Origin of the sequence: Algoriphagus jejuensis (genome assembly GCF_039523455.1) — a bacterium.
GTDB classification, from domain to species: domain Bacteria; phylum Bacteroidota; class Bacteroidia; order Cytophagales; family Cyclobacteriaceae; genus Algoriphagus; species Algoriphagus jejuensis.
Genome location: NZ_BAAAFI010000004.1, coordinates 1 through 230,686 on the forward strand (window position 1 = coordinate 1; position 230,686 = coordinate 230,686).

Annotated in this window: 172 protein-coding genes, 1 tRNA gene and 4 pseudogenes (1 of these 177 cut by a window edge); 84 read left to right on the forward strand and 93 right to left on the reverse strand. The window is 47.0% G+C overall.

What is annotated here, in order from left to right; genetic code table 11:
- Positions 1–153 precede the first annotated feature (153 nt).
- Together ABD031_RS05525 and ABD031_RS05530 are read left to right on the forward strand one after the other, a co-directional pair.
- A complete protein-coding gene (locus tag ABD031_RS05525) occupies positions 154–276 on the forward strand; it encodes a hypothetical protein (RefSeq protein WP_343849274.1) in 123 nt (40 codons plus the stop codon).
- Between the two features lie 654 nt (positions 277–930).
- Positions 931–1,755, forward strand: a complete 825-nt coding sequence (locus ABD031_RS05530) for a response regulator (protein ID WP_343849277.1) — start codon at positions 931–933, stop codon at positions 1,753–1,755.
- A 72-nt stretch (positions 1,756–1,827) separates the two neighbouring features.
- Here the strand turns inward: ABD031_RS05530 and ABD031_RS05535 are convergent, their stop codons facing one another.
- Both ABD031_RS05535 and ABD031_RS05540 read right to left on the reverse strand, forming a co-directional pair.
- Positions 1,828–3,642, reverse strand: coding sequence for a tetratricopeptide repeat-containing sensor histidine kinase (locus tag ABD031_RS05535; protein WP_343849279.1), 1,815 nt, complete (start codon positions 3,640–3,642; stop codon positions 1,828–1,830).
- Positions 3,643–3,828: 186 nt separating this feature from the next.
- On the reverse strand, positions 3,829–3,990 hold the full coding sequence (locus tag ABD031_RS05540; protein ID WP_343849281.1) for a hypothetical protein: 162 nt from the start codon (positions 3,988–3,990) through the stop codon (positions 3,829–3,831).
- A 325-nt stretch (positions 3,991–4,315) separates the two neighbouring features.
- Between ABD031_RS05540 and ABD031_RS05545 the strand changes: the two genes are divergently transcribed.
- Positions 4,316–8,554 (forward strand): NACHT and WD40 repeat domain-containing protein, encoded by a 4,239-nt coding sequence (locus tag ABD031_RS05545; protein WP_343849283.1) that lies wholly within the window; start codon positions 4,316–4,318, stop codon positions 8,552–8,554.
- Positions 8,555–8,663: 109 nt separating this feature from the next.
- On the opposite strand, the gene ABD031_RS05550 is transcribed toward ABD031_RS05545, so the two are convergent.
- The 5 genes from ABD031_RS05550 to ABD031_RS05570 form a co-directional block, all read right to left on the reverse strand.
- Entirely contained in the window at positions 8,664–10,034 is a 1,371-nt protein-coding gene (locus ABD031_RS05550) for a PKD domain-containing protein (protein ID WP_343849285.1), read from the reverse strand.
- A 112-nt stretch (positions 10,035–10,146) separates the two neighbouring features.
- Positions 10,147–10,617 carry an outer membrane beta-barrel protein gene (locus ABD031_RS05555; protein ID WP_343849287.1) on the reverse strand — a complete coding sequence of 157 codons (471 nt, stop codon included), beginning with the start codon at positions 10,615–10,617 and terminating at the stop codon, positions 10,147–10,149.
- A gap of 72 nt (positions 10,618–10,689) precedes the next feature.
- Positions 10,690–11,973 carry an InlB B-repeat-containing protein gene (locus ABD031_RS05560; protein ID WP_343849289.1) on the reverse strand — a complete coding sequence of 428 codons (1,284 nt, stop codon included), beginning with the start codon at positions 11,971–11,973 and terminating at the stop codon, positions 10,690–10,692.
- 74 nt (positions 11,974–12,047) lie between these two features.
- A complete protein-coding gene (locus tag ABD031_RS05565) occupies positions 12,048–12,503 on the reverse strand; it encodes a hypothetical protein (protein ID WP_343849291.1) in 456 nt (151 codons plus the stop codon).
- A gap of 119 nt (positions 12,504–12,622) precedes the next feature.
- Positions 12,623–13,633 carry a hypothetical protein gene (locus ABD031_RS05570; RefSeq protein WP_343849293.1) on the reverse strand — a complete coding sequence of 337 codons (1,011 nt, stop codon included), beginning with the start codon at positions 13,631–13,633 and terminating at the stop codon, positions 12,623–12,625.
- 730 nt (positions 13,634–14,363) lie between these two features.
- On the opposite strand from ABD031_RS05570, the gene ABD031_RS05575 reads away from it, so the two are divergent.
- The 4 genes from ABD031_RS05575 to ABD031_RS05590 all read left to right on the forward strand — a co-directional run bounded on the left by ABD031_RS05575 (position 14,364) and on the right by ABD031_RS05590 (position 16,922).
- Positions 14,364–15,047, forward strand: a complete 684-nt coding sequence (locus ABD031_RS05575) for a helix-turn-helix transcriptional regulator (RefSeq protein ID WP_343849295.1) — start codon at positions 14,364–14,366, stop codon at positions 15,045–15,047.
- Positions 15,048–15,273: 226 nt separating this feature from the next.
- Entirely contained in the window at positions 15,274–15,702 is a 429-nt protein-coding gene (locus tag ABD031_RS05580) for a hypothetical protein (protein WP_343849297.1), read from the forward strand.
- 53 nt (positions 15,703–15,755) lie between these two features.
- Positions 15,756–15,929 carry a hypothetical protein gene (locus ABD031_RS05585; RefSeq protein WP_343849299.1) on the forward strand — a complete coding sequence of 58 codons (174 nt, stop codon included), beginning with the start codon at positions 15,756–15,758 and terminating at the stop codon, positions 15,927–15,929.
- A 147-nt stretch (positions 15,930–16,076) separates the two neighbouring features.
- The gene (locus tag ABD031_RS05590) at positions 16,077–16,922 is read left to right on the forward strand and encodes a hypothetical protein (RefSeq protein WP_343849301.1); all 846 of its coding nucleotides are present in this window, start codon (positions 16,077–16,079) and stop codon (positions 16,920–16,922) included.
- 20 nt (positions 16,923–16,942) lie between these two features.
- Here the strand turns inward: ABD031_RS05590 and ABD031_RS05595 are convergent, their stop codons facing one another.
- From ABD031_RS05595 to ABD031_RS05605, 3 genes are read right to left on the reverse strand one after another with little or no spacing between them, the layout of a single operon-like run.
- Positions 16,943–18,316: a hypothetical protein gene (locus tag ABD031_RS05595; protein ID WP_343849303.1), complete on the reverse strand. Its 1,374-nt coding sequence runs from the start codon at positions 18,314–18,316 to the stop codon at positions 16,943–16,945.
- Entirely contained in the window at positions 18,313–19,398 is a 1,086-nt protein-coding gene (locus ABD031_RS05600) for a S1 family peptidase (RefSeq protein ID WP_343849305.1), read from the reverse strand. Before ABD031_RS05600 ends, ABD031_RS05595 begins: the two co-directional genes overlap by 4 nt.
- Positions 19,395–20,975 (reverse strand): hypothetical protein, encoded by a 1,581-nt coding sequence (locus ABD031_RS05605; RefSeq protein ID WP_343849307.1) that lies wholly within the window; start codon positions 20,973–20,975, stop codon positions 19,395–19,397. Before ABD031_RS05605 ends, ABD031_RS05600 begins: the two co-directional genes overlap by 4 nt.
- Positions 20,976–21,406: 431 nt before the next feature.
- On the opposite strand from ABD031_RS05605, the gene ABD031_RS05610 reads away from it, so the two are divergent.
- The 10 genes from ABD031_RS05610 to ABD031_RS05655 all read left to right on the forward strand — a co-directional run bounded on the left by ABD031_RS05610 (position 21,407) and on the right by ABD031_RS05655 (position 29,463).
- The gene (locus ABD031_RS05610; protein ID WP_343849310.1) at positions 21,407–21,562 is read left to right on the forward strand and encodes a hypothetical protein; all 156 of its coding nucleotides are present in this window, start codon (positions 21,407–21,409) and stop codon (positions 21,560–21,562) included.
- A gap of 522 nt (positions 21,563–22,084) precedes the next feature.
- The gene (locus tag ABD031_RS05615; protein WP_343849312.1) at positions 22,085–23,929 is read left to right on the forward strand and encodes a tetratricopeptide repeat-containing sensor histidine kinase; all 1,845 of its coding nucleotides are present in this window, start codon (positions 22,085–22,087) and stop codon (positions 23,927–23,929) included.
- A gap of 86 nt (positions 23,930–24,015) precedes the next feature.
- Positions 24,016–24,570, forward strand: a complete 555-nt coding sequence (locus ABD031_RS05620; protein ID WP_343849314.1) for a hypothetical protein — start codon at positions 24,016–24,018, stop codon at positions 24,568–24,570.
- Between the two features lie 78 nt (positions 24,571–24,648).
- Positions 24,649–25,449 (forward strand): LytR/AlgR family response regulator transcription factor, encoded by an 801-nt coding sequence (locus ABD031_RS05625; protein ID WP_343849316.1) that lies wholly within the window; start codon positions 24,649–24,651, stop codon positions 25,447–25,449.
- 164 nt (positions 25,450–25,613) lie between these two features.
- On the forward strand, positions 25,614–26,081 hold the full coding sequence (locus ABD031_RS05630; protein ID WP_343849317.1) for a hypothetical protein: 468 nt from the start codon (positions 25,614–25,616) through the stop codon (positions 26,079–26,081).
- A gap of 173 nt (positions 26,082–26,254) precedes the next feature.
- Positions 26,255–26,539: a TRL-like family protein gene (locus ABD031_RS05635; RefSeq protein WP_343849319.1), complete on the forward strand. Its 285-nt coding sequence runs from the start codon at positions 26,255–26,257 to the stop codon at positions 26,537–26,539.
- 355 nt (positions 26,540–26,894) lie between these two features.
- Positions 26,895–27,275 carry a hypothetical protein gene (locus tag ABD031_RS05640; protein WP_343849321.1) on the forward strand — a complete coding sequence of 127 codons (381 nt, stop codon included), beginning with the start codon at positions 26,895–26,897 and terminating at the stop codon, positions 27,273–27,275.
- A gap of 47 nt (positions 27,276–27,322) precedes the next feature.
- Positions 27,323–28,003 (forward strand): hypothetical protein, encoded by a 681-nt coding sequence (locus tag ABD031_RS05645; RefSeq protein WP_343849323.1) that lies wholly within the window; start codon positions 27,323–27,325, stop codon positions 28,001–28,003.
- Positions 28,004–28,144: 141 nt separating this feature from the next.
- The gene (locus ABD031_RS05650) at positions 28,145–28,456 is read left to right on the forward strand and encodes a hypothetical protein (protein WP_343849325.1); all 312 of its coding nucleotides are present in this window, start codon (positions 28,145–28,147) and stop codon (positions 28,454–28,456) included.
- Between the two features lie 218 nt (positions 28,457–28,674).
- The gene (locus ABD031_RS05655) at positions 28,675–29,463 is read left to right on the forward strand and encodes a hypothetical protein (RefSeq protein WP_343849327.1); all 789 of its coding nucleotides are present in this window, start codon (positions 28,675–28,677) and stop codon (positions 29,461–29,463) included.
- A 501-nt stretch (positions 29,464–29,964) separates the two neighbouring features.
- On the opposite strand, the gene ABD031_RS05660 is transcribed toward ABD031_RS05655, so the two are convergent.
- The gene (locus ABD031_RS05660) at positions 29,965–30,633 is read right to left on the reverse strand and encodes a helix-turn-helix domain-containing protein (RefSeq protein WP_343849329.1); all 669 of its coding nucleotides are present in this window, start codon (positions 30,631–30,633) and stop codon (positions 29,965–29,967) included.
- A 147-nt stretch (positions 30,634–30,780) separates the two neighbouring features.
- Here ABD031_RS05660 and ABD031_RS05665 point away from each other — a divergent pair, with 147 nt between their 5' ends.
- Positions 30,781–31,092: a helix-turn-helix transcriptional regulator gene (locus ABD031_RS05665; protein ID WP_343849331.1), complete on the forward strand. Its 312-nt coding sequence runs from the start codon at positions 30,781–30,783 to the stop codon at positions 31,090–31,092.
- A gap of 52 nt (positions 31,093–31,144) precedes the next feature.
- On the opposite strand, the gene ABD031_RS05670 is transcribed toward ABD031_RS05665, so the two are convergent.
- The 8 genes from ABD031_RS05670 to ABD031_RS05705 all read right to left on the reverse strand — a co-directional run bounded on the left by ABD031_RS05670 (position 31,145) and on the right by ABD031_RS05705 (position 43,491).
- On the reverse strand, positions 31,145–33,031 hold the full coding sequence (locus ABD031_RS05670) for a sulfatase family protein (protein ID WP_343849333.1): 1,887 nt from the start codon (positions 33,029–33,031) through the stop codon (positions 31,145–31,147).
- A 3-nt stretch (positions 33,032–33,034) separates the two neighbouring features.
- Complete coding sequence (locus ABD031_RS05675; RefSeq protein WP_343849335.1) at positions 33,035–34,642, reverse strand: sulfatase family protein; 1,608 nt, start codon at positions 34,640–34,642, stop codon at positions 33,035–33,037.
- Positions 34,643–34,954: 312 nt separating this feature from the next.
- On the reverse strand, positions 34,955–35,326 hold the full coding sequence (locus ABD031_RS05680) for a carboxypeptidase-like regulatory domain-containing protein (protein WP_343849337.1): 372 nt from the start codon (positions 35,324–35,326) through the stop codon (positions 34,955–34,957).
- A gap of 168 nt (positions 35,327–35,494) precedes the next feature.
- Positions 35,495–36,436 (reverse strand): dihydrodipicolinate synthase family protein, encoded by a 942-nt coding sequence (locus tag ABD031_RS05685; RefSeq protein ID WP_343849338.1) that lies wholly within the window; start codon positions 36,434–36,436, stop codon positions 35,495–35,497.
- Positions 36,437–36,483: 47 nt separating this feature from the next.
- Complete coding sequence (locus tag ABD031_RS05690; protein ID WP_343849340.1) at positions 36,484–37,650, reverse strand: sialidase family protein; 1,167 nt, start codon at positions 37,648–37,650, stop codon at positions 36,484–36,486.
- 17 nt (positions 37,651–37,667) lie between these two features.
- Positions 37,668–38,813, reverse strand: a complete 1,146-nt coding sequence (locus tag ABD031_RS05695) for a sialidase family protein (protein ID WP_343849342.1) — start codon at positions 38,811–38,813, stop codon at positions 37,668–37,670.
- Positions 38,814–38,824: 11 nt separating this feature from the next.
- Entirely contained in the window at positions 38,825–40,465 is a 1,641-nt protein-coding gene (locus tag ABD031_RS05700) for a RagB/SusD family nutrient uptake outer membrane protein (RefSeq protein WP_343849344.1), read from the reverse strand.
- Positions 40,466–40,485: 20 nt separating this feature from the next.
- On the reverse strand, positions 40,486–43,491 hold the full coding sequence (locus tag ABD031_RS05705; protein ID WP_343849347.1) for a SusC/RagA family TonB-linked outer membrane protein: 3,006 nt from the start codon (positions 43,489–43,491) through the stop codon (positions 40,486–40,488).
- Between the two features lie 396 nt (positions 43,492–43,887).
- On the opposite strand from ABD031_RS05705, the gene ABD031_RS05710 reads away from it, so the two are divergent.
- Positions 43,888–44,757, forward strand: coding sequence for an AraC family transcriptional regulator (locus ABD031_RS05710; protein WP_343849349.1), 870 nt, complete (start codon positions 43,888–43,890; stop codon positions 44,755–44,757).
- A 100-nt stretch (positions 44,758–44,857) separates the two neighbouring features.
- On the opposite strand, the gene ABD031_RS05715 is transcribed toward ABD031_RS05710, so the two are convergent.
- The gene (locus ABD031_RS05715; RefSeq protein WP_343849351.1) at positions 44,858–45,193 is read right to left on the reverse strand and encodes a hypothetical protein; all 336 of its coding nucleotides are present in this window, start codon (positions 45,191–45,193) and stop codon (positions 44,858–44,860) included.
- Positions 45,194–45,689: 496 nt separating this feature from the next.
- Positions 45,690–47,864: a TonB-dependent receptor gene (locus ABD031_RS05720; RefSeq protein ID WP_343849353.1), complete on the reverse strand. Its 2,175-nt coding sequence runs from the start codon at positions 47,862–47,864 to the stop codon at positions 45,690–45,692.
- A gap of 739 nt (positions 47,865–48,603) precedes the next feature.
- Here ABD031_RS05720 and nirB point away from each other — a divergent pair.
- The 9 genes from nirB (at position 48,604) to ABD031_RS05765 (ending at position 63,175) form a co-directional block, all read left to right on the forward strand.
- Positions 48,604–51,114 carry a nitrite reductase large subunit NirB gene (gene nirB, locus ABD031_RS05725; RefSeq protein ID WP_343849355.1) on the forward strand — a complete coding sequence of 837 codons (2,511 nt, stop codon included), beginning with the start codon at positions 48,604–48,606 and terminating at the stop codon, positions 51,112–51,114.
- A 16-nt stretch (positions 51,115–51,130) separates the two neighbouring features.
- Positions 51,131–51,508 (forward strand): nitrite reductase small subunit NirD, encoded by a 378-nt coding sequence (nirD, locus tag ABD031_RS05730; protein ID WP_343849357.1) that lies wholly within the window; start codon positions 51,131–51,133, stop codon positions 51,506–51,508.
- Between the two features lie 10 nt (positions 51,509–51,518).
- The gene (locus tag ABD031_RS05735) at positions 51,519–52,109 is read left to right on the forward strand and encodes a DUF4202 domain-containing protein (RefSeq protein ID WP_343849359.1); all 591 of its coding nucleotides are present in this window, start codon (positions 51,519–51,521) and stop codon (positions 52,107–52,109) included.
- Entirely contained in the window at positions 52,102–53,910 is a 1,809-nt protein-coding gene (locus tag ABD031_RS05740) for a sensor histidine kinase (RefSeq protein ID WP_343849361.1), read from the forward strand. The genes ABD031_RS05735 and ABD031_RS05740 overlap by 8 nt, the downstream gene beginning before the upstream one ends.
- 59 nt (positions 53,911–53,969) lie before the next feature.
- Complete coding sequence (locus tag ABD031_RS05745; protein WP_343849363.1) at positions 53,970–54,632, forward strand: response regulator; 663 nt, start codon at positions 53,970–53,972, stop codon at positions 54,630–54,632.
- A 145-nt stretch (positions 54,633–54,777) separates the two neighbouring features.
- Positions 54,778–56,202, forward strand: a complete 1,425-nt coding sequence (locus ABD031_RS05750) for an MFS transporter (RefSeq protein WP_343849365.1) — start codon at positions 54,778–54,780, stop codon at positions 56,200–56,202.
- Between the two features lie 98 nt (positions 56,203–56,300).
- Complete coding sequence (locus tag ABD031_RS05755; RefSeq protein ID WP_343849367.1) at positions 56,301–59,825, forward strand: molybdopterin-dependent oxidoreductase; 3,525 nt, start codon at positions 56,301–56,303, stop codon at positions 59,823–59,825.
- Positions 59,826–59,922: 97 nt separating this feature from the next.
- Positions 59,923–61,365: a rubredoxin gene (locus ABD031_RS05760; RefSeq protein ID WP_343849369.1), complete on the forward strand. Its 1,443-nt coding sequence runs from the start codon at positions 59,923–59,925 to the stop codon at positions 61,363–61,365.
- 532 nt (positions 61,366–61,897) lie between these two features.
- Positions 61,898–63,175 carry an alginate export family protein gene (locus ABD031_RS05765; RefSeq protein WP_343849371.1) on the forward strand — a complete coding sequence of 426 codons (1,278 nt, stop codon included), beginning with the start codon at positions 61,898–61,900 and terminating at the stop codon, positions 63,173–63,175.
- Positions 63,176–63,352: 177 nt separating this feature from the next.
- Here ABD031_RS05765 and moaCB (ABD031_RS05770) read toward each other — a convergent pair whose 3' ends face one another.
- From moaCB (ABD031_RS05770) to ABD031_RS05785, 4 genes are read right to left on the reverse strand one after another with little or no spacing between them, the layout of a single operon-like run.
- Positions 63,353–64,264, reverse strand: a complete 912-nt coding sequence (gene moaCB, locus ABD031_RS05770) for a bifunctional molybdenum cofactor biosynthesis protein MoaC/MoaB (protein ID WP_343849373.1) — start codon at positions 64,262–64,264, stop codon at positions 63,353–63,355.
- A 36-nt stretch (positions 64,265–64,300) separates the two neighbouring features.
- Entirely contained in the window at positions 64,301–65,107 is an 807-nt protein-coding gene (gene cobA / locus ABD031_RS05775; protein WP_343849375.1) for a uroporphyrinogen-III C-methyltransferase, read from the reverse strand.
- A 12-nt stretch (positions 65,108–65,119) separates the two neighbouring features.
- The gene (gene mobA / locus ABD031_RS05780; protein ID WP_343849377.1) at positions 65,120–65,686 is read right to left on the reverse strand and encodes a molybdenum cofactor guanylyltransferase; all 567 of its coding nucleotides are present in this window, start codon (positions 65,684–65,686) and stop codon (positions 65,120–65,122) included.
- Positions 65,687–65,709: 23 nt separating this feature from the next.
- The gene (locus tag ABD031_RS05785) at positions 65,710–66,885 is read right to left on the reverse strand and encodes a molybdopterin molybdotransferase MoeA (RefSeq protein ID WP_343849378.1); all 1,176 of its coding nucleotides are present in this window, start codon (positions 66,883–66,885) and stop codon (positions 65,710–65,712) included.
- A gap of 268 nt (positions 66,886–67,153) precedes the next feature.
- Between ABD031_RS05785 and ABD031_RS05790 the strand changes: the two genes are divergently transcribed.
- Positions 67,154–67,227: transfer RNA gene (locus ABD031_RS05790), tRNA-Pro, on the forward strand.
- A gap of 91 nt (positions 67,228–67,318) precedes the next feature.
- On the opposite strand, the gene ABD031_RS05795 is transcribed toward ABD031_RS05790, so the two are convergent.
- Together ABD031_RS05795 and ABD031_RS05800 are read right to left on the reverse strand one after the other, a co-directional pair.
- The gene (locus ABD031_RS05795) at positions 67,319–68,428 is read right to left on the reverse strand and encodes a hypothetical protein (RefSeq protein ID WP_343849380.1); all 1,110 of its coding nucleotides are present in this window, start codon (positions 68,426–68,428) and stop codon (positions 67,319–67,321) included.
- 11 nt (positions 68,429–68,439) lie between these two features.
- Positions 68,440–69,819: an FAD-dependent oxidoreductase gene (locus ABD031_RS05800; RefSeq protein ID WP_343849381.1), complete on the reverse strand. Its 1,380-nt coding sequence runs from the start codon at positions 69,817–69,819 to the stop codon at positions 68,440–68,442.
- A 514-nt stretch (positions 69,820–70,333) separates the two neighbouring features.
- Here ABD031_RS05800 and ABD031_RS05805 point away from each other — a divergent pair.
- Both ABD031_RS05805 and ABD031_RS05810 read left to right on the forward strand, forming a co-directional pair.
- Complete coding sequence (locus ABD031_RS05805) at positions 70,334–73,396, forward strand: SusC/RagA family TonB-linked outer membrane protein (RefSeq protein ID WP_343849383.1); 3,063 nt, start codon at positions 70,334–70,336, stop codon at positions 73,394–73,396.
- Between the two features lie 18 nt (positions 73,397–73,414).
- Positions 73,415–74,878, forward strand: coding sequence for a RagB/SusD family nutrient uptake outer membrane protein (locus ABD031_RS05810; protein WP_343849385.1), 1,464 nt, complete (start codon positions 73,415–73,417; stop codon positions 74,876–74,878).
- Positions 74,879–75,464: 586 nt separating this feature from the next.
- Here the strand turns inward: ABD031_RS05810 and ABD031_RS05815 are convergent.
- Entirely contained in the window at positions 75,465–75,950 is a 486-nt protein-coding gene (locus ABD031_RS05815) for a DinB family protein (RefSeq protein ID WP_343849387.1), read from the reverse strand.
- Between the two features lie 258 nt (positions 75,951–76,208).
- Here ABD031_RS05815 and ABD031_RS05820 point away from each other — a divergent pair, with 258 nt between their 5' ends.
- The 11 genes from ABD031_RS05820 (at position 76,209) to ABD031_RS05865 (ending at position 89,562) form a co-directional block, all read left to right on the forward strand.
- Positions 76,209–77,168: a helix-turn-helix transcriptional regulator gene (locus ABD031_RS05820; RefSeq protein ID WP_343849388.1), complete on the forward strand. Its 960-nt coding sequence runs from the start codon at positions 76,209–76,211 to the stop codon at positions 77,166–77,168.
- Positions 77,169–77,363: 195 nt separating this feature from the next.
- Entirely contained in the window at positions 77,364–77,759 is a 396-nt protein-coding gene (locus ABD031_RS22360) for a putative polyvalent protein kinase domain-containing protein (protein WP_425542709.1), read from the forward strand.
- On the forward strand, positions 77,653–78,006 hold the full coding sequence (locus ABD031_RS05825) for a putative polyvalent protein kinase domain-containing protein (protein ID WP_343849390.1): 354 nt from the start codon (positions 77,653–77,655) through the stop codon (positions 78,004–78,006). The genes ABD031_RS22360 and ABD031_RS05825 overlap by 107 nt, the downstream gene beginning before the upstream one ends.
- Before the next feature lie 301 nt (positions 78,007–78,307).
- On the forward strand, positions 78,308–78,865 hold the full coding sequence (locus tag ABD031_RS05830; RefSeq protein ID WP_343849392.1) for a restriction endonuclease subunit S: 558 nt from the start codon (positions 78,308–78,310) through the stop codon (positions 78,863–78,865).
- 5 nt (positions 78,866–78,870) lie between these two features.
- Complete coding sequence (locus ABD031_RS05835) at positions 78,871–80,451, forward strand: type I restriction-modification system subunit M (RefSeq protein WP_343849393.1); 1,581 nt, start codon at positions 78,871–78,873, stop codon at positions 80,449–80,451.
- Positions 80,451–81,659 carry a restriction endonuclease subunit S gene (locus tag ABD031_RS05840; RefSeq protein ID WP_343849395.1) on the forward strand — a complete coding sequence of 403 codons (1,209 nt, stop codon included), beginning with the start codon at positions 80,451–80,453 and terminating at the stop codon, positions 81,657–81,659. The genes ABD031_RS05835 and ABD031_RS05840 overlap by 1 nt, the downstream gene beginning before the upstream one ends.
- Before the next feature lies 1 nt (position 81,660).
- A complete protein-coding gene (locus tag ABD031_RS05845) occupies positions 81,661–82,074 on the forward strand; it encodes a DUF3010 family protein (protein ID WP_343849397.1) in 414 nt (137 codons plus the stop codon).
- A gap of 3 nt (positions 82,075–82,077) precedes the next feature.
- A complete protein-coding gene (locus ABD031_RS05850; RefSeq protein ID WP_343849399.1) occupies positions 82,078–83,184 on the forward strand; it encodes a serine/threonine protein kinase in 1,107 nt (368 codons plus the stop codon).
- A gap of 22 nt (positions 83,185–83,206) precedes the next feature.
- Positions 83,207–84,922, forward strand: coding sequence for an ATP-binding protein (locus ABD031_RS05855; protein WP_343849401.1), 1,716 nt, complete (start codon positions 83,207–83,209; stop codon positions 84,920–84,922).
- 717 nt (positions 84,923–85,639) lie between these two features.
- Positions 85,640–88,867 carry a type I restriction endonuclease subunit R gene (locus tag ABD031_RS05860; RefSeq protein WP_343849403.1) on the forward strand — a complete coding sequence of 1,076 codons (3,228 nt, stop codon included), beginning with the start codon at positions 85,640–85,642 and terminating at the stop codon, positions 88,865–88,867.
- On the forward strand, positions 88,867–89,562 hold the full coding sequence (locus ABD031_RS05865; RefSeq protein WP_343849405.1) for a M48 family metallopeptidase: 696 nt from the start codon (positions 88,867–88,869) through the stop codon (positions 89,560–89,562). Before ABD031_RS05860 ends, ABD031_RS05865 begins: the two co-directional genes overlap by 1 nt.
- Positions 89,563–89,594: 32 nt before the next feature.
- Here the strand turns inward: ABD031_RS05865 and ABD031_RS05870 are convergent, their stop codons facing one another.
- Together ABD031_RS05870 and ABD031_RS05875 are read right to left on the reverse strand one after the other, a co-directional pair.
- Positions 89,595–89,990 carry a TolC family protein gene (locus tag ABD031_RS05870; protein WP_343849407.1) on the reverse strand — a complete coding sequence of 132 codons (396 nt, stop codon included), beginning with the start codon at positions 89,988–89,990 and terminating at the stop codon, positions 89,595–89,597.
- Complete coding sequence (locus ABD031_RS05875) at positions 89,987–90,205, reverse strand: hypothetical protein (RefSeq protein ID WP_343849409.1); 219 nt, start codon at positions 90,203–90,205, stop codon at positions 89,987–89,989. The genes ABD031_RS05870 and ABD031_RS05875 overlap by 4 nt, the downstream gene beginning before the upstream one ends.
- A 311-nt stretch (positions 90,206–90,516) precedes the next feature.
- Between ABD031_RS05875 and ABD031_RS05880 the strand changes: the two are divergent.
- Positions 90,517–90,762 (forward strand): annotated as a pseudogene (locus ABD031_RS05880) (DUF3784 domain-containing protein); the annotation flags it as partial.
- Between the two features lie 364 nt (positions 90,763–91,126).
- Here ABD031_RS05880 and ABD031_RS05885 read toward each other — a convergent pair.
- From ABD031_RS05885 to ABD031_RS05895, 3 genes are all read right to left on the reverse strand, one after another.
- Positions 91,127–92,764 carry a M1 family metallopeptidase gene (locus ABD031_RS05885; RefSeq protein WP_343849411.1) on the reverse strand — a complete coding sequence of 546 codons (1,638 nt, stop codon included), beginning with the start codon at positions 92,762–92,764 and terminating at the stop codon, positions 91,127–91,129.
- A gap of 31 nt (positions 92,765–92,795) precedes the next feature.
- Complete coding sequence (locus tag ABD031_RS05890) at positions 92,796–94,244, reverse strand: aminopeptidase P N-terminal domain-containing protein (protein WP_343849413.1); 1,449 nt, start codon at positions 94,242–94,244, stop codon at positions 92,796–92,798.
- Between the two features lie 632 nt (positions 94,245–94,876).
- A complete protein-coding gene (locus ABD031_RS05895) occupies positions 94,877–97,123 on the reverse strand; it encodes a Tex family protein (RefSeq protein WP_343849414.1) in 2,247 nt (748 codons plus the stop codon).
- Positions 97,124–97,753: 630 nt separating this feature from the next.
- Here ABD031_RS05895 and ABD031_RS05900 point away from each other — a divergent pair.
- The 3 genes from ABD031_RS05900 (at position 97,754) to ABD031_RS05910 (ending at position 103,052) form a co-directional block, all read left to right on the forward strand.
- A complete protein-coding gene (locus ABD031_RS05900; RefSeq protein ID WP_343849416.1) occupies positions 97,754–98,326 on the forward strand; it encodes a TlpA family protein disulfide reductase in 573 nt (190 codons plus the stop codon).
- A gap of 100 nt (positions 98,327–98,426) precedes the next feature.
- Positions 98,427–100,760, forward strand: coding sequence for a glycoside hydrolase family 95 protein (locus ABD031_RS05905; protein ID WP_343849418.1), 2,334 nt, complete (start codon positions 98,427–98,429; stop codon positions 100,758–100,760).
- A 498-nt stretch (positions 100,761–101,258) separates the two neighbouring features.
- Positions 101,259–103,052 (forward strand): hypothetical protein, encoded by a 1,794-nt coding sequence (locus ABD031_RS05910; protein WP_343849420.1) that lies wholly within the window; start codon positions 101,259–101,261, stop codon positions 103,050–103,052.
- Positions 103,053–103,156: 104 nt separating this feature from the next.
- Here ABD031_RS05910 and ABD031_RS05915 read toward each other — a convergent pair whose 3' ends face one another.
- The 10 genes from ABD031_RS05915 to moaA form a co-directional block, all read right to left on the reverse strand.
- Positions 103,157–103,888: an ATPase gene (locus ABD031_RS05915; protein WP_343849422.1), complete on the reverse strand. Its 732-nt coding sequence runs from the start codon at positions 103,886–103,888 to the stop codon at positions 103,157–103,159.
- A gap of 1 nt (position 103,889) precedes the next feature.
- A complete protein-coding gene (locus tag ABD031_RS05920; protein ID WP_343849424.1) occupies positions 103,890–104,183 on the reverse strand; it encodes a hypothetical protein in 294 nt (97 codons plus the stop codon).
- A gap of 58 nt (positions 104,184–104,241) precedes the next feature.
- Positions 104,242–105,147 carry a bifunctional molybdenum cofactor biosynthesis protein MoaC/MoaB gene (gene moaCB / locus ABD031_RS05925; protein WP_343849426.1) on the reverse strand — a complete coding sequence of 302 codons (906 nt, stop codon included), beginning with the start codon at positions 105,145–105,147 and terminating at the stop codon, positions 104,242–104,244.
- Positions 105,148–105,154: 7 nt separating this feature from the next.
- Positions 105,155–105,946: a nucleotidyl transferase AbiEii/AbiGii toxin family protein gene (locus ABD031_RS05930; RefSeq protein ID WP_343849428.1), complete on the reverse strand. Its 792-nt coding sequence runs from the start codon at positions 105,944–105,946 to the stop codon at positions 105,155–105,157.
- Positions 105,943–106,731 (reverse strand): type IV toxin-antitoxin system AbiEi family antitoxin domain-containing protein, encoded by a 789-nt coding sequence (locus ABD031_RS05935; RefSeq protein WP_343849430.1) that lies wholly within the window; start codon positions 106,729–106,731, stop codon positions 105,943–105,945. Before ABD031_RS05935 ends, ABD031_RS05930 begins: the two co-directional genes overlap by 4 nt.
- A gap of 236 nt (positions 106,732–106,967) precedes the next feature.
- Positions 106,968–107,414, reverse strand: a complete 447-nt coding sequence (locus ABD031_RS05940) for a molybdenum cofactor biosynthesis protein MoaE (RefSeq protein WP_343849432.1) — start codon at positions 107,412–107,414, stop codon at positions 106,968–106,970.
- Positions 107,415–107,420: 6 nt separating this feature from the next.
- On the reverse strand, positions 107,421–108,491 hold the full coding sequence (locus tag ABD031_RS05945) for a ThiF family adenylyltransferase (protein ID WP_343849434.1): 1,071 nt from the start codon (positions 108,489–108,491) through the stop codon (positions 107,421–107,423).
- 3 nt (positions 108,492–108,494) lie between these two features.
- Positions 108,495–108,734 carry a MoaD/ThiS family protein gene (locus tag ABD031_RS05950; RefSeq protein WP_343849436.1) on the reverse strand — a complete coding sequence of 80 codons (240 nt, stop codon included), beginning with the start codon at positions 108,732–108,734 and terminating at the stop codon, positions 108,495–108,497.
- A 216-nt stretch (positions 108,735–108,950) separates the two neighbouring features.
- Positions 108,951–110,135 carry a molybdopterin molybdotransferase MoeA gene (locus tag ABD031_RS05955; RefSeq protein WP_343849438.1) on the reverse strand — a complete coding sequence of 395 codons (1,185 nt, stop codon included), beginning with the start codon at positions 110,133–110,135 and terminating at the stop codon, positions 108,951–108,953.
- Positions 110,136–111,116 (reverse strand): GTP 3',8-cyclase MoaA, encoded by a 981-nt coding sequence (gene moaA, locus ABD031_RS05960; protein ID WP_343849660.1) that lies wholly within the window; start codon positions 111,114–111,116, stop codon positions 110,136–110,138.
- A 284-nt stretch (positions 111,117–111,400) separates the two neighbouring features.
- Between moaA and ABD031_RS05965 the strand changes: the two genes are divergently transcribed.
- Positions 111,401–111,979 (forward strand): YdeI/OmpD-associated family protein, encoded by a 579-nt coding sequence (locus tag ABD031_RS05965; protein WP_343849661.1) that lies wholly within the window; start codon positions 111,401–111,403, stop codon positions 111,977–111,979.
- A gap of 47 nt (positions 111,980–112,026) precedes the next feature.
- Here the strand turns inward: ABD031_RS05965 and ABD031_RS05970 are convergent, their stop codons facing one another.
- From ABD031_RS05970 to nrfH, 4 genes are read right to left on the reverse strand one after another with little or no spacing between them, the layout of a single operon-like run.
- Positions 112,027–115,131: a cytochrome c biogenesis protein gene (locus tag ABD031_RS05970; RefSeq protein ID WP_343849440.1), complete on the reverse strand. Its 3,105-nt coding sequence runs from the start codon at positions 115,129–115,131 to the stop codon at positions 112,027–112,029.
- A gap of 31 nt (positions 115,132–115,162) precedes the next feature.
- Positions 115,163–116,482 (reverse strand): alginate export family protein, encoded by a 1,320-nt coding sequence (locus tag ABD031_RS05975; protein ID WP_343849442.1) that lies wholly within the window; start codon positions 116,480–116,482, stop codon positions 115,163–115,165.
- 12 nt (positions 116,483–116,494) lie between these two features.
- Positions 116,495–117,988 carry an ammonia-forming cytochrome c nitrite reductase gene (nrfA, locus tag ABD031_RS05980; protein ID WP_343849443.1) on the reverse strand — a complete coding sequence of 498 codons (1,494 nt, stop codon included), beginning with the start codon at positions 117,986–117,988 and terminating at the stop codon, positions 116,495–116,497.
- Between the two features lie 2 nt (positions 117,989–117,990).
- Positions 117,991–118,632 carry a cytochrome c nitrite reductase small subunit gene (gene nrfH / locus ABD031_RS05985; RefSeq protein ID WP_343849444.1) on the reverse strand — a complete coding sequence of 214 codons (642 nt, stop codon included), beginning with the start codon at positions 118,630–118,632 and terminating at the stop codon, positions 117,991–117,993.
- A 130-nt stretch (positions 118,633–118,762) separates the two neighbouring features.
- Between nrfH and ABD031_RS05990 the strand changes: the two genes are divergently transcribed.
- The 5 genes from ABD031_RS05990 (at position 118,763) to ABD031_RS06010 (ending at position 123,107) form a co-directional block, all read left to right on the forward strand.
- On the forward strand, positions 118,763–119,569 hold the full coding sequence (locus ABD031_RS05990; protein WP_343849446.1) for a metallophosphoesterase family protein: 807 nt from the start codon (positions 118,763–118,765) through the stop codon (positions 119,567–119,569).
- A gap of 130 nt (positions 119,570–119,699) precedes the next feature.
- Entirely contained in the window at positions 119,700–120,632 is a 933-nt protein-coding gene (locus ABD031_RS05995) for an aldo/keto reductase (RefSeq protein ID WP_343849448.1), read from the forward strand.
- A gap of 156 nt (positions 120,633–120,788) precedes the next feature.
- Positions 120,789–121,814, forward strand: coding sequence for a zinc-binding alcohol dehydrogenase family protein (locus ABD031_RS06000; RefSeq protein WP_343849450.1), 1,026 nt, complete (start codon positions 120,789–120,791; stop codon positions 121,812–121,814).
- A 3-nt stretch (positions 121,815–121,817) separates the two neighbouring features.
- A complete protein-coding gene (locus ABD031_RS06005; protein ID WP_343849451.1) occupies positions 121,818–122,633 on the forward strand; it encodes a TIM barrel protein in 816 nt (271 codons plus the stop codon).
- Positions 122,634–122,765: 132 nt separating this feature from the next.
- Positions 122,766–123,107, forward strand: coding sequence for an L-rhamnose mutarotase (locus ABD031_RS06010; RefSeq protein ID WP_343849453.1), 342 nt, complete (start codon positions 122,766–122,768; stop codon positions 123,105–123,107).
- Positions 123,108–123,195: 88 nt separating this feature from the next.
- Here ABD031_RS06010 and ABD031_RS06015 read toward each other — a convergent pair whose 3' ends face one another.
- The 13 genes from ABD031_RS06015 to ABD031_RS06075 all read right to left on the reverse strand — a co-directional run bounded on the left by ABD031_RS06015 (position 123,196) and on the right by ABD031_RS06075 (position 140,791).
- Entirely contained in the window at positions 123,196–123,858 is a 663-nt protein-coding gene (locus tag ABD031_RS06015; RefSeq protein WP_343849455.1) for a hypothetical protein, read from the reverse strand.
- Between the two features lie 138 nt (positions 123,859–123,996).
- Entirely contained in the window at positions 123,997–124,620 is a 624-nt protein-coding gene (locus ABD031_RS06020; protein ID WP_343849457.1) for a response regulator, read from the reverse strand.
- Positions 124,621–124,695: 75 nt separating this feature from the next.
- Positions 124,696–126,786, reverse strand: a complete 2,091-nt coding sequence (locus tag ABD031_RS06025) for a histidine kinase dimerization/phosphoacceptor domain -containing protein (protein ID WP_343849459.1) — start codon at positions 126,784–126,786, stop codon at positions 124,696–124,698.
- Positions 126,787–127,090: 304 nt separating this feature from the next.
- Positions 127,091–127,864 (reverse strand): hypothetical protein, encoded by a 774-nt coding sequence (locus tag ABD031_RS06030; RefSeq protein ID WP_343849461.1) that lies wholly within the window; start codon positions 127,862–127,864, stop codon positions 127,091–127,093.
- Positions 127,865–127,939: 75 nt separating this feature from the next.
- The gene (locus tag ABD031_RS06035) at positions 127,940–128,974 is read right to left on the reverse strand and encodes a bile acid:sodium symporter family protein (RefSeq protein ID WP_343849663.1); all 1,035 of its coding nucleotides are present in this window, start codon (positions 128,972–128,974) and stop codon (positions 127,940–127,942) included.
- Positions 128,975–129,103: 129 nt separating this feature from the next.
- Positions 129,104–130,588 carry a mandelate racemase/muconate lactonizing enzyme family protein gene (locus ABD031_RS06040; protein WP_343849463.1) on the reverse strand — a complete coding sequence of 495 codons (1,485 nt, stop codon included), beginning with the start codon at positions 130,586–130,588 and terminating at the stop codon, positions 129,104–129,106.
- A 55-nt stretch (positions 130,589–130,643) separates the two neighbouring features.
- Positions 130,644–131,597 carry an RraA family protein gene (locus ABD031_RS06045; RefSeq protein ID WP_425542714.1) on the reverse strand — a complete coding sequence of 318 codons (954 nt, stop codon included), beginning with the start codon at positions 131,595–131,597 and terminating at the stop codon, positions 130,644–130,646.
- Between the two features lie 80 nt (positions 131,598–131,677).
- Positions 131,678–132,952: a mandelate racemase/muconate lactonizing enzyme family protein gene (locus tag ABD031_RS06050; RefSeq protein ID WP_343849467.1), complete on the reverse strand. Its 1,275-nt coding sequence runs from the start codon at positions 132,950–132,952 to the stop codon at positions 131,678–131,680.
- An 18-nt stretch (positions 132,953–132,970) separates the two neighbouring features.
- Positions 132,971–133,903, reverse strand: a complete 933-nt coding sequence (locus tag ABD031_RS06055; RefSeq protein ID WP_343849468.1) for an RraA family protein — start codon at positions 133,901–133,903, stop codon at positions 132,971–132,973.
- A gap of 57 nt (positions 133,904–133,960) precedes the next feature.
- Entirely contained in the window at positions 133,961–135,475 is a 1,515-nt protein-coding gene (locus ABD031_RS06060; RefSeq protein WP_343849470.1) for a SusD/RagB family nutrient-binding outer membrane lipoprotein, read from the reverse strand.
- An 11-nt stretch (positions 135,476–135,486) separates the two neighbouring features.
- Entirely contained in the window at positions 135,487–139,017 is a 3,531-nt protein-coding gene (locus tag ABD031_RS06065) for a SusC/RagA family TonB-linked outer membrane protein (RefSeq protein ID WP_343849471.1), read from the reverse strand.
- A gap of 40 nt (positions 139,018–139,057) precedes the next feature.
- Positions 139,058–140,074, reverse strand: coding sequence for a FecR family protein (locus tag ABD031_RS06070; protein ID WP_343849472.1), 1,017 nt, complete (start codon positions 140,072–140,074; stop codon positions 139,058–139,060).
- Between the two features lie 123 nt (positions 140,075–140,197).
- On the reverse strand, positions 140,198–140,791 hold the full coding sequence (locus ABD031_RS06075; protein ID WP_343849475.1) for an RNA polymerase sigma factor: 594 nt from the start codon (positions 140,789–140,791) through the stop codon (positions 140,198–140,200).
- Between the two features lie 238 nt (positions 140,792–141,029).
- Between ABD031_RS06075 and typA the strand changes: the two genes are divergently transcribed.
- From typA to ABD031_RS06095, 4 genes are all read left to right on the forward strand, one after another.
- The gene (typA, locus tag ABD031_RS06080) at positions 141,030–142,835 is read left to right on the forward strand and encodes a translational GTPase TypA (protein ID WP_343849476.1); all 1,806 of its coding nucleotides are present in this window, start codon (positions 141,030–141,032) and stop codon (positions 142,833–142,835) included.
- A gap of 157 nt (positions 142,836–142,992) precedes the next feature.
- On the forward strand, positions 142,993–143,886 hold the full coding sequence (locus ABD031_RS06085; RefSeq protein WP_343849477.1) for a hypothetical protein: 894 nt from the start codon (positions 142,993–142,995) through the stop codon (positions 143,884–143,886).
- A 145-nt stretch (positions 143,887–144,031) separates the two neighbouring features.
- Entirely contained in the window at positions 144,032–144,424 is a 393-nt protein-coding gene (locus tag ABD031_RS06090; RefSeq protein WP_343849479.1) for a Dabb family protein, read from the forward strand.
- A gap of 49 nt (positions 144,425–144,473) precedes the next feature.
- Positions 144,474–145,793: a S41 family peptidase gene (locus ABD031_RS06095; protein ID WP_343849480.1), complete on the forward strand. Its 1,320-nt coding sequence runs from the start codon at positions 144,474–144,476 to the stop codon at positions 145,791–145,793.
- Here the strand turns inward: ABD031_RS06095 and ABD031_RS06100 are convergent.
- The 6 genes from ABD031_RS06100 to ABD031_RS06125 form a co-directional block, all read right to left on the reverse strand.
- Positions 145,790–147,364, reverse strand: coding sequence for a MutS-related protein (locus ABD031_RS06100; RefSeq protein WP_343849481.1), 1,575 nt, complete (start codon positions 147,362–147,364; stop codon positions 145,790–145,792). The genes ABD031_RS06095 and ABD031_RS06100 overlap by 4 nt on opposite strands.
- 225 nt (positions 147,365–147,589) lie before the next feature.
- The gene (gene hisIE, locus ABD031_RS06105; RefSeq protein WP_343849664.1) at positions 147,590–148,231 is read right to left on the reverse strand and encodes a bifunctional phosphoribosyl-AMP cyclohydrolase/phosphoribosyl-ATP diphosphatase HisIE; all 642 of its coding nucleotides are present in this window, start codon (positions 148,229–148,231) and stop codon (positions 147,590–147,592) included.
- A 284-nt stretch (positions 148,232–148,515) separates the two neighbouring features.
- On the reverse strand, positions 148,516–149,271 hold the full coding sequence (hisF, locus tag ABD031_RS06110; RefSeq protein WP_343849483.1) for an imidazole glycerol phosphate synthase subunit HisF: 756 nt from the start codon (positions 149,269–149,271) through the stop codon (positions 148,516–148,518).
- Between the two features lie 201 nt (positions 149,272–149,472).
- Positions 149,473–150,189 carry a 1-(5-phosphoribosyl)-5-[(5-phosphoribosylamino)methylideneamino]imidazole-4-carboxamide isomerase gene (hisA, locus tag ABD031_RS06115; RefSeq protein ID WP_343849484.1) on the reverse strand — a complete coding sequence of 239 codons (717 nt, stop codon included), beginning with the start codon at positions 150,187–150,189 and terminating at the stop codon, positions 149,473–149,475.
- A gap of 123 nt (positions 150,190–150,312) precedes the next feature.
- Positions 150,313–150,909, reverse strand: coding sequence for an imidazole glycerol phosphate synthase subunit HisH (hisH, locus tag ABD031_RS06120; protein WP_343849486.1), 597 nt, complete (start codon positions 150,907–150,909; stop codon positions 150,313–150,315).
- A gap of 66 nt (positions 150,910–150,975) precedes the next feature.
- Positions 150,976–151,755 (reverse strand): phenylalanine 4-monooxygenase, encoded by a 780-nt coding sequence (locus ABD031_RS06125; RefSeq protein WP_343849487.1) that lies wholly within the window; start codon positions 151,753–151,755, stop codon positions 150,976–150,978.
- 503 nt (positions 151,756–152,258) lie between these two features.
- On the opposite strand from ABD031_RS06125, the gene ABD031_RS06130 reads away from it, so the two are divergent.
- Positions 152,259–153,566, forward strand: coding sequence for an alpha/beta hydrolase family protein (locus ABD031_RS06130; RefSeq protein ID WP_343849489.1), 1,308 nt, complete (start codon positions 152,259–152,261; stop codon positions 153,564–153,566).
- Between the two features lie 152 nt (positions 153,567–153,718).
- Here the strand turns inward: ABD031_RS06130 and aroF are convergent, their stop codons facing one another.
- The 9 genes and pseudogenes from aroF to ABD031_RS06175 all read right to left on the reverse strand — a co-directional run bounded on the left by aroF (position 153,719) and on the right by ABD031_RS06175 (position 161,939).
- Positions 153,719–154,738 (reverse strand): 3-deoxy-7-phosphoheptulonate synthase, encoded by a 1,020-nt coding sequence (aroF, locus tag ABD031_RS06135; RefSeq protein WP_343849490.1) that lies wholly within the window; start codon positions 154,736–154,738, stop codon positions 153,719–153,721.
- Positions 154,739–154,868: 130 nt separating this feature from the next.
- Positions 154,869–155,642, reverse strand: a complete 774-nt coding sequence (trpA, locus tag ABD031_RS06140; RefSeq protein WP_343849491.1) for a tryptophan synthase subunit alpha — start codon at positions 155,640–155,642, stop codon at positions 154,869–154,871.
- A gap of 117 nt (positions 155,643–155,759) precedes the next feature.
- Positions 155,760–156,938 (reverse strand): tryptophan synthase subunit beta, encoded by a 1,179-nt coding sequence (gene trpB / locus ABD031_RS06145; protein ID WP_343849493.1) that lies wholly within the window; start codon positions 156,936–156,938, stop codon positions 155,760–155,762.
- 18 nt (positions 156,939–156,956) lie between these two features.
- A complete protein-coding gene (locus ABD031_RS06150) occupies positions 156,957–157,601 on the reverse strand; it encodes a phosphoribosylanthranilate isomerase (protein WP_343849494.1) in 645 nt (214 codons plus the stop codon).
- Entirely contained in the window at positions 157,601–158,422 is an 822-nt protein-coding gene (gene trpC / locus ABD031_RS06155) for an indole-3-glycerol phosphate synthase TrpC (protein ID WP_343849496.1), read from the reverse strand. Before trpC ends, ABD031_RS06150 begins: the two co-directional genes overlap by 1 nt.
- Positions 158,423–158,431: 9 nt before the next feature.
- A complete protein-coding gene (gene trpD, locus ABD031_RS06160) occupies positions 158,432–159,442 on the reverse strand; it encodes an anthranilate phosphoribosyltransferase (protein WP_343849498.1) in 1,011 nt (336 codons plus the stop codon).
- A gap of 39 nt (positions 159,443–159,481) precedes the next feature.
- Positions 159,482–160,048, reverse strand: coding sequence for an anthranilate synthase component II (locus tag ABD031_RS06165; protein ID WP_343849500.1), 567 nt, complete (start codon positions 160,046–160,048; stop codon positions 159,482–159,484).
- Between the two features lie 51 nt (positions 160,049–160,099).
- A pseudogene (locus ABD031_RS06170) lies at positions 160,100–160,489 on the reverse strand (four helix bundle protein).
- A gap of 37 nt (positions 160,490–160,526) precedes the next feature.
- Positions 160,527–161,939 carry an anthranilate synthase component I family protein gene (locus ABD031_RS06175; RefSeq protein WP_343849502.1) on the reverse strand — a complete coding sequence of 471 codons (1,413 nt, stop codon included), beginning with the start codon at positions 161,937–161,939 and terminating at the stop codon, positions 160,527–160,529.
- Positions 161,940–162,261: 322 nt separating this feature from the next.
- Between ABD031_RS06175 and ABD031_RS06180 the strand changes: the two genes are divergently transcribed.
- The 4 genes from ABD031_RS06180 to ABD031_RS06195 all read left to right on the forward strand — a co-directional run bounded on the left by ABD031_RS06180 (position 162,262) and on the right by ABD031_RS06195 (position 164,363).
- Positions 162,262–162,816, forward strand: a complete 555-nt coding sequence (locus ABD031_RS06180) for a hypothetical protein (RefSeq protein WP_343849503.1) — start codon at positions 162,262–162,264, stop codon at positions 162,814–162,816.
- A 23-nt stretch (positions 162,817–162,839) separates the two neighbouring features.
- The gene (locus ABD031_RS06185; protein WP_343849505.1) at positions 162,840–163,067 is read left to right on the forward strand and encodes a hypothetical protein; all 228 of its coding nucleotides are present in this window, start codon (positions 162,840–162,842) and stop codon (positions 163,065–163,067) included.
- A gap of 325 nt (positions 163,068–163,392) precedes the next feature.
- The gene (locus ABD031_RS06190) at positions 163,393–163,947 is read left to right on the forward strand and encodes a hypothetical protein (RefSeq protein WP_343849506.1); all 555 of its coding nucleotides are present in this window, start codon (positions 163,393–163,395) and stop codon (positions 163,945–163,947) included.
- On the forward strand, positions 163,944–164,363 hold the full coding sequence (locus ABD031_RS06195; RefSeq protein ID WP_343849507.1) for a hypothetical protein: 420 nt from the start codon (positions 163,944–163,946) through the stop codon (positions 164,361–164,363). Before ABD031_RS06190 ends, ABD031_RS06195 begins: the two co-directional genes overlap by 4 nt.
- A gap of 119 nt (positions 164,364–164,482) precedes the next feature.
- Here ABD031_RS06195 and ABD031_RS06200 read toward each other — a convergent pair whose 3' ends face one another.
- From ABD031_RS06200 to ABD031_RS06210, 3 genes are all read right to left on the reverse strand, one after another.
- Positions 164,483–168,238, reverse strand: a complete 3,756-nt coding sequence (locus ABD031_RS06200; protein WP_343849509.1) for a DEAD/DEAH box helicase — start codon at positions 168,236–168,238, stop codon at positions 164,483–164,485.
- A gap of 228 nt (positions 168,239–168,466) precedes the next feature.
- Positions 168,467–168,868, reverse strand: coding sequence for a hypothetical protein (locus ABD031_RS06205; protein WP_343849510.1), 402 nt, complete (start codon positions 168,866–168,868; stop codon positions 168,467–168,469).
- Between the two features lie 4 nt (positions 168,869–168,872).
- The gene (locus ABD031_RS06210; protein WP_343849512.1) at positions 168,873–169,727 is read right to left on the reverse strand and encodes a hypothetical protein; all 855 of its coding nucleotides are present in this window, start codon (positions 169,725–169,727) and stop codon (positions 168,873–168,875) included.
- A 726-nt stretch (positions 169,728–170,453) separates the two neighbouring features.
- Here ABD031_RS06210 and ABD031_RS06215 point away from each other — a divergent pair.
- The 4 genes from ABD031_RS06215 to ABD031_RS06230 all read left to right on the forward strand — a co-directional run bounded on the left by ABD031_RS06215 (position 170,454) and on the right by ABD031_RS06230 (position 175,478).
- Positions 170,454–170,837 (forward strand): hypothetical protein, encoded by a 384-nt coding sequence (locus tag ABD031_RS06215; RefSeq protein WP_343849513.1) that lies wholly within the window; start codon positions 170,454–170,456, stop codon positions 170,835–170,837.
- Between the two features lie 469 nt (positions 170,838–171,306).
- Positions 171,307–173,448, forward strand: coding sequence for a catalase (locus ABD031_RS06220; RefSeq protein ID WP_343849514.1), 2,142 nt, complete (start codon positions 171,307–171,309; stop codon positions 173,446–173,448).
- Between the two features lie 205 nt (positions 173,449–173,653).
- On the forward strand, positions 173,654–174,976 hold the full coding sequence (locus ABD031_RS06225) for a peptidoglycan DD-metalloendopeptidase family protein (RefSeq protein WP_343849515.1): 1,323 nt from the start codon (positions 173,654–173,656) through the stop codon (positions 174,974–174,976).
- 205 nt (positions 174,977–175,181) lie between these two features.
- Positions 175,182–175,478: a hypothetical protein gene (locus ABD031_RS06230; RefSeq protein ID WP_343849517.1), complete on the forward strand. Its 297-nt coding sequence runs from the start codon at positions 175,182–175,184 to the stop codon at positions 175,476–175,478.
- A 211-nt stretch (positions 175,479–175,689) separates the two neighbouring features.
- Here ABD031_RS06230 and ABD031_RS06235 read toward each other — a convergent pair whose 3' ends face one another.
- A complete protein-coding gene (locus ABD031_RS06235; RefSeq protein WP_343849518.1) occupies positions 175,690–175,872 on the reverse strand; it encodes a hypothetical protein in 183 nt (60 codons plus the stop codon).
- Between the two features lie 696 nt (positions 175,873–176,568).
- On the opposite strand from ABD031_RS06235, the gene ABD031_RS06240 reads away from it, so the two are divergent.
- Positions 176,569–177,903, forward strand: a complete 1,335-nt coding sequence (locus ABD031_RS06240) for an ammonium transporter (RefSeq protein WP_425542715.1) — start codon at positions 176,569–176,571, stop codon at positions 177,901–177,903.
- Between the two features lie 551 nt (positions 177,904–178,454).
- On the opposite strand, the gene ABD031_RS06245 is transcribed toward ABD031_RS06240, so the two are convergent.
- From ABD031_RS06245 to ABD031_RS06255, 3 genes are all read right to left on the reverse strand, one after another.
- On the reverse strand, positions 178,455–181,736 hold the full coding sequence (locus tag ABD031_RS06245; RefSeq protein ID WP_425542712.1) for an amidohydrolase family protein: 3,282 nt from the start codon (positions 181,734–181,736) through the stop codon (positions 178,455–178,457).
- Between the two features lie 526 nt (positions 181,737–182,262).
- Complete coding sequence (locus ABD031_RS06250; protein ID WP_343849523.1) at positions 182,263–185,103, reverse strand: PD-(D/E)XK nuclease family protein; 2,841 nt, start codon at positions 185,101–185,103, stop codon at positions 182,263–182,265.
- Positions 185,100–188,345: a UvrD-helicase domain-containing protein gene (locus ABD031_RS06255; protein ID WP_343849524.1), complete on the reverse strand. Its 3,246-nt coding sequence runs from the start codon at positions 188,343–188,345 to the stop codon at positions 185,100–185,102. Before ABD031_RS06255 ends, ABD031_RS06250 begins: the two co-directional genes overlap by 4 nt.
- 485 nt (positions 188,346–188,830) lie before the next feature.
- Between ABD031_RS06255 and ABD031_RS06260 the strand changes: the two genes are divergently transcribed.
- The 5 genes from ABD031_RS06260 (at position 188,831) to ABD031_RS06280 (ending at position 200,918) form a co-directional block, all read left to right on the forward strand.
- A complete protein-coding gene (locus ABD031_RS06260) occupies positions 188,831–190,990 on the forward strand; it encodes an alpha-glucuronidase family glycosyl hydrolase (protein WP_343849525.1) in 2,160 nt (719 codons plus the stop codon).
- A 752-nt stretch (positions 190,991–191,742) separates the two neighbouring features.
- Positions 191,743–192,234 (forward strand): VOC family protein, encoded by a 492-nt coding sequence (locus ABD031_RS06265; protein ID WP_343849526.1) that lies wholly within the window; start codon positions 191,743–191,745, stop codon positions 192,232–192,234.
- Between the two features lie 402 nt (positions 192,235–192,636).
- Entirely contained in the window at positions 192,637–197,649 is a 5,013-nt protein-coding gene (locus ABD031_RS06270) for a translocation/assembly module TamB domain-containing protein (RefSeq protein WP_343849527.1), read from the forward strand.
- Positions 197,630–199,921, forward strand: coding sequence for a translocation and assembly module lipoprotein TamL (gene tamL / locus ABD031_RS06275; protein ID WP_343849529.1), 2,292 nt, complete (start codon positions 197,630–197,632; stop codon positions 199,919–199,921). The genes ABD031_RS06270 and tamL overlap by 20 nt, the downstream gene beginning before the upstream one ends.
- 223 nt (positions 199,922–200,144) lie before the next feature.
- Positions 200,145–200,918 carry a hypothetical protein gene (locus ABD031_RS06280; RefSeq protein WP_343849530.1) on the forward strand — a complete coding sequence of 258 codons (774 nt, stop codon included), beginning with the start codon at positions 200,145–200,147 and terminating at the stop codon, positions 200,916–200,918.
- Between the two features lie 74 nt (positions 200,919–200,992).
- Here the strand turns inward: ABD031_RS06280 and ABD031_RS06285 are convergent, their stop codons facing one another.
- On the reverse strand, positions 200,993–202,426 hold the full coding sequence (locus ABD031_RS06285; protein WP_343849532.1) for an alpha-L-fucosidase: 1,434 nt from the start codon (positions 202,424–202,426) through the stop codon (positions 200,993–200,995).
- A 208-nt stretch (positions 202,427–202,634) separates the two neighbouring features.
- On the opposite strand from ABD031_RS06285, the pseudogene ABD031_RS06290 reads away from it, so the two are divergent.
- Positions 202,635–203,095 (forward strand): annotated as a pseudogene (locus tag ABD031_RS06290) (SRPBCC domain-containing protein).
- A 24-nt stretch (positions 203,096–203,119) separates the two neighbouring features.
- On the opposite strand, the gene ABD031_RS06295 reads toward ABD031_RS06290, so the two are convergent.
- Positions 203,120–203,959 carry an alpha/beta hydrolase gene (locus ABD031_RS06295; RefSeq protein ID WP_343849534.1) on the reverse strand — a complete coding sequence of 280 codons (840 nt, stop codon included), beginning with the start codon at positions 203,957–203,959 and terminating at the stop codon, positions 203,120–203,122.
- A 78-nt stretch (positions 203,960–204,037) separates the two neighbouring features.
- Here ABD031_RS06295 and ABD031_RS06300 point away from each other — a divergent pair, with 78 nt between their 5' ends.
- From ABD031_RS06300 to ABD031_RS06315, 4 genes are read left to right on the forward strand one after another with little or no spacing between them, the layout of a single operon-like run.
- Positions 204,038–205,246 carry a serine hydrolase domain-containing protein gene (locus ABD031_RS06300; RefSeq protein ID WP_343849536.1) on the forward strand — a complete coding sequence of 403 codons (1,209 nt, stop codon included), beginning with the start codon at positions 204,038–204,040 and terminating at the stop codon, positions 205,244–205,246.
- Positions 205,247–205,301: 55 nt separating this feature from the next.
- Positions 205,302–206,444: an efflux RND transporter periplasmic adaptor subunit gene (locus tag ABD031_RS06305; RefSeq protein WP_343849537.1), complete on the forward strand. Its 1,143-nt coding sequence runs from the start codon at positions 205,302–205,304 to the stop codon at positions 206,442–206,444.
- Complete coding sequence (locus ABD031_RS06310; protein WP_343849538.1) at positions 206,441–207,697, forward strand: ABC transporter permease; 1,257 nt, start codon at positions 206,441–206,443, stop codon at positions 207,695–207,697. Before ABD031_RS06305 ends, ABD031_RS06310 begins: the two co-directional genes overlap by 4 nt.
- 8 nt (positions 207,698–207,705) lie before the next feature.
- Complete coding sequence (locus ABD031_RS06315; protein WP_343849541.1) at positions 207,706–208,380, forward strand: ABC transporter ATP-binding protein; 675 nt, start codon at positions 207,706–207,708, stop codon at positions 208,378–208,380.
- Positions 208,381–208,479: 99 nt separating this feature from the next.
- Here the strand turns inward: ABD031_RS06315 and ABD031_RS06320 are convergent, their stop codons facing one another.
- The 5 genes from ABD031_RS06320 to ABD031_RS06340 all read right to left on the reverse strand — a co-directional run bounded on the left by ABD031_RS06320 (position 208,480) and on the right by ABD031_RS06340 (position 213,531).
- Positions 208,480–209,352, reverse strand: a complete 873-nt coding sequence (locus ABD031_RS06320) for an alpha/beta hydrolase (protein WP_343849544.1) — start codon at positions 209,350–209,352, stop codon at positions 208,480–208,482.
- 77 nt (positions 209,353–209,429) lie between these two features.
- On the reverse strand, positions 209,430–210,242 hold the full coding sequence (locus ABD031_RS06325; protein WP_343849545.1) for a DUF2490 domain-containing protein: 813 nt from the start codon (positions 210,240–210,242) through the stop codon (positions 209,430–209,432).
- A 535-nt stretch (positions 210,243–210,777) separates the two neighbouring features.
- Entirely contained in the window at positions 210,778–211,077 is a 300-nt protein-coding gene (locus ABD031_RS06330; protein ID WP_343849547.1) for a GIY-YIG nuclease family protein, read from the reverse strand.
- A gap of 502 nt (positions 211,078–211,579) precedes the next feature.
- A complete protein-coding gene (locus ABD031_RS06335) occupies positions 211,580–212,653 on the reverse strand; it encodes an agmatine deiminase family protein (protein WP_343849549.1) in 1,074 nt (357 codons plus the stop codon).
- A 2-nt stretch (positions 212,654–212,655) separates the two neighbouring features.
- Complete coding sequence (locus ABD031_RS06340; RefSeq protein WP_343849551.1) at positions 212,656–213,531, reverse strand: carbon-nitrogen hydrolase; 876 nt, start codon at positions 213,529–213,531, stop codon at positions 212,656–212,658.
- Between the two features lie 272 nt (positions 213,532–213,803).
- Between ABD031_RS06340 and ABD031_RS06345 the strand changes: the two genes are divergently transcribed.
- Positions 213,804–213,899 (forward strand): DUF2442 domain-containing protein, encoded by a 96-nt coding sequence (locus ABD031_RS06345; protein WP_425542713.1) that lies wholly within the window; start codon positions 213,804–213,806, stop codon positions 213,897–213,899.
- A gap of 100 nt (positions 213,900–213,999) precedes the next feature.
- Here ABD031_RS06345 and ABD031_RS06350 read toward each other — a convergent pair whose 3' ends face one another.
- Positions 214,000–214,833, reverse strand: a complete 834-nt coding sequence (locus ABD031_RS06350; RefSeq protein WP_343849553.1) for a DUF2306 domain-containing protein — start codon at positions 214,831–214,833, stop codon at positions 214,000–214,002.
- Positions 214,834–214,912: 79 nt separating this feature from the next.
- Positions 214,913–215,494 (reverse strand): Crp/Fnr family transcriptional regulator, encoded by a 582-nt coding sequence (locus ABD031_RS06355; protein WP_343849554.1) that lies wholly within the window; start codon positions 215,492–215,494, stop codon positions 214,913–214,915.
- A gap of 405 nt (positions 215,495–215,899) precedes the next feature.
- Between ABD031_RS06355 and ABD031_RS06360 the strand changes: the two genes are divergently transcribed.
- Together ABD031_RS06360 and ABD031_RS06365 are read left to right on the forward strand one after the other, a co-directional pair.
- Positions 215,900–216,814 (forward strand): glutaminase, encoded by a 915-nt coding sequence (locus ABD031_RS06360; RefSeq protein ID WP_343849555.1) that lies wholly within the window; start codon positions 215,900–215,902, stop codon positions 216,812–216,814.
- A gap of 256 nt (positions 216,815–217,070) precedes the next feature.
- On the forward strand, positions 217,071–218,903 hold the full coding sequence (locus tag ABD031_RS06365) for an alpha/beta hydrolase-fold protein (RefSeq protein WP_343849557.1): 1,833 nt from the start codon (positions 217,071–217,073) through the stop codon (positions 218,901–218,903).
- Positions 218,904–219,365: 462 nt separating this feature from the next.
- Here ABD031_RS06365 and ABD031_RS06370 read toward each other — a convergent pair whose 3' ends face one another.
- A complete protein-coding gene (locus ABD031_RS06370; protein WP_343849558.1) occupies positions 219,366–219,566 on the reverse strand; it encodes a hypothetical protein in 201 nt (66 codons plus the stop codon).
- A gap of 365 nt (positions 219,567–219,931) precedes the next feature.
- Between ABD031_RS06370 and ABD031_RS06375 the strand changes: the two are divergent.
- Together ABD031_RS06375 and ABD031_RS06380 are read left to right on the forward strand one after the other, a co-directional pair.
- A pseudogene (locus ABD031_RS06375) lies at positions 219,932–222,303 on the forward strand (arylsulfatase).
- A 656-nt stretch (positions 222,304–222,959) separates the two neighbouring features.
- A complete protein-coding gene (locus ABD031_RS06380; protein WP_343849559.1) occupies positions 222,960–225,365 on the forward strand; it encodes an ABC transporter permease in 2,406 nt (801 codons plus the stop codon).
- 143 nt (positions 225,366–225,508) lie between these two features.
- Here ABD031_RS06380 and ABD031_RS06385 read toward each other — a convergent pair whose 3' ends face one another.
- Positions 225,509–226,198: a twin-arginine translocation signal domain-containing protein gene (locus tag ABD031_RS06385; protein WP_343849561.1), complete on the reverse strand. Its 690-nt coding sequence runs from the start codon at positions 226,196–226,198 to the stop codon at positions 225,509–225,511.
- A gap of 444 nt (positions 226,199–226,642) precedes the next feature.
- Between ABD031_RS06385 and ABD031_RS06390 the strand changes: the two genes are divergently transcribed.
- The 3 genes from ABD031_RS06390 to ABD031_RS06400 all read left to right on the forward strand — a co-directional run.
- On the forward strand, positions 226,643–227,281 hold the full coding sequence (locus ABD031_RS06390) for an ABC transporter ATP-binding protein (RefSeq protein WP_343849562.1): 639 nt from the start codon (positions 226,643–226,645) through the stop codon (positions 227,279–227,281).
- Positions 227,274–228,332: a hypothetical protein gene (locus ABD031_RS06395; RefSeq protein ID WP_343849563.1), complete on the forward strand. Its 1,059-nt coding sequence runs from the start codon at positions 227,274–227,276 to the stop codon at positions 228,330–228,332. The genes ABD031_RS06390 and ABD031_RS06395 overlap by 8 nt, the downstream gene beginning before the upstream one ends.
- A 174-nt stretch (positions 228,333–228,506) precedes the next feature.
- Positions 228,507–230,686, forward strand: partial view of an ABC transporter permease gene (locus tag ABD031_RS06400; RefSeq protein ID WP_343849565.1) — the 5' portion only. The gene runs 163 nt beyond the window's last position; 2,180 of the gene's 2,343 nt are visible here — the first part of the coding sequence; its start codon is at positions 228,507–228,509; the stop codon falls past the right edge of the window.

The following is a 230,686-nucleotide window of genomic DNA, read 5'->3' on the forward strand; positions in this document are numbered from 1 at the left end:
TGTTTCCCTCTTAACCAAAAGAATTTACTGACTTTTTGAATACTCCAAAAACTTGGAATAGTCCAGTGCATAAATCTAAGGTGGGGCGTAGGACCCAATCCGGAGTTCTCGGCTGACTTCGCAATCGGGAAATGGGTTTATAGCTCCGTATTGGTGGAATTTGCCGCCAGCGGTAACTATGCGCTCAACATCCGTGGCCAAAACCAGGGGAACAAACAGGCACTCAAATTCTACATGGACAACATCTCGGTCTCTGAGGCCAAGCTAAGAAAGTAATAGATAGATTGGGTTGATTTTTGAACACAGGCAGCCGGCGAATTGACGTCGGCCGCCTTTGTCTTTTTGGGCCTCTAAATAACTCGCAGTGAAATAAGAACTCCTTCTTTTAATGGTTCGGAGAAAAGCATGATTGGCCAATGGGCACACTGAAATTGTTTACGTAGTGCTCTTTTTGTGCTCATACATTGCTCACCCAAATCAGCAAAAGCATTAAAAACTAACAAATAGACTAGACATCTTTAATTTGACTATCATTGACTTAAAACACAAAACCAAACAAATGTAAAAAGAGAAAACTGCTGGTGATGTCTGATAATCAGTAGGTGCATGGTTCGATTCCAAGTGGGCCCACTACGAAAAGCCTAAATTCTGAAAGATGGATTTTGGTTTTTTTGTTTTTTCACGAACAAAATTTTGTTGGATGATCATTTCTTTCTCATCCATATTCCAATTATATCGCTGGCTCAACTAGAACTATTTCCTTAATCCTACAACTTATTGATTCCCGACAACATTGCAGTTGCATCTCATTTGCAACTAGTTTGACGCTGATTATCATTAATCTATCCGCTTTTTATCGCAAAAAAAAACGCATCTTGTATTCTTCTAAATTTTCGCAACACATATAAAAGTCACACAACCTATTTTTGAATGCGCCGCCCCAGCAAGATACTTTTGGTCGAGGATGATCCACTTATCGGAGACATGATCATCGAGGATCTGCTAGAAGCCTTTCCCAATGGAGAAGTCACCCTTGTGGGACCAGCTACAAGCTTTGACGAGGGCGTTGAGTTTTTGCGCACCGAGAATCCGCATCTGGCACTCTTGGATATTTCACTTGGGGCTGAGCAAGCAGCAGGTATCCGCCTTGCCCAGCACATCAACCAAACTTCTTCCATCCCTTTGATCTTTCTATCCGGACTTCCCAAGGAAAGCGGTTTTGATCTGGCCAAGCTGACCATGCCTCATGCTTTCCTGAGAAAACCCTACCGATCCGAGGACCTAAGCGCCCAGATTGAACTACTACTGATCAGGCAAAATCAAGGAAAAGGGCCCGATCATAACGAGACGAACTCACAACCAAAACCACATCTATCCGGAGAGTCGGAATCCATTTTTGTCGTCACCGGCCACGGGGAGTTGACGGCGATTCCGGTGGGGGATCTAGTATTGCTCGAAGCCGACGATAAGATACTCCGGGCCTTCCTCCTCTCTCGGGAGCAACCGGTGGTTTTCACGTCGCCAGGATTAAAAAATTTCTTTGAAGACCATCAAAAAATCCTTGGGCCTGATTTCTTCCAACTCAGCAGAAAACATGTCCTCAACACCAAACGCATTCTCGCGGTCAAGCACAACCATGTGGTCCTTCCCAAGCACAGTCCCAACACAAACCTAGCCGAACATTTCTCCATCGCCATTCCTGCCAACGGGAATAAACGCAAAGAGCTTTTTGCCAAATTGGGCTTGAAGGATTGAATCGGAAATGGCCTAGGTTTTCATTTTGAACCCGGGATTAAAAGTCTTCAACGGAACGAGTTGCCAAAAAACCTAGCCAAACTGCATGTCCCTGCCATTGGCGAGATTGAGTGTATAGGAGGTTCCTCCCTCGATCCGGACATTGAGCTCAGCACCGATGAATTTTGCCAAACGACGAATTAAACTTGTTCCTAAGCCTTGATTGGGTTGCTCCGGTAGTCCTATGCCATTGTCCGCGACTCGAACTGAGACGCCCCGATCCGTCCTCAGCAAGGCTACTTCTATCTTAGGCAAAAAGATGGTTTCGTCAAAAGCATACTTGACCGAATTGGTGACAATCTCCGAGATGATCAATCCAAGATTGAGTACCGTCTGGACGGGGAGTCTGACTTCCTGCCCCACTTCGACTTGGAAGTCTATAACTTGTCCAGTCAGCCGAAACATCTCCTGTAGCCGGGGAATAAGATTCTTTAGATAATTGCCCAACTGCACATTTTCTGTCTCCTCCTCCGAGTAAGTCAAATATTCCTGTAAGGAGGCAGCTGATATGATCGCTGCTTCGGAATTGGCTAGTACCTCCTTTGACTTTGGATCTGTAAGATTGTCGGAAGCCATCCTGAGCAAACACCGCAAACGGGTAAGAAGATTATAGATCCGGTGCTCGTTATCCTTCTTTTGATCTTGGATGATCAGGTTTTTTTCTTTGAGTTTTTTGTTAAAGTTGATCAGCAATAATCCAACTACTAAAGAGAGACCAACCAGAATGACCAAGAAAACAATCCACTGCTCATTCATCCTTACTTTAGCCTGTGCAACTTCAGTTTCTTGCTCGGCCGCGAGACGCTGCAACTCCTCCTCCCTCAACTGATAATTGGATTCGACTTCCTGAACTTTAAGTTTTTCCTCCAAAAACACCTCTTCTCTCAGGCTAACCCAGTTTCTGTTAGCTGCAAGCGCATCCTTGTATAAACCCAACTTCTCGTAAACCTGTACCTTTAGATCATAATGATCCAATGAAAGGTCCTTCAAGTTTACTTTTGGGAGCAAAACGGATCCAGAGTCCAAAAAGGACTTGGCGATTTGATACCGGTTGAGATGAAGATGCAGATCCGCCAAATTATTGTAGCTAACTAGCAATCCAATTTGATCAGCCTGGTCACGATAAACCCTGTAGGCCCATTCCAGATATTTTTTTGCTGAGTCAGGCTCATTTAACTTTAGAAAATCAAGTCCAATATTAGTTAAAGTGGAGGCAGTGCGCTTATCGGACAGTATATTCTTTAGGCCAAGGGCTTTAAAGTTATAGTACAAGCTACTGTCCGTATAAACACCCCCCATTTTTCTATAGGTCATTGCCAAGTTATTGTATCCATAGGCGACTTGAGTAGAATCTCCGACTGCCAAGGATAGTGATATCGACTCTTTCAATGCTTTTGCCGCCAATTGATTTTCTCCGAGATCTATATACATTAAACCAATTGTATTTAGAGTTTCCGAAGCACTGGCAGAATCCTTTTTTATATTTGCCAAATCCAAAGCTCTTTTGCTGTTTTCAAGTGATTTGGCATACAAACCCATACGCCTATAGCTCATCGCGATGGCCTTAAAAGAAACTGCGATCCTAGCGGTATCTTTCAATTCAATCGCCACTTTGTTAGCCAACTCGTAATAGTAGTTACTGGAATCAAACGCCAACGACATGTAATATGAATACCCTAAGTTGGCAGTTACCTTATGTTTGTTCACCAAGTCCCCCATCCACTGTTCATCTTCAAGCAAAGCTAACAGCACGCTATTGGCATCTTGATATCTGGCTTCATCCAAAAAGTAAGTAGCGAGAGAAAGCAGGGAATCTTGCTTGGACTTTAAGGGTTCCGTCTGGGCCATGGAAAGGCAACTATTACAAATAATCAGGTAGGCCGATAGCACTGAGACTCTAAAAAAACAAATGGCCGTCATGGATTCCAAAAGCGCTGGAGTTTAAAAACTTGAACCGGATAAATATAAAAAAAGGCCTCGATTGCTCAAGGCCTTTACCGAATTAACTATTCAAGGAATTGGTTGCTTAATGACCTAGCTTCCTGCCGGGCGTGGCGGTTTTTCATCACCATCACCTGAGTCAAGCACTTTGGTGGTAGTAGGTTGAACATCAGATTCATCGTGGCCGAGAAGGCCACATGCGTTTATTGTTAACATCACCAATAAGATGATGAGAACAGAAATTAACTTTTTCATGGGATTTTCCTTTAAGATTTAGTAATCATTAAAGGGGAGGTGAAGTCGGACTGGAAAGCCTGAACGAAAGGGGTGATAAACTCACCTCCCCGCAACTTTCTCACCTATTCGCTGAGAACTTTCAGTCCGACCAAACCAAGGTTCACTTGCTAGCAATAGTAAATCCCTGGTTGGTTTGCGAAGCCTTATGCTTTGCTTTTTCAAATGCTGATTGTATCTTGACTAAAGCTTTTTATCAAGTACAAATTGCATTATGATCCAAAAATGCGAAGGTGAAAATGTTTGTAATTGTCGACCGATAGCGCCCGACAGTTTTTTATGGGATATGGAAAAAAATATTAAAGTTCAGTTCGACGTATTCAAAAAGTTCTTAGAGCTAGTTGCTAAGAAACACAAGCCTGGAAAGCGATATGATTGCTACACATCGGGTGATAGTGAAGATTTATGGGGAAATCTGAAAACTCTAGTTTCAGAGCAAACTAGATACAAAGACCTTAAGACACCAAGTTCGAATAGAATTAGAGACTACTTCTATATGGTCAATCCTAAATCGAAAAAGTATGAAGATTTATCATATACTGAAAGTTATTTGGATTGGCTCACTGCAATAACAGAATTTAATTCCTATCGAGAATTTTGCGATAAAATCAAAAATGAACTTGGTTATGGACATATTCCTACTGACGATCTTATCTTTAAATCTCGCCGGGGATTAAATGCTTCTTCAAGCACATCTCAATCCCCTCCCTTCAAAAGCGAACAAGAAGTTGCTTTAGACAAGCAGGCTAGGTTGTTGGGACAATTGAGGGAAAATTCAAACTCTAGGAGAAACGAACTTTTAAGTGATAGAGGGCGGTTCAAAAATGTAAGAATCGAAAAGATTCTTCTTGCGGATGCCAGCTCTGCATCCACCCTCCCAACCGAGGTCAAGAATAGGGATAGACAATTGGATCTTTTGACCGCTATCAAATCCACCGGAGAAAAAGACATTCCTCATGCCATTATACTTGGGTCAGGAGGCATGGGAAAGACCATGTCGCTTTTGCACCTCTGGGAACGGCTCTTGGAAGACAAAAACCAACCAATTCCCCTCTTTATCGCACTCAATGAATACAATAGTTACACCAAGAAGGAAGAACAAAATTTCATTCGATGGTACATAGCCCACCACTATTTAGGTGAAAGCTCGCCCACTAAAAAGTCAGAAAACAAAATCTGGCATCTTCTCAAAAAGAAATCGGAAAAGGAACAACCCGACATCGTTTTATTATTGGATGGCTTCAATGAGGTAACAACCAACCTAAACGAATTAATTGGGGAACTATCCAAGCTATCAACCGAGGCTCAAAACGTTCAGTTGATCGTCACTTCCCGCTATGTGGAGATTCAAAACTATACTTGGGCAAAGAACTCCGAAGTCATGGAATTGGTCCATTTAGGAAAAAATGCGATTTCGGAATATCTGTCTACTCAGGGATTTTCTACTCCAACCGAGGATTCCAAGCTATTCGAATTGTTAGGCAATCCAATGATGCTGACCCTATATGTTGGAACAGAGCAAATTTCAGCAGAATATAGAGACCATAGCCTCTTTTCTTTTTTCAAAGTGCAGACAGAGGCAGAGTTGCTTTGGAATTTTAATGAATCACTTTTAGCCAAATCGTTTAAAGAATTCGAAAGCAAACGGAAAGAATTTTTCTACGCTGCATTTCTGATTCGATATGTGGTTCCGTATATCGCATGGAGGATGGAGAAAGAAGGGCTGTTCTTTCTCTCCGATACCTCTGCAAAAAAACCCAAATTCAACTTCAATACGGTAATTAGGGAAGTCTGTGAAAGGCTAAATCAAGAATGCATTCTCGAAGAATTCTCAAATGTCCCAAAGGTTATAAACCTAATTTTCCTACAATCAAAGGATAAATTAGGTGACAAACAACGCTCCAAGAAAATCAAGGACTATTTGACAAGCCACTTGAATATCTTAGTTCAGGAAGGAAATGACCTGCGCTTCCTGCACCAAAACTTTCGGGATTTCTACGCTGCATGCCATTTGCGAAACTGCATTACCTTTTCTCTATCCGAGCAAAAAAGACCAATGGAATGGAAGGAACGAGTATTACCTTTCCATTTAAGAAAGATGCTGGGAGAACTGGAAGGGGAATATCTTTTTGACGCGCAAAAATTACTTCAAGGACAAGAGCTCCCCTCTCGGATCAAAAAAAATCTTTTAACCAGGCTATTTAACGGATGTAGAGATCAAGATATGACAGATAACTATACGGTTTGGAATTTGGTCACAATTTTAAACGAAACTAGAGGTACTCTAGCGGGCGCAGAGTTACGAAACCTTGATTTAACTGGTATTAATTTCAATGATGTACCTCTATCATTTAATGTTGGAACAAAATACATTAATACCATATTCAATTTCAGCAAATTGAGTGGCCGACAATTTAATTCCCAACTTCATTTAGATAAAATAAATTGTATTACATACAACAAAACTGGCACTCACATTTATACTGCCTCAGAAGATGGAAGTGTAAAACAATGGTCGGTTTTAAAAGGCGAATGCACTAATACGTTTATTTCCGGAGATTCTCACATTTTTTCTGTTTCCGCTTGTCCTAATAGTCCCAAAATCTTATCTACTTCAAGTAATGGAATTATAACACAGTGGTGTTTAATAACTGGCAAATGCATACACTCATTTGATGGAATATTTATAAATAAAACGGACCGGGTAAAAAAAAATAAACCAGAGAATGACATCGCTCGATACTTCTATCAAATCCCAAAAGCTATTTATAGTCCTAGTGGAAAAACAATTATTTCAACTTCAGATAATGGGACAATACACGAATGGAATGCAAAAGATGGAATATTCATAAAGTCTTACCCCGGAAGTGGATCGCTAATTTCATCATTTAAATTTGATAAGGATGGTCAAAAAATCCTTTCTTCATATAATGATGGAACAATAAAGGAATGGTCAACTAAAACAGGTGAACCCTTACAACTATATCCTGTACAGAAAGTAAAGGTTACAGATGTTACCTATAGTCCTGATTTCAAAAAATTCCTCTCTTTCTCAGCTGATTCCACCATTAAAGAATGGGATTTAGAAACAGGCAATAGCAACACTATCCTTGAATTGCCAAAAGATGAAATACCTACAAGCATAACACGTATAGATCTTACTGGCTCTTTGTGTTACAACAGAACTGGAGATAAAATTCTAGTTACGATTAAAAATTTATTTACTATTGAAATCTCTTTAATATCCAATAATGAATATTTAATTGAAGAATCAAATAAACTCTTGCATGCTACATATTGCCCGAATTTTAATCGAATAGTATTCTCATATTCGGATGGATCTATTAAAGAGATAGATTACTCCAATAGAAAGCAAACATTATTTATTAAAGGAGGTTATTCAGAAATCATTACAAAACCTTTTTATGTTAAAAACAGCCTACTTGCAACCCCAAATCATGGAACCATACATGAATGGTCTTCCTTATATGGAAAATGTTTAAAAACATTCAATTTTAAGAAAGAAATTTCTGGAGAAATAAAATCGACAAACTATAATTGTCACGAGAACAAAACTCTTTCTGTACTAACAAATGGAACTGTCTTAGAAACATCAAATAAAACAGGAAATTTGATTAGAGTTTTGCAATTAGAAAAACAGACCATATCTTGTGCATCATACAGTAAGAATGGGAAATATATACTAACTGGGACTAAAGAAGGACATCTTGTAGAATGGTTCGATAGAAATAATTCAAATTATAGAGAAATAATTAAAGGTTCCAAGAAAATTTACTCAGCATATTATAGTCCTGACCAGGATAGGATAATAGTAGGTTATGCTAAAAGTATTGAAGAAATATTTACCTCAACAGGGGAATTAATAAAGGAATACAAGAGTAAAAAAATTGAGGATTCAAGAAAATTTTATGTCTACTCACCAAGCGGTGAGTCTAAAAATCTCATTAGGCTTCCACAGAAAGGTGCAAATAGTTATATTGAAAAATCCACTTTTAGTCCTAATGGAAAATTCATACTTTGGAATGATGATGACACAACCCATATTATCAATTCCAAATCACATCGAATTTTGAAAAGTTTTAATAACAATATTTTCGGAATATGTCAAGAACTGTTTAGACATGATGATGATAGAATACTAACACTGAATAAAAAAATCAGGGAATGGTCTGTAACTGAAAATAAATATAGAGGTAAAAACCACAATATCTCCAACACTGCTGAATTTATATTATATAACCCTTCATGTAACAAGGTACTTATCAAGTATTTGAATTATTTGCAAGAAATAGAATTAGCATCTGGAAATATTTTAAAAAGCTTTTTCCCCCAAACAGGCCTAGTCGTACATGGTTTAGACTTTAAAAATCTCCACCCCGATTCCGTCTTCACCGAAGAAGAAAAAAACCGGCTTCGACGCTATGGGGCGATCTTTGACGACCAAGATGAGCTGGAATGGAACCAGGCTGTGGAAGATGCCTATGGGGATATGGAGGAAGAATAGTCTAGACTATTTGGTTCTTAAAAACAGATTCGTTAAAACAGAATCGTCTTAGCAGTATTAATGCAGAACGGGCTACCCCACCTTTTATATCCTATTTAGAATTTCAAATTCATTCTTTGGGCAAAAACTCAAATTGATCCAGACCACCTGTGTCTGCCCCGGTCTGAAACTCGCCCCTTATCATAACAGAGGTAATATTTGCCAACACAGATTTTATCTGGTCCTTGGAAGCCAATTTGTTTGTTTCGATATACCAAGCTGCTGACTCGTCCAATTTGACAGAATAGGAAGTCCAGTCCAAGCCGGGAAAAGAATCATGATAATAAAAGATCTCCAGTCCGTTGCCCTTAAGGATGATATCTTTTGACTTAAATTGATTATTCATATTGCTTTTCTGGATAAGCCAAAAGGAAATTTCACCGCCATAAAAGCCAGACTTATCCCCTGAATACTTATCCGGTGCCAGGAAGTACCACACGCCTCCTGTCACATAGTCTTTTGCATAGATATAGCCAGAATCATCCAAACCCTTAAATGGAGAATAGGAAGCAAAAAGGTTAGAGCCTCCCTGCCCGTCTCCAATGATTTTCCATCCATCTGCATCAACAGCAAAATCGGATGAAACTTTCACCTCCTGTTTTTTAACTGTAATAAAATCGGAAATGGCCTTGGTTTGCTGGGTATCCTCATTGTGAACTGTTAAGGTAACCGCGTAGGAACCCTCCTTTTCATAATTGACCGTGGGGTTTTGCGCCGAGGATGTCGATGGACTCCCACCTTCAAAAGTCCACTCCCAAGAAGTAGGAGCACCCTCGGAAAGGTCTGCGAAATTGACGCTCTGCCCTTCGAATATAGCGCTGGGCTCTGCCTTAAATTCAGCTATCACTTGCACTGGCTCCCTGACTTTGATGTATGCCCCTTTAGTCTCAGTCGCCTCCGTATCTCCATTTCTGGCCGTCAAACTTACATAGAAAACACCAGCACTGGCATAGCTTACCACCGGATTTTTCTCGGAAGAAGTTGACGGGTTACCTCCTTCAAATTTCCATTCCCAAGATGTGGGACTTCCCTCCGATGTATCTTCAAAATTCACACTTTCCCCAGTTTTGATTTCCAACCGATCCGCTGAAAAATCAACTACAACCTGAACTAGTTCTCTTACCTCAACAATTCCTGTTTTGGTATCAGAATTTCCTTGGCCATTTCCCGTGACGGTCAATTTTACCTCATAGTTTCCGGGGGCATTATAGGTAACAACTGGATTTGATTCTGTTGAACTTGCAGGATCTCCCCCTGCAAATGTCCAATTTCTTTTATTTGGATTACCCTCTGAGATATCCTCAAATTCAACAGACTGGCCTTGTTTTATTTTGGCGTTTTCTGGAGTAAAGTTTGCGACCACCTTTACAGGTTCTGGATCCTCATCTCTACATCCAAACGAAATCAAAAACAACAGTAGATATATAGTGGAGCGTCCCATGATATTTCACTAGCTAGTTAAGACAAAAAGAGTGTTCAAATTATAGTAATTTTGAGATAGATGGCACATCCTATTATTTAGGAAACCAAACCATTCTCTAGAGTGACCATATCTATAGCAAATATACCAGCCCCACCTTTACCACCACCTGCCCATCACCCATGGTCTGGTATTTGACCTCGGGGTTCAAGCCCAGATTGCCTCCAAATTTGATCACCGATCCCACACCGAAGTTTGCTCCGGAGTTGCTTTCGGAGACTTTCACCCCCATATACTTTGCAGAAGCCCAAAGTGTGGTAAAGCCGGCCATACCATAAAACTGGAGTTGATCTTGGGTTAAATAATATCTTAGGTCAAGATTTAGGTTGCTCGCATTTACGTCATCTTCCGGGAAATAGAAGGTGAAGTTGGGCGCCGCGGAGAGCTTGTCCAAGAAGACATACTCTCCTCCAAGGTTTATCCCAAACCGTTCGATCTCGAATCCATAGTCACCACCTAACTGTAGGCGGATATCGCCGGCAGATTGGGCCTGAACAAGTCCAACAACAAACAACAACATTGTACAAAAGAATAGCTTTTTCATAGTTTATTTATTTTAGGCATTTAACATATTTCTAAATCATTTTTCTCATCGCTCCAGTCTAGCAAAGAAACATTACTGACACTTATACTCGATTATTGTAGTCACTCCATCATCCATACCTAAAATCTTTGTTGGAAACCGCTGACTATTGACAGATAGAACTTCTACCATAAACTCTCTATTTCTTGGCGGATTTTCATAATGCTCGGTATGGCTCATATATTTCATCATTTCCGAACTTGCAACATAGGGATAGACACCAGACCAATCGCCTGCCAACAATATATGAAACCTAAAATCACCCAAGGAAAGCCAAAAATTGTTAGTGCCTGAATGAAAATCTGTATTTGTCTCCTCAACCGGCTGACCAGTATAAGGATTATAAAGGACCGTTCTTACAAGATTATACTTGTCGTCAAATTCATGAACAAAATCGCCAGCCGGCTTACCAAATTGTCTCTGACTGATCTTGACTGTTTTGTCCCCGATATATGTAATCTCCGTGGTATCTCTATGTCCGGAGGAATTGTGCTCTACAAATACCCTCATCAGCCTGTCCTGAGAATCATAATCCATAGTAATCGTATTAAAATACTCCTTCACATAGTCTATCAATCCGTCCGATCGGTATACCACTACCGATGTATCTACACCAATCCCATTCTCAACCTCAATCATATTTTTTAACACCCCGTTATCATAGTAGTTGAATATTGTTGTAACCGACTCGCTACCTTCGTCATACCCTTCGACAAGTCTGCACGAAGGTGGAGTATAGGGTTGTCCGAAAAGGTTTTTTGTCCGGACTGGTGGAGTGGCGTCTTTCTCGTTGAACCTCACCACCACATTTTTCTCCCCATCTACCACAATTCGAATAGGGACATCATTTCCGCTCAGATTCCCTCCCCAAGAGTCAAATTTCCATCCATCCTTTGCCAGCGGCGTAAGTTCCACGGTAGTTCCATGGGGATATTCCCGTCCACCGGGATTCGTAACGACAACTTCATTGACCGTACCCTCCCCCTCAATACTAATAGTCAAAGGATAGTCCCTTTTGACAAAAACAGCAGTTACACTTTTATCGGCATCCATGGTTAGTTTCAAGGGGACGGAATTTCCACTGGCATCTCCCTCCCATTTTTGAAAAACCCAATTGGCATTGGCTTCCGGAGTCAGCGTTACTTCTTGTCCGTGATTGTAGTTAGCTGACGGGGGTGACACAGATATTTTGCCCCCATCGGTCGGACTTGCGATTCTGGTTAGGAAATAGGTGGGAGCCGGTTCGTCATCTTCTGTGTCGCAGGACATGATGACCGTGAACCCAAGCAATAGGAGCAAGATTAGTTTAACTTTCATTTCCAGTCTGATTTTCGGTTAATCATCTAGATGCATTAGGCTGCATTTTTTTATCGTTGCGGTTAGCCAGTAACTTAATCCACGACCACATTAACAGCCCCGTTTGTGCTCAGATCGGACTCCAGGACAAAGGACTTGTTGCCGACTCCGTCGAATATCTCCATCGTGCAAGTATTGGGAGGGATAGAGCCCTCGTTGTGCGCATAGAGCAACACATAATTGTACCCCAAGTATTCCATGTCGGCAACCACCTCTATTGGACTCCCGGGTCCCTTCAGTACCTCCTCGGCGATTACCACCTTCCCATTTACATAGATCGACACAATATCCCCATCTATCTGACCGTGATCCCAAACCTTGATCGTCACCTTGGTATCCGTGATATTGATAGTACCCAGATCTACGTTGTCCCTATCCAAGTAAGTATCTGGTATTATACTTTCATTGTTTCTGGGCTTTTCTTCTTCTTCCTTGTCACAGGAAAAAAGTAAAATACATGCAAAGAGGATGAATGGAAGGTAGCGTTTCATAGTTCCTAAAATTTAGTTTTAGTTATTTTTATAGTTGTATAGAATTTTTATTAGTAGGAAATTCGGTATTATTTCAACAGGCCGTTGACAAAAAATCTGTCTGATATATAGCTGCAATCCTACCTGGCAGCAAAACTTATAGTTCCTGTATCGTAGGCGACCAGCTTAAGCATGTGATTCAGTTTATCATAGATCCACTCGGCCAGTTCGTCTGTGTTTCCAAAATGAGATACCGTAATCGTCGTGAGTTTTTCGTTATAAGCTTTATCCACTGCGTGAATTTCCGTCTTGTTGACGAGCGTATCGGTGATGGTCCTCAACGAGGAGAAACTCAAATTGGAAACCGTAATCACCGTCTTCAGGGTATCCCGACCAATGCCATCCCCTTCAATTGAAGTGGTGGCAACCATCAGCACTTCCTCTATATGATGCGGCCCGATCTGAATCTCCTTTTGTGGCACCTTGCTGCAGGGTTTATCTTTTTTGGTAAAACCCAGCGACTTACCCAAATCTGCTATTCCGATTGCAGACTGGCTGGTTTCGTTCGCGACCGAAGCTACGTCACCGACAACTTGTGAAGTATTTGCAATGGAACCCAACAGTTTTGATCCACCACTCTTGGCCAACAAGCCGGCTACTGCCACATTGGTGGCGGTACGGCTTAGGGCCCTGGTTTTTGAACTCACTTTATTGAGATTCGCCAATGCCTCACCGGATTTCACCTTGGCCTTGTCTGTTGGCAACATCACTCCCTGTTCCGCCGCTTCGGCCGCATCGAGTTCATAAATACCTACAGAAAGGAAATCCAGTGCATCGCAGGTGTCATCTGCTTGACTGACATTGTCCTGCATCTCATACAAGAATGAATATTGCTCGGAGAGAGAGGGATTCGAGATTTTATCTTCCAGCTCCTGTAGTGTCACCAGCATATTCTTGACTATTCCTTCCTTATTTTCTCCCGAAAAATAGATCTTGAGTAGATAGTCGACTTTAGCTTCCCCTGAGAAACTATTTTGTCCCATTGTACGAGCGCTAAAAAAGAGCATAACAAGCATTGTAAATACCGTAAAAATCTTCACAGACTTCATTCTGGAAGAGCATTCGAAGTAAGGCCAGACAACAGTAGTCATAATAAAATCTGTTTATAGGTGAGTGAAATCAAATATTTACTTAGTGGGCAGTGGCAAAAATCAGCTTGGCATCAAATGGGATAATCCTGGAAATACTTAACCGACAAGATTTCTTGTCAATACCTATCTCATTGTTGAAATTAGACCCGTCGAAATCTGTCTTGTTTATCTTTCAGAAAAGGATTCATCTGATCAGTTCTATCTATCTTTAGAAAATAGGTAAAAGACCTTCGGATTTTAAAGAAGCTTACACAAACGCCTTTTATCTACTTTCTAAGACCAATTTATAACAGGTGAAATAGACAGGGATCACCACATTTGGTGACCCAAATAATTTTTTAGAAAAAAAAATGAAAATCACCTATCAACGACACAACCACCTCCAATCCACCCAGCAGCACAACTATATTTCACTGACAAACAGCACAGGTAAGACCCTATGCCACAAGCCGTCTCTTATCAACTCTTACACATCACGAGCAACTTGTCTTACTATTTTCAGAAAACAAACACACCTATATAGTATCATTTTTCAAAACTTTTTTATTTGGTTTTATAGTACAGTCATTCACTCCGTTTTATACCACTTTTACGAAGTTTGGGTATATAATCACGAAACAATTTCTTATCCAAACAGAGATCCTCTTAGCTTTTCTACCATAAAATAAAGCGCCGGTACACAGACATTTTCAGTACCAGATTTCATGCTAGTGGAAAAGAAAAAAAGGCTATGAACTATCCCGAATCCATCGAACAAATCACTATTCAAAAAAAGGTAGAAGCTTTTGAATTGGCCTCGACTTGGATTCCAGGAATAAAAATCCTTCAGCAGGTTGAGCCAGCCAAGAACCTATTTATCTGCGAGAGAGGCATTCAGCGCTACGGACTTTCCCAAGGTTTTTTCAAACATCTCCCAACAAAGGAATTCAAAAGCCTCGTTTTCGATGCGGACAGCCCGGAAACCTGCCTTCTGGCAGTAAGCGAGAGGAATTTCGGAAACTATCCGGAAACGAGGATTTTTCTCCAGCGGCAGAAAAGAAACAAGAATCTGCCGATGGAACTAGTCATTGTCAAATACCTGAACTTTGACTCCAACGGAGTCCCCCTCCTTTCACTGACTCAAATCCTACCTCTCCCATTTCAGCCTTGGGCAAGCACCAAGGTGAATCGAATCATTCATGAAATATCCTTTAAAAAGCAAAATCGAGAGAAATTCAAACAACTCTCCACTCGAAACAAAGAGGTGCTGTCACACATGACATGCTGTACCAAGGCAGAGGACATCAGTGAACTTCTGGGAATCTCAGTCAATACGGTCAACACCCACAAGAAGAAAATCAAGGACCTGTTGGTGCTGGAGGGAAGCTGCGAAGTGGTATGGTATGGACTGGCCTTCGATCTGCTCAAGTTTTGAAAGGCCGTCGACGGACCCCTCGGCTAGCTTCTTTGCAGCCCTGGCGAAGTATCAGAAAATCAACGATATAGCAAAAAAAAGTTGGCGACAGGTTGAATTCGTCCTACAACACTTTTTGGTCTTCCCTGCCCCCGTCGAAAAAGATCGGCACACAAAGCAGTTTTTGCTTATCGATTGAATATTTCACCAATTCTGGTGAAAAGATTTGGACAGACTTCAGATTTCTTTGGGAAACAGAATTCTCAGGATCGAACCGACCTACATCGATGAGAAGACCAAAATGCTAGTGGGGGAATGGTATATGGTGGAGGAAATTGGAGACAATCTTTTCTTTGCCCAAGAAGTCACCCAATACAACGGAAATGAAGAACCAATTGTCGAGGGTTTAATAGAAAGTATCCTGGTCGGATTTATGCCTTCCGGTGTGAATCACAACATGGCCTTGATAAACGGAACACTGTACATGAACGAACTTCTCTACTGGAAGTGGAAACCGAACAGCAACGAGATCTTCATCTACGGACAAAAAGACCAGGCACCGGACGACAGCTCCGAGGGCATCTTGATCGACGAATTGACTGGGCAAGGCTTCACTTGGTATGAGGTCTGGGAAGGCGATGACATCTCCGGATCTGTCTTTAAAAGAAAACTCTAAAAGCTCCAATAATATTCTAAAACCAAAACAAAAACCTCCAAACACCAACAACTATGAAAACCATTAAATCTGTTTTCGCCCTTTTGGCTCTGACTCTCCTACTTGCCTCCTGCGGAGATTCTGATTGTAAAAACTGCTCCTTCAACGGTGACTATATCGGCGAACTCTGCGGAGACGATCTGAAAGTAGCCGAAGACACCGATGGGATGAAGTGTAAGAGGCTGTGAAATAATTGGAATTTGTCAAACTCGAAGTTTTCAAATCAATTCCTATCTACTTCCAGACCAAGCTATTTTCCCGTTGGAAACAATGCTAGAAAAAGCTGCTCAGCCAAACAAAATATCTGTTTGACATTTTTTTTTGGCAGCACCAAAATGAAGCCATCGATTCACTTTGAATTTGAAAAACAGCTTGCACTCCAAACATTTTTGACAGATTTTGCAGCACTAAATCTGTCAAAAATGTATTTAAGAATTTTTGGAGTCATAGCTATAATGACTACAACATTTGCCTCCGCAAACGCACAATGTGACAACCTAGAACCTGAAGACTCCATCTACGGCTACCGAGAAAGAGAAGGCAGGTGTGAGGGATTTTACAAAGCCAATGTCAGCGGGTTTGCGATAGCGGTTGTCTCGTTTACCCATGGGAACATCGCTTACGCAATGAACTCCAATGAAAAACTAAAAATATCCACAAATCCTCTGGACAACTTTAACAGTGTTTCGGTTCAGGGCACAAACTTTTTGATGAACAAAAATTATCGCTTGGACTTAGAGTTAAAAAAAGGGGAAGTGGCAACTATTCCGGTGAAAGATGTACTGGAACCCAACAAATTAGACCCTGCCCATCTTGGATTGCTTGGCTATGTGGAACGATCCGGCTTCAGATATTTCGTACCGGTGACCCCATCGTCCGAATTAAGCGGTTCGTCGGCAGGGGAAAAAAATTTAAAACTCGCCATCTCCGCTACCATAGATCTCAAGAAGGTTGTGTGGAGATATGCCGTAACGCAGGGAGATCTATGCGGCAATTATTCTGATATAGTCGTACTACCTGCTTCTAGTTTTCTGCGAAATTCTCCAATTGAACTCCAAATCCCTACAGCGATTCTTGAGAAAGGAAATGAAATCGGACTCTGCATACAGCTCAGTGTATTGGGTACAAATGGAATGGAGTTTAATGAAAATATCAGACTGTTGATTCCAAAGGATAGTTAAACCAGAATTTCTGCCGCAGATTAATCTACGGTTCTCTCCTTCAATAGCCAATTGCCCCAAAGCCGCCGTGAGTATTCGACACCAAAGTAGTGCGAGATTGGCTTTTGTCCTTCGAAAGGCCGTGAACTACCATAAAACTCATCTTCTACTTCAAAACCTGGGTCAACCCATTGATTTAATATTCCCGAATAAATTAGAGACCACTTTGATATCCTTCGTTCTAACGACAGTTCAACACATAAACCATTTACATAGTTTACGTCATTGTGTTTTAGTCTTGATTGCTTTCCACCGCTTTCAACTACCCTAGCGTTTGTTCCAAGCTTAACGGTTGGTACATATCCGAAAGCGATTACGACATTTTGCTTTCTATAGTATTTGATTGCATACTCTAATGTAATTGGGGCTTTAAGTATCCGGAAATCAATTCCCCTAAGTCGAAGACCTGAGCTCCAAGAAGGATACAATCCAAATTCCGTAATCTTATAATGACCATATCTTGGCTTTAAGCTAAGTCTACCCCTTTCATCAGGCCGCATATGGAGATTTACTCCCCCTTCAAACCCATCGGCGAAACTTGAATAGTTATAATTACCCTCAGTTCCTGATAACCATATGATTCCGACACTTAAGGCAGGAGAGACAGTGAATTGATATCTTCTATTCTCACGGGACCTTTTAGATTCTTCCTTCATCAGGAGCAAATATTCCAACTCCTCTTTTTCGCAAACGGTTAACTCCTGACCAAATGGAACAAGTTTAAAATACTTGCACTGTTCGAATTCATATAAAATTTTCTCTATGACAGAAAAATCAATTGCTTTAAAAGTGGATAAGCCTTCATCATTGGACTTGCTTGAAATCATGCCTACTATACTTCCACGCTCATTAAAAACAGGCATTCCTCTACTAAAAACAGACTGCCTTTCCATACGTAACAGTGCTATTTTATTGGTAATATCCACGAGCATTATTGGTTCTCGAAAAACGCTCCATTGATTGTCACTTATGCCATTGTCCAAAAATGTAGCAAAGGAATTGGATCCTTGTGAAAAGAAATCATATTTACTAGCTCTCATAGCAAAGTTTTTAGGCTTACTACATTCATATAGTGCCAGCTTATAATCCGCATAGACAAATACCTTTACCAAGTAGGCTTCTGACTCAATCTCTAACCCATGAAATTTTACAGAAATCCCACTAAAAAACTCACTTCTACTATCCGCTACTGTAATAAACGAAATTGTATTCTCATCAACTTCTCCTGTTATCAATCCAAAATCACCTCCACCTAAATCAACAACATTGGAAAGCGAATAACTAATACTTCTCTCTTGTCCAAATGATTGAACTACAACGAGCACAAAAAACAGTATCGTGAATCTCACTATCATATGGCTATACCGCGAATTTGAACTTCGTTAAAAACAATTACGTCGCCTTTAAGCTGGTTGAAAATCACTTCAAGTTCCAACTGACTTGAATTGATCGGTTCCACAAGGATATAGGAGTACCAATACCCTCCCCCTTGAGTTTTTAGGAATTCTGGCAGGATGGATCTATTACCCAAGCTATTAATCACACTTATTTCAATTGCTGAAATTTCACTACGGAAGTTCTCTTTCACATAAACATCGAATCCCGTTATCAAAATCGGTTCGTGAAGCCCTATCCTGATTCTGTTGGATTCGATGGAGTCAATGGTGCAAGACCAACTTGTATTGAGATATCTATCAACCAGATTAAAAGTATTGTCCGAACAAGCCCCATCAATCTCAATTTCTTTAATAGCTATTGGTAGCTCAGAAGCATTAGAAAAAGGAAGAGCTATTCTAGCATTTATCTGTACCTTTTCTGAGAGTAGACTCCTGAACAAGCCTTTATTCCATCCCTCAATAGTCTCTTTAACTAACACTATATTAAGACTTTCGATAAACTTTCCATTTCGAATGATCATCCCTGCTATGCCTTGATCACTCAAAAGTGGGCTGCCAGAATGGCCAGACTCAACTTCTTGCATGATGATGCTCAGGGATTCCCCATTGACATCCCTGACCAAGCCCGGTGACTTGGAAGGAAGAATCCTCCCTGAATCTTTCACCGAGACGAACGTGACTTCATCGTTCATGGAGAGGTTGCTGACCATCGGTATCGAATCCAGATCCAGGGGAAAAATGGGCATTTGGAGCAAGGCGATATCGTGTATTGAATGTGCTTTCACCAAAACCGCTGGGTATTGGACTCCTTCCGAGGATGTCAAGAGTAATTGTCTGTCGTCTTGAACCACATGTTTGGCTGTAGCCAAAAAAAAGTATTGATCGTTTTTGCCAACTATAAAAGCGGATCCGAAAGAATTCCCAAATGCTTCAGTTACACTGAAAACAATGTCTTTATACGGAAAAGACATTTCAGTTCCTGTTTGTGCAGGTAAGGTTCCAGAGACTTGGAACAGCATAAAAAACAGCAACACCCTCATCTTGACTTTTTCATTTGATAGGCCACAATCAAGGCAGTAAAAAGCAAACCGGCAATTAGGGAATTAGGAAAACTTGCCCAAGATTCTATTCTCTTGGGAAGAAGATTCTTTCCACCGTTTGGCTTGGCGGCATCAATACCAGTTTGCAGACTGTTTACAGATCCCGAAAACGTGACAGAAAGCACTCCCTCTCTATAAGAAATGATCAATTTGGAAGGATCTTGCAGCGAAAGGGTTAACATATCCCGAGAATTCAGCACAAAGTTTTCCCCATATTCAGGCAGCTCAATCTGGCCACTTAGGATCCCATATTCCACTTTTTGTTGACCCAGCTTACCAAAAGCCACGGAACTGACCAGAATAGGCGGAAGTTCAAAATCACCGGCTTGGATCAGCGACAGCTGAAGGTTTTCGTTCGGTGCGGACTGAAAGTTGATCCCAGTACCTATTGGGGTGTCTCCATAGGTCACAGAGCTATCCTCAGCGGAAGAAAAGGCCACCAGGTTCTTCAAACGCAGATTCCCTTCTAATCCTCGGGGCTCCAACAAGTCGAAATAGATATCATGCTTCGTGGGAGCTTCAATTGTAATCCCCGTTTGGGCGGGCAGTTTTAGATAAGCTATTCCCACTGGTTGTGATTCAATAGAAGCGATTTTCAGGGATGCAGGAAGTGAATTGGAAAATGGATAATGCAAGGAGTACAGACCATTTCGAATGTAGAAATGATCGGTACTGGAAAAGACATTTCCCTCAGAAGATCTGATATCCACAGCCCCATCGGTTTCAAAATGAAGGTAGTCGGTAGTTAGTGTTATCCTAACTTCTGCTTGGCCTACCCTTCCAAAAAAGTAAAATGTTGAGGCTGTGCCTGCAAGAGCAAGGAATATAAATGGGACAAACTTCCATCTGGCATTCGGCTTTTTGCCTTTTTGGGATGAAGCGGAATATGAACTTACGGGTGATGCATCTGGTTCCGGGCTAGCAATTTCGGAGTCGGTAACCAATTCTTCACTAGGTATATCATCAATGGAAAACCTATATTTCTCGTAAAGAGAAACGAGGACTTGGTCGTTTGCCATCACGTAGTCCTTTCCAAATTCCCTTTGGATAAAATCCCGGAAGTCATCGTATCCGCAAAAAAATGCCAGCAGGTCCATCAGCTGCGGGTTGATATCAAATTTATTTGTTTTCCCTGCTCGGTTTTTATCGCATATCCTTGCTTTGTACCAAAATGCCTGGAGATGCTCATCCTTTATTTCCAGTTTCTGCCCACCCTCATACGCTCTTGCTTTCAGCCATGCTTTGTTTCTTTCAAGACTCCAGCTTTCCAACTCTGGACGAGGCTTAAGCCCAACCTCTCCGATAAAAGCCAACAGCAAATCCTTCAAATCGCGAACCAGAGTCATATCTACCTTTTTAGTATCGTGCTGGATCAATAAACTGGGCTTGGTAGGGATTTTCTGAAAGCTAGACTTTAAAAGGTAAGGGTAGCTATCTCCAAACATTATCGTTATCGTTTCTTCCAGCCTTATGGCCAGCAGATAGTAGAAATAGTGCGTGCTAAATGGAGGTTGCATTCCATTTAAGTGTTCATTATCCCTGTAATCGCCTTTTATAGTTGCCAATGGTAACAGTTTCGAGTGAAGCCCCAAAATAGGCGTTGGAAACCACGAAACAAACATAAAAGTATATTCAAAAACATTTTTTCTGGACACAAACAAAACTCATCAAGAGTTTGCAAACTGTTTGACAAGCGAGTTGAGAGGTCTTTTTTGGTATTTCCTTGCCGCATTTTGGATGTTTGATCCATCGGTACTCAGCAGTCCGATCTGAAAAAAAGAAGCGGAAAACTCTCCGCAGCACCCGGTAAAGGAGGGGACTGGCCGTCCCGACTTTGATGTAAAGCATGCTTCCCGCCCCAGCGCCTGCCCTGTCATGGGCTGACAGACCCCAGGCGTACGGGTTTGCCCTTTAGACGTGATTGGAACACTCCATTAACCACTCATGTATGAAAAGGCTAATCATACTCCTATGCCTACTGGGCTTGGCGGCACTTCCCTCCTGCGGTCTCTTCGGAGACAAGGAAGACAGCCAGCCGGATGTAGCGCTATCTCAAATGGACACAGATATTCCAGACGAGAAAGATCCAGATCGGGAGGATTGATCCTGATGGGCACTGCTTAGACCGCCAATCTCAGGCCTTTGGCCCCGACAAACGCCGGGATCAGAGGCCTCTCCTTTCTTTGGTTTTCACAATGCTGTGCCTGAGCGGATGTGGTCTGCTCTCTTCAGACAAAAAGGATCTGGAGCCAGTTAAAAATATCGTAATGGAAACCGAAGATCCCGATAAAAAGGATCCTGGCCGAGACGACTGACACATCCACGGTACTTGTTCACTCAAGGTAATCAAATGAATCTGCATGAATCCATATCCACTTTCCCATCGGTGTAGGCGAGTTCCTGCACCGATGTCATTTAGACTTTGGTACCTCTTTGTTACTACTTTTCTATATGGAATTCGAATAAGTTTTTTCGACGGCTTTTTGCTTCCGTCAAATTAAATTATACTTGATAAGTAACAAGTTCACATCTGATTAGCTATGAGAACTGCAAGTACATGACTAGCTGTGAGTTCATTTTCCTGCTTGATATTGGCCTTTCCATGCTGATTTTTCACTGATATACTATGATTGTTTTACTCTTGGCCTCTCTGCTGGTTTTTGGAACTACTTCTCCGGCTAGCAGCCAGTCTGACCCTATTCCTGACTCACTCTACAAACAGGCATCCCGCTACCTTGATCAAGGTGATTACCAAAAAGCGATCATTAACTTAAAGTCATTGGAACAAAACAGTGCTTGGTCCGAAGAAGCAGTAAACCTGAGGAAAACCTACAACAACCTCGGCTTTGCCTATTACAAGCTCGATCAATTTGATTCAAGTCTGTTTTTTTACAAAAAAACCTACGAGTATGCAATCGCACTGAAAGATACTGCAAAGATCATCTCAGCTTTCAATTCCATCGCCATGGGATATAATGAGCTGGGACAATATGGCCTCGCGCTGGATTCCTATCAAAAAGCGCGTGAGATAGCTATGGGATGGGGTGATCCAGACATTTTTGCCCAAATCCTGACAAACTTGGGCTTGGTATACCAAAACCTGGAACGGAAAGAAGAAGCGCTTGCCTACCATCACAGATCTTTGGCGGTGGCCAGAGAAGCAAAAGACTCCGTCTCAATCACCATTGCATTCAATAACATCGCTATCAGCTACAAAGCTTTGGGAGCGTTAGATAGCAGCCTACATTATAATTTGAAAAGCCTAGAGCTGAAAAGGCAAATGGGAAATAAACCTAAAGCTGTGGTCTCGACGCTGAACAATATCGGAACCTCCTATCTAGCCATGGGAAACTACCCAGAAGCCGAAAAGTATTTCCTCGAATCCAATGCCCTGCACAGACTAGTCAAGGACATCCCCGGTCTTTTGGCGAGCTACAACAATCTCGGGGATCTAGCCTTGAGGAGAAACCAGCTAGAGCGTTCCCAAGTTTACCTCGACTCGGGAGCTTTTCTCTTTCCACAAGTCAGTGATCTGGTTTTTAAGCGGGACAATCTGGAGCTGCGTCTGGCTGTCCTGGAGCGAAAGAAAGACTATGAAAGCGCCTTACCGGTGTACCGGGATCTGACAGCCATCAACGAGCGCATCTTTCAAGTAGAAAAGCTAAACGTGCAGGAGGTGGAGGCGAGCTATCAAATCAGGGAAGAAACCCTGCAAAGGGAAACCGCCGAGCAAAAGGCTGGCTTGGCTGAAGCGGAAACTAAAGCGGCTAAGCAGCTTCTACTGCTTTTGGGAGTCACCGTCCTTTTGTCCCTGATGTTCGGAGTTCAGCTTTTCCGGCTCAACAAAAAACTCAAAACCAAAAACGCGATCATCCAAGACCAAAAACGGGACAACGAACACCGGATTTACAATTTTCTCGGGAGACTACAGAGTCTTCTCAGAATGGCTTCGGAAACTGTTACCGATCAAGTCTCCAAAGAAATCCTCCAAAATTCGGAGGCAGCGATCATCTCTGCTGCTGCTCTGCAGGAGCACCTCACCTACTCCGAAATCGAAAATGAAGAAATGCTGGTGGGTAAGTATCTGGAGGGACTCACCCTCCGGCTTCGGGAGATGTTCCAGCTCACCGGCAGTCCCGTCAAACTTCAAATCATCGTCAAGGAAGACGCAAGCTTACCGGTCCAAACGGCATTGAATCTTGGTCTGATGATCTCAGAGATCATCACCAATTCTATGAAGTATGCCTTTCCCGCAGAGATCCCTGATCCCATGGTGGCAATCAGTGTGCGGAAGTCCGAAAACATCCTCACCATCCAAGTAGGCGACAATGGAGTAGGCATTTCCGAATTCCAAAAAAAGGGAATGGGAACGGTACTGATCCAGCGCTTGGCCAAATACATCAAGGCCGAGCTGTCGGTCGATTCCGGCGCCGGAACCCAATACTCAATAGCATTGAAGGTGGCGGAATAGCCCGCGTTTTTATTTGCCAATCGCCTCCCAAATCAAAAGATTTGAGAAAAAACATAAATTTGGTTATCAAGCAAATCTTCCTATCCATGAACCTGGCAAAATCCCATCTCACATTTCTCCCGATTTTACTGCTGCTCATGCTTACGGCCTGCCCCTTTGACCAAGAGGATGAGAAACCAAAAGACGAACCAAAACTCACACATGAATTTCTATGGTATAAGGATGGTGACCCTCTTCGGGTCAAGGTCTGGTATGGGACTACAGTGGCTATCACCTACTACCGTCCAGACGGATCTGTAGAAAAATCCGAGGAGCTGGTCAATAACAAGGCCTGGGTTTTCAAATTCTCAGATTCAGGGCCTTACTCTGATGAAACCACCTACCTCTGGAGAGATGCCGAAGGGGTTATGGATCAGTTGATGCCGGTTTTTGGCAGGTATGAACTCAACTCTTCCAAAAATCGGATCACATTTGGGCATTCCCGGGATTGGAATTGGTCTGAAGGAGAAAAATTAGACGACGTCTCTTTTGATATCAGCTTTAAGGAGGATTTCTATCTGTCCGATTGGCTGAAGTTTACCCATGTAAGTGTCGCTGCTGATGGAAGCAAGAAAGAAATTACATTTACCCTATCCGCATGAAAGAATTAGCTGATCAAAGTCCCTTTTAAGGGATAATTTGTTCAGTAGGAATGGTAAATTGGCGCTGAGACGAGCCTTATGACTAAGTTACTTTTAGTAGAAGACGATCCATTTTTTGCCGACCTGTTGTTGGCTGACCTCCGCGACCTGTTTCCTCATCGCGAACTCCAGCTGATCGGCCCGGCAGAGACCTACCAAGAAGCGATCTCCTTAATCCAGTCAGAAAATCCTGACATCGCACTGCTTGACATTAACTTGGGTTCGAAGCACGACTCTTCAGGCATCCGTATCGCCGAGTTTCTAAACCGTACCCACCCGATTCCCATCATTTTTATCTCAGGCATGCCACAGGGATTCGACCAAGCTAAATACACGCTGCCTGTAGCCTATCTCAGAAAGCCTTACCGGAAACAGGATCTGGCAGATCAACTGGAGCTGCTATGGGTTCGTCGCAGCATGGAAAGTAGGCTGAAGGCAGAACCTGAGACCAAACCAAAACCACCCGGAAGAAACACGCTATTCGTCACTGTCAACCGGGGGGAATTGGCCCCGCTACACTTGGACCGGCTCCTGCTTCTGGAGGCTGATGGCAAAGTCATCAAGGCCCATTGCCAAGACAGTCCTTACCCAATCGTATTTACTTCACCTGGCTTAAAAAACTTTTTCGAGGAGCATCTGGCATTGTTCAAAGGCCAATTCTTCCAGGTCAGCCGCAAGCATGTGATCAGCATTTCCCAAATCCACCGGATCAAGGACAACCACGTGATCCTGCAAAAGACAGCGCCCTCGGGCCAAAACACAGAATTCCGAATCCCCTTCCCCGTCAACAGCGACAGTAAAAAAGAGCTAATGGAAATCCTTTCCGGGACACAAGTTTAAAAAACTGTCTTTCAAGCAACATTTTTTCTCTGTATAAAACAGAATATCACCAATATTAATGAGGATGGAATTCTTTCCAGAAAATAGTTTTGGTACATAGAGAGTTGGATCCCAAATCCTATCTCCTATTCAGAAGTATGTCAAAACTATAAACCATCATCATCATGAAATGCGGCATCTGCGAATCAGACGACATACAAAAGCTCAGTGTCATTAATCAAAACGGGACTTCCAACACTAGGGGCAACATCAACTCTACCCACACCGGAGGAGGTTTGGGATTTGGATCTGGAGGCTTCGGAGGATTTGCCGGAGGAGACTCTTCGAGTTCCTCCGTCAACACCACAACCACCTCGGATTTGGCGAATCGCTGTGCTCCGCCCGCAAAGTATAATTTCAAAGGCCCCTTGCTCATGGGATTCCTTGCGTTGATCGCAATCTTTGCTTTTGACCTTTTTGTACAATTAGACATATCCGGCATGGCCTCACTGACGATCTTAGGATTAGTTGGGGGCGGCGACTACTTCGCCTACAAGGGCTTCAACTACAACAAAACGGAATATCCTGTTTTGATGCGGGCATGGTTCCGAAAGTGGCACTGTAACAAGTGCGGGGATATTTTTGACGTCTAACAGCCAACCACATTTTGTAGAACCACGGCCAATTTTCCCTAGATATATAAGGGCTGGCACATAGGCATCTGGGGAAATAAGCTTTTTCGAAATCAACCAGTGGAGTCCAGAAACCACCAAAAACGGGGCGCGTCCGAAAAGCCTTACGAGTAGGTCAATTAAACCAAAACAATATGAACAGAAAACTCAACACTGTTTTCGCATCGCTTGCAATAGTTGCAATGATGTCCGGCTGCGCTTTGACCACACCAATCAATGCGACAAGCAACCCATTAGGACCCAAGGTTGGAACTGCAAAGGCCACCGGCTTTTTGGGGATCATTTTCTTTGACGGGGACGCGAGCATCAGGACGGCTGCAAAAAATGGAGGGATAACCAAAATTTCAACCGTAGATATCAAGCACACAAGTATCCTAGGCTTGATCGTCACCTATGAGGCTATTGTCACTGGTGACTAAGCTTCACTAATGCCAAGGGCTTGAACCTTGGCATTAGCTAATCCCGACTGTTTGGCTCCCAGGCATAAATACGACAAACCCAGACTATGGGCGAATCGAAACCCAAAGCCATTGAACTTCAACCAACGGGGGGCTATTCAATGGAATCTCACGAATCTCAACAAACAATATGATGAAGACTCATCTATTTTCAAAAGCAATTTTAGTAGGGAAGCTGAGCCTCCTATTCTTGATTTCAACTTTTTTTGGCGGCTGTGTTCCAACCAGGCAATCAAGTACGAACTCAGCAAACAACCATTTTGAGTCTTTTTATGCAGGTGAAGGTGGCATGCAATATTTCATAAAGCCCATTCTGTTGAAAAACATCGAGAAGGAGGAGTACTTGATGGCAGATTTCACCTTCCGACACCAAAATGAAGCTACAGATTCAGTCACGGTAAACTTTAGTATAGAGGGAAATGAACTTTACAAAAAAATCGACAGTCTGGTGATTTCCAGCAGTTCGGTCGCCTTTGCAACCAAAAGAATTGAACTGTTATTCAATGAAAAGAGCAAAAGGGGGTATGTGTCGAGGTATACGACAAAAGTCAGCCAAAATGACATGCGCCACCTCTTTGGACAAGGAACATGGGATTATACCATTTATAATGAAACCTTATCCAACTCCTTCCTTCCCACCCCCAAAAGCAAAAAGACAATTAGCGCCATAAACAACAATCTTTTTATCCTAATGTAAAAGCCAACTCCCAACACTATTCTATAAATCAATTAACCAACAACATCATGAAAAATCTATCCGCTCCAGCCCTGTATTCCATACTCGCTCTGTTTCTGGGAATGTCCTTTACCGGCTGTCAAAATGAAGACGACCCCGATCAATTTACAGGAAGTATCGAGGAAATAGAGGAATTTCTGACTCCAGAGCTTACCCAAATTGTAACAGAATTAGGCATGGAAATCAATACCGGCAATACTCCTCCTAATATTGAAGGAAACTACCTGGCAGAAGTCGTCCTTATGGGCAGCAATATATCAACTGATGTCATCGGCCACCGATTTTCCGATATGGTCATAAAGTTTGAAAATCAGAACAACGAGGATCTATCCATCACTTTTTCCTATAAACAATCCATTGAATCGGGCTTGGGAATCGGAGCTCTGATTGCAGGAAGCCAAGATTCATTTTCGGCTTTTTTGAAAGTCGATGTCACACATGGCGCTGACTACCCCACGGCAAAATCGGCTATGGTAATTTCGGGGACAAAGACCGCAGATGGGATAAAAGATTATCAGTGGGCGTTGTTCATGCTGGACAATAAGGGAGACAGCAGGTATATCCTCAATAATACAGGCAGGGTATTTAGAGAATTGGACAACATCGCCAGGGTGACCACCCAATCCATTCCTTCCGGCAGATTGGCTCCAGAAACAGAGAGCCCACTGAAGTCCGCAATAGAGCGATAGTTGGTTACAAAAACAGAAACCAGAAAAAGCTCGGAAACGGAACTACCATAAATGGTGTATTCTGAACTGACACTGAACGTTTCCTCCCATCACTTCTCACCAACGAAGTATTTAAAAGAAAATCAATGTAAACTAATGAATATGCCGACAATAAAAACCACACATCATTTATCCAGCCTAGTATTGATAGGTGTCGCGATGTTTCTGTCCTACGGATGTAACTCTCTTTCAGGCGGAGAACAATGCCAGGAGAGAAAGGAATTCAAAGATTTTGAAGCTATGGTCAAGTCATTCGATGTGCTTTCCAGTAAGCAAGATTGTTTCAGACTCCAAGCGGCTGCTACCAAGCTTTTGGCGAACTCTAAAGGCTGCGCGGACGAGTTAGAGATCATAGCAACTGCCTCCCCTTGGAAGAGTTTCAACTGCGATGACTGGCATGATTGGAACGACTAGTCGATATTACAAATAGACTACTTCGTGGAAAGAAGTATGCCCCATGTGTTCCCCAATTATCAACATGCAAAAATGCTTCAAAAAATTCCAATCGAAGCAATTAAATACCAAAGAAGCGGAAATTCCACATAAGATCAATCTGGTGATTTGGGCCCCACAACAACGACGCAAACTAAAGCAATACAACTAATATATAAAACAATCAATTTGAATTAAGTATGAGATATATACTCAGAATAGCATTACTCATAGGAATCTCACTATCACACTGTTTGAACGGATTTTCGCAGAAGAAAAAAGATGAATTGCAGTATCAGCCAATACCCTTGGCTAATGTGGAAGAAGCATTTCCTGTTGCACTAATGATTCTGGAAGATAACTACGGTGTATCTATTTCAGGAATGGATTGGGGCAAAAAGGAAATCACTTCGATGAACTACAATTACAGAAAGGTTCTTGGAGAGTTTAGGTTCAAATTTATGATCACAATAGATTCCGACAACGTTTTGGATGTGTATGCAAGCAATGTTCAAACCACAAGTGCAGACGGAGGATGGATGGATTACATGGTAGAAAAAAGAGAGCGCGCGATAGTGGCTCAATTTATAGAGGAACTGAGGAAAAACCTCCAAGATCCTGCTATAATAACAAAAGCACAAAGTAGGTTTTATACAGATCTAAATGTGAACGCATTGTTTTTTGATACGGCTACAAAAGTTGCCGGTGATCGCTGGTTTGAAAATTTCATTAAAGACCGACCGGTAAAATGGAAACTATCATTTGTCGAACTATCCAAAAACAACTCTAAGGAATTTGACTATGAATACTTGGAAAACTATGCCATTTCCGTTGAATTTGTAAGTGGTGATCAAAGCAAATTTTATGTAAAAAGATATACAAATTCCGACACCAATGTATTAACAAGAAAAGGATCCTCGGTGATTGTAGATGGTACATGCCTAGCCCTAAACTACACAAACTCTTTTAGTATTATTTTGGTAGAGTAGTCGAAATCTATCGCATGAGTATGCTATAATCAACCTCCCATATCCACAAAGACTAACCGACAAATCTAAACTATTCAAAGTAGCCAATATGCAATTTCTACCTCGAAAAAGATAAGAACACTAGGACTTCTTTGTGTATTAAGTGTCTTTTCATGCGAATTTTCCAAGGAAGAGGAACCATCGGATGTGATTGAAGACCCCGAATCACCCGAGTCTGATAAAGAGCAGCCTATTTTGTTCCGAGGCTCAGGAGATAGGGGTCTATTTCAGGACAGGGAACACATGATCATGATTGGGTCTGAGAACGGCACAAACACTTTTACTAGACTATACAGAATCAACAAAAATGGAGTACGGGATACTACTCTCAATGACTCTGAACTATACCAATCCACCAACTCAATAGGCTGGCAAAACCTCCTCCTGGGCGGCGATGGTCACATATTGACCTTATTCGACAGAACTCAGATTTCTAAACGCAAAAAATCATCAAAGAATTGGCTAAACCAAATCAAAAGCCATCCCATATTGCAAGAGTTCGTAGTTGCTTTTGATCTCCAATATTTCCCGCACTTTCCGTTTGTGGGTATTAACAGTATTGACACTAATGTAGAGTTGCTGGCCGATTTCCTCGGCACTCAGTCCCCTGACCATCAATGTGAGCACTTCCCGATTTCTTCGGGTAAGTAGCTGGTATTTTTTCCGGTGGTCCGCAGAAAATACCATTTCATTGACGATTCGGGCAGTCTTTGCGGGCACCCATCCCAGCAGGTTTGATGGAAGGATTTGAAGCACTCTAAGCGAGGGTGAGCCCATTGCATTCTTTTCTATAAGTTCGACGGATATCAACTCGGCCTCCGATGGCGAATCGTTGGCACTATATCGAATGTATAGACTCCTCTCCTCTCCCTTCTCGCCAAAAGTCCCAATCAGGCAAGTATGGGGATCCTTGGCGTCAAAGATCAGTTTCCGAAAATCTGCCGTAGGAAGGTGTTTAAAAAATGCTGGGCTTAGGCGGTACCGCTCGCGACCCCGATGACAGAGATATAGGTTTTCTTCAGGATCAATCCGTTGAATAACTTTTATGCCTGGCAGCCATCGGTCTACCTGTTGTAATTTTTCGATTTTCTCGGAGATAATGCCTCCGTCTTTTTCATTGGACAGTCTCATGGCTTTTCTTTTAGGTTTGGTTGTCGAAAAAAAGCGCATGAGAACAGTACCGGAAAAATTAAATCACGAACACGGCAATTCAAGGTATGAACGCCCCGTTTTCCAGAATAAGGTTTGCCATAGCCTCACCATTTTTAATGAGGTCTTTTGTCTTGGCACCTAGCTTATTTAAAATGTCCAGAAAACAAAAATCGAGAGAAATTCGAACAACTCTCCACTCGAAACAAAGAGGTGCTGTCACACATGACTTGCTGTACAAAGGCAGAGGACATCAGTGAAATCTTAGGAATCTCAGTCAATACGGTCAACACCCACAAGAAAAAAATCAAGGACCTGCTGGTGCTGGAGGGAAACTGTGAAGTGGTATGGGCTGGCCTTCGATCTGCTCAAGTTTTGAAATCAGTCAACACACCTTTTGAGCTCTATGTCGCTTTCAGGGCATGCGAAAACATAACTTGACTGGACTTTAAACGGACGGCCGATAGTAGTGCCCCATCCTTGAAACCCTACTTCACCGGTACTCGAAAGTATTCGGAACCAGCCCCAAACTCCCCAAAAAGTCCTTGGATGCGGCAGAGGTATTATACTCCCCTTGCCTATCGTAGACTTCCCTGACGACGCTGACGAAGGGCTCTTTGTCGCTGACATACAGGAGGTAGTTGATGGCCATTAGGGCCAGATGCCTATCCGCACTCAACACATACTTCTTGAGGATTTCTGCGGCTTCGTCGCTTTGATTCAGTTCGTATACGACCGCTGCCAGCGAGATAGCAGCCGGAGGATAGGCGTCGCTGAGAAAGCCGGATAGCTTGGGAGCTAGGGGCTCAAGAGTCTCTTTGCCCTGCGACATCAATCCCACTGCGGCCCAATAGCGCACTATCTCATTTTCATCTTCCAAGTAAGCCAACTGTTGAAGTGCCACTTCCTTGCTCCTCATTCCAGACAGGTTTGCTACATGGAATATCTCCTGAAGCGGATAGCCGGAGCTGCTGTTCCGAAACTCAAATGGAGTAGACAATGCTGAAATTCTCTCCAGCTCATATTCAGGAAGAAACAACACATCCCTCCTTTCGAGAGTATGGGTTTCCAGCGCGATCCTCATCTCTTCGATCAGGTTCTTGTACTCCGGACGGGCGATCAGATTATTCGTCTCCCAGACATCTTGCTCGATATCATATAGGAGCTCGGCGCTGCGAGGTTCAAAGAGGCTCCTTTGCAAGGGGTCGAGTAACTGGCCTTCATAGTCCTGCCTCATGAGTTGTTTGATTTCCCCAATTTCCATGTAGCGGATATATCTGGCCTCCGGCATAAAAGGCATAAAATTCCTGGAGTAGACATACCTCCCGTCAGTGACAGTGCGAACCATATCGATCCCATTGTCTGACCGATCCGATGACAGGTAAAGCTTATCCACTGCCTCTGATCGATCATCCCCGAGCAAAATCCGCCCTCTCAGATGTGCTGGCACTTTCTCGCCAGCAAGGCTGATCAGTGTCGGAGCCAGATCCTCAAAGCTCAAGAGCTCATCTGTAGTCGTGGCGGTACCCCAAGGTGACAGATGTCTGTACTTGGGGGGAAACCAAATAGTAAAAGGAACGCGGTAGCCGAGGTTGATCCCATTCGTTTTCCCCCTCGGGATTCCTTCGCCATGGTCGGCAAAGATGAAGATGATCGTCTCATCCAACAGGCCATCGGTCTCCAGCTTGCCGATCAACTCTCCTATCCTGTTGTCGGTCAGCTTCAGACTGTTGTATACCCTCGCAAATTGCTTCCGCATTTCCGGGCTATCTCGGTAGAAAGGCGGCATCTCAAACTCATCTTCTCCGATTCGGTCTGCTTCCGGCAATTCCTCCAACACTTCTTCCAGATACCATTCATAGGGATTGGTCATGGTCCGGGACTGATGGGATTCATTGAAGTTGAAAACCGAGAAAAAAGGTTGGCCCTCCTTCCTTTTCCACCAACCCGCCTGCGCCGAGCTTTCGTCCCATGTCTCGGAAATGAATGCCTTCTCGTCCGCCACGTTGTAATCCGTCTTGGCGTTATTGGAAGCATAATACCCCGCCTGCCTCATGTACAGTGGAAAACCCTTTACAAACGAAGGAATCGCGTAGTTGCTTCTGTGGTGGCCGGTGCCCAATTCATAGGTTTTCACGCCTGTAATTATTGCCGTTCGGCTTGGCGAACAAACCGTCCCGGTGGAGAAGGCATTTGTAAATCTGACTCCCTCAGCCATGAACTTATCGATGACGGGTGTTCGGGAATCCTTGTTTCCATAGCTTCCGATAAACTGGGGCGAGGTATCCTCAAAAGTTATCCAAAGGATATTCGGCTGCTGTGCGTAGGCACCCGAACTGAAAAACAAAAACGTAATCAGTAGTGATTTAAAAGTATTCATAGGCTATTTGTCCACAACATCGGTCTCGAAATCTGACTCGTTGACCCACCCTGCCTTCATTTCTTCCCCGTTCATATATCGGTTGTAAAAATCCCTGGAATTCTCCCCATAATAGGGATATTGATCGAAAATATCCCCTTTGCCAAACATCCTGGGATCCCCTTGCTCCTTCAATTCTTGAAACAGGCGTTCTCTCAATTGATCTTTGGTCAGCTGGTACTCTGGATGAATGGCCAGATTTTGCATGGCAAAAGGGTCCTCCATACGCTTGAAAAGTTCTTCCTGAGGCCTTTTGCCAAAAGCCAGATTCCAGTTTGTGGAAGTTTTGTTGATCCTTCGATCATTTAGGATTTGGGTCTTGGTGGGGCCTCCGTCGGTATTCAGATATCCGGTTTCCGGATTTCCGGCGGGCCATCTACTGGTTTCGAAATTGTAAAGATAGACGTACTCCCTCGTTACAATTCCCCGAATGGGATAGCCTTGGTCGTCAGGCCGACCGACATCATGCCGCTCTTTGCCTATCAAAACATGGTCTCTTCCGCTGTCGACTATACCCGACTTTTCTGAATGGAATATATCCGTCAAACTGTTACCGGTAATCGGAGCCATCTTCATAGAATCTTCAAAAATACCGGCCACCTCCAGAAAAGTTGGAGCTAGGTCCACAAAACTAACAAAGTCTTCAATCAATCTCCCGGGATTGGATATCCCCTCCTTCCACATTATGGCTAGTGGAAGGTGGTTGGAGTATTCGTATTCCTGCCCTTTGATTCTCGGAAATGGCATGCCGTTGTCTGCAGTCACCACGATGATTGTATTTTCCAACTCTCCCCGTCTTTCCAACTCCTTGATCATACGGTCTAGGTGTAGGTCGAAGTACTCGATCTCATAAGCGTAATCCAGCATGTCCGTACGTACCGTATCAGTATCCGGCCAGAAGGGAGGCACCTCGTCTATATCCTCCAGTTTCTTATTTCCTTTGACGATGCCGGTCTGGTATTCGTAGGCCCGATGGGGTTCGGTGGAGCCAAACCAAAACACGAATGGTTCGTCTCCTTCTCTGTGATTCAAAAAGTCCTCAAAGTTCTTGGCATAGTCATTCCCATTTATCTCCGAAGTAGGGGCATCGGTGGTAAACTGATTGTATGCTGCGCCAGTCAGCTCCCGTTTCTTTCCCTCCAGTTCACCCGGGTTTCCGGGAGCCCAGCCTTTGGCAGTATGACCTCCATGATACCCCGCCAAAATCAGCTGTTCCATGAACGTGATAAACTTGGCCGGAAAGACTGGGGAATGATTTGCTGCTTCCTCCAGCTGCCATGAATTTCGCCCTGTCACGATCGCCGCTCTTGAAGGGGCACATTTTGCATTGGGAGTGTAGGCATTCATAAATAGTAAACCCTCCCTGGCCACATAGTCAAAGGCCGGCGTATTCACCCATTTTGTGCCATAAGCACCCATATGGGGAAACGAGGCATCATCCATGATTGCGAAAAGTATATTCGGTTTCCTGACTTCCTTTTTTTGGCAGGAAAACCCAAGCATCATCACGCCAAAAATGATCGCCAGGATCTTGAAAACAGCAAGCCTGTCCTTCTTCAATTTCAAATACATATCTGTAGTTCTTATTCGGTAGGTTTTTGGATTTAATTTCGGTCTAGGTCGTTCCTTCTAAAATTAACCAAATCGGTGTAAGGATCTTATCTATCACCGCGATTTTGCCAGTGATCGAATCTGCGTCGTCCTGGGGCTCGGCAACCCATGATCGAACCGATATTTCGGCAAAGCCGGAGGTTGATTTGGATAGACCAATTCAGAAATGGGCATAAAAGCGGATAAGCATAAAGGATCAAGGGGCTGCTACATCGCAAAAAAACCGGGGATTCCACCCCGGCCTTTCATTATCAACCCAATCTATTCACCTTATTAATAGCCATAGTTCTGTAGTATTCCTGTCTTTTCAACCTCGCTTAGCGGGATGGGCAGGGCACCTAACACATCTCTGTCGCCTACGGGCATCTCAACAGTCTGATAGCCGATAAAAGAGAACACCAATACAGCGTCGTCCGCCACCGACAGTTGATACTCACCATTGGCATCAGAGACCGTGCCGTTGGTGGTTCCTTTTTCAATGACCGTCGCACCTGGGAGACCTTGCCCCGTTTCGTCAGAAACAACGCCTTTGACCAATTTCTGTTTGTAAGTTCCAGCGAGGGCTAGACCTGGCTCAGCGGCTAGCGGCTGAGCGTCAACTAGCGGGTGGATCGCAATCCCCAAGAGAAAAACCCCAGCTGTCATTTAAGCTAATTCTGATCGGCATTCATTTGAATCGGCGAGCGTTTTTTTACTTAAAATTAGATGATAATACAGCGAAAACCTGAATTTCTATACCTAGTCGGTTTTGCAATCGCACTCAATTCTCTGGAGACTTATAATCACAAAAAGACGAGCTGAGGGCTTACTACTTCAAATTTTCTCCGCAGCAATCTTGGCATTGACTAGATCAAATCTTCCCCTCAGCTCCTCCACCTCCGCAGTCGAAAAAGGATAAAGTGGTGGAGCAAAATTTGCTTGGCAAAGCCCCTTGAAGGACAACGAAGTTTTCAATCCTTTCATGTAGCTCGATTTATATCCCCCCAGCGTGTAGACGTTTTTGCTGACTTCCATCACGCAGCTCTGATACGTTCGGATTTTTTCAAAATCCTTGCTTTTGGCAGCCTCGTACAGTGCGACATACAGTTGTGGATAAAGATTTGCTCCGCCACAAACTCCTCCAAATCCACCCATCAGTACAGTTTCGGCCATCATTTCCTCAGGACCAACCATCAGCACGAAATCCTTTTGCTCTCTAAATGCGTGGCAGAGCGACTGAAAGTACACCGCATGTGCCGAGCTATCTTTCAAACCGATGATGCGCTCGTGGGCAGCTAGTCTGACCGCGGTATCCACTTCGATGGTAAGCTTGGTATGCGATGGCATGTTGTATAGAAACATGGGTATGGAAATCGCATCCGCCAGTTGGGTAAAGTAAGTGTACAGTTCCTGCTGATCAATGCTCATGTAGAAAGGCGGAGCAGCAACCACAGCGTAAGCTCCGGCTTCCGCAGCGCAATTGGCCAAGTCTATACTTTCTTCCACAGCTACGTCCGTAATGCCAACCAAAACCGGTATTCTTCCAGCGACCAGTTCGCAGGTTTGAGATACCAAATCTTTTCGAACGCTGTAGCTCAAACCTGAAAATTCGCCGGTCGTCCCCAAGATGAAAATGCCATGGACTCCTCCAGCGATCAGGTGCTCGATCAGCTTCTGCACCGCATTCGAATCAAGAGATCCGTCTGCATTTAGAGGAGTGATCATTGGTGGAATCACACCTTGTAGGGGTGATTTGAATTTTGAAAATCCAGACATAGATAATGGGATTGATGAGACTGACCTGAGATTAAAATCGGAACGATCTACTTCCACTCCTCAGGATCAAATATCGTCGCAGCAATGTACCGATAGGGCTTGGCGTCTTTTCCATTGGCATTGTTCCAATAGTAAATCATCACCAGCTTCCCGTCGGCCCGCTGGATCATGCGCGGGTATCCCACATCTCTGTTGGCATCGTCTCCGCTACGCAGAATGATCTCATCAGACCAAGAAACTCCATTATCCGAGCTAAAGCGAACATGCACCCGCGATCCAAAATCACTCCGGTGAATGTAACCCAATGCCAATCTGCCGTCTTTCAATTTGACCAGGGCCGGTGGTGATCCACCTCTTCCGGTATCCGGAGCGGGATCTTTCAATCTATTCCAGGTATTTCCGTTGTCTTTGGACAGGTAGCTCGAAATGAGATTTTGCCCGTTTTCCAGTCGGGTTCGGATGGTAGTCAGCCAGGTGTTTTCATCCAGCTTGATCGAGGAAGGCATGATATCAAATCCTCCGTGCTCGGCGGTGACCCAAGAAACAAAATTCCAGTTGAGTCCACCATCGGTCGTCCTCACAAAACCAACTCTTCCTTCTTTCGAGTTCGACTTTGCCGTGGTGACAAAAGCACTCAGGCTTTGCTTTCCTTCCGCATGATAGTCCGTTCGATTTGCAAAGCCAGCGGTTCCGAGATTTGGAAACACGTACGGCCCTTCCCAATGAGCGCCTTTATCCTTTGAATAATAAAAATGGCTAGGTCCATCGTGGTTATTATGTCTCAGGAAGGTTAGAAGAAAGTCCTTTGAGGTAAAGTCTGGCATCGGCTCCTTTAGCACAGCAGGAACTTTGGCGCGATCGGGCGTGATGTTGTTGTCGTGGCCCCAGGCGGTCTGCCCTATGGAATACGCATCCTGAATAGCCCAAGTCTCGCCCCCATCCATACTTCGGGCGTATTGGTTTTCGGCTAATTTCGGATCATAGGTATGGAGGCCTGGCTGCGTCTGCTTGAAGGGAGCTTCAACAAAGCCAACCAAGATCTCATTACCCCAGCCCCAAATGCCATGATTCGCTGGCCAACCCGCATATTTGCCATCTTCCTGAAAGACGACCTTGTGCTCGATGAATTTATCTTTTTGCTGGCCTTCTGCTAAAGGTATCTCTGCTACCACAGCAATAACAAGCCCCAGAAACACTCCTTTTATATCTCTCATTTTTTTTTAAGTAAAGCTTACAGTTTGATTTTCGAGGGATCAATCACCCCGTACTTCACCGATCTTCTATTGTAGGTGTACGTGAGGTGAACCAATCCGTCGTTGCTCTGGATGATTGCGGGATAGGCATAGCCATCTTCAATAGGCACATTTTCCAAGGTCATCACCGGCGTCCAGTATATTCCATTGTTTGAAATTGCAAGATTCAGGATGTTTCTGCCTTTGGGCTGCTCGCCTTCTTTGGTTGAGTGATTGTAGATCAGCAACTGTCTCCCGTCAGCCAAGGTCACTGCATCTGTCCCTGAATTGGGATTGGGCAGAGCCAAGGCAGTCATTTCTCCCCAAGTTTCACCTTCATCTTCTGACCAGATTTGCGAAAGCACGTTTTGCTTCGTCCTGGATATTGCCTGAATTTTCCCGTCAGGATATGTCAGGATGCTTGGTTGGATCGCGTCAAACTTCACTCCGTCATGTACGGGCCCAATCATCTTCCAAGTCTCTCCCCCGTCATCGCTGATTTCAAAATAGACCATCCAGTCCTGCTCCCGCTGGTTGATGATGTATTCCAAACTCGTCGGGTTGATTATCCTTCCCGACTTGAGTTGCACGGGTTTGTTTTTGACCGGACCGATGATATGTCCAATTTTGGGATCCTCACCAAGTTTTTTGGGCTCCGACCAAGTCCTTCCATTGTCCCCTGAGGTCATCAACATGCCCCACCAAGTAGTCGGGCTCGGACCCACTTTATAATACAGCATCAGCGGTTTGCCCTCTGGCTGAAAGAGCACAGGGTTCCAACACGGGTATCGGAGTGTATCATTTTGCACGCCGTTCGCGACTTCCTCAGGCCAAGTCCACTTGCCATTTTCAAGACGTGTGACTCGGATTCCCACGTCAGGATTGTTTTCGTGGGTTCCTGTGAAAAATGCCGCAAGGATGCCCTCGGGCGTTTCGATCAAGGTCGACGCGTGTACTTCCGGAGTTGGCCGATTGTCAAGTGAATAAATCAACTCGGCTTTCAGCAGCGCCCCTTCGCCTGGTTTGGCGATGGGCGGCAAGTAAAATTTCCCTGTGATATCGTTGGGAGCTTGTTGTGCATAACCAAAAAGAGGGATCAGTGCAGCTAGCAATCCGATGAATGTAAAGCGCATTTTAAAATTCATTTTTTCAGTTTTTAATATCCGGGATTTTGTACCAAATCTTTGGCGAAGTTTGCGTCGATCGCTACTTGAGGAATAGGCCATAAATCATTGTGATTTTGAACGGTATTACGGGAGCTTTCTAAAAGTCCGTATTTTCTCACTCGTTCTACCAGTTTCCCCATACGGATTAACGTGCGCCTTCTTGGCTCTTCAAACAACAATTCACGGGCTCTTTCTTCCAAAATGAAATCAAGAGTGACATCGCCTGCCGAAATAGGACTTGCGTTAGCCCGAGCTCTTAATGCGTTCAAATCATCTGCAGCTTTCTGCAAGTCGCCATTTCTGAAATAGGCTTCCGCCCGAAGAAGGTAAGTCTCCGCTAGTCGGTACACATAGACATCTTTGGAAGTCCGCCCGGAGGTATTGTTCAGATTCCAGGGTAATCCTTCAATCTTCCTGGGATAAGAATACATGCTGCGAAGGGTATCTTCCGCAGTGGTTCTAGCAGGTACCAATTGTCCGAAATACTTCGATTTCGGATTGTTGAAATGAAAATCTCTACGCATGTTAAATTCTGAATTCCGAATATCGTTTGGATCATCCCAAATGTCATACAGCGCAAATTCAGTTCCTCTCACCCTTCCAACTCCTCTGCCCATCTCATCGGTCGGAACATTGGGAACACCGTCAGGATCCAGGATTCTGACGAAGAATGGCCCAAAATTCCTGACTCCCTGATTTCCGTCCCGAGTGCCACCACCTCCAGCGGTGAAACTCTCAAACTGCCAAACATAGATTGACTCCATGTTTCCAGAGCCTCTGTTGTAATTGCCATCCCGAAACAAATCAGAAAAAACGTCTCCTGGATTGTCCTTGCTGCTGCCAAATCGGGCTTTCATCAGTTGATAGTCGCCGGAGTTGATTACTCTGGAAGCACTTGCGATCGCATCCGAATATTGTCCCAAACTGATATAGACCTCTGTCAGCAGGTGGTCCGCTGCTCCCTTGGATATCCTTCCGGGCAAAGTCTGCGCTGCAGGCTTTAACCACTGCGAGGCAAATTCCAAATCTTTCTTGGCGGACTCATACACTTCCTTCCGATCCTTCCGCTCAAAATCAAATTGGGGGACATTGCGAATGGTGTCGACCAAAGGCACGCCCCCATAGAGATTCGCCAAGAAGTTATGGGTGTAGGCCCTGTAGAACCTAGCCTCACCGATCACTGCATTCTTTTGAGCCTCATTTTGCCAAATTCCTTTGTTAGACTCTTTGTTCGCATACACAATCACGGTATTTGCCTGGGGAAGCATCTTACTATAGGCCCAATTCCAATTGGTACTGACTTCCGGAGTGACCGAGGTCAGATATGATATCCAGTTTCTATAAGTAAAATATTCTGCACCCGCGTCCTCTCCCACATCAGTTCCTGGAAAGTTGGTGATAAAAAACGTGTTGTCGTCCTGAGAATATTCCTCTCTAGCCGCCCACGATAATCCAGTCATATAAGTCTCAAATCCGGCAATTGAAACAAGCGTATTGTCGGCACTTAAAGATGAATACGGCTGCTCATATAAGAAGTCGTCGTTACATCCAACTACTGAAACCAACAAGCACATTCCAAGAGCCTTTTTCCAATTTATATTTATAGTCAATTTGTTCATCTGTCTAGTCATTTACGAGTAAGAATTCAGGATTAGAATGAAACATTCAACCCCACTAAAAATGTCTTGGGCATAGGATAGAGGTTATTATTCCCCTGAGAACTGGTATAGGCGCCCCCATTTTCAGGATCAGTTCCCAACCAGTCGGTTAGCGTAGCCAAATTCTTTCCTGTCACATACACCTTCACCCCATTCAACTTCAGCTTGTCCAGTGCGGTTTGATTCAAATCGTAAGAAAACGTCACGTCTCTCAGTCGCACGAAATCTCTGCTACTATACCAGCTCGTATTCAGCGGATTGGTATATAAAAGAGAAGGCCGGGTGTTTAATTGGTTCTCTGCAGTCCACCAGCCGGCATCTATTTGGTTCAAACTTCTTCCCGGTACCAAAGGGTTGATCAGATTAAATGGTGCGATCCAACCCTGCATTGCATTGATGAAAATGGAGAGAGAGAAGTTGTTATAATTAAAGTTGTTTCTCAGACCAAATTGATACTTGGGAATATTTCCAGAACCAACCACCGTCCGGTCGTCCGGATTAAGCACTCCGTCTCCGTTAAGATCCTTTACCCGCACAAAGCCCGGCTGCGATCCGGCGGGGATGTCATCATCTCCGACTTGATAGATCCCATCAAACACATAGTCATAATAAGAATTGATCGGCTGTCCGATAAACCAACTATTGGCGATATTATCATCTTCTTGTCCGTCTTCGTCGAGGTCAGTATTGAACAAATGAACAATCTTGTTTTGATTGTAAGAAAAAGTAAAATCTGTGCTCCAGTTGAATTTCGGCTTGCGAATGTTGTCAGTAGTCAGGGAAAGCTCAATTCCCCTGTTATTTACATCGCCGACATTGGTCAGGATACTGGTATAGCCATTCATAACCGGAATATTTCTCCGCACCAGCAAATCCTCTGTATTGCTGTTATAAAATTCGAAAGTGCCTGAAATCCTTCTTTGGAAAAATTCAAAATCCATCGCAAGGTTTGCGGTAGTGGTGGTTTCCCAAGTCAAGTCATCGTTTCCTAAGGTGGACGTGATCACCCCCAAACTACTTGCACCCCCATCGCCATAGACATACCTGGCTGTTGAGGACAGAGTCAATGATTGATAGGGTTCAATCGCTTGGTTTCCTACCGATCCATATGAAACTCGCAGCTTCAACATATCCACGCGCTCCATGTTTTTCATAAATCCTTCATCAGTAAGGATCCAGGCGATCGAGCCAGATGGGAACGTCGCGTACTTGTTGTTTACAGAAAAGACAGAACTCCCATCCTTTCTTGCAGTAAGTGTCAACAAATACCGGTTCTTAAACTGATAATTTACCCTCGCCATATACGAGATCATATCTACCGAAAAAGCAGAAGAACTGATCCGCTGAATTTCGCCCAAACCGAGGTTATTGTATCCAAGTACGTCTACATTGAACTGCTCACCTGTAGCCAGGGTAGACTCAGCTTCCACATGATTTCTTCCAAAAAGTAGGGTAACATCGAAGTTGTGATCTTCACCGATGCTTTTATTATAAGTCAGGATGTTTTCCAATACCCAGTTGTACTGTCGCTCATTGGCTTTTCTCGCTGAGGTGCTGTTGAACGATACGTTTTTGTCCTGACGGACAAAGTTGTAGTCGTGATTCCATTGGAAACTGGGAGAAAAATTCACGCGATAGGAAAGACCCTCTAAGAACGGTGCGTCCAATTTGGCAAAGAAATTACTGAACAAGTTCTCTCTTATTTCATTGTTATCTGACAACAAAGAAGTTCTCATCGGGTTTCCCGCTGCCTGTTCGTCAGGCACGGGGAATTGGGTAGGCGAACCGTCCTCGTAATACATGGTACCCAAGGGACTCACGCGATATGCATCGTTAAGACTCGCACTTATGCCAGAGAGGTCTCTATGGGAGAACATCGTATTGGTACCGATTTGCAACCAAGGCTTGATGGTAGTAGAGATATTTGCACGAAATGTGCTTCGCTTTTGATTGTCGTTATAGATCAGGCCCTCGTCATCACTGATCGATGCACTCAGAAAGTAATTGGTGGACTTGGACTTGCCTGAAATATTGAGATCCAATGAACTTGTTCTACCCTGTTGAGAAATCTCATCCCAACCATCGAGCGATACCCCATTTTCCAAATTGGCCGCCTCTGTCGCAGAAATGTAATTGCCGATAGAAGCTGGATCAGCTGGTAAGCCTGATTGCGTTCTCCAATCCAACCTGCGCTGAATATATCGTTCCGGGCTGAGTAATTTGAGTTCCGAACCCCATTCTGAAACGCCGGTGTAGGTATTGATGCTAATGACCGGAGTCTCAGAAGTTCCCGCTTTTGAAGTAATCAAAATAACGCCGTTGGCTGCTCTTGAACCATAGATAGCTGTCGAACTCGCATCTTTCAGAATCTCCATCGACTGAATATCCCGAGGGCTGATGTCGTTGAGGTTTCCACTGAAAATTATTCCATCCAACACAATCAATGGGCTGTTTGACCCGCTTAGCGAATTCTGTCCTCTGATCAGGATATTCCCTACCTGACCAGGCCGTCCTGTCTCTGTAAATTGTACTCCAGGCACTCCAACCATGGCTTCTGTCACTGTGACATCATCGTTGCTCCTGGTCAAATCCGCCGAGGCAATCGAACCTGTGACGTTCCTCTTCACCTGCGTGCCATATCCTACCACGACTACCTCCTCCAATCCGGCAATATCTTCTACCATAACCAGATTGATCTCCGACCTATTGCCAATCTCCTCTTCTACAGACTGAAATCCTATCATGGAAAAAACCAAAACCCCGCCTGTTTCTGGTGCATCGAGGGTGTACTTACCATCGATGTCCGTCACAGACCCAGTGGCGGTGCCCTTTAATAAAACGTTCACTCCTGGTAACCCCAAGGGATTGTCTTCGGTAGTCACAGTTCCAGTGACTGTCCGTTGTTGCGCGAGCGAGGTATTTGAGGTAGCCATTGCCCAAAAGAGCAAGAGCGTTGTCATCAATAAATACCTCCTAAAATCAAGTAGTTTTACGTTCATATCTTTAGGTTTTTGGGTTGCGTATTCGATTAAACACTGGGTGAATGGATTGTCTATATCATCACTTTTCTACTTTTTTGGCATGATCTGGAAGAGTCACGAACCGCTGGATTTGACCTCAGAACAGCAAGCCGTGCATGCTGTTTCCAACTCTTTCTTCCACTGATTTTCCTATTAAATCTTGGATGAATCAAATCATCCAAACAAATATGGACCAAAACCTACCTCTGCTCTTATTACATTCTGCCAAAATATTGTACTATCTTACCATGATATCACCCAAATAATCCTTAACGTAATCGATTTCGTCCGGTAATTAATTTCAAATCCTACAACCTTAAAGATTCGTGAGCTATTGAGAAACAAGCGAACGAAGAATTGAACAACGAATAATCCATGAAGCCTCATTTTCATAAAGTCCCACTCACTTCTGCCAATTCATTTAGCATAAGACATGATAAACGGCCAAATTTTGGAACGCTTTGGCATTTCCATCCTGAGTTGGAATTGCACTACATCGTGAAAGGCCACGGGACACAGTACATAGGAGATACAGTCAGTACTTTTTCAGATGGAGATATGATCTTATTGGGCGAAAACCTTCCGCACACCTGGCGTTGTTCTGAAGCCTATTTTCAGGGAAATCCTGAGGTGGAAATCGAAGCATTTGTGCTGCAATTCCTTTCAACTTGTTTTGGGAAAGATTTTTTAGGACTTCCAGAAACGCAGTGTATACCGGCTTTGCTGGAAAAGGCAAAAAAAGGGATGATTATCTACGGCGATACGAAAAAAAAACTAGCGAAGATCTTATACAAGACCGCAAAAGCCGGACAATTGGAACGGTTGATTTATCTCTTAAAAATACTTCAGATACTTGAGTCGAGTTCTGAATACGAAACGATTTCACCAGGATACGCCAACAGCCATCTTGGCAACATTTCAGAGATGCAGCGATTGGACAAAATATACAGCTTCGTACTTGCGCACTATCCGGATGAAATCAGTTTGGAGAAGATCGCCGCAGTCGCCAATCTCAGTGTCTCCAGCTTCTGCAGGTATTTCAAAACAATGACCAACAAAACCTTTTTCGAATTTTTGATCGAAATCCGAATTTCCAACGTCTGCCGGGCCTTGATAGAAGACAAGTTGCCTATTGAGGTGATTTGCTACGAGTGCGGCTTTAACAACGTGTCAAATTTCTACCGTCATTTCAATAAAATTACCGGGATGACTCCTTTGGTCTACAAAAAGAAATACCTGTCTTAGATTTGACAGTACACCACGTCTCAGCTAGCTCATCCACCTTGGATTTTTGGCTCACCGCCGAAAGGTGGCGTACTGCAGTCCTGTGACAATTAAGAAATTCTCAGCTTGATTTCTTCTGATCATCTTGTGCAAAATAAAATGCAATCAATTCCAGATCTTCTTCACAGCAAAGAGGAATGTAATCAAGGATGAACTTCGAGGTTTCCTCAGGCTTCGTATCCTTTGCCGAACCCACAGGTTTCTGATTAGCTGAAAAAATTTGGTCGCCTGAACTGGATTCCATTTTCAACTGATCTGATGGATTGCATTTGAAACATTTTTTCCCGTTCCAAAAATTAGAACCTACTGCTTTGTCACCCTTTTTAAAAGATTCGGATTTAACACCGAGGTTTTGGATGAGAAAAGGATTCGTGTTTCTACATGTTGTGTTGGTCATAGCGCATAAAAAGTTTAGCGTTCTTCAAAAGTTTTAACTACCACAAAGCTAGAGAACTGAGTTGGTCGAAAGATACCCTGCATTGGGTATTTTTCATTAATAACCACAAAAAAACGGATTTCCCAAATTGAAAAACGTCAAAAGTTCCCTAATCTAAAATACAGACGTCTAAAATGACAAATGGTTTCTGATGTGGCTCTGACTGCAAAACGGGTTTTTGGGAAGAAAGTTCAACCAAAAATCGGAATAGCTGGAATCATGTAGCGAAAGGGAATCTCCCTAAAAAACCACCGACTCTTTGAAAGTGAAAAGTTGAGCAGTTGGATCTGGAATTCGCATCGAATGAGTCGCCGAGTGTTCGGTTCGAAAACTTGGTAGGCTTGGAAAAAATAAGCTACAGCATTCAATTAAAAAAATATCCCGCCCCTGAAAGGCAGGATATTCTATTGAAGGCCGAAATCGAACTATTTACTAAGGTTAAAACCCTGTCGACTGGTTACAAGATTCTGATTTTCACTCCGCCATTGATCACAAATCCATCGACTGGCGCATAGATATCTCTAAACACTGGATCGCTGATCGATCCGGTGAAGATCGTGTCAAACTTAGTCTGCCGGGCATCCAGAAAGTTTTCGAAGTTCAAAAACACAGAAGTCCTCTCACCAAAATACTTCTCAGTCATCAAACCCATGATCCAGTAGGCCTGCCCGGTCTCTCCGTCATTTAGAAGCTGAGGGCTGAAATAATAAGCTTCCAATCCTACCCTAAAGTTCTCGTGCTTCTCCCACATCAGCACATTGTTCAGCCGATTTTTGGCTACCAAAGGATAGATTTGATTGACGTCGTTGTAGCGCTGAGCTACATCCGCAAAAGTGTACCCGACAAACAGTTTGAAGTCTTTGTACTCCCACTTGAGGTTGACCTCCAGTCCTTGAGTCGCTAATTGGCCTTCTGGCTGTTGAAACTCGTAGACTTGACCCGTTTCCACGAGCAAGAGCGGATCTTGAATTTTGGTGTAAAACAGCAAGGCATTCATATTCAACGTGAGCTCCTCTCCTAGCGCTAAGCGGTAATTCGCGTCTAGGTTTGCCCCGGCAGAACGCTCGGCATGGACTTTCGCCGGATCTATCGGGAGGATATTTTCGAAGTGTAGACGCTCCGCATCCTCAGAAAAAACCGTCGGAGGCTTATATCCCAATCCGCCGCCAAGGCGGAAAGTCAGCAGCTCGCTCGGCTCGTACATCGCAGAAACCCTCGGCAGGGCAAATACCCCATAGTCTTCCTGCCAGTCAACCCGAAAACCTGACTCCAGCGTCCATTGCTCCGACACGCTCCAGATTTTCTGGACGAAGACCCCAAACGTATTCAATTGATAATCCAACGGCTCATCCGGATTTCCTTCCCGCTGGGTAAAACTATCCGACCAGAAATTGACCCCGCCTATCCATTCTGTGTTTGCTCGGACTTGAGAAAGATTGACCTCGGAAAACGATGAACTCTGATCACCCGAAAACTGATAGTCCGGAATCTCCATGCTTCGGTCGTAAAAGCTAAAGCTGTTTTTGACATTCAGCGTAGTTTTCTCATGCAGTTGAAATCGGTAGTCTAGCTGGGTGGAAACCCGCTCGGTCAGGTTTTCCTCAAAATAAGGATCCGTGACTTCTTCACCGTCGATGTAGGCAATATTCCCTCCTAGCCGATCTTCCTGCATCAGGTTTACTCCCAAAATCAGGTTTGATTTCTCGCCCATTTCCCAATACAACTTTGGGTTCAGCGTAAATCGGTCAAACTTCGGAATCGCCGTCAGCCCGATATCCGCCGGGTCGTAGGCCGTACCTTTATTATAGGAAGCAAAGACAGTAGTGCCGATCTTGCCGAATTTCTCAGCATAAAAGGCGCTGGCATCCAAACCTAGCGCTGAGGTGCCATTCAGCAACACGCCCAGTTCCGCTTCTTCCCCGGGGGTTTTAGAGATCAAATTGACCAAGCCAGCAATCGCACCGCCGCCATAGAGCGTCGAGGACGAACCTTTGACCACTTCGACCTGAGCCAAGTCGAGCGGCGCGATCTGCATCAGACTGAGCCCACCGGAATAGCCCGAGTAGAGCGGCAGTCCATCTCGAAGAAGCTGGGTGTATTTGCCGTCCAGCCCCTGAATCCGGATGCTGGAGTTGTAGCTCGTCGCGGAGGTTTGCTGGGTCTGAATACCCGTACTCTCGTTGAGCAGCATGCGGATATCGCCGGGCTTCATGTTACCTTTTTCGGCGAGTTCCTCTCCCGCGATGATCTCCACCCGGGTCGGCACATCCTCGATCAGGCGGGAACTCCGGATGGATTGCACCACGAGTTCCTCTAGCTCATCTTCATGATTGTGGAGAAAAAGCTCCTCCGGTTTCTCCGCATTTCCTAGCGGAAAAGTCTTTTTGATTTTCATCGTCTCGAAGCCCAAAAAGCGGACTTCCAGCGTAAATGTGCCATCTGGAACGTCTTCCAGCAGAACCAAGCCGTTTTGGTCTGTGATACTTCCTTTTGCCAATTCAAGTAGCTGCACGCTGGCTCCAGGGAGAGTCTCGTTGGTTTCATGGTTTTTTACGATAGCGCGGTAGGTGTTTTGGGAGTAAATATCATTTGCCCAAAACATAGCCAGACAGGCCAAAATATATTTTGTCATTGGTAGAATTCTAAAATGTGTGGAATGGAAATCGATCTCTTCTTATTTAAGGAGAGCGTCACAAGGGAGACTTGGTGGCAGAAACGCTGGGTGGCTTCATCAGCGAGGAAAAAAAGCCCGTTGACTTGGTCAAGATCAAATGAGGTGCCTCATATCTGAATCCATTTGATTGAAAATCGAGGGTAAAATCCGGTGCTCCTTCGGAAACAAATCCCAGACAGGATCCGCAGGAATAAAATGGGGAACAGGGTAATTTAGTGTTTGTATCGTGATTCGCCTGGGAAGCTTCCTCAGTATCATCTTGCAACTCAAGACAAGGTTCCTCCGCACCGCAGCAAGGCATTATGGAAAGGTATAAGACAAATACTCCTACGAGCAGGGACAAAAATTTCATCGCCCAAAGATAGAAAAGCCGGGTGATTTCAGCGACAGAAACGAAGCTTCCGATCGGGTTTAAAATTACTTACGTATCAAAATCATCACACATCAAGTCAAAAATCACACTCGATTCGATGTAATTTTAGCCATTTCTGGCAAATAATTAGCAAATTAAATCCGAGGATTTCAATTATAACTACCAAATTTCTAGAATCTAGTTACCAAACACCCATATATTTTATCCTTCAAATCAGTTCACAGAGCTATTTTTTAAAAATTTACGTAGAAAAATCATTTTCCTTTTGGATTTAAAATCAATAAATACGTATATTTACTTACTTTTAAATCAAAATACGTAGATATGGAAAGGATAATCTTGGTAGGCAATGGAATGGTAGGGTACAAGTTTTGCGAAAAACTGGTCGCCCACCCCAACCGCGATCAGTTTGATATTCTGGTGTTCGGAGAAGAGAACAGACCTGCATACGATCGTGTACACCTCAGCGAGTACTTCACGCTGGAATCTCCCGAAGAGCTGCTCATGGCCCCTAGAGATTGGTATGCGGACAACGGCATTACCTTGAGGACCTCCGAAATGATCCTGTCTGTGGATACAGAGAACAAAAAGGTCATTACCCATAAGAATGAATCCTTCGAGTACGATTACCTGGTCATCGCGACTGGGTCATCCGCCTTCGTCCCTCCGATCAATGGAGTGGAAAAAGAAGGAATATTCATTTACAGAACCATCGAAGACCTCGAAGGAATCCAGATCTACGCGGAGAAACTCAAGGCGAAAGGTAAATTTCAATCTGCCGTATTGGGTGGCGGACTGCTTGGTCTGGAGGCTGCCAACGCTTCTAAGGAACTCGGCATGACGACACACGTCATCGAGTTTGCAGGCAAGTTGATGCCAAGACAATTGGATCAGACGGCATCTGACCTACTCCAATCCAAGATCGAAAGCATCGGCCTGAAGGTTCACTTGGGCAAAAATTCCAAAGAAATCTTCGGAAACGGCGAGCTCGAATCCATCGAATTTGCTGACGGAACCTCCCTTCCCGTGGACATGATCATCATCTCCGCAGGCATCAGACCGAGAGATGAGTTGGCCAAAAACTCCGGGATCGCCGTCGGCGAGCGCGGCGGAATCGTGGTCAACAACAAGATGGAAACTTCCGTGCCTGGTATCTATGCGATCGGCGAAGTGGCCCTTTACAACCAAAACATCTACGGTCTCGTGGCTCCCGGCTACGAAATGGCTGGAGTGGCGCTGGATCAGATCGCAGGCGGCTCCAAACTCATGAGTCCATCCATCGACATGTCCACCCAGCTCAAACTGGTGGGTACCGAAGTGGCTTCTTTTGGAGATCCGTTCATAGAAAGTGACGGTGCGATCGCCATTCGCTATGAGAACAAACAGCGCGGCGTCTATAAAAGAATCAACATCAGCAACGACGGCAGCAAGCTCTTGGGCGGCATTCTGGTGGGAGATTCATCCGACTACAACACGCTCTTTCAGCTCTATATCAACGAGATGAAGCTTCCCGAAAACGCGGAAGATCTGATCCTGGGGGCAAGAGGCGGCGAGTCAAAAAGCCTTATGGGATCGGTATTGGACTTGCCGGACTCCGCTCAGATCTGCTCTTGCGAAGCGGTGTCAAAGGGCGCCATCTGTGAGTCAATTACAAGCGGATGCTGCCAAGACCTCAAGGGAGTCATCAAGCATACCAAAGCCTCCACGAGCTGCGGCGGTTGCAAGCCAATGGTCGTGGATATCGTCAAAGAAACGCTGAAGTCTCTTGGCAAAGAAGTCAAAGAAACCATCTGCGAGCACTTCGAATACAGTAGACAGGAGCTTTTTGACCTCGTCAAACTGAACAACACCCTAGGATACGACGATGCCTTGGATCAGTTTGGCAAAGGACATGGCTGCGAGATCTGCAAGCCAGTCATGGCTTCGATCTTCGCCAGTATCTTCATGGAAACTGCCAACAAGCAGGTCGCTATCCAAGATTCGAACGACCGATTTCTAGCAAACATCCAGCGAAACGGCACCTATTCTGTTGTGCCCCGCGTGGCAGGCGGAGAAATCACTCCTGAAAAACTTGTCGTCCTGGGACAAGTAGCGAAGAAATACGATCTCTACACCAAGATCACCGGCGGACAGCGAATCGACCTTTTCGGCGCACAATTGAATGAACTTCCGATGATTTGGAAAGAATTGATTGATGCCGGATTCGAGAGTGGACATGCTTACGGCAAATCTCTGAGAACGGTCAAAAGCTGCGTCGGCTCTACCTGGTGCCGCTTTGGATTGCATGACAGCGTGAGCTTTGCAATTCGCATCGAAGAACGCTACAAAGGCCTCCGCTCCCCTCATAAACTCAAGGGCGGGGTCTCCGGTTGTATCAGAGAATGCGCCGAAGCCCGTGGCAAAGACTTTGGTGTGATCGCCGTCGAAGGCGGCTGGAACCTCTATGTCTGCGGCAACGGCGGAGCAAATCCTAAACACGCTATCCTCCTCGCTTCTCAACTCGACGACGACACCTGCATTAAATATTTGGACAGGTTCCTCATTTACTACATCCGCACCGCAGGACCACTGGTCCGAACTGCCCCTTGGCTGGACAAGCTGGAAGGTGGCATCGAATACCTCAAGAAAGTCGTCGTGGACGATTGCCTGGGAATGGCTGCCGACTTCGAAAAGGAAATGGACGGACTGGTCGAGCGATATGCCTGCGAATGGAAAGAAGCCATCGAAGACCCTGAAACCCTGAAAAGATTCAAACCATTTGTCAACACCGAAGAGTCCGATGACCAACTGGTCTTTGTCCCACTTCGTGAGCAAAAAATGCCGAGACCTTGGTAATCCCCCTTTAGAAATCATGGAAGAAATTGTGAACCTATACCAAACCGTACAGCAGTCAGACGTCATCTCTTGGATCCGAGTAGGAGCAGTGAATGACTTTCCGGAAAATGCCGGAGCCTGTATCAAACACAACTCGCGACAAATCGCCGTCTATCATTTCACCAGAACCAACAAGTGGTACGCCTGCCAAAACCTATGCCCTCACAAGATGGAAATGGTCCTTTCTCGCGGGTTGATAGGAGATGCCAGCGGTATCCCAAAACTGGCCTGTCCGATGCACAAAAAGACTTTTTCCCTAGAAGACGGATCCAACTTGAACGGGGAAGATTACAGCATCGCAACCTATCCGGTCAAAGTAGAAGACGGAAATGTCTATATTGGATTTGCTGATTAATCCCAACCCAATGACCCCATCCGAACGAGCAATCCAAGCCATCGACCAAATCAACGCCGAAGACCCCACCAAGGAAGTATGGAAAGGAAAAGCGTTTCCCAAGGAATTGCTCTACTCCCACCGAATGACCAAAAAGCTCGGTGAGTTCGCTCCTGACGCTTCCGAACACCTGAAGATAGCGGCACGTGCGCAGCACATCGGCAGATGGAAGATCCAACGATCCGAATATCCCATGGATCGCACCGGATACCTTACTTGGAGAGAAGAGCTGAAAAAAATGCACGCTGACCTCACTGGTAAGATTCTCACTGAACTTGACTTTGAGGAGGCATTCATCTCCAGGGTTAAATTTTTGATCCGAAAAAAACAACTAAAGACAGACTTCGAAACGCAACTTCTGGAAGATGTCGTGTGTCTGGTTTTCTTGGAACACTACTTGGAAGATTTTGTTGCCAAACACGAGTTTGAAAAGATCAAGGATATCCTGAGGAAAACCTGGGGTAAGATGTCCGAAAAAGCCCAAAAAGAAGCCCTCCAACTCAATTTCTCCTCCCAAAGTCTTCGCATCATCCAAGAAGCACTTTTCGACAGTAATGACTGAGAATACCAACACCCTCGACCAAGTCACTTTTAACCGACTCCGACGCCTCTACATCATCGCACTCGGCGCTATTGCCATTTCCCTGATCACCAGCCAGATCCTGATTCGTCAGTATCTCGCCGATCAGGAGGACGACAGCCGACTCGTCAATGTAGCCGGTCGGCAGCGGATGCTCAGCCAAAAACTCAGCAAGGAAGTTTTGTTGCTTACGCTGGAGCCTTCCGACATGGTGCGAAGATCACTGGAAGACACGCTTTTCGTAACCAAAACCACTTGGGAAAATGCCCATCAAGCACTCCTGTCGGGAGACAAAAAACTCGGCATCGCCCCTATAAACAGTCCTGAAATCCGGCAAATGTTCGACGGCATTCAGCCGCACTTTGAATCCATCGTCACCAATACCAATGCGCTGATTCAGTTTTCGAAGGAAAATACAGGCAATTCTGCCTTGCTAGACTCCCTGGGCAAAGAAATACTGGATAGCGGCAACGGGTTTCTCTCCCGAATGGAAGAAATCGTCAATCGATACGATTTCGAAGCAAAAGAAAAAGTAGAAAATCTCGAGCAGCTTGAATTGATCATCACACTTTTCACGCTGCTGGTCTTGCTCGCTGAGTTTTTGATCATCTTCTGGCCTTCGGCCAAAGCCATGAAGGCAAGCATTCGGGTACTGATGGAGGCGGAGAAAAAGGCGATCAAAATGGCCCAGGATGCTGACGTCCTCAGTCAGGCCAAGGAAAAATCCGTTCGGGAACTTCGCGCCCTCAGCCAAGCGATGGATCAAATCCTGCTTTTTGCCCGAATTGCGCCGGATGGACACATCACCCACATCGGTGATCGTTTTGCCAAGCTCCTTAAATTTCAAAAGTTCAACCTCAACGCAAGACTATCGGATGTACTCACGCCTCTGGAAAATGAGCGTCAGACGCTCGACCGGATCATCGCTGAAAACAAGAAATCAGGGTGGCAAGGCGAGGTGAAAGCCACCACGCCTAGCGGACAGGACCTTTGGTTGGACTTCTCAATGATCCCCTTCCACGCCGGCGAAAAACCCGAACTGATCGTCATCTGCATGGACATCACCAAGCGGAAAGAGGCGCAGCTGGAAGTTGAGCAATTGACCAAAGAGAGCTTTGAGGAAAAGATGCTTCAGCAAAATGCAATCAGTCGACAGATCATCGAAAATCAGGAAAACGAGCAAAACCGCATCGCCAAAGACATCCACGATGGCATCGGCCAAATGCTCACAGGATTGAAGTACCTTCTGGAGAGCGTTGACTTAAGTGAAGGGGAAAAAGCCCAAGTCAAACTCGACAAACTGAAAGAACTCACCTCCAACATCATCAAAGGGGTAAGAACGGCGACTTTCAACCTCACCCCTCCCGAGCTCAAGGATTACGGACTGGTGCCGGCGCTTTCCGAACTCACCCAGGAACTCACCAAACTCACCGGCAAGGACATCATCCTGATGAACAAATCCGACTTTAGCCGCCGCCTGGATTCACTCGTCGAGGTCAACCTCTACCGAATCACTCAGGAAGCCATCAACAACGCCATCAAATACGCTGAATCCACGCTTATTCTGGTGACGATCTCCCACAGCGAAAAAATCCTCAGCATCACCGTGGATGATAATGGAAAGGGCTTTGACAAAAAGACGCTAAAACCTAAGCCCGACAAAGACGGAGGCATGGGTCTCACTTTCATGCAGGAGCGGATCAAATACATCAACGGCCGCCTGTTCATCAACTCCGCTCCGGAAAAAGGTACCAAAGTCACGCTGAATGTCCCTTTGATATAATATTCGGACGTTGATTACGTAAAAATCCCTTACTTTACTAAGTAATAACTTTAGAAACGATGAACCCAACCCGAATAGTACTGGCGGATGATCATGAGCTCGTCCGGGACGGAATCAAGTCCCTGCTCGAAAATGAGGCTGAATTCAAGGTCATTGCGGAGGCCTCTGATGGCAATGAGGCGCTGAAAGTAGTCGCCCAAGTACAGCCAGATCTCCTGATCGTGGATATTCGGATGCCTCAAATGAACGGGCTTGAAGTTGTAAAAAATCTTACAAAGGACTACCCTCAGGTAAAAAAACTGGTATTATCCATGCACGACTCCGAAGAGTACGTAGTGGAGTCCATCGAGTCCGGCGCGGACGGATACCTGCTCAAAGGGAGCTCCAAAGCCGAATTTCTAAAAGCCCTCCACTCCATAGCCGGAGGTGGTAAGTATTTTTCGGGAGACATTTCTCAGATCATCATCGAAAACTTTGTCAAAGGAAAATCCTCCGCAAAGTCCACTTCGGTCAGCATGTCTGAGGAGATTGCCATCCTCACCAACCGGGAAAAGCAAATACTTGACCTGATCCTCGATGGAAATGGAAACAATGAAATCGCTGAAGCGCTCAAGATCAGCAGACGCACCGCTGAGGTTCATCGATTCAACTTGATGAAAAAACTAAACGTCAAGAACCTCATCGAATTGACCCAAAAATCCAAGGAACTGAATTTGATCTAGTACCTATCTAAGTATTTCATAAAGCAAAAAACCCATTTTTACAAGAAAGAAGTGGGTTTTTAAATTTTTTAGCTAAATATATTACGTAATACTTGCTACAAATACGTATTATTACTTACTTTTAGCTTAGATAAAAATAAGTAATATGAAAACTCAAGCTCATCTCAAAGCCACACGCCTTAATCTCGGAGATTTTAAAAGTGTGCCGATCCGAACTTTCTGGATCACTTCTTTTGCGTTTTTCATTTGTTTTTTTGCCTGGTTTGGCATCATCCCCTTTATGCCGGACGTGGTGAGGGATTTGGGCCTTACCGCTGAGCAAAAATGGAATTCGGTGGTTTTTGCTGTCGCAGGGACTATTTTTTCCCGTCTACTTATAGGGAAATTGTGCGACAAATATGGCCCGAGAATCTGCTATACTTGGCTGCTGGTATTGGGCTCTATCCCGGTAATCCTAAGCGGACTGGTGACCACTCCGATGCAATTTTACATCTGTCGATTGCTTACGGGTTTTATAGGTGCTTCTTTCGTCATCACCCAGGTTCATACGTCCCTGATGTTTGCGCCGAATGTGGTGGGAACCGCCAATGCGACGTCTGCAGGTTGGGGAAATCTTGGCGGCGGAGCCAATAGGCTCGGAATGCCGCTTTTGGCTGCTTTGGTGATTGCTTTTGGCATCGCCGAAGCCGACGCCTGGAGATATTCCATGGTCATCATCGGCCTCGTTTGCTTTTTGACAGGCCTTCTTTACTACTTCTTCACACAAGACACTCCATCAGGCAACTACTCTGACTTGGTAGCACGGGGCGAAAAAATACCAAAAAACAAAAAAGATAGCGTCGGCTTTCTGGAAGCCGCCAAAGACTTCCGTGTTTGGGTTTTGTTTGCCGTGTATGCAGCGTGTTTCGGAATAGAATTGACGGTTTATGGTACCATGGATGACTACTTACAAAATACCTTTGGATTAAGTAGGATCACCGCCGGAAACCTGGTACTTTCCTTTGCGTTGATGAACATCTTTGCCAGAACTCTCGGTGGCTTTTTTGGCGACAAATACGGCAAAGCCAACGGACTGAAAGGAAGGGTATGGTTCCTGGCTGCCATCATCGTCGCAGAAGGCTTGATGCTCGGGCTTTTCTCTACCGCGACTACGCTCTATCTTGGCATTGCGCTTTTGATCGGCTTTAGTCTCACCGTTCAGATGGCCGAGGGAGCCACCTTCTCAGTAGTGCCATTCATCAACAAAAAAGCGATCGGATCTATCTCCGGCATCGTAGGTGCAGGTGGGAATTTCGGAGCCTTCATGACGGCACTTTTTCTAAAGTATAAATCCGGAGAAGCAAGTTCTCTGGCGCTCCAGGGAAATGAAGCCCTTAGCACAGAAGCACTCAAAGCAGCGCAAACGGCAGCGGAAGCGGCGGCAGTGTCTAGTGGATACCTACAAATCGGCCTGCTAATCGTCTTGACCGGCATCGCTACGCTGATCATTCGCTTTAGCTTGGAGGATGAAAAAATTGCGAAGAAAGAATTGGAGCAATTAACTCCTGAATTAATCCGCCTTGAGGATTAAATTGCATCACTATCCTTATTAAAACAGCACCTTCCCTGGTGAACTCCACCGGAGAAGGTGCCTCTCTTTACCCTTCGACCGGCCAACTTTTATTACTTGTGAATTCCAAAAAGAAACTTAAAACTACTTGCTCCTATTGTGGTGTTGGCTGCGGAATAATCGCAGAAGTGAATCCCCAAGCGAAAGTAAGTGTCGAGGGCGACCCAAATCACCCGGTCAACGCAGGCATGCTTTGCTCCAAAGGGATGAATCTCCATTACGTAGCAAATGACATCTCAGACCGAATTCTATATCCCGAGATGCGATGGAGCCGCTCCCACCCCCGCGAGCGGGTGTCCTGGGACGAAGGCCTGGATCGAGCAGCTGCCGTTTTCAAATCGCTGATCCGCAAGTACGGCCCAAACAGCGTAGGTTTCTACATCTCCGGGCAGTGCCTAACCGAGGAATACTACATCGCAAATAAGCTAACCAAAGGTTTCCTCGGTACCAACAACATTGACACCAACTCACGGCTTTGTATGAGCTCCGCGGTGGTGGCTTATAAAAAGACCTTTGGCGAGGACTCCGTGCCGATCTCCTACGAGGACATCGAACTGGCGGATGTGTTCCTGATTGCCGGCGCCAACCCGGCCTGGAACCACCCGATTCTCTTTCGCAGGCTGGAAAAACACAAAGAAAAGAACCCAAACGTCAAGGTGATCGTCGTCGATCCCCGGAGGACAGATTCGGCGAATTTTGGAGACCTCCACCTGCAAATCATTCCCGGTACGGACATCATCCTTTACAATGCCATCGGGCGGAGGCTGATCGAGACGGGTTTTGCTGACGACTCTTTTGTGAAAAACCACACTGAAAACTACGAAAGCTACCGCAGGCAGGTGATGGAAACTTCCCTGAAAGACGCCGCCAAACTCTGCGGAATCACGGTAGAGGAAATCAAGGAAGTCAGCGAACTGATCGGCAAAGCCAAGGGCTTCATCAGCATGTGGGCGATGGGACTCAATCAAAGTGCCATCGGAACGGACAAAAATTTTTCCTTGATCAATCTTTCCCTGGTTACCGGTAAAATCGGCAAGCCTGGCAACGGCCCATTTTCCCTAACAGGTCAGCCCAACGCCATGGGCGGCCGCGAAGTCGGCGGTATGGCCAATCTGTTGGCTGTTCACAAAGACCTCGCAAACCCTCAGCATAGACAGGATGTGGCGGATTTTTGGGGAGTCGATCAGATCTCTCCCACTCCCGGCTACACCGCTACGGAGATGTTTGACGCCTTGGCAAGCGGTGAGATGAAGGCTGTTTGGGTCATTTGCACCAACCCGATGGTTTCCTTGCCAAACCTGGGAAATGTGGAGAAAGCCTTTGCCAACGCCAAGTTTGTGGTGGTGCAGGATATCTCCCATCGATCCGACACAGTGGCTTACGCGGATCTGGTCTTGCCCGCTGCGGGCTGGCTGGAAAAGGAAGGCACCATGACCAACTCCGAGCGCAGGATTTCCTACCTCGCCAAGGGCATCAACCCTCCAGGCGAAGCCCGCCCAGACGTGGAGATTCTATGTGATTTTGCAAAAAGGATGGGATTTCGTGGCTTCAATTTCGCGAATGCCGAAGAGATCTATGAGGAATACTGCGCGATGACCAAGGGCACCAACATTGACATCTCTTTCCTCAACTACGATCGCTTAAAAAACGAAGGCAGCATCCAATGGCCCGTACCAGAATATCGCCATCCAGGCACACCAAGGCTGTTTTCCGACAAAAAATTCTTTACTCCAAGTCAAAAGGCAATCTTCAATATTCCGGCTCAAATCGAAAATACCTCCGGAAAAATCAGTGCCGAATACCCCTTTGTCCTGACCACCGGCCGAATCCGGGACCAGTGGCACACCATGACCAAGACCGGAAAAGTCGCCCGGCTCCGCACCCACTATTCTCATCCTGTCCTGGAGATCAGTCAGCTTGACGGCTACATCTACAAGGTTAAAGACGGTGATGTAGTGGAGGTCAAAAGCGAAAATGGCGTAGTCCGTGTTCGGGCGAAGATCTCCAAAGCCATCCGCAACGGCGTAGTATTTCTGCCCATGCACTGGGGAAAGCAATTGGAAAATGACCTCAACCGGGCCAACAATCTTACTTTCACACGGGTAGATCCTCAATCCAAGGAGCCGGACTTTAAGTTTACGACCGTCTCGGTCACCAAGTACCAGAAACCGAAGGAGAAAATCCTCGTCGTCGGCGCTGGAGCGGCATCATTCCGCTTTATCCAAAACTACCGCGAGCACAATTCGGGCGATGAGATTCATGTCTTTTCCAAGGAGCCTCACCCTTTTTACAACAGGGTGCTGCTGCCGGAATATGTGACCGAGGAACTCACTTGGGAGCAACTTCAGAAGATCAAAGAAACGGAACTCAGCAAGCTGAAAATCACGCTTCAGACCAACCTTTCGATAGAAAAGATCGATCCCGAAAACCGCAAAGTCTGGGACAGTCAGGGCGTGGAGCATTCCTATGACAAACTGATCCTCGCGACAGGAAGCAGGGCTTTCATCCCCAAAGATGCCCAACTGGATCTCCCGGGACGGTTCACGATGCGCAGCCGGGGCGACGCCGACAAGTTCAAAAACTACCTTGACTCCACCCAGCTGCCCTCAGAGGTCCAGCATGTGGTCATCGTCGGGGGTGGATTGCTCGGATTGGAACTTGCCGCCGCACTGCAGCATACGAATGTAAAAACCACCATCGTCCAGCGTGCTTCGCGCCTGATGGAGCGGCAACTCGATCTGGTGTCCAGCAAGCTCCTTGCGCTGGATGTGCAGGAGCGCGGCATTCACATCTACTTCGACAACGAGGTCAGTACGGTATTTGACGACGAGGTCAACAAAAACCTCAATATCACGCTGAAAAGCGGAAAAAGCATTCAGGCCAATGCCATCGTCTATGCGATCGGTACGCAGCCAAACATCAAGATCGCCAAGGAAAACGGCATCATTTGCAGCCGAGGCATCAAGGTCAACAAACATCTACAAACCAACTATCCCAATATTTTCGCCATCGGTGAGATCGCTGAATTCGAAAACCAGCTGTTTGGAATCACCTCCGCAGCGGAGGAACAGGCGGCGATTCTGGCCAACTTCATCGCCGGAGACATCAGCAGTACCTACAGCGGATCGGTGCTGATGAACATCCTCAAGTTCAAAGATCTGGAGCTGTGCAGCATCGGCGACATCCTCCTGCCCGAGAATGAGGAAGGCTACGAAGAGATTGTCTTCACAGATCTCAGCAGGAGATATTACAAAAAGTGCATCGTCAAGGATGACCTGCTGATCGGCGCGGTGCTGATGGGAGACAAAAGTGAGTTTGCCGAGTTCAAAAGTCTCATCGAAAACAAGATCGAACTCTCCGAAAAACGAAAATCCCTGTTGATGGGATCCTCCGAAACCAGGCCTGTCATCGGCAAACTCGTATGCAGCTGCAGCCGGGTTGGGGAAGGAAACATCACGGAAGCGATCGCCGGTGGATGCACGGAGTTTGCTGCCCTGTGTACCCAAACCGGCGCCGGATTGGGTTGCGGCAGCTGCAAGACCGAAGTGAGGGAGATCCTCAGCAACGCCAAGGTGAAAGCCTGAAAGTCGAGCATGAGCCAATGGCCTCGTGATAGGATGAAATAGAAAGACCTGAACCCCTGGAATATCGGGGCGACCGTTGAAAATCAAATTGTAAGACATGAAGCAAACCTTCTCCAGAGTAGTCGTCAAGGGCGGTGTACTTTCCCCCGCTGAGCTCAAGCAGATCCTCGAAATCGCCGAGGGGGCTGGACTGAACACCATCTCCTTTGGCTCAAGACAGGACATCCTGTTCGTCAAGGAGGGCGGGGAATTCAACATCGACCCCCAGGACAAATTCCAGATTATCTCTCCGGAAGAAGAAGGCGCCGAAAACATCGTCTCCTCGTATGTCTCTTCGGACATTTTCCCAAACACGCCCTGGTTGACCGGTGACCGCTACCTCTATATTCTGGAGCAATTCCGGATTCAGCCAACGCTCAAGATCAACATCACCGATCCCCGACAACGACTCGTCCCGCTATTTACCGGGCATTTGAATTTCATCGCCTCGGAACACGAAGACTACTGGTACCTCTTCGTCAGACTGCCAGACTGGGAGATCAACCAGATGTTTCCGGCGCTGATCTATAGCTGGGATTTGGCCAAAGTGGCGGCTGCGATCGAGGATCTTCTTCAGGAAGAACCCGAAACCGTGGACTTTCTCTTTGATCTCGTCAACGATGCGGTCGACCTCAACAACCGAACGGTCGACCAGCCGCTGGAAGTCCCCTTCTACCCCTTTCCATACTACGAAGGCATCAACCGGGTCGGCTCCGACACCTATTGGATGGGCTTGTATTGGAGAAACAACAAATATTACATCGAATTTCTCAAGGCACTCTGCGACCTCTGTTCGGACTGTATGATTGGAAAAATCTCCATCACTCCCTGGAAGTCTTTGATCATCAAAGGAATTGTGGAAAAATACAAGCTGGAATGGGAAAAACTCCTCGGAAAATACGGGATCAACGTCCGCCACTCCATGCTGGAGCTAAACTGGCACCTACCCGTCAACAGCAAGTCGGCCATTGACCTCAAGAAATACCTCGTCACCTACTTTGACGAGCATGACATCAGCACCTATGGATTGACTTTTGGGATCACCGACTACACCAAAAAAGCCTACTATTTCACCTCGGTTATCATCGAAAAAAACGAACCTGCCATCGAGCTGGAAGGCATAGAGATACGAAGCACCTACAACCTGCTCCATGCCAAAAATTTCGATCCCAACACGCAGGAGTACTTGGTCTACGTACAGGAAGTCGACCAAACCGACCTGCCGGAGTTGCTCATCGAATTGAGTAAAATCTATTTTGAGCAACTCGGAATGGAAAAATCCATTCCCGAGAAACCTGCCAAAGCCAAAGATCTGGTCAGTAAAGAAGTTTATCAATGTACGGACTGCATGACGGTCTATGACAGCGCCTACGGTGAACCGGCTCAAGGAATCGAGCCAGACACGCCATTTAAAAGTCTACCGGATAGCTACCAGTGTCCGCTGTGCGAGGCTCCGAAAACCAGCTTTGCCAAGAAGACCTTTGTGACGCAGACCGAATAGGGATTGTCATCCTGAGCGGAGCCGCAGGGACCTTGAGCGGAGTCGAAAGGTTCGGATTTGCAATTCCGAAGCCATATACCAAGATTCGGCTTGATTCCCTTGGGATGCGGCTTTAGCCAGCGATGCCCCGCCAAATTTAGGTTGCGGGGATTTCCGTCCCTACCTCGGCGTAGTCTATTGCCCTTTTGCTTGAGGTTCCGTGGACGCTGAGGCTGTCTCAAAAGCCTCTACTATTCTTCGGAATTTGTAATTCCATTTCCAAAAAAATCAACTCCATCCAAAAAGATTGCTTCAGGGTATTTGTCCTAAATAGAAACCCTACACCCCATGGAACCCTTCGCAATGACGCCGCCCAAGGCCCCGCTCTTCTCGCTCTTCCGAATTTGGAATTCCGAAGTAGAACCCGAGGATTTGCAATCCCAAAACAAGACCAATCATTTTCACAGTTTAGATAATACTTATTTTTTTACGTATTTAAGTTTAAAATAATAAGTATTTATACTTACCTTCATGGCAACCTATTCTACCTGTTATGAAAAAAACGCTCTACCTTTTCAGTCTTGGATTCCTATTGGTCGCCCAAGCCCATGCCCAATCCGTCTCCCTGGACGCCGACATCCGGCCCCGTTTTGAATACCGCCATGGGTACGGCAGTCCGCTCCCCGAGGGTGCCGACCCGGCGGCTTTTGTCACGCAGCGATCCCGTCTCAATTTCGGCTATGCGGACACCAAGCTGAAAGTTTACTTCAGTGTGCAGGACGTGAGCACTTGGGGCGACACCCGGCAGCTGGCAATCAATGACGAAAACAATTCATTTTCACTCTTTCAGGCTTGGTTGAGCTATTCGTTTACCGACACTTGGTCTATGAAACTCGGGCGACAGACCTTCTCGTACGACGATCAGCGCATGTTGGGAGAAGTGGACTGGACGATGCAGGGCAGGTTTCATGATGCAGCAACCTTGACCTATGCCAAGAATGGGTTCAAGACAGACCTCGCCATCGCTTTCAACCAAGAATCTCAAAAAAACGAAGGATCTGGCTATGGGATAAATGGCTTCTATTCTTATAAAGTGATGCAGATGCTGCATGCCAAGAAAACCTTTGAAAAAGGATCTGTCAGCTTCCTTTTTATGAACAATGGCTTTCAGAAATTCACGGAAGAATCTACTCCGCAACCCGATGGAGTCTACTACCGACAGACTACCGGTACCTACTTCACCTTTCCGCTCGCAGCATTTACGATGACAGGGTCCGCCTATCTCCAAACCGGAAAATCCACGCCGACAACTGATCTGAATGCATACCAATACATGTTGGAGGCTAGATACAAGCCCGGAAAAACCACGTTCATGCTGGGATTTGAGGCCTTGAGCGGCTCGGATCAGACCGCCGAATCCAAGGAAAAATCGTTCTTTCCCCTCTACGGCACCAATCACAAATTTAACGGCTATATGGATCTCTTCTATGTCGGCAACCACGCGAACAACGTCGGCCTAAATGACTTCTATGCAAACACGGTGATTTCCACGGGTGAAAATTCCAACATCGCTGCGTACCTGCATTTCTTCTCCGCAAACGGGGAATTGAAGGACAACCAAAGTCAGTATTTGGGCTCAGAGTTGGACTTGGTTTTTTCAAAAACCATTGCAAAAAACATCAAGATGAATGTCGGGTATTCCCAGTTTTTCGACACAGAAAGCATGGCCAGCATCAAGGGTGGCATCCAGCCGGCTAGCACGCAAAACTGGGGCTGGGTGCAGCTGATCGTCACGCCAACTCTGTTTAAGCATTCCTGGAAGGAGGAATAGTTTTGCGTGTCGGTTTCTGAAAATCCCAATATTAAAAACGCCGGGTTATCTGGAGGGGCACGTTATTAGTGTCACTCCGAGCGGAGTCGAGGAGATGTAAACCAGATCAATGTCGAACTTTAATTCGAAAAAGACTTCGACTCCGCTCAGTCTGACAACATTATCATCCAAAAAACATCAACTTTCCAGCCTACTTCCAGACCCTTTCATGACCGGAAAGACATGAAGAATCTGCGGAAAAATCGCGTCCAATGACTCCCCGGCACCGCGCGTCGATCCCGGAATGGCCAGCACCAGGCAATCTCCGATCATCCCCGCCAAGCTTCTGGAAAACATCGCATGGGGCGTCAGGCTTTGTCCATAGCTTCGTATCGCTTCTTCGATACCGGGAATACGGCGCCCGAGAAGTGGCTCCAAGGCCTCCGTGGTCAAATCGGTCTTTGCTAGCCCCGTTCCTCCGCTAAAAATCACGAGTTGGTTGTCGGCCGAAAGACTGCGTGCAAGCGTTCTGATTTGGTCAAAATCATCGGGAATGATGCAGTAGGATGTGATTTCGCACCGTTGGGAAGTAAGCTTTTCCAGTATCAACTGCCCGGCGGAATCGGGCTTGATGCCTTTTGCCACCGCGTTGGAGCAAACTACGACTGCGGCACGAAATGCGGTTGGAAATTCGGATTTAAAATGGCCTACAAGCTGTTCCTGAATCTTAATCTGCCCGATGCTCATCCCTTTGTCAATGTACTTGAGCATATCATAAATCGCCAAAGCAGTGACAGCAGCCCCGTGCATCGCATGCATTTCGAGATCAGACTTGCAAACCGATTTTACCTTGACTGAAACAAGAATTTCCAGGTCCTGAATCAAAAACTCAATCGCCGTGAATTCTATCGGGACGGGATGAGAAGTGGGCAAGTTCAGAGGAGTGTTTTTTACTGCAAAAAGCCCGGCGACTCTGGCAACTTCAAAAACATTGCCCTTCGGAACCCTATTTTCAACGATCGCCTGGATCGTCTCTGAATGACTCACATGAAGCACCGCTTCGGCGCTCGCTTCCCGAAGCATGGTAATGTTCGCCGTGATATCCTCCATGAATGTGTTGCTATTCTCCAGCCCTCTTTAGCCTGCTCAAAAAGGGAATGTATCCAAATTTTGAAAGACGAACTCATCTTCCGAAACAAAATCCTCTGAGGCCAATTCCTTCACCGCAGCAAAATTCACCACCTCACCGATCACCAAAACTGCCGGACCTTTGAGGGCTACTTTCTTGGCCTGCTTGACGATGGATTTGATCGTACCGACGATTTCGCGCTGATCGATTCGCGTGCCGTTTTGGATGATGGCGATAGGCGTATTGGATTTCCCCAGGCCTTTATAAATCTTGGTGATCTCCTCCAGCTTCGAAAGGCCCATCAAGATCACCACCGTTGCGGTAGATTGTGCGGCAAGAGCGACGTCATCAGATAGCTTGTGTGAGCTAGTCGTACCGGTGATCACCCAAAAACTCTCCGATGCACCTCGATAGGTGACGGGGATTCCGATCGATGCCGGCACTGCAATGCAGGAAGAAATTCCAGGAATCACGGTCGTTTCGATTCCATGCTTGGCAGCGAATTCTTCCTCTTCTTTTCCTCTGCCAAAGACAAAGGGGTCCCCGCCTTTGAGTCGTACCACCGCCCCAAATTCATGCGCATAGGTGACAATCAGTTGGTTGATCTCGTCCTGGGTAAAGGAATGCGCACCTTTGCGCTTGCCTACGGAGACCTTCACGGCATTCTCTGCCAGATCAAGAATATCGTCGTTGACCAATGCATCATAAAGTACCACCTCGGCTTGTTGAAGAGCCTTCACTGCCTTGAGTGTCAGCAACTCCGGATCGCCTGGACCGGCGCCGATGAGCGTGAGGTGTGGTGCATTTTTGGATGAATTTCGCATATGAATATAGGTTTAAGACAGGCCGATGAGCTCTGTTTTGGTATTGATGTTTTGAATGGAAGAAATCCCATCCGAGTTCAACTCAACCCGCTGATGGGGCAGACTTTCCACCAACTGTCGGAGTTTTAACTCTCCGTTTAAAACTGATTTTTGGAAAAATGGCAGGCAACTTTGGGGATAGACTCCGATCAGGGGATAGTCATTTTTTCCATCGGAAAGGAAAGTGATTCTGGTCGGCTCATGACGTGCTTTGTCCAGCAGAAAGCAGACCACTTCTGCCGTGATCTTGGGAATATCACAGCTCAGGATGAGCACCAAATCCGAGTCGGCATGTGCCAAAGCCGTGAAAATTCCTCCCACAGGGCCTTTGTCCTCGATCAAGTCGGGCAGCATCTGCAACTGAAATACCCCATAAGACGGATTTTTGGTTACCAAAACAGGATTTTTCACGACCGGAAAAACCGCTTCCAAGATCCATTGGAGAAAGGATTTTCCCTGAAAGGTCACGAGCCCTTTCTCCTCTCCCATTCGGGAGCTTTTGCCTCCACAGAGGATATATGCTGACAATTCTGACTTCATCTTTTCTTCGGGCAGCGTTGAAATTAAGAATTGCTTATCGGGATATATTTCACCGGATCTCCGTAAGCCAGCATAGAAACAGATTCATCTACAAAAACCAGCGCGTTACCTTGAGCGAAGGCGCCTAATACATTGCAGGCCTGTTTCTCGAAAACTTTCACAAGGCCGTTGTGGTGGTTTGCGGCTAGAAAAAGAGCTTTTCCGCTCGGATTTCGAAGTTCGCCATCCAGTATTCCTCTTTTTAAATTCAAAGAAATCTCTGCGCCGGAGGTAATTTTGCGCAATAGGGGAAGCACATAAACCTGCATGCAGGTAGCCATAGCGGCGGGATTTCCCGGCAAACCAAACACCAGGGTCTTTCCCTTTTTTCCAAACCAAAGCGGTCGGGCAGGTTTTTGGTTGACCTGGTAAAAAATCTCCTCGACGACATTTTCTTCCAATCCTGCTTTCACAAAATCGTAATCTCCAGCCGAAATGCCACCGGATATCAGCACCACATCGGCTTCAAGTGCTTTCTTGATGGAGAGAACCGTCGCGGATTTCTCGTCTTTCACATAGTCCACGCGCTCGACTTGGAAGCCTTGCTCGGCCAAAATCGTCTTGATCGTGATTCCGTTAGTTTCGTAAACGCCACCGGGCCTGAGGGATGTACCTGCAGCTTGCAGTTCATTCCCGGTGACGATTACGGCAATCTTGGGTTTGTTAATGACTAAAACCTCCTCGATTCCAAATCCCGCTAAAAACCCAAGCAACATCGCCTGGATTTTGGTGCCCTTCCTTGCAATAAGTTCACCTGCTTTGACCTGTTCACCTATGCATCTGACATTGGCAAAAGGCTTCGGCATATGCTGAATCCGGATCTCAGAACCAGTTTTATGAATATTTTCCTGAATCACCACAGTATCGGCCAGATCAGGAACTCTGGCGCCGGTTAGAATCCTGACGGCTCGATTGCCCGCCAGCTCATACTCCTGAAAATCTCCCGCCTTGCTCTCTCCCACCACTTCATACACCTCAGCTTGACCATACTTGATTGCATAGCCGTCCATCGCCGATTGGCGAAATGATGGGATCGAAATCGGCGCATAAACATCCTCTGCCAGGTAATATCCCAACGAAGACTCCAGCCGTAGATTGATCGGCGACAGGTCTTCGGCGTGAAGCTTGATATGAGTGAATGCAGCGTTGAAGGATACCATTGAGATTTTCAAAACGTCCTTAAATATAGCTGAAAATAAGTATTTATACGTAATTTCTACGTATTTATTTAAAATTGTCGACAAGTAGGAATTTTATTCCTGTGATTTTTAGCGCTTTGAAAAAAAATTGGCGGTTTTTCCAAGGTCTTTCTTTGCTTAAAAATTAAAATCGCTATGTTTGCATGCCGTTAGAAAAAGGGGCTTTGGCACCGAAACTTTAACGGCGAATGAAGCTGATTTTCGAATGAGAAAATCTTAGAAAATAGCTCGGGGTGTAGCGTAGCCCGGTATCGCGCCACATTTGGGATGTGGAGGTCGTAGGTTCGAATCCTGCCACCCCGACTTTATTTAAAAGCCTTTGGATGAAAATTCAAAGGCTTCTTTGTTTTCCATCCACACATCTTGACTTCCCGCTACTCACCCGCATGACTAGTCAATTACCGAGTCTGTCCATATAGTCCCCAGCTTTTTTTGCCAAATACCGATTTTCAGAATTGGCTATTTCTTTTATTGTCTGCAAAGTAGTAGGATCATCTATTCCTTTTTCCAGAAAAACATCTAAAACTCCAGAGACTATAGGAACCTCCAAATCAGGCAAAAAAGCATTGAGTTTATAGACAACATCCAGGGAGATTTGAGTTGTCTCCTTCAGCAGCTCAACCGTCCTACTCTTCATTCCAAAATCAAAAAATTGGAATTTATCGATCAGTTTATTTTGGAACTCGATCTCCGTCAAATCCTCAGGCACCACACTGTTCAGGCATTTCTCCGCCAAACTGTAGTCTGGAGCGCCCATCAAATCAAGAACAATCTCCTTGGATCTTGGATAGTCTAAAATCCTCCCATGTATCAAATCGATCGCCCAAAGTTGATCTTGGTAAGGCGACTTCGTAAGGACATTCTCGAGATAGGCATCGTTCATGACTTCATTAGTCCAGGATTCCACTTCTGTTTTTGTATCTCCATACACCAACTCGTAGAGTGTAAATGTAGTGTAGGCGGAGCCTTGGACAACGTATTCCAAGACATCTTTGGCCGTAGCACCACTGACTCCATCCACTTTGTAGAGTGACGCCTTGCTTTTCGCTGCAATCTGATTAAACGTAAAAGCTCCGAGCGGAAGGTCGGGGTCGGAGAGCAGCTTATTTAGCCTCACATACTCGGCATCTGTAAACGGCACATGGTCCTCCTTACTCAGAAATTCGTTATCGACGAGCTCAAAGCCGAGGTACCTCCCAGTCGGATTCCAGTAGAGTGTGATGTTGAGCAGCTTGCATTGATTGTCATAGCATACTCCAGTATGGACGTTTCTGGAATAGAAGACAGGAAATCCTTCCTCTGAGACATATTGATAAAGCGTGACGTCTTTTTGTTCCACTCCATCATAAATCACCCTGTCGTTGATCTGGGCCACTGGGAAATCCAGCGTCTGCTGAGTCTGATACTTAATATTTCTGAACTGACTGACGGAATTTGATCCTACGCCAGATGTAGTAACTAATAAAATAAAGATCAATGAAGCAAGTGCGAGGACTCTATGCATTGCCGGTTTGTTTAGCCTTTGGAAGTTTTCTTGCCCAGCGGAACGATTCCACCATGCATCTCGATCAACTTTTTCAGCTCACCTATCGGCAAGTCTGACGGAGTCACTTTCTTTTCAATGGCTAATGCCGCAGCCGCTCCAGCTGCCTGACCCATTGCCATGCACGATGCCTGCACTCTAAGCCCCGAATTCGCCAGCTGATCGCTGCAAATGCTCCTTCCGGCAACAATAAAATTCCTGCTGTTTTTCGGAATCATTGACCTAAATGGAATAGTAGGTACTACTCCCTCAGCCAATTGTTCTGGCACCACTCCTTCCACTGTATGTAGGTCGACAGGATAGTAGGAATAAGCGATGGAATCGGGATACACCTTTCCGGTAATGTAGTCCTCATAGCTGATCCTGTACAATCCATCGATTCTATAGGTTTCGCGTATGCCGGCTTCCGTTCTCATCTCTTCTATCCTTACATTTCCCAAACCTGGTTGCTTTTTCAGAAATCTAAGGTGTTTTAGCAAGGATTCTCTGCCTTTAATATTGGCCTCCGTGTGGGTTTCTGAGGTAGTAGAATCTGCTCCCTCGATATGTTGAACGTTATCGCCTTTCTCTTTAAGGAGCGCAATGATATCTCCACGAAACTCTCCTCTGATCAGTTCTCCTCGATCAATCGCCATCTCATAGGCTATCTTGAGCCTTTCCAAGTCCAAACTTTCAAAATCATATCCTCCTATTCTGAACATCAAGGTTCCCGGCTGAGTCACTTTTTCTTTGAATAACTTATATCCGGCGATTGAAGCAGCGATCGCATTGCCGGAACAGTCGATGATCTGCTTACACTTGATCTCAGCACGCACACCTTTGCCTACCGTCTCCACATACCAGTGCTCATCTTTAAAGACAAGGGAAGTTGGAGTTTCATAATATCGAACATTGACTCCAGCCTCCAAACACTTTTCCTCCAACAGCAATGCATACAAAGATGCGTTTAACCTGATCTGATGCTTCCAGTGTTCTCTTCCGTGAGGCAGGGAAAAATTTGGCAGAGAATCCCCATTCATCTGCACTGCGCTCTGAACCAGTTCCCACCCCACGCCGCTGATCACCTGTTTGCCCCAGGCAAAAAACAATCCCGGAAAGGCGACGCCAGCTGTGGTAACAGTTCCACCCAGCTGACTTTGACATTCTATCAAAGTCACCTGATGCCCAGTCCTTCCTGCCTGAATAGCCGCTATGGATCCAGCCGTGCCTCCTCCTATTACCAATATGTCGGTTTCCAACTTTCGATCGATAGTTTTATAGGGCTTTTTCAGCACATCCCCCTTCACTATCGCGCTGCTGGTCAGGCCGACCGAAAGTGCGCCAATCGTAGATAGAACATCTCTCCTGTTCATGTGTTTATCATTTAAGTTTTATAGGCCACGTCGCCTGTTGCGGTCCAGACAATCGATATTGATTCGAGAGCATTTCCCTTTCGTTTGCCGATGGAAAGAAAGGTAAATCATCCTAGTATATGATAACTTTCCCCATACTTGGCTTAGTCAGGAAGGCCCGATTCCATCTTCTGGCTATCTGTTGACAAACACCTGTTGTTATCCGCTTTCATGCCACTTACGACCGATACTACCTCGATGCTGTTTATCCCGCCTAAGTATACAAGGTTCTCGGGAGACAGCATAAGGTACAATGTCTTTCCTTGTAAATAATGGGGTCGAGGTTCTACAAATTGTCGACTCGTTCGGCAATTCAACCATTTTCAATCTATGCTGTTCCCAGGCATTTCTGACGCCAAATCGCTAAAACGGGCGAATGAAGGCCCAACGAGCCTCAAAGTCATCCCAGCGGAATAGTAGTTGGTTTCAGTGCGGAGACATAAGTCTCGATTGTTTCATTCTGAACTGACCAACTATGAAAAAGCTTTCAACCTTTATTTTTCTGGCAAGTGTGTCTGTGGGCCTTACCTCAGCGTCTTTGGCAGCAAGCACTTCGCCACACTATCTTCAGGACACCGTGCCGCTGAGAGATACGATTCCTCCGCCTGCCATTCAAACAGACCAGATAACAGTCTCCGGAACTGTCAATGACCCAGACGGAAATCCCTTACCGGGAGCGACGATACAACGCAAGGGATCCAACGCCGGAGTGATTTCCGATGAGTTGGGAAAATACACGATCAACATACCAGCAGACCAAACAGCGGCCGTGCTGGTTTTTTCTTTTCTGGGCTTTGTGCCCAAGGAAATCAAAGTCGATAATCAGACCACAATCGATGTGACTTTGTCCACCGATGACCAGGAACTGGACGAAGTGGTAGTGATCGGCTACGGCTCAGCTCGGAAATCGGACCTCACCGGTGCGGTGTCACAAGTGAATTCCGATGAATTGAATGCTTTTCCGACTACCAATGTGCTCCAATCTCTCAACGGTCGGGCTGCCGGTGTTCAGGTAATCCAGAACAATGGCGCACCGGGTGGCGGAGTCTCGGTCAGAATCCGTGGGGCAAACTCCATCCAAGGGGACAACGATCCGCTCTACGTGATCGATGGGTTTCCATTTTCGGGAAATCCAACCAACCTAAATAACTCCGACATCGCCAGCATAGAGATCCTCAAGGACGCATCAGCAACAGCCATCTATGGTTCCAGAGGCGCCAATGGCGTAGTCCTGATCACAACCAAAAATGGGCGGGGCGCCGGAACGGTAGTCGAATTTGATGCGGCGTATAGCGTGCAGAGTTTACGGAAGAAGCTAGAACTGATGGATGGAAGACAGTACGCGGAATTGATGAATATTCAAGCTACAAATGATGGATTGGAGCCCTATTTCACGGAGGCTGAGATCAACGGCTTCGGTGAGGGCACAGACTGGCAGGATGAGATTTTCCAAAATGCTCCGATTAAAAACACTTCTCTGAGTATTTCGGGAGGGGGCGATGCTACGCAATTTCTGGTGGGCGGAAGTATCTTTCAGCAAGACGGGATTATCAAAGGCTCCGACTATGACCGGTATTCGCTAAGGACCAACGTCAACCATCAGATCAGCGACAAATTCAAAGTGGATTTCAACAGTACGCTGACTAGGTTGGTTACCGCACGGAGGGATAGCGAGGGAGGATCGAGAGGTGCGAGTATGATCGGCGCCGCGTTGGTCGCTTCTCCCCTTTCAGATCCTTATAATGCCGACGGGTCAATCAACAATCTAACCGATGATTTCCCCTTCATCTCTCCCGATATAGTCAATCCGTTCTATTTTATCAACGAGCAAACCACCACGATCGCAGCAAATGTCGTCTTGGCCAACGCCGCCATCAGCTACAATCCCATTCCAGAACTGACGATCAAGATATCCGGAGGCATAGAAAATCGCGATGACCGTACGGATAGCTACCGAAGTAAAGATTTCATCAACAGCAACGGAAATGCAAGCGTAACTACGAGTCAATATCTGAGCAGACTGAATGAGAATACAATCACCTACACGGATGTATTCAACGAAAAGCACTCGCTGAATGTCTTGGCGGGATTTACCTATCAGGACTTCACAACCAAATACCTGGCTGGCAGTGGCGCAGGCTTCCTGAGCGACAATTATGAAACAGATAACCTAGGAGCCGCCGAAACACCCGGAATCCCTACCTCCGGCTACGCGAACTCAGTATTGCTCTCCTACTTGGGAAGAGTGAATTACGGCTTTGACAACAAATATCTTTTTACGGCCTCATTCCGTGCGGATGGCTCTTCCAAGTATAGTGAAGGAAATAAGTGGGGCTATTTCCCCTCGGGAGCTATTGCCTGGAAGGTCTCGGAAGAGAACTTCATGAAGTCCCAAGACGCTATTTCCACTCTAAAACTAAGAACCAGCTGGGGGCTGACAGGATCTCAGGCAATTGACCCCTATGCCACGCTAAACAGACTTTTTCCCGGTTACACTGTCTTCGGAGATGAGCTATACAATTTTCTTGCGCCGGGTTCGACGCTTCCCGGTGATTTGAAATGGGAAACCACAGAGCAGTTTGACTTGGGTTTGGATCTGGGATTTTGGAATGATCGTATCGTTTTGGGCGCTGACTACTACCTCAAAACCACCGACGACCTGCTCAGTACCGTTCGCCTACCAAGTTCATTTGGCTATACCACGACGATAGCCAATGTCGGTTCGATCGAAAACAAAGGGATCGAATTAAGTGCCTTTGCGCAGATTTTCTCCTCTGAATTCCGCTGGAGTCTTGACGGAAATCTCTCTTTCAACCGCAATCAGGTAGTCAGCCTAAATGATGGACAACCGATCCTGACCAACTACATCAACGTGATCACTGTCGCGGACAATTTTTCAATAATGGAAGAAGGAAAGCCACTGGGACAGTTTTGGGGATATCAAGAGGACGGATATACCGAAACCGGTGCTATCAAGTTCAAAGATTTGAACAACGATGGTCAAATCTCCGAAGCCGACAAAACGTACATCGGAAATCCGAATCCCGACTATTTCTACGGCTTCAATTCCAACATGAGCTATAAGGGATTCCAGCTCGATTTCTTCCTTCAGGGAAGTAAAGGCAACAACATCATGAACGTCAGCGCCATCTCCAGCACCATGGATTACGGGCAAGGATTGAATATGCCTGAAGAGGTACTGCTCGATCATTGGACTCCTCAGAATACAGATGCGAAATATCCGAAAATCAGCCGCAGCTCTATAGCTCGAGTGTCCGACCGCTTTGTGGAAGATGGCTCCTACCTGAGGTTAAAAAACATCCTCTTGGCCTATAATTTTCCCCTCAAAAATTCACAGGGAAAATTCCTCCAAAGCCTCCGAGTCTACGCCAGCGGACAAAATCTATTGACGTTTACCAACTATTCCTGGTGGGATCCAGAGGTAAACAGCAAAGGAAGCGATGGCAGTTTAGGCATCGACCATTTCAGCTATCCAATCCCAAAATCCTATACGATTGGTCTCAACGCAACTTTTTAACGCTCAAAAAAACACATCATGAAAAAGTACCACAACAATAGAAAATTGAAATCTTCACACTTGATCGCGGGATTCTTAGCGTTCGTACTTGTTGCAACTTCCTGCGAAAGTCTCTTAGAGGAAGAACCAAAGACCATCGTTTCGGAAAATTTCTATCAGAGCCGATCTGACTTTGAAGCTGCGACCAATGCCATCTATTTCCCGTTGCGTATGGTAAGATCTGAGCAGATTGCCGTACTGAGCGCGCACACTGACTGGGGATACGGGCGTGGAAGCCGTGCGCAGTACAACGATTTCGAGGGGCTCAATCCAACCAACGCCAACGCTGCCGCTGCTCGGTGGAACAGCTTCTACCAGGGGATCCGAAATGCAAATATCGTGATCGAAAAAGCCCCGCAAAGTGACCTGCTTACCGCTGAGGAAATGAACGCCTTCTCTGCAGAAGCAAAGTTTTTACGGGCGCTGACATATTTTGATCTGGTGAGAAACTGGGGCGGAGTTCCGCTTCGTACGGATCAAAATATCAAGGAAAAAGACGTACCGAAGAGCAGCCCAGAGGAAGTCTATGAACTAATCCTGGCAGATCTATCCGAGGCAGAAATGTACCTTCCGACTGCCCCTTCCGAACCGGGACGACCAACGCTATGGGCAGCAAAAACGCTCTTGGCAGATGTCTATCTCCAGCTGCAGAACTATGAAATGGCAAAATCGAAAGCCCAGGAAGTGATCGACGCCGCCGCATTCCAACTCGTGAAAATCGCATCTGTAGATGAAATCAGGGCAAAAATATTCGGGGCTGCTTTAATTTCTTCCACCGAAGAAATCTTCGCCTTCAAATTTGCCAGACAAACCGGTCAAGGAAGCGGACTGCCTTGGATCTTGAACCACCCGAGCACCAAACTCTACAACTTTGGCGGAGCGTACGCCCACTATGGAGATGCTAGGAATCCCTTTTATAAGGAATGGGAGGACGGAGATTTGCGAAAAGGACTTTGGCAAATGGTTAATTTTGGCTTGGGAGACTCTACTCTCGTCAACGGAAAATATGCAGAATCTCAGGCTGTGGACAACACAGGCGCTGGGAATGACATTCCGATCTATCGCTATTCGGAACTGCTGCTGATCTACGCGGAAGCTTCCGTACGAACGGAGGGTTTGACCGAGTCGAATTTGGAAGCATTCAATCAAGTTCGGCGCCGGGCGTATGGACTAGACCCGATGGCGGCTTCCGAAATGGACTATGTCTTGGCAGACCTTTCGGTCGAAAGCTTTCTGGATCTTATCCTTCAGGAAAAAGCCTATGAAACCCAGTTCGAGGGCAAGCGATGGCTCGATCTGAAAAGAACCGGAAGAGCCCAAGAGTTTGTGATGAAAAACAAAGGTATCACCATCGCCGATAAACATTACCTGTGGCCGATTCCGATCGATGAGCTGAATTTCAACGATGCCATGGATCAAAGCGATCAGAATCCGGGGTATTAGTAAGGTGGTCTTAGTCTTCTGGGATAGAATCAACTTTTCCGATGCGCTGTTAACCCGCATCATGCTCTAGGATTCATAGCCAGAATTCAGGACGCAAGAAAATCAGTCCATTGAGAAACCGAGTCCTAGAAACATCAAACAAAATGTACCTCCAGAACATCGTAAAAACCAAAACCTACAAAACCAAAAATGGCATCGAGTTTAGGCTCGATGCCATCAATTTTTCCCTTTGAAAACTGTAACGTCAAAGTAAGTACTAGTCAATCCTATTTGAGCATCAAACTGTGTCGATACCCACCTGGCTTACCGTTGGGCATTTGACCTATATGAAAAATGCCCCAAGCATTCGTTTCTGGGAGTACACGCACGAGTCAAAGAGAAGTCGGTACCGATCCAATCTTTTTACATGCTTTCAGCTACTCGATACTTTTTTGATAGCTGATCAAACCGCAGTTGAATTCTAATCTCACTCCCAGATTGCTACAAACCGTCCAAATTCTTCAAGAACTGGAAAAGATTCCAAAAACCTGCACTTCAGCTGATCACTGCGAGGCTTTCTAAGCCTGTCGAAGGGCTGATCACTGACTTACCTTTCCCAGAAATTTGGCGGGGCAATCCCCAAAGCTCTCAGATAGACATATCCCTGACCACGGTGGTGGATCTCGTTGTCGATGAAGTAGAGCAACGTGCAGTAGCCCTTGTCCTCATACTGTCCAAAAGCCAGCATCGTCTCCTGCAGCCTTCCCTCGGAGATTTGCGGAAAAAATTCGTCGATTTCGGCGGTCGTCTTGTCCCAAAATTCGAGCAACTTGGCTTTGCTTCCCTGTGAGGGATCTTTCTCGTCCAGCTCCTTCCATTCATCCGTCGCCAGCCCTTTTACGCCCGGACCTGCGATAGCCAGCAGCTCAGCGGCCATCACGGCGAAGGTCCGCATCCCGCCGATGCTAAAGTTAAAAAGGTCTTTTTCCGGAAAAGCCTCGATGACCCTTCTGGTCAAAGCCCGGTGTCCCTGCCAGTGCGCCAGCAATTGTTCTTTTGAGATCAGCGTCTCGTTTTTTGTTTGAGTTTCCATCTTTTTTTTGGTTAGGTTTTAATGATGACTCAAAGAAACTACCGACTAGTGACAACAGTATGTCAGCAGGGTTTTCGTATTTTTCATCTTTCTGAAAAAAGATCGAATTATTTATGAGCAAAAGGGAAAGTTCCCCAAGGAGATCAACAAACCACTTCGGCCTTCCAGCCGTGGCTGGTCTTCCGACTCCGGTCTTTCTGCCCTTTTGAAATATGAAATTCCCTTACTGACACCATTGCAGCTACCAACCGACACCCCATGAACCGCATCGACCGACTGACGGCCATCCTCACCCAGCTCCAATCCAAGCGGGTCACCAAAGCGCAGGAGATCGCCGACCGCTTCTCCATCAGCCTGCGAACGGTCTATCGGGATGTACGGGCGCTCGAGGAAGCCGGCGTGCCCATCATCGGTGAGGCGGGGATCGGCTATTCCCTGGTCGAGGGCTATCGGCTGCCTCCGGTGATGTTCACGCAGGAGGAGGCGCAGGCCTTTGTGGTGGCGGAGAAGATCTTTGAGAAACTCTCCGACCGCAGCAGCTCAGAGCATTTTCACTCCGCCATGCTCAAGATCAAGTCTGTGCTTCGCAGCTCGGAAAAGGACCGGCTCGACCAGCTTTCTCCCTTGGTCGCGGTCTTCCGCAACCGCAACCAACTCCAGCTAAAGGGCAAGGACGAGCACCTTCGGATGATCCTGGACACGCTGAGCAGCAAGAAACTGCTGGAGATGAACTACACGACCTTTGACGAGGAAAAGACCAGCCACAGGACGGTCGAGGGCGTGGGCACCTACTACGCCTTCGAGCAGTGGTACCTGATCGCCTGGTGTCGGCTGAGGCAGGATTATCGCACCTTTCGGCTGGATCGGATCAACAGCCTGAAGATCCTCGAGGAAACCTTCGATCCCCAAGCCCATCCCACCCTGAAAGACTACATCGACAGAGTCCGCGCAGCGGAAAACCTGATCCAAATCGTCCTGTCCATGCCCTTTTCCAGCGAAAAATACCTGCGGGAGCAAAAGTACAACCAAGGCTTTGTGATGGAAAAGCGGATGGAAGACCAGGTCGAGATGACCTTTATGACTTCCCATCAGGAGGGCTTTATCCGCTGGCTGATCTGCCTGGCAGACAAGATCCGCATCCTCTCCCCTCCCGAGGCAAAGGAAAGACTGAAGGAACTGGCAGAGGAGATTCGGGTGAATGTGGGAGGTGAGGGATGATTTTTTATGGGCCTTTTTCTAAAAAAGAAATCGGATACTGCTTTAAAAAGTGGAAAATCCTTCCAAATCAGCGGGCTTTTGATCCTTTCAAAAAACAAACCGTACCGTAAGGCCCCCCACCAATGAGTTTTCGGCAATTCTAAAGCCGAGGATTATGGCGTTTTCTGGGACCTAACTTTTTGTATTTTTGTCCTGATGCAAAACCATCTCAAGAATGAACTACACCATGTTATTTCAGGAAAGAGCCAAGTTAGCTTTGGAGCTATTATCCAAACAATCACCAGTTACCTTGACGATGGCTCGCAAACAGGCAAAGAGACTGAAAACTCAAAGCAAATCCGTGAACAAGAAACAAGGAAGCTAGAGACTTTCGCAACCGAACGGAACCTTTGGATCCAGAACATTGACTTCTCGCAGTATGTAAGCGAGGGTGCAGAACAGAGAGTGTATCTTAAAGACTCGGACCATGTTCTAAAATTGAACGATGCCATCTATTATAGTTATTGGCTCGATTACTTTCACAATCTTTTATTCCACAAACTTTTTCTTCCCCGACACAGCTTACGAGCTTCTCGGCTTCACGAGGGATGAGGAAAAACTTTACGCGGTAGTCAAACAATCCTTTGTGACCATCACTCAAGAAACAGACTTGAATAAAGTAAAAGCATTTCTCGGGGCGAATGGCTTCATCAACAACAGAAACAACGACTATATAAATCCTGACCTAGGATTAATCCTAGAGGACTTGCATGACGAGAATGTGCTTACAAAAAACGACATGCTGTATTTCATCGACACGGTCTTCTACACCACGAAAGAATTTTGGGCTGAGAAGTGAACGACTACAAATGTAAGCTCCGCCAATTGTTAGGCTAACGAGGTGCCCTCACACCATAGTTCCGCATCCTCTCCCCTCCCGAGGCAAAAGAAAGACTGAAGGAGCTGGCGGAGGAGATTTGGGTGAATGTGGGAGCTGAGGGACAAATTTTTCTAAGCTCGAAAAAAAGATCGCCAATCATTTTCAGAGTGGTCGCATTAATGAAACGGCTTCATTATTTTTGTAGATTTCATACTTAATTTTTTTTTTGGAAAATCTAGAATTTTCTTTAGGTTTGTAGATCTATTACAAGGAAATAAATTTGAAATCGCCAATAAAAGATATAACCAGCATTCAAACCGGACTATTCGCCAAGCCCTCTGGCACTGGTGAATTGGTGTATTTGCAATCCAAACATTTTGACGAAAACGGAAAGTTGCTAGGAGAATTACACCCCGATCTGCCGGCTGATGGGATTTCTGAAAAGCACCTGCTAAAACACGGTTATGTGCTGTTTGCAGCCAAGGGAACAAAAAACTTTGCGACCGTCTATGAAGACCACAACAAACCAGCGGTTGCCTCCACTTCCTTCTTTGTGATTAAGCTCTATGATAAAAAAGTGATGCCGGAATACCTAGCTTGGTTTTTAAACAGCCAATCCACGCAAACACTTTTAAAAGGTCAAGCAATCGGAACTTCAATTCCCTCCATTTCAAAACATGTGTTAGAAAATCTAGAAATGCCAGTGCCGAGCATCGAAAAGCAAAAGGCAATTTTACACCTCACTACTCTCCGCAACAAAGAGAAAGCATTGAGGCAGGAGATCGAAACTCTTCGTGAGAAACAAATTCAGCAACAAATAATCAACGCAATAAAATAGACATCATGGCCAAAATAACTCAGAAAGACATCAACGATGCAGTTTGGAAAGCTTGCGACACCTTTAGAGGTAGCATCGACCCGAGTGTGTACAAAGACTATGTCCTTACCATGCTGTTCCTGAAATACCTCAGCGATGTGCATGACGACAAGTACGAGGCACATCTCAAAAAGTACAGTGGTGACAAAGAACGCGCCGACAGAGCAATGAGACATGAACGCTTTGTAGTACCTGCACACAGCCACTTTAAGTTTCTATACGAATCAAGAAATGAAGCAAATATCGGTGAACTCATCAACATAGCCCTGACTGACCTGGAAGAAGCAAACCGGGAAAAACTGTACAGTGAAGACGGTGCGGGTATTTTCCAAAACATAGACTTTAACACCAGCAAACTCGGTGAACCCAAGGACAAAAACACCCGATTGAAAAACCTCCTGCTGGATTTTAACAAAGAGGCGCTTGACCTTAGACCTTCTCATTTGACAGGAAATGATATTATCGGCGGTGCATACGAATACCTGATCTCCAACTTTGCAAGTGATGCCGGTAAAAAAGCAGGGGAGTTCTACACTCCGGGCGAGGTATCTACCCTTTTGGCTAAACTCACCCAATCAAAACCAGGCTCACGTATTTGCGACCCAACATGTGGATCGGGTTCTTTGCTGATCAAAGCAGGAGAGGAAGTAGGGTCAGATAATTTTTCACTGTACGGACAGGAAGCCAACGGGAGTACCTGGGCTTTGGCGGTGATGAACATGTTCCTGCATGGCTTTGACAATGCCACCATCCGCTGGGGCGATACTATCCGTAATCCCAAGCTGAAGGAAGGAGACATGCTGATGAAGTTTGACACGGTGGTGGCCAACCCGCCTTTCTCATTAGACAAATGGGGAAAGGTAGAAGACAAAGAAGGCGACAAGACCACCATCAGCTACGACCCAGAAACTGATAAATACAACCGTTTTTGGAGGGGTGTTCCACCCAAAAGCAAAGGCGACTGGGCATTTATCAGCCACATGATAGAAACGTTGAATGAGCATGGAAAAGCTGGCGTAGTGGTGCCGCATGGTGTATTGTTTCGCGGAAGCAGCGAAGGGCGGATCCGCCAACGCACCATCGAAGAAAACCTGCTCGAAGCGGTGATTGGCTTACCCGCCAACCTGTTTTTCGGTACCGGCATACCGGCTGCTATTCTCATTTTCAATAAGGCACGAACCAAGCAACTGGACACTGAGCGTAGTCGAAGTGTTTTGTTTATAGATGCCAGTAAGCATTATGAAAGTGCCAAAAACCAAAACAAGCTGCGTGCAAGCGATATTGAACATATTGTAAATACCTACCGTGATTTTAATGCAGGTAAACTACAGCCCGGTGTGGTAGAAGACAAGTTCAGTTATGTAGCCACTGCCGGAGAAATACAGGAAAATGATTACAACCTGAATATCCCCCGCTATGTGGACACTTTTGAAGAAGAGGCTGAAGTGGACATTGCTGCAGTGCAAAAGGAGATTGAGCAACTAGAAGGCGTATTGGTGAAAGTGCAGAAAGAAATCGATCAGTATTTAACCCAATTGGTGAAATGATGAGTGAAAGATTTGAAATACCGAAAGATTGGACTAATAAAAGATTTGATAAGATTTCAAATGTTGTTAGAGGTGGATCCCCACGGCCTGCTGGTGACCCAAGATATTTTAACGGCACATTCATGCCTTGGCTTACAGTAGCTTCGCTAACGAATATCCCTGATTCACAAATGGAAGTTACACAAACAGAAGGATTTTTGACGGAGGAAGGAGCTACCCAAAGCAGACAACTTGAAAAAGGAACTTTGATTTTATCAAATAGTGGTGCAACACTTGGGGTGGCTAAAATCTTAGGAATTCATTGTTGTGCAAATGACGGAATTGCTGCTTTTATAAACTGGAACGAGAATGAAGTAGATAAATTTTATGCTTGTTATTTTTTAAACTCAAAAACGAAATATTTCAGAGATGTTGTGGCTCCAGGAAATGGACAACCAAATTTGAATACTGATTTAATTGGAATTGAACACATTCATTACCCTCCCCTTTCAGAGCAAAAAGCCATAGCGAAAGTCTTAAGCACAGCAGATGCCGCAATCCACACCACCCAAAAACTTATCGCCCAGAAAGAACTCCGCAAAAAATGGCTAATGCAGCAATTGCTTACAGGGAAGAAAAGGATGAAGGGGTTAGGTGGGGAGTGGAAAAAACTTGGAGCAGGTGAAATTTTTAAAAGCATTACAAAAAAAGGTTTTGCTGATGAAGAATTGCTATCTGCCACCCAGGACAGAGGAATGATACCAAGAACGATGCTGGAAGGTCGAGTAACAATGCCGACAACCGGAACAGAAGGCTTTAAACTGGTAGAAATTGGAGATTTTGTCATCAGCTTACGTTCATTTCAAGGAGGTTTAGAATATTCTTTTTATAGAGGCTTGGTAAGTCCGGCATATACAGTTTTAAAACCTACAACGGATATTAATGAAGAGTTCTATAAACAATATTTCAAGAGCTATGAATTTATTGGTCGATTAGCAACTGCCGTAATTGGCATTCGAGATGGCAAGCAAATCAGCTACGATGATTTCTGCATTGTAAAAATTCCAAATCCATCCATCGAAGAACAAACCGCTATAGCCCATGTCCTACAAGCAGCAGATAAGGAAATCAGCCTGCTTAAAGCCAAAGCGGAGAAGTTGCGAGAGCAGAAGAAGGGATTGATGCAGGTGTTGTTGACGGGGAAGGTAAGACTTAAAATAAACGAATAATATGAAGACAATAGGAATACAAATCAGGTCCACTGAGGCAATTATGGTGGTCTTGGAAAAAGACGGATCCGGAAACATTACTCAAACTAGTGAATCTGCCAAGTTTGGCATCACCGACCCCACCAAACCAAATCAAGTAAGACAGTTTCGTGACCAAATCAATGCAGCATTTGACTCTATTGGTGCATCAAGAATCGGTATTGTGGCAAGAAACGCAAACGGAAAGGGAGACCGTGCCCCTTCTCCAATTTCCTTTAAACTGGAAGGCATCATTCAGCTTTACGACAAGGTTGATGTGGAACAGGTTTGGAAACAAACCACAATCGCATATTTCAAAAAGAATGCAAAAACAGGCTCTCCAAAAAACAAGTATCAGGACGATGCCTATGAGGTAGCTTTTTATTTAATGAGTTAATCAATGGTAACAGTAGAACTAAACGATGAGGATTCGGTAAAAGCCATTCAGGATTTCGTGAGAAACACGCCTGACATCAATGTATATGAATATATCCGAAGAGGTTGCAACGGTGAGGTTTATTTCGGTAAGCGAATTAAAATGAATGATGATGTGGTGTTAAAATTCTACTGGGCGCACCCAAACTATGATGCCACAGAAGAGGCTATTATCCTTCGAGATATAGATCATGCTAATATTTTAAAAATAAATGACCTACGTTTTCTTCCACCCTATTATGCCTACTTTTTAACACCCAGAATATCAGGAGGCGATTTACAAGGCATCATTGACAGCAGAAGACTTTCAAGCAAAGAATCTCTTGAAATAATTTCAGGCATTTTGCTTGGCCTTACAGAACTTCACTCTAAACACAATCTTGTACACCGCGATTTAAAACCAGGCAACATTCTTTTAGATCTTGAAAAGAACATTCCTATTATCGCTGACCTTGGTGCAGTAAAGAAAATTCACACAGCTAATGGTTGTGTTACTGCGTCAAAATCAACTTACTTATACCTTCCGCCTGAAGCGATTCTGGCAAACGAGTATTATTATCAATCAGACATTTACCAAGTCGGCGTTATCATGTTTCAGCTGTTGGGCGGTTTTTTCCCTATCAACTCTCCTATAAGCTGGTTGAATGCAAGAGAGAAAAAGCAGTTGGATGCCACCAGAAACTCCGTAGAAAAGAGTAGAAAGTTTGAAGAAATTATCGGTAAAAAGGTAATTAAGGGCCAATTAGCAAACACCAACACTTTGCCTTGCTATTTAGATGCTGGTTTTAAACGGGTTTTGAACAAGGCTTTGAACTTCCACTACGAAAAGCGATATAAGAACCCATCCCTGTTTTTGAAAGAAGTTCACAGTCTATTGCGATCTTGTCCTGATTATATGCATGAACCGGATAGGCTTTTAGTAAGTCACGAAAATGGGAAGGAGTTTCAATTATATAAAAACAAGAGAGAGGAAGTGGTTTTAGAAAAGCGGCTTTCTAACAAAGGATGGCGAAAGGACAATAGTCACAATGGAACAGTGGAATCAGCATTATCGGTCGCTAGAACTGCTTAGCTGATATTTAAAATATTGAGATATGACAATATTAGAATTACAACAACTCAAAGAAAGCGAGGATAAGGTTGAGTTTAAAGCTGCGACCAAAAACTATTCATTCGCAGGGAGCGAACACCGTGATCAGGCCGAAAGACGGAGATGCTTTTTAGGTTATGTAGTTGCTTTTGCGAATGAAGGTGGAGGGATGTTGGTTTTGGGTATGGCAGATAAAGCTCCGCATGAGGTGGTAGGAAGTGACTTTGGACAAGGTCAAATTGGAGCATTGGAAGATGAAACTTACAGTCGTTTGGGCATCAGGGTTCGTATGGAGGAGCTCTACGAAAATGGATTGCGAGTTTTAGTGGCTCACATTCCTTCTCGACCAGTCGGGAAAATGCTAAAGTTTGAAGGAGTACCATTGATGCGAGTCGGTGAAAGCCTGCGCAATATGAGTGATGAGGAGATGTTTGCCATTCTTTCAGAACAAGAACCCGACTTCTCCGCCAAGATCTGTGAGGGATTGAAAATTGCTGATCTGGATGAATCGGCCATTAAAGCCATGAAGGAGAGCTATGCACTCAAGCAGAAAAACCCCGGATTTATCCAACTGAGTACAGAGCAGGTGCTAAGTGATCTCCGGCTGCAGGAGGAAGGAAGGTTAAATTATGCAGCATTGATTCTACTCGGCAAAAAGGAAATAATCAGAGAGAAATTGCCTCAATGCAAAACTATTTGGGAGTTTCGTGCCACGGAATCTCAGATACACCATGATACCAGAGAAGTAATAGAAGAGCCGCTCTTTTTGGCAATAACCCAAATGTGGCGACTGATTAATCAGCCCACATTGAATAAAAAATATCCCATTCAGGTCGGGGCTTACATTTTTGATTTGTTTGATTTTAATGAGGCTGTTATCCGTGAGGCAGTGCTCAATGCTGAAGCTCACCGGGACTATAGCATCACCAGCGAGGTAGTGATTAAGCAATATCCTGCCAAGATTGTCATTACAAATCCCGGAGGATTTCCCAAAGGTGTCACCATAGAAAATCTCCTCACCGTGAGCAGCACTCCTCGCAGCCGGTTGATGACTGAGATTCTTGAGAAGACGGGGCTAGTCGAGCGTAGTGGGCAAGGAGTGGATAAAATATTTTCCATCACGCTATCTGAAGGCAAGGCAGAACCAGACTACTCCGACTCAAATATGTACCAAGTTTCCTTGGTACTACGATCCGAGATCATAGACAAGGCCTTCCACATTTTTATCAGTCAATATCAGAATAGTGACAGAGAACCAAAACTAGGCGTGGAACAGATCATTACTCTGTGTAAGATCAGGAATGGAATCTCCCAAAACCTGAAAGGAGCTATGGTTTCACAATTAGAGAAAATGGGATTAATTCAAAAGCTTTCCGGACATACGCTTCGATATACTCTTTCGGAAGAATATGAACAATTAGTCAGTGACGGGCTAAAAATTGGTAAAAGGTACATCGTACAGGAACTTGAAAGAATCCTTCTGGAGCTTCAGGGGAATGCTTTGAAGGTGGGAGCTTTAGAAGCAAGTATGGAAGATTTCATGAAAAGAAGTCAGATTAGATACTTGTTGCTGAAGTTGGTAGATGATGAAGTAGTGATAGTTGACGGAAAGCTGAGAGGAACAAGATATTCCCTTTCTGAAAAATTTAAGGATCTACGTGGAGACAAGCTTATCGCAGAGGTCTTGGCTTTCTTAAGAGGGAGGTATGATTCGCTATAATCGGAAAAAAATTCTCTGTATTTCCAGCTCATTATTGAGAATAGTTAAAAGTGGATTCTCGGTATTTCTCTATAAAGAGATAAGCAAGGACGAAGAAAACAGCTAAATGACTCAGTTTGAAGGGTGAATTGCAAAATCAATTCTCCATATCAAATCCGATTTTCTCCATAATGATCAAGAGGCTGTAGAAGAATCGATTCTCCATATTGAACGATAAATTCGCTATAAGAGGCTTCGATCAGTCAGAGATGCACCAGTCAGTTTGAACTGTCAAAGAAAATGGAGCTAATGCCAATAAAAGAATTCTCCATAACGGGTGATGAATTCTCTGTAATTTATCAAAAACGCTCACTGGAGGCTAGAAAAGAGGTTTTTGATTAGGAACAATTCTCCATAACAGCTTCAAAATTCTCCATAAACTTCACAAACTGGTTGAACTAACCGAAGGACATGTTAGAGATTTTGTTAGAGTTTTGGTTAGAGCACACAAGAGTTTAGCTTGAAAAAATACAGGAGATTGGTATGAAAGGGGATTGGAAGAATGAAAATCAGAAAAGAATTGGAAGAAGAGTTAGAAGAAATCTCAGGGAATTTATTAAAGATATTTTCCAAAGAAACCCAACATGTATAGAAAATGGCCAAAAACTATACATGACAAACCCAACATGTATAGAAAGCCGCAATTTCTATACATGACACAAATGAAAAGAAAAAGTAATGGACACGCCAAGTTTTAAAGAAGACCATATCAGTCAGATTCCAGCATTGCAGATGTTGGTGAATTTGGGCTATACCTATTTGAGTCCGGTAGAAGCTGAGCGTCTGAGAGGTGGGAAAACTTCAAATGTTTTACTGGAAGACGTGTTGCGAAAGCAGTTGAAGGAGATCAACAGCATCAAAGTGAGCGCTACGAAAACCAGCATTTTTACAGATGAAAATATTGAGCGGGGTATTTTGACTTTGAAAAACCTCCCCATGAATGAGGGCTACATTGCTGCCTGCGAAAAAGCCTACAACCTGATCACTTTGGGTCATGCCTTAGAACAAAGCGTGGATGGAGATAAAAAGAGCTTCTCTCTTCAATACATCGATTGGAAAAACATCATCAACAATGTGTTCCATGTGACGGAGGAATTCAGCGTCATGCGGAGCACAAGCAAAGAGCATTACCGGCCGGACTTGGTCTTGTTTGTGAATGGAATCCCGCTTTGCATCATCGAATGCAAGCGACCGGACATGAAAGAGCCATTGAAACAGGCTATCAGTCAACAATTAAGAAGTCAACAGGAAGATGGAATCCGCAGCTTATATGTCCATTCACAATTTTTACTTTCGATAAGTTGTAATGAGGCCCTGTATGCCACGAATGCCACTCCCGAAAAATTCTGGGCCAAGTGGCAGGAGAAATTTGAAAGTGAGGAAGATGAGCGGAATTATAAAGAGACTTTATTAAAACTGAAAAACCAACCGCTCTCAGCTGCAGGGAAAGAACAATTGTTTTCGGATCGGTTTAAATATGTTCGCCAATACTTTGATGCTTTGGAGCAGGAGGAAATCTTACCTACTGTTCAAGATGAATACTTATTTGGTTTGTGCCGTCCGGGGCGACTCATCGATCTGGTTTTCAATTACATTCTATTTGACAATGGAGATAAAAAAGTAGCCCGATACCAGCAGTTTTTCGCCATCAAAAAATCCATGCAACGGATAAAGCATGTTGATCAAGGCAAAAGAAAAGGTGGTGTAATCTGGCATACACAAGGAAGTGGTAAATCGTTAACCATGGTCATGTTGGCACAAGCGATTGCTATGGAACCAAGTATCAGAAATCCAAAAATCGTATTGGTTACCGACCGAACTGATTTGGACAATCAGATTACCAACACGTTTCGCAAGTGTGGCAAGTTTGTAGAAAATGCAAGTACAGGGCAGAGATTGGTAGAATTGCTAGAAAGCAACAGCGATGCAGTCGTAACTACTATTATCAATAAGTTTGTCGCAGCAGTTAAGAAAATCGGCAAGCCTTTAGAGAGCCACGACATTTTTGTTTTAGTAGATGAGGGGCACAGAACCCAGCATGGCACCTTTAATATTGACATGCAAAAGACACTGCCAAATGCGTGTTTTATAGCTCTAACCGGAACGCCACTTTTCAAGAAAGACAAGAGCACAGCGGAGAAATTTGGCGGATTAATCGATGCCTACACAGTTGACCAAGCGGTTAGGGATAAGGCTGTTGTCCCGCTGCTGTATGAGGGAAGGCTGGCATTTCAGGATGTGAATGCAAGTCCAATTGACACGTTTTTTGGAATGGTTTCGGAGCCACTCAGCGAGTATCAAAAAGCAGATATCAAAAAGAAGTTTGCCAGATACGACCATTTGAATTCGGCAGAGCAAAAGATGCGCATGATAGCATGGGATATCAGCTATCATTTTCGAGATAATTGGCAAGGGAGAACACCATTCAAAGGCCAATTAGTCTGCGATAAGAAATTGAATGCCATCAAGTACAAAGAATATCTGGACGAAATTGGGATTGTAAGCAGTGAAGTATTGATATCATCCATTGACGAGCGTGAAGGTGAAGACAGTGCTTATGCAAAGTCAACCGAGAAGGAAAATCAATTTTGGAAAAAGATGATGGATGAGCATGGCAATTCAAAAAGCTATGAGAAAAACATCATCAATCGGTTCAAAAATCAGAGTGCCCCAGAAATCATCATAGTAGTAGATAAGCTTTTGACGGGATTTGACGAGCCAAAAAATACGGTTTTATACCTCACCAGAAATCTTCAAGGCCATAAACTTCTCCAGGCTATTGCAAGGGTGAACCGCATTTATCCTGACAAAGAATTTGGGTATATCATTGATTATTACGGGGTAATTGAGAACCTGGATGATGCCTTGGTGATGTATTCGTCCTTCGAAGACTTTGATGAGGAAGATTTGGAAGGAACACTTACCAACATTTCGGAGGAGATCAAAAAACTGCCACAGAAGCATTCAGAGCTATGGGATATTTTCAAAACAATTACAAATAAAAGAGATGCGGAAGCCTATCAACAATTATTGAAAGATGAGGCTATAAGAGTATTGTTTTATGATAAGTTGGCCTCTTTTGCGAAGTGTTTAAAATTGGCACTTTCTTCAATGCAATTCCACAAAGAAGCTGAAGAAAAAACCATCAATCGGTACAAAGAAGATTTGACGATGTTCCTGAAACTGCGTTGGGCTGTAGTAGAGCGATACAGTGATGTAATTGATTACAAACAATATGAGGGTCAAATCCAAAAACTAATTGATACGCATATCACCACAGAAAAAATAGAGACCATCACGGAATTGGTGAATATTTTTGATAAGGACAAATTTCAACAGGAAGTAGAAAATACCACAGGGAAGGCTGCCAAAGCAGATAAGATCGCCAGTAGAACAGCTAAGCATATCACTGAGAAAATGGATGAAGATCCAGCATTCTACAAGAAATTTTCTCAAATGTTGAAAGAAACTATCGCTGATTATGAAGCAAAGCGAATAAATGAAGCACAATACCTAAAGAGAGTTCAGGAGATAATGAACAATGTATTGGCTCACACAGATACCGAAATTCCGGAGCAATTCAATGAAAGAAATGTGGCTAAAGCATTTTATGGATTGACTGTAGAAGCACTTTCAGATAAAATGCAGGACAGCCTGGTCAGAAAAGAAGTTTCAATCCAAACGGCCTTACATATTGATGACCTCATTCAGGCCTTAGTTCTAGATCATGGTAAGCCTATCGTTGATTGGCAATTCAAAACCAATATTACAGGCAAATTATTGATTGAAATCGGCGACTATTTGATCGATGAAGTGAGGGATAAATACCATTTGGAATTGTCATTCAAAGAGATGGATAAAATTGCGGATGACTGTATTGAAGTTGCCAAAATCCGATACAGATAATGCAAGAGGCTATACAATTTGGAAGTAGAACTATTGATTTTCGCTTGGAATATTCGGATCGGAAATCATTGGGAATAACTGTGACACCGGAAATGGAAGTGTTGGTAAAAGCACCAATCGATTCTTCTATAGAAAAAATTAAAGAGAAAATCAGAAGAAAAGCTCCTTGGATTATCAAGCAGCAAAGCTTTTTTCTATCCTTTCAGCCGAAAACACCAAAACGCCAATATATAAGTGGGGAAACACATTTGTATTTGGGCCGCCAATATCGGTTGCAAATTCGAATTGGTGATGAAGAATCGGTTAAACTGAAGGGGAAATTTATTGAAATCACAACAAGTGAGAAGTCAAAAGCTAAGGACTTACTGATTGACTGGTATTTACAACATGCCCGTTCTAAGTTCCATTCTATTGCTCAACCGCTGATTAAAAAATTCAAAAGGTATAAAGTTGAGCCCAGTTCTATTGTTCTAAGAGAAATGTCAACACGCTGGGGAAGCTGCACGCCTAAAGGAAAAATAATTTTAAACCCTGAGTTGATTAAAGCCCCGAAAGGGTGTATCGAGTATGTTATAGTTCATGAACTTTGCCATCTAGTGCATCATGATCATACCCAAAGATTTATTGATTTACAGTCCAAAGAGATGAAGGACTGGGAAAAATGGAAGATGAAATTGGAAAGGATATTAGCATAGTGCATCTGTCTTTACGTCGACCCATTTTTACCCTAATCCCCCTCCAATCCCGCCAGCTTATTAAACAAACCCACAACCCGCTGGCCTTCGATCTCGCTGAGCATCAGTTGCAGGAGTTCGTTGAAGTATCGGGCTTGGTTGTCGTAGAGGTCGTTTTCGCCCAGGATCATGTCCTGGTTGTCAGCCACGCCATTGACAAAGGCCTCATGCAGCAGCTCGATGTTGTTGTTGGCTAGTTTCAGGTTGGCATCGGCATAGCTGAAGCGCTGCATGGCTTTCTGGATCTGCACCCTGGTGGTGGCCTTCTCGGATTCAAACTGAATCGTGAACTGATCCAGGTAGTCCCTCGATTGCAGCGCGACCAGCTTTTGCTGGTTGACCGCACGCTTCACGTCCATTCCGTTGAAGATCGGGATCCCGACATTCACTCCGATGTACGAAAAGGGCCTCCATCTTCGCCCTGGAAGATGTTGCCGATGTCATTTGCCGCAGGCGTAAATCCCAGCGAGCCATCCGCCCCGACGACCGGCAAGGCCCGGCTTTGCTCCAGCTTGATCGACTCGTCTGCCAGCGCAATCTGCGTCTGAAGCAACTGGCTTTCGATCCGCTGGGAAGCAGTCCAGCTTCTGGAGAAGCAGGACATCAAAACTCTCCAAGGGATTTTGAACCCATGGAGGGTCGAAGGTTTGATTCCCGGTCGAGTATCGATCCCATTTACCTCCCCAACCAGCACTCCGAAAGTCTCACAATCACAGGCGTACCAAAGACAATCTTGTTTCAGGTTTCCAGGCCATTAAATTCACCAAAACCTAAAATCTTTGCAGCAACTACTTTTGGGTTTTTCCAGCAGTTTACTAATTTGTTAGAATCAAACACCTAAAGAAAGAGCCATGGAAGCTATAGTAATAGGAGTGCTGTTTTTGGTGATAGGCCTCGTGGTCAGGGTGTTTCCCCAATATTTTGGCAGGCTATGGCAGTTTATCGCAAAGTGAGCGGGAAAATGCCGATCGAAACGGATTGCGCTTCTTCGCCTTTTTGCTTTTTATGTTGATGGGAGCGATCACCATTCTCGGATATCCTTTGTCCATTTGGCTTAAAACCCCAAACCTTGCCACAAGCATCACGGTAATCGTCACTATCGTAGGGATGGTCGTTGCTGTAGTGGGAGGAAATATTTTGGTAAATAACCGAATCAGGTAACATCACCTCCTATTTATTGACTGACGATAAGCCAAGCTTTCCGCTAGTCCTTAGGCAAACGCTACGAGGGATCAAAACCCTAGACGCAGTTTAATGAACGATCCCGCTGCCAGGTTCAAATCGATATTTGAGCTCATATTCACGTTTTAATTCCGGGATATTTTCTGTCTAATTCAGCTCTTTCAACAACTCAATAGCCTCAATTATCGAAGTCTTTGCCTCGATAGCATCGTCCCCAACTCCCTAAGTCCCCCCAATATATCGTGCAAAAGCGCTGTCAAAGTACCGAATCGTTTCCAAACAACACATTGATTTCCAAGCCCATTTCTATAAACCAATCCCGCGAGCGGTAAAACGCCGCCTCTTATTTTCTTTTTTCAAACCTAGCATCCATTAGCAGCCATCGGTTTGGATCGAGAACAACTTCCTTCGGCTCCTCCTCCACGGTTAGGGTAAATTCATTGCTTTTGGAGTCTGCCGAAAAAGTTTGCAAGACCGACGGTTTATTGGGAAAATGCAAAGCCGCTTGGATGGGCATTTTAAAGTGACTTCCATCGGTCTGCACTTGATTCAAGTTAATTTTGACTTGCTTCTTCTTTGAATCGTATGTCCAATTGCCTTCATACACCAAGGCACCCGGTTTATAGAGCCATTGATGAAAAAAATCGGTCAAATCCAGCCCCGAAGCCTCTTCCATTTCCCTTTTGAAATCCGCCGTTGTGGCACTCAGATTTTGATAGCGTGCATAGTAAGATCGGATTCCTTTCCAAAAAGAGTCCGTTCCCACCACGCCTCTCAGCATATGCAAGATCCAACTCCCTTTTTGATAGGTCTGTGAAGACACCACCTCATTCATGTCGGCCAGATTGTCGTGAACGATTCGATAGTCTGGGTTTTTAACATGGAAATCATCGACACGCTTTTTACTGGATGCCAGCCCTTCCAAAAATGCTTCCCGTCCATATTCATGCTCGATGAAAAGCAAAGTGAAGTATGTCGCAAAACCTTCACTGAGCCAGACATCATCCCAGTCGTACTCGGTCACTGCGTTGCCGAACCACTGATGGGCAATCTCATGAATCACGACGTTTCTCCAGCGTTCATTCCGATCTCCCACCACGGCGTTTTCGCTGTACAAAATGGCCGACGCAGCCTCCATTCCACCGCTCACGCTGTTGGATTGGATATTGGCTAATTTCTCATAGGAAAAGGGCCCAATGTAATCGCTGTAGTATTCCAGGGCCTTTTTCGTAGGCTCCGCAAAATCGTAAAAACCCTTTTCCCGATCCTGATAATACACCCAAGTTTGGATGGATTTGTGATCAAACTGATCTACTTCTTGCATGGCAAAACGAGCTACTCCGAGCGTATAAAGCCAGGAAGCAATCGGCACCCCCTGTTTCCAATGTGTCAGGCGATTCCCGTTTCCCAAGTCCGTTTCTTCGACTTTCAGTCCGTTGGAGACCACCTGATAGTGCGTAGGCGCTTCGACGATAAATTCACAGGTGGCCTTATCATAAGGGTGATCGACCACCGCCAACCAATTCCTGCCTTTATCTGGCCAGTTGTCGCTAAAGAAAGTTCTGTCGCCATATTTGTTTTTGGCAATCTTAAGCCCTGAAGCCGGCACCCCGGAATAGATGACTGTGTACTGCGATCGTTGATTGATTTTTGAGGCGCTTGCAAGTTTGATCTTCAGCTCGTCCCCCTCATGGCTGTAGGCTAGTTCCTGTCCTTTAGAGACGATCGAACTGATGCGCATCCCTTTGTTTTCCAGTGCTTCAGAGGATTTGACCAAATCCAGTCGCAGCCTGTCTATCCCGGCTCCGAGATAGCGTAGATCGACGGTCATCTCGACTTGGATCACATCGGTATCATCTGACAGCTCGATATGAAACCGATAGTTGATTATATCGATATTGGGATTTTTAGGATAGGTATCTGTGCGGGCAAAACCATTCTGCACCAAAAGTGTAAGTATTGCAATCAGCCAAAGTTTCATCGTTGATAGGTTTGAAAATGAGGAATTCGATTTATTGCTTGCCGGTCTGGTGATCCAAAGCTGGTCGATATTCGATCAGACCTTTTTCCTGAATCATCGCTTCCACGTCAGCGATCGTTGACGGCACAAAAGAGCTTAGGTTTTCTACCCCATCCTCAGTCACCAAAGCGACATCTTCAATCCGGATGTACAGCCGCTCGTCATGTAACCAGATCATCGGGTCAATGGTGAAAACCATTCCAGGCTCCAAAGGAATCCCCCGCACACTACCCACGTCGTGTACCGCCATGCCCACCGGATGCTGAAAGTGTCCTCTGAATTCCAGTCCTTCCTGCACTGCCTTCAGGTGACTTTCTTTTACAAAAGTCTTCCCTACCAGGTATTTTTTCATATCCGCGGCAGCACCATCCAGCACTTCGTCTGCGGTCGCTCCGGGCTTGATATACTTAAAAAGTGCATCACGATAGGCCACAATGAAATTGTACAATTGCGCCTGTTCCTCGCTGAATTTTCCGTTGACAGGCCAGATTCTAGTCACATCACTGGTGTAGAATTCATAGTCTGGAGCATAGTCCATCAGTACCATATCCCCATCTTTTAGGGGGTCTGTTTTGTAAAAATAATGACCCATATACGCATTCGTTCCGCCACCGATGATCGATGGATAGCCATCGCCCTGGGCACCATGTAGGTAGAACATATACTTGGCAGCGGCATCCAATTGGTACTCATACACGCCCGGACTGGTGGAGCGCATCGCTTCCATAATCGCCCAACCTGAGATATTGGTGGCTTTTTTGATCACTTCGATTTCCTCTGCGCTCTTGATGAGGCGCATGGCATCCAGCGTTGGCGTGAGATCCCGAATTTCAAATTGAGGAAACCTCCCCCTCAGTTTGGCGATAAAACGCGCCTCGCGTGCCTCACTTCCGTCCCAAGGATCGGCGGCATTTCTGGCTTGGCCAAAGAGTATCTCATCTCGACTGTCGTTGCCGATTTCGGCGGGGCCAAACTCCGTGTAAAGTAGCGGTCCAGGAGGTTTGATCAAGCCCGAGCTCACGAGGTCATTGGACAAAAACTCGATGCCTTTCACTTGATCGACCCCGGTCAGTTCTAGGACAAGATCTGCGTCTTCGGCCGACAAAACTTTGCCTTGACTGCGTTCCATTCCCGCATCTCTATGCGGCAAATACAGCGTAGAGCGCTTATTTCTGCCATCGATAAGCAAGTATGAGCGCGGGGTTTCCAGACCAGTGAGATAGAAAAAAGTGTTCGACTGGCGAAAAACGCTAAAGCCCGGAATACCACTTGCCCCCTGAATCACGGCAATGGCATTGCTTCCAATTTCATCAGAGATTCTGGTACGCCTTTTGGCAAATTCTCCCTTCGAGAACTCTTTTTGGTAGTAATGCTTTTCCTGGGCCTGCGCCGAAAATAACAGCGCAAAGAGTAAAAGACTGATCGAGAAAAGTTTTTTCATGGCGGTGGATTTCGGAAGAAGGTAAATAAGATTCCTTAATCTGGCTCCAGCTTTTGGATAAAGCGAAGATTTCGAAAGTTCTATGGTTCACAGGCGAGAGGAGTTTCTTCAAATCCGTTAGCTTTTGCATGCTAAGCCCGCGATGTCCTTTCAAGTTAGATCGATGAATTGCTGGACTAGTCAAAAAATCCAGTCCACCCTACTCCCATAAACAGTGCCCTAACATTAAAAAATCATGCGGAACTCTATCGAAAACCACAATCCAACTACGTATCCCGGGTGTGTGTGCCTACAAACCGTAAGACAATTATCCACTAAGCTAGCACCTCTTTCTGCGTCCCACTGAACGGTATGCTGTGGTTTGTATCTGTCTCAATTCACTTCTTTCCCCCCGATGTCAGTGTTTACTTATCGCCGGCCGCTTGGTAGCCCGTTGAATAGAGTCACCATTTCAAGTGATTTTTTTTCCAAAAAAAAAAACTGGTCTGTGCGGACACAGACCAGGGATATCTTGCGATTAACTTTTTCCGCCGCTGTGAGTGTCCCCACTCACATCCTGACAATAGTTGCCCAGCTAGTGAACACTATTGGGGCGTCATGAACGTTGATTTTTACTCTTTACCGCTCTATCCTCACCTTCCAAATTTCCCCCTCAGCGCCGCCAGCTTATCGGCCATAGTGCCCTGGGGATCTTCTGTTTTTGCAGGCTTCGGATTTGGCTTTCCTTGGCTTTTTCCACGCTCCGCAAAAGGATCTGACTTCATGCTCAAGGCAATCCGCTTTCTTGGAATATCTACCTCCATCACCGTCACCTGCACTTTTTGATTGACGGACACGATTTCATTGGGATCTTTCACAAAGCGATCCGCAAGATGGCTCAGGTGAACCAAGCCATCCTGATGCACTCCGATATCCACGAAAGCCCCAAAGGCCGTGATATTGGTCACCACTCCCGGCAGCTTCATCCCTACCTTCAGATCCGACATGGAGTTGACCCCATCTTGGAACGCAAACACCTCAAACGTCTCCCGTGGATCTCTTCCTGGTTTGGAGAGTTCTTCCAAAATATCCTGAAGCGTCGGCAAACCCACCGTCTCAGAGACATAGTTTTTCAGGATGATCTTGCTGCGCAAATCTTCCGAACTCATCAATTCCTGCACCGAGGCTTTGAGGTCCTTGGCCATCTTTTCGACCAGTTCGTAGCGTTCCGGGTGAACCGCAGAGCTGTCCAAGGGATGCTTGGCATTGCGGATTCTAAGGAAGCCAGCCGCCTGCTCAAATGCTTTGTCACCCAATCTGGGCACTTTCTTGAGTTGGGCGCGGGAGGAAAAAGGCCCATTCTCCGCACGGAAGTCCACGATGTTCTGAGCCAAGCTTGGCCCCAAACCTGAAACATAAGTTAAAAGCTCTTTGGAAGCGGTATTCACCTCCACGCCCACGCCGTTTACCGCCGACATCACGGTATCATCCAAGGCATTTTTCAGCGCATTCTGATCTACGTCGTGTTGGTATTGGCCGACACCGATGGACTTAGGATCGATCTTGACCAGCTCCGCCAACGGATCCATCAGTCGGCGACCGATGGAAACGGCACCCCGAACGGTCAAGTCCAAGTCTGGAAATTCATTTCGCGCGACTTCCGATGCCGAATAGATCGAAGCGCCCGACTCATTGACCATCGTGACGATCACCGACTTGGGCAAGCCAAGGCTTTTCACAAAAGCCTCTGTCTCACGACCAGCCGTCCCGTTGCCGATGGCGATGGCTTGGATGTTGTATTTTTCCACCAAACCTTTCACAGTCATCCCTGCTTCCGCAGTTCGCCGCTGCGGCTCATGCGGATAGATGGCTTCGTAGTGCAAAAATTGACCCTGCGGCCCGAGACACACCAACTTGCAACCGGTTCGGAAACCCGGATCGATGGCCATCACGGACTTTTCGCCCAAAGGAGCGCCCAAGAGCAATTGACGCAGGTTTTCGGCAAAAACCCGGATCGCCTCTTCGTCAGCTTTCTTCTTGGTCAGCAGACGAACCTCCGTTTCCATGCTGGGCTTCAACAGTCTTCGGTAGGAATCTTTGACCGCTAGCTTCACCTGGTCAACAGCCGAGTTTGCGGCGTCCTGGATGACTTCTTTTTCGATTCTGGCCAAGGCGGAAAGCTCCTCCGGACAGGAATCCAACATCAGGAACAGCTCCTTTTCCCCTCTCCGCATTGCCAGGACGCGGTGAGATGGCGCAGACTTGATCGGCTCCGACCAGTCGAAATAATCCTTGTATTTGATCGCTTCGTTTTCCTTGCCGGGGATCACACGGGAGCTAAAACTCCCTTCTTCCAGAAAAAGCTTGCGCATCTTTTCCCGCACTTGGGCATTTTCATTGATCCACTCGGCGATGATGTCCCGGGCACCTTGGAGTGCTTCCTCGGCAGTTTTTACCTCCAGCTCCTCGTTCAAAAACTTCTCCGCCTCAGCCTGAAGGTCGAAGGACGTCTGAGAGAAAATCCGCTCGGCCAGCGGCTCCAGACCTTTTTCTCGGGCGATTGTCGCCTTGGTCCGGCGCTTGGGCTTGTAGGGCAGGTAGATATCCTCGAGCTTGGACATGGTCTCGGCACCTTCGATGGCCTTTTTCAATTCCGGCGTCATCTTGCCCTGCTCCTCTACGGATTTGAGGATCGCCTCGCGCCGCTTGTCAAGTTCCCGGAGTTGCTCGATTCGGTCACGCACCGCAGCCACCTGCACCTCATCCAACGTGCCGGTGGCTTCTTTTCGGTAGCGGGAAATAAAGGGAACCGTCGCCCCTCCGTCCAAAAGTTCAATGGTCGCCTGTACTTGGTGGGGCTTTACGCCCAGCTCGGAAGCGATTTTAATCTCGTACTGCATAGTATTTGGGGAATTCAATTCAATTTTGGAGCTGCAAGATAAGGTTGCTTTCGAAGACAAAAAGTCTCGATTGTGAGGCATGTCACTAAGCGTCTGATTTATTGATTGTAAAATTGGGGCTTGAATTGCAAAATTTAAAAATTGAACGATTGGGTGGAGCGGTGTCAGGCTGAGCGGAGTCGAAGCCAAGTCTTCGACCGTTTACCAAATGACAGAATTCATTATTCTTAAATTAACATATTGCCATAAACCAATTCAACGCCACTACATAATAAGTTTACGATTTTCTTTTTCTTTGTTCTTTTGGCTTGACCCAAAAGAACCAAAAGGTCAAGATTTGCCAAAGCTCCCACCGCACAAGGCCGAACACTGGCTCGCTGGCAAATCATCCCACCGCGCCTTTCCGATTGTGTTTTGTCCTAAGAAGGTGAATTCTATCGTAGTACCACATTGTATTGGCATTTTGTATCTCAGCGCGCTATCATCTCTGTTTGTATATTCTTAAATTATTAGAACTCGGACTGACAAAGTTCGTAGGCTGTATTTCAGCTAAACCTCCGAGGTTTTTGAAAACCTCAAAGGCTGTTCACAACCTCGTAAATCGAAGATCAAAAATCTTAAATCCCAAAAATGAATTGGAAAAAAGAGTTTAAGTCATGGGGCCTGATCTTGGCCTTTTTCGCATTTCTCTACTTCACTGGCTTGCTGCCCGTGATCCAAGGGGGCTTGCAGTCAGTGCTGCTTTCCACAGGTTTGATGCGGCCGAAGATCGAAATTCCGGATCTCACAGATCAGAAGTTCGACTACCGAGGCCGATTTGTGGGTTTTGAAGGAAAGGAAATCAACCTGCAGGACTATCGCGGCAAAACCGTTTTCATCAACCTATGGGCTTCCTGGTGCGGCCCTTGTCGGGCCGAGATGCCACATATCTCGGAACTTTACAAATCAGTCAAAGACACGCCCAATCTGGAATTTCTCCTGATAGGGCTGGACAACGACATCAACAAAAGCAGGGATTTCTTGGAGGGAAAGTCCTGGGCTTTTCCTACCGCCCATGCGAGTTTTGGCCTGAACAAAAGTCTCCAAAGCGAATCCATCCCCACAACCTTGGTGGTCAATAAGGAGGGAAAAATCGTCTTCTACCAACAGGGTATGAGCAATTTCAACACGGAGGAGTTTCGGGATTTCCTGAAATCTCTATGAGCTAAACTGGCTTTTTGAAGCTCCCAAGAGGTATTTTTTAGATGAACAGGTTGGCTGGATTGATGATTTGTCGTAATCTTGGCACATACCCAAGTAGCTGATGAAAAAGTACCTCGCTGTCGTGCTCTGCACATTTTTGACCATTTTTTCCACTTATGCCCAGAATTCCATCCTCTGGTACAATCAACCTTCTGAAAAATGGGAAGACGCACTCCCGATCGGAAATGGCCGTTTGGGCGCAATGGTCTTTGGCATCCCCGGCAAGGAGCACATCCAGCTCAATGAGGACTCCATGTGGCCCGGCGGGCCGGATGACTGGGGCTTGGCCAAAGGCACTCCCGCAGATCTCGCCCAAATCCGTGAATACCTCATCGCGGGAGATCACAAGAAAGCCGACTCCCTCCTGGTCCTGAAATTTTCCCGCCAGGATGTCACCCGCTCCCACCAAACCATGGGCGACCTTTGGTTTGACTTTACTTGGAACTCGATCACCGAATACAAGCGAAGCCTTGATCTGCACACGGCTGTCACCCTCACGGAATTTAAGAGCGAGGGACATGCAGTCTCACAGGAGGTCTTTGCCTCAGCGCCGGATCAGGCGATCCTAATCAAACTCAAGACCGATCATCCCGACGGATTCCGAGGGCTGATACGCATGGATCGCCCCATGGACCAGGAGCATCCGACCGCAGAAAGCACAGCCCTCAACGACAATCTATTGGAGATGAAAGGCATGGTCACCCAACGGAGCGGCCAGATAGACTCCAAGCCCTTTCCGATCTTGGACGGAGTCAAATTCCGAGTGCTGCTGCTGGCGCAAAATCAGAACGGCGAAATAAGGGCTACGGCCAATGGACTTCAAGTAAACGGCGCCAAGGAAATCCACCTCAAGCTGGTGGCTGAAACGAGCTATTACGAAAAGGACTTTGAGAAAAAGGCCGAAGCAACCCTCGACGAGATTGCCTTCGCCAGCTGGGGGCAGCTGAGACAGGCTCATGAGCGGGAATACCAAGCCTGGTTTGATCGGGTCAGCCTCAGTCTAGGCGCAAGCCAGCCGGACAATACTCCTACCGACCAGCGCATCCAAAATGCAAAAGCCGGACAAGCCGACCTTCACCTCGAGAAACTGCTCTTTGACTTTGGCCGCTACCTACTCATCTCCTCCTCCCGTCCAGGCACTAACCCCGCCAATCTACAGGGACTGTGGAACCAGCACATTGCCGCACCTTGGAATGCCGACTACCATCTCAACATCAACCTGCAGATGAACTATTGGCCGGCCGAGGTCACCAATCTCAGCGAGCTCCACGGCCCACTCTTTGACTTCACCGATGGGCTCATCGAAAACGGCAAAAAGCCTGCTTCCGAAAACTTCAACATGAAGGGAGCCATGCTTCCGCATGCTACGGATCTTTGGAAGGTTCCTTTTCTCCGGGCGCGCACGGCCTTTTGGGGAAGTTGGATGGGCGCAGGCGCTTGGCTCGGCCGACACTATTGGGAGCATTATCTCTTTACCCAGGATCGGGAGTTTTTGGAAAAAAGAGCTTTGCCAGCCGTGGAGCAAATTGCCCAATTCTACTCCGACTGGCTGATCGTTGACCCTCGGGACGGCACCTTGGTCTCCGCTCCTTCTACTTCTCCGGAAAACCAGTTTATAGACGAAAAGGGAATCCAAGCCGCCTCGACTATGGGCACCGCCATGGACCAACAAATGATCGCGGATATCTTTGAAATCTACCTAAAGTCGAATGAACTGTTGGGAAAAAGATCCAGCTCGACGGACAAGATCCAAAGCCAACTTGCCCAACTTCGTCCCGGAGTGCAACTGGGTTCGGACGGAAGAATCCTCGAATGGGATCGCGAGTACGAAGAACCTGAGAAAGGCCACCGCCACATGTCCCACCTCTATGCTTTTCACCCCGGCGCAGCAATCACCCAAGAAGACACGCCGGAGCATTTCGAAGCAGTGAAGAAGACGCTGGACTTTCGCCTTGCCAATGGCGGAGCTGGCACTGGCTGGTCTCGCGCTTGGCTGATCAACTTCTCCGCCCGACTTATGGACGGGGAGATGGCCCACGACAACATCAAGAAACTACTTGCCACAGGCCTGTACAACAACCTGTTTGATGCGCATCCACCCTTCCAGATCGACGGCAATTTCGGCTACACGGCTGGAGTGGCCGAGATGCTTTTGCAATCACATGAAGACGGAATCATCCGCGTATTGCCGGCTTTGCCGAAAGCCTGGCCATCAGGACAAGTGACCGGATTGAAGGCCAGAGGAGGATTCACCTTGGACTTTACCTGGGCAAATGGTGAGGTGAAAACCGTGAAGATCAAGTCCGAAAAGGGCAAAAAAGTCATCCTTTTTGCAGACGGTTCCGAGATCGACCTGCAGCTAAAAGCCGGAGAAAGCATAGAAATGGAGTTTTGAGTTCCTCTCTGCGACCTTCAACCCTCCAAGGGTTTCGAACCGTTGCAGGGTTTGGATAAACCAACCGTTATCCTGCTTCTCTAGAAGCTGGGCTTTCACCTTTCACCTTCTATTTTCGGACTTTACCCGCAGTCTATTTTACTGCAACGAAGACGCTGAAATAATTTGAGTGAAAGTCTTTTTAGCTCTGACTCTGAACCTCAATCCAACGATACAGCTCCCCCATTTTCAAGATCATTAAGAACGTCTCCACATTCAAATGATCTAGCGCCTCTCCGCCCAGACATCGAACCTTCAACTCTCCATGGGATTTTGAACCCTTGGAGAGTTCTGGATAAGTCTACCAAGCGCGAGATTGAAATCTAAAGAAGAACAGTGCTATTCCTCATGTCTCAGCCTGATAAATGTCAGGCAGGCACAAAGCCAAATTCACCCTTTTGGGCTCGCCCTCGGACTAGCTTTGTTCTTTCCTATTGATTCAATTCCCCGCGTACTACCATGCTCCAATCTTCAGCACTCCATACCTTCCACATCCCCGTAATGGGATTGGGCTATACGGTCGACACCCCACTTAAAGTGGCCAGATTTGGCATCTCCAGCGTCGTATCCATCATGGACGATTTTCTGCTGGAGGATATGCGAAAAATCCATTCCCAAAAGCTCCATTTGCCTTTTTCTCCCATTCCAGAATCCGTAGAAGACTATCGCGCAGAGCGCGTGAAGGCATACCTTGACCTCTTGCACCAAGTCATCCAAAGCCAAATAGAGGCTCTCAAGAATGATAATTGGGACACAAGCGAATCCATCGCCCAGTTGGTCGCGCTGCTTCCCGAGGACAGCCAGATTGCGCGACTTTTCGCAGAATATCTAACAGCAGAAGCTTCCGAAAAGCCGGAATTGAAAAGCCGGATTTTTGGTCTACTGAAACCTGGAGCCGTGGATGTCAACATCATGACCAAGGTGGACAAGCTCAACTACGATCGGGAAGGCGAAGTGCTTCCAAGGGAATACTCCGACGCACTTTCCGCTTTGCGCGGCTTCGCCAAGAGCAAACTGGAGGCTTCCGTGGTCTTTTCCGCAGGCATGAATCCTGCGCTCTACAGCTACGCAGAGCAGTTTGCGGACTTTTTTCCTGACGAAAAAGGAAATCTCAAAAAACGCATCATCCTCAAAGTGAGCGACTATCGTTCTGCCTTGATCCAAGGGAAGTTTTTGGCAAAAAAAGGCCTCTGGGTTTCTGAGTTCCGCATCGAGTCCGGCCTCAACTGTGGCGGACATGCTTTCGCCTCCGACGGATTTCTGGCCGGTCCTATCCTGGAGGATTTCAAGACGAACCGAAGAGACCTGATCGAAACCATCCGACAATCCTGCAATGCAGCTTTGGCGGAAAAAGGCCTTCATATTTTGCGCGAAGACGAGTCCATCAAGATCACCTACCAAGGCGGGATCGGCACAGCTGGGGAAGACAGTTTCCTGAGAAAGCACTATCAACTTCACGGCACCGGTTGGGGCAGTCCTTTCCTGCTCGTCCCCGAAGCGACCGCGGTGGACGAAGTGACGATCCAGCGAATCATCGAAGCCAAACAGTCCGACTTTTACCTGAGCCATGCCTCGCCGCTCGGGGTACCTTTCAACAACCTGCGGACCAGCAGCGGGGAAGTTCAGCGCAAAGAACGCATCGAAATAGGCCGACCCGGAAGCCCCTGCTACAAGAAATTCCTGACTTTCAGCACTGAGTTTACCGAAAAGCCCATCTGCACGGCATCGCGGCAATACCAGGTTTTGAAGTCCAAACTGTTTGAAGAAGGGAAGATCAGCAGAGGTGAGTTGGATGAGATCTTGGAAAAAGACTGTCTCTGCGAGGGATTGAGTGCTCCGGCGATCTTGGCTCAGGGAGAAAACCCGAGAAGAAATCTAAATGCCGTGACGATATGCCCTGGGCCGAATTTGGCCTATTTCAAGGGAACTTTCAGCCTCAAGGAGATGGTCGACCACATTTATGGTAAGATCGCGCTAAAGCTGGAGTCGGATCGCCCGCACGTCTTCGTGAAGGAAGCCCAGCTCTATGTGGACTATCTGAAAAAGGAACTTCAAAAGCTGATTCCCGAGGCCTCTGCCAAGCAGGAAGCCTATCTGGAGAAGTTTCGTAAAAATCTGAATCTAGGCCTAAGCTATTATCAGGATCTGATCAACACCATCCAGTTGGACACGGAGGAAATCATCGAAAAGATGAAGCTGCAATTGGAAGCGCTCAAGAACGAGGTTGAAGATTTGAAGCCTGCTCTGGTATAAAACAAATGTGCTGCTTCTGGAGAAGCTGGACAACATGAGCCTGCCCCACTTAGCGGAAGCGACATAATTTTACCCCCTGAAACCAGTTGCGGATAAATCCTTTCTCAGCTAGAATGGATTAAATATTTCACAAACCAACCAGGAACCTTCTCAGTATCAATAATTTTCACATCAATTCCCTCGGTAATCTCAGCAATCAGCAAACTCGCTACTCCGGAATTATCCCAGATATATGCCCTGTTGCTTTTTTTTACCGCCTCTTTCAAGTTCAGTAAACTTCTAAAATATCTGCTTTTAATTGCTTCTGGAGCTACACCATGTCCAAGTTGAGCGACTCTTACATTCACTCTACTCACATTGATTTCAGGATCCTCAGTAGCCACAAAGTATAAATAAACCCGGTATCCATTCTGTTTCGCCTCATCAAAAAAAGTCAATTTACTCTCATGACTCATTACAGTTTCATAAGTAAAAGAAATTCCCTTCGCCAGTAACTGTTGCCTGATAAATTCTGCCAAATCTGCCGCTAAATAAGAATCTACCGAAGTATTGATGTGAAGCACATTATCTTTCACTTCCAATTTGGTCCATAGATCTGGCTCGCTTCTTTTTTTGGGGGCAAATTGGCTTATTTTAAAAAACTCCTTTATTTGAAAGTCACTTATCATGAGTTGATAAGAATTAAAAAGCAGCACTCTACTTTCTCTAAGTAAACTTTCAATATCATCTGCATTCACATAAACGCCAAAAGGAATTTCAGCTTGAAGGCTTTTGATTATGGTTGTTTTCCCAGAGCCATTTGGGCCAGCGAAAACTCTCATTCGCTTGGAGGCCATATTATTTTAGCTTAAAAGACCTTCGCAGTTGGATTGTAGGCTTTTCAATTTTACGTACGAATTTTTTGTCGTGATCCTTTTGAATTTGAAACAAATCTCCGTTTTCCACAACAAACATAGGTATGCTGGTTTCTTTTGCCTTTTCCCCAGCTTTGAATGTCCCTAAAATTGCCGCCCCAGCCAGTGTACCAAGGCTTGCATTTTCTCCGTTGTTTTTTGACAACAATGAACTCATAGCTGTCCCGATCAAACCCTCAGCGACAAGCGATTCCATTATTTCTTCATCGTTTTTCATATCTCAAACTTAATCATTTTCTATACCACAATTGCATCATTATATCGCGGGCAAAAACTCAATGCCTTCCTCCCCCGAGGATATGAAACACATGCAGGATTGCCGGAAACACCGCATCCATGGACTCGCTGGCTCCTGCTGCCGAACCCGGCAAAGCCAAGACTAGCATCTTGCCAATCGTGCCAGCCACTGACCTGGAGAGCATGGCAGTAGGCACACGCTGCTGTCCATAGGCCCGAATAGCCTCCTCGACACCGGGAATTTTTCGGTTTAGGATAGGTTCCAAAGCTTCAGGCGTGATGTCTGTTGGCGATAGGCCTGTGCCTCCCGTGAAGATCAAGATATCGGTCTCCTGAGCTACGGCATCATGGGCAGCGTTTTGGATTCGGTCGCTGTCATCGGGGATGACGACGTAATCTATTACCTGCACGCCGTAGCTTTCGAGCTTCGCAATGATTGCTTTTCCGGATTTGTCCTCTCCTTCCCCTTTCGAGATCGAGTCCGAACAGACCACAACGGAGGCGCGTAGCTTGCTGAAGTCAGATTTTTGATCTGATTTACCGCCCCGCTTCTCCATCAACTTGATATGCTCGATGCTGATGCCCTTGTCAATCGGCTTCAGCATGTCGTACATGGTGAGCGCGACCACCGAGGCAGCGTGCATGGCCTCCACCTCCACGCCGGTCTTGTAGACCGTGTGAACTTCCACCAAAACCTGGATTTCCATCTCCCCGATCTCATAGCTCACGGAAGTGAATTCTATCGGCAGCGGATGGCAATCCGGAATCATATCGGCAGTGCGTTTGGCAGCAAAAAGCCCTGCCGTCTTTGCCATCTCGAGCACATCTCCTTTGGGAACCGTGCGGTTCTTCACGGCAAGGATTGTCTCGGGTTTGCTCACGCATACGATAGCCTGTGCAATGGCTTTTCGAAGTGTGGGCGATTTATGGGTAATGTTGATCATGTTCGGTTCAGATTTTCGTAAGCAATTCATCTTTAAGCCATCGCATGGCGACTCTTTGGTCATATTGGATTCCCGGCCTGAGTAGTGCCTCCATATCTCCTACAAATCCTGGATTTGCCTCTTTTTCTTCCAGATTCAATAAAAACTCCCGCTGACTGGGAGGTCTTTTGCCAGTTGCAAAATGCATGTATTCTTTGAAACAACGGACTATTTTTTCAAGGTCCAAGTTTCTGTTTTGCCTGGAATAATCCAAGTCAAATAAGTCCCTACCCTTACTTCGCTGGTACAAAGCCCGCATCTTGCTTCCCAGCAACTCGTGAATATCATAGGTGCGTAAACTGGCCCGTCCTGTAAACCATTCACTTTTCACTTCAAAGGGAAAATCCACCCAATCCAGTACATGAAAATGCTCTCGACAATTGATTTCGAGCTTTAACCGAAGACGAATTCCCTCATATTCAGAAGAAAATCTGTACAAAGCTTTGATCCCATGCCCCCTGTTTTCCGTCTTTCGTTCCTCTTCAAAAAAGCTAATCACCTCAGCCAAGCGCTCCATGACCGGCTTTATCGGGCCGGGCTTCACCTGCACCAAATCGATATCCTCAGAATATCTCGGCGCTGGATTCAGATACAACTTGTGAAGCGCTGTCCCTCCTCTGAAAGCGAGATTTTCCCTCAAAAATTCATCAGAAAAAAGCTCCACCAAAACTCGGGAAATAACAAGATCCTGCTCTACCTGGAAGTATTGCTTCCATGGGGCATGCTCTTGCCATTTTGCTATGAATGGCTTTGGAATCATAAATCGTTTTCCAACTTGACGTTCACATCTACCTTCCATCTGTTGTCAACTGCACCCGGCTTTTGGAAAGCAGTCGGAGATAGCAGCACCGGAAAATACCCTTCAGATTTCAATAAATCCAATATTGCCTCTGAGGCAAGCTCAGGACGTACTAGCTCCAGGATAAAACCAAGCCGCTGCAGGCTGCTCTTATGGGGATACCAACTCAAAAGCTCTGAAAGGTCTTGTTGGGAAATCTCCTCCGCCAATTCCTCAATGACTGCCAACATTCTGTTGATTCCTCCCAACTTGCTTTGATAGTGGATCAAATCAATTGCTGTCAATGCCGGACTCGAAATTCGGAAAATACCCGCATCTGACCTGCGTTCAGAGATATTCGCGGATGGCCATTGGGACAAGGTGAAAAATCGGATATCCATGCCTTTCTTTTTTATGTCGCCGAGCTTAGGGGATTCAGTCATCACATATTCCCGTTGGGATTGTTGGTGACTGGCACCATGAAATTTGGCGGCACTGTAGTGGCACAGGTAATAGCGCCTGTCTAAACTTTTAAACAGTTTTTCTATATAAAGTTGTATCGGTAAAAGACCAGACTTGGAATATCTTGGAGGGATAATCAGATAAAATCCCTTGCGGAGGTTGACAATCTCCATTTTTTCGACAAGTCGCGCGAGCTCAAACTTCAAAGCGACCCTATCCGAGTGGGTTTGCTCGATGATTTCCTCCAGAGAAAAGGAATAGTTCTCGATAGCCAAGAGATGTTTGATGTAATCCTTCGCTCGCATCTTAGTATAATTTTACAAAAAGTAGTAAAAAACGCTGCTTATCGCAAATTTTTACTAAGATCTTTCCAGCCCGACTTTAGTCTTTAAGGTTTTAAAAATCTCGAGAGTTTCGCGTTTGCAGAGCTCCATGTTGGATTAGTCACTATTTCAACTCCCCGACCTCAATTCCAAAATCCTCCAATTTGAGCGATGGGCCACGTCGTGCATCCAACATCCGGCATCGGACACTCGACACCTCACACATTCACCTTCCAGACGTGGTCATCCGAGTCGAGGATCTCCTTTCCCCACACGGGGAGTTCGGCTTTGATGCGCTCCACAAGCTCGTCACAGGCGTCCATCGCTGCTTTGCGGTGCTTGGATGAGGTAAAAACAAATAGGCAAAGCTCCCCGACTTTCACAGACCCCAAACTATGGTAGATGTGCATGCAGGTCAGCGGATACTTTGCAAAGATGGCTTCCCGAATCTCAAAAGCCTTCTCCAGAGCCATCTCCTCATAGGCCGTGTAGTCAATGGCTATCACCTTTCCTTCGGACTTTTCGTCGGCTCTTACTTGGCCGAGAAAGATGCTGTGGCCACCGATGTCCGTCTTGGAACTGTGGTTGGCTATCGAATGGGCAATTTTTTCAGGAACTATTGGCCCCTGAACGAATATGTTTTTGGGTTTGCGTTCTTTTTCCATGTCAGGTTACTGGGGTTTTAGCGCACTGATTCCGCCTTTGATAGAATAAATTCGCTTGTCAGGAAATTCATTTTGAAGCTGTCTAGCCGCTTTTTGGCTACGTATTCCGCTTTGACAGAAGAATAGGATCTCTTCGGATTCGTCCAGCAAGTGCAGTTGTTGGGGGAGATCGGACAACGGGATTTTCATCAGACCAGTACATTCCAGGGGCGGCATCTCCCCGGGTTCACGGACATCTACAAAGGCCACATCCATGCCCATCCTGCCCATGGCTTCTGTCCAGGTCAACTGTTTGACTCCCTCACAGGCCAACTCGTAATCCATGATTTCGAAGGAGGTCATCGAAGCAGGCATTGACTCGCGACTTTCAGGGTTTGGTGAGAGCTCCACCTCGTAACTTTGAGAGGAGATGCTGTTGAAGAAAAGGACTCGGTTTCGAAGTGGCTGTCCAAAACCGCTCAGCACTTTGATTGCCTCCAGTGCCATCAAGTTGCCGATGATCCCTGGCAAAACGCCCAAAACCCCTGTTTCAGAGCAATTGGGAACTTCTGTCGCAGATGGCATCTGAGGGAAAAGATCGCGGTAGTTGCAGAAGTTTTCACCCAGATTAAAGACCGAAACCTGTCCTTCATGCTGATAGATTGCTCCAAAAACCAAGGGCTTACCGAGCAAAACACAGGCGTCATTGACCAGGTATCGCGTGGGAAAATTATCCGAACCATCGATCACCAGATCAAAGTCCGAGATCAGTTCCTGTGCATTTTCTACCGAGATAAATTCCGGAAAAATCGACCAACCGATGTTCGTGTATTTATCCTGAAAGTGGCGTACAGCCGTTTCGGCTTTATTTTTCCCCAAATCTTTTTCTCCAAAAAGCACTTGCCGGTTGAGGTTGGAGATTGCGACCGTATCCCCGTCGACTACCCCTATCTTACCGACTCCCGCAGCAGCGAGATAAAGCAGGATCGGGCAGCCCAAGCCACCTGCTCCGATGAGCAAGACCTTGGATCTCTGAAGTTTCTGCTGCCCCTCTATCCCAAAACCGGGAAGGATAACTTGTCTTTCGAATCGGCTCATATTTTATCCTCCGGAAAAAGGTGGCAACAGGGCTATCTCTGCCCCTTCGGGAATTACCTGAGTGCCGGAAATTAACTTTTTATTGATGGCGAGGCTGAATTTGAGAGATCTCAGGTCAGGAAATTTGGAAAGCAAATCTTCCAAAAGCAGTCCTGAATCTGCGCTGTAAGCCATTTCTAAGTCAGCAGTGCCTAGTTTTTCAGCTATCAACCCAAAGGCCTTGATGTGTATTGTATTGGGCATTTACGCGGGTAATTTTTATTTTAAAGATAACACAAGGATGGCAGAATGGATCAATTATCACAGCCAAATCGATCATGCCTATGGCAGTTCTAACAAGATTTCATCGGACCTGTCCGTCATCTCGGGAAAAGGCATCTCCTTGGCCAAGACGTAAGCCCTGAACTTTCGAGGAAAATGAATTCTGGTAAAAGTCCCGGAGCTAATTCAAAGCTTTCCTCACCACGTATAAAACGCCACAAGACTTCCCACCCGCACATGCTCGAGGTCTTGAGGGATCTCCGCCAGTCCATCAGCCACTCCAAAGGGCAGTAAATTGAAAGATTCCTGACCGGACAGCAAGGTGATTTTTCCGTTGTCTAGCTTGGCTTTCAAGAAAAAAGTGAGTTCAGAGCGCTTGTTATAGTCCTGTGCGATCGGCAAATAATACGGGCCCACCCAAGCGGCAGGATTTCCCATCCACTCCATCAGGCAGGGTTTGACATATTGCATGAAACAAGACAAGACCGAAGCAGGATTTCCAGGAAGTGCGAATATAAGTTTCTGTTCTTTTCTGCCCACAAATAGTGGTTTCCCGGGTCGCTGTCTGATTTTATAAAAAAGCTGTTCGACTCCGTTCTGCTCCAGACCACCTTTGACGAAGTCATAGTCCCCGACGGAGATCCCGCCAGTCAGCAGCACAAAATCGGCACTTTCCAAGGCCTCAGCGATCACTTGCGTGACTGCACCTTCCTCGTCTTTGACTCTGAGGACTTGGCAGTCACTTATCCCCAAAAGCTCCAGATAGGCTTGCAGCGCCGGTCCATTGGAATTATAAATCTGCCCAGGTTGCAGCGGATTTCCCAGTTCTATGATCTCATCGCCGGTTAGGATCAATGCGACTTTTGGCGCTGGAAAAACTTCAATCTCACTGATTCCAAGCGAAGCCAACAGGCCAATAGTTCCTGGAGTAATCTTGGTTCCAGCACCGATGATCGCCTCGCCTGCACGACACTGAGCGCCTTTTTTTCTAACATTGTTCCCTACGAAAAATCGATTAGCCTCGAAAGAAATCTCATCTCCAGTTCGGTCAATGTACTCCTGGGGGATTACCGTATCAGCTCCTTGGGGCACCGGAGCGCCGGTAAAAATCCTCACGGCTTTTCCACTTTCAAGAGTGAAATTCATTTTTGCGCCAGCCTGAATTACATCGACAACTTCCCAGCTTTCCCGAACTTCGCTCAAAGAAATCGCATAGCCGTCCATGCCCGAATTATCAAAAGAAGGCACATCCATCGTTGCCAAAATCGACGTGGCAGTGTATTTCCCTTGGCTTTTTCCCAAGGGCAAAAAAACTGGAGCTCCTTGAATTCGCTGTGATTTGAGAATAGATTTGGCTTCGGAAACATCTATGAATTCTTTCATTTATCCTCCTATGGTGATCATGCTTCGGTTGTCTATCTTGTCTGGATCGGCTTTCAGATAATCGGAGGAAAACTGTCCTCCAAGTGCGGCGTGCTTGATCGAGACTGATTTTTTGATCAGGGAAACGACGTCTTCTCCAGCGCGCAAGGCTGCCAACAGATCCAATTCATCTTTCCCAAACAGGCAATTTTTCATCTTCCCATCCGCAGTCAAGCGCATGCGGTTGCATTCCCCGCAGAAATGCTCGCTCATCGTGGTGATAAAGGCGAAAGTCCCAGCAAAACCTGGAACTTTATATTTCTTGGCGGTGTCGTGCTTCTTGTCTTCCAGCTTTTCGACCGTAAATTCAGTCTCAGCCAACGCCAACATTTGTTTTGCCGTCACGACCTGTTTGCTCGACCAGTGGTTTCCCGCGAAAGGCATAAATTCAATGAAACGCACGTGAAGCGGCAATTTCTCGGTCACGCGAACAAAGTCGCAAATCTCCTCCTCGATCATCCCGTGCAGTGCAACAGCGTTGATTTTGACTCGGAAGCCTTCCTGCAGGAGCAGATTTATATTTTCCCAAACAAGATCAAACTGATCTCTTCGGGTTAGTTTGTGAAATTTTTCGCGATTGAGCGTATCCAAGCTGACATTGACCGAGCGAACTCCGGCAGATTTCAGATTTTGGATGTGCTTATGGATCAGTACGCCATTGGTGGTGAGGGTTGATTCGACGGGTAGTTTGGCGATTCCGGCTAGAATCTCCGGAAATTCTTTTCTGACCAGCGGCTCCCCTCCGGTCAACCTAATCTTGTTTACCCCGAGCGAAACAAACACCTCTGCCATTTTCAAGATTTCGTCTTTGCTCATCAGTTTGGACGAGGGCATCCACTGCATCTCCTCCACCGGCATGCAATAAGTGCAGCGAAAATTGCAGTTGTCCGTCAGCGAGATCCGCAGGTAATCGTGTGTACGTCCGAAGGTGTCCTGAAGCATATGCGATGTTAGGGACATTTGAGGGAAAATAAAACCCAAATAAAAGTTCTGATCACTAGAGCGGATCCTTTTTTTAAAGCAATTTCTGTAAACCAGAGTAAATTCCGGCCCGTTTGCTCGCCTCATATATCGGTCTGGCGTAGAGCAAAGGACAACTTTCAGGTGAGAACAATTTCTTTCAAACCTCCGATTGAGGGAATCTGATTGTTGCCAAATGCTTTTGGGAAAAAGTCCAAAATGAGCAAATTGCTTTTTGAAAAAAGATCTGAAGTTTACCCCGCATGATGAACCCAAAAGTTGACTTCTATTTTGAAAAGGCCGAACAGTGGCAAGATGAATATCGAACGCTTCGGGCCATTTGTCTGGAGACCAGCCTGACCGAAGAGCTAAAGTGGGGTTGCCCCTGCTACACTTTTCATGGAACAAACGTGGTGTTGATCCACGGATTTAAGGACTATTGTGCGCTATTGTTTCACAAAGGTGTTCTGCTCAAAGATCCCGAGGGAATCCTGATCCAACAGACAGAAAACGTCCAATCCGCGAGACAGATTCGCTTTACCGATGTCAAGCAAATCCAAGACTTAAAGGCAGAACTCAAAGGGTACATTTTCGAAGCGATCGAGGTCGAGAAAGCGGGCTTGAAAGTGCCGATGAAAAAGACTGCTGATTTTGAGATAGTAGAAGAATTTGAAACCAGGCTCGCCGCTGATCCCGAGTTAAAAGCCGCCTTTGAGGGACTGACTCCGGGACGGCAAAAGGGATATCTCCTCCACTTTGGGCAAGCCAAACAATCCAAAACCCGGGAAACAAGAATCGAAAAAAGCATCTCGAAGATCTTTGATGGCAAAGGATGGAATGAGTAAAGGTCACCAGGAGAATCCGATTGCCGACACCGCTGATGCCTCCCCAATCACACCAGCAAATCCATCTTTTCTTTCGCAGTAAGTTTCTTGAATCTCAGCACAGCCATCACAGACACGATCGCCAAAAACGCCACCACCCAATACACCCAAATCGGTACCGGTACCGGATCGCCCTTGGCATAGGAATGAAGTCCGGAGAGGTAATAGTTGACTCCAAAGGAAGTCATCACGATGGACGAGAAACCCCAGAGACTCGCCAAATTATAAACTATCGCAGAGCGAGTCGCAGGCACCAATCGCAGGTGAAGGATGAAGGAATAGACCACCACCGAGATAAGCGCCCAGGTTTCTTTTGGATCCCAAGCCCAGTACCTCCCCCAGCTTTCATTTGCCCAAACCCCGCCCAAAAATGTCCCGATCGCCAAGAGAAACAGTCCGATTGTGATCGACAATTCGTTGACCGCGATAAGTTCTTTTTGCGCAAGCCACCAAGAGGTTTTCGGCTGTGCAGGTTTACTGATCAACAAGATCAGGCTGAGCAGCCCGATGATCGCCGACAGTCCCAGCGGCGCGTAGCTACTGACAATGATCGCAACGTGGATTTTCAACCAATAGGAATTGAGCACCGGCATCAGGTTGGTGATCTCTGGATTGAGCCAATCCAGGAAGCTCACGAAGAGCAGGGTGCCGGAGAAAAGCAGTGCCAGAGGAATGGTGAATTTCGATTTGGCAGAAAAGACCAGACCCGATAGCAACACCCCCCAGGCCACGAAAACCAACATCTCAAAGCCATCGCTCCAAGGCGGATGCTTGGCAATAAACCAACGCAACAGAAGATGTAAGGTAAACGCCAGCCAACCGATCCACGATAGGGCTGCGCCGATTTTCCACAAAACCCGAAGCGTCTTGCCTTCCTTGAAAAGCATCGCGATACCCAAGCCCAGCATCCCGATTCCCAAAAGCCAAAAAATGCCAAAGAGCCTATTGCCGAGGTTGATCTTGGTGTAGAGCAGCTCAGCGTCGATCTCGAGCTCGCCGGGATAGACTTCTTCCCCAGCCTTACGTTGATACAGGTCGATGTAGCTCAAAGTCTCCTCCGCTTCGTTCCAGTCACCGGACTCCAGCCCATTGACAAGGGCCCTGAGATACATGGCACCGATATTTTTCACAAAAACCCCATCCTCTTCGTCGAAGCCCTCCGTAAACTGCTGACCGGTGTACCAGGTGTTATTGTCATCGAGTCGATTGGGGTAAATTTTCAAAAAATCACCGATCAACACGCCGTAAAAAATATTGAAGCGCTCGTCGACTTTAAGCAATTCGTTATGTCCTTCGCTGCGCTGGGAAGGCTTGAGTTTATTCGCTTCCTCTACCACCCCGGTGAGTTTGTAAGCTCCTTCTTCTCCCACAAAATCCGAAAAGCTCACGTAGTCCGCTGGCATTATCTCCAAGATTTCAAAAATCTCCAAAGCCTTTTTGGCGTCGATTTTGATCAGTGGAATTTTAGTCCAAGTCTCCGGATCGAGCTGGGCCGCAAGTAGAAACTGCTCCGGACTGAGGCCCACTCTGCCTGCAGGAAGATCAAGCTCCATCCGGGATTTACCATAGATTTTCCGAAGGATTTCATTGGCTAGGGTGTTCAGAGGCTTCATCCGGCCGTCAAGATCCTGGACAATCAGCCTACCGTAAGCTTTGGATTTTTCCTCCGGGATTACCTGAATCTGCAAACTGTCTTGCGCCAAAACCGTGAGGCTTTGAACTAAAAAAACAGCCGTTAAACTTGCTGCTTTATTGAATTTTCCCAAGCGGGAAAGTATAGTCTGAAATCGGCTGCCCTTCGCAAAAAGCGTCCAAAACATGCCGACAGCCAGCAGGGTATACCCAAAATAAGTAAGGTAAGTGCCAGGTCTGTCCTGATTGATGGAGAGCACTGTGCCACGCTCATCCGAGTCGTAGGAAGACTGGTAAAAACGGTATCCGCCGTGATCCAAGACGGTATTCATAAAGATCCGAAATGGCCAGGGTTCCTCGTCGCCGTCCTGCACCATCACTTCGCTGGCATAGCTACTCGGGCTCGTCGAACCCGGATAGCGCTCCAACTGAAAATCATTCAAATACAGCGCAAAGGGCAATACCTGCGCTTTTGGGCCGTAGGTAAAGCGGTAATTTTTTTCCTCAAAATCAAAATCCACCCACTCCGGACTTCGGTTGACTTTGAGGAAATAGCCGGTCTTTAGCACCTGCATGGAATCATTCAAGACACTGACTTTCACCCCGTCCAGAAAATCCTTGGCGATTTTCTCGTCAGGCTCGGCAGTGAGAATCTTACTCACATTCTCCTGAATCGACCGGACGACTAAGGCTCCGGATTCCCACTGATAAAGCGTCCGCTGCTTGAGTGGTGCCACGACAGCAGAATCCTGCGTCCCCATCTGCTGGGTACTCATCTCCATGAGTTGGAGCGGAAAAGAAGAAAGCAACTGCCAACCGGAATCAGTAGGAATGAGTTGAACCTGTGCTTCGGGAAGCGCAGAGGTGCTGATCAGCAATTCGCCGACCTCGAGGTTCTGCCCTTTTTTGACGGAAAAATCCTGGCGGTTGCCCTGATCCAAAACTGAAAGCTCCAAAAGTGTCTCCGTACCTGGCCCAAATCCCTCCCTAGCGCCTTTGATGTATTCCTCGGCTTTGAGGTAGAAGGTCTGCCCATTCAATGTAAGCGGGTAGGCGTTCGGCTCAAATACCTTGGGGATAAATTCCTGATGGGAAAGCGCCAGGTTACCCTGGGAATCGCTGAGCTGAAGGTAATTTTCGGCACTGTAAAATGTGCTCTGCGACTGCCCTTCCCGGATGTGGATTACGCCCTCTTTGGCGAAATAGCGAGTCACTCCCGCTCCGATTATGATGACAACAAATGCGGCATGAAATAGCCCAATGGCAAATTTCTCCTTGGAAAACAGCCTGTATTTCTTGGTGTGAAAAAGAAAATTAACTGCCAACCATCCCATGATCAGCTCAAACCACCAAGCCTCATATACCAGGTTTCGGGCGACAAGGGTACCGTAGTCATTTTCAATAAAAGTGGCCACCCCCATGGAGATGGCCAAGCTAAGCAATAAGACCAGACTGATTTTTGTAGAAAAAAGAAACTTCATGCGCGGTGATTCAACCTAAAATAAGGTGAGGTTATTGTAATACTCCAATGAATTTGGCTTTGGATGTCGGTCTGAAAACCACCATCAGGTATGCCCAGTTTTGTTGATTGCTCAACATTTGAGGATGGAGAGACCTCATCGTGTCGGATAGGAAATATTGGCTGTATCCACCCTGTAGCGATACGGCTTCGTGGATGATCCAGCCAAGGGTCAGGTCCAATTCTCCACCAAGGTTCTTGTCTTTGGTTGCTACGCTTTCGGACGGCAACACGGTATCTGCATAGGCAGAGAAGCTATGAAGGTCTATTTGCATCCAAAATTTTGGATTGAATTCGAATCTGCTACGCAGGAAAAAGTCCTTTAATCCAACGCTGTTTTCCCACGTATTGCTGACAAAAAACCAATCGATGTAGCCGTTATAGAGGTGGTTGGTACCGTACTGGAGAGAATAAGAGTTGTTTTTGTCGCTTCCCTTCGCATCCGAGCCGCTAATCAATTCGAATCCGACCGTTGCCCTCCATTTTTTCCCATCCTCCTTACTCATCAGCAACTGGCTGACTTGAGCGCTGGTGTTGAAAGCGGAGACCTGCTTTCCGTTGATGTCCTTTCCAAACTGGCTATAGAAATATCCGCTCAGGGTGGTATTTTTCAGCGTTGTTCTCAGCATGGGGATGCCCAAGGTTTGCCGAAATCGCACGCCATCATCGATGATCGTGCCTGCGGCGTCTTTGGTCGTCCATTGTCTCCCTTCGTTCCAAAAGAGCAGCGTATAATCCACCTTGCCGAGTACATTTTCGAAGCGAACCAGCTGAGCGGTTCGGTATTGATTTGGGACCGTAAAAATATTTCCGGTGAGTGCCTGACCATCTTGATTGAATCCTCCACCAAAGTGGAGCTCTGCTTTTTCCTTTTCGTATTTTACCAAAGCGAAGTCATGGGATCTCGCCTGAAGCGCCCAATCAAGATTTCCCATGAAGCGGAAATTGTCGTAGTTAAGCTCCTGTCGGCCTAGTTTTACTTTCCAATTTTCTCCAAAATCAACCTCCCCATAAGCCTCATGCAGAGACAAGAATCCATCGGTAACGTTGGCCTGCGAGGTACTTCCCCAAGTTCGCACATCCTGCACGCTCATGAAGAAGTTGAACCTATCCAGTTTATAATTGGCCTGTAAGCGTGCCCGGTGGGCGATAAATCCAGCAGGGTCTAAGCCCTCAGCTATCGGCTTGTTGTAGCCATTTCGAAATTCACTTCTAATCAGGATCTGTCCATCCACATTAAACTGGGCAAAACCTTGGAATGGGATCAGTAAAGTCAATCCTACCAATCCTAGGATTATTTTGTAAACCTTCATGTCAATTGATGATTATTTGCTGCTGACGGTTTTCACAGGTTTTTGGGCTTCGCGAGCTTTTCCTTCTTTCAGCCATTGAGGCACAACCTGCTCCAGAAAATCCTGTTTGGCCGCCTGCTCCTTTGGTATGTCCCATCCCACGTAGGCTTGGAGCGCTTGCTTATTTTTGAAATCCGGCATAGGTACCGGCTGGTTGAAACCCAGACTTGCCAGCAAACGGGTGAGGTCTATCCTGGTGTTTTGGATGATCTCAGTCGCCGATGTCACGATTCTGCTCGTTTCCAATGGCGCATGAAAAGCCGCTCCGTGTGAGGCGACCGTATAGTCCCACCTCCATTGAGCATGGCGAATTCCTTTTTGGATCTCGGCCATCTGCGCCTCAGTCGCTCCGAGCTCCCAAGCTTTAGCGGCTTCGATATGGGCCTTGGCGATCAGGATTTGCAGGCTTCCGGTACCCTCCTTGATTTTGCGCTGGCGCTCGTACACATCCGTCACGAGATCATCGACCTTCTCCCGGTGACAAACGAAGCAGGAGTTTTCGACATTGGCGAGCGGCGACCCGATATGGTGGTTGGTGAATTTCTGTCCTCCCTCAGTCTGGTACGGCATATGGCAATCGGCACAGCTTACGCCTCGCTTGGCGTGTACGCCCATTTCAAATAGTTCGTAGTCCGGATGCTGAGCCTTCAGCATCGGAGTCTTGCTCAGCGGGTGCACCCAGTCTGCAAACTCGATATTATCGTAGTAAGACTCCATGTCCTCGACATCCATACCGTCTTTCCAAGGAAAGGTTAAGTACTGCGCATTCTCCAGGCCTGGCTTTTTCTTGTCAAAATAGTATTCGACATGGCACTGCGCACACACAAGAGAGCGCATTTCCTGATGGGAGGCTTGATTGATGTCCTTACCCATAGCATCAAAAGCCTCGATCAAGGCCGGCCGTGTAATTGTCAACTGCATCGTTTGGGGATTATGGCAGTCCGCACAGCCGATGGGATTGATGACTTGGGGACCGAAGTCAGACCACTTTTGACTGTAATATTCCGCCACGCCCATTTCACTCATCAGGCGGGGAACGTCCGGGCTTTTACAAGTCCAACAAGTAGATGGCATGGGGCCGTCTCCAGCCTCCATAGGAGCACCTGTTCTCAGGATATTTGTGATATCCTCGATCGCCCAAGCGTGGCCCTTGGGTGCGTTGTAGTTTTTGGAAAACGCGTAACCGGCCCAAAGCACCACCAGTTCAGGATCCGATTCCAGCATGTCTTTGTGGCCAGAGGTGCCATATAGGCTGTGAAAAGTCGTATCTCTGGTTTTTTGATAAGACTGATACTGACGGGGGTAATTTAATCCCCACACAGAATCGCGCGGCTCAATTCCCTCGATTTCCACCTTAGGTTGATAGGCAAACTTCGCTTCGGATTTACGCTCAAAAATAGTCACGGCCAATAAGGCCAAAAGAAAAGCAGCGACTGCCGTGACGGTAAAAAGGATCCAGTTTTTCATTTTTACTTGGGGTTGGATTTCTGTGAATTCATGGACTCTTCGAGCCAGGAGGGGATTACGGAGAGGTCTTCAGGAGAATACTCTTTGATGGGTTCGATCTGTGCACCGACAGCAGAAAGACTGCGAACTCGGCCGTGGGGCACATCCCGATGACACTCCCAGCAGGTACGGTCGGTACGATTGGCAGTATGATCGACGACAAAGGTTTCCATTTTGGCATCCGTCACCTGGTCTTGATGGCAGCGGATGCAGTTATTTTGGATGACTTCGACGGAGGGCTGTCGCGCTCGGATCACCTGCGGCTCGGCTCTCATCGTGAAAATAGTCGCATGGTAGAGTCCATCCTTTGCTTTGAAGAAGTACTTATTGGCTACGTTATTATGTGGAACGTGACACCCATTGCAATCGGCCACTTCGCGGTGAGAGCTGTGCGTCCAGGTGATGTATTGAGGCGTCATAAGATGGCAGTTGACGCAGGCCTGCGGATCATCCGACAGATAGGATGCTGCGTTGGAAAAATCCAAAAGAAATATTCCCATTCCAACCATCACCGCCACAACAAAGGTCGCCGCCGGCCTCCACTTTCTAGGTGGAATAAGGCTTTTCGAAAAAAGAAATCGCTTTAATTTTTGAGGTAAGGCCACCGTGAAATTTTTTATTTAGCTAAAACTACCGAAGCTTTTTACTCCATTCCATGACTAAAGTCAAGAATTTTAAAAAACTGTAAAGAATTTGACACCTGTTTTTGGGTAAAAAAACCATTAATTTACCTCCATGCACCGACGCCCTTTTCTCCAAAAAATGAGCTTGCTTGGCTCCTCCCTCTTGACACTGCCCTTGGCGTCTTTTGGGAAATTTGAAATACCAAAAGCCGCCAGCCTCAGATTCATCACTGCTTCAGACGGGCACTACGGCCAGCCGGACACGGACTTTGAAAGCTCACACCGGCAGCTGATCGCAGCGATCAACCAAGAAAAAAATGTCGATTTTGTCGTTTTCAACGGTGACCTGATCCATGACGACCCGAAATGGATGCCTGAAGTGAAAAAAGTTTACGACACACTGAAAACACCATATTATACGACGCGAGGCAATCACGACCGAGTTTCGGAGGCTGCTTGGGCGCAAATCTGGGGACGGTCTGCCAATTATGGCTTTGTGTCCAAAGACCAGCATGGCATCATCCTAGCCAGCTCATCCAACGAAAAAGGGGAATACCTCTGCGTCGATGTAGGCTTTCTAAAATCCCAACTCGAGGCCTACAAGGACCTATCCCATGTTTTCCTTTTTGTCCACATCTCACAAAATGACTGGACTCGCCACGGAGTTCCTTGCGAAGAGGTTTTGAATCTGATCGCCAGCTACCCAAATCTCAAAGCGACTTTTCACGGTCACGACCATGACGTGGACGGGATCATGCTCTATAAGAAAAAGCCCTTTCTCTGGTCAGGTCATTTCGGCGGCAGCTGGGGCAATCCCTTTCCAAGCTACCGGGTAGTCGAAGTCGGAGAAGAGGGCAAGACGGCCACTTACCTCAAGACTGTGAAGGATGGAATAGTCCTGAACGGGCATAATCTTTAGCTGTCGGGTTGAGCGTGATTGAAGCCTATCCACGAAGCCCAACATCTTACAAACACACATGACAGTGTCCTGTCAAAATTCTTTTATATTGGACTCCCAAGCTCAAAACCCAACTCACCTACCCCTACCTATGCAGTACCGGACCCTTGGAAAAACCGGCTTAGAAGTCTCTACATTGGGATTTGGCGCCTCTCCTCTTGGAAATGTCTTTGATCCAGTCGATGAAAAGGAAGGAATAGCTACCGTTCACTATGCACTGGATCACGGTGTCAATTTCTTTGACGTGTCCCCATTTTATGGCTTGACTTTGGCTGAAAGCCGCCTGGGAAAAGCCCTGGAGGGAAAACGAAAAGACATCATCCTGGCGAGTAAATGCGGTCGATACGACCTGCAGGACTTTGATTTCTCCCGAAAGAAAATTCTCCAGAGCATCGACGAATCCCTCGTTCGGCTGAAAACCGACTACCTGGATCTGTTTCAACTTCATGACATCGAGTTTGTGGACAAGCGGATAATCCTCGAGGAGGCGGTTCCTGCTATTCAGGAAGTGGTTGCCTCCGGCAAAGCCCGATTTTGGGGCATCACTGGACTGCCCGTGCGCTATCTCGCCCAGATCGTGAGAGAAACCAATCCCGACACCGTGCTTTCTTGGGGCCATTACAATCTCCTCGAAGATGAAATCAACGACGAACTGGTTCCTCTGTCCGCGGAGTATGGCTTCGGCTTGATGAACGCTGCGCCGCTGATGCAGCGGATTTTGTCAGATGGCTCATTACCACCTTGGCATCGCTCCCCTGATGAAGTCAAGGCGATTCAGCCTGTACTGTTAGAGCTGTGCAAGTCTTATGGAGTCAGGCTGAGTGACGTGGCTTTGCGCTACGCTATGGATCATCGGGACATTGCCACAACCATTGTCGGTATGTGTGAGCTAGCGGTGGTCCAGCAGAATGTCGCCGCAGTGGATTTCGAAATTCCAGCAGAACTATTGGCTAAGATAGAGTCTCTGGTTGCACCCGTGAAAAACCAGATGTGGTTTGAGGGAAAAGAAGAAAACAATATCTAGTATCAAGTAGCAAGACGCCAGTATCGAGACTTAAAACGCTAGATCTAAGAGACTAGAGTCAAGAAACAAGACAAGTACAAAGTCGAGTTCATTAAAGCAAGTATCAGGGAAATTTCACCGGTCGCCCAAATCGTAAATCACAATTCATAAATAAAAATGAAAGCACTTTTTCTAACCGAGATCGGAAAATCAGAAGTCCGTGATATCGAAAAACCATCGCCCAAAGCCGGAGAAGTCCTGCTGGAAGTCGGGATGGTAGGATTTTGCGGCGGAGACATGAACGGCTTCAAAGGCCTTTTTCCCCTACAGGAATACCCAAACATTCTTGGCCATGAGGTCGGCGCACTTGTTTCCGAACTAGGCTCGGAAGTTCCTGATCATATCCAGCTCGGCGACAAGGTGACGCTCTATCCCTACTTGGCCTGCGGCACCTGCGTTGCCTGCCGAAAGGGTCGACCAAACGCCTGCAAAACCAACAAAACCATGGGCGTTCGTCGTCCAGGCGCGATGACTCGATACATCTGCGCGCCTTGGGAAGATCTGTTCGTCTCAAGCAAACTCAGTCTGCGCGAGCTTGCCTTGGCTGAACCACTCACCGTCGGTTTCCACGCGGCGTCAAGAGGCCGAGTCGGTGCTGAGGATATTGTAGCCGTGATCGGCTGTGGCATTGTCGGCTTGGGCGCTGTCGCCTCCGCAGTCAACCGAAACGCCACCGTGATCGCCATCGATCTGGACGACTCCAAACTGGAAATTGCCAAGAAAATCGGCGTCCAACACACCATCAATCCAACAAAGGTCGATCTTCACGAAACCCTTCAAGCACTCACAAACGGGGATGGCCCAGATGTCATCATCGAGGCAGTTGGTAGCCCACACACGTATCGAAGTGCTGTCGAAGAGGTCGCCTTCCTTGGCCGGGTGGTGTGCATCGGCTACGCCAAGGCGCCGGTCGAATTCAACACCTCGCTTTTCGTCCAAAAGGAAATCGAGATTCTTGGATCCAGAAACTGTGTCGGCAAAGCAGATTTTCCAGAAGTGATCTCCTACCTGGAAGCGGGCAAATTTCCCGTGGACGAAGTGATCTCCAAAGTCATCTCCATCAACGAAGGTCCCGAAACGCTGAAGTCCTGGTCAGAAAATCCCCAGGGAATTATCAAGATTATGATTGACTTTGACCGATAAGCTATGATAAAATCCGCCGTTACTATCGCGTTGGTTCCGGAGATCAAGTCAGGGCCTTGGATCTTTTGGGAAGATCTGGAGAAAGGTCTCGAAAAAGCCGCCACACTTGGCTTTGATGCTGTCGAGCTGTTTACCGCTTCCGCCGATGCGCTTGATGAAAACCTTTTAACCAACCTACTCCAGAAACACGGACTACAACTTGCCGCCGTGGGAACGGGTGCGGGTAAAGTCATCCATGGATTGACGCTCACAGATCCTGATCCAGAAGTTCGCCAAAAGGCGATATCCTTTATTTCGGAGATGATTTCCTTCGGTGCAAAATTTGGCGCACCGGCCATCATTGGCTCCATGCAGGGCAATGTGCTACCAAACGGAAACCGCGAGGAGACGATGAATTGGCTGGCTGAAGGCTTGGCCATGCTGGAGAAAAAGGCCGCGGAATCCGGAGTATTTTTGATATATGAACCGCTCAACCGCTACGAGACCAACCTCCTGAACACGATGGAGGCAGGAAGTGTATTTCTGGAAAAAACTGGATTGGAAAACACCAAACTCCTGGCCGACCTCTTTCACATGAACATCGAGGAGGTAGATATGGCGCAAAGCATTCGCTCTTATGGCAAACACATCGGGCATGTCCACTTCGCCGACTCAAACAGAAGACCGATTGGTTTTGGCCATTCGGACATTTCCCCTATTGCGGAAGCGTTGAAGAAAATCGACTATCAAGGTTATGTCTCTGCAGAAGCATTTCCCTATCCAAATCCCGACGCTGCGGCGGAACAGACGATCCGAGAGTTTAGGAAATGGTTCAGATAAAATTGATTTACGATATAAGATTTACGCCCTCTCGGGCAACTCTAGTCGTAGAATCGAAAAGCTCACCCTTCACAAACATCCTCAAAATCCTGTTTGAGTCCGTAAATCGCAAATCAAAAATCTTAAATCCAAATGAAACGCTTCTGCCTCACCCTTGACCTGATCGACGATCCAGAATCCATCCGCATCTATGAACAGCATCACGCTCCCGGCGCGGCTTGGCCACAGGTCACCCAACACGACATTGACTGCGGGATCCTGAACATCGAAATCTTCCGCACCGGCAACCGGATGTTTATGATCTTGGAGACGGTGGATGAGTTTACTTTTGAGAAAAAGGCGGAGCAGGATGCTGCCAATCCCATCATCGCCAAATGGGAGGAGTTGATGTGGGGTTTTCAGCAACCCATCCCCTGTGCAAAACCCGGAGAAAAGTGGGTGCTGATGGATCGGATTTTCAAGTCTGGGCTTTAGTAACGGAAAAAGGAAATTAAAAAAACCAGCCACTTAAATAGCTGGCTTTCGCCTCTGGTTTTTGGGTTATCCCCTGCAGTTCTGCCCGTCAAACTTTTGTTGTCGGTCTAACAGCTCCTGATCCATGCTTGACTGGTGTTGGGCCAGCTAGTTCCTTCATTTTTTCTTCACTGAATTCCCCTTCTACCTGCACGGTGTATTCAAACTTGTCAGTTGGAAAACCTTTGTGAACCAAATGAATTGTGGTGATCTTTTCAGCCATATCCGCAAGCACAAATCTCGCTTCATCACCGTCCGAATCTTTCCCTTTCTGAATTGATTTTTCCTTTTTGTTGAATTGCTCCTGCTTGTCAGTAGCATACTTTGCACAAACACAGATATCTGCTCCAGCTTTACCATCGGTTTTTTTGATGGTCACGATGACTTTGTCAAAAGGAGATGGAGCAACAATAAAAGTCCGCTCAGTAGCGATTAATGTCCCGGTCACTTTTTTGGTGGGAATTATCAAATCTCTTGCCCCAATCTTTCCACTGCCCTCTCCCGTGATCACACCGTAGGATTTAAACAGATCAGTTTGCAGATCTAATGCACTGTCGATTAATTTATTCAACTCCTTTTGAGAGCTCCCCGACCCAGGGATGATCACATCCACGAATACTTTCGCGGCTTCTTTTCTGAAATCCTGGTATCTATCCAAGAAGTCACCTGATACTTTGATCAGTGAAGAAGTAAGACTTTGACAACTAGCCATAATAGTTAGATTTAAAGATGAAAAATAATTACAGCTCAAAGATCAAAAATGAATGAGCGAGCTCTCTTACCCTTTTGGGTGATATCATGTTGGGATCATGTAAACGAAAGCAAAAAAATCAGAGCATAGACTCTGCGACTACTTCCTCATCAATTCCCGCAACCGTACAATCGCAGAAGTTCTGGAAGCCACTTCCAATTTCAGGTAAAAATTATTAATGTGTTTTTTTATTGTGTTGATCGATACGAAAAGCTCCTCGGCAATTTGCTGGTTGGTTTTCCCGCCATAGATCAACTTTAACACCTCAAATTCACGGAGGCTGAGAGGGCTTTCGAGTTGTTTGTTTATTTCTTGAAGACTAATGCCAGGATATCCTGGATTGTTTGTAAGCGCAAAATTCGAAATGGCAATTTCCAGCGTTGCCACTATCGTATTCTCATTAAATGGCTTGACGATATATCCCCAAGGCTTCACCAATTTTGCCTGCTCAATGGTCTCTCTGTCCGCGTATGAGGTGAGAAAAACAAAGGGGATAGCATACCGCTGGTTAATAAATTCTGCAATTTCTATCCCGCTCATTCCGCCTCCAAGGTTGATATCCAGAATCGCCGCATCGGCGGCTCTCGTTTCCAAAATAGCTTTGGCTTCTTCGTCATCGTATGCGATCCCACAGACCTTAAAGCTATGATTATTAAGGTAGTGCGCGATATGCTCTGCGATCACAGGTTCATCCTCCACGATCAAGACTTGAATCTCACTCATCTGAAAAACTAGATAAAAACTGTATCAAACCTCCTGAAGACCGAAACCAAGAGACACTCTGCATTGGAAACCGAACTACATATGACTCATTTTCTGAATATGCAACAGGGTGCAGGCACCATTGTCATTAAAGACTTCCAGCTTTGCTTTCAGCTTTTTTGCAAATGCCTTGACCAGTTTATAGCCAAAAGAATCGGATGTAAAAACATTCATTCCAAAAGGAAATCCTACCCCGTTATCCTTCACTTTCAAAAGTATTTCGGATTCTGAATTCTTTAAAGCTATCTGTAACTTCCCATGGTCATTGCCTTTGAACGCATACTTGAGTGAATTACTGATCAATTCATTCAGCACCAAACCAATCGGTATCACCATCTCAACGTCAAGCAGCAGAGGATCGATATCTGTTTCCAGTACAACGCTGTTTTCCTGGGGCTTGTAGGACTGAAAAAGGTTCTGTACAAGCTTATCGATATAGTCGTTCATTTCAATTCCTATAAAGTTTTCCTTCTTATATAGATTTTGATGAATCAGCGCCATGCTGAAAACCCGGTTTCTGCTTTCTTTGATCGCCTCCGAAGCCTGGCTGTCTTTTATCCAAAGTGATTGCAGATCGAGCAGACTAGAAATAACCTGAAGGTTGTTTTTTACGCGATGGTGTATTTCCCTGATCAGCACCTCCAGGTGATCCGCCTGTTTTTTGATGATCAGCTTCTTTGCCGACTGCTGTCGATACAATACAAGGATCAACATACCAGACAGCAATAACAGCGAAGCTCCGATGATCAGTTGCATTCGGATTTTCCTTTCTTTTGCCAGCTGAATTTCCTTCAGATGATTTTCCCGGGAAAGGGCTTCTTTCAACGCAAGTTCGTTTAAAAGTTGCGAACTCTTGAGTTGGTTTTCGCTCGCTAATAACCTATTGTATTGCCTGGAACTGTTGACCACTGAGTCCTTCAACAGGTTTTCCCTTGTCAGGGCTTCTCTGATTGCCTTGGCTTCAGCCAGCCTGAGCGCACTTAATTCGTTCTGTGCGCCAAGCACCAGGATATCCTGATCCTTCTTTTCCGTTTCGTATTTTGCCTGAAGGTCCAGCAAGTTTTCCCGATGCTGAATCTGGATAATACTGTCCTTCAGCGTAAACAGCCTATCCGCTTCTCGGATAGCGGCTTGCGTACTATCAGTTTGCTTGAGTAGGCGGTACGCAATCAATGTATTTGAATAGAGCTGGACTATGTCCGTGTCTTCTTCCAAGAATTTCTGGTTTTTTCTGATGTAAACAAGCGCCGAATCGGGTTGCTGTGCCTCTTCGTAGAAATTTGCGATGTAATTGTTAGCAAGCAGGGCTTTTTCCCTGTGGCCACTGTTTCTTAGTTCCACTTCTACCGCTTTCATAAATGCGACTTTATGGTCCAAGGGCTGTGTCTTCCAATCAATAAAAAGCATGCTATGAACCGGGTCTTTGGAAAAATCGCGTTTCGAACTTTGCATCATTTCCGCTCTCTCACTCAAAAGACCGGCGAATTGCTCAGGTTTTCCCCAACGAAAATACATATCTGCAAACTCACTAAGCAAGCTCCCATGATCCATCCTAATGCCAACAGGCTTCGTAATTCGATATGCATCTAAAAAGTACTGCTCAGATTCCTCATAGGCATCAACTTTTTTATACATACAGGCAATCAGGTAATATACCGACCAGTTTTTATAAGGATTCTCCCGGTTGTTTAAAGCCTCCAGTTGATGGTAGGAATGCAGTGCAGAATCGGTTTGATGGAGGTTTTCAAAAAGTCGCCCCTTTAGATACAGGTGCTTGTAGTTCAGTTCGTACGAATTGGACTTTGCGGCATGAGGGCTTGCGATTCTCAATAAGGAAAGTCCGTTTTCATATTCTTGTTTAAAAAAAGACACGTAGGCTTTTTGGATAAGATAGTTGGCGATAAGCAAATCGTCACCTGTTTTGGCAGCGAATGGATATCCTTTCTCGAGAAAAAATTCAGTACTGTCAAACTTCCCCCGTTTAAACTGTTCAAGAGCTAGTTGAAATAGCGAATCTGCTTTTTCTCGGTCTGATTTTAAGAAAACAAACTTGTCATCAGTTTGATGTGCGGCTGCTGAAGTCATTGTACTGATTGCCAGCAACAAATAAAAAATGCAGATTTTCATGACGGATTTCGCTTCTAATTAAATTTACGCTTTAGTCCGCTGCTTATTCAATACAAAGATAAATATCCCGTTAAAATTCATTTTTAATCCGATAAAACGGATGATAAGTACATAGGCAAGCAGAAGAATATTCCGTCAGAATCATTCTTGACAATGGGGGTTTCGCCGGAGCTACGCTATTCGCGATTTGCAATTGTAAGCTGTTGTCTAGGATTTGTAATCCATTCCTTTCTCCGAGTTAAAAACTCTGCTCTAAGGCTTTGAAATTACTCCCGATTATCTCGGGTTTCGGAGAGCGAAAATCTTATTCCTTCTTTCGAAACTTCTCCTCCAAGACTCCTTCCGGCACGACTGCTCCAACCGACCAAGTAAAGCCCTCCCACTTTCTGGAAATTTCCCTTGGCGGCCCATCATCCACAGTCACTGTGTACTGTCTGTTGGTACCCAAGGCGAAAAAATGACCTACTTCAAGATTTAAATAGGCCGAATTGAACATGCGGATCTTGGAATGAACTCCGGTTTTAAAGAAAAAAGGACTTTTGGTCTCCGAAGTAAGCGAGTACTCGAGTTGCTCCTCTCCTTCTCGGATCGTTCCGGATCTAGTGTCATCATCTTTTAGAAAAATCAGCGAACAATTACTCGTGAGAAAAGCCCCCAAACGGATATTCTCCTTGTCCCCGGTCGGAATGTCGTAGCGAAATGTAAAAGGCAACACCAAAGCGGCCAAGTCCGAATTCAGCACATACTCCTCCCTTTCCCAAATCGGAAAGTAAACTGCGCTGGACGTGTGGTGATACAAAGACAGCCCCGACTCCAGGGACAAATTCCCCTTTCTATACCCAACACCCATTCCATAATACAAGCTTAGATCCTGCATGCCGGAAAAAAGTGGATCCGGATTCTGACCATACCGCATGCCAAATTGGGGCAGCAAAAAAAAGCCATCGTCATTGCTCAGTTTCCGGTAAGTTTCCTTCCGCTCTAATCGCCTGACCTTTTTGACGGTATAGGTTTGTATTTGGGAAAAAGCGGTCGAAGTGATGGCGAAAAAAACCAAAAAGAGGGTCGTTCTAGTCATTGGATGAATGGGATAAAAAGCTACACTACAAACTAAATTTAGTCCTGTTTTAGTATAGCCGTTATTATGATTTTTTTATCCCTCCTTAGGCTCCTTCTTATGCCAGTAGGAAGCCAAGATAGATCCCGAGATATTCATCACAGGCCCAAACACCGCCGCGGCCAAACCAACGGTGGCGATCTTTCCCATCTCTTTGGCAATTCCCGAAGCTAAACCGGCGTTTTGCATCCCGACTTCAATGGCGACGGTGCGACAGTCTTTTTCCCTCATTCTAAAAAGCTTTGCAAATCCATAGCCGATACCATAGCCCGAAAAGTTGTGAATCATCACCAAGCCGATCAGCAACATCCCGATATCCAACAAAGCATCTCGACCCGCGGCCGTGATCACGACGATGATCAAGCCAATTCCGATCATAGAGACAATCGGCATCGCTTTATCTAGCCAGGCAGATTTCCCTCTGAAAACTTTGTTGAAAATCAATCCAGCACCAATCGGAATAATGATCATCTTGAAGATGTCCCACATCATCTTGACCAAATCGATTTCGATAAATTCCCCAGCCAACATTTTCATCAAAAAGGGGGTCATCAGCGGCGCAAGCATGGTGGTCACTGCGGTTAAGGTGATGGAAAGCGCCAAGTTTGCTTTTGCCAGGTAAGTCATCACATTACTAGCCAAGCCGCTCGGCGAACTGCCCATCAAGATCAATCCTGCTGCGATCTCCGGAGGCAAGCCACTCAACCAAGCTAGGGTTAACCCAAGCAAAGGCATAATCATAAACTGCGCCCCTACTCCGATCAGTACCGCGTGAGGAGTCTTGACCACTCCGGCAAAGTCACGGATACTCATCGACGTCCCCATCCCAAACATGATCACTTGGATCAGGGGGGTAATCAAACCCGTGAACTTGTAGCCATTGTACTCTTGGAAAAATCGGGGGTAAAACATCGCCATCGTCACTGCGGCAAGAATCATCAGGGAATAGGTCAATCCTTTCAGCGACTCATAGCCCCTACTTCCAACTCCCAAAAGAACAAAAAACAGGATCAACAAAGGGCCAATCCAGGCGGTGAGTGAGCCTATCCAGGCTCCACCAGCCAAAAGCAATACAAAAAAGGAAGAATAGAGCGCGTAGGGATAAAATTTGGAATTCAATTGAGCGGCATTTTGGGTGAGGAGAAATATAAAAAATCTCCGCCGAAAAGCACTTGCCTTTCAGCGGAGATCAAAGTGAATTTAGCTGTAAGTCCGATCGTGGGATCGTTTTTCGTTCCACATATCGGTCGGTGCGAAGTACGACTTGTCAGACGGATGAAGGTGCGCTTTGATCACTTCCTCATTCAGGTCGATCCCTAAGCCCGGTGCATCCAGCGGAACTGGCGCGTAGCCTTTGTCTATCATCTTGCCTCCACCTGTCATGGTCACCAGATCCTCCCACCAAGGGATATCCACCGAGTGGTGCTCCAGCGCAAGGAAGTTTTGCGTAGCAGCTGCACAATGGACATTTGCCATGAATGAGACGGGCGTTCCAGCTTGGTGCATCGCCATGGAAATCCCCTTTTCCTCGGCATAATCGGCAATTCGCTTGGTCTCCAAAAGCCCGCCCGAAGACGCCAGATCCGGATGTATGATATCCACGGCGTGATTGTCTATCAGGTCTTTGAAGTATTGAAGCAGGTAAATATCCTCACCGGTCGTGGTCGGTGTATTCAGGGCATCGGTGATGGTCTTGTGCTGTTGCCATAGCTGCCAAGGCACCATATCCTCCAACCAGGCCAAGCGGTATTTGTCGAGCGCCTGCCCCAGTCGAATGCAATTGTTCAGATCAAAGTGGCCATAGTGATCCGTAGATATTGGAATATCATAACCTACCATTCCACGTACGTGATCGACAATTTTTGCCAATTCGTCCAGACCTTTCTCTGTGATTTGGACTCCTGTGAAAGGGTGTGCGGTGTTAGAATAAGACATATACCCGCCAGACCATTGGCTTTTGCCGAGCTTAAAAATCTCCGGATTCACGATGCATCCCGGTATGTCCATGATTTCTCCGATCGAGACATCCATCTTCAGCCATGTATACCCCTGTTCTTCTGTCCTGAATTTTATCAACTTCAACTGCTCTTCCGGCGAACTCGCTTCCGGAGTATCGGCATATAGTCTGACCGAATCGCGATATCTTCCCCCTAGCAGTTGCCAGGCCGGCACATTGTAGGCTTTGCCGCATAGATCCCAGAGTGCCATCTCCACTCCACAAACACCACCGGCTTGGCGGGACTGACCTCCAAACTGCTTGATGATTTTAAAGATCTTCTCCACATTGCATGGATTTTCGCCGAGAATCCGGCTCTTCAACATCAGTGCATACTTGGGATCGGCCCCATCCCGCACTTCCCCCAATCCGTAAATGCCTTGGTTGGTATCAATTCTCAGAATTGCAGTTCCACCCATGACAGCGGTATGCGCATACCTCAGATCGGTGATTTTCAGGTCGGACGGAGCTGAGGCTCTGCGTACATTTTTGGTCGTCTCGGCCATCGTGTCCTCGATCCCGAGCCCCATCAGTGCAGTCAAACTCAGGCCACCAAGTGCGGTTTTCTTCAAAAAGTCTCTTCGATTGTCTTTTGTAAACGGGCTGTCTATCTCCGCCTGCCGCTGTGCGGTGTATGCTCGCTCTTGCTCCTTATTCTTTTGGATGAGTTGTTGTAATGTGCTTTTCATTTTAGAATGATTTTGGGTTATTGTTTTTTTGAAAAAAATGGAAGAAAAAGAAGGGCTACCAATTCCTTTCCTTGAAATAATTGTCCAGCTCGGCTTTGGACATAGGCAATTTTCCTGGGTAGTTTTCAAGCCAACTCAGAAAATCCTTTTTGATTTCATCTGTCCATTCAGAATCAATCTGCCCGGCAAGGTATTTCCCTTCGCGCAAGCGCAAATGCCCAAACTCATCCCGCAGTCCGGTGACTTCCGAGGTGATCACTAGATCTTCCACGAGATAGGCTGGGATAAAGATCACGCCATATTTCTTTGCCAAAACCACATCTCCCGGCAAAACAGTAGCCCGGCCTACCCGAATCGGCGTATTGATCGCGCTGAGCATCATCTGCTGGATGTAAGATGGATCCTGCCCCTTCATCCAGGCATTGAATCCGTCGATCTCAGACAGTCCTTCCTGATCACGCACAGAGCCGTAGAAGATCACCCCACGCTTGGACTTGGCATAGATCGAGTTCCCGAGATTGTCACCGATCAGCGTCCCGTCTGCGATCTTGCCATAGCCGTCAGCTACATAGACGTCGCCATTGGTGAGGATATCAATGGGCCAGGAGTTGGTTCCTCCTTTTGGCGACCTTCCTTCTTTGCCGACTCCCTGCTCCGTGACCTGTTTTTGATAATCAGGGCGCAAGGGCATGTATTGGGCGGTGACCACCCGACCGGTCATCGCTTCATCCGGCAACATGATCTGCCAATCTCCTTCGTACTGATTTTGGAACCCTTTGTTTCTAAGGACTCCCCAGGCCTCCTCGATGGAGATCTTTTTCAGACGCTCCAAGATTGAATCAGAGACCTTGGGTCTGCCGTCCGGGAATCGCTCTCCCGTCCATTCCGAGGTGAGAGCTTTGATGTAATCGGGCGATGCACCGACGTTTTGTGAAAATGCCTGTGTCGCCACCCCTCCAAAAAGGAGATTCAGGACCAGCAAGCGAATAAATCTTGTATGTTTCATGATTATTAGTTATTGGGTTATTGAATATTTGTCTGTTGAAAACTGAGACTGATCACTGGTTCCTGACCACTGAAAACTAGATTTCATTCAAAAAAAGGAATGCCAGGGACAGCATATTTCTTCATGCCTTCCTCGTTGATCTCGACACCGATTCCGGGTTTTTCCGACAGGGTGATAAAACTATTTTCTGTTCTCGGCCCGTCGTAGGTCACGATGTCCTGCCAGAGTTGATCCGTGTCCATATAGATCTGCCACTCCATAATCTGAAAATTAGGAACCGAAGCGCAGACATGACAGCTCGCCATGGCTCCCAGGAAGGAAGCAACCATGTGCGGGGAAAAAGGAACGTAGTATAGATTGGCGAGGTTGGCGATACGCTGAGCCTCTCCAAGTCCTCCCGCTTTCTGAAGATCCGGCATGATGATATCGACCGCATGGTCAGATAAAATCCGAGTGAATCCATAGGCCAGATAGATATTTTCTCCGGTACAGATAGGCGTGGAAGTCTCCTGCGTGATCTTCTTATACACATCAATATTGTCCGCAGGGACGGGTTCCTCCAGCCACATCAGATTGAGGTCCTCGTATAGCTGGGCCATTTTCAATCCGGTGACTGCATCGTAGCGTCCGTGCATGTCCACGCAGATATCGATATTCGGCCCCACCTCCTGCCTCACAGCCGCGATGGCATTGTACATCCGGTCGATTTCCATGGGATTGGCTGTCCAGTTGAAGCGATCATATTTGTTGGGGTCTCGGGCATCATCGACATCAAACTTGACCGCGTTGTATCCTCTCGCGACCGCTCCACGTGCGGCTGCGGCGTAGTCTTCTGGGGTTGGATTGGTGGAAGTATAGAGGGCGGTATCGCAATAGACACGGATTTTATCTCGGAACTTTCCTCCCAAAAGCTGGTACACAGGCAGACCAAAAACTTTTCCCGTCAGATCCCAAAGGGCTGTCTCAATGGCCGTCAAAACCGCCACATACACACCGGATTGTGCTCCGCCAAAGAAGGCACCTTTACGAAGCTGCTCCGCCAGACGATTTGGATTCAAAGGGCTTTGCCCTTTGATCTGATCACCCAGTCTCTTGACCATATAGTAGGTCCCTTGGATTGCGTCCACCGCCTCTCCACAGCCCCAGACATCTTGATTGGTATATATTTTCACATACACCGCACCACGAACATACCCGCATTTTACATCTGTGATCTTGAGATCGGATGGAGCGGAGGCTTTGGGAGTTCTTTCGACTGCAGCTTCTAAACCACTTCCAAAAGTGCCCAGAAAGGCTGCGCCAGTGAGGCCTATACTTTTTTGAAAAAACGCTCTTCTATCTTGTATTTTTGGGTTCATTGGTTTTTTGATTTTGGTTTACCAGGTTCGGTTTTTTAAGTATTCTTGAATTTGCGCTTTCGGTACAGGCAGCTCGTCGATGTGGTCGTTGAGCCATTGGGAAAAGTCCTTTTCGATCTCGTCAGACCAGCGGGTATCGATCTCTCCAGCGGTGTATTTCCCCTCTCTCAACCGTTCGTGACCAAACATGTCACGAAGACGAACAATCTCTGAGGTGATCACCACTTTTTCTACCAAGTGGGCAGGTATAAAAGAAACTCCTCCATCTCTACCCAAGACCACATCTCCCGCCATCACAGTCGCCTGACGGATACGGGTAGGTTGGTTGATACCGACGAGCATCGTATTGAGGTTACCGGGCTGATTGTGATGGGAAGGATGGTAGCTGGTATAGTAGGATGTAAAGCCACCGATTTCTTTCAATCCGGAGATGTCTCGGACAGCACCGTCATAGACGATCCCATTTCCAGACTTGGCAAAGATGGCATTGCCGACATTGTCGCCAATTGTCGGACCATTGACATGTACCCCAAACTGATCCGCCACATACACATCGCCTTGGACCAAGAGATCCACAGGCCAGGAGTTTTGCCCACGCTTACCCGCAGCCTTGCCTCGCGCATCGATCGCATTGTGGATGTCTGGTCTGCCCGGCATAAAAGTTGCCGTCACTGCTCTCCCTATGAGTATGCTGTCTGGGTTGATGATTTCCCAGCCATCGGCATACTGATAGAAGTACCCGGCACCCTTCATCACTGCCCAGGCTTCGTCATGGGTAACGAGTCGCATTCTGCGGAGTAAATCGTCTGAAACTTTGGGACGGCCATCTTCAAATCTCTCGCCTTTCCATTCGCTTGTGAGAAAAACCAGTTCGTCTTTGGTGATTTGCTGCGCGGCGGAAAAAAAGCAGGCTGTCAGCCAACAAAGGCTAAGTAATAGTGTTTTTTTCATGAAAGGTAAATTTTGAGATATGAAAAAGCAGCCCAGAAAATCTGGGCTGCTCTACTCTTATTTATGCCACCAGACTTTGGTTGCCAAGTCGTCGGGGCCTTGGGATGAAATAGCTGCCCCAACATTGCTTGAATTCACCGAAATCTCTGAGTTTGGATAGGTCAAGCGGTTGATAAAAGGCACCTCACGTCCAGGAAAAGGATTTTCCTGGAGCACCGGAAAACTACTTCTTCTGAAATTGGCGAATGCTTCCGGACCATTCAGGAAGGAAGAAATCCAATATTGCGTGTTGATCTGCTCCAACGCCTTGGCGGGATCAAATGGATTCGCAGCCAAATACTGATCAATCGCGGCCTGTGGAATCGTCGAGGCAGGATCGATGGAACTGATCTGATTCATGTGTGCGACCACGGCGTTTTTGTAATACTCTTCAGCCGTGCCAGTCGTGATCCATCCTCTGGTGCGAGCCTCTGCGAGAAGCAACAGATTTTGGGAAGCCGTCACCAAGAAATTCGGTGCCTGTAGCTTGGTGATCCTTCTACGGTCAACCTGGGCAAACTCATAAAAACTGGCCAGACCTGCGTCTGCTGCAGCCTTGACAGCGCCCGCGTTGTCGTTACCCATTGGCATACCCTTCTGAATCGCAGGATCGGAACTGGCATTAGCCGGCGTCTGCTCCGGGCCGGATTTGGCTCCTACATAGGTGACCGCAATTGCCCGAAGCCGTGGGTCAGCGGTACTTTTTAAATAGTTGACAAATGGCGCTGTAAGGAAGAAATTGGAGGCTTCGGTTGAGTTGAGCATGTTACCAATCGGGTTGGTATAGTTAGCATCATGGGCTATAAGTGCATTTGCAGAATTCTCCAAAAACACTCCGGCAGCGACTTTAGCAACAGTCTGCTGAGCCAACGTCGGATTGACCTTACTCATCCGCATTCCTGCTCGCAGCAAAAGGGAATTGGCATAAGCTTTCCATTGGGGAATATTGCCTTTGAAAAGAATGTCGGCTGTTTCAATTTTTCCTGTCAAACTTAGCGCAGCCCCCGCGGCCTCCAGCTCCTGGATAATGGCGGGATAAATCGCCTCCTGAGCATCGTATGAAGGGAAGAATATCTGATCCGAATAGCCCTTGCCCGCCTCGGAAAACGGAACACTTCCATAGGTATCCGTGAGGATTATGAACGCATGAGCCTGAACAATCCGGGCCATATTATAGACATTGGATTTGGCCGGATCATCCTTGGTACGGCTGATGATATCGCCTGTATTTTTGATGACGTTTTGATAATAATTCTGCCAGTTTGCCTGCGTAGAGGCCCGGTTGTCCTGATTGTAATTGGCGCCGGTGAGTACTCCTGAGTTTGGAGAGATCACCTGTTGGACGATCCCTACTTCGTAAATTAAAGTACCCGTGGGATGGGCAAGACCAAGTGTAGCCGCATTGAGTTGAATGACCGGATCGAGGGTAGTCGCCCTCACTTTATTGGTATTGAGCTCGTCAAAGCCCTCATCGCATGAGCTGGATACAATGAAAAGCATCAAGATAGCCAGATAGTTATATGTCTTTTGCATGATAAATAGCTTTAGAATTTCACGTTTAAGTTGAATCCAAGACCTCGGGTGGTAGGCAATCCAGTGGACTCCATTCCGACCAAGTTGTCTGAAGAGTAACCAAAGGACTCTGGGTCGATGTTATCCACCCACTTGGTGATCATAAACACGTTGTTGGCAACGAGAGAAAGTTTGATCGACTTGAAAGGTTGATCTGCAGGCAGATGCTTGGTGAAATCGTAGCTCAGTGTGATCTGCCGAAGTTTCCAGTAGCCGGCGTCATAGATCACGGGCTCCACCAGCGCTTGTGATCGGACCACTTCCCAATACGATTGCACAGGGGCAACGGCGGTGTTAGTCTCTCCGGCTTCGTTTACACCATCTCCGACTACGCCGCCTTCACGACCTTCAAGTGTCATCTTATGAAGTCCATGACGAGTTGCGTTGAAGTTGGTGCCGGAGAGCATTTTTCCTCCCAATTTGAAATCAATCAGGAAGGACAAAGCGACACCCTTATAGTTAAAGGAGTTGTTCCATCCCCCGATCCACTTGGGAAGCGCGCTGCCAAAGTTGATCAGGTCAGGCGTACGGATCGGAAGTCCGTTTGCTGCAAAAATCTTTCGTCCTTCCTCATCTCGTTTGAAACCAAACCCGGCAATCTGAGCCATCTCCATTCCTACGATTTGCCGAAGCTCCCCATTGAATACGTGCGTTCCGACCGTGATCCGCTCACCCGGCGTATCTGTCAGGAGGCTGAGTACTTCGGTGACGTTGTAGGCTGCGTTGAAGGTCGATTCCCAAACAAACTTGTCTGACTCGAAGGGCACGATAGTCAACAAAGCTTCAATCCCCTTGTTGCTGCTTTGGCCGCTGTTGATCGAGGTATTCAAGAATCCCGACGCATCAGATATCTGGGCGCTGACGATCTGATCCGTGGTGATTTTCCGGTAGGCGGCCATGTCGAGGCTGATTCTGCTTTTGAACATGCTGAGTTCAAATCCAATTTCAGTTTCTCCGATTCTCATAGGCCGGAGATTGGGGTTGGGAAGTGTCCCTCCCAGTGGGCCTCCGACAGGCTGGCCATTTAGCAAGTTGGCGTTGACATTGTAAAACAACACATCAGAATAAGCTCCGACGTCAGAGTCACTCCCCACTTCCGCATAGGCGGCGCGGAGTTTTCCGAAGTTCAACCAACTGGTCGAAAGCGACTCGGTGAAAACCCAGCTAGCCGAAACCGACGGATAGACGATACTTCTATTCTCTGGGGAAAGCGTAGAAAACCAATCATTTCTCAAGGTTCCGTGTAGGAACAGACGATCCTTGTAAGAAACTTCCGCAGACCCGTAAAGGGAATTCACTGCTCGCTCATTGAGGTCATACAAAGGATCTTTAGCCCGACCGTTTTGCACGGTATAGAGATCTCGGATGACAAAGTCCGTCACCTGCACACTGTTGAGGTCAGATCTTCTTTGCATGTGATTGCCTCCGAAATTCGCGTTCACCGTATAATCGCCGAATGTCTTATTCGCATTTAGTAAGAAGTCCGTGTTGATCTCTCGGAATCTGCGCGATTCTTGGGTATAAAGGCCGTTTACGAAACCTGCCGGTGCAGGAGCCCTGGAAGCCTGACCTGTCGGAAAGTTGTTGTAGTCCTGATCCCGAGACCAATAATCCTGGCCGGCACGGCCTTGGATTGACAGCCAGGGGAGAATTTTATACTTTACAGAGACATTTCCGAATATCCGATCTCTCCGGACATTTTGGAATTGCTTGTCCAGGGTGAAATATGGATTGGTACGATTTCTAAATCGAGAATAAACGATCTCATCCCCAATGGCATTGTAGGCATTTTGCTCCAGGATATCCAAAGGCATCGAATTCGCCATCGCGTACAGGGCAACCGGGATCGTGTTGTCTTGCTGACCAATATTAGGAGCGTTGGTATTTTCTTCCTGTGAATAGTTGATGTTTCCCGCGAAGCTGAATTTAGGAGAAAGATCATATCCAAAACCCAAATTGAGGGTCTTTCGATTATAGGTGTTATTTGGAACGATACCCTTGCTTTCCAGATTTGCAAAAGAAAGACTAAGCCCTCCTTTGTCCCCGGTAGAGGTTAGCGCAATGGAATTGGTTACGTTTTGTCCATTTCGAAAGAAGTCACCGATTATTCCCTTTTGAGGTACGTAAGGAACAGTGATCCCATCGTAAAGCACCTGAGTCATGCCAGGCGCAAACTTTTCACCAAAAGACCACTGTCCAGAGGTTGGGTTTGGAGTGGTCGGGCGGACGCCTTGCTCCCCTTGTCCATATTCATACTGATAGTCTGTGAAGTCCAGCGGAGTTTCGTTGGTGTAGTTCAAGTTATAGGTCACCCCGATGCCTTTGCTGTCCCCTTTGGTTTTGGTCGTGATCATGATGACCCCGTCTTTTGCCCGAGATCCATACAGTGCGGCGGCGGCGGCTCCTTTTAGAATAGTCATGGACTGGACATCATCGGGGTTAATGCTGGATAAGCCATCCCCTCCATCCGAAGTATTTCCTCCCCCACGCACACCGATCGAATTGTCAGATGCACTGTTTCCTGGATTAGTCCCGAAGTTGGTATTGTCGATCGGCACCCCGTTGATGACGATCAGCGGGTTGTTTTGACCGGAGATCGATGATTGGCCTCGGATCCTGATCTTGGACGTTCCGCCTGGACCAGTGCCCAATCCCGAGATATTCACCCCGGCTACTTTCCCCTGTAAAGCATTCATCAGATTGGGAGTTCGGTTTATCGTCAACTCCTCCGACTTCACCTTGGAAGTGGCAAACCCGAGGCTTTTTGCGGATTTCTCAATACCCAGCGCAGTGACCACAACTTCTTCGAGGTTACTCTCGTCGACTTCCATCATTACGTTGACAACTGATCGGTTTTGCACGGTCACTTCCTGAGAGATGTAGCCGACAAACGAAAAAACGAGCGTGGCATTTCCATCGGGGGCGTTGATGCTAAAGTCGCCGTTGGTGTTGGTCACCGCACCGGTGCTCGTGCCCTTTACCAGGATGTTAACCCCCGGAAATCCGTTGCCATTTTCGTCTGTCACCTTTCCCGTGACCGTGACATCATACCGACGCAGCTGGTCAGATCGGTTGGTAACATCGAGACCTTTGATCCCAGCCGAACTGGAGTGCGCTGTCATCGTGGCGGTCAGCGGAGATTCTAGCGGCGTCAACCCCATGGGCTTCTTGCCTTTCACCGGAAAAATCACGAAGAAACCGCTGCCAGCTTTTTCGTAGGTCAGACCGGAACCTTTCAGGATTTCTTTAAGTCCTTCCTCTACGGTTTGAAAGTTTTTCTTAGTAGTCCTGATCTGTTTTTGGGCTACCAAATCGTCTTTGAAAGCAATCGACACGTCAAACTGCTTTTCCAAGGAGGTCAAACCGTCCTTGAGTGCAACACTGGAAACAGTACTTTCTCCAGACTGAATTTTGTCTGCGGAGGCAAGTACATCTTGGTACTGAGCCTGCACCCATTGGGCACCTGCTCCGTACAAGCAGAGCATTAGTAAAACCTTTTTCATAGATTAAGTTGGGTTTAATTAGTAATTTGATTGATACTCTTTACTCGATATAGTAGATAGAATCACGGTATTCGACTTGGACATTGAAGACCCTGGAAGTGAGCCTCATAAATGAGGCTGCGTCGGAAAGCGGCATCGATCCGGAAGCGCTTTGGTGAAGATCCACCTGGGATCCGACCTGTATTTTTACACCGTAGTTTTCTTCAGCCATTCTTACCATGTCTCCCAGCGAGGTACTCTCCAGCTGAAGGATTTTCTTAGTCCAAGAGACATAGGCAACTGGGTTTACCCGCGTCTTTTGGATTTTATTCTGGTCATATTCCACCAGATCCCCTGGGGTCATCAAAATCTTGGATTTCTGAGGACTATCGTTGAAGCTCATGGTTACATTCCCCTCGCTGAGTAGGACTTTAGTTTGGTTTTTCCTTTGATAGACATTGAACTGGGTACCGAGCACTTCGACCTCGATGCCCGACGCCGGATAGACTTTGAAAGGCTGATGGGTGTCGAGATGGTGCACATCAAAAAACGCCTCTCCTTCTACCCAAACCTCCCGCATCGATTCAGCGCTCCAATCCTTGTGATAGCTAAGCACCGAGTTTGCGTTCAACATCACCGTAGAACTATCGGGCAGCGTCAAGCTGAGCGTCTCGCCAAACCCGGTGCGGACGACGGTGAGGTCTGAATTTTCCGCGAGGAAAAAATAAGCGTTGAGACCGGCTACCATCAAAAAGCAAGCAGCTATCCAGCCCCAGCGAATCTGACGGGAAATCGAGTTCTTGACCACCGACAGACCTTTGGGCTTGATGTCATGCTGAATACCCTCCCAAATTCTCTTAATATCCGAATCCCCCAATCGGTAGGCTGGGGTGTTGATTTCTGATAAAATCCGGCGTGCCTCTTTAATACTAGGGAGCGCGTCTGGATTTTTGGAAATCCAATCCCTCCAAAAGTCCTCCCGAGACGAGTCAGGCCTTAATGTCCAATCCCGAAAATCAGGATCATCCAAAAATCTTTCGATAGAATAGCGATTGCTTGAATCTGAAAATTTGCTCACGATAATTTCGACTTATACCTACTAGAGGAAATTATCTTTCATATCTCATCATTTTTTCGAAAGTATTTTGCTGTGAAGAGAAATATCCCAGCTAAATAAGCTTCAGAATCAACTAAAAATCGATCATTTATGAATTTGGCTGCGCAAAATAGAAATAGCCTTAGAGAGGAGATTGTGAACGGACTCTACGGAAATCGACATCATTTCGGCGATCTGCTTGTTTTCTAGACTGTTGTAAAACCGAAGAATTACAGCTTCCCGCTGCCGTCGAGTCAGATGTTTGATCGCTTGCTGCAGCAGCTTGGAGTTGTGAACGGCCTCCTCCTCATGGATCCAGGTTGCCTCGATTGACTCGTCCACATCTCCGCATTCTTCCTCCCAAAAATTGGGATGGACGGATTTTTTACTGGCTGAAATTTTAGCAAAAAGTAGGTTTCGAAAAGATTTGTAGAGATAAAATTTGACTTGAACGACCTCGGAGAGTGATTCTCTTTTAATCCATATTGACCCAAACAGCTCCTGGATGCAGTCTTTGACTAGGTCGGAATCCGAAAAAAAATGCATTCCATAATTGTACAACGGGTTTACAAACTTTTTGAAAAGGGCCGAAAACGCAAGCTCGTTGCTTTTTTTTACGCTTTCCCATAACGCTCGATCTTCCGCTCCAGAGGAATTATTTGAGTTAGTCAAAAATATTTTATTTGGAATATAAACCATATTGCCAATTTTCCATTCTACAAAAAGCGCAATCAAGGTAGTATTTATACCTGATTGTGTCAATACAAAAAATTAGACAAAATCAATAATCAGGCTTTGCCAGGGCGATCAAATCTATTAAAGCTGTTAACATTTGACGCTTACGGAATTAGCTTCGAACTGGAATGGGAAACTTCACGGACACATAACCTTACTCCCAAATTTTATTTGTACTTTTGCGCCTTCAATTAGGCAAACCATGCAGAATATTCGGAATATCGCGATCATCGCACACGTTGACCACGGCAAAACTACGCTGGTGGATAAGATCATCCATGCATCTCAGATTTTCAGAGAAAACCAACAGTTTCAAGACCTTATCTTGGACAACAATGATCTGGAACGAGAAAGAGGAATCACTATTCTTTCTAAAAATGTGTCTGTCCGATACAAAGACACTAAAATCAACATCATCGATACGCCTGGTCACGCCGACTTTGGCGGTGAAGTAGAGCGTGTATTGAAGATGGCTGATGGGGTGATTCTTTTGGTCGATGCGTTTGAAGGCCCGATGCCGCAGACCCGATTCGTATTGGGCAAAGCATTGGCTCTTGGTTTGACTCCTATTGTAGTAGTAAACAAAGTAGATAAAGAAAACTGCCGTCCAGACGAAGTACACGAGTCAGTATTTGACTTGATGTTTAACTTGGACGCAACCGAAGAGCAATTGCACTTTCATACCCTTTACGGTTCTGCTAAGCAAAACTGGATGGGGCCGGATTGGAAAAATCCAACTGACAACATTTTCCCACTTTTGGATGCTATTTTGGAATTCATTCCAGCTCCAAAGATCGAAGAAGGGACTCTTCAGATGCAGATCACTTCTTTGGACTACTCCAGCTTCGTAGGTCGTATCGCCATTGGTCGTATCAAAAGAGGTTCGATCAAGGAAAATCAGCAAGTCGCGCTGATGAAAGCTGATGGATCCATCAAGAAAATGAAAGTGAAAGAACTTCACACGTTTGAAGGATTGGGCAAAGCCAAAGTAACAGAAGCGTTCGCTGGAGATATTTGCGCCGTGACCGGCATCGACGATTTCGAAATCGGAGACACCCTCTCTGACGTGGACAACCCTGAGGCATTGGTGCGTATCAGCATCGACGAGCCGACCATGAACATGCTCTTCACGATCAACAACTCTCCTTTCTTCGGTAAAGAAGGCAAGTTTGTGACTTCCCGTCACCTGCGTGACCGTCTGATGAAAGAGACTGAGAAGAACTTGGCACTAAGAGTAGAATCAACAGACTCTGAAGATAAATTCTTGGTTTACGGACGTGGTATCCTCCATTTGTCTGTCTTGATCGAGACGATGAGAAGAGAGGGATACGAACTTCAGGTAGGCCAGCCGCAGGTGATTTTCAAAGAAATTGACGGCGTGAAATGCGAGCCTATCGAAACATTGGTGGTAGACGTTCCACAGGAGACTGCCGGTAAAGTAATCGAATTGGCGACTCAACGTAAAGGTGAATTGCTGATCATGGAGCCAAAAGGCGACTTACAGCACCTAGAGTTCAATATCCCTTCCCGTGGATTGATCGGTTTGAGAAACAACGTCCTGACAGCAACCCAGGGTGAAGCCATCATGAACCACAGATTCACCGCTTATGAGCCCTTCAAAGGCACGATCCCTGGCCGTATCAACGGTTCTTTGATCTCCATGGAAGGCGGACCATGTACTGCGTATGCAATCGACAAGCTTCAGGACAGAGGTACTTTCTTCGTAGATCCAGGGGATGAGCTTTACGCCGGTCAGGTAATCGGCGAAAACTCCCGTGACAATGATATCGTCGTAAACGTGCAGAAAGGAAAGAAATTGACCAACATGCGGGCTTCCGGTTCTGATGACAACGTGCGCATCGTCCCTGCCAAGAAGTTCTCTTTGGAAGAGTCCATGGAATACATCCAAAAGGATGAGTACCTGGAGATCACGCCTAAGTCTATGCGTATGCGTAAGATCTTCCTTGACGAAGGCGAAAGAACAAGAATGGCGAAGAAAGACGCTTGATCAATTTTTTGAGACAAGCCTCTAGGATCAAGATATCCAGATCCCTCAGACGAACGTTTGGGGGATTTTTTTTTGCCGCTCATCAAGATATTTTTTTGGGGACAAAAACTTTATCCCTAAACTTCCGTCAATAAAACTAAATTCAAATTTCCACCCGATGAACAAACTCTTTTCAGTCTTTTTAGTAACGCTTGCATTTTCCACTGCATCATTTGCGCAAAGCAAAAACGATGTCCTTTATCTCCTTGACGGGCCTAAAGAAGTCCAAGTAAAAGAGGTAGGATTCAATACCATCAAATACAGCTACCCAAACGAAAACACGCTCTACAGTGTCAGCAAGCACCAGGTGACCAAAATCGAGTACGCCAGCGGCAGAGCGGAGACATTCGAAAGTCCCTTTAAGCCGGTAAATGGGCTTGATGACGCACAGGATGTTTACATCACCTACAATCCGGAAGACATCGCGGGACTCCACCCCAAAGGCGAGCTTTTCAGCAAAGCCACCGGAGTGACGACGCTTTCCTCAATCAACAACGTGAAAAACAGAGCCTTGGAAAAACTCAGGGCCGAGGCTGCCATGCTCGGGGCAAATGTCGTTTTCGTCGGAAATGTCTACCAACGAGGAAACCAGTACGGGGGAGAAAACCAAGCGGGCAACTCCACTCAAACGACGTTCACCGGAACTGGGTATAGCACGGAAACGCTCGACAACCAAGCAGTAATCGCGATATTGGCTGGTGAAAGCTACCACCACTACCAGACACACCGGCTCAACAGAAACGACTGGAATGCGACCCGGGAGATCTCAACAGCCTACGACAAAAACCGGAAGCCTCTGATGTTTGAGTTTGACAAAATCACGGAAAAGGAAGATGGAGTCTACGTGTCGTCCTCTCAAATCCCAACCAAAACCAGGGAATTGAAAGTCATCCGGGCGGATTCGGAGGTCGTGATTTTGATGGAGCGAAATGACAAGATCATCACCAACTACTACCTGATTTCGAAAGAAAACAAGTATTTCAAAAACATACAAAACAGAGTCGTGCTCTAAACCAATAAGACCGGAGGCAAGCCTCCGGTTTTTTTCATTTGGAACCAAGGTGCTTCCGCCGCAGAAAAGCGATTTATATTTTTATCTTTAACTCGCTTTGTGAGACGGGACTAAGATCCACTCCGGCCATCTACCGAAACCTATCATGACTACCCGAAGAAAAGCAATTCAAACCCTAGGACTGGCAGCCGCTGCCGCCTCCTTACCTATCAACACCTTCGCTACTACTATGGCAAAACAAAAAATGATTCACCAGGTCTACTTCTGGCTGCACGACGTCGCTGACACACAAGAGTTTTTGACAAAAGCCGTTCCCATGCTTGGAAAATGTCCGACCGTTGGCAAATTTATCGCGGGAGTACCTGCTGAAACTGAAAAAAGAGATGTCGTCGATCACTCCTGGCAGGTCTGCTGCACGGCATTTTTCGATAGCCTCGAAGATCAGTTGGCCTATCAAACCGAGCCGCTTCACCTGGAGTTTATCGAGAAGTACTCCAAGATGTGGAAAACCGTAAAGGTCTACGACATCGCGATCTGATAAACCAAATACTCCGCAAGGAACGTATCTTTCTAAAAAAAGCATCCTCATGAAAAATCTTCCTTGGATATTCGGTTTTCTGTTCGTCGGCTTTTGGTCCTGTGATCCAAAAGATGACCCAATGCCCGATCGCACCGATTTGGAGGTCAAAACGGCGATCTTCGAATCGATGAATGAGTGGTATTTCTGGAATGAGGAACTTCCGGCCACGGTGGACTACTCGCAATTTTCAACCAACGAAGAGTTGCTGGATGCGATCGCCTTTAAGCCTTTGGATCGATTTTCTTATCTGACCACGCAGGAGGCATTTAACAATTCCTTTGTGGGAAAAAATGCGGGCCATGGTTTTGGCTACGCATTTTCCGCGGATGAAAAGATGTTTCTTTCCTTCGTATTCGAAGAATCCCCTGCGGGAAAAGACGGCTGGAAAAGAGGCTGGGAGATTACACAAATCAACGGCAAAACGATCCCGGAATACAAGCTTTCAAATGGAGGCTACGACTTCAAACTTGGCACTTCAGATCCGGGAATCACCAATACATTTACCTTCAGACTTCCTGATGGCACGACCACGACTCGCACCAACATCAAAGCCGAGTATCAATCCAATTCGGTTTTGGAAAAGAAAGTCTTTGACCTGGATGGAAAAAAAGTCGGCTATTGGGCTTACCAAAGCTTCAAAGCAACAGCCGGTCTAAGCCCGACACAAAGCACGGAGGTAAAAACCTCCATGGAGTTTTTTCAAACTGCCGGAATCCAAGAGTTAATAGTCGATCTGAGATACAATGGCGGCGGATCTGTAGCTGTAGCTGAGCAAATTCTCAACAACCTTATCCAAACTGCCAACTCAGGAAAGTTGATGTACACCAACAAGTACAACAGTCTGAAAAGCAATTTGGCCAGCAACCGCTCTTTTGCTAAAACCGGTACAATCAGTCTCGACAGGATCATCTTTATCACCTCACGTGGATCGGCTTCGGCGTCCGAATTGGTGATCAATGTCTTGGATTCTTACCTAGACGTCGTCTTGATCGGTGACAACACCTACGGAAAGCCGGTGGGCTCCTTCCCACTTTCCCCCTACAACACCGTGCTGAAAAACAATAACGTGGAGCTCGTTCCGATCACCTTTGCGATCGCCAATGCAGATGGCAAAGCGGATTACTTCGAAGGTTTCCCGGCGGATTTTTCAGTGGGTGACTCTCCGCAATACCCCTGGGGAGATGAGCGCGATCTTCGCGTAGCGGCTGCGTTGAACTTCATCCAAAACGGCAATGTGAGTGGTCGAATGCTCAATACCTACTACAAGCCGAAATGGGAGATGATCGATGACTTCAAGGGACTGAAGCAGGAGTTTCCGGCTTATTAAAAAATCCGCTTATTGTTTTTTTCTTCCTTGATTTGTTTCGACAACTCTTGGGCTTCCAATATTATCTCCAGAGGGTAGTCATTCAACTCTAATATTCTGATCGCATTGGTAGTTTTGAGTTGTCCGGCTTTGAGTTTGAAATCAAATAGAATATTCTCATTTTCTACAATTTCGGTGAAATGATAAAGGTCGTATGATTCACTAAGGTAATCTGCCAGTTCAAGGTCGTGAGAGGAGATAAAAACAATATTATTCTCCTCATTCAAATAAGACAAAACAGATTTTCCCGCTGCAATTCGCTCCACTGTATTGGTTCCTTTGAACATTTCATCCAACAGGAAAAGATTTTGAGCACCAGACCTACTCTCTTCAAGCATTTTCTTAATAGTAGTCACCTCCTCAAAATAATAGCTCTTATCATTCATGAGGTCATCTGCGATTCGTATGGCTGAATGAACCTTTAATCGCGGGTGTGCAAACTCTCGGGCAAAGCATGTATTCAACGTCTGAGACATAATCACATTTATACCTATGGTCCTGATAAAAGTGGTCTTACCCGACATATTAGAACCCGTCAATAACACTGATTTCCGATGAATGTCTATAGAGTTTGCAACAGAATCAAGAAGAAGAGGATGATAAATGTCCTTTGCTCGTAGTTGCTTCTCCTTATCCGTCAAGGTTGAAACCGAATAGTACGGAAGCTCTTTTCTCAAAAAATCGATAGAAATAGCTACATCGATTTCACCAATCAGTTTATACAAGCGATGAATCTCATTTCTTTTGGAGTCAAGCTTCCTTAGCACGTTGAAGAATACAATGGGCTCAATTAGAAAAAGCGCTTTTATAATATCCGTCAAGCTTTCCACAGCCTGGCCTACATCACTCTGGATTTTGGCCTCCAGTTTAAAAAGAGACATCCGAACTCCTATGCCATCTATGGACTGGATAGATTTGGTTATTTCTTGATTTGCCTCTGCTAATACTTCAGCTTTCACGAATTCCTTGGCAACCTGATTTAGCGTCAACAATTGAAGGATTGACCCACTATACTGCACAAAACTCTCCCTATTCCAATAGTGGATAAAATAGTTGACCGCCAAGACAGGCACCAACAGTAAAAGAAATTGAGGAAAAAAAAAGGACAGTGACAGCGAGATCACGCTGATTAGAGAAAGAAGTGGCACAACAAAAAACCACTCGGGTTTCTGAAAATGATCTTCGAGAAATAAAGAAGAGATATAATAAGCCTCATTTGTGTTAAGCTTGGAAAGCTGCTTAATCACAGCCTCTTTAAGTTCAGAATGCTCGTTTAGAACTTTAATCAGGTGTTCAAATCGATCAAATCGCTCTGAATTATCTGGAATGGTTCGAAACGAATGATATAGAAATTGTTGCCCCACTTTAGACAAAGTCCTATCTATATACATAAAGACCTCATCCAAATCCAGATCCTGATAGGTCTTGTCAGAAATCACCTGAAAAGCTGACGTCTTTTCACACTTCAAAAAATATTTCCCTATACTGTTAAAATAGAAATTCCCTTTTTTGATTTTCGAAAAGTTAGCCAACAACTCCTCGGTCTTCCCTTTCTTAGATTTAAACATCTTCCGGTATGCGGATCAATGGACGTCTGAGCACGACGAGTTCAGGACTTATGGTGATTCTTGAGGTAAGAGCCGAGTTCATATTTTCTAAAATAGCACTTTAATTTATCGCCGTGGTTTGTGTCTTCACAAACCACTACCATATTCCGTCACCGTGGCCTGTGTCCACACAGATCACAAACCAAAAAATCACTTTTTCCGGTGCCTCTCGATCAATACCTCCATCACCTCATCCAGCTCATAGCCTTTGGCTTCGAGTAGCACCAAGTAGTGATAGAGCAGGTCGGCCGCTTCGCCCATAAACAGTTCCTTGTTGTCGTCCTTGGCTTCGATTACGATCTCCACCGCTTCCTCTCCTACTTTCTGGGCGACTTTGTTGATGCCTTTGGCAAAAAGAGATGCCGTGTAGGACTTGTCGGTAGGATTGTTTTTGCGGTCTTTGATGATGGCCCGGAGTTGGTCGATAAAGCCTGTCTTGGAGGAATTGGCTTCGTTCCAACAGGTGTCCGCTCCGGTATGACAAACGGGCCCGCGGGGATTTGCTTTGACCAGGATTGAGTCCCCGTCACAGTCTACCGCGATAGACACCAACTCCATAAAATTCTCCGAAGTCTCCCCTTTTGTCCAAAGTCGGTTTTTGCTCCTGCTGAAAAAGGTCACCATGCCAGTTTCCTGGGTTTTGGCCAAAGCGGCCTCGTTCATGTAACCCTGCATGAGGACTTTTCCGCTGATTGCATCCTGCACAATTGCCGGCACCAGGCCATCCATTTTATTAAAATCTATATTCATATCCGTATGTTCAGACCTGTCAGGTTTTGAAAAACCTGACAGGCCTTGCTTTACACTTTGTTATTTCAACTTCAAATCTGCAACCAATAGCGGATTATCTTACTTCAAAAATCTAGACGAACAATCCTATCGGCCATGCCTACGGCATTTTTTTAAATCTTTCGGACCTTGAGTTCCAGCCATTAAAATGGCTGGCTAGTCAATGACTCATGCCTACGGCATTTGGCCAAATACTGACAATACGACTATTCTTCTACTAATATCTTGATACTTGACTCTAGATTCTAATATCTTGATACTTATGTCTTGATACTAGATACTAGCCTCTACCTCCTCACACTAATCTCCTCATCCGCCAAATAGCTTTTCAACTCTGGAATCGGGATTTCCTTAAAGTGAAAGATACTCGCTGCCAAAGCTGCATCGGCCTTGCCAAAGGTAAACACATCCTTGAAATGCGCCATCGTCCCGGCACCGCCCGAAGCGATCACGGGAATGGAAAGGGCTGAGGAGATCTCAGCGGTCAGCTCGTTGGCAAAACCTGCCTTGGTCCCATCGTGGTCCATCGAGGTGAGGAGGATCTCCCCCGCTCCACGGTCCGCCACTTCCTTCGCCCAAGCCTGTGTCTTCAGCAGCGTCGGTTTTCGCCCTCCGTGCGTGTGCACGAAATCAATTCCATCCATGTCCCGCGTATCGATCGCTACCACGATGCATTGGGAACCAAACTCCCGGGCCATCTGGTCGATCACTCCCGGATTGTTCACCGCGGAGGAATTGATCGAGATCTTGTCGGCACCGGCATTTAGCAGCAGCTTCACATCCTCGATGGTGGAGATCCCACCGCCGACAGTAAAGGGGATCGTGATCGCCTTGGCCACTTTGGTAACCAATTCCGCCAGCGTCTTGCGCTTGTCCACGGTGGCCGTGATGTCCAGAAAGACGAGTTCATCCGCCCCTTCATCGGAATAGACCTTGGCCAGCTCCACGGGGTCCCCTGCGTCGCGGAGCTCGACAAAATTGACTCCCTTGACCGTGCGACCGTCTTTGATATCGAGGCAGGGGATTATTCTCTTAGTAAGCATTGGTTGAAATGGTATTTAGGTAATTCATTATTCGATATTCAGCATTCGATATTCATTATTAAAAACTACGATTTACGAGGGCAAAATGAACTTCAATCCTGATTCTAAATAATTAGGCCCCCTCTGGATTAAATGCTTAAGAAACAATGAAGGCCGTAAATCGAAAATCGTAAATCATAAACTAAACCTCACAACTTCGAATCAAACAAATGACACTAATTCCTCCAGTGTCACCCGTCCCTCATAGTAGGCCTTTCCGACGATCGTCCCGTAAACTCCGATCTTCTCAAGTTCCTCCAAATCCTTGACCGAGGAAACTCCTCCACTGGCAATCAGTTTCAATCCGGGAATTTCCTGCAAAATCTCTCGATAGAGTTCCACCGAAGGGCCTTGCAACAAACCATCCTTGGCTACATCGGTGCAGATCACGTACTGAATGCCCAACTCCACATAGGATTGAATAAAAGGAATCAGATCCACTGTCGTAGTCTCTTCCCAGCCTCCCACGGCAATCTTCCGGTCTTTGGCGTCGGCACCGAGTATGATCTTTTCCGAACCATAACTCTTGATCCAAGACTTAAACAGTTCCGGATTTTTCACCGCGATGCTTCCACCGGTGACTTGCTTTGCGCCCAGTTTAAAGGCTTTTTCAATCTCCTCATCCGTCTGAATCCCTCCACCAAAATCCACCTGCAAAGAAGTGCCTTGGCTGATTCGCTCCAACACCGCTCCGTTGACGATTTTCTTGGCTTTGGCACCATCCAGATCCACCAGATGCAGACGCTGGATTCCCGCGCCTTCGAAGCGCTTGGCCATCTCGAGCGGATCGTCGTGGTATTCTTTTTTGCTGCTGTAGTCGCCTTGGCTCAGGCGAACGCACTTGCCTCCAATGAGGTCGATGGCGGGGATGATTTGCATTTCTTAAAGTATCAAGTCGCAAGTATTAAGTATCAAGACTTGCTGGTTTATAGGTTGAATTGGAGGGCTTCTACTCCGCTCAGCCTGACAAACCATGTCACCCTGAGCGGAGTCGAAGGGTATTTAAAGCGAAAGAAAATTGCTTAACAACTTTTCCCCGACCTTACTGCTTTTCTCAGGGTGGGCCTGGATAGCCCAGTAGTTGTCCCGATGGAGGATGGCCGTGAAGTCGTGGATGTAATGCGTCCTGGCGATGGTCGCCTCGCTGAGCTCTGCATAGTAGCTGTGCACGTAATATACAAAGCGGGAATCGGGCAAATCCTTTAGTAGAGGGTTGTCCGCCAGGTGTTCCAACTCGTTCCAGCCCACATGCGGAACCTTAAACTCTTGGGAGTTTTCGGGGATAAAGCGCTTTACCTTCACCGGAAAGATCCCCAGGCACTCGGTATCGTTTTCTTCGGAGTGCTCGCAAAGCAACTGCAAACCCAAGCAAACTCCCAAAAAAGGCTGCTTGATGTCCCGAATCAACTGATCGAGTTTTCGTGCTTTCAGGTAGTTCATCGCGGTGCTGGCCTCACCCTGACCGGGAAAGATCACGCGGTCGGCGCTTCGGATCTGCTCCGGATCATCGGTCAAGATCGCCTCGGCACCCAGGCGCTCCAGCGCATAAAGCACCGATTGCACATTGCCGGAATTGTATTTGATTACTGCTGTTTTCATTTCTAAGTATCAAGACGCTAGACACAAGATTCAAGACTCGCCTTTCTTATGTCTAGCGTCTAATGTCTAATGTCTTTTCTCCTCAAGCATCTCCCCCAGCACCTCCTCGATCTCCGGAAGTGACTCATAGAGCTGCTCGTAGCTTTCGATTACAAAGTATTTGTCCTGAAAGCGATCCTTCCAGTATTCTTGGTTCAAGATCCTCCGCACATCGTAGGGCAGATGCGCGGGTTCGGTTGAAAGGCTGAATTTAGTCTCTCCGGCCGAACTTAGGATACCTGCCCCGTAAATCTTCAGCTCCCCGTCCTCCCGGATCAAGCCAAACTCGATGGTAAACCAATAGATTCGGCTCAGCAATTGGATCGCCCAGGGATTTTCGATATGCTTCAGGGCGATGCCCGAGAGCTTTTCCAGAAAGTCCACATAGGGCTGATTGGTCAGCAAAGGCATGTGTGCAAAGGCATCGTGAAACATGTCAGGTTCCTCTAAGTAGTCCAATTGCTCCATCTTGCGCAGCCAAGTAGAGGAAGGAAAACGCCGATTGTTCAACAAGCCAAAAAACAGGTCATCGTCAATCAAGCCCGGCACCACATGTACCTCCCAACCGGTAGTCTTGGCAAGGACTTGATTGAGTTCTTCAAAATTGGCGATCCGATCTGCGGTAAACTTCACCGCTTTGACCCCTTCCAGGTATGCCTTTGACGCTGCTTTCGGTAGGTTTGGCATCTGCCGCTCAAAGAGAATCTTCCAGACCTTGAAGTCTTCCTCGGTGTAAGCAGCGTAGTCTTGTTTCAGCTTTTGAAGTCTCGGGTCGCTAAAGACCCAGTTTTTTGGTTTTGAGGTCATGTTCATGCTATTTGGGTATATTCTGTATTTACTTTTTACGTCATCGCTAGAAGGAACGACGAAGCGATCTCCTCCGTCACTGCGCGATCAGAAACGAGTCGAGGCAGTCTATTTTGTCTTAACAAGATTGCTTCGCTCCTTCGTCACTCGCAAGGACGAAAACAAAAAGGCCCATTCCACAGGGAATAGGCCTCTATATTTTTTCACCAAAAAACCATAGCAATCCTACCCCTTCATCGAAGATGGTGGTAAGAATGATGCACATAGGTTCTTGGTGTCGGATTCATGAAGCTAAGATACTTAAAGGTTCGGCTATTGCAATAGCCTTTGTAGATCCACCTTTCCCAGAAAACGAAATGTGGGCAAAAAAACAAGTCTTGGTTTGAGTCTCACAGACCGGAATCCCCCATCACAAAATGGACAAACCGACAATCCCAAGCCGAAAAATTACTTCCGAAGGAATCCTTATCTTATAGGCAATTAACCAAACCCAACACCCAAAAATGACTAAAAGACGCCTTTTCGTAGTATTTCTCAGCACAGTTCTATTTATAAGCACGCTCTCAATAAGCTTTGGACAGTCCTCCACCAAACCCTTTGTGTACGGGGACCCATTGCCGGACGCACCGGAACTTGCAGCAAGAGGAAGCTACTCCGTGGGAGTACAGACGATGGATCTGATTCACGAAAATCAGCTTGACATCCTCAACTATGGAAAAGGCGGGGACTCACTCTACAATCGACCGCTCAAGATAGAAGTCTGGTACCCAGCGGAAGTAGCAACCGGGTCTGATGTCTTAATCTCGTATGAGGATGTGATGGGACAGAACGGCTCTCCTAATCGACCGATTATTCCCATTACATTCCTGGGCAGAGCCAACAGAGATGCCAAACCCTTCGTCAGCGAAGGTGCCTTCCCCCTGGTGATTGTCTCTCACGGTTACACAGGATCCCGGTATTTGATGACGTATCTGACAGAGAATCTTGCTTCCAAAGGCTATGTCGTGGTTGCGATTGACCACACGGAGGCCACATTCAGAGATGCTGGCGGATTCAGCAGCACCCTGCTCAACCGTTCACTCGACGATCTTTTTGTCCTCAATGAAATCGCCCGGCGTGGTCAGCAAGACGGCTCCTTCCTAAAGGGCCTGGTGAATACTGACAACACCGCCTTGATTGGCTATTCGATGGGCGGATATGGGGCCATCAACGTGGTCGGAGCAGGCTATAGCCCTCAGGCAGCGCAGCTTTTTGGCACGATGTCCAATGGAAGTAAAGCCCTCGAAAAGCGCAGTGTCGGCAATGCCGAATACCAGGCATCCATCGATCCAAGGATCAAGGTAGTAGTGGCTTTTGCACCATGGGGCATGCAGCGGGGCGTCTGGAACGCTGAGGGTTTGGCAGGCATCAAAGTGCCATCGCTATTTATAGCAGGAAGCAAGGATGATATCTCAGGCTACGAAGATGGCACCAAAGCAATCTACGAAGGTGCGGTAAACTCTGACCGGCATTTGTTGACTTACATCGATGCACGGCACAACACCGCCCCAAATCCTCCACCGGCAGAATCCCTTGCCCCCGGCATCCACTTGGATGAATACTTGAGATATGCGGATTCGGTGTGGGATATGCGTAGGATCAACAACATCAACCAACACTTCGTCACCGCGTTCTTGGGCATTCACCTGAAGGGCAAGGAAGATTACAAAACCTATTTGGAGGTCAACCAAGCGGATGAAAAGAAACCTTGGCCTGGCTTCAAACCCCGGACTTCGATAGGCTTGATGCTCGATCATAAATCGGCGAATTAGACCAATGATTGACTCCGGTTTGCAAAATGCAGGTCGAGGAACTTCATTAAAAAATGGCGATATGTTGATTAGGGATCAGTCAAGCAAAAGGCCTATCCCGCTCGGGATAGGCCTTTCTGTTTTTACAAATCGTCTTGGTATTTAACAGCCAATTACAACAGATCAAACCCTTTTCGCATCGCGAAACTCTCTCGAATCCAAGCCGCCAATCTTGCACTTTGTGCAAAATCCAGCGTTTGCTGTCCATCGGAGTAAGCTTTCTCTGGAACTTCATGCGATTCGTAGATGATCCCATCCGCTCCGGACATCACACCCGCCAATGCCATCTGAGGCACATATGCTCGGATGCCGATGCCATGCGAAGGATCTACAATCACCGGCAAGTGGGATTTTGCTTTCAAGATCGGAATCGCATTCAAGTCCAGAGTATTTCTACTCGCTCTTTCGTAGGTTCGGATTCCTCTTTCGCAGAGAATCAGCTTCTCATTTCCTCCTGAGAACACATACTCAGCAGACTGTAGCAGCTCCTCGATCGTACCGGAAATCCCACGCTTGATCATTACGGCTTTGTCCACCTTGCCCAGTTCGTCGAGTAGGTTGAAGTTCTGGGAATTTCTCGCTCCCACCTGATAGACATCCACATACGGATACATCTCCTCAATCTGGGAGGTTTGCATCACTTCGGTCACTATCTTGATACCGGCAGCTGAGGCAAGCTCATGCCAAAGCTTGAGTCCATCGATGCCGAGACCACGAAACGCATAGGGGCTGCTGCGCGGCTTAAACACTCCCCCCCGCATCATCTTGATGTCATTTTCCACGCAGTGGGCTACCACTTTGCGGATTTGATCTTCGGTTTCGATGGAGCAAGGACCAGTGATGATCGCCATCTCCCCGTCTTTGATGAAGATGTTATCGCCCAAATCCACCGAAGTCGGCTTGGCTTTCCACTTTTTGGACACCAACTTGTACTCGTCAGAGACAATGTGGATATCCCTGATTCCGTCCATTTGGCCGATCTTGCGGATATCAAATTCCTTTTTGCCAATCCCCACGATGTAGTCTCCCAACTGGGTTTGGACCTCGGTGGTTTTGTAGCCAATCTCATTGACTTTGGCAATTAGTTTTTCCTTTTGGTTTTCGGAAATATCGGGTTGAAGCTGGATAATCATATTGTCTTACGAATTGTAATATTTGCCCCGAAAGCTATCGGGGTACGAGGCTTTTTGTAGAGTTGATCCTGTTTATGTAGAGAGAGGCTTGAGTTTTGAAAACATTTCAATTTTCAAATCCTGCAAGTTTTCAATTCACTACAGATTGGAGATAAGTCTGAATGCTTTCGCTAAGGTTTTCGGACTCTTTGATTTTCTTGATGAAAGCGGAACCGATGATCGCTCCGTTGCAGAATTCAGACGCTTTGGAGAAAGTTTCGGAGTCTGAAATCCCAAACCCGATCAATCTTGGGTTCTTTAGATTCATCTCCGCTACTCGTTCGAAATAGGCGACTTGCTGCTCCGAAATTCCGGCTTTCGCCCCGGTAGTTCCATGCGAGGAAACCATGTAGATGAAGCCGTCAGTTTTTTCGTCGATTTCCCGGATTCGCTTTTCGGAGGTTTGAGGTGAAATCAGGAAGGTATTTACGATGCCGTAGTCGTCAAACATCGCCTTGTAATCATCCAGATATTGCTGCATTGGCAAGTCAGGCACAATCAATCCATCCACCCCGACCTCTTTGCACTTTTGGCAAAAGTTCTCCATTCCAAACTGCATGATCGGATTCAGGTAGCCCATCAGCACCACCGGGAGATGTATTTTGGCACGAAAACCCTTCAATTGCTCAAAGAGCAGCTTCATGGACATGCCATTGTCCAGCGCAATCTTATTGCTATCCTGGATCGTCGGACCATCGGCCACGGGATCAGAATACGGCACGCCAATCTCGATGATATCCGCCCCACCAGCCTGAATGGCTTCCATTATCGGAACCGTGTCATCCAGATTTGGAAAACCAGCGGTGAAGTAGATGGAAAGGACACGTTCCTTTTTATTGGCAAATAAGTAGTGGACTCTGTTCATTTTGATTTTATTGGAAAATTTGAAGATTGAAAAATTAGAAAATTGGGTTGCAAAGTGGGAACGTGGTAAGGTTGCCTCTCTACTTGGTACCTGGTACTTGATACTTTGTTCTCCCGTTCAATAATTTCCCCACTTAATATACGTTTCCAGATCTTTGTCTCCCCGCCCCGATAGATTCACCACAATGACGTCGTCTTTGGAGTACTCGATCATGTTCAAAGCATAAAGCGCGTGGGCTGATTCGATCGCAGGGATGATGCCCTCCAACTTGCTCAGCTCAATCCCAGCGGCCATGGCATCCTTGTCTTCTACGGCAACAAACTCCCCTCTACCCACATCAAAAAGGTGAGCGTGAACCGGCCCGATGCCAGGATAATCCAATCCTGCGGAAATCGAGTGTGGTTCGACTACCTGACCGTCCTCAGTCTGCATCAGGATAGTCTTGGATCCATGCAAAACCCCGGGGCTGCCCAAAGCGGTGGTCGCAGCAGATTTCCCTGAAGAAATACCCAAACCGGCGGCTTCAGCTGCCACGAGACGCACTTCCGGCGTATTGTAGTAGTGGTAAAAAGCTCCCGCAGCATTAGAGCCTCCGCCCACACAGGCGATGACAATGTCCGGATTTTCACGGCCCTCTTTTTCTAGCAACTGCCACTTGATTTCCTCTGAAATCACAGACTGAAATCGCGCCACCATCTCTGGGTAAGGATGTGGTCCCACCACCGAACCGATGATGTAATGCGTGTCCACTGGATTGTTGATCCAAGCACGCATGGCTTCATTCGTCGCATCCTTGAGCGTCTTTGAGCCCGAGGTAGCAGGAACGACCTTTGCTCCCAGGATCTTCATCCGCTCCACGTTGGGATGCTGTCTGGCAATGTCAATTTCACCCATATAAACAGTGCATTCCATCCCCATCAGCGCGCAAACAGTTGCCGTGGCCACGCCATGCTGCCCTGCGCCGGTCTCGGCGATGATGCGCTTCTTGCCAAGCTTCCGGGCCAAAAGGATCTGGCCAATGGTGTTGTTCACCTTGTGTGCACCCGTATGACAAAGGTCTTCCCGCTTCAGATAGATCTTGGCGCCGTATTTCTCAGAAAGTCTGGATGCAAAATACAACGGAGTCGGACGTCCGACGTAGTCCTTGAGCAAGCCTCGGAACTCGTCCTGAAATTCCTTCGAAGCCATAATCGCCTCGTAATTCTCCCTCAGTTCCTCCACATTGGGATACAGCATCTCGGGAATGTATGCCCCTCCAAACTTGCCGTAAAAGCCCTTTTCATCTACACCTATCATCAGTAAATGGTTATTAAGTTATTGGTTATTAGCCCTTGGCTGTTCCAAGTCGCTTTTAAAATTCTTTAATCGCTCGATGTTCTTCAATCCCGGTGCATCTTCAAACTTGGAGTTGAGATCCACGCCTGCGAGCTGTGGAATTTTTTGTGCCAAAGCAAAAACTTCCTCCGCACTGGCCTCGTCCAATCCTCCGCTCAGGAGAAAGCTTTTGTCAAAAGGATATCTTTCCAGCTGCGTCCAGTCAAACTTCCGACCCGATCCGCCATGCTCCACGGTTGCCGTGTCGAAGAGGAATTTGCTTACAAAAGGCAAAAATCCACGGAGACTTTCCCAGTCTATCTGCTTTTTCACAGAGATGACTTTCCAAATCTCCGCTTTGGTTTTCTTGCTCAATTCCTCCACCAAGGCCGCCGACTCTTTGCCATGAAGCTGAACCGCCGAAAGACCAAACAGTTTGATTTTTCGCAGGATTTCCTCCAAAGATTCATTGACAAAAACCCCGACTTTTTTCACTTCCAAGTCCAAAATCTGCGGCGCCATCTCATCATGTACAAATCGGGGTGATTTGGAATAAAAGATCAAACCCATCCAATCGGGCTCGATTTCCGAAATCAAACTCCGGATATTCTCCGGATCGCGCATACCGCAGACTTTGAGTTCCATCAGGCTTTGCTCAGCTCGGATTCCTGAGCCGAGAGCTTTTTGAATTCTTTGATGAAATTATATGCGGCCTGCTCAGGACGACTGGATTTCATGAAGTTTTCCCCGATTAGAAAGCCGTCAAATCCTGCTTTTTTGAGTTCGATCATGGTATTGGGGTCGGAAATGCCGCTTTCGGAGACTTTCACAAAATTACCCGGAATCTGATCCACCAAGGCGAGCGAAGTATCCACCGAGACCTCAAAGGTCTTCAGGTTTCTGTTGTTGACACCGACTAAATCCAGGTCGTCACAGAGGCTTCTTTCCAGTTCCGCCCCGTCATGCACTTCCATGAGGATCTCCAGTCCGAGGCCCTTGGCAAAAGACGCCAGAGACTTCAATTTGGCAGGTTCCAAGGCCGCAGCGATCAGCAGGATGCAATCCGCTCCCATGGATTTGGCCTCGAGAATTTGGTACTCGTCCACGATGAAATCCTTTCGGATGATGGGACAAAAGTTAAACTTCCGAGCCGCTTTCAGATCATCGCTGCTCCCGCCAAAATACTCCGTATCAGTCAAGATGGACAGCGCCGAAGCTCCCGCCTGCATATATCCTATACTGACTTTCTCAACCGAAGCCGAACCGTTGATCACGCCCTTAGAAGGAGACTTCCGCTTAAACTCTGCGATGATTCCGGACTTCTCGGGATTGGTTACGTACTTTTTCATCGAGACTACTTTACCTTCAAAAAACACGCTGCCTTCCAGCAACTTTACTGGAACCAAGCTTTTTCTTTCAGCGACCTCGAGGTACTTGTCAGCGATGATTTTTTCTAAAATATTCATGGTAAATTTTTATGCTAATGAGACTGAGGTTTTGGGATTAACCAGACCGTCGAATACCCGAAGTGCCTTACCGCTGAGCAACACTTCCTCTGCCAAAGCAACTGCATCCGGAAAACTCAAACCTTCCCGAGCAGTCACCAATGCAGCACCGGCATTGGCAATCACCACCGAATTTTGACTTTCTGTCCCTTTTCCTTTCAACACTTTTTCGAAAATTTTGGCAGACTCCTGAATCGTACTGCCTCCGGCGATACTCTCCGCAGTTACCTTTTTTAGCCCGATAACTTCAGGTTGAAGTAATTTTTCACCTCGATTGGAAATCATCTTGAATGGCCCGGTGAGCGAGATCTCATCGTAGCCATCCAGGGCATGAAGAATCGAAAATCTGCCGTCCATCTCTTGATACAGATACGCATACAACCTCGCCAGCTCAAGGCTGAAAACTCCGACCAATTGCTTCTTCGGAAAGCTGGGATTCACCATCGGCCCTAGCATGTTAAAGAAGGTCTTTACTCCCAACTCTTTCCGGATCGGAGCGACGTTTTTCATCGCCGGGTGAAAGAGCGGCGCATGCAAAAAGCAAAGACCAGCTTCATCCAAAGACCGGCGGATTTCACAGATGTCGTTGGTAAACTCGTAGCCAAAATAGCCAAGCAAATTCGACGATCCACAGATCGAAGAAACTCCCGTATTCCCGTGTTTGGCGACATTTTGCCCCGCTCCTGCCACGATGAAGGAAGACAGCGTGGAGATATTAAAAGTGTCCTTGCCATCTCCACCCGTGCCGCAGAGATCCATGGCGTCGTACTCCGCAATCTCGACCGGAATGCACAGCTCCAGCATCGCTTCCCGAAAACCGCGAAGTTCCTCCACCGTAATGGACCGCATCAGATATACTGTCATGAAGGCAGCAATCTGGCTTTGGTTGTACGCGCCAGTCGCGAGATTTTTCAATACTTCTCGGGCTTGGTCCTGAGAGAGCGTCTTATGTTCGATGAGTTGATTGAGAATTTCTTTCATGAGTATAGGTGGGTGATAGGGTAATGGATAGCTCTTAAATCAGGACTCCAGCCAGTTTTGCATAATTCTGACGCCGTTTTCGGTAAGGATGCTTTCGGGATGAAACTGGACACCTCGGACGTCAAACTTCTTATGGCGAACCGACATGATCTGCTGATCAGGTGTCCGCGCAATCACCTCCAGGTCAGGCGAAAGGGTGGATTCGTCAATAACCCAGGAGTGATACCTTCCTATACTAAATGTATCGGGGATTTGGTCGAAAAGCAAGTCTTTCCTCACCGAAACCTTCGACGCAACTCCATGCAATACTTCGGAAAGATTGATCAGGCTGCCGCCAAATGCCTCCCCAATCGCCTGATGGCCGAGACAAACGCCAAGGATAGACTTCGTTGAAGCATATTTCTTGATCAGTTCGGGCATGATGCCGGCTTCCGAGGGAATCCCTGGACCAGGGGAAAGGAGGATTTTGTCGTACTGATCCACCGCTTCAAGACTGATCTTGTCATTTCTAAAGACATCCATTACGTCTCCATAGCCCAGCTGTCTGACGATATAGACCAGATTATAGGTGAAGGAGTCGTAGTTGTCGAGTACCAGAATTTTCATTTTTAGAATTGTAAAATTGAAAGATTTAAAAATTGGAAGATTTGAACCGCATTATGCTCCTTTAACTCCTCCGCCCTCAAACCCTTTTAAATATTTGATTAGCCCTTTTAATTCTCCAGAAAGATGGATTAAATCTTGATAGTAGGCCTGATAGCTATATTCCTCTATTTTTCCTGCTTTGAAAAGCAAGAAAAATTGACTCCGCAGTTCACCGCCTGACCCCTTTGCTATTTCTCGGTAGCGGATAAATTGACGCGTTTGGTTATTCACAAATCACTCGGCTATGTTGTTGGAAATAGAAATTGCTGCACCCACTAACTGATCTTTTGCCCGATAATTTTTCAATAGTTTTTCTGATTCTACCAATTGGTAAATTTTCAATCCAACTTCAATTGCGTGCTGCCACACTGGCAAATACTCGAACCGCTCGTGCTTTGCCATAACTTTTCAGTCTTCAAATTTTTAAGTATTCAAATCATTAGATTTTCTCCGCCGCTCTCAGTGCTACCCGCAAAGCTTCCAGCTTATTGGCTACTTCCTGTAATTCTGAAGGAATCGAGCTTTTGGCAACAACTCCGGCTCCCGCCTGGAAACGCAATTGATTGTTTTCTGAGACAAAAGAACGAATCAAGATCGCATGATTGAAGTCGCCGTTAAACCCCAGGTAACCGATCGCTCCTCCATAGAATTTCCGGCTGGTGTTTTCAAGCTGGTCGATCAATTCCATCGCCCGATATTTGGGCGCGCCGGAGAGCGTACCTGCCGGAAAGGTATCTGCGACCAATTGCAACGGATTGGATCCAATAGGCAACTGCCCGGTGACCTTGGATACCAAATGGATCACATGCGAATAGTACTGGATCTCCTTAAACACATCGACTTTCACGGTGTCCGAAGAGCGAGAAAGATCATTTCTGGCCAAGTCTACCAGCATCACGTGCTCTGAGTTTTCCTTGGGATCGTCATAGAGTTGTCTCGCCAACACCGCATCCTCAGCGTCATTCCCAGTTCGTCGAAATGTCCCCGCAATCGGGTAAATCGTAGCTGTTCGGTTGTGCACCACGATCTGTGCCTCCGGCGAACTTCCAAAAACCTTGAAGGAACCGTAGTCGAAATAGAATAGGTAAGGAGATGGATTGACTGATCGCAAGGCGCGATAGACATTGAACTCATCCCCTTTGAACTCCGTAGTAAAGCGTCTCGAAAGGACAATCTGAAACACATCGCCACGAAAACAATGCTCGCGGCCTTTATTCAGGATCTTTAGAAATTGCTCGTCGGTGTAGTTGGAAAACTCCTCTCCCACTTTCTTGAAGGAATAGGCAGGAATGTTCTTATTGTTGAGCAGGGTTTCGATTTCGCTCATGTATTCGGGATTTTCGGCCCCGGCAATTCGGTGTTCGAAAAGATGCAGCTCATTCTTATAGTGATCGACCACGATGATGTTTTGGTACATGGAGTACTGCATCATTGGCGTGGTATCAGGCTTGGAATTTTGGAGCTTGATGTCCTCAAAATACGCCAGCGTATCGTACTGGATATAGCCAAAAAGTCCGTTGGTGCTGAACTTAAACTTGTCCGGTGTGGGGTCAAATTTATTTCCAAATGCTCGAAGACAATCCATCAGTCGCTTTTTTGCCGACACCTCGTATTCCAAAACGTCCCCGATCGGGAGCTTTTCCTGAACCTTACCCGCGTTGCAACTGAATGTAGCCAAAGGGTTAAAACAAATGTAAGAGTAGCTGTTTTCTTGGCCATGGTAGTCGGAGCTTTCCAGCAGAATCGGATTCGCAAACCGATCTCTGATCTGTAGGTAAATGCTCACCGGAGTAATGGTATCTGCCAATCTCTTGCGGTAAGTGGTCAGAATCGGAAATTTTACGTGGCTCATTTAGGCTTGTTTTTATGGCATGAAAAAAGGCTTACCGGGAACTCCAGTAAGCCTTCTACTATGTTGTGCGCAATGTAAAATTAAGCAACGGCTTTCTGAACTTCCCCTTGGAAAGTTGAAGAATGCCACCACCAGTATTTATTTGCGATTGTTTTCATAAGTCTTTGGCAAATTTAAAAAGGGATTGGAATTTGCAAAGCATGAACACAGATTTTTATCAAAAAAAAACTGCGCCCAATTCTCTCGGTAGAGTTTATTTTTCGATCCTAAACCGGCAGGACAAAAACACGTTAAAATTTCGATAACCATCCCAATAACTAAAATGAAAGCAACCTTATTTTTATTTGCGCTAATTTTCCTTGGCCTTGCTCCACTGGCAGCACAGACCACAGCAGAGTGGAAACCAACGATGCATGAAGTGACTTTTTCATCTGATGGTGAAACCCAAGCAAAGATGGAAATCGATCAGGGCTATCGATTCGCAGACCTTGAGTTAGAGGAAAGAAGCTTCCATCTTTTTTTCAACCGAGATAATGCCAGTCTCAAAAATGCACGTATCGTAGAGCCGCAGTCCAAGCTGCAGATCGCAAGGGGAAAAGGAAGTTATTTCTGGGGCAATGCACGCTTCGAGTTTGTCGGCGGTGAAGTCTATAAAATAAAGCGAAAAAAGAATGTAAATGGCTATGAAATTATTGGACCCTATGGGACACTTTTCAAAATCGAAAATCACGCTATGACTAAAGTCAGCACTTACAATGAGCATGACTTTCTCGCTCAAGCTTTTTTTGTCTTTGAGCGGATCAAGGTGACACAAAGTCGTCCATCAGATGTGATAATTTACACCTCAAACTATTACCCTGTGACTTCAAATAAGTAATTTCGGATCACAACCGAACGTTCATGGCCAAAGCAATTGCTCAGTATTTCAAACGAATCTTTGACGACTACCAAGTCTTGGTCATGGTCAATCCGACGGACTTTACCGGCACGGAATTGATCGTGCATCCCGATGGCAAGATCGAAAAAACAGAGATGGAATTCGACGAGGAGATTTTTGAGGATCTCCAGGAGGATGAATTCAAACCATGCGGCGCGTTGGAGTTTCAATTGACGCTGGCCAAGGCGTGAAGTTCCCGACTACCATCCGCATTTGAGTGAAACCTGAATGCCCATTGAACTTCGAATTCTTTTGTTTTTTTTTGCTGCTTCCTGTCGGTTTGTTTTTCAACCGGATTACCCCATTCCTTCTAATACAGTAAAAATTACTGCTGCTTTTGCATCTTACCAAACTACAATTCGATTCTAGATCTGAATTTCTTAATACAATAATTAACTGACCATTTCAAGAAACAGGCTACAAACATCTGCAATTGAGATTTTAGCTTTCATTATTTTAAGAGAAAAGGAAAAGAAACACAAGGCCATCCGGTATTTTCGGCCTTTGTTTCAGAAAATGAAAGAGCACAAACGGATATTCCCCCCTTTGCTACTTCTGTTTGCATCCATTCAGTGTCTGTTCTTGGGCACCATCATTTTTGAAAGGGCCAATCATCTGGAAGTAGGCCTGTTTGTCCTGGTATTTCTGCTAATCCTCGGCTCACATTTTCAAACCTACTCAAAGCAGAGATTTAGCGTAGAGTTTGACCGCTGGCGGGTGGCGGTGTGGGTTTTCTTCGGTTCATTTGCAACTTTCGGTTTGAGAAACCTAGGTTGCGACACCGTGATTGCTACGGCAGTCGTGGGCTTATTTGGCGGATTATTGGAGATTGCGTTCAAGTCAAAGCCCTATTTCAGACAGGTGCCTGCCGCGATCTATTGCGGCGCTTTTATCTCGATGACGAACTTGACCAATGATGCCGGATTCATTCTCCTTGCCTCAGTTTTTACCTGCCTGGTGTTTTTTGTCAGCAAGTCGATATTGCTTGGCATCGGCGGCAAATTGGGCACGATGGCATTTATCGGTGTCGTAATGGCCTATATCATCCAATATGTCGCTGCAAAGCTATGATTGAAGAACTTGCATGGATAGGCAGTGCGGTATTTAGCGCCATTAGCACCTACTGGTTGCACACCAGATTTAGCCTCAGTCCCATCCTGGCATCCTCCGCTGTCACGCTGATTGTGGCGCTAGCAGTGCAACCGCTCAACACGTCAGAATGGGTTCAGGCGATTCCCTACGCTGCTATTGGTGGCTCCTTCATAGGTATGAGCACTAAGAAAAATATCAAAGGTTTCGAGTCGGTGTTGCTGGCTGCGCTCATTTTTGGACTTATTTTCATCCACTCCAGCAAATTCTTTGAGGGCTTCGGCGGCGCATTGGGGACATCAGCTTGCATCTCTGTACTGACCGCCATCAGCTGGAGGAAGTTAATCAAACGAACTAGACTCACGACCAAACGGGCGGTGAATCGTGTGACAAAATAGACCTGAGCACAACCCCTAATCAGGATCATAAATCAAGAAGGTAGCGCCAGCCTTTTGTTTTGAGTAGTGAAAATTCAAATCTCGGATAAATGCCTTCAAGCGAAGCTTTAGCGGTTATTTCATTCAAACAGCTTCAGCATCGTATCGCCATTCATTCCAACTAGGAATCCATCCCCTTCTGAGATCACTTCCTTGGCGAGTTTGAGTTTGGATTTTTGGAGCTCCATAATTTTCTCCTCCACGGTATCCTTGCAGATCATCCGGTAGGCCATCACTTTCTTCTCCTGCCCCATGCGGTAGCACCGATCGATCGCTTGATTTTCCACGGCAGGATTCCACCATGGGTCTAGGATGTAGACATAGTCCGCTGCAGTTAGATTCAATCCGATTCCGCCAGCTTTTAGACTGATCAAAAATACCCGGATGGAGCTATCTTCCTGAAATTCATTGACAGAATTCTCCCGGTCTTTCATCGAACTCTTGCCGTCCAGGTAGGAAAAAGGAATGTTTCGAGACGCCAATTCTGCTTTGACCAGATCCAGCATTTTCACAAACTGGCTAAAAATTAAAACCTTGTGATTGCCTGTCTTCTCAACAATATGCTCCATAAGCAGGTCGATTTTGGCGCTTTTGGCACCTTTCTCCTCTTTGCTGATCAGGTCAGGTGAATCGCAGATCTGACGTAGTTTGGTCAAGCCTTCCAATACATACATCTTGGATTGATTGGCTCCTTCTTCGTCAAATTTTCCCTGAAGAAATTCTCTGTATTCATTTCTGTAGGCTTCGTACACTTTCTTTTGCGCAGCGCCCATCTCACAATAGAGGTATTCTTCGATCTTGTCCGGAAGCTCTGTTAGTACTTCTTCTTTGGTTCGGCGCAGGACAAATGGCTGGATTTTCATACGTAAATCCTCCAATACTTCGGGATTGCCGTTTCTCAATTCTTTGAGATAATTGTCCTTGAAGCTGGAAAAATTCCTGAAAAAACCCGGATTTACAAAATTCATGTGGGCGAAGAGCTCAGCGATACCGTTTTCGATCGGGGTACCGGTCATGGCAATTTTGAGTTTCCCACGAAGCTTGGTGATTGATTTGTAGCGCAGCGAAGACACGTTTTTGATCGCCTGAGATTCGTCCGCCACGATCAGATCAAACTCCAACTGGGTCAGCAACTCCAAGTCATTGATCACCAAACCATAACTGGTCAGTACGATGGAATGCGCCAAAAGCTCCTCCACCGTATCATACCGATCTCCATGGTGGATGAAATAGTCCAGCTCAGGAGCAAATTTTTCCAGTTCATTTTTCCAGTTGAAAAGCAGGGTCGTAGGTGCCACGATCAGCACGCGAACTTTTCCCCGTGCTGCCATCTGCGAAATCAGGGTGATTACCTGAAGCGTCTTGCCGAGTCCCATGTCATCGGCCAAAATCCCGCCCCAGCCAAACTCTTGCAAAAAGCTCATCCAGTTTAGCCCCACCTTCTGATAATTCCTCAGCTCAGCCCTGACCAACTTCGGAACTTCCACGGTTCGTATTTCTTCGAAAGACTGAAGGCGATCTTTCTTCTCTGCAAGTTCTTTTTCCACGGCCGGACTGACGATATCTTCTTCGAAATCACTTAAAAGGCTAAAGTGAATCTTGGAAAGCTTGACTGTATCCCCGTCCGTTTCGGAGGATTGAATCAGCCTCCTAAATTTGCGCAGCCACTTATCCGGAATCTGCCCCAGAGAACCGTCCCCTAAGCGAACGTATTGCTCACCCGCCTGGATGGCCTGCTTGATATCCTTAAGTCGAATAGAATAATCGCCAAATTTCAGCTGCGTGGTGATTTCAAACCAATCTGAATTGGAACTGACACTCAAGGATATCGCTGGCTTGAATGGCGAATAGCGCTTCAGCGTAAGTTTGTTCAAGCCAAAAACACTGATACCCGCCGCTTTGAGTTTTTCAAAGGCTTCCAAAAACCATCTTCCTTCGGTGAATTGATTTTGCTTGAGATGGAAATATCGGTTGTTAAAGCCCCTGTCAAAGCTCGGATGCAGCGCTTGCAAAAACTCCACAAATTTGTTTTCCACTTCCGAGTTTCGGAGAAATATACTGTTGGACTCTGCTTCAAAAAGCGTATCAGCACTGAGCGGATTGGCGCTGATCTCAGCGGTGTATTTTACTTTCGGCTCAAAAATCACCAAGCCAGAAAGCTCGGTGATGTACAATTCCCGATCAGAGGGCACGCCAAGATCTACTTCAGTAATCCTGCCGGTCTCATCTGTGATCTTGGCGAAAGCCGAAAGTGGCTTAATCACATGCGTAGCAAATTCAGGGAATTTACTTTCTACAAATCGAGCGGGGACTCGATCCTTCCAATAGCCCAGCAAGGCGACGGTACCGAAATTCTCAAAAAGGAGGATGATCCTATCTTTCCAAAGCCCAAAGATCGATGATACCGAGAGCTCTTTATAGATCAATGCGATGTTCACCCGCTCCTCTCCCATGACCAACCAAGCTTGGAGTTCAAAGATAGTTTTACTCCTCACCAATGAAAACTCCAGCTCCGCGTACCGGAACTCTAAGCGCTCCTTGATGTCATTCTTGTGGAACTTGTCGTAGTAATAGCTTCCATAGCTTCTAAAAACGGGATACTGATCCTTTACTTGCGCTACAAAAGTGAGGAAAGCCTTATGCAAGGACTCTGCTTTTCTTCGCTCCAAGTAGGATCTCATCTGCTTGACTTCTAAAAGAAGGCGATTCATCTCGTCGTTTTTGGCGAGTCTGAGATCATCCGGATCTTCCAAGAGATCAAAGCGCACATGAAATCCTGCGGGATCGTTTTTTTTACCTTTTGCCACAAATGGGAAGATATTGTACAATCCCCCTTGGTCATTTATCGCTAGCGCAAATGCTGCATTATATAGCCCATACTCTTTGGAATCAGCGTTTTCAAAGACAGTACCTGCGCCAAGACCGACTATATTCTTAGATGAAAAGTCCTTGAAATCATTGCCTAGTGCAACCATATCCTTCATTCCCTCCAACTCTCCGGAATAGAAAAAACGGATCTCTCCATTCATAAAGCCGAGTTTGAAAGCTTTGTCTGGATCACTTACTACGTCCATAAGCCCCAAGATTTCCAACTTCAGAATCTTTTCTCGCAACCGCTGAGCGGCAGTGACAAGCTTAAGTTCGACAGAATCTGGGTTACTCCAGCGTTGATGAAGCCAAGCCAATGACTGCCCGTGGTTATAAGAATTCTTTTCCGAGCAAGTCACCTTCACCCTCCCCTCCTTGGGATCAAATCTCAACTGGAGCTCAATGGGCCACCCTAGCAGATTTAACTCGTATTGGACTCCATTCTCTAAAAGCTCAATATTCTGAACCCTATGCTGATTTAATAGAATGGAGTTTTGCGGCAACTTCGTCACCAAAGACTCCAATTCATCTTCGCGACAAACGACCTCTATTGGGAATATTTGTTGGTTTTTGACAGAAATAGCCTTGGTAGGCACAGCAGGGTTCAGATTCATTTTCGCAAGAGCGAACAAATTTTCGTCGCTATTGGCCTCCAAAAAACAGGCCGCAGCTGCGATATGCTTGCAAGAATCATTGCCATCAAAGTAGGCACAGTTGCACCTGGTTTCCATGCTGGGATTTTGATCGAAACCGAATCCCAACTGCTTTTTTGCCAGACAAATGGCCACGTGATAGCTCTTGCCGCTGCTCCCGTGCACGGTAAAGCTAAAGACTTTGTGGCGGCCATTTACACTCAAAAATCGCACATGATCCTTTTCAAAAAGCTCCTCGCCTCGAAACAAAATCACGTCTTCAAAACTTGCAAACAATTCCTCCAACATGAGGGTTTCCGATGCCGTAAGCGCCATACTATGCTATTTAATAAGTTGATATCGGCGTCACAGCCAAGTGAAGTTCGACAAGAGAAGCCCTATCGCGAGCCTAGTCCCTAAAAGTAAGGACCGGAAATTAAAACTGAAAAAAACAGAACCATATCTCAAAGGCAAAGATCTAAAACACGCCTATTTGACAAAAATAACAGGGATGGGATAGGTGAATAGGCGCCCGATGCCAGGACACAAAAAACCGACAACAAATCAGGCAACCGGCCCCTTCCAAGTTGCAAAGAGGTCTTTTATTGAATTGCCAATCGCACCAGGGTCCCGCTGCATGATTGCCACGCCAAGTATCAGAATTCCGGCGGCGGTATCCAGGGCCTTTTGTACGGAGGTCAATGTCCTGATTGTATCTTTGATCTCAACCGTGATGGAACTGATTTTAGCTAAGGACTCAGCCACCTCATCCATGACCAAGGTGGTCGAAAAAGCCAAAATATCCTCTCCGCAACGGAGAATCGATCCTTGTAATTCACTCAGCTCCAAATTTTCCTCCAGCGTAAGGCGATCCCAGTTTTCATACCGAAAATCTACGATTGCCGTAGCCAAGTAGAAAAAATCGTCCGATAGTTTGTTCGCTTGTTCAGAGGTCAAATTGGCCATGTTGTCAGTGATTAAGTTGATTAAATTCGGATATCAAAACCTCTACTTGAGCAGAATAATCAAGCATCGTAAGGGCAAGATTTTTGACAGAAAGCTTATCTCGGTTTTCATACAAAGCCTGATGGCCTCGGCCTATTTCTTGCAAGCCCTGTGCAAAAACATCCATCTGCTTTTCCTTGAGCTGGATGTCATCGAGAGCCTGATAATAATCTCTTGTTGCCTTTCCTTTTTCGTAGTCAGACAGCAACGTTCTGTTCATCTTCATGTCCATGTAGTATACATAGAGCCGCTCTCTTTTAAACCGCAACTCCCCCTTAAGATTTGAAAGGATAATTATCTGAAACTTGTCAAGGAGCACCTGAATCGGCCCATTCGCCTCTCCGATATAGGCAGCAATTTTTCGTTTCCGGTAGAAGTCCGTGGTGGCTCTCAGCAGCGTATTGGATATAGCAGAATAGGCTCCTACTAGGTTTTCGTCAATCTTCAGCGGTCCAAATTCAGAAGCGGTCATGGCATTGACTGCCGCGTTCGCGCTATAGTTCGTCAGCTCATTTTGAGCGAGATTTCCCAAGCCTACAAAATACCCGTTTATGGTCTGATACAAAACCCTTGTGACGCTGTCGGCCTTCGAATACAAGTCACAGGAGCACTCCAACGCTCGACTCAACTCAAACTTTCGCACTGCCTCGTCCTCACATCGATCCTTGCAATGATCCGAAAAAGTATAATCCAGATTCTCAAAATTACTGATGCTAGCCGTCGAAGTCGCCGAAAAGTTGCTTACCGACTTCAGATTGACACAGCTGAAAATGCAAAAAGGCACCATCAACCATATAACTATAAAACTTTTTTTCTTCATCCTACGGCTCATTTTCATTCGTTCAAGGATTAAATATCTCTTGTAAAAAGGCTGCCTCTCCTCACCCTGCTTGGCAGGTAAAAAAGATACGAAAAACACCCCAATAAGCCCTATCGAAAGTCGGCAATCTCCTTTTGCATAAATTTTCAAACGGCTTACTAGCCAAAAAGCAAAATTATTATCTGTTGACTTTTACCAAAAACCAAATCTAAACAAGTCAACATTTGGATTCGAAGCCGAAACAAAAAATCTCGTGAAAATCAGAAACTTAGAGTTATACTTGCCTTTTTAAGAATAGGCTAAAAATACACTTGAAAGAATCACCCTGGTCAAGATTTTCTCGGCTAGCTCTCACCGAGTCGGACTAGATGTCTACTTTTTTAAGCTAAAAACACGCATTTCAGAGTCCACATTTTGGGAAAATAGTTGTTCATTTTGTGGACTTTTCCTCATCAACAACTGTTGATATATAGCCCGAAAAGACATACCGGCGCCCTACTACACACACGAAATTACAGGCAGTCTATCGTATTGCACAACACACCGAAGCCTAGTATAAAGAGGCCAATCCCGCGCTTGAACCTATAAATCACCCGATTAACCGACGTTAGTGCCGCGCATCACCCGCTGGATCTCACAGACTTAAAGGCAGAATTTGAACCGTTTGGCAGGATTTTGAACTAGTGATGAGGTAGGTAAAATTTTCAACTTTGAAACTGATTAACCATGAAAACCCAACTAATTATCTATCCCGCCCTAATGGCTTCCCTTTTTTTTGCATGCGGAGAGAAAAGCGAAGATACCTACGAAGACAGTATCGAAGCTCAAAATGAGATGAGCGGAGAAATGCATGAAGGCGACACCAATTACGTTAAACGCGACGGAACCTTGCTGCAAGGCTCGATCGATCAGATGGACTCGGTAAATCTACCTGCTCCGATCATCAACGCCATCGAGGCAGAGTCTTCACTTTCCAAGGATAAGATCACAGGAACGAGACGGTATACCGAAAATAGTCTAAACTATTACGAGGTGACCTTTGCAACTGATGCACAAGAGTCCAAAACTGTAGTCTTTGACGAAAATGGAATGATCAAGTCAAAGGACTGACTATAGCCAATGATGATGCCTCCGGTGACCGGCATTGAGACTTTGGCTTACTTCAATAATAGACGGGTAATAATTCTTTTTTGAAAAGAAGCCGAAAAGATCCTCGGATCTATAGGAAGTCTGGCTGCGAGGAGGCGCCATCATTGTTTCGCTAGTTCTAGAATCTTGGTAGTAGTGGATCATAACCAGCTCCCTCCCCATCTCTTTTGATGGAGCGGCTGCGACTGACTGAGTTGATGCCAAAATACTCGCAATTCCTTTTGAGGCGTGTAACCTCAAAGCGTAGAACGCTACGCTATTCCCCTGGGAGGAAATTTTTCTTCGGAAAGTGCGACATGGAATACATTTCCTCAACAACAACAAAACGCCTACAGTCACCTCTGATCTCGCTGCCAAGTCAGCTATCTGACTCCAGAAAAAATACTCAGTTACAACCACTCAAAAACCCAAACGCTAATATCATATAACTATGAAAGACAAGCAGAAAAACGAAAAGCCGGAAACCAATCAGAAGCTAGACGATCTATACATGAACACGGAGGATGGTAGCGGTCAAGCGATGACTACCAATCAGGGTCTGAAGATCAACGACGATCAAAACTCGCTCACGGCAGGCGAGCGCGGGCCCACGCTTATGGAAGATTTTCATTTCAGAGAAAAGATGACCCACTTCGATCATGAGCGGATTCCTGAGCGAATCGTCCATGCGCGAGGAGCGGGAGCTCACGGATATTTCGAATCCTACGGCGACTGGTCAAAAATCACCAAAGCGGGATTTCTCGGAGAGAAAGGCAAAAGAACTCCGGTGTTCACCAGATTTAGCACGGTCGCAGGCTTCAAAGGCTCCACTGATCTAGCGCGGGACGTTCGCGGGTTTGCAGTGAAATTCTACACCGAGGAGGGCAATTATGATCTCGTAGGCAATAACATGCCCGTCTTCTTTATCCAGGACGCGATGAAATTTCCCGATCTCGTCCACGCCGTAAAACCGGAACAACACAACGAGATCCCACAGGCAGCTTCGGCTCATGATACTTTTTGGGACTTTATATCGCTGATGCCTGAGAGCATGCACATGATCATGTGGGCAATGAGCGACAGAGCTTTGCCAAGAAGTTTCAGCATGATGGAGGGATTTGGAGTACACACCTTCCGATTTATCAATACCGAGGGAAAATCTTCCTTTGTGAAATTTCATTGGAAACCTCTCGCGGGCACGTATTCTGTGACTTGGGACGAGGCAGTCAAGATCTCCGGGCAGGACCCCGATTTTCATCGCCGTGATCTCTGGAACGCAATCGACAGCGGTAACTTCCCGGAATGGGAGCTCGGCGTACAGATCGTTGCCGAGGAAGATGAGCACAAGTTCGATTTTGATCTCCTCGACCCTACCAAACTGATCCCAGAGGAGCTAGTTCCTGTAAAACTGATCGGTAAGATGGTCTTGGATGCAAATCCTACTAATTTCTTTGCGGAGACTGAGCAGATCGCCTTCCACCCCGGACATTTGGTCCCAGGTATCGATTTCTCCAACGACCCTCTGCTGCAGGGCCGCTTATTTTCCTACACCGACACGCAGCTTTCGCGCTTGGGAGGACCTAATTTCAACGAAATTCCGATCAACCGTCCGATCGCACCGGTCCACAACAATCAGCGTGGGGGAATTATGAGACAGACGATCAACGTTGGCCACACGAGTTATCACCCCAATAAGATCGGTGGAGGATGTCCTTTCCAAGCAAAGATGGCTGAAGGAGGGTATGTTTCCCATCAGGAGAAAATCGAAGGCTACAAGATCCGCAAGAGAAGTAAAAGCTTCATGGACCACTTTAGCCAGGCGACGCTTTTCTTCGAAAGCCAAACTCCCGTAGAACAAGACCACATCGTCGAAGCGCTACGATTTGAACTCGGCAAGGTAAAGAGCGAAGACATCCGCGAACGGATGGTGGGGATGCTCAGCTACGTCAACAAGGACCTCGCGAAAAAAGTGGCTGAGGGTCTGGGAATTGACCCGAACACCAAGCCGGAAGACCCCCTAAACCACAGCTATCCTGCCGATGCGGATCCGAAAGACTACCAACCAACTCAGTCAAACCCTTCACTTAAGAAGTCGGAAAAACTCAGTTTGACTGCCCGTCCTGGCAAAGGCATCAAAGGTCGAAGTATTGCCATCATCGCAGGTGACGGGGTAGATGCTGATGCTCTTGAGGCATACAAAAAAGCGATTGAAAAGGAAGGAGCTGACGTGAAAATTGTTGCTCCTCGATCAGGGGCGATCAAAGGGCAAAATGGAGAATTGATCAAAGTGGACCACAGTCTCCTGACTACTTCGTCGGTCATGTTTGATGCGGTGATGATTCCCGACGGGGCAAAAAGTGCCGAGATGCTCCAATCCGATGCGGGGGCAATCCGCTTCTTGGATGAATCGTACAAGCACTTCAAGTTCATCGCAATCGATGGTGCCGGCAAGCAAGTTTGGGACAAAACCTACGCTTCTAAAAATACCGACGTCAAAGGGGTTCTCTTCGACAAAAATGTTCAGGAGTTTATTGACTCAGTAGCCAAGCATAGAATCTGGGATAGACCGCATGCGGCAAACATCCCTGTCTGATGGACAAAAAGGCAAGACCAACAGGCTCTTGCCTTTTTTTTGCCCCTTTACCCCACATCAATTAAAGTGGTCGAAAAACAACCGGAAGCGGTTGAGTCTGAAACAAAACTTCCGGCTCGCCCTTCTTTGAAATTGCAGAAGGAATCATTCGAAAAAGAAATATCAAATCCCTTAACCTATTGCGGATGATAATCTGAAAATACTGATGAAAAACGCCAAACTCCTTTTTGCTTTTTGCGCAGCGATCGGCTTGTTATTCACCTCCTGCAACAACCGACCCCTGAGGATCTTCCAGTCGAACTCAGCCAGAACCAACTACCTCAACGCTCTCCGAAGTGCAGGAATCGACAGGACCAAAATTGGGAGAGATTGGCATTCAAGCGCAGAACAGGCCCTTCTCGATGCTCCGATACTGGAGATTCCTGCATCGATTCAGGGAAGCTTCAAGTCTAAAAGCATTGAAGCCCGGGCATGGACGATTGAGTTGGAGCAGGGCGCAACAGTGAGCGTTGCGGTACGCTGGGACGCGCGAGATAGCAGTGATTTGATCATCGATTTTTTAGCCGGTCCGGATTGGGAGGCATTGGAATCTTTCGCTTCGCAAAATAACACCGTCAACTTAGAAGCTAGCCGAAGCGGCCAATATCTAATTCGCATTCAGCCCGAATTGCTTGGAGAAGGCAACTATCAAGTGAAGGTCAGCGGGACACCAACCTATGCGGTCTTTCCCGTCCAAGGTAAAAACAGCCGGGCAATCCAAAGTGTATGGGGCGATATACGAGACGGAGGAAAGCGATCTCATGAGGGCGTAGACATCTTTGCAAGCCGAGGCACGCCCGTGCTCGCCCCTGTCGCCGGAGTCGTCACTGCTGTACGAGATCGCGGACTGGGAGGAAAGCAGGTTTGGCTGTTCGATCGCACACGCAACTGGCGACTCTACTTTGCACATCTGGACAGTCAGCTAGTCAATCAGCAGCAAGTCGTAAAACCCGGGGACACCTTGGGTCTTGTCGGCAACACCGGCAATGCGAGGACTACCGCGCCTCATCTTCATTTTGGGATCTATCAAAACGGTGCCATCAACCCCTATCCCGCGATAAAAGACACTTTCGAACCGGCGCCGGAACTCAATCCCGAATCTCCTCCCCGAGTGATGAAGGTGAAAGTCACCAAGGCAAACCTGAGAACGGGACCTAGTCTCCGCAGTGAGGTGCGCACCACCTTAGCGTTGGAGACACCTGTATTTGTCGATGCTGCCACCGCTGAATGGTATCAAGTCCGCACCCTGCAAGGGATTGTCGGCTTTCTTTCCAAAAGCGGCTTGACGCCTGCTGATTCCATACCACTTTCTGGAGGTAAGGCCGTAGCACTGACTAACCTCAATCCTTTGCTCCAGGATAGCTTATCGATTCAACTCAGTGAATTTGTAAAACTGGGATCAGGCGAGGGCTATGACCTCATTCAGGACCGCCAAGAAAACCTACTTTTCCTCCCTTCTCGAAATGTTTTGACTAGGCTAGGCAAGTAGCCTGAGCGATACCTCACACAGTTTGGGGATGTTTGTACCCAGCATGATTGGTTCGACAAACCCAAGACGAGCGCCGCTTTTTTCTATTCACTTCGAAAAGCTCCTTTTGGCCGTCTGAAGTCGGTTTTTGCGGAGACCCGCCTGTCGCCTGCAGAAAGGCACCGCAATTGTTTTTAAATTAAGATATAACCAATTCAACTAAACCATGGAAACTAACACACCGAATAACCCAAAAAGCACCAATCAAAAATCTGCTGAGGTTCTAGCCCGAGAGGCCCAAGTGACCAAAGAGGATTTAGAAGCACTCGGACCACGCGACCGTAACCTGAGAGAAGACGGTGGGGACGATGAGATGCTACGTGAAAGAAAGCGGAAGGTCGACTTTTCTGGAGACGGGTTGGATGTACCGGGCAGCGAACTGGACGATCAGCAGGAGCAAATAGGCTCTGAGGACGAAGAAAACAATTCCTATAGCAACGCTGACGAGGAAAAAGACCAGTGATCGAAAATTGATCTTCGCCTCTATGGGATTAGAAAAAATGCGAAGCAAACCAGGCATTTTAAATCAAAAATGGTATCGAATCGATTTCGGTGCCTTTTGACTTCAAAAATTTACGCGATTGCTGCCTATCCTCTGCCCGTGTTGTTGCAGTCTATGACGCGCTAAAATTCATCGGTACGTTGGCACCGAGTACACCTAAGAATACTTGGTTTCAGAAATTGGCAGCTCTTAATTTTGTGCCGCTCCTCAGAATAAGGTAGGCTCCTGCCACACCGAACGCCACCTTGACAAGCAGGTTATCTTTGGTCAGCGCCAGGGACAACACATACGATCCTGCGATCAATGAAGTAACACCTTCTGCGATATGGGTGGCTTTCTCTAGAACCTGTGGCACTTTAAAATTTTCATCGATCATGGCTATCAGCGTTAGTTTTCATTTGTTTATACTTAGGTCAAATGGGAATTGTAAAGTAAGCGTTTTCATTCTCGAAAAGAAGTCCTCCCAACTGAAGTAACGGGATACTCTGCTCCGAAGATGTTCTGGTTGGAAAGCACTTCTTCTTTTTTTGTCAATGGATAGTGGGTTAGAAAAATTCCGCTTACAGCGACATAGCTTACTCGACGCTACCTTCTTTTCGACAAAAAACCGACCAAAATTGAAAATTCCTCAGCAGCCCGAGAAACCGTTCCATTCTAGATTTTTTCTCCAACTACAGCGACAAATTCTACTTAATATGTAGAGAACCCGCGCAACGTACAGCGTTGAACACACCAAGCTAAACATCCGCTTGAGGAATCGCGCCGCGGCAAAAACCAAGTCGCCACGATACTGTAAGGTCCAGAAGAATAGCGTTTTCAGTTTTCTCCATCCGACACTATACCGAACGGTTTCTAATTATTGAAAGAGTCAATTTGCCAGATCGTCTGAGTAAGAAATTCCGGCACTACTAATACCAATCGAAAGCTGAAGGCTCAGCCCTCTTACTCCCATAGCACCCCTGCCCAAGAATTGAATTTTTATTCGGTCTTTATTAATTATTACAGAATAAAACATTTAAAATTTTACTTTTGCCCCATGGAAAAAAGTGGAATGAAATTTAAATGGAAAGTAGCTTTTCTGATTACGATAGCTGCTCCGGTCATTGGACTGTTTTGGAAACAAAGCCAACCTATCCTCGAAAATTTTGGAACTGAAGACCAATTAAACTACGCGGATATCGCCTGGCTGCTGACCGCGTCCTGTTTGGTATTGCTGATGACGCCTGGTCTGTCTCTTTTCTACGGAGGTATGGTCGGCAAGAAAAACCTCATCTCCACCATGCTGCAAAGTTTCATTTCGCTCGGCGTCGTCACCATGCTTTGGGTTGTCGTCGGTTTTAGTCTGGCCTTTGGGGATCCTATCGGCATCACCATTGACGGTGTCAAATATGGCATCTTTGGCAATCCATTTCAGTACATGTTCTTCGATCAAGTCGCGGAACTCCCCCATAAACAACTCGGCGCGTCGATCCCATTTATCCTATTTGCACTATTTCAGATGAAATTTGCCGTGATCACACCGGCGATCATCACCGGATCCTTCGCCGAGCGGGTGAGATTTATCGGCTACCTGTTCTTCATCGGCATCTTCTGCGTCTTTGTCTATGCGCCACTCGCACACATGGTCTGGCATCCCAACGGCCTGATCGGCTCCTATTTTGGCGTACTTGATTTTGCCGGAGGTACGGTCGTCCACATCAGCGCTGGCTTAGCCTCACTGGCTGGTGCGATCTTTTTGGGTAAAAGAAAAAAACCGCACCACGAACCCTCCAACATCACTTATGTGCTGTTGGGAACCGGGATGCTTTGGTTTGGCTGGTTCGGCTTCAACGCCGGATCTTCCCTTGCAGCCAACGGTACCGCGGCATTGGCATTTGCCACCACCACCATCTGTTCGGCTACTGCTATGATGACTTGGGTTCTTTTCGATCGGATTCAAGGTAGAAAGATCTCTGCCTTGCAGGCTTGTATTGGCGCAGTCGTGGGATTGGTCGTAGTCACTCCCGCTGCAGGATATATTACTGTCCCTCAAAGTTTCTTCTTTGGTGCCATCGGAGCCGTCGTATCGAACTTGGCCATGCATGCGAAGTCTTTGAAAAAGATGGATGACACCCTAGATGTCTTTGCCTGCCATGGCATCGGTGGGATCATGGGAATGATCTTGACGGCAATATTTGCCGGAAAAGAAGGCTCCAGTCTCATGAATGGCGGCTGGGCGGTCTTCGGTTCGCACATGGTCGTGCTAGTTGGTGTCTGCGTATTCTCCTTTGGTATGGGCTACTTAATCTTCTTCCTGCTCAACAAATTTGTCACCCTGCGGGTACGAGAAGAATACGAGGAAATAGGATTGGATATCTCCCAACATGGGGAATCGATTGGGCAGTGATTGGAATTCAGTGATCAGTATTCAGTGATCAGTCGCAGTTTTCAGTATCACTGAGTGAACGCCTGAATATTGACCGTTTTTGCCTACTGTTTAACAGTTACTTGTTGATATTCCAGAGTGATACTTGATCAAACGTAAGCCAAGCTCCGTGGGAGCGACCTAGTTGTAGGCTGGGGTTTCTACCCCAGGTTAAAAGGAACAACAATGTTTTTTGTTTTGGCCAAAAAGACTTGAAAAAGGAAAGTGACGCTTCGCCAAAACCGTGTCACATTAGATGTTTTATGGCAAAAAAGCGAGGAAATTAAGGTAGCCAACACCAAGATGAATTTGGTTATTTCGATTTCCAATATTTTCAAGGTTAAAAGAAAAGCAAGCCTTTTCGCTATGCAGATCTCCTTAGCATTTGCAAGGCCCTTCATGATTTTTGGATCGAAAAAATCTGCGTAAATCAGCACCTTTTTCAGCAGTGATCAGCGGAAAATAATGAGTTAAAAAAAAGAAGGCTGTCCCGCGAAAAACGAGACAGCCTTCCTATTTCTTACTTTCCTAAATTATCTCCCACAAGTACAATGAGGCACCGTCAAACCATGACTTTCTGCCTCCTCGTGCCAATTGAATATATCACTGTATTGATCCAACTCCCACCAAAACGGAGTACGGGCCTTAGCGTGATTTCCGACTTCGTTCATCGTAGCGGTATCATATAGACGTCCGTTGACCATCGTGAACTCGACATGTTGAGACTCATAGATATCCGCTAGCGGATTACCGTCGATCACGATCAGGTCAGCGAGTTTCCCCACCTCTAGGCTACCGATCTGCTCATCGAGTCCTAGAGACTTCGCACCGTTCAGCGTGGCAGCTCGCAGTGATTCCAGATTACTCATGCCACCTTGGTGCATCATCCAGGTTTCCCAGTGCATACCCAAGCCTTGGATCTGTCCGTGCGCTCCGGTATTCACCAGCACGCCAAGGTCGGATAGTTTTTTGGCTGACTGAGAGACAAGGATATGGCCGTTTTCATATTCCTCCATCGGTGCCATGATCCGATGTCTGGATCGGCTGTCGATGATCGATCTTGGGGTATATTTGAGCAGGTGCTCGTTTTCCCAGACGTTATCTTTTTGGTACCAAAAATACTCTCCACTCAGCCCTCCAAAATTCACAATCAGCGTCGGCGTATAGGCGGTCTTGCTATTGCTCCAGAGCGTTTGAACATCCTTGTAAAGCGGTGCGACAGGTACATTGTGCTCGATGGTCGTGTGGCCATCCATGATCATAGACATGTTGTGGAAGTAGTTGGCACCACCCTCTGGAACGACCAACACGTCATTTTCACGTGCAGCTTGGATGATCTGCTGGCGCTGATCTCTCCTTGGCTGGTTGTAGCTTTTCACAGAGAAAGCCCCAAAAGCCTTGGTTCTCCGGATCGCGGCACGGGCGTCCTCCAAGCTGTTGATGACCGCCTTGAAGTCGCCATCCGCGCCGTAAAGGATAATCCCTGTGGAAAAGATGCGCGGGCCGACCATCAGACCTGCTTTGATCATCTCGGACTGACTAAAGACAAACTCACTATTGCTGGAAGGATCGTGCGTCGTCGTCACCCCAAAGGCGAGATTAGTGTAATACTGCCAGTGCTTCTGACCGCTCAAACCCGAATGGGACTGACCGATGTGTGCGTGCGCATCGACCATACCTGGCATGATCGTCTTGCCTGCGGCATCGATCACCTTGGTGCCAGCCGGAAGATCCACCGTGCGCCCCACAGCTTGAATCTTATTTCCCTCGATCAGGATGGTGCCATTTTCGATGACCTCATCTCCTTTCATGGTAATGATCCGCGCATTGGTAAATGCTACCCGTCCGCTTGGTACATCGGACTTGAGCTTCAGGTTGATCTTAATGCCTGAGGTATCCATTGCCGGCAGCGTCTCCGGAGCGTCGGGAAGGAAGGCAAAGCGATCTTCCACCGCATTGGTAAAGTACTCCTCGCCCAGTGTCCAGTGGATATGTCTGGAATCCGCAGACCAGTGGATGTTGATGCCTGCATCTCTACTCAACTGAGAGACCGGAACAGAGGAACCGCTCGGCGCCAACTCTACCGTATGTCCGGTCTTTGGAAAAGGAGCCAGATAGACCCGGTGAAGGTTGATAAAGGCGATCCATTTTTCGTCGGGACTTGGTAAGATACGATTGCCGTAGCTAGAGGAAACCAGCTCACGCTCGTCGTTGCCGCTGAGATCCATGCTTTTTAACGCCTTAGTCGTGGAGCCAAAAAAGTAGCCTCCCGTCTGTACAAAGATGCGGTCTCCAGTCTGGTTAAACATCGGGAAGTCTCCATTTTCCGTCACGAACTTTTCCTCCCCTCCCCCACTCGGCATCCAATAAATCCCAGCGTCTCCGGTGTGTGTGGTACCCTGCACCCCATTTCCATTTTGACGCTTAAAGATGACCTTGCTTCCATCCGGGCTGAATGCCGGTGTACGGAAGATGCCTTTTCCGGCTGTGATCTTTCGGGGAGCCGCTTTCTTAGCAGTCCAATCATATAGGTAGATCGCTCCTTTTTGCTCGTCATTCCAAGTGACGAAAGCGATCTGAGTTCCATCCGCAGAGAATGCCGGTTCGAACTCCAAGTCAGTCAATTGAGTCAGACGCTCCGGTGTTCCGTTGGGAAGGGATTTTTTCCAAAGATGTCCGGCCGCGTTGAAGACAAGCCATTTTCCATCGGGAGAGGTCACTGCCTGTCTAACGGCTTTGGAAGTAAACTCCTCCTCAAACACCGGAGTCTGGAAACGCACTGCTTCTGCAACTTGGACCGTATTGCTGACTTCAAAAGGAATTTCTGCGACCGCATAGGATTGGGTATTTACCTTTTTGATCTTACCCTCTGCCCAGATCAGGATGTGGGTGTTGTCCGGATGCCAGGCAAAATTGGGGTAGGTCCCAAAGATCGCCCAGGATTCCTGCTGATCTTTGTCCAGCTGATCATAGACCGGCAACTCAACCTTGGTGTCGAGATCTTTGACAAAAAGCACGGACTTGGTTCTCACACGTCGGATCATCGCCAGCTTCTTACCATCTTTTGAAATTACTGGACGAGATGCGCTACCCGGCCCTCCGGCAATGGTTTCGACCTCTCCCTTTTGCCGATCATAGCGACGGATCACATAGATCTGATTGTTTGGATCTTTGTTGTATTCAAAGATCCCTCCCGGGTACATGTCTTCAGAATAATAGACGTATCGTCCATCCGGAGACACCGAAGGTTCATTCACATCTTGCTGATCGTTTTTCCTTTTGGTGAGCTGAAAACCCGCCCCACCAGTGATATGGTACATCCAGATTTCCCCGGCACCCAGGGAGCGTCTCGATGAAAAATGCTTTCTCGCAAAAACGTATTGCCCATCAGGCGACCAGGCTCCGTTGTTGAGTAACCGAAAAGATTCTTTGGTAATCGCTTTGGCATCAGTGCCATCGGCATTCATCATCCAGATATTGTCTCCTCCGCCGGCATCGCTTGTGAACAGGATCTTGCTACCATCCGGACTGAAGCGGGGCTGTACATCATTTGCCAAACCCGAGCGCAGTGCCGTCGCCTTGCCACCGGAGATAGGCATGCTGTAGATATCGCCCAAAAGGTCGAATACCAGAGTATTTCCATCCGGGCTGATGTCGATCGACATCCAGGTTCCTTCGTCGGTTTGCAGGTCTAGCGACTTAAGTCCTGCGTCCTTGCCGGCTTGATTCACGTCCCATCTCTCTTGGGCCCACAGCGAACCGACGCCCTGAAACAGCAGGTAAACTGCAACTAGTAGTCTTAATCTCATATGCATTTTTTGATTGTTTGAAGTATCGAATAAATTGGAAAAAGCAGCCATCTCACCTGAACCACTTTCGGTCTTTAGCAATCGGTTTTGAAGACAGCCGTCCGCACCAAAAAGCGGATCACTTCACTAAATATTAAAAAATCTTCCCAAATCTCCCTAAAGGACATCAGGCAGTATGATGAGCGGCGTAAAAAATAGCGGTGTTCAGTCGCAGTATTCAGACAGTTTATCCTTTGCCGTTTTGAAAACCTCGAAGGATTTCCGCCCCCTAAGTGTCGTCAATCACGGTTTAAATTTCACCAGAAATCCTTTTCAGGAAACAGAATGCTACGATCAGTCGTCAGTCGCAATGTTACAATCATCTCGACATCAGTAGCCGTTTCATCGATATGGCAGTCTTCTCGACGATAGAAGAAATCTTATCATCCCGACCCCTTCGAATAACAAGATTTCCCCCTGCGGTCGAAATGACTACCTAAAACCAAGGATCAGTCCCACACTGCCTACTGCGACCTGAGACAACCAACTCAAATCACCTCCCACAGATCTCCTTGTACGCGCAGTAAGTACACTTTTCCACCTTCTCAGTCTGGTCAAAGGGAACTTCCGGATCAAAGATCTCCCCCAGCAGTCCGCTCAGCCCCGCCTCAAATTCCCCAGCCAACTCGCGATAGTCGTGGATCTCCACGCCGTCCAGCTGCAGAAAGGGATTGAATCTCGGGTTGTAGATCTCCTTGATGTTAAAGATTCCCGGCTTCAGCGGAAGCTGGTTTGCCGGATGTTTGCTTTGATAAAAATAGGCGTAAAGCATCGTCTGCATCGCCGCCTTATTTCGACCCTTGTCCTCCCAATCAAATAAAGAAGCGATGGATTTGAGCTTCTTGGTGTCCTTGCCGGTCTTGTAGTCGATCAGCCGCACCATACCATCCTTCCGGTCCAAACGGTCAATAACCCCGCCCAGGGCCACTTCCACCCTTCCCTCGGTAGTCTCCACCCAGATCCCTGAGGGATAATCTTCCTCCGTGCCGATGATCTCAAAGTCGCCGTTCAGCTGGTCATAGTCCAGGATCGCCCGCAAGTATTTGATGAATATCGCCCGCGCAATCTCCAGCTGCCCGGACAGCTCAAGCGCTTCCTCTTCTTTATCTTGCTTGTAAAAAGCGCGGATCGACGCATCCACCGCCGCCGGAATCTGGGGCTTCAAGCGCTCTATTTCGTGGGTATCTACCAAGCGGAAAGTCTTTCCCTGCTCTACCTTATAGAGATTTTCCACCGCTCCGTGAAGGATCGTCCCAAAGGTCGACGGGTCGATCCCGGTCACGACTTCTTCTTTCTCCTTCAATCCGGCCAGATAGCGAAAGTAAAAGCGCAATCTGCAATCCAAGTACATATTGAGAGCCGAGGCGGAGAACGACTTCAGAAAAGCATTCGGATCGGAAGTCTTCACATACGGACGCAAGGCATCCATCACTTCGGGAGTCTTCTGAATCGTGATCTCTTCGGCAGGAGTCAGATCCACAGGCACCATCGCCACCTGAGATTTGGCCACTCCCAGCTCAGCTTGCATCTGCTGGATAAAACGGCTCATCTCACCCGCCTTGCCCTGATCGGAAGACGTCGTGTAGATCAGATGGACTTCCTCCGCCCGATGCAAGAGGCGGTAAAAAGTATAGGCATAGATGGCGTCATTTTGCTCCTGCACGGGCAATCGAAAAGCGCGACGCAGGTTAAAGGGAATCATGGAATTGATCCCGCCGCCAGGGGGGAAGCTGCCTTCGTTCACATCGCAGATGATGACGCGGCGAAAATCCAGGTTTCGCGACTCCAGCACCCCCATCAGCTGCAAACCCTGAAGCGGCTCCCCTTCAAAGGGCAACTTCAGCTCCCGGAAAATCTGTCTGAAAAGCTTCAGCACAAAATCCATCCTGAGACCTTTGGAGTTGCTTGACTGGAACACTTCCTGGATGCGATTGAGCTGCTTGAAGGCCTGAAAGAGGTAGCTTCGCTGGATCTCATCGTCTTTAAATTCCCCCGCCAGATACTTGATCAGGCCGCCCAAATAGTCAAAAACATCCTGCGGTTCGACTTTTCTAAACACCAATTCGAAGATGGTCCCGGGCTGGATTAGCATGTTCTGCGGAACTTCGAGGAGATTGTTGTCCCTGATTTTCGCCAGCACCGATTGCACATGCTCCCCATCGGCTGCCTTCAAATAGGGAAAAGAAAGCAAATCCGTCACGGGCTTATGGTAAAAGCTCGTCTGGCCATTTTTCACTTTGACAAAACGCTGCAAGTCCAGCACCGCATCCAAGAAGGCATAGATCGGCGCATTTCGGATCGGATAGCCCATCGTCACGTTCAGCTTGTCAATCCCCGAGGGCAGCGTGTGCAGCACCGGAAAGAGCAACTGCTCGTCCGGCAGGATAATGACCGTCTCCTCCAGGCGTTCGTCTGGGCCGATAGACTCCAGCAGCTTGCCGACGAGGTTGGCTTGGTTGGTCTTTAGCGGGATCGAGTGGGTTTGGATCTTGCCGGCTTTTTGGCGGATCTGGTTCGGGATTTCCTGCGGAAAAGTTTTTCCAAGAATCGGATCCTTCTGATAATCCCTGAAAAACAGCCCCGCCTCTTGCAGCGTGTCCTCCAGATAAAATGCATCCACATCCCAAAAGACCTCTGCTCCAAACTCCTTCACAAAGTGCTTGATCAGCTTTTCCTCGGCCAGGGTAAAGGCATTGAATCCGACAAAGACATAGTGCTTGTCAGGCTGGGAAATTTCCTTCAGATTTTCGGCCACCTGGCGATAGAGTTGTCCGGAATAGGCCAACCCGACGGTTTTCAGCCGATGCTGAAAGTCCCCGTACAATCGTCCGAGGATTTGCCAGAAGCGCAAAAATTTGGCCTTCTCTTGCTCATTTTGCCGGGCAAAAGCCAGCCAAAACTGAGAGATCAGCTCCTTTTGATCCTCGGTCAAAAAGCTCAGATCCGACTCAAATTCCTTGATCTCTGCCAGGTTTTGGTAGACTGTCTTGGCAGGAGCCAAAAACTGATCGAGGTCATTGAAGTCTTTCAGGATCAACTCGCCCCAAACATAAAACCGGTCAAAATCCTCCGGCTCTTCCTGAATCTGGCTGTACAACTCATACAGTTCAAAGATCAAGGTCAGCTCGTCCGCGGGCACATTGCCGGCCAGGCCATAAAATACCTGCTCAACCGTCCTTACCTCCGGCATCCAGATCGGTGACTCAATCAACTCGCCGAGATAGCGGGTAAAAAACAGGCCAGCCCGCCGGTTCGGCAGGACGATCACCAAGTCCTTGAGATCGCGGCCCGACTCGAGCAGTTGCTTTGCGGTATCTTTCAAAAAAGACATCATACTTCCAAAATTTCGGTGGGTTCGAGGTAGCAGAGAAAGCCTCTGACGGGCTTCCGGCTAAGGCTGGCTACCAGTGACATGTATTCTTTTACCTGAGCGAGGTGGGAAGCGTACTTTTCCCCGGTCTTGAAGTCCACTACGAGAGCTTCCGTCGGACCGATCAGGATACGGTCCGGCCGCTTTTGACTTCCTCCCGGCAGCAAAATCCCCTGCTCGGCAAGTGACTGAAGCTCCGGATCAAACCATCGGGCAAACTCCGGCAAATCAAATAGCGCATGCAGCTGACTGCCGACCGCAGCAGCTGTCTCGGTATCCAGCCGGCCCTCGAATGCGTATTGCTGAAGCAGCAGCTCTGCGTCTTTCTTATCTTGCGAAGCCGCCAACAACTCGTGGACGATCACACCGAGCTTGCGCTGGGCCCTTGCCTGAAGTCCCGATTCCGAAAAGTCCCAAGCCATCTTTTTAGTCTTCAGCTTGGGTCTCCAGTTTTGCGATTCCCAGCGGAGCTGTACTTCCGTCTTCGGTCTCTCGACTTTCATCGGAGGAACAGGACCCCATGCTCCTGCCTCGTAGATCAGGGTTTCGGCATCCCAGCTTTGCTTTTCTCCCAACTCAGCTACCCGAAAACCTCCGGAAAAGAGAGAATAAAGCACGTTGCCAGTAGTATTCAGATTGATCTCTCCTTTTTGACTTTGGGAAAAGTCCGAAAAGCCCCAAATCACTTCCTCCGCACGGGTGAAAGCCACATACAGCATATTCAGCGAATCGAGGTAAGCAAGGCGGATCTCATCCTGATAGGCAGGTGCAAAAGCGGAATCCCGCAGCGCCTGACCATGAGTCAGCGGCACAACGGTATCAATCCCAGTCCCAGTCGAAAACGGGGACCAGATCACCGGCGCCTGCTGCCCGGAAGCCACAATCCTCCAGTCCAAAAACGGCATCAGGACGACTTTGTACTGCAGTCCTTTGGACTTGTGAATCGTCAGAATCCGCATCGCATCGTGATCCTCGGGGATCTTGACCGTGCGCTTGCGCTTGTTCAGCTCCCACCAGTCGAGGAATCCGATGAGGTCGGCCCGGTTCTTCTTGACAAAATCAAAGACTGCTTCTTTAAATCCCGACACGTAGGCGAGGTCACTGGGCCGATCCACCATCCCCAAAAACGCCACGCACTCCTCCAGCAACTCCATCAGCGGCAGCTGGGTCATCCTGTCTAGCTGTCCGTGTAGCTGCACCGCCTTGGGCCGAAGTTCCTCAGGTAGTTTGTCTTTGTGAAAAAGAGCGTGGCTAAACGGAATATCATGCAGCAGCGCATAGTAAAACCACACCGTCTTGAGGGAAACCTTGTCTGCTGGATTGCTCAGGAAAGTCAGCATAGCCACCAGACACTTTACTGCCGCGGACTTGTCGAGGAAAAGGGACTCTTCCGACAGCACGTCGAAGCGGTATTCTGAGCCGGGATTTTCCCGTCCATATTCCATCAGTTTGTCTGCGATCTCCACTCCGTGGGCATTTTTCCGCACCAAAAAAGCAATGTCCCGCAACTGGTAACCGCGATCTTGGAGATCCATCACCAGTTGCGGGAGGCTGTTTAAGACCTGAGTATGGGAGTCTTCTTCCTCCTCCTCCGACTCGCTGGTGGATCGTGAATTGGCCTTCTGAGTAAATTCCAAACGGATCTTGCCTTGAAACTCCAGGCCGAGCTTGCTGGAAGGGATAGCTTGACTCACTCCCCGAAAAGCCTCCACCAGCAGATTGTCCGCGTCGACCTGGCAGGAGTCATTCATCCCCGACTGCATGAGTTCGGGCAGAGACTCAAAGATCGAATTGTTAAACTGGATGATTCCGGGAAGACTGCGGAAGTTGGTTGCAAGCGCCTTCTCCTCGATGAAGTCGGGGTGAATCTGCCGCTGCACTTCCGCCAGCAAAAGCTCCAGTCGGCCACCCCGCCAGCGATAGATGGACTGCTTCACATCGCCCACGAGCAGGTTGGTGTTGCCGGAGGCCAGGGAGTTTTCGAGCAGAGGCTTGAAGCTCGACCATTGAAAGTCGGAAGTATCCTGAAACTCGTCGATCAGGAAATTGCGGTATTGGTTGCCAATCTTTTCATAGACAAAGGGCGCGTCGTTGTCTTTGGTGATCTCCTTCAGGAAGTCGTTCACGTCGGATATCAGCAGGATTCCTTCTTCGTCCTTAAGCTCCCGCAACTCCAAGATCAGGTCGCGAAAGACCCCAAAGGCATTGAGGTTTTTTTGAAGGGCTACGAGGGTGTTCCATTGGGTAGCCTTTTCGGGCCAGGAAAAAAGGATGGCAGCGAGCCCTGCTTGGGCTGCAGACTCAATGGTTGAGCCGTTTCTGTCACCTTTTTTATACCAGTTGGCAAAGTCTGGAAGATCTCTCAGCATGACATCGGTCAGACTGGGAAAAGGACATTGAGGATCTCCCTGTCGTCCAAAGCGCATCGCAAAGCTTTTGCTCCCGCCTTTGAAATCGCTCCATTCCAAGCCATGATTCGTTCGGATGGTCTCTGCCTGTTCCCGCAGGGTTTCTGCCTCAGCGATCAGCTTATGCTTTTCCTCGCGCACGTACTTTCGAAATTCCCCCAGGAAACCTTCCTTGGCCGCGCTAGCTTGGAACAGTTCCCGAAACGCCTTGAAGCGCTCCATAAAAATCTCCCTGCCGAGCCCTTTGATGCCCGCGCGGATATCCCATGACTTTTCGTCTTCGATCTGCTCTTCGGCATAGCCGATCAGCCAAGTCCGGAGGTTTTTGTCGATAGACACCTTCTCCACCACCCGATCTACCAGCCGATCCAAGACCGCTTCGGTATCCATCTCCAGGTCAAACTTCGCCTGCAAATCCATCTCCCTGGCAAAGGAGCGGATCACCCGCTGAAAGAAAGAATCAATGGTGCTGACCGCAAAGTATCCATAGCCGTGCAGGATATAGAGCAAGGTCTCGCGGGCTCGGCCCTGCAACTGCGCCGGACTCAGATCCAAGGCTTTCATCAGTTCCTTGTCCAAAAACTCCTCCGGTCTGACCTCCTTACTCAACCGCTCCAGTACGGTCAGAATCCGCTCCTTCATCTCCTGGGTGGCCTTGTTGGTAAAGGTCACCGCGAGGATCTGCTTGAAAGCCGAGCGGGGGCTTTGTAGCGCTAGCTTGAGATACTCCAGCGTCAGGGTATAGGTTTTGCCCGAGCCGGCGGAGGATTTGTAGATGATGAAAGGTCTGTTTTCCATGTCAAAAAGGCGAGCCTCCAAGATAGGAAAGTGGCATGTTTTTCCCCGTGGAAAAAGGGAAGGTTGACGAAAATTGTCGGGGATGGGGCGCAGCTGTGGAAAAAACAATACGATTTGGCAAGTATCACCACGGAACTGGAAAATCTGTCCGCAATTGAGTCCCACAGGTACGAACGATAATTTAACCAGCCGTTTTAACGGCTGGATTCGTAGCACCAATCGACGACAACAGTCCCATAGGGACGGACGATTCTCCTTCCGATCAGTGGTGGGCACATCGACAAAATCGGCCATGCCTACGGCATTCAGGAAGCCACTCTCCTTTATTTACCAGCCATTAAAATGACTGGCAAGCTAATCGGTCATGCCTACGGCATTTTTATGAAAAAGCTAAAAATCTCCATTGGCCAAATTCAAAGCAAAGGCCACCCAATTGGATTTCGCTTCTTTTTTGGGCAATTTAAAACGCCCAAAAAACCTAACCTATGAAATACCTATTGATCCTCTTTCTTTCGATCTCTGTGGCTTCGTCAGCCCGTGCAAATGATGGCTACGGACTTTGGCTGGATTATAGCCCAGTTGAAAATTCTCAATTGAAGCAGGATGTTTCCCAGCTTTTTACGGGATTTTACTTTTTTGGGAAAAGCCCAACTTATGAAATCATCCGCGACGAACTCGAAGTTGCTGGTCAAAAAATGCTCGGGAGCTCTCCGGTTTTTTCAACCGAAAGACTTGCTCAAACGCAGGTTTGGCTAGGTACCAGGGACGAGCTTTCACAGGTCCTTGGACTGCAAACCCAGGCGCAAATCCGTGAGCTAGGCGAAGACGGCTACTGGAGAGGACCGATTGTTTTTCAGGGAAAAACCTACTACGCCATCATCGGCAACCGATCTATCGGCGTGCTCTATGGCGTCTTCGACTGGCTGAGAAGTATCCAAACCGACACTTTCGATCCCAAAACTGAAAACTCAGAAAGTCCGAAAGTTAAACTTCGGATGCTCAACCATTGGGACAATCTGGATGGGACGGTCGAGCGAGGCTATGCCGGTTTCTCGATTTGGAACTGGCACAAGCTCCCCGGCTACATCGATCGTCGCTACATCGACTATGCCCGCGCCAATGCCAGCCTGGGGATCAACGCCGTTTCCCTGACTAATGTGAACGCTAATGCCCGGATCCTCACGACGGATTTTATGAAAAAAGCCAGGGTCTTGGCAGACCTTTTCAGACCTTATGGCATCCGGGTTTTTCTGACCGCGCGCTTCTCCGCTCCCATCGAGATCGGCGGATTGAAGACGGCGGATCCGCTTGATCCAGGAGTGATTGATTTCTGGAAAAAGAAGACCGACGAGATGTATTCCTTTATCCCCGACTTCGGTGGATACCTGGTCAAAGCAAATTCTGAAGGTCAGCCGGGGCCGCATGAGTACGGACGAGACCATGCCCAAGGCGCAAATGTTTTGGCAGATGCCTTGGCTCCGCATGGCGGCGTCGTGATCTGGAGAGCGTTCGTCTATTCCCACGAGTTGGATGAGGATCGGCACAAGCACGCCAACCTGGAGTTTGGGCCACTCGACGGGAAATTTCGGGAAAACCTGATCATTCAGGTCAAAAACGGGGCGATTGATTTCATGCCGCGGGAGCCTTTTCATCCGCTCTTCGGGGCGATGCCCAAGACCAATCTGGGGATGGAATTTCAGATTACCCAGGAATACCTCGGCCAGGCCACTCAGCTCGTCTATCTCGCGCCGATGTGGGAGGAAGTTTTTGGTAGCAAAACCTACCGTCCCATTCCCGCATCGAGAGTTGGGGGAATCGTCGATGGCACCGACTCCGGGCAGAAGCTCACGCTCGTGGCGGGAGTCTCCAATATCGGCACCGACCGCAACTGGACCGGCCATATGATGGCGCAGTCCAACTGGTATGCTTTCGGGAGATTGGCCTGGAACCCGGACTTGAGTTCGGAGGAGATAGCCGACGAATGGGTGAAGATGACCTTTGGTCAAGACCCAAAAGCGTTCGCAGCAATCAAAGAAATGCTCCTCGAATCCCGCGAGGCAGCCGTCAACTACATGATGCCGCTCGGTCTGCATCATATCATGGGTTGGGATCATCACTACGGTCCGGGGCCTTGGGTGACTGGTGGCCGACCCGATTGGACTGCACCCTACTACCATCAGGCGGACAGTCTGGGGATCGGCTTTGACCGGACAGCCAGCGGCAGCGATGCTTTGGGCCAATATGCGCCCGAGATCGTCAAGGCTTGGTCTGACCCGACTCAGATTCCTGAGAAATATCTGCTCTGGTTTCACCACCTACCTTGGGACTTCGAGCTGCACTCGGGAAGAACGCTCTGGGACGAGATCGGGCTCCACTACGACACCGGGGTAAAGACTGCGCGGAAGATGGAGGAAACCTGGAATTCACTTGAATCTGAGATCGATCCGGAGCGATTTGAGCATGTCAGACAATTGCTGGCGATCCAGGTGCAGGAAGCCGAATGGTGGAGAAATGCCTGTCTGCTGTATTTTCAGACCTTTGCGAAGCGGCCTTTCCCAGCGGAAATTGAACAGCCAACCGGGGATCTGGAAGACTACAAAAAGCGAAGCTTTCCTACCGCGCCGGGGATCAAGCCGAAGTGGTAGTTTTTGTTGGTCAACAGTCAACAGTCCACGCCAAGGAAGGGGATTAGTGAGTTGTAAATTTCGTAAGCGGAGAGCAATGCCCTTCGACTCCGCTCAGGGCGACAGTCGTGTCTAGCCGAGTTCACAAAATTCAAGAATTTACAAAAAGGAGATGATAAGGGCTTCTCCGTTAAGTTGCGAAAGCACACCACCTAATACAATTCGGAGGGCGCGGTGGGACGATTTGCCAGCGAGCCGGCGTTTGGCCTCGTGCGGTGGGAGCTTTGGCAAATCTTGTCCCGATATTTATCGGGATTGGTTCTTTTGGATCAAGCCAAAAGAACAAAGAAAAAAGTAAGCCTACCCGAACTTAGATGCGGCTTTTAGCTGGCTAAAGTCAAATAAAAATTCGAGGAAAACTCAGAATGAAATACTGAGATTAGAAAATTTTCAAAACAAAACATATCATGTCATTGGTAGCACCTGAGAGACGAAAGTCTCGAAATCGAAGTCTTTTTATCTCGTCTTCGAAAAATCTATTCTTCCCCGGTGAGATCGCCACTCACGTTTTTCGTAACCGGAAAATAGAATTCAAGTCAATGTTGACACTCACTTGGGCGGAAAACTACCCCCCTTCAAAGATTACTTCAGGGTATTTGACCTTGTTTCATAATTTCCTGCCGGATGCCCCCCTTCGAAATGACGATACTCCAAACACCTATTCAATCTTGAATATCGAATGATTAATATCGAATAACGAAGACCTAAACCTCATGGAACCCTACACCATCCCCACCTCCACACGCATAGGCCATGTGCACCTCAAGGTCACCGACCTGCAGCGATCATTGGACTTCTACTGTGGCTTGCTGGGTTTTGAGCTGGTGATGAAATATGGAAAAGACGCCGCCTTCATCTCGGCGGGGGGCTACCACCACCACATCGGACTGAATACCTGGCAAAGCAAGGGCGGCAGGCCTGCGCCAAAAAACGCAGCTGGACTTTTTCATACCGCCATCCTTTTACCCAGCAGAAAAGACCTCGCGGTGATCTTCAAGCGACTGATCGACTCCAAGTATCCGCTAACGGGAGCAGCAGATCATGGTGTCTCAGAAGCCATCTATCTGGATGATCCGGATGAAAACGGCGTGGAGCTGTACTGGGATCGACCTAGAGAACTTTGGCCACTCGACGAAGATGGGGAACTCACCATGTGGACCCGACAGCTGGATGCTCAGGGATTGCTGGGGGAATTGGGAAAATGACCAGTTTTCTTTTTCATTTTTCCGCAACCCAAGTTTGCTGAGCTTGAAGTGATGGGCGCATAGGTTTCTTCTACTCCATTGTGCTATCTTCCCCTCGCAAGGACACATGAGCTGGATTTTTGCGCAAATTTGCCAACAAAGGCCGCAATGGCTTGCTTATTGATTTGATTACCTTGACTCTCCAAAAACCATTTTTGATTTATTGGAGATTCGCTCAGCCATAGTAACCATCGTCCATTCTGGGACAAAACCAACCAGCAGATCCACTTTAGAGAAGTGGAATTGGGGAGAATACCCTAACTTCTGTAGCGAAAAATCTACAGCTGGAAAACGTTTTTTTTCCCGGGAATGACGTGGAATGCTTACCTGTAACTTATTTTAGCTATCACTACCAAAAGGATTTTGTCTAAGATTTTTAAAGTTCTGGGGATCATCCTCGGGATCATTTTGGTGATCTTGGTCGCCGGGATTCTCTTTGTCCGAAGTCCCTGGGGTCAGGATATCATCGTGGGCAAAGCAGTCGCGTTTGTCAAGGAAAAAACAGGTACGGAGCTCCGAATAGGTAAACTATTCATTACTTTTTCCGGAAATATTTTTCTCGAAGAACTCTACCTCGAAGACCAAAATCAAGATACCCTACTCTACTCTCGTAAACTCGAAGCAGGCGTGGCGATTGCACCGCTAATCTCCACAGGAGACATCCAGGTCACAAAGTTGGATTGGGAGGGGCTCACAGCCAGAGTAAGCAGGACAGCCGAAAGTGGTAGATTTAATTTCGACTTTTTGACGGATGCCTTTGCCTCGGATACCACACAAAAGGTAGCGGCAGACACTACCGCATCAGAACCGGTTTCCATCGCGTTGGCCCCGGCGAGCCTGAGGGATTTCGATATTGACTACCAAGACGAAGTCATGGGAATAGATGCCAAAGTCCACCTTGGTCAGCTGGATGTCGACATTTCTGAGATTGACCTAGCCGGCTTTTTTTTCAAGATCAAACAAGTCGCACTCCAAAACACCGTAGTAAACTACCTTCAAACCAAGCCTTTTCCACCTTCGGAAGACGAAGGGTCCACCACCACAATGCCTCGACTGGAACTGGACGAATTGCTGCTCTCAGGCATTCAAGTCGCTTATCTCAGCGAACCTGATCGGATGGAAGCCAAGGCACAGATCGACCGTTTATTGGTTGAGCTTCCCGAGGCCAACCTTGTAGATCAAATCATTCATCTGTCTAAGGCAGAGCTGACGAATAGCAACTTGCTATATCATGATTTCTCAGAAAAAGCAGGCTCTGAGGAAAGCTCGTCTTCTCCAATTGAAACGGCATTTGTTTGGCCAGAATGGCTCGTCAAAGCTGACAAAATCGTCATCGACTCCACCACGATCGAATACAAGACCAAAGACGTAGCTATCAAAAAGGGACTATTTAACCCCGAGGCAATCGCCCTAACCGGACTAAAAATTGACTTGGAAGACGTCTCGCTCGAAGATCAAAAAGCAAGCGCCAACCTAAAGGAATTTCATTTCTCTGAAGGCAGTGGGTTTGAGCTGGCCCAGTTCCAATTTGCGCTAGAACTGGATCAGAAGTCGACCGAAATCAACGACTTGATCCTCCAAACCAACCGAAGCAGACTAGCTGCGAGTACGACGCTCGACTATTTCTCCATCAACGAGTTGATAAATTTCCCAGAGAAAACCCAAATCAAACTGCTAGTACAGGACACCCAGCTTGACGTCAGAGATGCCTACTTTTTTGCTCCGGAACTTGCCCAAGACACGCTCATCAGGGAGATCGCTGGAGCACCCATTTATCTAGACGGCAAACTAGATGGAGATATGAATCTCATCAATCTGGACAAGCTTTTACTTTCTTGGTCAAATACAAACTTGACCGCGCACGGAGTAGTCGAGAAACCTATGGATATCGAGCACCTGAGGTTCGATCTTCCAAATATCCGCATGAACTCGACCAGATCGGATTTGATAGGTTTTGTGGATGAGAAAGCCCTGGGGATACAACTACCGGAAACCCTGAGCCTTCAGTCAAATGTACGAGGGACTTTGGATGACCTCTTGGCAAACCTCAACCTCGAAACCAGCTTGGGAAATATCAGCCTGAACGGAGGCTACCAAAATGATCAAACGCTAGCTTTTGACGCTGACCTGAGCGTGCAGGGTCTGCAACTTGCAACTCTGCTTCAGACGCCCGAGTTGGACACCGCGAGCTTTCAGGTCAAAGCAACAGGCAAAGGCACCGACCTCTACTCTATCGATGCCGAGCTAAGCTCCAATTTCGAGCGGCTCCGGCTTTATGGAGGAGACTACAGCGGGCTGAATCTCGAGGGAAAATTGGTCGACGGAGCTGGTGATGTCCGGATGTGGATCAAAGAAGAATTCCTTGATTTTGACTTATTGACCACCATCGATCTGGATTCGGTCTCTTCGAAGGTTGATTTGAATTTAGATCTAAAAGGCGCCGACTTTCGGGAGCTAGGGCTAACTGGGGTAAACAGTCGGGCAAAACTACTATTCCAAGCCAATTTTGAAGGAAATCCAGAAGCTTTTGACTTGAGCGCCCGTCTCAGCGACGGCAACATCTTTTTCAAAGACAGAAACTATCAAAGCGGGACACTAGATCTCGGGGCACACCTGCGACCGGACAGCACCAGTTTTGACATCTCGAGCAAGATCATCAACGGATACTTGAGAACAAACTCGTCGATCAATGAGCTACGGACTGCGATGTCAGATCTCCTTACGCATTACCTGGATTCCACTGCCGAGCGATCTTCCCAGGAAGATTCGTTGGTTATGCGTATAGATTTGGTCCTTAAGCCCGACCCACTCTGGACGGAGGTTTTGCTCGCAGGATTGGAAAATTTTGACAGTGCGAGCGTGAAAATAGATTTCATCCAAGCGACCGACTCGCTGGTGGCGGCGATCAATTTCCCCTACGTCAGCTATGGAGGGACTACCGTCGACAACTTGCTGGTGGAGATCAACGCTGACCGGAAGGATTTGAATTTGGATTTGGGGTTCACCGGCTTAAGCACCGGGCCGATTGCGATGCAAAAAACCAATCTCACAGGCGTGCTAGACAACTCCCTCCTGAAACTCGATTTCACCACCTTTCATGAAGAGGAAGTACTAGCCCATATCCCCTTTGACGTCGGCATCTCCGGAGATTCACTTCGGGTTCTGATCCTCCCTGACGATCTGACCCTGAATAGTACGCCATGGGAAATCTCCGGGGACAACAGCATCACATTTTTGACCGGTGATCTTCAGTTTAGGGAATTTGAGTTGCGAAATGGGCGGCAGAGCCTTAGCATTCAAAACGACATCCCAGGTTTCACAGAGAAAAACCTTGCTGTGGAATTCGAGAACTTTCGCCTGGAAACCATCACCGGAATTCTCAATCCAGAGGACACCTTGGCCGGCGGCTCGCTTCAAGGGCAATTGGTCGTGGAGAATCCATTTGGCGCGACCGGAATAATGGGAAAGCTCAACGTCGATAGCCTGATCGTGATGGACACGCAGTTGGGAAATCTTTCGCTGGAGGCGACTGCCAAAAATCTGGGAGACTATCTCATAGCACTTGGATTGCAGGATGACGGAGTCGATCTGCAGCTCGACGGAAGCTTTGTAGCAGATGAAGCGGGCGGGACTTTTGATATCAATCTGGATCTGAATCAGATCGACATGGCAAAAATCGCTGCTCTTTCCCAAGGACAGATTACCAATGGAGAAGGATTTCTGAATGGAAAAGTTACCCTTTCTGGTACTACCGCTGAACCTGTCTATTTAGGAGAATTTCAATTTAATGAGGCGTCTTTTATCCCAACTCAACTCAGCACGAAGTATTTGCTCTCCGACGAAACGATACGAGTAGACAACGCCGGACTATATTTTGAAAACTTCACAATACGAGATGGAGAAAACAATACCTTCAGCGTTGACGGCACAGTGCTCACAGAAAGCTACACCAACCCATCCTTTGACCTTCAGATCTATGCGGACAACTTCTTGGCGATCAATTCGACCAATGAAGAAAATGAGCTGGTCTTTGGCAAAGCCTCGCTGGATGCAGATGTAAGTGTTACCGGAGATCTCACCCTACCAATCGTGCGGGCAAACCTCCGGGTGAGGGACAACACAGATCTGACGGTGATCATACCGGAGTCCGAGGCTGATCTGGTGGAACGAAACGGCGTGGTGATTTTTGTCAACAAAGACAATCCAGACGATATTCTCACAAGGGCTTTGGAAGAAAGCACCAGCGCCTTTGTCGGGTATGATATCCAAGCCAGCCTGGCTGTAGATCCAGAGGCAAGCTTCAAGATTGTAATAGATTCCTATACCGGCGACAATCTCAGGATTGCCGGCGACTCAGAACTCCGGATGGACATCAATCCTAACGGCAGAATAACGCTTACCGGCGACTATGAAGTCAGCGAGGGATTCTATGAAATGTCGCTATACAGCCTGATCAGTAAGAAATTTGAAATCAACAAAGGCAGCCAAATAACCTGGAACGGCGATCCAATCGATGCTACACTGGATATTCAGGCGATCTATGAAGTGGAAACCAGTGCGGCAGACCTGATGGCCTCCCAACTTTCCGGTTCTAGTACTGAAGTCAAAAACCAATACCAACAACGTCTGAAATTCAGAGTATATCTGAACGTAAAAGGAGAACTGCTGAAACCGGAAATTTCCTTTGCACTGGACATGCCCGAAAGCGAGCGGGGGGCTTTTGGTGGGAATGTCTACTCCAGAGTCTTGCAGATAAACGGAGAAGAAGATGAGCTTAACAAACAGGTGTTTTCGTTACTGGTTTTGGATCGGTTTTTCCCATCTCAGGGGAGTGACGGATCAGGCGGGGGGGCCGAGGCAATGGCGCGAAACAGTGCCAGCCAGCTGCTTTCCGATCAAATGAACGCCTTCTCCAGCAAACTTTTCGGAGACAGCGGATTCTCACTTGGGTTTGACGTGGACAGCTACCAGGACTACCAGAGCGGTTCGCCGGAAAACCGAACTGATCTAAACATCAATGCGGAGCAAACGCTGTTCGATGAACGGGTCGTAGTGAGCATCGGTAGTCAGGTCGGTCTTGAGGGCAGCAGTCAAACGGAGGAAAATGCCAACGTCCTGCTGGCCAATATCAGTTTTGAATATATGCTAACCGAGGACGGCCGATGGAGAATTCGGGCTTTCAGGCAGAATCAGTTTGAGTCCATTATCGACGGGCAACTGTTTGTGACAGGTCTTGGCTTGAATTTCAACAGGGAGTTCAACGAATTCAAGGAATTATGGAAGCCTCCTGTCAAAGTAGAAAAGGAGCTGAAAAAGAGCAAATCCAAAAAGGAGAAAAAGAATAAATCCAACAAAGATGAAGACACGGACAAGTAACTTAAAAGCTATGCTCTGCTTTGTCCTCTTTCTGGCTGGATGCAGTGTCAAAAAATATATTCCGGAGGACGAATTTCTCTACGAAGGTGCCGAACTGAAAGTGGAGTACACCGAGAACGTCAAGGGCAGTAAGAAAATCACCGAAGAGTTGGAGGGACTGTTGCGACCAGATCCCAACAGAAAGTTTTTGGGAATGTATATAGGACTCTGGTCGCACTATAAAACCCAAGAGGAAAAATCAGGGTTCTTTGCCAGCTTTATCAACAAGAAATACGGGGAGAAACCGGTCTATTTCAAGCAGGTGGAGCCGTCCCGCACGGAGGAGTTGATCATGAATCGGCTGGAAAACCGGGGCTTTTTCTACAGTCAGGTCAGCTCTGAGGTGCTTCGCAAAGGCAAGTTTGCGACGGTAAAGTACGCAGCGACGGCAACGGAACCTTATCGCTTGGATACACTGATTGTCGAACGAGACTCTCTTCCGATCGACCGGGAGATCGTTCTTTCGCAGGAAAAAACCATTCTTAAAAAAGGCGATCGGTTCGATTTGGATAGGTTTAAGAAAGAACGGGTGAGGCTGGATTCACTTTTAAAGCTGAAGGGCTACTATAACTTCAACAACGACTACCTAATCTTTGAAGCAGACACTAATGATACAGATTCCCTGAGAAATTTTCGGCTGTACCTCAGACTCAAAAAAAATGTTCCGGAGACAAGTCTTGTCCCCTATGTCATCGACACCATCAAGGTATTCCCGAACTATTCGGTAGACGAAGATAAAGCGACAGAGGACACAGTGCTCTACAACAACAAATACTACATTCAAAAAGGGGAAGTGTTCAAAGAGGAGCTGCTTGATCAATACATTCTCCTTGAAGCTGGGGATCGCTTTGACCCGGTCAATTCCAAACTGAGCAGCAACCGACTGAGCAACATCGGTAATTTTAAATTTGTCAACCTTCGTTATCAGAACCTGGAAACCTTTGACTCGACGGGTCACCTTCGGGCAGAGTTTCATCTTTCGCCGATGACCAAGCGCTCCATCCGAACTGAGTTTATGGGCGTGTCCAAATCCAACTCTTTTGCCGGACCGGCGCTGTCTGTATCGTATCGAAACAGAAATCTCTTCAACGGTGGAGAAACCTTTAGCCTCACCGCCCGGGCAGGGTATGAGTTTCAGGTGGGATCTGGCGATAGAACAGGACTTCAATCCTTCGATCTTGGACTGCAGGGTGATTTGATCTTTCCACGGCTTCTGTTCTTCATTCCAATTCAAGACCTCTTCAGTTATTCCGTACCCAAAACCAAGACCGGACTCGGCATCGAATACCTCAGTCGGGGCGGACTTTACCGGCTCAATTCCTTCTTTGCCAATTTTGGCTATTTATGGAATGCCAATAAATACGCCTACCATGAATTTAACCCCATCAGTGTCAATCTGGTCAACCTTACCCAAACCACGCCGGAATTTGACGAAATACTTGAATCAAATCCTTTTCTGAAAAAGAGCTTTGAACAGAATTTCATCTTGGGGCTCAATTATCTTTTCAGCTACAACAAGCTGAACGACCGATTCAGAACTCACGCCTATCTCCTCAGCGCCGGGGTTGGCTTCGCAGGAAATGCTGCCAGCGGTCTGGAAAATCTTTTCGGCACTCCGGACGGCAAGGTTTTCGGACTGGAGTACGCCCAATTTGCCAAGGTTGATCTGGATCTTCGCTACCACCTCAATCTATCCAAAGATCAAACCATCGCCACGCGCTTCTATGCCGGTCTGGGAATTCCATTTGGGTCAAGTGTCTCGCTCCCCTATTCCATGCAATTTGCGTCTGGCGGCCCCCACAGCGTACGGGCGTTTCGGATCCGATCCATTGGCCCCGGCAGCTACCGCCCCCCGGTAAATGACACCAATTCTTACTTTGATCAGGCTGGCGACATCCGACTGGAAGGAAATATCGAGTATCGATTCCCCATCTTTTCCTTTCTAAAAGGGGCCTTGTTTATGGATGCGGGGAACATTTGGTTGCAAAACGAAAACGAAGCCTTACCCGGAGGTAAATTCACGACGCATTGGTGGAAAGAAATCGCCGTAGGAACAGGGGCAGGTTTGCGGGTAGATATTCAATTTTTTGTGATCCGATTTGACATGGCAGTTCCCATACGATTCCCTTACCTACCGGACGGAGAGCAATGGGGCAACAGCTTTGACTTTGGCAGCAAGACTTGGAGACGGGAAAATATGATCTTCAACTTCGCGATTGGTTATCCTTTCTAAGTGGAATGAAAAATTGGAAGAATGGGAGGGATTCGACCTTTTTCGACGTTCGACATTGGTTAGTTAATAAGCGGTCTAAAGCATTAGAATATCCGACAGAATCATTGCTACCGTAGAGATCTAAGCCCAAGCCTCGTTCGGAAATCTCCATCTTGAAAAGATAATTCTCTAAATTAGACCTGGGCAGCATGTGCGGTAAGCAAAAACTCCAAACGAATTCAAAATGAGCCGAATTCATCTATTTGAATGGGAGGATCAGGCTTGGTTTCCGGTCAGGATCCGAAACTACATGACCGATTTTCTCCAGTTTCTGACCAACAAAACCCGGATGTTTTCGCCTTTGGCGCAGGAGCTGGATGTTTTGCTGAAAAGCTCCGATACCAAGCAGATCGTCGATTTGGGTTCTGGCGGCGGAGGCGGCTTGCTTTCCCTCAATGAAGACCTGCTGAAAATCAACCCTGAGGTCAAGTTTATCCTCACCGACCTCTATCCCAATCACAAAGCCTTTCAGCATACCCAAAGCCAAGCAAGGAACTTCGAGGCGATCCCTGCGTCGGTAGATGCTAGAGATGTCCCAAAAAAACTCAAGGGCATCCGGACGATGTTTCTCTCTTTTCACCATTTCAAACCCGAAGATGCAGTCCAAATCCTCCAGAATGCGGTGGACGCCAAGCAGGCCATCTTCATCGCCGAGGGGCAGGAGCGCTCGGTCCCCAGCATCTTGGCCATGTTCTTTTCCCCGCTGACGGTATGGCTCACCACTCCCTTTATCCGCCCATTCTCCGGGGGCAGACTGCTCTTCACCTACCCGATTCCCCTCGTACCGATCTTCACTTGGTGGGATGGAATCGTTTCGGCTTTGCGAACCTATTCTGTATCGGAGATGCGCGAACTGATCGGGAAAGTCGAAAACCAAGACTCCTTTATCTGGAAAGTCGAGCGGATTAAATCTGGCCCGGCGCATCTTCTTTTCCTGTCCGGACATCCAAAAAAATAGCCAAGCATCAGAAAGCAAAAAGCCGATAGAGACGTGTTTCTATCGGCTTTTTTGATCTGGGAGAAAAAGCTCCCCTAGTTGTACTTCAGGACAATTGCAGGCGTAGAGCTGAGCTTTTGCTGGAGATTTTTGGGAACCGTCACAATGGTCCTCCCATCTTCCGTCTTCCATTTGAGGTTTCCTTTCTCCCCCAAAACCTGAATCTTGGCTCCCTTGGAGGGAGCATTGAGCGTCCAGGAAATTGTGTTGCTCAGCTTTTCTCCTTCTTCCAAAGGCAGGATCGCATACATCTCTTTTTCTTTTCCTTGGGTGAAATAGATCTTCCCTTCCTTGAAGTCTTCGATAGCTCGGGTGCCATAGATGCCGTCCCCGTTTACTTCCAGCCAGTTTCCGATCTCCTCCAATCGGGAGACCTGCTCTGGCAAAAACACCCCATCCGCTGTAGGCCCAACTCCCAAGAGCAGGTTACCGCCTTTGGCTACGATCTCGACGAGCAGATGGATGACTTTGCGGCTAGGCTTAAACTTGTCATTTGGCACATATCCCCAAGCGCCACCCAAAGTGATGCAGCTCTCCCAGGGATCAGCAGACATGGTCGCCGGGATTCCCTGCTCGGGAGTTCGATAGTTTTCAAAGGGCCCATGCACCGTGCGATCCACGATGAGGATGCCCTCCTGGTTTTTTCGGGCCATCTCGGCGATCCGTTGCATATTGATCTCCTGGTCAAACTCCGGAATCGGCGCACCCCAGCTCAGCACTTCCTCGTTGACCGTGGAGCGGGGACGCACCCATCCCCCATCCAGCCAAAGGATGTCAATGTCGCCGTAGTGAGTCGTCAACTCATTGATTTGGTTGTAGGTAAACTCCTTAAACTGATTCCATCTCCACGGATTTTTGCGGATGTCATAGTTCACATTCCGGTCTGGAGTCGCATAATAATCCCACCAGAAGTACTGGGAGTGCCAGTCCGGCTTGGAATAATAGGCACCGATCATCATGTCTTTGGCACGAAAGGCATCAAAGACATACTTGGCGACATCAGCCTTGGGGTGGTTTTTAAACGGCCCATCGGAGATCTTGTAGTCGGTGAATTGGGTGTCAAACATGTTGAAACCATCGTGGTGCTTGGTGGTGAAGACCACGTATTTCATCCCCGCTTTGGCAGCGGCATCTGCCCATTGCTCCGGGTTGAAGCCTTGGGGATTGAACTCATCCTTCAGTCCAAAGTACCACTCCTTGTAGTCCGTGTAGGTTTGGGTGGTGTCCTTGCGACGAATCCAGTCCTCGTTGTTGATGCTCCAGGACTCGACGATACCGGGCACTGCATAGATGCCCCAGTGGATCAGGATGCCAAACTTCTGATCCCGCCACTGCTCGAGCTTTTCCAAAACTTCGGGTTCGCTGGGATACTGATAGTCTTGGGAGGTGGGATGAAGGGTGTTTTGGGCGCGAAGGCCAAAGGAAAATGCAAGGGCTAAGAAGAGCAGCCCGAGGGACTTTTTAGGCATGGGAATGTAAATCGAAGATGTAAAATCTGAAGAAACTTCAACTGTTAAAGGTAAGCCCGGTCTCGGAACTGGGCAATTAAAACCGGGACGACTGGTAGGGTTTTCAAATTCCAGCTTCTGGGAAAGCTGGGCACTCGGGCAGCGGCAATGCATCCCATGAGATTTCTGTCCGAAAACCGCTATTTTAATCCTCCCAAACCAAGCAGCCATGAGCAGTGAAATCCTCCAAACTAACCCAGATACGGAAATCGTGTGCAGCCGGGTACTCCCCTTTTCCCAGGAACTCGTCTTCCGCGCCTGGTCAGAACCCGAGCTCTTCAAAAACTGGTGGGGGCCCGCCGGTTTCACCAACACCTTTCACGAGTTTGATTTTCGGGTGGGAGGAAGATGGACCTTCACATGCACGCCCCCACGCAGGGCAATTTTGAGAACAGTTGCGAATTCATCAAGATCGAAAAACCTAAGCTGATTGCCTGGAAACGCCATTCCAAGCCGCTCTTTCAGATCTTGGCGACCTTTGAGGAGATTGACGCGAAACAAACGAGGGTTACTTTCAAGCAACTTTTTGAAACTCCCGAAGAATGCGAAAAGCTCAAGAAGTACGTCTTGGACAAGAACGAGGAGAACATGGATCGGCTGGAAGAGGAGTTGAAAAAGATGAGTCAATAAGACAGAGACACTCCCCCAAAACGATCAGTCCAGCCTGTCCCGAACCCAATCCACGATCGTCTCCAGGTATCTTTCACTCTCCAAATCCCGGATCAGTTCGTGGTATCCGCCTTCGAAGATTTCCAGCCTTTTATCCTTGGAAGCAGCCTTTTGGAAGAGCAAATCTGAGCCTTTGGGATTGGTCAGACGGTCAGCTGAGCCATGAAGGATCAGTACTGGAAGTTGGAATTTCCCGGCGTTTTGCTGCACATATTTCATCTGCAAGAAAAGCTCCTGCCCCGTCCGCGCAGGAACAGGCTGGGTATAGACCAGGGGATCGTTGAGGTAGGCCTCCACTTCTTCGGGAATACGCGAGATCATCTTCGGGTCCAGCTTCAGTGCTTTGAGGCGGGGAAAATAGTTGCTCACCAATCCCGCTACCGCTTTCAGCAAAGCCGGGGTGCCGGGATCCTCGACAATCGCCGGCGAACTCAAGATCACGCCTGCCGCCTCAGGTTGGTATTTCAACACATAGGCGGCAACCAATCCTCCACCCATGCTGTGCCCGAAGAGGAAAGCCGGCAAGCCTTCGAGATAGCTTTTGCCCTTTCCAAAAAGAATATCCAGGTCTTCCAAATAATCCTCCGCTGATTCGAAATAGGCATCGGGCTTCCCCTCGACAGACTTCCCGTGCCCTCGCCCATCAAAGGTAAAAACGGCAACTCCGATTTGCGTCAGCCTTTCGACCAAGCGAGCGTAGCGGCCGCTGTGCTCGCCCAGTCCGTGCACGAGCAACAAGCTTGCTCTAGGCTGTTCGGGCATCCAAGCCTGGAGGTAGAGCTTTAGCCCATCGTGCGTCGTGTAGGAGGATTCGAGGTGTTTCATCAGTTTCGGATTCTGGGTTTCAAAATAGCAAAAAGAAAAACGATTCGGTTAACTTGGTGATAAACTGCACCTAAACCCATGAATAACCATCTCCGCCTTACTTTTACCCTACTCTTTTCCGTCCTCCTCACCGCATCAGCATTCGCGCAAAACGGCATGTCCGTTGAGCGACTGGCACGCTATGACGCTTTTTATCAAAACGAAATAGACCAAGGCCGACTTCCGGGAGTGGTCACCCTGATCTACAAAGACGGAGAGAAGGCCCACGAATCGGCGCTGGGCTACAGCGACCGTTCTACTAAGACTCCGATTAGCAGCGACCAGATCTTCTTCATCCAGTCCATGACCAAGCCCATCGTCAGTACGGCCTTCATGATGCTTTATGAGGAAGGCTATTTCTTTTTGAACGACCCGATCTCCAAATACCTCCCCGAATTCAAGGACATGAAAGTGGTCAAAGACCCTGAAATCGGCAGCGCCTCCGGTCTGGAGCCAGCTAAATCCCAGATCACCATCGACCAAGTGCTGAGCCATACGGCGGGATTTCTCCATGGCATCGGCCCGACCAAACTGGACGAGGAAGTCCGGGAGGCCATTTATGTTTCCAGCCCGAAGACTATCGAAGAGCGGGTCAAAGCCCTTGCGGCCCAGCCTTTGGCCAGCCATCCGGGAGAAAAGTGGAACTACTCCGCTTCACCTGACATCCTGGCCCGCCTGATCGAAGTCTTCTCTGGAATGAGTCCGGCGGAATTCCTCAGAACCCGCCTCTTTGAGCCGCTGGGCATGAAAGATACTGGCTACAATCTCAGCGAGGAACAGGCAAAGCGGATGATGCAAGTCCACAACTACGACGACAGCGGAGTCTTGATCAAGTCCGAGCGGCAAACGCCTACCTCCGGCAACACGGTCTTCGGAGGTACTCACGGGCTCTTTTCTACCGCTGCGGACTACTCGCTTTTCGCACAGATGATGCTCAACGGGGGCGAATGGAAGGGCAAGCGATTTCTCAGTCCCAAGACGGTGGATATCATGCGGATCAACCAAAGCGGCGATCTCTTCCAAGATCCGGGGAAGGGTTTTGGGCTGGGCTTTGCGGTCGTGGATGACTTGGCAGATTCGAAAGCCCTAAGTTCCGAAGGCACCTTCTACTGGAGCGGAGCTTATTGCACCTATTTTTTCATCGACCCCGAGGAAAAAATGGTGGCAGTATTCATGACTCAAATGAATCCTTTCAGCGGTTTCTACGAAAACAAATTTCGTCAGATGGTCTATCAGGCAATAGACTAGGAGCGCGGCTCAATTATCGTAAAACTCCGTTGATTCAACTTGAAAAATCCCTACTTTGAATTCCAATTCACTCGCAAAAACCATGGTCAATTCAGGTTTTCACAAACCAGCACTTTGCCATTTGTCGGTCTGGATGATTTTGGGAACAGTCTTTTTCTCCTGCGGATCTTCCGAGCCAGACCCCATCACTCCCAAAGTCCAACCCATCACCGAGTCCGTTTATGCCTCCGGCATCATCAAAGCCAGGGATCAATACGAAGCGTTCACCTCAGCCAACGGGCCGATTCAAGAGGTCTATGTAGAAGAAGGAGATACGGTAACAGTCGGTACGCCGATCCTGATGATCTACAACGAAGCTGAAAAGCTCCGCCGGGAAAATGCGCTTTTAGCTCGCGATTTTGCGGATCAGCAGGCCAATCAGACAAGGCTCCGAGACGTGGAACTGGCTATCGAACTGGCGAAAAGCAAGCTTCACAACGATTCTCTGATTTGGGTTCGCACCAAAAACCTGTGGGACAAAGGTATCGGTACGGAAGTGGATCTGGAGCAGAAAGAGCTGAGCTACAAAAACTCCAAAACCAGCTACGAATCCGCCCTACTCCACCAAAGCGATCTCAAGCGGGAAATTGCCTACAACTCCCAAAGTGCAGGCAAAAGTCTGGCGATCAGTCAGGTCATGGAAAATGACTACTTGCTCCGGAGTACGCTTGACGGAGTGGTCTTTTCTATCCTGAAGGAAAAAGGTGAAATGGTCACGCCACAGACCCCTTTGGCGGTGTTGGGACGAACTGGAGACTTTTTTTTGGAGATGCAGGTGGACGAATACGACATCGCCAAAGTCCAGCTTGGGCAGAAATCCTTAGTCACCATGGACAGCTTCAGAGATGAAGTCTTTGAGGGAAAAGTAACCAAGATCTACCCGATTATGGATTCCAAAAGTAAGACCTTTACTGTCGAAGCCGAGTTCACAAAGGCACCGCCGACACTCTTTCCCAACCTGACTTTGGAAGCAAACATCATCACCCAAGCCAAAGAAAATGCGCTGATCATTCCAAGGAATTACGTCCTGAAAGACCAATGGGTGATCACCTTCGAGGAAGACACCCTTCCCGTCAAACTCGGCATCAAAACCTATGAATACGCAGAGATTTTGGAAGGAATCACCGCAAGCACCCAACTGATCATGCCCGGAAAATGAAGTGGACGTTGATCATCGAGATAGCCAAGGCCCTGATGCTCGCGCGGATGAAGCAGACGCTGATTGCAGCCACCGGCGTGATGTTCAGCATCACCATGTTTGTGGCTTTGCTGGGCTTCATGAACGGACTCAACTCCATGCTCGATGGCTTGGTTCTCAACCGGACACCCCACATCCGGTTTTATAACGAAATCAAGCCCAACCCCAATCAGCCCATCGACCAAAGCGAGGAGTTTAAAGACCGTCTCAACATCATTCGTTCTATCAAACCCAGCACCAGCAGGCTTTCGATCCACAACAGCGCCTCCATCATCCAAAATCTCGAAGCTGATCCCCGTGTTTTGGGCGTCAGTCCCAAGATTGCAGCGCAGGTATTCTTCAATGTCGGCACTATCGACCTCACGGGAATTGTCAATGGGATTGCCGTGGAAAAAGAAGCCGCACTCTTTGCCTTTTCCGACTATGTCACAGCGGGAAACTATGAAGACCTCAATCAAATCAACACCATCATTTTGGGAAAAGGAGCCGCCGATCGAATGCTGGCGGATATCGGTGACGTCATTCAGGTCACCACCGCGCAGGGCAATCGGGTTCAGCTCAAGGTGGTTGGCTATTTCCAGAGTGGACTGGGGGATTTTGACAACTCCAACAGCTACGCGTCAATCAACACCGTCCAGAAAATGCTTGGCGAACCTGCCTCCTACATTACCGATATCCAGGTAAAACTCAACGACTTCGCCATCGCCCCTGCCATGGCCAGTGAACTGCGGAACATTTACCAGATCGATGCGGACGATATTCAGACCGTGAATGCGCAATTCGAAACTGGAACCCAAATACGCTCCATGATCAGCTATGCGGTCGGAATCACCCTGTTGGTCGTGTCGGGCTTTGGGATTTATAATATCCTGAACATGATGATTTACGAAAAACTCGACACCATCGCCATCCTAAAGGCCATCGGCTTCAACAGCAGTGACGTCAACCGGATTTTCATCACCATCGCACTGACCATCGGAATCGTCGGAGGGGTTTTGGGATTGGTCTTTGGGTTCCTCGCAGGCTTGGCCATTGACCAGGTTCCTTTTGAGACCGAGGCGCTCCCCACCATCAAGACTTTTCCCGTGGACTACAATCCAAAATACTACATCATCGGAGGTACTTTCAGTTTGATCACCACCTATTTCGCGGGATTTTTTCCCGCCCGAAAAGCCTCCGGAGTAGATCCTGTCGAGATTATCCGTGGAAAATAACACAGCAGATGCCAGTACTCGAAGCAAAAAATATCGACAAATTCTTCTACAATCCCACCAAAACGCAAGTACTGAAAAAGGTCAGTTTTGGGGTCGAAAAGGGTGAGTTCGTCTCTATCGTGGGCAAATCAGGCTGTGGAAAATCAACCCTGCTTTACATCCTGTCCACCATGGACACGGACTATCAAGGCGAAATGCACATGGACGGGGAGATGATTTCCGGCAAACCAAAAAACTATTTGGCGCAAATTCGAAATGCCAAAATCGGTTTTGTATTTCAGTTCCACTACCTGCTCAACGAGTTTTCGGTTTTGGAAAATGTCCTGATTCCAGGCCTGAAACTCGGGATCCATTCGCGCGATGAACTCGAACATCGGGCGATGGAAAAGCTCAAGTTTTTTGACATGCAGGATCACGCGCTCAAGCGGGCAAACCAGCTCTCGGGCGGGCAAAAACAACGTGTAGCCATTGCCAGAGCATTGATCAACGACCCACTCCTAATCATGGGCGACGAACCGACTGGAAACCTCGACAAGAAAAACTCTGACATCGTTTTTCACAAATTCCGTGAAATGGCACAGCAATTTAAGCAAACGATGCTGATCGTGACCCATGACCCGGAGTTTGCCGAAGGTACCGATCGGACGATTGAGATGGAGGACGGAAGGGTTATCAGGCAGTGAGCATGAACAGGAGGGCCATTTCGACCGTAGGGAGAAATCTTATCATGTGGAGCAGCGATATGTTTGTAAAGATCTCTCCTAACGTCGAGATGACTGCGCTTATTGAACACTGGGACCGATCACTGCCTTCTGAGACTGACCCTGCTCTTCAATAAACCCCAACACATCCCGATACCCTCTCGTCCAGGTGAAAAAGAACTGCGTCATCATCGGAATATGATGCTTTCTCGGGTAAAAGGAGTATTCCAAAGGAATGCCTTTCTCCTCAGCCGCCTTCCGGAAAATCCCAACCGTCTGTGTGATCGAAGGATAGGTATTCCCTCCTTCCATAATAATCATCGGAACGTCGGTGTTCCCGAGAAAATTAATGGGGGAATTTTCCTTCCAAACCTGTGGATCTTGGGTGAAAGCTTTGAGGTATTTTTTACCGGTAGTCTGCCCCGAATCCGCGAGATACCGATCCATATCCAAGCCCCCGGGATCGTTGAGAATCGCTCCTTTGATCGGAGTCCCTTCGGGAAAAAGGCTGGCTTTCATTGCGGTCAGCGCTGCCAAATGGGCTCCTGCGGAATGCCCTGAAATATAGATTTGCTCGGGATCTCCTCCATATCCTTCGATATTTTCCTCTATCCAATTGACAGCCTGGACTACCGCTTTTTCCATCGTATAGACCTTATAGTCGGGTGCCAAGGGATAATCTATCACGACCGTAACAACCTTTCTGCGCGCCATTCGACTTCCAAAAAAGTCATAGATTTCTTTCTTCCCACTGTTCCAGCTACCTCCATGAACAAATAATAGCACAGGATAATTACCCTCCTTTTTCGGGGCGAAAACATTGAGTTGCTTCTCGGGGATTGAATCGCCTGCCTGCAAGTAAGTAATCTCCTTGGTCCGGCTAATCCGCCGGAAGGCGCAAGAATAAGAGAGAGACACTAAAAGAAACCCTAGGACAAGGTTTTGGATTTTCATTGGTCGTATTTTACTGCAAAGTATAAAAAGTTTGAAGTTGCTTCCGTAAAACCTTTTCATTGGCTAATGCAGATTGTTTAGTTAGGAGCATCCGGGCTATCGGACCCCGCTTTATTCTTTTTGGGAAAGATTTTTTCCCATTCCATCACCCTGACCCCTTTCACAAAATAGAACTTCAAATTCATCCCAAAAGCATCCACTGCATCCGGCTGATGGTCGTATTTAAATTGGTGATTCCAATAGATTTCATAGTCCAGATTTCGTGCGACCTTGATCTCGGCACCAAGCTGTACCCGAAATCGGTTGCTGTCCGGATCTCCAAAGTAAACGAAATATTCCGCGAAAGACCTGAAGGTGAAAAACAGGTATTCTGTCCGAAAATCCCGCTCCAAGATGATCCTGGGTCTATACCGCACTTGAAAGTCCTCATTGATAAACTGCCAATCTACGCGGTTTCTCAGCGTACCCAAAAACTTTGCCGGAAGATAGGTTCGGCTATTTACCTCCGTGACGATAGTATGATTGTTCAGATCTTTCTCCGAGCTCTTGGAGGAATTGGTAAACTGATAGCCCATCCGCAGCCAAAGGTATTTGCCCGGCAAGCTGTCGTTTCGATGGGTCAAAAACTTCTGGGCGATTCTCGGGGGAAAAGTAAAATGGTCATAGAAAATACCGACACCCCCGTCGGCATAGCTGGTTTTATCCAATTTGGTACCTGACAAAGTTGCCAGAAATCTAGATCGTTGGTTTAGCCGATAAAAGACTTCCACCGCAGGCCAAACCTCCTGGGAATTGCTCCCAAGCTGGGCAAGAGCTTCGGTAGAAAACCCTTGCAAAAAAACAAGGCACAAAAACAACTGGTACCATTTTCTAAAAAATTCCATTTTCATTGTTCAAATGGTGGATTTTAGGGTTGGGAGGAAAAAGATTTCTAAACTCCAATATCCCCACATTTTGGAAGAATTCTTTCAGAAATTCAGGGAAATCTCGGAAACGGGAAGCCTGGCAGCATCTTCACCGCGAGAAGGACGCCTCCGTCACTGCGAGTGAGGTACAAACGAAGCAGTCTCCCAGGCAGAACCGTCACTGCGAGGGAGGCACGAAGGAAGCAGTCTCATTATAAAAACTTGAGATTGCTTCGGGACACAAAAACATCCAATTCAATTTTTCGGTCTCAGGAAAAGCCCCTCGCAAGGACGTCTTCGTCACTGCGGTGAGGCACGAACGAAGCAGTCTCATTATAAAAACTTGAGATTGCTTCGGGACACAAAAACATCCAATTCAATTTTTCAGTCTCAGGAAAAGCCCCTCGCAAGGACGTCTCCGTAACTGCGAGTGAGGCACGAACGAAGCAGTCTCAATATTGGACATTAACAATGCTCTGCGGTAACCAAAACGCAAAAAAATCTCCTCAAAATAAAGGGGCTACCAGTTTTGAATTTCATCCCACAAATCTCTCCAATCAGGATTAGTTGATTTAATCAAATCCTCCTTCTTTTTCCGACTTCCTCCCTTGATTTGCTTTTCTCTTGAGATAGCCTCCTCAATAGAATGAAAAGACTCAAAATACACCAACTTATTCACATTGTATCTGGCTGAAAATGACGTAGGATCCAAGTTATTTCGGTGCTCATAAACTCTACGAATCAAATCATTGGTAACACCGGTGTATAATACCGTGTGATGGGAGTTGGTCATAATGTAAACTGCACCGCCCTTTCTCATAGTATTCAGCAAAAAAAAATCCAAACTATCTACTTGGTCCGTGCCTATATTTAAGAAACGTCACTGCGAGTGAGGCACGAACGAAGCAGTCTCATTATTAAACCTTGAGATTGCTTCGGGGCGCAAAACTTTCAATTCACTTTCAACTTCAAAAAAAGCCCCTCGCAAGGACGTCTCCGTCACTGCGAGTGAGGCAAGAACGAAGCAGTCTCCCAGTCGTAATCGTCACTGCGAGTGAGGCACGAACGAAGCAGTCTCATTATTAAACCTTGAGATTGCTTCGGGGCACAAAACTTCCAATTCACTTTCAACTTCAAAAAAAGCCCCTCGCAAGGACGTCTCCGTCACTGCGAGTGAGGCAAGAACGAAGCAGTCTCCCAGTCTTAATCGTCACTGCGAGTGAGGCACGATCGAAGCAGTCTCATTATAAAAACTTGGGATTGCTTCGGGCACAAAAACTCCTAAACCAGTTTCAGCCTCAGGAAAGCCCCTCGCAAGGACGTCAGACCGCAGGTTCCTGCTGACTCAAGCAGTGAAACGATCCCAATCCCCAGATGATGTCCGTCGAGTCGATCCCTACGACCCTTCTTTCGGGAAAACACCCTGTCAGAATATCCAAGGCTTTTTGGTCATTTTTGTCGCGGAAAGTCGGTACCACAACCACCTCATTTCCAATATAGAAGTTGGCGTAGGAAGCCGGCAATCGCTGCTCTTCCCAGATCACCGGACTCGGCATCGGGAGCTCCACGATGTTCAACTGCTTGCCATTTTCCAGACGCATCCGCTTCAACAACTTCAGATTGTCGTCCAGGATCTCATGGTTTTCGTCGGCTTTGTTTTCCTCCACCACAGTCACCACGGTGTCTTCATTGACAAATCGTGTAATATCATCGATATGCCCATCCGTGTCGTCGCCAATAATGCCGTCCCCTACCCACAGGATATGCTTTACTCCGTAGTAGTCCGAGAGATATTTTTCGATCTGGGTTTGGCTGAGTTGCGGATTCCTATTTTCGTTGAGCAGGCAAGCCGTCGAGGTCAACAATGTACCTTTTCCGTTGAACTCTACCGAACCGCCTTCCATGACGATTCCGGGACGGAAGCAAGGGATTGCCAGCTCTGCAGCGATGTGCAGCGGGATCAGGTTGTCCAAGTCATGGGGGGGATACTTTTCCCCCCAGGCATTGTATTCCCACTTGACGAGGGCTTTCTTTTGCTCGGCTTTTGGATTGATCAGAAATGCGGGGCCGTGATCGCGACACCAGGCATCATTGGTTGGGAAAAGGTGAAATTTCACCTTCGACAAATCCACTCCGGCTTTCTGAAGATGTGCCAAAGCAAATGCCTTCATGGCTTCATCAGCCACGTTGATATTGACCTTTTGTCCCTTGGCCACTTCCTTGATAAACTGGGCATAGGGACCATAGATCGTGTCGATCTTACCCGGCCAAGATTCCTCCTTATGCGGCCAACTCAGCCACATGGATTCCTGCGGTGCAAACTCAGCCGGAAAATAATAGCCCAGTTCAGCCGGAGTCGCAGCCCCTGTACGGGCCAATTCAAAGATGTCTCTCATCCTTATTCTTCGTCGAGGTAGCGCTTAGTGATCGGTGCATAGGAGTCGATTCGGCGATCTCTGAGGAACGGCCAATGGGTTCTGTAGCGATCCGAACCAGAAAGATCGAGTTCCTCCACGTGAATTTCTTCCTCCAAATGCGGTGCCTTGTAGGTCACGCGGCCAAAGGAATTGGAGACAAATGAACCACCCCAAAACTGCATTGGACCTTCGACACCAGTTCTATTGACAGATACCACCGGAATGCCATTGGCCACAGCGTGGGAACGCTGGATAGTCTGCCAAGCGCCATATTGCTCGTCGTTGGTGGCTTCGTCCTGGGTGCCTGCCCAGCCGATCGCTGTTGGGTAAACCAGGAAGTCTGCGCCTTTCAACGCGGTAATTCTGGCTGCCTCAGGATACCACTGATCCCAGCAGATCAGCACCCCAATGTGTCCAAACCTCGTGGAGAAAACTTTGTAGCCCAGATCACCGGGTGTGAAGTAAAACTTCTCATAATAACCCGGATCATCCGGAATATGCATCTTTCGGTATTTGCCGAGGTAGCTTCCGTCAGCATCAAGTACAGCGGTCGTATTGTGGTACAAACCCTCCGCGCGCTTTTCAAAAAGTGAAGCTACGATCACCACGCCAAGTTCTTTGGCCAAGGCACCAAGTATGTCGGTAGACGGGCCGGGAATGGCCTCCGCCAGCTTGAAGTTTTCATAGTCTTCCACATCGCAGAAATAGAGCGATCGGAAAAGCTCCTGAAGGACGACGACTTGGGCGCCCTGTTCGGCGGCTTTGCGGATGCCGGCGATGGTTTTGTCCATGTTTTCGGCCACATTCCCAGAGCAACTGAGCTGGACCAATCCTACTTTGACGTTTTTGCTTGCCACGGTTTGTTGGTTAGTTGTGATTAGGGGGTAAAGATACTTTTGCCAGTCACCATTCCCAAACCGCGAATTTGAATTTCACAGTTTGGAAATATGGATCAGGGATCAGAGTAACGGAAAGAAGGGAGAAATGATTCGACTCGCTTAGATTTATTGCAGAAATACCCTAAGGAAGTGACTTAGACAGAAGCGACCAACCCAATGCTTTTCGCTCACTAAACTTCACCTAGGCTCAATCAACTCTTGCCACAGACGTCTCATTTGCTGATGGAAAAATGACTGTTTCCCTCCAAGATGGTAGAGAGGTCAGCATTCCACTCGAATGGTTTTCAAGCTTGAGGGACGCATCCGAATCAGAATTGAAAAACTGAGATTTATCGGAGGAGGATTTGTTGGTGAGTGAATTGATTTCCTGATTTTTGGACCACTTTCAATTGGAAAAAAGTTCCGGTTGCTCCTTTCTCTTTGTACTCAAAGCCTCGGCAGCCACATGCCCATCGTTGCCGCAAAAATACCCACGAGAATCCCAACTGTCAGTGTGATCAATCCAAGCGATGCAGCAATCTTAAATGTATTGGAGTCTGTGGCTTTTGCATGGAAATAAATCTGAGCAAAAACTTGGGGTAAAATATAAACAAACAAGCTCAGTGCATTTAAAAAAGGGCCTTCAAAGGTCTCTGGATCAAAGCCAACCGGGGCTTGATGGATCACCAGCCAAAGCATCAAAAAAACCCGAAAGAACCAAACCCCACTCATCGCTAGAAACAAGCGGATGGCCCATTGTCGGTGAAGCTCCAGCTTTCTTTGGACCGCATACCGGATAGCAAAATAGGCACATGTCAGAATGATCAGTCCATTGATCGTGATGAAAATCGAACCCGTCAGCCCGCCTGCCGCACCTCGTACCCAGGCAAGATAAAGTCCCGCCAAACTGATCAAAAACGCTGATCCGATGTAGATTCTTCCGTTGATCCGATGAAACCGAGGTATTCTCGTTCTGATTTGGGGCAAAAGTTGAATCGGCCCTCCAATTGTGATGATCGCTGCAAATAAGACATGCGCGCCAAAGACGAGATTACCCACCCAATCCCTAGGTACATAGCCATGCGTGGTTACCGCATTCCAGCGCTCGAAGTTTCCCTGCAAGCCCGCAGCTCCGTACAACATGAGTATATAATAGGCAAAGATCAGCTGACCGATCACTACCACCGCAAACCATACTTTGGTAGAAATATCAAAGAGTCGATGGGGAACCGAGGCAGTCGACTCGCGGGGAGAATTCTGGGTAAAGATAGTGGTGCTCAAGGGGGTCAGGTTTAGTAACAACGGAATCGTCTAAAACCTAAATCTAGAACCGCTACCCATGAACCACACCTAACAATTGTTAAGTAATTTCCTTCCGGATCCGACTGAGACTTTCGGGCTTGATCCCCAAATAAGATGCGATGTACTTCAATGGGAAATTCCGGATAATATTCGGCTGGTTTCGGAGCAATTTCAGGTAGCGTTGCTCCGCAGTAAGGTTACCCATGTCGTGGATCCGCTCTTTGTCCTGTTCCATTTTTTGTTGAAGCACTTTGATCGTGTAGTCTTTTTGAGTCTTGCCCATCGCTGCAGACTGATCGACGTCATCTCGAGAAATCCTCAAAATCTCACAATCCGTGACGCATTGAAGGTTTTCGTTGGAAATAGAGCGATTCATAAAATGGAAATAAGAGGTAAAAAATCTGGGGCCGTCGTTCAAATCCACCGTGACTTCGTTGCCTTTTTCATCCCGATGAAAGTTTCTCATATAGCCCGATACGATGAAATTGTGGTAATTTGGAATTTTCCCGGCCACATCCAAAAGCGTGTCTTTTTTCACTTGAACCGGTTTAAAAAACAACCGACAGACTGCCTTATCTCCTTCGGGGATATCCCAGATTTGGTTGATATAGGCAAACATTTCATCAAAATATCGATCCATCTTTACAAGCTACGTATTTCCCGACGGACAGAAAAACAATCTATTTAACGGCTAAGCCCTAATTTAAAACCCGAGAAACGTTCCTTGAAACGATCTTTTTTCATCGGAGAGTCAAAAATCGGAAATGGCCCTGAAATATTTTTTTTTACTCCCTAAGCGGACGTCTTTAACAAAAACCTTTTATCAACTTTCAAAAAGTCTGTCCGTCAACTCGCACAGCATTTTGGCCTTGAACATCCCCCTCCTTTGTTTAAAATATCGATTTGATACCTTTGTCCGGGTTGAGAAGTTAAAATCTCACCGTGACGACGAAATTTTCATTTTTTAACCTAAGGAAAGACGCCAAGAACTTCTTTCCAAAATCTATCACGTTTCATCTAACACATTAAACCGGGGTTTGACCACATGGACTATCAGGAGCTAATCGAGGAAGTTTACAATGAGGTAATGTCGGCCAATCCCCGAGGCAAGGTGGCTGACTATATCCCTGAACTGGCTAGGGTCGATGGCGACAAATTTGGGATCGCCTTGGTTGATTTGGAGGGAAACATCTTTGGAGCGGGGGATTTTGAAGAACCGTTCTCCATCCAGAGTATTTCCAAAGTATATACGCTCACCATGGTGGCAGGCATTTTCAAAAATAAACTCTGGTCAAGAGTGAATGTGGAGCCGAGTGGAGACCCGTTCAATTCAATCGCCCAATTGGAATTTGAAAAAGGCATTCCAAGAAATCCATTTATCAATGCCGGTGCCTTGGTCATCACTGATGCACTAACATCCAAGTTTGACGATCCTATCGCAGAAATCAGCAAATTTATCAACGAGTTAACTGGAAAAGAATGCACCGAAATCAACCGGGAGGTAATGGATTCTGAACTCAGGCATTCTGAACGGAATACTGCGCTTGGGTATTTCTTGAAGGCTTATGGAAATTTTGAAAACAAGGTAGAGGAAGTGGTGAAAACCTATGTCGCCCATTGTGCCATGGAAATGAGCTGTGTGGACTTGGCAAGGTCTTTTTCATTTTTGGCGAATGATGGCTATTCTATCTACGCCAAGAGAGAAATAGTCCCGGAAAGCTTTGCCCGACGGATCAATTCATTGATGCTGACTTGCGGATTTTATGATGAGGCTGGAGAATTCGCGTTCCGAGTTGGGCTTCCAGGAAAAAGTGGCGTTGGCGGCGGCGTGGCTTCGGTCATGCCCCACAAATTCAGCATTGCAGTTTGGAGTCCGGAACTCAATGAAAAAGGAAATTCAATCAAATCGATTATGGCTCTGGAGTTATTGACCGATAAGCTGAAGTTTTCCTTGTTCTGAGAAAGGAAAATCTATCAGTCGGTCAAATTCCGCATTGACCAAGATGGAGGATTTTCACACCAATTCTGAAGCTTTAGCAAAAGCCTTAGCTAACTTCTTCCGCTTGTGGTAGCGATTATAAAATTCCAACGCTTCATTGACATACCGGTTTCAGGGAATCCTCATTTCCTTAAAGCGAAATCCCTTCTATCGATTCCCTCTTGACCATCCTCAGGATAAAACCTATTTTTAATCCTGACCTAAACCCATTAACCTAATGAAGAAGCTTTTTCTAGTTGCCCTCCTGCTTGGCATGGGGGTATTTTCGGCCTTTGCCCAAAAAGGCACCAAGGAACGCATCAAAGTCCACAGCACCGCCCTCGAAGGCAACCTGATCGGAGATCCCGCTGACCGGGACGTAACCGTGTACCTCCCTCCCTCCTACGCTTCCAATCCAGACAGCCGCTATCCGGTGCTCTACATGCTGCATGGTTTTACAGATACGGATTCGCAGTGGTTTGGCTGGGAAGAGCACTGGATCAATCTGCAGACCGTAATTGAGCAGTTTCTGGCAGATGGTCTTTCCAAAGAGATGATCGTGGTCATGCCCAATGCCTATAACAGCTTCAAAGGCAGCATGTATGCGAGTTCGGTCACGATCGGCGATTGGGAAACCTTTGTCACCAAAGAACTGGTCACCTATATCGACTCCCACTATCGGACTATCCCAACCAAAGAAAGCCGCGGACTTGCCGGTCATTCCATGGGAGGCTATGGCACTTTGCGCTTGGGCATGAAAAATCCCGAAGTTTATTCTGCCATCTATGCCCTAAGTCCTTGCTGCATGGACGGAGGAGCCTCTACCAATCCCGAGTTGATGAAAAAGCTGGAGACCCTGACCCCGGATCAACTACAGGAAACTTCATTCTTTGAAATTGCTGCCTTGGCCACTTCTGCTGCATTTGCTCCCAATCCCAGCAACGCTCCACTCTACCTTGACCTTCCAGCCAAAAACGGAGAGCCCAACCAAGAAGTCATCAATAAAATCATTGCCAACCGCACGCTCAATTTTGTCGATCAATACATCCTGAATCTGAAAAAACTGAAGGCAATCGGCATGGATGCAGGATTGCAGGATCAGGGCATCAGCGCGTCTACCAAAAAGCTGCATGAACTATTGGAGGCCTATCAAATACCCTATCAATATGAAAGCTATGAGGGCGACCACCTGAACCGGATCGCTGAACGGATTCAGATTAAGGCACTTCCTTTTTTCTCCGAAAACCTGGTTTTCCAAGCTCCCACAGCCGCCGAAATCATCGAAAATGGTGGCACAGGAAGGTATCCTGCCATCATGACCTCAGCGCCAACTTTACCGACTCATACCCTTTTCCAGCCTCAGGAGTTGGTAAAGTTTGGAAGCAACAACAAACTTCCCATTATTGCCTGGGGAAACGGTGCGTGCTTTGATTCTCCTTGGGAGCATGTCAATTTTCTGAATGAAGTGGCCTCACACGGATTCCTGGTCATTGCGATCGGCACCATGCCCAAGCAGACAGAGTTGCGATCCAAGTCACATAAGTTGTTGGATGCCATCGATTGGGCGATTGCACAAAACGCTGACCCAAAAAGCCCCTACTACCAGAAGATCGACATCAAAAATATTGCAGTGAGCGGCATGTCCTGTGGAGGCCTGCAAGCCCTGGAGGTCGCCGGAGACCCAAGAATAACCACCCTGGGAGTGTTCAACAGCGGAGTCTTGGGAAATGGCGGAGGGATGCCTGGCATGCCACAAGTCACTAAATCTCAACTTCAAAAAATCCATACGCCAACGCTCTATCTACTGGGAGGCGAATCGGATATTGCCTACGGCAATGGAATGGACGATTTTAAGCAAATCAATCACGTACCCGTTTTTGTCGCCAACTTGGATGTAGGGCATGGCGGCACCTACGGCCAGCCTTACGGCGGAGAGTTTGCCAAGGTGGCTACGCAATGGTACAAGTGGCAACTGAAAGGAGACCAAGTAGCCGGAAAGCTCTTTACCGGAAAGACTCCGGGACTTGGACAGTCAGCGGGCTGGGTCTATGAAAAGAAAAAATTAGACTGAGTTCTCCGGATCAATTCTACAGAACAAAACTTCGTAGCTCAAAGGGAAGTTGCAAATCAACGCCCATCAAAATTGTAGGTGCCGACTTTCTGTTAGGATAAAACATGAAAACCTTTAATCAATCCTTGAATTCCTTCGAGAATCAAGTATAAACCAAGACAAAATGATCGAGAGGTTCGATATGCCCGCATCTTAAAGCAATAGCTTGTTGGAATAATTTGAAATTTCTCATTTTCAGTCGTCTATTAATCCGTAGTACATCTAACTCGGCGGGCATTAATCTTCTTGAGTGCCGAAAAGAATCGGGATTGCTCCGCATATTTTTTCCGCTTCGATCTCGCCCAGATCCACCACGTGTTCATCCTCCAGGGTTATTGAAAATGCGGCGTAGAGGTCGCCCTGAAGTGCTGGTCCAAGTGTCCTGAAAGATGACGGTACATAGGGAACCTCTTCCCCGTTGTATTAGCCGGAAGACGTGTTGGCCAGCAGGGTATACACCGGAACACCCAAATGCGAAGTCGAAATCGCAATCACTCCGGTAAAATGTGGAAAGCGAATCATCAGGTTGAAAACCAATTTTGCACCTTTGGAGGCGCCCATCAGGATGATCTCGCCCGTATTGTTTAAAAAATAAAATGTGTTTGGGCCTATTTCGATAGTCAAAAGCTAAACTTCTCTGGATGGAGTACAGGTTCAATCAGATTTGCGGCTTCATCCCGACTCTTTCGAATAGCTTTTTTGTCCCCTAAACATTATGGTGGGGTCGTATTTCTCACGGCATTCGAAATTTGTAGGCTTTTATCGGCCAAGTCCTGACTATCCAGCCTACACCGGATCAGCCGTTCGATTGGGACTCACAGCTAGAACTCGCCGATGAGCAAACACTTTCTAGCCAAAATCGACAAATCGAACATACACAATACATTTAATGCTTACTTAGATGACTTCACGAAATTCTATTTTACGATAAAACTCAATAGTAAAATAATTATATTCCATTTTTACCACTCCAACACAACCCCAACAAAATGAAATCAGAACACATCTCAAGTCTGGTACTGGCCGGTTTGCTCTTTGCCTGTTCCCCTCAGACAGGAAACCAATCCGACGTGCCCCCGGCGAAAGGCATCTTGGATCGCACCCACCTTCCCATTAAAGAACCTACTTATCCGGCGATAACTGAACTGGACGCACGCAACGCCAAAGCCCCGGAGCGCTTTAAGTTAATTCCTCCGGACAATGCGCCAAATGTGGTCATTGTATTGATTGATGATATCGGTTTTGGTCACTCCAGTGCATTTGGCGGCCCAATTCATATGCCAACACTGGAAAGACTTGCTGCGAACGGGTTGAAGTATAATCGCTTCCATACCACTGCACTTTGTTCCCTACGCGTACGGCAATCCTAACCGGCTATAACCACCACTCCAACAATGCCGGTGCCATCATGGAAGTGGCTACCGCTTTTCCGGGAAACACTGGAATCCGTCCCCAAAGCATTACGCCCATTGCCGATGTACTTCGAATGAATGGATATAGTACCGCAGCATTTGGAAAATATCATGAAACTCCGCCATGGGAAGGATCGGTATCCGGCCCTTATGATCGCTGGCCTACAGGCTCGGGCTTTGATAAATTTTATGGATTCATCGGCGGCGAAACCAATCAGTGGAACCCGATGGTGTACGATGGGACAACCCGCGTTTATCCAAACGTCGACGATCCGAATTATCATTTCACCACCGACATGACCGATCAAGCTATTGGCTGGATGAATACGCAACAATCCCTGACGCCAGAGAAGCCCTTTTACCTGTACTTCGCAACAGGAGCAACCCATGCTCCTCACCATGCCCCAAAAGCCTATTCCGACAAATACAAAGGAAAGTTTGCTCAGGGTTGGGACAAAATCCGGGAAGAAACACTGGCAAGACAAAAGGCGCTGAAGGTTATTCCGGAAAATACGACACTGGCTCCAAAGCCAGCGGACATCAAAGATTGGGACGAGCTTACTGCCGATGAAAAACGTCTTTTTGAGCGACAAATGGAGGTTTTCGCAGGTTTTGCCGAGCACACGGATGCAGAAGTGGGTAGACTGGTTGCTGCGCTCGAAGAACGAGGCGAACTCGAAAATACAGTTTTCATCTACCTAGTGGGAGACAACGGATCCAGTGCCGAAGGCGGTATGATAGGTATGTTTAATGAAAACACTTATTTCAACAGCGTGCAGGAAACGCTTGACATGCAATTGGAACGCATCGACGAACTTGGCACCGAACTTACCTACAACCACTTCGCCGCGGGTTGGGCTGTAGCCGGTAATACGCCATTTACCTGGACCAAGCAGGTCGCTTCCAATTTTGGAGGAACCCGCAATGGGATGGTTATGCACTGGCCAGCTGGAATCAAATCTAAAAATGAAATCCGGTCACAGTTTCACCATGTGATCGACCTTGCTCCGACGATCTATGTCGCTGCCGGAGTACCGGCACCAAAAACCGTAAACGGCATCGAACAACGACCGATGGAAGGTGTGAGTATGAATTATTCTTTTGACGATGCGGCCGCTCCGGATACAAGAAAAACGCAATACTTCGAAATGATCGGCAATCGGGCAATCTATCACGAAGGCTGGTTTGCCGGAACAATTCACAAAGCCCCTTGGGAAGGCGCACCCAGAAGACCACTGACAGAGGATATTTGGGAACTCTATAATGTAAATGATGATTTCAGCCAATCAAATAACCTCGCGGAGCAAAATCCGGAAAAACTGGAAGAGTTGAAAAAGAAATTCATGGAGGAAGCAGCAAAGTTCAATGTATTGCCAATTGATGATCGTTCCATTGAGCGATTTGACCCAACAATTGCTGGTCGCCCGGATCTCATGAATGGAAGAACCAAACTCGTACTTTATGAAGGAGCCAAAGGAATTCCTGAAAATGCATTTATCAATGTCAAAAATACCTCCCTTACCATCACGGCAGAAGTCGAAGTCTCTACCAACGCCAACGGCGTAATGGTATGCCAGGGCGGTGACTTTGGAGGTTGGACCTTCTTTCTCTTGGATGGCAAACCCCATTATTCCTATAACTGGGTTGGCCTGGAAACCTATACGGTTTCCTCCCCCCAAAAAGTCACTCCCGGAAAACACACTATCTCACTTGATTTTGCCTATGAGGGTGGACGTGGAGGAGCAGGCACGGCCACTATAAAAGTAGATGGCACCAAGATGGCGGAAGGCAAGATCGCCAAAACCAACAGCAATACTTTCGGCATTGATGAATCGGCCGACGTAGGTACAGACGAAAATACCCCGGTAAATCCGGCCTACGCAGACAAGGAGAAGTTTACCGGGAAAATCAAAAGTGTGACCATCGAAACACTTCCGGCCAACAAATAAACCGTTTTTAATAACTAACTAGCTAGAAAAGGTTCGCACATGCAGGACCTTTTCTTTTTGGGCTTTTATCCAGCTTGCTTAGTAAGCGTCCCTTAGGATCGTATTTGAAGGGTTAAAAGGTGAAATTCTGAAACGCTTACGAAAGCTTCTTGAAGGTTAGTTTAAGGAAGGGTATCGACTCAATTTTCTACGCTCAAAAAACCCTGAGGACCAGACGAATAAATGGATGAAGCTATTTCTTTATTGAACAATGCCGAAAAACTAGAACTACGTCAGGAGGAAAACAATTTGTTTGTTGAAAATCAATTATCAATATTCTGATTTTCAACGAAATACAGACAAATTACTAGCGTCAATATAAAAATACTCGAGCTTGCAAATGGCCCGTCAATGCAAAAAAATAGTCTCCTGAGCGGGTGTGGGATTATAAAAAGTTCGTTTGGTGCCTGCAGACTTCTGATCCGCCCTTCTGTTTGTCCAAAGTCTGTTTCCACGCATCAATTCGTCCACTTCAGACTGACTACTTTGTCCGCTGAGGAACAAAAAAAATCAGTGTCGAACAGTCCGTCGATTTTCAACCCCTGTCTATTTGGCCTCAAGGGCCTTTTTTTTTGGCCTTCGCTTAGTATGCTGTTGGAGAATAAAACCTTCAAGCCATGTTTCGAAACCACCTCGTCACAGCCCTGAGAACTCTCCTTCGTGAAAAAGCCAACTCCCTGACCAATATCTCCGGGCTTACTTTGGGGATCACAGGATGCCTCTTGCTTTTTCTCATCGTACGCCAAGGAATGCAATACGATCAGCACCACTCCCAAAAGGATCGGATCTATCGAGTCATCTCCGGCGAAAACGGACCTCAGGGACAATCTTTTGTCCAGGCCGTGCCGGGAGTTTTGGCAGCGGAACTGAGGGCCGAAGTCCCTGAGATCGAAGAAGCCGTGGCCACTTCTTTCAAAAGAAACAGCCTTCTAGGCGTCATAAAACCCGATGGATCTGTCTCACGCTTCAAGGAAAAGAAAGGGGTAGTATTCACTGAAAATTCCTTTTTCAGGATTTTTGACCGGGAGATTTTGGCAGGTGATCCGTCAAAAGTCTTGAAAGAACCTTTCAAAGCACTGATCTCTCAACGTTGGGCCGAAAAATACTTTGGAAGCGCAGAAGTGGTCGGCCGGGAAATCCTCTACAACAATCAAAGCTATCAGATTGAGGGCCTTCTGGCCGATTATCCTACCACTACGGACTTGCCTTTTGAACTGATGCTTTCCTACGAATCCATCCGGGAATCCAAGGAATCTGCCGGCTGGGGCGGACTTTCGGACGAGGACAACTGCTATTTTCTGCTCAGCCAAAATGTAGGTTTGGGTTCGGTCGAAGCAGGATTGGAATCCATCGCTCAGAAGCACTATGGGAAAGGAAAAGAGAACATAGAAGGGAAGCATTTCCTCCTGCAGCCACTCGACGAACTGCATACAGACATGCGGGTCGGAAACTACAACACCAAAATGCCGGCCGCAGCACGGATCGCTTTTTCAGCCATAGGCCTTTTTCTCCTCCTCACTTGTTGTATAAATTTCATCAACCTATCCACCGCCACTGCGGTAAAGCGAACCAAAGAGATCGGCATCAGAAAAGTCCTCGGCAGCACCCGAGCGCAACTCATCACACAAATTCTCTTAGAATCTTTGCTCGTGACGCTCTGCGCCTGCCTCCTTTCTCTACTCGCAGCGCAGATGCTTATCCCTTTGGTCAACAACTACCTCGACCTCTCGCTGAGTTTATCTCTGGGTTCCGATTGGGGAATTTGGCTGTACTTCGGAGTCGTGTGGCTGGGCGTGACGATCCTCTCCGGGCTTTATCCAGCTTGGGTGATCTCGGGCCTGCGCCAAGGTCACGTCATCCACGGAAACTCAGCTACCCGAGGTTCGGGGTTCACGGTCCGAAGGGTGCTGATCGTCTCCCAATTTTTTATCTCCCAGTTTTTCATCATCTCGACCCTGGTCATCTTTGCCCAATTCAAGCACATGCAAAAGAGAGACATGGGTTTCGTGAAGGAAGCCATTGTAAACATCCCCGTGCCCGGTACCGCTCAGTCGGATTCGACGCTGGAAAAGTCAAAAAAGCGCACACTCAAGTCCGAATTGATGCGAATCCCTGGGGTGGAAATGGCGAGTTTGAGCAGTTCTCCGCCGGCTTCCAACGGTGTACTTAGCACGAGTTTCAGCCTCACGGGTTCGGAGGAACCGATCAATACCCAAATCAAGGAAGCAGACGGAGACTACATTGCCTTGTTTGGTTTGGAAATCTTGGCGGGAACAGGCCTGGCTGATCTCGATACCTTGAACGGCGTGGTCGTCAATGAGAGCCTCGCAAAAGCGGCCGGTTTCACCGAATATTCAGAATTTATCGGTCAGGAAATCAACCTTTGGGGCAATTTGCTTCAAGTGAAGGGAGTCGTCCGGGACTTCAGCTCCACCTCTCCCGGGGACGCAATTTCGCCGGTGCTGCTGATGAACAACCTTGATGGCTACCGGACGCTTTCCCTCAAACTGAGCGGCGCACAGATGCAACAGCAAATCTCTCAGGTCGAGGAAATATGGACCAAAGCCTATCCGGAGGAACTTTTCGAATTCTCCTTTCTCAAAGATGACATTGACAACATGTTTCGGGGGGAACAAAAAACCTCTAACGTTCTCGCCTTTTTTGCCGGGATAGCCATCTTCATTGGTTGTCTGGGCTTGTTTGGGCTGGCCACCTTTATGGCCAACAATCGGGAAAAAGAGGTCGGCGTACGGAAAGTTTTGGGAGCTTCGGCACCTTCCATTGTCTGGATGTTTTCGAAGGAATACATCCGCTTGATCCTGATCGCTTTTGTCATCTCTATGCCTTTGGCTTGGTTTGTCATGAACATGGTTTTGCAGGAATTTGCCTATAAGATTTCGCTGGGCCCGTCCCTGTTTATGGTCGCTTTGGGTGTGAGTTTGCTTATCGCGCTTTTGACAGTCAGCTACCGCTCGATCCAGGCAGCCATCGCCAATCCAGTGGATACGCTGCGCTCAGAATAAAATATTCTTGGCAACAAGAGACCTACTAAGGGAGACCTGAGTCACTCCCCTCTTTTAATAGCCCCGAATTTAAAACCAAGACACCAAGAGCCAAAGAGACTGTGGATAGTCGAAGGCCCAAACAGCAAGGAGGTCAATAGAATTTAGCCTCCAGCAAAAATATACGCACAGCCGTTTTTCTGGGCCCTTTCGAGCGCCCATACGCCAGAGGGAACTACCTGAATGCCCGGCAGGATGCCTGCTTTCCACTCTGCATAGACAGCAGCCGGATCAGCGCCGCTTTGCTCGGCTTTCATGCTACTGTACACGTTCAAAGCCAGGTCACACACGCAAAACAAAGCTCCTCTGGACTGCAGGTCTTTGATCCCCTGAATAATCGGAACCGGAAAATCCCCCTCCTTGGGTTCGTAGTAGGGGTTTCGCAAGGACGGTTTTTGGGTTTGGTTGTCAGTTACACCTACAAACTCGCCCAGCTGATATTTTTCCCAGAGCTCGGTTTTCAAAGCAAAAGGAATGGCTGAATGCCTCAGTACCGTCATCGCGGTGATATCCTCATCCGTGGATCCCGTCTGGTTGTTGGAAAGGTAAAAAGCCCAGTTCCAAATGATCGGAAATCCATCGTGTGGGGTCGACCCATCGTACACGACCCGATGTTCGCCTTTGATCTTCTTAAACCATTCCTCCGCTTCACTCATAGCCTGCGCCTTGTCGGCGGTATCGGCCCTGGCAAGAGTCGGGGAAATGAGGGAACCTATCCCTCCCGCTGCCCCGGTCAGCAGCAGCGTATTGATAAAGTCGCGTCTCGTGCTTGTAGGTTTCGTTGTCTCTTTCATTTTATTCTGGGGTTTGGGTTAAAACATCATTCGCTTTTCCAATTTTTGGAAGCCTTTTTTAAATAGGCCAAAACCATTGTATGGAGTGGATTCGTAAAGTGCGGGTAGATTGAACAATCATTTGGCAAACGTCACCATCCCGAAATGGGACAGACCTTGTTCTTGGGTTTTGCCCCAAGCTAAAAGTGCGGGATTCTCTATGTCCCTCTGGGTAAACAAGTTTCGTAAACCCTAAAAAAAGGTAACTTTTTGCGGGCGAAAAAGCAATTTCAAATCCCTGGTATTCACCATTTTATATGAAAAAAATTAGTAAAAACCAATAAAATCAATCCTTCCGACCCTTGGTAAATCCCCGGATTTCAGGATTTCCCCGCAGGATTTTTCTTCATGTTTAACCTGAATTTTCCTCCAATTTCCACCAAATTGTCCGCTTCGCAGCTCGCTATGAATCCGCTCCTCTCGCTAACCGGTTTTGTCAAAAAGTATCCCTCGGGATTTACCCTAGCCATCGACCGCTTGGAGCTTAAGGCCGGCATCCATCTCATACAAGGCGAAAACGGATCAGGCAAGTCCACTTTCTTGAAAGCTTTGGCTGGCATCCATGATTCGGAGGGTGAAATCTCGCTGGATGGGATTTCCCTGCGCAGAGATCCTTTGGCCTTTCGAATGAAGATTGGATATGCCGAGGCCGAGCCGGTTTTTCCTGAATTCTTAAATCTAGATGACTTGGTTCAGGTCGTAGCAAAAGCCAAAAAATCTCCCACCGGGCAAGTCGATCTCCTGAAGGAGACCTTTGGAGTCGCCCATTTTTCGCAGTTTCCCGTCGGAAGCTATTCCTCGGGCATGCTCAAGAAAACAGCCTTGGTCTTGGCTTTCCTCGGCAATCCCAGCTTGGTGATTTTGGACGAACCCTTCACTACGATCGACGCGGCTAGTCAGGAGGTATTGGCTGATCTAATCTCCCAAAAAGCGAAGTCCGGCACCAGCTTTTTGCTCACCTCCCACCAATCCAATCCCTTGGATCACATCGCCATCGATTCACGCCTCGTGATGGGAAATGGCAGCCTTCATCCCCATGTCTGAGCTCAACATCAAGTCATTTGTCATCCCATTTTACAGAAGCCTGCTGGGCTTTTGGATCTTGGTTTTGGTATTTGGTGGGGTCTTCATGGAACTCAAGCAGCACATTCTGTTGGGGAGATTCCTCTTTACACACGCCCTGCCCTTTGCGATCCTGCCGATTGGATTCCTCTTGTATTCGGGCTTTCACTTGCGATATCAGCAGCTACTCCTCAGACGTCGGGAGTATCACATCTTTCACCAGACTGCCCTCTTGCCTTTTTCTTCCTTCGGGAAAGATTGGACCTCCATCTTTCTCGCTAACCATGCCCTCCTGATCGCCTATCTCGCATTCCTGAGTTTTTTCGGAGTGGAGAAAAGTGCCTGGGTCCAATTGGCAATCCTCTGGTTGACGATTGCGATTTCTTGGTTCAGCACAGTCAAACTCATGCATCGACACTTGGCCAAACCGCTCAAAGAAGCGGTCCTGCTCCGTCCGCGCTGGAAAAAGCCCCTTCCGCGATTCTCCTGGTTTGTCCTGGAGCTCCGCCAAAACCGCCCAATTCTACTCCTGCTGACCAAAGGTCTCAGCCTGCTCCTGCTCAACGGTTTTTTCCTGTTGTTCCATTCCGGCAGCTACGATCATCGCTGGCTGGAGTTTGGGATATTGAGTGTTGCATTTTTTCAGATCCCGCTTCTTTTGGAGAAAAATGAATTCGAAAATTCCCGCCTGGATTGGTTCAAAAGCCTGCCAAGCACTTTCTCCCAAAAGCTCTTTGTCCATCTGGGAAGCATCATCTTGGTACTCTTTCCAGAGCTGCTCTTTTTGCTATGGAATGGAGTCAGGCTATCGGGGGAAGCGTTTTTCATTTCCCTTCCCTTGATGTTGATTTCCTTTGTGATTGCGCTGCTGGGATTGATCTATAACCGACCCGCCGATTCGTTCTTCCAGTTCGCCTTTGGCAGCTTCATGCTTTTCTTTTTGGTAATACTTTTCGGTGTTCCCTGGATCATTCCGGTCGTAGCGTCTTCGATCTTCTTTGCTTTTCAGGTCAAATCGCCCTTTCAGATCTAAGGAAACGCCACTTCCATTTTCCCAAAATCGGACAATATCGTCCGCCAGAAAACCAGCCAACTCATTCAAATCGGTATTTTCAGGCGAAACAGGACAGTTGACTTAGGCATAACTTTGGCCTTATAAGTTGACGCTGACGGAGGAAATTGATCTTTTCTCCCAAATGAACACCCCATGTGGAAAAACTACCTGAAGACTTCTTTTCGAAACCTACTAAGACACAAAGGTTACACGCTGATCAATATTTTAGGCCTGACCTCGGGCATTGCCGTGAGCATCTTCATCCTGCTTTGGATCTTGGATGAAGTTTCCTATGACAGGTTTTTTGCCAACGGCGATCGGATCTACAGCGTGATGGTAAATGCCAAGATGCCCGACGAAAGCATCTCGACGCATCCCGTTCCTCCCGCAAGAATGAAGGAAGTCTTGGTGGCCGAGATCCCGGAAATCGAAGCTGCTGCACGCTACAGTTTTGAAACAGAACTATTGGTCAAAAACGAAGTCGAGGGTTTTCAGGAAACGGGGATCTACGCCGATTCAGCCTTTTTTGAGGTCTTCAGTTTCCCTTTTTCCAAGGGAAATCTGGGAGATCTGAACTCCATCGTCATTTCTGAGGAGCTTGCTTCGAAGCTTTTTCCGAAGGAAAATCCCATAGGAAAATCCGTGAATCTCAACCAAAAACAGGACTTGACCGTGGCAGGAGTCTTCGAAAACGCCCCAGCCAATTCCACGCTTCAATTTGATTTTGTCGTTCCTTTCGAACAGTACCTAGCAGAAAATCCCTGGATGCAAAACTGGCGGGCTGGAGGTTCCCGCACGGCGGTTTTGCTTCGCGAAAATAGCCAAATCCCCAACCAAAAAATCGCCGGTTTGATCCAAAACAACTGCTCTGAGTGTGAAAACGTCCCCTTTCTCTTCCCCTATCAAAAGCTCCGCCTCCACGGCGAATTTGAAAATGGCATGAATGTCGGCGGCAGAATCCAGCAGGTTTACCTCTTTGGTGCCGTCGCACTGTTGATCCTGCTGATGGCCTGTATCAATTTCATCAATCTGGCGACTGCGAGATCCGGCACGCGGGGACGTGAGGTCGGAGTGCGAAAATCCTTTGGGGCCGGGCGCTCCGAACTCATCATCCAATTTATCCTCGAGTCTGTACTCCTTTCTTGGTTTGCCTTGATCTTCGCGGTCTTACTGGTTCAGTTGCTTTTGCCTATTTTCAACCAAGTCACAGAAAAGTCCGTCAGCCTCAATCTGGCAAATCCGGTCTTTTTGCTCGGAATCCTGTCGATTACTTTGCTCACCGGCGTCCTTTCAGGCAGCTACCCTGCCTTGGTGTTGTCGGGATTCAACCCGATCAAAGTCCTCAATGGAGAAAGTCGATCCATGCTCAGCGGGAGCGGTGTGAGGAAAGTCTTGGTCGTGGTGCAGTTTGCGACATCGGCGATCTTGGTCGTGGGAAGCATTGCAGTGTACCAGCAGATCACCTACATCAGCGAGCGCAATCTGGGCTTTGACAAAGAAAATATCCTGGTCGTCGACCAAAATGAGGGCATCGTGAAAAACTACGCGGGTATCAAAAACGACCTGTTGCAGCTAGCAGGCGTCAACAATATCGCTTTCGGGGGAAACAGTATTTTCTCCGTGCCGATCACGACTTCCGATCCGATCTGGCCGGGAAAACCGGAGCAGTCCAGCATCAATTTTAAGATCTACCGCTGCGATGAGGCTTTTATCCCAACCCTGAATATCCCGCTCAGCGCCGGCAGAAACTTCACCGGGACACAGGACGCGTCCAACTACATCATCAACAAAAAAGCCGCCGAAGCCATGGGGCTGGATCCCGAGCAGGTGATCGGGACGGAGCTCGAGATGTGGCATGGAAAAGGGCAGATCGTCGGCCTCACCGAGGACTTCCACAACGACAACCTGCGGTCGGACATCGAGCCAATGATCTTTATGTTTTCCGAAAATCTCGGTTCCCACTACTTCATCAAAGTCTCCGGACAAAATCCGATGGCTGCAACCGTTGATCAGATCGGCACTGTTTTCAAAAAACATAACCCGGATTATCCTTTCGAATACTCCTTCCTCGAAGAAGTATTCGACCAAGAATATCGGAGCGAACAGGTGATCGGCAAGCTCGCGCTGGCCTTTACTATTGTGGCAATTTTGATCTCCGGCTTGGGATTGTTTGGATTGGCGTCTTTTACTGCAGAGCGGCGAACCAAGGAAATCGGCATCCGAAAAGTACTCGGAGCTTCGGCGGGAAGCCTTTCCCTCTTGCTTTGCGGTGACTTCGCCATCTTGGTTTGCACCAGTTTGGCAATCGGTTTTCCACTGGCTTGGTACTTTGT

Excerpts from the sequence above, each read along its gene's own strand:
- ABD031_RS06055 (WP_343849468.1), bottom strand. The coding sequence starts at position 133,903 with ATGAAAAAAACACTATTACTTAGCCTTTGTTGGCTGACAGCCTGCTTT.
- ABD031_RS06190 (WP_343849506.1), top strand. The coding sequence starts at position 163,393 with ATGAAAGAGCACAAACGGATATTCCCCCCTTTGCTACTTCTGTTTGCA.
- ABD031_RS05655 (WP_343849327.1), top strand. The coding sequence starts at position 28,675 with ATGAGATATATACTCAGAATAGCATTACTCATAGGAATCTCACTATCA.
- ABD031_RS05575 (WP_343849295.1), top strand. The coding sequence starts at position 14,364 with ATGAACTATCCCGAATCCATCGAACAAATCACTATTCAAAAAAAGGTA.
- ABD031_RS05955 (WP_343849438.1), bottom strand. The coding sequence starts at position 110,135 with ATGAAAGAATTCATAGATGTTTCCGAAGCCAAATCTATTCTCAAATCA.
- ABD031_RS06180 (WP_343849503.1), top strand. The coding sequence starts at position 162,262 with ATGAAAGCAACCTTATTTTTATTTGCGCTAATTTTCCTTGGCCTTGCT.
- ABD031_RS05765 (WP_343849371.1), top strand. The coding sequence starts at position 61,898 with ATGAAAAAAACGCTCTACCTTTTCAGTCTTGGATTCCTATTGGTCGCC.
- aroF (WP_343849490.1), bottom strand. The coding sequence starts at position 154,738 with ATGATTATCCAGCTTCAACCCGATATTTCCGAAAACCAAAAGGAAAAA.
- moaCB (WP_343849426.1), bottom strand. The coding sequence starts at position 105,147 with ATGATCAACATTACCCATAAATCGCCCACACTTCGAAAAGCCATTGCA.
- hisF (WP_343849483.1), bottom strand. The coding sequence starts at position 149,271 with ATGCTTACTAAGAGAATAATCCCCTGCCTCGATATCAAAGACGGTCGC.
- ABD031_RS06220 (WP_343849514.1), top strand. The coding sequence starts at position 171,307 with ATGAAAGACAAGCAGAAAAACGAAAAGCCGGAAACCAATCAGAAGCTA.
- nirD (WP_343849357.1), top strand. The coding sequence starts at position 51,131 with ATGGAAGAAATTGTGAACCTATACCAAACCGTACAGCAGTCAGACGTC.
- ABD031_RS05535 (WP_343849279.1), bottom strand. The coding sequence starts at position 3,642 with ATGGCCCAGACGGAACCCTTAAAGTCCAAGCAAGATTCCCTGCTTTCT.
- ABD031_RS05635 (WP_343849319.1), top strand. The coding sequence starts at position 26,255 with ATGAACAGAAAACTCAACACTGTTTTCGCATCGCTTGCAATAGTTGCA.
- ABD031_RS05745 (WP_343849363.1), top strand. The coding sequence starts at position 53,970 with ATGAACCCAACCCGAATAGTACTGGCGGATGATCATGAGCTCGTCCGG.
- ABD031_RS05940 (WP_343849432.1), bottom strand. The coding sequence starts at position 107,414 with ATGGAAAAAGAACGCAAACCCAAAAACATATTCGTTCAGGGGCCAATA.
- ABD031_RS05530 (WP_343849277.1), top strand. The coding sequence starts at position 931 with ATGCGCCGCCCCAGCAAGATACTTTTGGTCGAGGATGATCCACTTATC.
- ABD031_RS06095 (WP_343849480.1), top strand. The coding sequence starts at position 144,474 with ATGAAAAATCTTCCTTGGATATTCGGTTTTCTGTTCGTCGGCTTTTGG.
- ABD031_RS05705 (WP_343849347.1), bottom strand. The coding sequence starts at position 43,491 with ATGAACGTAAAACTACTTGATTTTAGGAGGTATTTATTGATGACAACG.
- ABD031_RS05670 (WP_343849333.1), bottom strand. The coding sequence starts at position 33,031 with ATGAATACTTTTAAATCACTACTGATTACGTTTTTGTTTTTCAGTTCG.
- ABD031_RS06200 (WP_343849509.1), bottom strand. The coding sequence starts at position 168,238 with ATGGCGCTTACGGCATCGGAAACCCTCATGTTGGAGGAATTGTTTGCA.
- ABD031_RS06020 (WP_343849457.1), bottom strand. The coding sequence starts at position 124,620 with ATGAGTGAGATTCAAGTCTTGATCGTGGAGGATGAACCTGTGATCGCA.
- ABD031_RS05850 (WP_343849399.1), top strand. The coding sequence starts at position 82,078 with ATGGTAACAGTAGAACTAAACGATGAGGATTCGGTAAAAGCCATTCAG.
- ABD031_RS06315 (WP_343849541.1), top strand. The coding sequence starts at position 207,706 with ATGCCAGTACTCGAAGCAAAAAATATCGACAAATTCTTCTACAATCCC.
- ABD031_RS05885 (WP_343849411.1), bottom strand. The coding sequence starts at position 92,764 with ATGAAACTTTGGCTGATTGCAATACTTACACTTTTGGTGCAGAATGGT.
- ABD031_RS05700 (WP_343849344.1), bottom strand. The coding sequence starts at position 40,465 with ATGACTAGACAGATGAACAAATTGACTATAAATATAAATTGGAAAAAG.
- ABD031_RS06225 (WP_343849515.1), top strand. The coding sequence starts at position 173,654 with ATGAAAAACGCCAAACTCCTTTTTGCTTTTTGCGCAGCGATCGGCTTG.
- mobA (WP_343849377.1), bottom strand. The coding sequence starts at position 65,686 with ATGAAGTCAGAATTGTCAGCATATATCCTCTGTGGAGGCAAAAGCTCC.
- ABD031_RS06185 (WP_343849505.1), top strand. The coding sequence starts at position 162,840 with ATGGCCAAAGCAATTGCTCAGTATTTCAAACGAATCTTTGACGACTAC.
- ABD031_RS06010 (WP_343849453.1), top strand. The coding sequence starts at position 122,766 with ATGAAACGCTTCTGCCTCACCCTTGACCTGATCGACGATCCAGAATCC.
- ABD031_RS06125 (WP_343849487.1), bottom strand. The coding sequence starts at position 151,755 with ATGACCTCAAAACCAAAAAACTGGGTCTTTAGCGACCCGAGACTTCAA.
- ABD031_RS06130 (WP_343849489.1), top strand. The coding sequence starts at position 152,259 with ATGACTAAAAGACGCCTTTTCGTAGTATTTCTCAGCACAGTTCTATTT.
- ABD031_RS05685 (WP_343849338.1), bottom strand. The coding sequence starts at position 36,436 with ATGTCTGGATTTTCAAAATTCAAATCACCCCTACAAGGTGTGATTCCA.
- ABD031_RS05610 (WP_343849310.1), top strand. The coding sequence starts at position 21,407 with ATGAAAAGGCTAATCATACTCCTATGCCTACTGGGCTTGGCGGCACTT.
- ABD031_RS05720 (WP_343849353.1), bottom strand. The coding sequence starts at position 47,864 with ATGACAAAATATATTTTGGCCTGTCTGGCTATGTTTTGGGCAAATGAT.
- nrfA (WP_343849443.1), bottom strand. The coding sequence starts at position 117,988 with ATGAAAAACTGGATCCTTTTTACCGTCACGGCAGTCGCTGCTTTTCTT.
- ABD031_RS06345 (WP_425542713.1), top strand. The coding sequence starts at position 213,804 with ATGACTGTTTCCCTCCAAGATGGTAGAGAGGTCAGCATTCCACTCGAA.
- ABD031_RS06280 (WP_343849530.1), top strand. The coding sequence starts at position 200,145 with ATGAGCCGAATTCATCTATTTGAATGGGAGGATCAGGCTTGGTTTCCG.
- trpA (WP_343849491.1), bottom strand. The coding sequence starts at position 155,642 with ATGAACAGAGTCCACTACTTATTTGCCAATAAAAAGGAACGTGTCCTT.
- moaCB (WP_343849373.1), bottom strand. The coding sequence starts at position 64,264 with ATGGAGGATATCACGGCGAACATTACCATGCTTCGGGAAGCGAGCGCC.
- ABD031_RS05560 (WP_343849289.1), bottom strand. The coding sequence starts at position 11,973 with ATGAAAGTTAAACTAATCTTGCTCCTATTGCTTGGGTTCACGGTCATC.
- ABD031_RS06255 (WP_343849524.1), bottom strand. The coding sequence starts at position 188,345 with ATGGAAAACAGACCTTTCATCATCTACAAATCCTCCGCCGGCTCGGGC.
- ABD031_RS05545 (WP_343849283.1), top strand. The coding sequence starts at position 4,316 with ATGGAAAAAAATATTAAAGTTCAGTTCGACGTATTCAAAAAGTTCTTA.
- ABD031_RS05950 (WP_343849436.1), bottom strand. The coding sequence starts at position 108,734 with ATGCCCAATACAATACACATCAAGGCCTTTGGGTTGATAGCTGAAAAA.
- ABD031_RS05945 (WP_343849434.1), bottom strand. The coding sequence starts at position 108,491 with ATGAGCCGATTCGAAAGACAAGTTATCCTTCCCGGTTTTGGGATAGAG.
- ABD031_RS05835 (WP_343849393.1), top strand. The coding sequence starts at position 78,871 with ATGGCCAAAATAACTCAGAAAGACATCAACGATGCAGTTTGGAAAGCT.
- ABD031_RS05585 (WP_343849299.1), top strand. The coding sequence starts at position 15,756 with ATGAAAACCATTAAATCTGTTTTCGCCCTTTTGGCTCTGACTCTCCTA.
- ABD031_RS05540 (WP_343849281.1), bottom strand. The coding sequence starts at position 3,990 with ATGAAAAAGTTAATTTCTGTTCTCATCATCTTATTGGTGATGTTAACA.
- ABD031_RS05895 (WP_343849414.1), bottom strand. The coding sequence starts at position 97,123 with ATGCAGTACGAGATTAAAATCGCTTCCGAGCTGGGCGTAAAGCCCCAC.
- ABD031_RS06210 (WP_343849512.1), bottom strand. The coding sequence starts at position 169,727 with ATGAAGAAAAAAAGTTTTATAGTTATATGGTTGATGGTGCCTTTTTGC.
- ABD031_RS06215 (WP_343849513.1), top strand. The coding sequence starts at position 170,454 with ATGAAAACCCAACTAATTATCTATCCCGCCCTAATGGCTTCCCTTTTT.
- ABD031_RS06015 (WP_343849455.1), bottom strand. The coding sequence starts at position 123,858 with ATGGCTAGTTGTCAAAGTCTTACTTCTTCACTGATCAAAGTATCAGGT.
- cobA (WP_343849375.1), bottom strand. The coding sequence starts at position 65,107 with ATGCGAAATTCATCCAAAAATGCACCACACCTCACGCTCATCGGCGCC.
- ABD031_RS05825 (WP_343849390.1), top strand. The coding sequence starts at position 77,653 with ATGCCATCTATTATAGTTATTGGCTCGATTACTTTCACAATCTTTTAT.
- ABD031_RS05910 (WP_343849420.1), top strand. The coding sequence starts at position 101,259 with ATGCTCCAATCTTCAGCACTCCATACCTTCCACATCCCCGTAATGGGA.
- ABD031_RS06175 (WP_343849502.1), bottom strand. The coding sequence starts at position 161,939 with ATGAGCCACGTAAAATTTCCGATTCTGACCACTTACCGCAAGAGATTG.
- ABD031_RS05840 (WP_343849395.1), top strand. The coding sequence starts at position 80,451 with ATGAGTGAAAGATTTGAAATACCGAAAGATTGGACTAATAAAAGATTT.
- ABD031_RS06390 (WP_343849562.1), top strand. The coding sequence starts at position 226,643 with ATGAATCCGCTCCTCTCGCTAACCGGTTTTGTCAAAAAGTATCCCTCG.
- ABD031_RS05625 (WP_343849316.1), top strand. The coding sequence starts at position 24,649 with ATGACTAAGTTACTTTTAGTAGAAGACGATCCATTTTTTGCCGACCTG.
- ABD031_RS05630 (WP_343849317.1), top strand. The coding sequence starts at position 25,614 with ATGAAATGCGGCATCTGCGAATCAGACGACATACAAAAGCTCAGTGTC.
- ABD031_RS06295 (WP_343849534.1), bottom strand. The coding sequence starts at position 203,959 with ATGAAACACCTCGAATCCTCCTACACGACGCACGATGGGCTAAAGCTC.
- moaA (WP_343849660.1), bottom strand. The coding sequence starts at position 111,116 with ATGCTTCAGGACACCTTCGGACGTACACACGATTACCTGCGGATCTCG.
- ABD031_RS05620 (WP_343849314.1), top strand. The coding sequence starts at position 24,016 with ATGAACCTGGCAAAATCCCATCTCACATTTCTCCCGATTTTACTGCTG.
- ABD031_RS06090 (WP_343849479.1), top strand. The coding sequence starts at position 144,032 with ATGACTACCCGAAGAAAAGCAATTCAAACCCTAGGACTGGCAGCCGCT.
- ABD031_RS05905 (WP_343849418.1), top strand. The coding sequence starts at position 98,427 with ATGAAAAAGTACCTCGCTGTCGTGCTCTGCACATTTTTGACCATTTTT.
- ABD031_RS05600 (WP_343849305.1), bottom strand. The coding sequence starts at position 19,398 with ATGAGGGTGTTGCTGTTTTTTATGCTGTTCCAAGTCTCTGGAACCTTA.
- ABD031_RS06030 (WP_343849461.1), bottom strand. The coding sequence starts at position 127,864 with ATGACTAGAACGACCCTCTTTTTGGTTTTTTTCGCCATCACTTCGACC.
- ABD031_RS05715 (WP_343849351.1), bottom strand. The coding sequence starts at position 45,193 with ATGACCAACACAACATGTAGAAACACGAATCCTTTTCTCATCCAAAAC.
- ABD031_RS06065 (WP_343849471.1), bottom strand. The coding sequence starts at position 139,017 with ATGAAAAAGGTTTTACTAATGCTCTGCTTGTACGGAGCAGGTGCCCAA.
- ABD031_RS22360 (WP_425542709.1), top strand. The coding sequence starts at position 77,364 with ATGCAAAACCATCTCAAGAATGAACTACACCATGTTATTTCAGGAAAG.
- ABD031_RS06260 (WP_343849525.1), top strand. The coding sequence starts at position 188,831 with ATGAAATACCTATTGATCCTCTTTCTTTCGATCTCTGTGGCTTCGTCA.
- ABD031_RS06050 (WP_343849467.1), bottom strand. The coding sequence starts at position 132,952 with ATGAACCCAAAAATACAAGATAGAAGAGCGTTTTTTCAAAAAAGTATA.
- ABD031_RS05565 (WP_343849291.1), bottom strand. The coding sequence starts at position 12,503 with ATGAAACGCTACCTTCCATTCATCCTCTTTGCATGTATTTTACTTTTT.
- ABD031_RS06240 (WP_425542715.1), top strand. The coding sequence starts at position 176,569 with ATGAAATTTAAATGGAAAGTAGCTTTTCTGATTACGATAGCTGCTCCG.
- ABD031_RS05695 (WP_343849342.1), bottom strand. The coding sequence starts at position 38,813 with ATGAATTTTAAAATGCGCTTTACATTCATCGGATTGCTAGCTGCACTG.
- ABD031_RS05930 (WP_343849428.1), bottom strand. The coding sequence starts at position 105,946 with ATGATTCCAAAGCCATTCATAGCAAAATGGCAAGAGCATGCCCCATGG.
- ABD031_RS05570 (WP_343849293.1), bottom strand. The coding sequence starts at position 13,633 with ATGACTACTGTTGTCTGGCCTTACTTCGAATGCTCTTCCAGAATGAAG.
- ABD031_RS05590 (WP_343849301.1), top strand. The coding sequence starts at position 16,077 with ATGAAGCCATCGATTCACTTTGAATTTGAAAAACAGCTTGCACTCCAA.
- ABD031_RS05650 (WP_343849325.1), top strand. The coding sequence starts at position 28,145 with ATGCCGACAATAAAAACCACACATCATTTATCCAGCCTAGTATTGATA.
- ABD031_RS05735 (WP_343849359.1), top strand. The coding sequence starts at position 51,519 with ATGACCCCATCCGAACGAGCAATCCAAGCCATCGACCAAATCAACGCC.
- ABD031_RS05615 (WP_343849312.1), top strand. The coding sequence starts at position 22,085 with ATGATTGTTTTACTCTTGGCCTCTCTGCTGGTTTTTGGAACTACTTCT.
- ABD031_RS06245 (WP_425542712.1), bottom strand. The coding sequence starts at position 181,736 with ATGCATATGAGATTAAGACTACTAGTTGCAGTTTACCTGCTGTTTCAG.
- nirB (WP_343849355.1), top strand. The coding sequence starts at position 48,604 with ATGGAAAGGATAATCTTGGTAGGCAATGGAATGGTAGGGTACAAGTTT.
- ABD031_RS06230 (WP_343849517.1), top strand. The coding sequence starts at position 175,182 with ATGGAAACTAACACACCGAATAACCCAAAAAGCACCAATCAAAAATCT.
- ABD031_RS06000 (WP_343849450.1), top strand. The coding sequence starts at position 120,789 with ATGAAAGCACTTTTTCTAACCGAGATCGGAAAATCAGAAGTCCGTGAT.
- ABD031_RS06330 (WP_343849547.1), bottom strand. The coding sequence starts at position 211,077 with ATGAGAAAGGGCGGTGCAGTTTACATTATGACCAACTCCCATCACACG.
- ABD031_RS05760 (WP_343849369.1), top strand. The coding sequence starts at position 59,923 with ATGAAGCAAACCTTCTCCAGAGTAGTCGTCAAGGGCGGTGTACTTTCC.
- ABD031_RS06060 (WP_343849470.1), bottom strand. The coding sequence starts at position 135,475 with ATGCAAAAGACATATAACTATCTGGCTATCTTGATGCTTTTCATTGTA.
- trpD (WP_343849498.1), bottom strand. The coding sequence starts at position 159,442 with ATGAAAGAAATTCTCAATCAACTCATCGAACATAAGACGCTCTCTCAG.
- ABD031_RS05675 (WP_343849335.1), bottom strand. The coding sequence starts at position 34,642 with ATGTATTTGAAATTGAAGAAGGACAGGCTTGCTGTTTTCAAGATCCTG.
- ABD031_RS05845 (WP_343849397.1), top strand. The coding sequence starts at position 81,661 with ATGAAGACAATAGGAATACAAATCAGGTCCACTGAGGCAATTATGGTG.
- ABD031_RS05970 (WP_343849440.1), bottom strand. The coding sequence starts at position 115,131 with ATGAAGTTTCTTTTTTCTACAAAAATCAGTCTGGTCTTATTGCTTAGC.
- ABD031_RS05660 (WP_343849329.1), bottom strand. The coding sequence starts at position 30,633 with ATGAGACTGTCCAATGAAAAAGACGGAGGCATTATCTCCGAGAAAATC.
- ABD031_RS06285 (WP_343849532.1), bottom strand. The coding sequence starts at position 202,426 with ATGCCTAAAAAGTCCCTCGGGCTGCTCTTCTTAGCCCTTGCATTTTCC.
- ABD031_RS05935 (WP_343849430.1), bottom strand. The coding sequence starts at position 106,731 with ATGCGAGCGAAGGATTACATCAAACATCTCTTGGCTATCGAGAACTAT.
- ABD031_RS05605 (WP_343849307.1), bottom strand. The coding sequence starts at position 20,975 with ATGCAACCTCCATTTAGCACGCACTATTTCTACTATCTGCTGGCCATA.
- tamL (WP_343849529.1), top strand. The coding sequence starts at position 197,630 with ATGAAGACACGGACAAGTAACTTAAAAGCTATGCTCTGCTTTGTCCTC.
- ABD031_RS05815 (WP_343849387.1), bottom strand. The coding sequence starts at position 75,950 with ATGGAAACTCAAACAAAAAACGAGACGCTGATCTCAAAAGAACAATTG.
- ABD031_RS05890 (WP_343849413.1), bottom strand. The coding sequence starts at position 94,244 with ATGAAAAAACTTTTCTCGATCAGTCTTTTACTCTTTGCGCTGTTATTT.
- ABD031_RS06320 (WP_343849544.1), bottom strand. The coding sequence starts at position 209,352 with ATGAAAATCCAAAACCTTGTCCTAGGGTTTCTTTTAGTGTCTCTCTCT.
- ABD031_RS06040 (WP_343849463.1), bottom strand. The coding sequence starts at position 130,588 with ATGAAAAGCACATTACAACAACTCATCCAAAAGAATAAGGAGCAAGAG.
- ABD031_RS06385 (WP_343849561.1), bottom strand. The coding sequence starts at position 226,198 with ATGAAAGAGACAACGAAACCTACAAGCACGAGACGCGACTTTATCAAT.
- ABD031_RS05795 (WP_343849380.1), bottom strand. The coding sequence starts at position 68,428 with ATGCATAGAGTCCTCGCACTTGCTTCATTGATCTTTATTTTATTAGTT.
- ABD031_RS05900 (WP_343849416.1), top strand. The coding sequence starts at position 97,754 with ATGAATTGGAAAAAAGAGTTTAAGTCATGGGGCCTGATCTTGGCCTTT.
- ABD031_RS06150 (WP_343849494.1), bottom strand. The coding sequence starts at position 157,601 with ATGGAACTCAAAGTCTGCGGTATGCGCGATCCGGAGAATATCCGGAGT.
- ABD031_RS06165 (WP_343849500.1), bottom strand. The coding sequence starts at position 160,048 with ATGAAAATTCTGGTACTCGACAACTACGACTCCTTCACCTATAATCTG.
- ABD031_RS06325 (WP_343849545.1), bottom strand. The coding sequence starts at position 210,242 with ATGAAAATGGAATTTTTTAGAAAATGGTACCAGTTGTTTTTGTGCCTT.
- ABD031_RS05550 (WP_343849285.1), bottom strand. The coding sequence starts at position 10,034 with ATGGGACGCTCCACTATATATCTACTGTTGTTTTTGATTTCGTTTGGA.
- hisH (WP_343849486.1), bottom strand. The coding sequence starts at position 150,909 with ATGAAAACAGCAGTAATCAAATACAATTCCGGCAATGTGCAATCGGTG.
- ABD031_RS05860 (WP_343849403.1), top strand. The coding sequence starts at position 85,640 with ATGGACACGCCAAGTTTTAAAGAAGACCATATCAGTCAGATTCCAGCA.
- ABD031_RS06310 (WP_343849538.1), top strand. The coding sequence starts at position 206,441 with ATGAAGTGGACGTTGATCATCGAGATAGCCAAGGCCCTGATGCTCGCG.
- ABD031_RS05740 (WP_343849361.1), top strand. The coding sequence starts at position 52,102 with ATGACTGAGAATACCAACACCCTCGACCAAGTCACTTTTAACCGACTC.
- ABD031_RS05875 (WP_343849409.1), bottom strand. The coding sequence starts at position 90,205 with ATGTCCTGCTTCTCCAGAAGCTGGACTGCTTCCCAGCGGATCGAAAGC.
- ABD031_RS06360 (WP_343849555.1), top strand. The coding sequence starts at position 215,900 with ATGGACTATCAGGAGCTAATCGAGGAAGTTTACAATGAGGTAATGTCG.
- ABD031_RS05805 (WP_343849383.1), top strand. The coding sequence starts at position 70,334 with ATGAAAAAGCTTTCAACCTTTATTTTTCTGGCAAGTGTGTCTGTGGGC.
- ABD031_RS05855 (WP_343849401.1), top strand. The coding sequence starts at position 83,207 with ATGACAATATTAGAATTACAACAACTCAAAGAAAGCGAGGATAAGGTT.
- ABD031_RS06205 (WP_343849510.1), bottom strand. The coding sequence starts at position 168,868 with ATGGCCAATTTGACCTCTGAACAAGCGAACAAACTATCGGACGATTTT.
- ABD031_RS05595 (WP_343849303.1), bottom strand. The coding sequence starts at position 18,316 with ATGATAGTGAGATTCACGATACTGTTTTTTGTGCTCGTTGTAGTTCAA.
- ABD031_RS05810 (WP_343849385.1), top strand. The coding sequence starts at position 73,415 with ATGAAAAAGTACCACAACAATAGAAAATTGAAATCTTCACACTTGATC.
- ABD031_RS06335 (WP_343849549.1), bottom strand. The coding sequence starts at position 212,653 with ATGAGAGACATCTTTGAATTGGCCCGTACAGGGGCTGCGACTCCGGCT.
- ABD031_RS06025 (WP_343849459.1), bottom strand. The coding sequence starts at position 126,786 with ATGAAAATCTGCATTTTTTATTTGTTGCTGGCAATCAGTACAATGACT.
- ABD031_RS06365 (WP_343849557.1), top strand. The coding sequence starts at position 217,071 with ATGAAGAAGCTTTTTCTAGTTGCCCTCCTGCTTGGCATGGGGGTATTT.
- hisA (WP_343849484.1), bottom strand. The coding sequence starts at position 150,189 with ATGCAAATCATCCCCGCCATCGACCTCATTGGAGGCAAGTGCGTTCGC.
- ABD031_RS06355 (WP_343849554.1), bottom strand. The coding sequence starts at position 215,494 with ATGGATCGATATTTTGATGAAATGTTTGCCTATATCAACCAAATCTGG.
- ABD031_RS06085 (WP_343849477.1), top strand. The coding sequence starts at position 142,993 with ATGAACAAACTCTTTTCAGTCTTTTTAGTAACGCTTGCATTTTCCACT.
- ABD031_RS06005 (WP_343849451.1), top strand. The coding sequence starts at position 121,818 with ATGATAAAATCCGCCGTTACTATCGCGTTGGTTCCGGAGATCAAGTCA.
- ABD031_RS05965 (WP_343849661.1), top strand. The coding sequence starts at position 111,401 with ATGAACCCAAAAGTTGACTTCTATTTTGAAAAGGCCGAACAGTGGCAA.
- ABD031_RS06250 (WP_343849523.1), bottom strand. The coding sequence starts at position 185,103 with ATGATGTCTTTTTTGAAAGATACCGCAAAGCAACTGCTCGAGTCGGGC.
- ABD031_RS06265 (WP_343849526.1), top strand. The coding sequence starts at position 191,743 with ATGGAACCCTACACCATCCCCACCTCCACACGCATAGGCCATGTGCAC.
- ABD031_RS06300 (WP_343849536.1), top strand. The coding sequence starts at position 204,038 with ATGAATAACCATCTCCGCCTTACTTTTACCCTACTCTTTTCCGTCCTC.
- typA (WP_343849476.1), top strand. The coding sequence starts at position 141,030 with ATGCAGAATATTCGGAATATCGCGATCATCGCACACGTTGACCACGGC.
- ABD031_RS06395 (WP_343849563.1), top strand. The coding sequence starts at position 227,274 with ATGTCTGAGCTCAACATCAAGTCATTTGTCATCCCATTTTACAGAAGC.
- ABD031_RS05555 (WP_343849287.1), bottom strand. The coding sequence starts at position 10,617 with ATGAAAAAGCTATTCTTTTGTACAATGTTGTTGTTTGTTGTTGGACTT.
- ABD031_RS05690 (WP_343849340.1), bottom strand. The coding sequence starts at position 37,650 with ATGAGAGATATAAAAGGAGTGTTTCTGGGGCTTGTTATTGCTGTGGTA.
- ABD031_RS05915 (WP_343849422.1), bottom strand. The coding sequence starts at position 103,888 with ATGGCCTCCAAGCGAATGAGAGTTTTCGCTGGCCCAAATGGCTCTGGG.
- ABD031_RS05680 (WP_343849337.1), bottom strand. The coding sequence starts at position 35,326 with ATGACAGCTGGGGTTTTTCTCTTGGGGATTGCGATCCACCCGCTAGTT.
- ABD031_RS05975 (WP_343849442.1), bottom strand. The coding sequence starts at position 116,482 with ATGAAGGTTTACAAAATAATCCTAGGATTGGTAGGATTGACTTTACTG.
- ABD031_RS06075 (WP_343849475.1), bottom strand. The coding sequence starts at position 140,791 with ATGGTTTATATTCCAAATAAAATATTTTTGACTAACTCAAATAATTCC.
- ABD031_RS05750 (WP_343849365.1), top strand. The coding sequence starts at position 54,778 with ATGAAAACTCAAGCTCATCTCAAAGCCACACGCCTTAATCTCGGAGAT.
- ABD031_RS05820 (WP_343849388.1), top strand. The coding sequence starts at position 76,209 with ATGAACCGCATCGACCGACTGACGGCCATCCTCACCCAGCTCCAATCC.
- ABD031_RS05865 (WP_343849405.1), top strand. The coding sequence starts at position 88,867 with ATGCAAGAGGCTATACAATTTGGAAGTAGAACTATTGATTTTCGCTTG.
- ABD031_RS06380 (WP_343849559.1), top strand. The coding sequence starts at position 222,960 with ATGTTTCGAAACCACCTCGTCACAGCCCTGAGAACTCTCCTTCGTGAA.
- ABD031_RS05990 (WP_343849446.1), top strand. The coding sequence starts at position 118,763 with ATGCACCGACGCCCTTTTCTCCAAAAAATGAGCTTGCTTGGCTCCTCC.
- ABD031_RS05785 (WP_343849378.1), bottom strand. The coding sequence starts at position 66,885 with ATGGTATCCTTCAACGCTGCATTCACTCATATCAAGCTTCACGCCGAA.
- trpB (WP_343849493.1), bottom strand. The coding sequence starts at position 156,938 with ATGATAGGTGTAGATGAAAAGGGCTTTTACGGCAAGTTTGGAGGGGCA.
- ABD031_RS05710 (WP_343849349.1), top strand. The coding sequence starts at position 43,888 with ATGAAGCCTCATTTTCATAAAGTCCCACTCACTTCTGCCAATTCATTT.
- ABD031_RS05920 (WP_343849424.1), bottom strand. The coding sequence starts at position 104,183 with ATGAAAAACGATGAAGAAATAATGGAATCGCTTGTCGCTGAGGGTTTG.
- trpC (WP_343849496.1), bottom strand. The coding sequence starts at position 158,422 with ATGAATATTTTAGAAAAAATCATCGCTGACAAGTACCTCGAGGTCGCT.
- ABD031_RS05995 (WP_343849448.1), top strand. The coding sequence starts at position 119,700 with ATGCAGTACCGGACCCTTGGAAAAACCGGCTTAGAAGTCTCTACATTG.
- ABD031_RS05800 (WP_343849381.1), bottom strand. The coding sequence starts at position 69,819 with ATGAACAGGAGAGATGTTCTATCTACGATTGGCGCACTTTCGGTCGGC.
- ABD031_RS05645 (WP_343849323.1), top strand. The coding sequence starts at position 27,323 with ATGAAAAATCTATCCGCTCCAGCCCTGTATTCCATACTCGCTCTGTTT.
- ABD031_RS06195 (WP_343849507.1), top strand. The coding sequence starts at position 163,944 with ATGATTGAAGAACTTGCATGGATAGGCAGTGCGGTATTTAGCGCCATT.